Origin of the sequence: Oceanisphaera litoralis (assembly GCF_016907015.1) — a bacterium.
Classification (GTDB): domain Bacteria; phylum Pseudomonadota; class Gammaproteobacteria; order Enterobacterales; family Aeromonadaceae; genus Oceanimonas; species Oceanimonas litoralis.
In genome coordinates this window covers 1-195,076 of record NZ_JAFBBE010000004.1, presented here as the reverse complement: position 1 = coordinate 195,076, position 195,076 = coordinate 1, and the positions used below count along the sequence as shown (strand labels likewise).

The following is a 195,076-nucleotide window of genomic DNA, read 5'->3' as shown; positions in this document are numbered from 1 at the left end:
TACCAGTTCAGTGAACAAGATCTTGCCGAGGCCTATGATGAAATGAGCAAAAATTATGCGTGTTGAGTGCCAAAAATTGTGGGGATCCCTCAGGGGTTGGGGAGGGGTTACAGCACGGCCCTTTTTTAGCTTATCCTCTACCTACCGCCTTTTTCTCCTTTCTTCAGGGCCTGCTCATGGATCTATACACCGAATTTTGCCGCCACACCGCCGACCTGACACCCGACACCGGGCTGCTGGTGGCCTTCAGCGGCGGGCTGGACTCGACCGTGCTGCTGGCACTGGCCGCACGTTTGGCCCGGGAGCAGGGCAGGGCGGTGCGAGCGGTGCACATTGCCCACGGTCTGCAGGCGGCGGCCGAGCCCTGGCCGGCCCATTGTGCCCGGGTGGCGGAATCGCTGGGCGTAGCCTGCGAGACCATCAGGGTTCAGGTCGAACTGGGGCCCAGAGTCAGTCTGGAGGCCGCCGCACGCAAGGCCCGCTATCACGCATTGGCCGGCGCCATGCAGCCCGGCGAGATACTGCTGACCGGCCACCACCTGGACGATCAGGCCGAGACCCTGTTGCTGGCGCTGAAGCGCGGCGCAGGCGTGGCAGGGCTGGCGGCCATGCCCATGCGCAAGCCGTTCGATCCGGGCGAACAGTGGCGGCCCTTGCTGGCCTGTTCGCGACAGCAACTGGACACCTTTGCTCGTGAGCAGAGCCTGAGCTGGGTGGAGGATCCCAGCAATGCCGACGACGACTTCGACCGCAACTTTCTGCGCAACCGCATCCTGCCGCCCTTGCTGCAACAGTGGCCTTCCTTCAACCGTACTCTGGCTCGCAGCGCCGAGCTGTGCGCCGAACAGATGGAGCTGGCAGCCGAGTTGGCCGAAACCGATTTGCCCGGCTTGCTGAACCCGGCCGGAGGTGTGTCGATTACCGGCCTGCAGACCCTGAGCCGGGCCCGGCGGCACAATGTATTGCGCCACTGGCTGGAATTGGAGGCTATTCACAGTAGTCGCCGCCAGTTGCAGGCTATCTGGCAAGAGCTGGCGCTGGCCCGTGCCGATGCCGAGCCGGAAGTGCGGCTCGGAACACGCTGTATCCGCCGCTATCAGGGGTTTCTCTACCTGCCGAGCAACGGTGTCACACCCCGGCCTCTGGCGAACCTGGGAGCGGGCGAATGGCAGCATTGCGGTGTGGGCCAGCTACGGCTCGGCCCCGTCACCCAGGGTGCCGACCTTGTGGCCGATCTGGCTCCGGAGCAATTGCACATCGCCTTTCAGGTTCCCGGCCTTCGCGCTCGACCGGCCGGCCGATCTGGCTCTCGGCCACTGAAAAAACTGTGGCAGGAATACGGCATCCCCCCCTGGCAAAGACCGCAGATCCCGCTATTGATGCAGGGCACGGAACTGGTCGCCGCCATTGGTCTGTTTGTATGTAAAGATTACACCCCCGAGCCCGACCAACCCGGCTGGCGGCTGGAGTGGAAGATGGAGTGACAACCTATGGGCCGAATATTCAATCGCAGCGGGCAAAAAGCATTCAGGCGAAACTTGCGGCGAGAGTTGACCGAACCGGAACAACGGCTCTGGCGTCGCCTGCGAGCCGGACAATTGGGCACTAAATTCCGTCGCCAGCATGGCATCGGGCCCTATATTGCGGACTTTTATTGCGCCCGGTTAAAGCTGGTCATCGAAATAGACGGTGACAGCCACTTTGCTGACGATGATGCGATCAGGCACGATCAACTGCGAGATGACTATTTTGTCTCATTGAATATCCGAGTATTACGTTTTACCAATCGGGAGGTGATGGATAACATCGACGGTGTGTTGACGGTGATTTCTGCTCATATAAACACTGTAGTGGTTCAATGATTCTGGACACTCATTAACGCGGTAGAATGACCTACCGCAGATAGAGGTGTTCATGACCAAGAAGAATCGACGTGCCTTTTCGCCAGCCTTCAAAATGGAAACGGCCAGTCTCGTACTCGACCAGCATTATTCGATAGCAGAGGCTTGCCGAGCCATGGATGTGGGGGAAACCAGTTTGCGCCACTGGGTTAAACAACTTCAGCAAGAGCGTGAAGGTATCACACCCACAGGCAAGGCATTGACACCGGAACAGCAAAAAATCCAAGACCTGGAAGACCGCATCAAGCGCCTGGAAATGGAGAAAGAAATCTTAAAAAAGCCACGGCTCTCTTGATGTCCGACTCGATACCGCCGTCGCGCAGATAGACCACTTGAAAGAGAGCTACCCCATTGATGTGGTCTGTGAGGTACTCGGCGTCAATCGCAGTAGTTACTATGCGGCCCTCAAGCGAGGTCAACGGCTAGATCCTGACCGACAGCGTCTCAGGGGCCGCTTGGTCGACCTGCACCGGGCGAGCCGGGGGGCTGCCGGGGCACGTACTCTGTCGCAATCGCTGAAGGCCGAGGGCGAACAGGTGGGTCGCTATAAAGCAAGCCGCTTGATGGCGGAGGCGGGAGTGGTCAGTAAGCAGCCTTCCAAGCGGCATCGGTATGGCGGCCAGAGCCAGGCCAGACCAGATATTCCCAACCGCCTTGCCCGTCAGTTTGCCGTGACTGCCCCTAATCAGGTGTGGTGTGGCGATATCACTTACATCTGGGCGGGAGCAGGTTGGGTTTATTTGGCGGTGGTGCTCGACCTGTTTTCCCGTCGAGTGGTCGGTTGGGCGCTCTCAGCCAACGCCGATAGTACTGTGGTCTGTCGTGCGTTGGACATGGCCTACCAGACGCGAGGTCGTCCCAACGGTGTGCTGTTTCATTCCGACCAGGGCAGCCAATATGGCAGCCTGATGTTTCGGCAACAGCTCTGGCGTTATCAATTTATCCAGAGCATGAGCCGCCGGGGAAATTGTTGGGATAATTCGCCAATGGAGCGGGTGTTCAGAAGCCTGAAAACCGAATGGATACCGCCGACAGGGTACAGTAACTTGAGCGAAGCACAGGCTGATATAGCGGACTATCTGATGCGGTATTACAACCAGGTACGCCCGCACAGCTATAACGGCTATCTTACGCCGGTGGAGTCAGAACGGTTGCTACAGGTTAGCAACTCATAACCGTGTCCAGTTTTACTTGACCACTACACACTGCTTCATGATCTGCGCCGATTTTTGAACTCAGAGTCGGGCTGCTCCCTCCCCTTGACTCGGGGTTGGCAGAACAACAAGCGGGGTGCAACGCAAGAACTAAAAGCAGCACCCCCACCCAGCCTCCCCCTGGCGAGCCCCTTCCGTTATGTCTGTATCCCCGCTGCCAAGGGGGAGGGGCAGATCGGCGCCGAGCTTCAAACTGGGCGCAGGTTTGCTCCCTCCCCTTGACTCGGGGTTGACAGAATAACAGCGGGGTGCAACGCAAGGGGAGGGCTGGGGAGGGGTTACGGCAGAATACCGGCATGTCTCACCCGGTTTTCTTCAATCTCGGCTCTACCGCCAGAAAATGACAGATTTCTTCCAGGCGGGGCTGGGTGTCCTGATAGCCGAGATCAATCAGCTCGCGGCAATAATCCTGCTCGAACAGCAGAAAGCTGGCCAGGCCGGTGGCATCCCCGGCGTCGACGCCAAACAGCCGCAGCAGGGAGCGAATATTGAACGGCAGCCTGTAAAAATGCTTGCGGGTCAGCACATCCAGATTTTGGCTGGGTTTCAGCACCAGATTGTCGATATGGCGTAGCGACAGTTGCGCCCGTTTGCGCTCCGGCACCAGCCGTATGGTGCTGTTGATACGCTGCAACCGCTCTATGTCCGAGGTGAGGGCGTCGGTGAAGATGGTATCCAGCAAATGACCGGCAATGTCCGAGCTGCTGGGGTCGCAGGGCAGGGTACCGGAGCCGGCTTCGTCCGATGCCAGGCTGACAATAAGAATACGGTTGGCCCCCAGATGAATGGCCGGGCTCAGCGGATTGAGCTGGTGAATGGAGCCGTCACCATAGTGATGGTTCTGCAGTCGGCTGGGCTGAAAGATAAAGGGCAGGGCGCTGCTGGCCAGCAGGTGCGGCGGTGTAATAATGGCCGAACGACCGGAACGACCAACCCGGGCCCAGGGCTGATGGTAGGGCCGGCCCTGAAAAAAGGTGGTGGAGTCGCCGGTGTTGTAGTTGGAGGCGGTGACGGCCAGTACTTCCAGTGCGCCGTAGAGCAGGTTGTTGTCGATACGCTGAAAGTCGATTAGTTTTTCCAGCAACCGCTCCAGCGGGCTGTTGTCGAACAGCGGCAGGGCCATCTGGGTGGGTCGCCCCAGCAGTCCGGAGATCAGGCTTTTCAGGGAGTGGGTGATAATTCTGCCGGCCTGTAGCCGCAACACATCTTCGGTATGCAGATGACGCCAGACGTATTCCAGCTTGCGTACCCCAAGATGGAAACAGGAGGCATAGCAGGCCAGGGCCGTGGCGTTGATGGCGCCGGCCGAGGTGCCGCACAGAATGGGGAAGGGAATGGGTTGCCCGCGGGGATAGCACTCGGAAATGGCCTTGAGCACCCCCACCTGATACGCCGCCCGGGCACCGCCTCCGGTCAGCACCAGCGCGCAGGCGTTGCTTTCTTCTTGCTCCATCAATGCCCCTCCCTTTTGGTTCAGTATAAGTGCCTGGTTCCCGGGCAGAAAGGCCTGTATCGCAGTTTAAATGCCAGAGTCAAAGTGACACCCCCTCCCAGCCTCCCCCTGGCGAGACTCCGCTGCCATGCCTGTGATCCCGGTGCCAAGGGGGAGGGGAAAAACAGCTCCCTCCCCTTGACTCGGGAATGTCAGGATAACTGCGGGGTGCAACGCAAGGGGAGGGCTGGGGAGGGGTTACTGCAGGATGTTCACATATTCCGCAGGCCTGATGTCTTGGTCGAAGTGACACCCCCACCCAACCTCCCCCTCGCGAAAACCCAGGACTGTATCTGTGACCCCGCAGCCAAGGGGGAGGAGCTGTCCGGTGCAGATCTTCGAATGTGACGCCAGTTTGCTCCCTCCCCTTGACTCGGGAATGTCAGGATAACAGCGGGCTGCAACGCAAGGGGAGGGTTGGGGAGGGGTTACTGCACAGCGTCTTGTTGTCGGTTCGGCGATCAGGTCCAAAGTGACACCCCCTCCCAGCCTCCCCCTGGCGATGACCCCCTGTTGTGCCTGTATCTCCACTGCCAAGGGGGAGGAGCTAAAATAAAAACGGCGCCGTATCACACGGCGCCGTTTTTATTTTCATCGGAAGCAGAAGCCGAGGTGTCGTTTTTTACCCCTCACTCCTCACGCGTTAATGGCTTGAGTCAGCTGAGCTTTGATCTCGTCGATGGCCACTTCGGACTTGTCGCCACCGCGGCGGGTCTTGTATTCCACCACGCCGTTGTCCAGTCCGCGATCGCCGATGACGATGCTGTGGGGCACGCCCAGCAGCTCCATGTCGGCAAACATCACGCCCGGGCGCTCTTTGCGGTCGTCGAACAGCACTTCGATGCCGGCGGCGGTCAGCTCGCTATACAGCTGCTCGGCCACTTCCTTCACCCGCTGGGACTTGTGCATGTTCATGGGGATGATGGCGACCTGGAAGGGCGCCAGGGCTTCTGGCCAGATGATGCCGCGATCGTCATGGTTCTGCTCGATGGCGGCGGCCACGATGCGGGATACGCCGATGCCGTAGCAGCCCATTTCCAGTACCGTGGACTTGCCTGCTTCGTTCAGCACGGTGGCGTTCATCTTGCTGGAGTAGTTGTTGCCCAGCTGGAAGATGTGGCCCACTTCGATGCCGCGTTTGATTTGCAGCACGCCCTTGCCACAGGGGCTGGGGTCGCCTTCCTTGACGTTACGCAAATCGGCCACCTGCGGCAGCGGCAGATCCCGGCCCCAGTTGATGCCGAAGTAGTGCTTGTCCTCGATGTTGGCACCGGCGCCAAAGTCGTTCATCACGGCGACGGCACGATCCACCACCACGGGTACCGGCATCTTCAGCGGGCCCAGGGAGCCGGGGCCGGCGCCGACGATGGCACGAATTTCTTCTTCGGTGGCGAAGGTCAGCGGACTGGCAACCATGGGCAGCTTTTCGGCCTTGATTTCGTTCAGCTCGTGATCGCCACGCACCATCAGGGCTACCAGGGGGGCGTCCTGATCCTCGGCGGCCTTCACCAGCAGGGTCTTGACGGTTTTCTCGATATCCAGCCCGAATTGCTCCACCAGCTCGGCGATGGTCTTGGCATTGGGGGTATCGACCAGGCTCAGCTCCTGGGTGGCGGCATCGGCGGTGGTTTTGGGCGCCACGGCCTCGGCCATTTCGATGTTGGCGGCGTAATCGGACTCGGTAGAGAAGGCAATGTCGTCTTCACCGCTCTGGGCCAGCACGTGGAATTCGTGCGAGGCACTGCCACCGATGGCGCCGGTGTCGGCCAGTACGGCGCGGAAGTCCAGCCCCATACGCTCGAAGATCCGGCTGTAGGCCTGATACATGTCGTCGTAGGTCTGCTCCAGACTCTGCAGGCTGGTATGGAAGGAGTAGGCATCCTTCATGATGAACTCGCGCGAGCGCATCACGCCGAAACGGGGGCGCACTTCGTCACGGAACTTGGTCTGGATCTGATACAGGTTCAGCGGCAGTTGCTTGTAGGAAGACACCTCGTTACGCACCATGGAGGTGATGACTTCTTCATGGGTCGGGCCCAGCACGAAGGCACGGTCGTGACGATCCTTGATGCGCAGCAGCTCGGGGCCGAACTTGTCCCAGCGGCCGGTTTCATGCCACAGCTCGGCGGGTTGCACCACCGGCATCAGCATTTCTACCGCGCCGGCACGATTCATTTCTTCCCGCACTATGGCGGCGACCTTGTTCAATACCCGCAGGCCACTGGGCAACCAGGTGTACAGGCCGGATGCCAGCCGGCGGATCATGCCCGCGCGCAGCATCAGCTGGTGACTGATCACCTCGGCATCGCTCGGGGTCTCTTTGAGGGTGGAAAGCAAGTATTGAGTGGTACGCATGCGCTTAAACCTTGTTGATTTTTAAAATCCGTTAAAGAAAGAGATTGTAGCAGGGGGGCCGGTCAGGCAGAAGCCCCGTTAAAGGAAGAGGGAGGCTGTGCAGCTCCCTCCCCTTGACTTGAAAATCTCAGAATAACAGCGGGGTGCTACGCAAGGGGAGGGCTGGGGAGGGGTTACGGCACGGCGTCTTGTTGTCGGTTCGGCGATCAGGCACAAAGCGACACCCCCTCCCAGCCTCCCCCTAGCGGCTTTTCCTTGAAGAGAAGTCGCCGTTATACCTGTGAACCCGCCGCCAAGGGGGAGGGGCTGTCTGGCGCCAGTATTCGAGCTTGGCGTTCGGTTTTCTCCCTCCCCTTGACTCCGGATTTTCAGAATAACAGCGGGGTGCAACGCAAGGGGAGGGCTGGGGAGGGGTTACTGCAAAATGTTTACATGTTCCGCTGGTTTCCTGCTTTCACCCTTCATTCTCTATGCTCAACACCCGCGTCAAACGCCCCAGCACCTCGTAACGAACATTGTAGTGATACAGCCGTACCCCATATTGCTGCCATTGTTCGCCATTGCGCTTGTAGGCCGGGCGCGGATCCTGCACCAGCACCTCGGTAATGAACTGCTGCAAATCGGGAATGTCGGAACGGGCGCAGGCCTGCTCGGCGGCGGGGCTGAAGTGCACCTCCATGCTGATGTCCGGCGGCGCCGGCGCAAAACCGCCGTGGGCATCGGGCACCGCATCGGCCCAGGGCAGATAGGGCTTGATGTCGACGATAGGAGTGCCGTCGACCAGATCGACGCCGCCCAGCTCCAGCCATACCTTGTTGCCTTCCTTGCACATGTCGTGCAGCTTCACCACAGAGAGCCCCAGCGGATTGGGCCTGAAGGTGGAGCGGGTGGCAAAAACGCCTACCCGCTCGTTACCGCCTAGGCGCGGCGGGCGGACCGTGGGGTTCCAGCCCTTGTCCTGAGTCTGGTGAAACACGAATACCAGCCACAGGTGACTGAACTCGGCCAGGCCTCGAAAGGCGCTGGGCTCGTTGTAGGGCGGCAGCATCTCCAACCGGGCCCGGGCACTGCTCACCAGCCCCGGCTGGCGCGGCACCGCAAACTTCTCTTTATAGGGTGAGCGAATAATGCCGATGGGATCCAGATGAATGGAGGTCATAAGGGGTATCCAATTGTAGGCCCGGATTTATCCGGGCAAATCATGTATTGATGAGCATTGCTGCCATTGTTGAAACCGAGTCTTGTACGGTTTTGTTGTTCCTACGCTCCGGCGTGGAGGCGAGCCTTGCTCACCCCTCACCCCTCACCCCTCACCCCTCACCCCTCACAAGTTACTTACCGACCTTCAATGCCTGCCCGCTGCACAGCACCTGCTCGATACAGCCGGGCATATCATCGAAACGAATACAGCGATCCAGCAGCAGGCCGTTGGCACCCATGTCCGCCGCCCTGCGACGCACACTGGCGCGTGCATCCGCCTCCTTGGGGGGCGCCTCATCGGCCTTTATCTGGCAGGCTTCACCTTCCACCGAACCCAGGGTGAGGTAATTCACGCCTTCCAGCTCGGCCTTGCTGTACAGCCGCACCCCGTCGCCCTTGTAATAATCCTTGATGCCATCGGGTGACACATTGCTGTTAAAGCCCCAGCCAGCACAACCAGACAACGCAACCGCCAGCAGAGAAACCCCGAGAAGACGCATAAGACAAGTCCTTAAGTCAGAAAAAAAGCTGACCTTATTCTGCACAAGGCACCGTAGAAGGTCGAATAAAATCGGGGTAAATGGCTGATGAAGAGTCGAATTCATTCGACCAGGGTGCCCTCCCTGTACCTTCAGGCTGCCAGAATACCAGCGGGGTGCTGCATACTTCGGAACGACGCCGAACTTCTCCTCCCCCTTGGCAGCGGAACCACAGGCATAGCAGCAGATTATCCCCAGGGGGAGGCAGGGAGGGGGTGTTGCTGCGCACTCCGAATCGACATCGACCCCCGTACCCATGCTAAAGGAAAGGTTTTATCCCCCCGCCAAATCCAGTAGACTTATGCGCCTTTGCTTGCAAGGTGCCAATGTGTTGCAGAATGCAATTTTTTGGCGCTTTGACAAACAGATAGAGCAGAAACACCAGTGCAGACAGGCGCCCTGGGGGAATGGCCAACTGAACCCTAAGGGCGGTAGCGTGCCCACAGTAAAAAACACCATCAATCCAACGACAAGACAATCAGAAGAAGCGATATGAGCCAACCACCATTCCCGCAAGATGCACGTTTTAGTCAACCTCTGCCCCCCTACGCCTACAGAGATGACGAAATCTCGCTGGTCGATCTGGTCAAAACCCTGGTCAAACGCTGGAAGCTGATGGCACTGGTGTTTGTGTTCACCCTTGCCGCCGCACTGGCGTTTGCGCTGGCCATGCCGCAAAAATATGAATACACCACCATTTATACTATTGCTGAAGTTAATGCCGAAACGCCGCTGGAAAGCGCTGCCGGCCTGCAGACCAAGGTAGATAACCTTTATATACCGACCGTGGTGCGTGACTTTTTACCGCGTCACCAGCTTGAAACCGTGCCCTTCAAACTCAACATCAGCAACCCCAAAGGCTCCAGCCTGATTACCATTACCAGCCAGACGGTAGAAGACAATGAATCTCTGGTGCAGGAACTACACGGCGCCATTACCGCACGGTTGAAAGGCGAGCAGGATGCCCACATCAACCACCGTGTTGAACTACTGCAACAACAGATAGGCGCCGCCAGAGCACAGATAGAGCTGGTTAAAAAAGCAGCCCTCGCCAATAGCGGTGAGCTGATTGCCAGCTTCACCGGCACCATCAACGGCCTGCAGGCCCAGATTAACAACTTTCAAAAAGGCACCGTGTTCGCCATTGCCAATCAGAGCCTGCAAACCAAAGGCATCAGTAAAACGCTGGTACTGGCGCTGGGCCTGATGCTGGGGGCTATGCTGGCAGTAATGGCGGTATTTGTGCGTGAGTTTATTGGTCAGCTGTGTGCAAGTTTGCAGGAAGAAACCGAATGAAAGCCATCATCCCCGTCGCCGGCTTGGGCACCCGCATGTTGCCCGCCACCAAAGCCATTCCCAAAGAAATGCTGCCCATCGTGGACAAGCCACTTATTCAATATGTGGTAAGCGAAGCCATTGCTGCCGGCATTAAAGAAATTATTCTGGTTACCCATTCCAGCAAAAATTCCATCGAAAATCATTTCGATACCAGCTTCGAGCTGGAAGCCACGCTCGAAAAACGGGTAAAGCGACAGCTGCTGGACGAAGTACGCGCCATCTGCCCAAGTGACGTAACCATTATGCATGTGCGCCAGGGCGTGGCCAAAGGCCTGGGTCACGCGGTAATGTGCGCCTATCCGCTGGTGGGTGACGCCCCCTGTGTGGTGATATTGCCGGACGTGTTAATTGACGATGCCCAAAGCGATTTGAGCCAAGACAACCTGGCCCAGATGCTAAGCCGCTTCAACGACACTCAACGCAGCCAGATAATGGTAGAGCCGGTCGCGCAAGATCAAGTAAGCCAATACGGTATTGCCGACTGCATGGGCCACAAGCTGCAAAGCGGCGAGAGCAAACTCATGACCGCCGTAGTAGAGAAGCCAAAGCAGGAAGACGCTCCCTCCAACCTGGCGGTGGTCGGCCGCTATGTACTGAGCCAGGCCATTTGGCCGTTACTGGCCCAAACCGCTCCCGGTGCCGGCGATGAAATTCAGCTCACCGATGCCATAGCGGCACTGATGGAGCAAGAGCAGGTAGAAGCCTACAGCATCGTCGGCAAAAGCCATGACTGCGGCAGCAAACTGGGCTATATGCAAGCCAACGTGGAATATGCCCTGCGCCACCCGGAGCTGGGCCAGGCCTTCACCCAGTATCTACAGAATCACGTAGGGTCGATTTCAATCGACCAGGAACAAGCCTCCTAGCTGCTCGTCTGGCTCCTTATTCCCGCGTTCATAAATATGTCATTCCCGCGAAGGAACGTCATCCTCGCGTAGGCGGGGACGGGAATCCAGCTTTTATGTAGCCGCCACTTTAGTCGGCGGAGCCTGCGCAGCAGGCTATTTGTAGGCTCGAATTTATTCGAAGTGCCACCGGGCACCGGCAATAAGCCAGCACCTGGCCCGCAAATTGATAAACAAACTCAAATAAAGCGAACAAACCAATGAAAGTAACCGTATTCGGCACCGGCTACGTTGGCCTGGTGCAAGGCGCCGTGCTGGCAGAAGTCGGCCACCATGTTATCTGCGTGGATATAGACCAGACCAAGGTAGACAAGCTCAAACAAGGCATTATCCCCATCTATGAGCCGGGGCTGGACAACCTGGTCAAGCAGAATCACGCCGCCGGCCGCCTTGACTTCACCACCAATGCCGAGCAGGGCGTGCAACATGGCGATATCCAGTTTATCGCGGTCGGCACCCCGCCCGATGAAGACGGCTCCGCCGATCTGCAATACGTGCTCAAGGTGGCCGAAACCATCGCCACCCATATGCAAGGTCATAAGGTAGTGGTGGATAAATCCACAGTACCGGTCGGCACCGGCGACAAGGTGAGCGCCAAAATCGCCGAGGTGCTGGCCCACAAGGGCCGTGAAGATCTCGGCTTTGACGTGGTCTCCAACCCGGAATTCCTCAAAGAAGGCTCGGCGGTGGCCGACTGTATGAAACCGGATCGCATTATCATCGGCACCCATAGCGAACAGGCAGAAGAGCTGATGCGCGAGCTGTATGCGCCCTTTAACCGCAACCACGAAAAAGTAATCGTAATGGACGTGCGCAGTGCCGAGCTGACCAAGTACGCAGCCAACTGCATGCTGGCCACCAAAATCAGCTTTATGAACGAAATGGCCAACCTGGCCGAACAGTTGGGCGCGGATATCGAAATGGTGCGCCACGGCATCGGCTCCGACCCGCGTATTGGCTACCACTTTATCTACCCCGGCGTCGGCTACGGCGGCTCCTGCTTTCCCAAGGATGTGCAGGCATTGATCCGCACCGCCGAGGGCATCGACTTCGACGCCCAGGTGCTCAAGGCGGTAGAAGCGCGCAACAACCAGCAGAAAACCACCCTGTTCCAAAATATCAGCAAACACTTCAACGGCGACCTGGCCGGCAAAACCTTCGCCCTGTGGGGCCTGAGCTTCAAGCCCAATACCGACGATATGCGCGAAGCCCCCAGCCGGGTATTGATGGAGGCCCTGTGGGCAGCTGGCGCCCGGGTGCAGGCCTATGATCCGGCAGCGATGGAAGAAGCCCAGCGCATTTATGCCGACAAATGTCATGCCGTTGAGGGCGGGCATCCACCGCTTGCCCTGTGTGGCACCAAGGAATCCGTACTCAATAACGCAGACGCCCTGGTAATTGTGACCGAGTGGCAGAACTTTAAAGCGCCGGACTTCGGCCTGATCAAACAACAGCTTGCCCAGCCGGTTATTTTTGACGGCCGCAACCTGTTTGAGCCCAAGCGCATGAGCAAAAAAGGGTTTACTTATTATTCGGTAGGGCGTTCTTAATGAAGATTCTGGTTACCGGCGGTGCCGGTTTTATCGGCTCGGCCGTTATTCGCCATATTATCCACCACACCCAGGATGCTGTGGTCAATGTGGACAAGCTCACCTACGCCGGCAACCTGGAAAGCCTGGCGGAAGTGAGTGACTCGGATCGATACACCTTTGAGCTGGTGGATATCTGCGATCGCACTGAGCTGGAGCGGGTATTTGCCGAGCATCAGCCCGATGCCGTTATGCATCTGGCGGCGGAAAGCCATGTGGACAGATCCATCGACGGCCCCGCCGCCTTTATAGAAACCAATATAGTGGGCACCTACACCCTGCTGGAGGTGGCGCGTAGCTACTGGCAGGAGCTGGACGATGAACGCAAGCAGGTGTTTCGCTTCCACCATATCAGCACCGATGAAGTCTACGGTGACTTGCCGCACCCGAACGACACTACAGTTTCTGGTTCCCATGCTCTGCGTGGGAACCCTGCGAGCTTACCTTTGTTTACCGAAAGCACTGCCTACGCCCCCAGCAGCCCTTACTCTGCTTCCAAAGCATCCAGCGATCATCTGGTGCGGGCCTGGCTGCGCACTTATGGCTTGCCAACTATTGTCACCAATTGCTCCAACAACTATGGCCCTTACCATTTCCCGGAAAAACTCATTCCGCTGGTGATCCTTAATGCGCTGGAAGGCAAGCCACTGCCCATCTACGGCAAAGGCGACCAAATCCGCGACTGGCTCTATGTAGAAGACCACGCCCGCGCTTTATACCTGGTAGCAACCCAGGGCCAACCCGGCGAAACCTACAACATCGGCGGCCACAATGAGAAAACCAACCTGGAAGTAGTTCAGACCATTTGCGAACTGCTGGATGAGCTTCGACCTGTGGTAGGAGCGGATTTATCCGCGATAAATTTGGACTCAAGCAGTACGGTAGATCGCGAACACATTCTCTCCTACAAAAACCTGATCACTCACGTTGGTGATAGACCCGGCCACGACCGCCGCTACGCCATCGACGCCGCCAAAATCGAAAGGGAACTGGATTGGAAACCGCAGGAAACCTTCGAGTCCGGTATTCGCAAAACCGTGCAGTGGTATTTAAACAATCTGGAATGGTGCCAGCGAGTACAGGATGGCAGCTATCAACGTGAACGATTGGGAGTAGCTTGATGAAAGGAATAATTCTGGCTGGTGGTTCCGGCACCCGGCTTTATCCCATCACTAGGGGAGTGTCCAAACAGCTGCTGCCCATCTATGACAAGCCGATGATCTACTATCCGCTGTCGGTGCTCATGCTGGCCGGTATTCGTGAGGTGTTGATTATCTCTACCCCCGAAGATCTGCCCAATTTCCAGAAGCTGCTGGGAGATGGCAGTGACTTTGGCATTAGCCTGAGCTATGCAGAACAACCCAGCCCGGATGGTCTGGCCCAGGCGTTTATTATCGGTGAAGACTTTATCGGTGACGACAATGTCTGCCTGGTACTGGGTGATAATATCTTCTACGGTCAGGGCTTTACCCCCAAACTGCGTGAAGTGAGCCGGAGGGCCAAGGGTGCCACCGTATTTGGTTATCAGGTAAAAGACCCGCACCGCTTTGGCGTAGTGGCGTTTGATGCCAGTCAACGGGCGGTATCGATTGAAGAAAAGCCCGTGCAGCCAAAATCCAACTATGCGGTGACCGGCCTCTATTTCTACGATAACGATGTCATTGAAATTGCCAAACAGGTGAAACCCTCGCCCCGTGGCGAGCTGGAAATCACCAGCATCAACCAGGTGTATCTGGAGCGGGGCGACTTGCAGGTTGAATTGCTGGGCAGGGGATTTGCCTGGCTGGACACCGGTACTCATGACAGTCTGTTGGAGGCCAGTGCCTTTGTGCAAACGATAGAACATCGCCAGGGGCTGAAAGTAGCCTGCCTGGAAGAGATTGCCTTTAATAACGGCTGGCTGAGCGCCGGTCAGCTAATGGAAGCGGGGCAGCAACTTAGCAAAAACGGTTATGGCCAGTACCTGCTTGCGCTGGTAGAGGAAGAATAAAATGATAACAACTCATAGAGTTTTAGGTGATCATCGAGGCCAGTTAGTCGCACTAGAAGGTGCGAATTCAGTTCCTTTTGATATTAAACGTGTTTTTTATATCTTTGGCACTCAGCCGAATGTGCCGCGAGGGAATCATTCTCATCATCAAACCAAACAGTATCTGATAGCCGTCAACGGCTCCTGCAAGGTGACGCTGGATGATGGTTCAGAAAACTCAACCTATGACCTGAATGAACCTAACAAAGGGCTTTTTCAGGATGCGATGGTGTGGGGCACCATGCATGACTTTAGCCCGGACTGCGTATTGCTGGTATTGGCCAGTGAACATTACGATGAAGCGGATTATATTCGTAATTATGAAGATTTCATCAAAGAGGTGAACGCATGAGCTTCATCCACCCTTTGGCCGATGTGGCTGACTCATCCATAGGTGAGGGCACAAGGGTCTGGCAGTTTGTGGTCATCCTGAATGGCGCAAAACTGGGAAAAGATTGTAACATTTGCGCCCAAACTCTCATTGAGGGGGATGTGATTATCGGTGACAGAGTGACGTTGAAATCAGGCGTACAGCTATGGGATGGCACCCGTATTGAGGATGATGCCTTCATCGGCCCAAATGTTACTTTCACCAATGACCCCTACCCGCGCTCTAAGGAATACCCTGAGTCCTTCTCAGGCATCACCATCAAGCGCAACGCCAGCATTGGTGCCAATGCAACCTTGCTGCCTGGCATTACCATAGGTGAATACGCCATGGTGGGGGCGGGGGCTGTAGTAACCAGAAACGTACCTGCACACGCAGTAGTGGTAGGTAATCCTGCAAAGGTGATTCGTTTTATTAATAAAGAAATTAACAAAGCTTGCCAAGTGATAGAAATTCAGAACGATAAAGACACGACACGACACGACTAGCTAGCAACTTTTATGCTGCAAGGAAAGCAGCATGAACAAGTTAATCAGCAAAACAATAAAGATGCGCTTTGTTGAAGAGTCCGATGCGGAGTTTATTTTAAAGCTGCGCCTTGATGAACGTTATAATCAGTTTTTATCTAGCGTAAATACTGATGTTCAGGCACAGAAAGACTGGATACAGAAATATAAAGTAGATGAGGCTAATAAAAAGCAATTTTACTTTATTATTGAACGGCTGGATGGTACTCCTTGCGGCACAGTAAGAGTGTACGATTTAAAGCCAGACTCATTTTGCTGGGGAAGCTGGATTCTTAACGAGGACAAAACACGTTTTTCTGCAATTGAAAGTGCTTTTTTAGTGTACCAGTTCGGTTTTGACGAGTTGGGCTATAAAAAGTGTCATTTTGATGTGCGTAAAGGTAACGAAAAAGTGATTTCTTTTCACACCAAGATGGGCGCAGTACAGACCGGTGAAAATGAACTGGATTATTACTTTGAGATCACTCAGCAAGCCGTGCTTGCAGCCAGAGAGAAGTTAATAGAGAAGCTACAATGATCCCTTTTTTAGATTTAAAATCCATCAATGCCCAATATCGTGAGCAGTTGATCCAGGCCGCCACCCAGGTAATCGATTCCGGCTGGTATATTCAGGGCCAGGAAGTAAAAGCCTTTGAACAGGAGTTTGCCCAATACTGCGGCAGCGAGCACGCCATTGGCGTAGCCAATGGTCTGGATGCACTCACCCTCACCCTGCGTGCCTGGAAAGAGCTGGGCAGGCTGAAGGAAGGGGACGAGGTGATTGTACCCGCCAATACCTATATTGCCAGCATTCTCGCCATTACCGAAAACCGCTTGGTGCCGGTTCTGGTAGAGCCGGATGAAATAACCTATAACCTGTGCCCCAAAAAGGCCGAAGCGGCCATCACCCCCAAAACCCGTGCCATTCTGCCGGTGCATCTCTACGGCCAACTTGCCGACATGCCCGCTATTATGGATATTGCCGAACGTCATAACCTGCTGGTGCTGGAAGACTCAGCCCAGGCCCATGGTGCCAGCATCAACGGCAAAAAAGCCGGCAACTGGGGTCATGCCAGCGGGTTCAGCTTTTACCCGGGCAAGAACCTGGGCGCATTGGGCGATGCCGGTGCCGTCACCACCAATGATGAAGAGCTGGCAAAAACCATTCAAGCTTTAGGCAACTACGGCAGCCACAAAAAGTACGAAAATTTGTATCAAGGCGTAAACAGCCGCCTCGATGAAATGCAGGCCGCTATGCTACGGGTAAAGCTCCGTCATCTGGACGAAGAAATTACCCACCGTCGCCGCATTGCCGCCGCCTACAGTGAAGGCATTACCAACCCGGCAATACTGCTGCCCACTCAACACTCAACACTCAACACTCAACACTCAACAAGCCACGTCTGGCACCTGTTTGTGGTTCGTTGTGAGCGACGGGAAGAATTGCAGCAATATTTGAGCGAGCAGGGTATTCAGACCCTAATCCATTATCCGTTACCACCCCATCAACAGGCCGCCTACGTCGCTTGGAATCAGCGGAGTTATCCTCTGACGGAAGCTATCCACCGGCAGGTACTCAGCCTGCCCATGGGGCCTACTCTGTCATTGGAGCTGGTGGGCCAGGTCATCACCGCCGTAAATATGTTCAAATGACACTGTTTAAAACCTCAATCCTCAGCTTTATCGCCACCGCCGTAAAAATGCTCTCGGCGCTGGTCATTAATAAAGCGGTGGCGCTGTATATTGGTCCATCCGGTCTGGCGCTGGTGGGGCAATTCCAGAACTTTACCCAACTGGTGATGTCCGCCGCCCAGGGCGGTATTAATCAGGGGGTGATCAAATACACCGCCGAATATGGTCGCGATGGTCAGGCCATCCCACAGCTGTTCAGTACCGCCAGCAAGATCGGTCTTGCTGCCTCTATGCTGGTGGGACTGGGGATCATTCTGTTTGCCAGCATGGCATCGCAGCACTTCTTGAAAAGCGACGAATATGCCTATGTATTCGTGATCTTCGGCATCACCATAGTGCTGTTTGTGCTCAACCAGTTGCTGCTGTCTATCCTAAACGGTCTGAAAGAGGTGAAAACTTTTATCAGCATCAACATTATCCAGAGCCTCTATAGCCTGGTGTTTACCACAGCCATGATCGTCTGGCTGGGGTTGGATGGTGCTTTGATAGCCATGGTTACCAACCAGTCGGTGATATTGCTGATAGTACTGTGGATGTTGCGCCACCATTCGGTAATACAGCTGGCCCATTTTACCCATGGTTTTGATCGGACAGAGGCCAGAAAACTGCTGGGTTATGCCGCCATGGCACTGACCAGCGCTGCTACCGTGCCGGTATCACACCTTATTATCCGTAACTATCTGGGTGAAAACCTGGGCTGGGAGCAGGCTGGTTACTGGCAGGCTATCTGGTATATATCCACCATGTATCTGATGGTGGTGACCACGGCGCTTGGCATTTACTATCTGCCCCGGTTATCGGAAATCACCGATAAAGCCGAACTGCGTAAAGAGCTGGCAGGTGGCTATAAAATCATAATGCCAGCTGTTATCGTCATGGCTTTGATTATTTTTATTCTGAAAGATTTTATTATCTGGCTGCTGTTTACCGAAGACTTTGCTCCCATGCGTGAGCTTTTTAAGTGGCAACTTGTTGGAGATGTGATCAAACTTGCTGCTTGGTTGTTAGCCTACTTGATGTTGGCCAAAGCCATGACCAAGATTTTTATCATTACTGAGATCCTGTTTTCGGTGCTGTTTGTTGGCCTGTCACTGCTGTTTGTCAGTCAGTTTGGATTGGTAGGGGTTACCTATGCTTTTTCTATTAATTACAGTCTATACTTTTTGATGATGATGGCGTTAATGTATAAGCATGTGTTGTGAACATCAATCGACTGTCTTTAATCAATGTTGAGTTTACTGATTCATCACGGAAGCGGGTTCTTTGTCATTATCAAAGTGCTAACTATTAATCATGATTGATAATTTAATACTCGAGTGATTTTGCATGAGTTGAAATTAGTTGGCAACTGCTAGTTTTTAATTTCAGTTTAATAAATGATAAATATTTGAAGGTTTAAAGTGAAAGATAAAGTATTCCCATTAGTTTCAGTCGTCATTCCTTGTTACAATCATGAGGGGTACGTACAGGAAACAATAAAAAGCGTTATTGAACAAGATTATGAAAATATCGAACTTATCATCATTGATGATGGCTCAAAAGATAATTCGATAACGAAAATACAGAAAATGGTGCCGCAGTGTGAAAAACGATTTGCACGGTTTGAATTCCGTCATCGCCCTAATAAAGGTTTGTGTGCCACGCTGAATGAAGCTTTGGAATGGTGTGAGGGTGAGTATTTTTCAGCCATTGCTTCGGATGACATATTGAATGTTAAGAAAGTTAGTGAACTCATGAAGACATTCTCAGATTGTTTAGATGATAAAGTAGTTGGCGTTTTTGGTGGGATGGAATTAATTGATGATTGTGGAAATAAAGTCGGTGAAAAAAAACAAGTTTTCACGCATAATTTTAAATCCCTTATATATCATGAACGAATACCTTTTGCTCCAGCCGCATTATTAAAAACAAAAAGAGTTAAAGAAGTGGGTGGTTATGACCCAAGCATAGCAATAGAAGATTGGTTTATGTGGCTCAAGTTAACAGAAAGTGGCGATCTGTTAGTTAGTAAAGATATCTTAGTAGTTAATTATAGAGTTCATGATGAAAGTATGTCTCGAAATGTAAAAAAAATGCATTCTGAGAGAATGAAGATCATTAAGCGATTTGAATATTCAATTCATTATGAAAAAGCCGTGCGTAATATTGCGTTTATGGGGGCTAAATCTATAGCTACAAAATATTTTTCTGATGGGGTTTCAGTTTTAATTCGGGAGAAAAACCTTAATGCCTATTGCCGATTGAAGGTTTTTGCTTTTTTGTTTTTTCCTTATAGGTTTTATAGGTTTATAAGAGGAATGGTTTGAATGGAAGATGGAAGGAGAATATCTCCTATTAAAAATGGATTGTTTATAATACTTCTTGTTTTTTATTTCTACAATACAAAACTAAACTTTCTTCCTGTTTCATCTTTCGTATGGGCGCCAATTTTATTTTTGATTTTGATGTTTTTTTGTTTTTTTAATTATGGTTTTTATATAAACAAGGAGTTCGAGAGTATTGCCGTAAGTTGGTTTTTTCTTACGGTGTTATTTTTGTTTTCAGCATTGGCTAATTCCTATAAATTAGAGCTTTCAATGCTAAGGCTTCCATTTGTTTTTTTGATTGCATCAGTTGTAGTCCCCTTTGTCATCATTCGGTTTTACAATAATAATGTTAGTGTTATATATAAGAATTTCGGATTAGTCGCTTTTATTAATTCTATATTCATTATAGGTATGTTTATTTTTCCTCCATTTAAGGTTTTTTGGCACTCTGTAGTAGAGTCAACTATTGAGAGGCTTTATGGTGAGATTAGTCTTACTAATAGCATGATGAGCTTGAGAATGGTTGGGATTAATGGATTCTCTGCATACTCTACTGCTGCTATACAAATTTTCCTTTCTTTTTTCTACATGCTTCATGTCTTTTATAATAATTATAAACCAAAAATTAGAGATAACCTTGTATTGTCCTTTATATTGTTATCTTCTTTCCTAGTAGCCAGGACTTCGTTTGTTTTGCTTCCTTTTTTTATTATTCTCTATATATATTTATTTAATTTGAGATGTTTTCTTAATCTTCTGCTTTTGGTTGTGGCTGTTTTGTTTTTTTCTGGTTTTTTTGCGTTAGTTTTTGTCAGCGAAGATTTTTTGCTGTTTTTTTTTGACTGGTCTCTGAGTTTATTTGATTCTGGGTTGAAAACTGGTTCGCTGCAAAAGAATATATCTATGTTTTCAAGCTTTAGTTTGAATGATTTTAGTTTGCTGGGTGACTTTAATCTTAGGTCTGAAAGTGGTGGGTATTATAAAGAAACTGATGTGGGGTATTATAGGTTGTTTTTCGCAATCGGTATTTTAGGTGCTTTGGTTTTTATGTTTTTTTTATTTTCTCCTCTTTTTTTTAGTTTCAATAAGTTAAGTGTCTTCTCATCACCCCCCCTTTTTGTCGGACTTCTTTTTTCCATTATGATATTTGTTTTGCTTTTGAAAGGGCTGTTTGTTTTTGATAGCTTTCCAGTTTTAACAATGATTTCAATCATTGGTATTTCTAGTAAATATTTGAATGTTAGGCTGAACTGTTGTTAGTTTTTTTGAGTTGAATTTTTGGTATTTTTATTTTGGGTTGTTTAACTTATGCATAATATATTGCTTTTGCATTCCCATTTTGTTCGGTTTATTTTTTCTTTTCTTCCTGACGCTCCTATTGTTATGCGATTTAGAGGTTGGTTTTACTCTTTGGGGATGAAAGATTGTGGTCAAAACTTACAGGTTGCAGGCGGTGCTGTTCTGAGAGGGTTAGAGAATATTACTTGTGGTAGAGATGTTTATATAGGGCCTAATTCATTTATTATGGCTAGAGAAGATATAAATATAGGTGATGAAGTTTTGATTGCAATGAATGTTGTTATTGTAGATGGTAACCATGGGAAAGATAAGGTGAATAATAGCTACAGATTTTTACCTGGGAAAAGAGAGGCTATTTCAATCGGAACAGGTTCTTGGATTGCTGCTAACTCTGTCATCACTGCTGGCTCTGTTGTGGGTGCGGGTAAGCTTGTACCTCCATGCTCAGTAATTCGGGGAGATTTTTTGTGATAGTCGGTATGTACTGTAATTGGGGGGTTGTAAGAGTAGGTGATAAATACTATTTGCCTTCTATTCATAAGAAGTATATCGATATTATTTGTGGTATGAGTGGCTGTGTATATTTACTTAGCAAAACAAAGTCCTATCTAAAGGTTGACTCTGATTTTCCTCAAGGTTACGAACTTGTTACCGATGCAAGCGTGAAGTTCATTAACTTGCCATATTTTAAATCATATTTAAACTCTATCTTTTTTCTGCCATGGATTATCAAAGGTCTTTTTAAGCTGACTAGATCCTGTGACTTTGTTTACATTCGTACACCAGAACCATTCTCCTGGCTTGCTGGTTTTTTTAAAAAGAAAAAAACAATATTGAATTATCATTATGCTTCTAATCCAATAGAAGTTATGTTGAATGATGATAGAGTTACATACTTTAGGAAGATTATTAAAGTAGCAATTTTCTATCCGGAGTTTATTTTTATATCAATCGCTGCATATTTTAATAAAGCTACGGCTAATGGCCCTAGTATTGAAAGTAACGTTCCTTTTTTTCTCAGAAAAAAACTTCGTGTTTTGTATGAAAGTAGTATATCTAGCAAAGTGTTAAATAATAAGAAGCCTCGAGTAATCCTAAAAAATGAAAAGATAAAGTTTTTAACAGTAAGTAGACTACAAAATGGTAAGGGGTTACATTTTGCTTTGGATGTTTTTTGTGAGTTAAAGAAAGTAAGATGCGATTTACAGTTTGAATACACCATTGTTGGTGACGGTCCTCTTTATGAGGATCTTAAAAAATATGTTTCCTTTTTGAGTTTGGAAGGAGAAGTTAAATTTGTAGGGGCTGTGGCAAATGGAGGGGCACTGGATGATTTTTATTGTTCCCACGATATTTTTATTATGCCTTCAATGTCAGAAACAGGTCCTAGAGTACTGATGGAAGCAATGTCTGAATCAAATTTATGTATTTCTTCAGATGTGGGATGTGTGAATGTATTGTTGAGAGGTAATGCTGGTTTAATCGCCAAGCCTGGATCTTTAAATGACTTCTTAAGCTCCATCTTATGGGCTGCTGATAATAGGGAGGTTGCGCAGGCTATGGCTAATAAATCGTTTGAACGATCTAAAAACTATTCTATTGAGAGCTTTTTTGAAAAGTTGTTTTTTTGTCCTGATTGTTGTGATTGATATTGTTTTATGTATTTTTTAAGTTATATTTTTCAAGGTGAAATATATTGACTGTCTCCATAATAATGCCAGTGTATAATTCAAGCTCTTACCTTAAAGAAGCAATTGACTCTGTGCTTTCTCAGTCTTTTTCAGATTGGGAGCTTGTCGTAGTTGACGATTTTTCAACTGATAGAAGTTATCGGCTAGCCTGTGAATATGTAAAGAAAGACGAAAGGGTTAAGTGTGTAAGACTCCGCTCTAATTCTGGTGCTGCTGTTGCTAGAAATAGAGGGATAAAAGAGGCGACAGGTAGATTTATAGCATTTTTAGATGCAGATGATCTATGGTTGCCTAATAAGTTGGAAAAGCAATTAAAGTTCATGCAAGAAAATCAGGTTCCTTTTTCTTACGCTGAATACGAAAAGGTTGATGGGTTCGGTAATTTTTTTGGTTATGTCGGTGTGCCAGAAAGAGTTTCGTATCATGAGCTGCTTAAAACATGCTACATAGGCTGTTTAACAGCTATGTATGATACTCACTACTTCGGCAAGGTTTATATGCCTGAAGTAAGAAAGCGGCAGGATTTTGCTCTTTGGTTAAAACTGCTCAAGAAAGTTGATTATGCTTATGGTATTGAAGAGTCATTGGCTCAATATCGAGTGCATAATAGCTCAATGTCCTCGAATAAAATAAAATCATCTACTTATACTTGGCGTGTTTATCGTGATGTAGAGAAACTATCATTTATTAAAAGCTGTTACTGTTTTAGTCATTATGCCATTCGTGGCGTATTAAGAAAGAACTTTCCTAAGTTGGCTAAAATGTTGGGTGTTATGCACTGAGAAGAATTTTTAGATGAACTTTTTATTTAAATGTTAATGGGTGAGGTGCTGTTTTTATCTGAAGGGAGTGGTTACTTTAGAAATATGCAGCGAGATTTCACTTATATCGACGATATTGTCGAAGGTATAGTGCGCCTGCTGGCTATTCCACCCGCCGGAGAAGGGGCGCCCCATGCGGTATATAACATTGGTAACGGCAGCCCGGTGGCATTGATGGACTTTATCCGCGCTATTGAACAGGCCACCGGCAAGCAGGCCCTGTGCGACTATCAGCCGATGCAGCCCGGTGATGTGCCGCGCACCTGGGCGGATACCCAGGCATTGTTTGATGCGACTGGTTATCGCCCACAAATGAGGGTAGAAGAAGGTGTTGCTAACTTTGTGCAGTGGTATCGCGGTTATTATGGTGTTTAAAGTTCAATAATAAGCAGCAAAGAGCACAGGGAACAATCTTGGATGTCTTTTCTCTTTATTCTGTAGATAACAAAAACAACAGGTAATTAAAATGGAGCAGGTGTTAGCTAAACGCCACACCCTGTGGCGTGAACGGTTACTGGTTAGCTGGTTTAGCCGTTTTGTAGTGGGCCTGATACTGGTAGTACTGCTACCGGGGTTGATGTTATGGGGCCTGGTTGGTTTTTATGCCCCGGACATGAGCAAGCTTAATAGCATGTTGGGGGTGGCTGTTACCTATATTGGGGTATTTTTCACCCTGCGTCGGTTAATGAGCTACCCGGGGTGCCAGTCCGCCAATTATATTTTACCCACTGTGTTGGTGTGGTATGGGCTACTGGTTGGGGTGTTTTTTGTGTTCCGGCTGGATTATTCGGTGTATTACATTTTTTACACCGCCGTGGCCAATATGCTGTTCTGCTTTTTCAGTTACTTTTTTATTGTGCGCCATATGCGCAAAAAAGTGGCGTTTCTGCCGCTGGGCAAGGCCAGTGGACTGAATGAAGTGGAAGGGGTTGAATGGTTCAAGTTGAGCTCGCCCACCCTGAATGGTGAGCGGGTGGATGCCATTGCCGCCGACCTGCATGCAGAGATTCCCGATGAATGGCAGCGTTTTCTGGCCCGTTGCACCCTGGCAGGGGTGCCGGTTTATCACTACAAGCAGTTGATGGAGTCACTGACCGGGCGGGTGAAAATCAATCATCTGGCGGAAAACGAGTTTGGCTCTTTGCAGCCGCCGGTGCTGTATTCTGCCTTCAAGCGTTTGCTTGATATTTCGGCAGTACTGATCACAGCACCTGTTACCTTGCCGGTGATGTTGCTAACGGCCATTGCGGTCAAGCTGGATAGCCCCGGCCCGGCTTTGTTTATCCAGAATCGGGTAGGGCAGGGTAATCGGGACTTCAAGATCTACAAGTTTCGCAGCATGGGTAAAGACTCGGAGGCGGGCGGTGCTCAGTTGGCCCAGTCCAACGATATGCGGGTCACCCGGGTGGGCAAGATTATCCGCAAAACCCGGCTGGATGAGTTTCCCCAGTTCTTTAATGTGCTGAAAGGGGACATGAGCCTGATTGGGCCTCGACCCGAGCAGCGCGCCTTTGTGGAAAAGTTCGATCAGGACATCCCGTTTTATATCTATCGTCATGTGGTCAAGCCGGGCATTACCGGTTGGGCACAGGTGGTGCATGGTTATGCCAGTGATGCGGACGATACCCGGGTGAAGATCCAGCACGATTTTTACTACATCAAGCATTTTTCCCTGTGGCTGGATGTGTTGATTGTGTTGAAGACCATCAGAACCATTTTTACTGGTTTTGGGGCAAAGTAGACGGTCCCATCGGGGAGCTTTAGGCGGCTGTCAGGATGACGGTCGAAAGAAAGCGGAGTAACCCCTCCCAGACCCTCCCCTTGCGTTGCACTCCGCTGTTATTCTGTTGGTGCGGGGGTAAAGGGGAGGGAACTGTATGGCGTTTAGCCTCGGGATTTTTTGCATCTTCCAGTCCAAAATTGGCTTCACGGCGAACCCGCAGATCGGCATCATGCCTGCCAACCCGGGCCCTCTCGTAGATTCGCGCCGGCTAAAGCGGCGCCTACAAAAAACCACGAAACCCTGTAGAAGCCTGCTTCAGCTGGCTGGTGGTGCGCAGCGGTAGATGTGAGGGGGATGTGGGGGTATGGCATGGTTGAAGAAACAGAAAGAATATAACCGTTAGCACGCAAAAAACCCGCCGAAGCGGGTTTTTTGGTTTTAGCCTTCCAGCTCGCCGCAGAAGCGGTAGCCTTCGCCATGGATGGTGGCGATGATTTCCGGGGTGTCGGGGATGGACTCGAAATGCTTGCGAATGCGACGTATGGTTACGTCTACGGTGCGGTCGTGGGGCTTGAGCTCGCGGCCGGTCATTTTCTTCAGCAGTTCGGAGCGGCTCTGGATCTGGCCCGGGTTTTCGCAGAAGTGAACCATGGCGCGGAATTCGCTGCGCGGCAGCTTGAACATTTCGCCGCTGGGGCTGACCAGGGCGCGGCTGTTGATGTCCAGGGTCCAGCCGTTGAAGCGATAGGCTTCTACCTGCTTTTCCTCTTCCTGGGTTTCCGGCGTCTGCATGGTGCGGCTTAGCAGATTGCGGGCCCGGATGGTCAGCTCGCGCGGGTTGAACGGCTTGGTGATGTAATCGTCGGCGCCGATTTCCAGGCCCAGGATCTTGTCGACCTCGTTGTCGCGACCGGTCAGGAACATCAGCGCCAGATTGTGTTGTTCGCGCAGTTCGCGTGCCAGCAAGAGGCCGTTTTTGCCGGGCAGGTTGATGTCCATGATCACCAGGTTTATCTTGTTGCCGGACAGTGCCTTGTGCATTTCTTCACCGTCGGTGGCTTCCAGTACGGCGTAGCCTTCGGCCTCGAAAATGCCTTTCAGGGTATTGCGGGTAACCAATTCGTCTTCGACGATAAGAATGTGAGGAGTCTGCATGAGCCTACCTGTTTGTAGATGTAAATGGAATTCAGTATCAACAGTTACCGGTGCTGGACGCGAGGTGTCACTTGTTCACGCTACCGCATCATTGCTTTGCATTTCTTTGCCTTTCGCCACCGCCAGGGGCAGGTAAGGCATAGCGCCGGTGGCCCTGTTTCTTTGAGCCGTTTTTATTTGCATCCCATGCAGTTACTGCTTCGCGCCCAAAAATAGACAGACGGGACAAACAGAGGTCCATTACCTAAAGTTGCCGTATTTTAACAGTTAACAGGGGCATAACAACAGCCCGCAACCGATAATGTTAAATAGTTTTAGGGGCCAGACTGATCCCGGTCAAGCGAAAATGTAACAAAATTCGTCAAGCTTTATAGAAAAGCAGTTAAAGCACCTGTTTTTCGGCTATCCGGGAGTAGGCGAGTCTGAAGCGGAGGCCCTGCTTCAAACTCGCCTGCGTTATGGTGCAGAATGGGAACGAGTGGACGATATGACGATCATTATGACGGCCATAAGGAGCGCAAGATGTTGGATTTACTACCGGATTTGTGTGACGCGCACGGCGACAAGGTAAAGATACTGGACCCTCTGTTCAGGAATTATGGCGCAGATGATGTGTTCTGGGGCCAGGTGGTCACGGTACGTTGCTACGAGGATAACTCCCGGGTACGGGAGCTGGTGGCTACGCCGGGTACCGGCAAGGTATTGGTAGTGGATGGTGGCGGCATGCTGCGTCGCGCCCTGCTGGGCGATCAGTTGGCCGAAAAGGCGGTGGAAAATGGTTGGGAAGGCGTGGTGATTAACGGCGCCATTCGCGATGCCGGTGCCATTGGTGGCATGGCCCTTGGCGTAAAGGCGCTGGCAACCTGCCCGATGAAAACCGAAAAACGCAGCCTGGGCGATGTGGATGTGCCGGTCACCTTTGCCGGCGTGACCATCTATCCCGGCGATTATCTCTATGCCGATATCAACGGTATTCTGGTGGCCCGGGAGCCCCTGAGTCACCCGGACTTTTAGGGATTCGGGAATGGTGATATGCCACCATTCCTCCAGCCACTGACGTGGGACACCCATCTTTCAGGACACCTTGGACAGCAGAAATTAGACAGGTCACCCATCTTTGAAGGATGGGTGTCCTTTTTCATTCTTTTTCATTACGAGTATAAATGCCGGAAGCGGCGCTTTTGCCGGTAGGGGTAAACATCGCCGAATAACCCCTTGTTGATATTCTGCTGCAGATGGCACCAGTAGTCGGCGGTGAACAGGTCGTTGTGCTGTTGTTTGAAGGCCTCGCGGATGCGCGGGCTGCTGAGCAGGAAGGTGGCGAATTCCTCGGGGAAAATGTCGTTGGGCGCCACCGAATACCAGGGTTCGGCACTGAGCTCGTCTTCCGGGTAGCGGGCCCTGGGAATATCCCGAAAATTGCACTCTGTCATGTAGGCGATTTCGTCGTAGTCGTAGAAAATCACCCGGCCGTGACGGGTAACGCCGAAGTTCTTGAACAGCATGTCGCCGGGAAATATATTGGCGGTGGCCAACTGCTTGATGGCGTTGGCGTATTCGTCGATGGCGTCAATGACCTGTTGATCCGTGGCGTGCTCCAGGTAGATATTCAGCGGCGTCATGCGTCGCTCTGTGTACAGATGTCGGATCAACAGGGTATCGCCGGTGAGGCTGAGCAGCGAGGGCGCGACCCGCTGCAGCTCGTGCAGCAATTCGGGGCTGATACGGTTCAGTGGCAATTCGAAGTTGGTGAACTCCATGGTGTCGGCCATGCGACCCACCCGGTCGTGCTGTTTTACCAGCCGATATTTGGCGCGCACCGTGTCGTGGCTGACCTCCTTGGGGGGAGTGAATTTGTCCTTGATGATTTTGAACACCACATCATAAGAGGGCAGGGTGAACACACTCATCACCATGCCTTTTATACCCGGCGCCAGTACAAACTTATCTCGCGAGCGGTGCAGTTGCTGTAAGAAATCCCGGTAAAACTCGGTTTTGCCGTGCTTCTGACAGCCGATGGCGCTGTAGATTTCGTAATCGGCCTTGTTGGGAAGCAGCGGCCGTAAAAAGTGCACCAGCAGCGCCGGCACCGGACACCACACCATGAAGTAGGCGCGGGCGAAGCCGAACAGTATGGAGGCATCGTCGTGAGAAAGGATCAGGGTGTCCAGGTACAGGCCGCCCTGTTCATGATGCAGTATGGGCAGGATGAAGGGCAGACAGCAGTTGCCGCATTCCAGCCGGCCGATGAGGTAGGCGCCCTTGTTGCGAAAAAACAGATGGTTGATAAAGGTTAGGCCGATGTCGCCATGGGCCAAGTTGGCCGGGCCAAACTGCTGCAGGTAGCGGCTGACATACTGCAGATCCTGCGCCAGATCCCGGAACGGGACGGAGAGTTGCAATCCTTGCAGCACCTGGTGCAGGGTCTCGGTCAAGTCCCCGGCTTTGATGTGGTACTGCCGGCAGTGGGGGGCAAGGCTCGGCCGGGGTAGCCGATGAACAAAGCCTTGTATATAGAGGTTCTCCGCCCGTATGTTCTGATGACGAAAGGATCGACGATACACAGAGTTGTAAAAGGACTCGGCAATTTCCGGGTTGGTATGCTGGATCAGCAGATCGTTGAACGCCTGCTTGATGGCCTTGAGCTGGTGCTGGCTCAATAGCCCGCCCCCGTTATGATCGCGAATGGCCTGCACCGCCTCATTCACATGATGATCGTACAGGCTAATACGCTGACGCCCGGCTTGTTGAACGCCCGCCCAGTCCCGACGTTCGAACCGGTCCTGCGCTCCCTGAGTGATATCGAGAAAGCAGCGATAAAAGTCATCAAACCGGGTCATGGTGATCCGGGCCACATCCCTGGCGATGTTGCTCATGCGTACTCCTGCATCGTGAACAGAATGAAAAGACAGTGAAAAAGGACACCCATCTCAAATAACAATAACAAAGGACATCCATCTTTGAGAAATGGCTGTCCTTTGTTGAGCTCTTTGTTGAGCTTGCTGACTCAGCCTCGACTCTTGGGCCGATCTTCTGCGGGGGAACAGTAGTTCTGTACCCTTAATAACGAACCTCAATCGGCGAAATGATGGATAAAGGGAAATTGAGGCGTTGGAGAGAAAAACAGAGGCCGTACAGGTCGCAAGGCTGTACCTGGTTGCCATCATCTAACCGGCGGTAAATCTGAGCATTCAGGTGGAAATAACGGGGCCGATCACACATCGTCGGTGATGCAGTTGGGCGTAGGCAATTCTGGCCGAAGTGTGGCCGATAACGGTACCGTGTGACAGCTGGTGTGGTTTTACGGCGGTCAGAAACCTGCCGGCATCAATCCCCATTCTGTCCAGCAGGGGAGGTGCATCGGAATGGATGCAGCCTTGTTCTTCCTCGCGTTGAGCCCGGCCTATCCAATCAATCATGGCCAGGTAATCGCCGAGAGCGAAGGGGATTCCCTTGCGTTTATCTTCTTTAATGTTGCGGACAAATGGCAGTAACTGAGGCTGTGAAATCGTCTTTTGGGAGGCTGTTTTCGAGCTTCCGTTCGCTCTGTACTGCTGTAGCCGTTGGTGTAATGAGACATCGGCGGAAGCTTCCGGCAGTGTGACGATACCGGCGCGTAACGGGTTGAGATCGACATAAGTCATGCAGGCCAGCAAGCCGGCGTCATCCAGAATCGCCTGTGAACGGAAGCGGCCCTCCCAAAACCGGCCGGTGCATTCGTCTTCGAAATTGGCTTTGCGGGCAATGTGCTCGTTCAGGCATCGCATATACCAGGATAAATCGGCCAGACGCTCACGCCACAGTGCGATAATGTTTTTTGCCGCCTCTTGCTCGGCATCCGAATCCGTTGAGCCTGCTACATAACGTTCAACCAATACCGGCAGGCGAAATAACTTGCGCCACCGGCTTGCTACCTCTGTCTCATCCAGCGCCAGAGCCGCCTGGGTATCTACATGAACAACCAGATGATAGTGATTGGCCATTACCGCATAAGCACACAGATCGATAGTGAACACGGATTGCAGCTGGCGCAGGCGATCAAGCACCCATTGTTTGCGATGGCTGTAATTCTGGCCGGTCAGTTGGTCTTCACCGCACAGATAGGCGCGTCGTACACAGCGGCAGATACAGTGGTAGTAAGGTGTTTCATCGGGTGATACCAGCTCGGATCGTGGGCGGGTCATAATGCGACTATCCATTTCGAGGGCATAACTTGAATATAGGTGCAGATTGAAAAGTGAGCAACTTGAGATGGGTGTCCCATGGCGAGGGCCCATGGCGAGGGCGCTGTATTCGAAGTGGGTGTCCCACGGTGAGGGGCGGGCGGGTCTGAAAGATGGGTGTCCCACCCTGGGGGATTTGTGGGAGAATATGCCCCATTTTGTTGGGGGATGGGCATGCAACTTTATTTTGTACTTAAATCGCCGGCGCGGGCCGAAAACGTCGGTGCCGCGGCGCGGGCGATGAAAACGATGGGCTTTGGCCGGATGCGGCTGGTCAACAGCCGGGTGCACGAACAGGACAAGGCGCACTGGGTGGCGCACGGGGCGCAGGACGTGCTGGAGCAGGCCGAATATTTCGACGCGCTGGCGCCGGCGCTGGCCGACATGGATATGGTGATTGCCACCACAGCCCGCAATCGGGGGCGCTATCGCTATTACCTTACGCCCAAGCAGGCCATCGCCCAGGTCAACAATAAAAGCGTACAAAAAGTGGCGCTGTTGTTCGGCTGCGAGGAATCCGGCTTGAGTAACGAGGATTTGGCGCTGGCCGATATCATCAGTTATCTGCCGCTGAAAGTGAGTTATCCTTCGCTGAATCTGGGCCAGGCCATCATGCTTTATGCCTATGAGTTCAGTCAGGGCCTGAGTGAAGACAAAGAAGAAAAAGAAGAAAAATCCGACGTTCAGTCGCAAAATACCCAGCTAAAGGTGTTACAGCAAAAAACAGAGAAATTGTTTGATAAAATCGGGGTTTCGCAGCAGGAAAAACTGGCGGAGTGGGCAGGCGACCGTTTGCCTATGCTGGCACAGCGGGATCTCAATCTGTTGCATCTGCTTTATAAAGACCTGGAACGCGCCCTGTCTGCCGGGGATTGACGTTGACAAGCGGGCGCGCTCGGGGTATTGCTATGCCATTCGTTTTCAGAGGTTGTTCGTCATGTTGCCGAGTGCAAGCCGCATCACCACCATTATTATTACCGGTACCACCACTGGTGGCACTGGGGCGGGCTGATGCGCTGACGACAAGTCGATTAAAATCCTGAAGCCCGCGTCCCCATCCGATGCGGGCTTTTTCGTTTTATGCTTTTCAGTCTTACACTTTTTCGTTTTATACAGGGAGTAATGAATGCGTGTCTTGAAATTTGGCGGCACCTCTTTGGCCAACAGCGAGCGGTTTAGCAATGTCGCCGACATCGTGGTCAACAACCAGCAGCAGTCTCAGGTGGCGCTGGTTCTGTCAGCCCCCGCCAAGGTCACCAATCATCTGGTGGCGGTAGTAGAGCAGACCATTCGCGGCCTGGATCCGGCCCCGGTACTGAAAGAAATCGAACAGATTTTCCATTCCATCATCCATGGCCTCAAGGCGAAGTTTGAACGGCTGGATGACCAGGAGCTCAAGGCCCGGGTTGATCGCGAGCTGGGTCAGCTGGCCCGTCTGCTGCAGGGCGTCAGCCTGTTGCAGCAATGCCCGGACAACACCCAGGCGCACATTCTTAGCCGGGGCGAGTCGCTGTCCATCGCCACCATGGCCGAGCTGCTCAAGGCCCGCGGCGAGCAGGTAGAGGTGATCACGCCCCAGACCATGCTGCTGGGCGAGGGCAGCTTTCTCGAAGCCCACGTCAATATCGAAGTCTCCCGCCAGCGCTTTATCGATCAGGGCCTGCGTGACGATTGCGTCTATCTGATGCCGGGGTTCACCGCCGGCAATGAGAAAGGCGAAACCGTGATCCTGGGTCGTAACGGCTCCGATTATTCCGCCGCCGTACTGGCCGCCTGTGTGGGCGCCGAATGCTGCGAAATCTGGACCGACGTAGACGGCGTCTACAATTGCGACCCGCGCCTGGTACCGGATGCCAAGCTGCTCAAGCAGCTGTCTTACAAGGAAGCGATGGAGCTGTCCTACTTCGGCGCCAAGGTGCTGCACCCCAAGACCATAGCGCCCATCGCCCAGTTTCATATTCCCTGTCTTATCAAGAACACCGGCAACCCTCAGGGCGAAGGCTCGCTGATCGGCCCCGAGTGCAGCGACGACGACCAGCAGGTCAAGGGCATTTCCGATCTGGTCGGCATGAGCATGATCAACATCTCGGGCCCGGGCATGAAGGGCATGGTGGGCATGGCCGGCCGCCTGTTCTCCTGCGTGTCCCGCGCCGGGGTCAGCATAGTGCTGATCACCCAGAGCTCGTCGGAATACAGCGTCAGCTTCTGTATTCACAGTTTCGACCAGCTGAAGGCGCAGAAGGCCATCGCCGGCGAGTTTGCGCTGGAATTCAAGAACAAGCTGCTGGAGCCACTGGATATCATCGAGGATCTGGCCATCATCTCCCTGGTGGGCGATCGCATGCGCACCGTCAAGGGCGTGTCGGCCCGCTTCTTCAACGCGCTGGCCGAAGCCTCCATCAACATAGTGGCCATCGCCCAGGGCTCGAGCGAGCGCTCCATCTCGGCGGTGATCCACAAGACCAAGACTACCGAGGCGATCAAGGCCTGCCACCAGAACTTCTTTTCCAGCCGTCGCTTCATCGATGTGTTCCTGGTGGGCTGTGGCGGCGTGGGCGCGGCACTGCTGGAGCAAATCCGCCGCCAGCAGCCGGTGCTGGATGCCCAGGACATCGGCATTCGGGTGGTGGGTATCGCCAACTCCCGCCAGATAGCGCTGAACCGCGATGGCATCAATCTGGCCGAGTGGCGTGAGCAACTGGAGCAGGCGACCGATACCTTTAACCTGCCGCGTCTGCAGCGGATGGTGGAAGACAGCCACCTGATCAACCCGGTGCTGGTGGACTGTACCTCCAGTGACGGCGTGGCCGATCGGTACGCGGATTTTCTGGCCGCCGGTTTCCATGTGGTCACGCCCAACAAGAAAGCCAACACCGCCAGCCTGGATTACTACCGCCAGCTGCGTCGGGCCGCCCAGCGTACCCACCGCAAGTTTTTGTACGAAACCACGGTGGGTGCCGGCCTGCCGGTGATCGAAAACCTGCAGAACCTGCTGCGGGCCGGTGATCAGCTCAAGGCCTTCGGCGGCATACTGTCCGGCTCCATGTCCTATATCTTCGGCAAGCTGGACGAAGGCATGAGCTTTGCCGACGCCACTCGCGTTGCCTGTGAAAACGGCTTCACCGAGCCGGATCCGCGTGACGATCTCAGCGGCATGGACGTGGCGCGCAAGCTGCTGATCCTGGCCCGGGAAGCCGGTATGCCCCTGAGCCTGGACGACATAGAGGTGGAGCAGGCGCTGCCGCCGGAGTTTGATGCCAGTGGCAATATCGAGCAGTTCATGGCCCGCCTGCCCGAGGCCAACGGTTATTTCGAGGCCCGGGTGGCTCAGGCCGCCGCCGACGGCAAGGTGCTGCGTTATGTGGGTGAAATCGACAATGGTCGGTGCAAGGTTGCGATCAAGGCCGTAGACGGCGATGATCCCCTGTTCAAGGTCAAGGACGGCGAAAACGCCCTGGCGTTTTACACCCAGTATTATCAGCCGATTCCGCTGGTACTGCGTGGCTACGGCGCCGGTGCCGACGTCACCGCCGCCGGCGTGTTCGCCGACCTGTTGCGCACCCATAACTGGAAGCAGGAGATTTAAATGAGTGTTGTTGCGTTTGCACCTGCCTCTACCGCCAATGTGAGCGTGGGATTTGATGTATTGGGGGCCGCCATGGCCCCGCTGGACGGCACCCTGCTGGGTGACCGGGTCCTGGTGGCCGATACCGATGGCGACTTTGCGCTCGGCAAAACCGGCGCCTTCGCCCACAAGCTGCCGGATGACTACCAGCAGAACATCGTCTACGACTGCTATCTGGCCTATGAAAAGGCGCTGGAGCAGAAGGGCATCGGCCGCAAGCCGCTGGTGATGACGCTGGAAAAAAACATGCCGGTGGGCTCGGGCCTCGGCTCCAGCGCCACCAGCATAGTGGCCGCCTTTGTGGCCCTGAATGCCTTTTATGATGAGGCGCTGAGCGAGCATGAGCTGATGCTGCTGATGGGCGAGCTGGAAGGCCAGATTTCCGGCTCCATTCATTACGACAACGTGGCGCCCTGCCACTTTGGCGGTATGCAGCTGGTGCTGGACGACGCCGGCGTGGTCAGCCAGGCCCTGCCCAGCTTCGACGACTGGTACTGGGTGCTGTGCTACCCGGGTATCAGTGTGTCTACCTCGGCGGCGCGCAGCATACTGCCGGCGCAGTATCGCCGACAGGACTGTCTCACCTACGGCCGCCGCCTGGCGGGCTTTGTGCATGCCAGCCATACCGGTCAGGAGCCGGTGGCCGCCGCCATGCTGAAAGACGTGATTGCCGAACCGTATCGGGCTCAGTTGATTCCCGGCTTCGATGCGGTACGCGATCAGGCTGCCGCCATGGGCGCGCTGGCCACCGGTATTTCCGGCAGCGGCCCCACGGTATTCTGCGTGCTCAAGGACTTGAGCCAGGCAGAAAAGCTGAAAAGCTGGCTGGCCGAACACTTTATTCAGAATCAGGATGGCTTTTGCCATATTTGTAAAATCGATGCCGAAGGCGCTCGGGTAACAGGAACAGAATTATGAAGTTGTACAACATCAAGGATAATGCGGAAACCATCGATTTTGCCGGTGCGGTAAAGCAGGGGCTGGGTCGTGGTCAGGGATTGTTTTTTCCGGAAAACCTGACCCCCATCGCCAATATCGACGCCCTGCTGGAGCTGCCGCTGGTGCCGCGCTCGGTCGCCGTGTTGCAGCACCTGATCGGCGATGAAATTCCCGAATCCACCCTCACCGCCATGGTGGAGCACGCCTTTACCTTCCCGGCGCCGCTGGTCAAGGTAGACGATCACACCTATGCCCTGGAGCTGTTCCATGGCCCGACCCTGGCATTCAAGGACTTCGGCGGTCGTTTCATGGCCCAGTGCCTGGCCACCCTGAGCAAGGATGGCAAGAAAATCACCATTCTGACTGCCACCTCCGGCGACACCGGTGCCGCCGTGGCCCACGCCTTCTATGGCCTGCCCAACATAGAGGTGGTGATCCTGTATCCCGAGGGCAAGATCAGCCCGCTGCAGGAAAAACTGTTCACCACCCTGGGCGACAACATCAGCACCTATGCGGTGCAGGGCGACTTCGACGATTGTCAGGCGCTGGTCAAGCAGGCGTTCGACGACGAAGAGCTGAAAGCCGCCGTGGGCCTCAACTCCGCCAACTCCATCAACATCAGCCGCCTGGTCGCCCAGGTGTGCTACTACTTCGAGGCGGTGGCACAGCTGCCCGCCGAGCAGCGTCACAAGGCGGTGATTGCGGTGCCGTCCGGCAACTTCGGCAACCTGACCGCCGGCCTGATTGCCAAGGCGCTGGGCCTGCCGGTCAAGCGCTTCATGGCCGCCACCAATGCCAACGACACTGTGCCGCGTTATCTCGAAAGCGGCAGCTGGGATCCGAAAAACACAGTGGCGACCCTGTCCAATGCCATGGACGTGAGCCGCCCCAACAACTGGCCACGAGTAGAAGAGCTGTGCCGGGTCAAGGGCTGGAAACTGTCCGACATCGCCTCCGGTGCGCTGAACGACGAGCAGACCAAAGACGCCCTCAAGCGCCTGTTCGAGCAGGGCTACCTGTGCGAGCCACACGGCGCCATCGGCTGGGATCTGCTGAACAAGGAACGCGGCAAGGACGAAGTGGGCATCTTCCTCTGCACCGCCCATCCGGCCAAGTTCAAGGAAAACGTCGACGAGATCCTGGGTCAGGACATCCCGCTGCCGGGCCCGCTGGCCAAGCACATGGCCATGGAATCACTGTCTGGCGTGATCCCCGCCGACTTTGCCGCCCTCAAGGCGAAGATGATGAAGTAACAGCAACATTCACTGCTGCGTATGTCATGCCGGGCTTGTCCCGGCATGTTTCGTTTTGGCGGACTGAAAATGAAAAAGGACACCCACCTCAAATTGACCGTGACAGCCGGTTGAAAGATGGGTATTCCACCAAGCTTTGAAAGATGGGTGTCCTACCAAACTCCTCCAGGCTCACTGAGCGTCAGTCCCCTTTTATGACCAGAGCGCCATCACCCTTGCGCCTTGTAAGAGATCTCTCAATCGGCGCTGGGATAAGTCGGTTTGTATTACCGATTCCCGCTTACTGCTGATGCTAAGTATATGATTAAGTTTGATTTTTACTTTTTTGTTGGTTTTGTGTGCCGTTGAACTTACCGCCGGGCGCATTGAGCACGGCGGCAGATCTCGTATTATATTTATCAACAGCAAGGCAGCTGGCACACAGGAAGTGGATGGGCAGGAACGCCTCAGGGATCACCGGCAAGGAGCCGGCACAGGGAGTAGGGACGTCGTAGTTACAAGGTCGTAGTTACAAGGTCGTAGTTACAAGGAGTAACACGGCACAGGTTGGCGAGGAATGCCGACAGCCAGGATGGCAAGGGACCCGGCCCGGATGGCCAAGAGGAAAACCGCAGGACGCGGGATAAGGACAACTCCAGGAAGGAGTGACTGGTAGCTGGATGCAACCATATCAGGATGATGCAGGAACAGCCCGATGGAACGGGAAGGGGAAGACGCAGGACGAGTCAGGTCAGGGAATGCAGGGAGCAATTTGGTTTAAGGAACAAACCAGCGACGTTTTGAAGGGCAGCCAATGATGGGCTGCCCTTTTTCTTGCGTGCGTTTCTTTTTCTTGAGGGCTGGGTTCGGACGGCGGCGTTTGGCCGGTGAACTACCCTGGGGTTATCCCCTTGTGTTAACGTATAAGACCAGTTGAATGAACAGGTTATAGTCCATGAGTCAGGCGTTGGATAATTTATTGAGGTTGCTGGCGTTGGAGCCGTTGGACGACGGCCTCTATCGTGGCCAAAGCATGGATCTGGGCTTTGGCGCCGTTTTTGGCGGCCAGGTGATGGGGCAGGCGTTGGCGGCGGCCAAATATACCTTGCAGCCGGAACGCCCGGTACATTCGTTTCACTCCTACTTTTTACGCCCGGGCGACGTCAACAAGCCGATTATCTACGATGTGGAAAATATCCGCGACGGCAAAACCATCTCTACCCGCCGGGTGCAGGCGTTGCAATACGGCAAACCCATCTTCTACATGACCGCCTCGTTCCAGCAACCGGTGATCGGCTTCGAGCATCAGACCGCCATGCCCGACGTTGCCGGGCCGGAGGGGCTGATCCCCGAGAGCGAGCGCATCCGGGCCCTGGCCGGTTGTCTGCCGGAACGAGCCAAGGACAAGCTGCTGGCCGCCAGGCCGATAGAGGTACGGCAGGTGAATTACGTCAACCCGATGAAGCCGGAAAAAACGGAGCCGGTGCGTCACATCTGGCTCAAGGCCAACGGCCGTCTGCCGGATGATCCCCGTATTCACAAATACCTGCTGGCCTATGCCTCGGACTTCAATTTTCTGCCCACGGCGCTCATGCCCCATGGTCACTCGTTCTGGGACCCCCAGCTACAGGTCGCCACCGTAGATCACTCCATGTGGTTTCATCAGGACTTCCGTTTCGATGACTGGGTTCTTTATGCCATCGAAAGCCCGCGTGCCATTGCCGGTCGCGGCCTGGTACAGGGGCATTTTTATAGCCGGGACGGCACCCTGGTGGCCACGGCGATGCAGGAAGGGATCATCCGGCCGCGTCAGTCCTGACAGGCGGTAGCTGTCGCTTCAGCTGGCAGGCCTTGCCACGCAAGGCAATAAGCACGGAATTTGAAAGGACACCCATCTCAAAGCAGGCGGTTTCAATTTCTAGATGAGACCGTCCAGAGATGGGTGTCCCAGCTTGGTTCCAGCTTGGTTATCAATCGACCAAGCTGTCTTGATTCTGCCGCTGTGGTCGAATAAATTCGCCCCTATCAATTTTTTGTTAACGGAAACGCCTATGCCCCTGACCACGCCTCTGACCATGCCCCACACCTGGAGCCAGCTCATCGACCATGAGCAACAGCAGCCTTATTTTCGTGAGGCAATGCGTTTCGTGGAGCAGGAGCGAGCCGCCGGCAAGGTGATTTACCCGCCGCAGCAGCATATTTTTCACGCCTTGCACTATACCGATCCGGGTAACGTCAAGGTGGTGATGCTGGGGCAGGATCCCTACCACGGGCCCAATCAGGCCCATGGTCTGTGTTTCTCGGTATTGCCCGGGGTACGAGTGCCGCCGTCGTTGCGCAACATGTACAAGGAGTTGGCAAGCGACATTCCCGGCTTTCAGGCGCCCGAGCACGGTTATCTGGAGTCCTGGGCCGGGCAAGGCGTCTTGATGCTCAATACGGTGTTGACGGTGGAGGCGGGCAAGGCCCATTCCCATGCCAAACTGGGCTGGGAAACCTTTACCGACAGGGTGATCCAGACGGTCAACGATCAGGGCGAAGGTGTGGTGTTTCTGCTGTGGGGCAGTCATGCCCAGAAAAAAGGCGCCATGATCGACCGCAGTCGCCATCATGTACTGACTTCGGCGCACCCGAGTCCCTTGTCCGCCTATCGGGGCTTTTTCGGCTGTCGTCATTTTTCCCGCGCCAACGAACTGCTGCAACGGCAGGGCAAGGCACCCATCGACTGGTGCCTGCCCGCAACGGTAGCGCAGCCATAAGCGCCCCCTCCCCTTGACTCGGGGTTGCACATCACGGCGGCGAGCAAGGCAAGGGGAGGGCCGGGGAGGGTGGGGGTACGGCAGAATATTGACGTGTACGGCCAAACGTAAAAAGGCGCCCTAAGGCGCCCAATGCTTTTCTTGTGCTCTATCGTTCAAGCTCTGCTGCTATGTCTTCGAGTTCGAAGGTGCAGTCGAGTTGCTGAAGTTCTCGTTGTAAACGCTTTTGGTCCTGTATTGCTTCTATCTCCCGCCATTTGCGCTTTTTGGCGGGCTCACGCGATTTACTGCGTGGGGACCGTTCAACCACAAATTCCCGATCGAAGCTGCTCCTTTCCATGGGGCTCCCTCCTGTTGGCTATCAGTTGTAGTCACACCCGGATATATCACAACAGACTATACAATAGAAGCTTACTGTTACCGTTTGATGAAAAAGAAAAAATGGGACCGGAGTCAATGTGTGGCTCATTGACTCCGGCCCCATACAGAGCTCATTACAGCGGCGAGTTACAGAGGCGAGTTACAGAGACGAGTGTTTGCTTACAGCATGGCCTTGAGCATGGTCTCGAGCTTGCCCTGATCAATGGCGAAGTTGCGGATGCCTTCGGCCAGTTTTTCGGTAGCCATGGCGTCCTGGTTTTGCTCCCAGCGGAACTCGGCTTCGGTCATGGGGACCGGGCGGGGCTGAGTGGCACCCTTGTCCTGCAGTTTGGGAACGACCTTGCCTTCGGCCTGGCTCAGTTCTTCCAGCAGGTTGGGGCCTATGGTCAGACGGTCGCAACCTGCCAGCTCGAGAATTTCGCCGGTGTTGCGGAAGCTGGCACCCATGACGACGGTGCTGTAGCCGTGCGCCTTGTAATAGTCATAGATCTGGGTCACCGACAGTACGCCCGGATCCTGCTCGGCGGTGTATTCCTTCTGCTCGGTGTTCTGTTTGTACCAGTCGAGGATACGGCCCACAAACGGCGAAATCAGATAGGCGCCGGCTTCGGCACAGGCGCGGGCCTGGGCAAAGCTGAACAGCAGGGTCAGGTTACAGTTGATGCCTTCCTGCTCCAGTACTTCGGCAGCGCGAATGCCTTCCCAGGTGGACGCCAGCTTGATCAGGATGCGATCTCGTCCGATGCCGGCCTGCCGGTACAGTTCAATCAGGTGGCGGGCCTTCTGAATGCTGGCATCGGTATCGAACGACAGTCGGGCATCCACCTCGGTGGAAATACGGCCGGGGATCAGCTTGAGAATTTCGCAGCCGATGTTCACTGCCAATTTGTCGGAGGCATCGGTCAGCTGTTGTTCGGCATCCTGGCTCTGGGATTTGGCCCAGTTCACGGCCTCGGTCAGCAGCGACTGGTATTCCGGGATCTGGGCAGCCTTGAGGATCAGTGAAGGGTTGGTGGTGGCATCCTGAGGCTGGTACTTGCGGATGGCTTCGATGTCGCCGGTGTCGGCAACGACCGTAGTCAGGGTTCTCAGTTGTGTCAGTTTATCGGCCATGGAGAAAAGTCCTTTGTCTGGTCGGCTTGCAAAAAGAGGGTCACAGTATCCCTTATTCGGGGTACCAAAATAAAGCAGGGGATCAATCCGGCCGAAGGGAGGCTATGCTCTTAGGGTCGACTACAGGGGAGGGGGGCAGAGCGGGGTTTGTATGAATCTTGCCTGCAAGGTATGTTTTTTGATCAGTTTTATGTTTCAGTTAATCATTAAGTACTGGTTTTTTGTTTCCTTAAACTGTTTTTATTGTTTACTTTTTGCTGCTTTGATCGCTTTTTTCTCCTTGGTTATGCTTTGGTGTGATCTGTATCACATGGCTGTTTTTGTTGCCTGTGCTAGATTTCGTGCGCTGCGGATTCCGGCCCGACCAGCGGCCGGGGTTCATCATTTCAAGCAAGCAGAGATATATTAATGGACGCAATTATCGGTTTTATCAACGACCTGCTCTGGGGCACCATACTGATTTACCTGCTGCTGGGGGTGGGGGTATTTTTTACCGTGCGCCTGGGCTTTATTCAGTTTCGCCATTTCGGTCACATGTTTTCCGTGCTCAGGCACAGCCGCAAGGCCGACGCGGCGGGTATTTCTTCCTTTCAGGCACTCTGTACCAGCCTGGCGGCACGGGTCGGCACCGGTAACCTGGCCGGGGTAGCGGTCGCCCTGTATCTTGGGGGGCCGGGGGCCATTTTCTGGATGTGGCTGATTGCCCTTATCGGTATGTCTACCGCCTTTGCAGAAAGCGCCCTGGCTCAGCTGTACAAGGTCAAGGATGAAGCCGGCAATTATCGCGGCGGCCCAGCCTACTATATGGAAAAAGGCCTGGGCATGCGCTGGATGGGCGTGATGTTCGCCATCTTCCTGATCATCGCCTTCGGCCTGGTCTTCAATGCGGTACAGGCCAACTCCATCAGTGCGGCCATGGACGTGGCGTTCGGTATTCCCCATTGGGCTACCGGGGTGGCGCTGGTGCTGCTGTCCGGTCTTATCATCTTCGGTGGTCTGCGCACCATAGCCCGTTTTGCCGAGCTGGTGGTGCCACTCATGGCGCTGGCTTATCTGCTGATTGCCCTGATGGTGGTGGCGATGAACATCAGCGAGCTGCCGGGTGTGTTCAGCCTTATCATCAAGTCGGCCTTTGGTCTGGATCAGGCCGGTGGCGGCGCCATAGGCTATGCCATTTCTCAGGCGATGATGAATGGTATCAAGCGCGGTTTGTTCTCTAACGAAGCCGGTATGGGCTCTGCTCCCAATGCGGCGGCCTCGGCCACGCCTTATCCGCCGCATCCGGCGTCTCAGGGCTATGTGCAGATGCTGGGTGTCTTTGCCGATACCATCGTTATCTGTACCTGTACTGCCTCCATCATACTGTTGTCCGGTCAGTTCGAGCCCGGCTCCGGCATTACCGGTATCGAGCTGACCCAGCGGGCGCTGTCCCACGAGGTGGGTGACTGGGGTAATACCTTTATCGCCATCGCGATTCTGTTCTTCGCCTTCACCAGCATAGTGGCCAACTACGCCTACGCGGAAAACAACCTGATCTTCCTGGAGCACAACCACCAGGGCGGCCTGTTGATCTTCCGCCTCTTCGTGCTGGGCATGGTGATGTTTGGCTCCATGGGGGAACTGCCGATTATCTGGGCCATGGCCGATGTGTCCATGGGCCTGATGGCACTGACCAACCTGGTGGCCATTCTGCTGCTGTCGGGTGTGGCAGTGAAGCTGGCGCGGGATTACAACGATCAGCGCAAGCTGGGCAAGGTTCCCACCTTCGATGCGGCCAAGTATCCCGAGCTGCATCGCCAGCTGGAAGAAGGGATCTGGGACAAGAAATAGTAAAGCGTAAAGCGTGAGGGGTGAAGCGTGAGAAAAATCCTCACCCCTCACCCCTCACCCCTCACCCCTCACCCCTCACAATCAGTTAAGGCTGCTCGCCGCGTAAAAACTGCTTGCTGATGGTCTTGAACGCCTCGGTGCCGGCCTGGTGCATCAGCTCGAAAATCACCATTTCCCGACTGACTATCTGGGCACCGGCATCGCGCATCCGGTCCAGCCCCAATTGGCGGTTTTCTTCGCTGCGGCTGCCCACGGCGTCGGCCACCACAAACACCTCTTTTCCTTCCTTCAGCAATTCCAGCACCGTTTGCAGCACGCAGATGTGGGTTTCCATGCCGCAGACGATCACCTGCCGATACTGCTGCCAGTGTGCGGGCCGGCAGTGGGCGGCCACCACAGAAAAGTGCAGCTTGTCCACTATCTCGGGCTGCTCCACCAGATTGGTGAGGACGGGCAGGGTGTGGCCCAGGCCGCGTGGGTACTGCTCGGTAAACAGTATCGGCGTATTCAGGGTGTGACAGGCCGAGATCAGCCACCGAAGGCGGGCGCCGAGTCGTTCGCTTTCATGAATGGCCGGCAGCAGTTTTTCCTGCACATCCACCACCATCAGCGCCGCCTTACCAGACTCCATTAACATTTGATACTCCTCTATGATAACGTCTGAACTCAGTATGCCGCTTTTACCGGGGAAAGAAAAAGCACTGGGTCGGGGAGCGCCGAGCGCCATTGATGAGGGCGCTTATCTGCTTAACTTGAGCCGAACGCGGCCTAAATGTCGGTGTTAATTGGTGTTTCTGTCTTTGTCCGGTAGGCTGGGATACAAAACAAAGGAGCCTGTTTATGGAAATACTTTCGCCCCTGGAGCAAAGGGTTATCGGTTGCCTGATCGAAAAACAGGTGTCCACGCCCGAAGTGTATCCCCTGACTCTGAACTCCCTGATCAATGCCTGTAACCAGAAAAGCAATCGGGATCCGGTCCTGAGCATCAACGAAGAAGAGGTGCAGTCGGTGATCAACACCCTGATAGCCCGGCGTCTGGTCAACAACACCGCCGGTTTCAACGCCCGCGCCGCCAAGTATCAGCACCGGTTCTGCAATACCGAGTTTGGCGAGCTGCACTTTAGCCCCGGCGAGCTGGCCATTGTCTGCGAGCTGCTGCTGCGCGGGCCCCAGACCCCGGGCGAATTGCGCAGCCGCACCCCTCGTCTGCATCCGTTCGGCGATGTCTCGCAGGTGGATGCCTGCCTGCAAAGCCTGATCGAAAAGGGGCCCTTTGTAGTCAAGCTGCCCCGGCTGCCCGGCAAGCGGGAATCCCGTTACGGCCATCTGTTTGGCGATACCGACTATGCTCAGAAAGCCGCCGCGCCGGTAAGTGCCGGCTCGGCTCGGCCGAAGTCAGAGCTGCAGACGCGGATCACCGAGCTGGAAGCGGAAGTGGCCCGGCTGCAGGCCCGCATTGCCGAGCTGGAAGGCTGACGCCAGCACCCTTGGTATAACGCCTACATCTACACTTACGCAGCACCGTTATCGGGAGGTGATTTGATGAAATCTTTCCAGGTACATGACATGAACTCGGCACCGGCCGACAGCAAGCCTCTGCTGGAAAAATCCCTGAATGCCTATGGCATGATCCCCAATCTGCACGGGATCATGGCCGAGGCGCCGGCGGCGCTGCAGGCCTATCAGACCATGAACGAGCTGTTTCTTGACACGTCTTTCAATGCGGAAGAAAAAACGGTGATCTGGCAAAGCATCAATGTGGAGCACGGCTGCCATTACTGCGTGCCGGCTCACAGCGCCATTGCCCGGTCGATGCAGGTGGATGAGCGCCTGAACCAGGCGCTGCGAGAAGGTAACCCCATGCCGAACGCAAAATTGCAGGCGCTGCGGGATACCACATTGGCGCTGGTGCGTGGCCGGGGGAGGGTGGAGGATGCCGAGCTGGAACACTTCTATCGGGCCGGCTACGGTCGGCAGCAATTGCTGGAAATCATCGTCGGCATCTCGCAGAAGGTGATGAGCAACTACATCAACCACCTGGCAGATACCCCGGTCGATGACGCCTTCAAGTCCTTCGTGAAAAAGTAAGCCTATACCCAAGAAAAAGGGGTCGGAGTCAATTATTAATTGACTCCGACCCCTTTTTTAGCTGGCAGAGGAAGGCGACGACAGGGTTTCCAGAAAGGTGTCCAGCACCAGGTTGGCGCGGCGGCTGCGGGCGGTGATGGCGCAGAAACGGGTGGTGAAGCCGGTTTTATCCGGCTGCAAGGCCCGCAACCGGCCCTGTTCCACCCAGGGTTGGGCGTAGTGATCCGGCAGATAGCCAAGGTAACAGCCGGTGAGCAGCAGGAACATGATGCCTTCCCGATCGTTGGCCCGCGCGCCCAGCGGGTGGCGGCGATACAGCACCTGAGCCTCGGCGGGCTGGGCGAAGCTGGGCACCACCAGCTCATGGTCGCTCAGCTTTGCGGGCGAGTCGCCAGAGGAAAAAAGAGGATGCCCTTCGGCACAATAAAGGTGTGAGCTTTCTTCGTACAGCGGCAGATAATCCAGCCCCGGCAGCGCGCGTATCCGGGGCACCACGCCGACATTGAGCCGACCGTCGAGCACGCCGATTTCGATGTCGTTCGACGGTTGCATGTGAATATGGATCTTCACCTCCGGACCTCGGGCCTTGAGCGCGGCCAGACCGTGGGTGATCTTCATGCCCGGATGGCTGACCAGATTATCGGTAATGCCGATGGCCAGGGTGCCGCGCAGGTGCCGGTGCACATCGTTGATTTCAGCCTTGAAATGGTCGATGGCGCCCAGCAGCCGATCGCTGGCTTCCAGTACTCGTCGCCCTTCGTCGGTAAGGGCAAAACCGGCCCGGCCGCGCCGACACAGTTTGAACCCCAGCCGGCCTTCCAGATCCGCCATCTGCATGCTGATCGCCGCCCGGCTGATGCCCAGGCTCACCTCCGCCGCCGAAAAGCCGCCGCAGGCCGCCACGGTACGAAACACATTCAACAGCTTCAGCTCGAAATCGCCGACCCGATTCAGTACCGGCTGTTTTGCTTCTGCCATGGTTTCTCCTTGTGCATTCCTGGTCGAATGAATTCGACCCTGCCAGACTGGCTGTTTTCAGAGGCTGTTCCAGTCGACAAGTCTGATTCTGCCAAAAGTTAAGTAAATCCTTAACCGAAGTTTATTAAGTTTATATTTAACATTTAATTAACGGGGCGCATCATCCCTCTATCGAGCGGCGCCCGCAGGTGGCTGGAGTACCGATAAACAAGGAGCAGTGATGAACAGCATGATTGACTCGAAACGTACCGCCGCAGCCAAAGCCCGGCAGTTGAATCTGGACGCCTTCTGGATGCCCTTTACCGGCAACCGGACCTTCAAGGCCGCGCCACGGCTGATTGCCGCGGCCGATGGCGCCTGGTTTACCGACATCCGGGGCAACAAGCTGTTCGACAGCCTATCCGGTCTCTGGTGTACCGGCTTGGGGCACAAACACCCCAAAATCAACGAGGCAATTACTCGTCAGCTGAATACCCTGGATTATGCCCCGGGTTTTCAGCTGGGGCATCCGCTGGCCTTCGAACTGGCCGAGCGGCTGGCCGGGCTGGCGCCGGCGGATCTGAACCGGGTATTTTTCACCAACTCAGGATCGGAATGTGCAGACACGGCACTGAAAATGGCGCGGGCCTACTGGCGCGCCAGAGGCAAGCCGGAAAAAACCAGGCTCATCGGCCGGGCCCGGGGCTATCACGGGGTCAATATGGGGGGCACCAGCCTGGGGGGCATAGGTGGCAACCGCAAGCACTATGGCCAGTTGATCGATGCGGATCACCTGCCTCATACCCTGCTGACAGAAAACGCCTTCAGTAAGGGGCAACCCGAGCACGGCGTCGAGCTGGCGGATCACCTGTTGCAGATGATTGAGCTGCACGACGCCTCCAACATTGCCGCGGTGATAGTGGAGCCCATGGCCGGTTCTGCCGGGGTAATAGTGCCGCCGGTGGGTTACCTGCAGCGGCTGCGCGAATTATGCGATCAGCACGATATTCTGCTGATCTTCGACGAAGTGATCACCGGTTTGGGGCGCATGGGGGCCATGTTTGGCGCCGAGGCCTTTGGCGTGGTGCCCGACATCATGAACCTGGCCAAACAGCTGACCAACGGCGTGATCCCCATGGGGGCTGTGATCGCCAAAGAGCACATTCATCAGGCCTTTATGGATCAGCCAGGTCCGGATTATATGGTGGAGTTTCCGCACGGTTATACCTATTCCGGCCATCCGGTAGCCTGCGCTGCCGCCATGGCCTCACTCGATGTGCTTGTTGATGAAGATATGCCGGGCCAGGTGCGCAGCCTGATGCCGGTGTTCGAGCAACAAATTCATCGCCTTAAGGGGCTGCCTCATGTGGTGGACATTCGCAACTGTGGCCTGGCCGGCGCGGTGCAGCTGGCGCCCTATCCCGGTGAGCCGGCTCGTCGCCCCATGGAGCTGGCGCTCAGCCTGTGGCAGCAGGGGTATTACGTGCGCTTTGGCGGCGACACCCTGCAGTTTGGCCCGCCCTTTATTTCCACCCCGGACGAGCTGGAACAACTGTTCAACGCGGTGCACGGCACCTTGCAGGCCCAGGCTTGAACATGATGTTTTTTTGTAGGGGCGACTTATTTTTTAGGTGAATGCATTCGACCGCATCGTTACAGGATGACGCGGCAGGTCCAATAAATTGGACCCTACGAGGGCATCACCCTCATTGGCATAACAAACAAAAGGATCACCCAATGAACACCATTCCTCACCTGATCAATGGCGAGCGCCGCCACAGCACCAGCACCCTGGACGTCTATAACCCGTCCACCGGTCAGGTATGCAGTCAGCTTTGCATGGGCGACCAAAGCCTGGTGGCCGAGGCGGTCGCCGTTGCCAGGGCGGCGTTTCCCGCCTGGCGCGATACGCCGCCGGCCAGGCGGGCGCGGGTCATGTTCCGCTTCAAGCAGTTGCTGGAAGACCGGGCCGATGATATTTGCGCATTGATCAGCGAAGAGCATGGCAAGACCCTGGAAGATGCCTGGGGCGAGCTGCAGCGGGGGATCGAAAACGTAGAGTACGCCTGTGGTGTGCCCGAGCTGCTGAAAGGCGACTACACCCGTAACGTGGGCACTAATATCGATGCCTGGTCCGATTTTCAGCCACTGGGCGTGGTGGCCGGCATCACGCCGTTCAACTTTCCGGCCATGGTGCCGCTGTGGATGCTGCCCATGGCCATCGCCTGCGGTAACTGTTTTATTCTCAAGCCGTCGGAAAAAGATCCCGGCTCCTCCTTGCTGATCGCCCAGCTGCTGGAAGAAGCCGGTCTGCCCAAAGGGGTGATAGGTGTAGTACACGGCGACAAGACGGTGGTGGATGCCTTGCTGACTCACAAGGACGTCAAGGCCATCAGCTTTGTTGGCTCTACCCCGGTGGCGGAATACATCTACGCCCAGGGCACCGCCAACGGCAAACGAATTCAGGCATTGGGTGGCGCCAAGAACCACGCGGTGTTGATGCCCGACGCGGATCTGGATAACGCAGTTGGTGCCCTGATGGGCGCAGCCTATGGATCCTGCGGCGAACGCTGCATGGCCATTTCGGTAGCGGTGTGTGTAGGGGATGCAGTAGCCGATGCGCTGATTGCCAAACTGGAACCGCAGATCCGCGCCCTTAAAATCGGCCCCGGCACCCAGAACGGACAGGACATGGGCCCGGTGATCAGCAAAGAACACCTGGCCAAAATCGAAGGCTACATCAAGGCTGGGGTAGAGCAGGGAGCCGAGCTTACCGTGGATGGTCGCGGACTCAGTGTGGCCGGACATGAACAGGGCTACTTCCTCGGTGGCTGCCTGTTCGATCGAGTCACCCCGGAGATGAGCATCTACCAGGAAGAGATCTTCGGCCCCGTGCTGTGCGTGGTGCGGGTCAACAGCCTGGAAGAAGCCATAGAGCTGATCAACGCCCACGAATACGGCAACGGCACCTGTATTTTCACCCGCGACGGCGAGACGGCCCGCGTGTTTGGCGATGAAATAGAAGTGGGCATGGTCGGCATCAACGTGCCGCTGCCGGTACCGGTTGCCTACCACAGCTTCAGCGGCTGGAAACGCTCGCTGTTCGGCGACCTGGCGGCTTATGGTCCCGATTCGGTGCGTTTTTATACCCGCCGCAAGACCATCACCCAGAAATGGCCCGAGCGCGCCAGCCACCAGGCCTCGGATTTCGCCTTTACGAGTGTGTGAGTTTGCATGGTGAGGGGGGAAGAGTGAGTGGGGAGGGGCAACATCAGGCCCGGTGCCAATCTGCTCCACCTATCTGGTCGAATGAATTCGACCCTACGATTTGCCGGGCACCGCAGGCCTTGAACGTAGGGTCCAATTTATTGGACCCAACCGGTCTATTGTCTGCTCTATCCCGTCATGCCGGGTCTTTTCTTGTGCGCCGCAAGCTGTCACAATATGCGCCTCTTGGGGGAGTAATCGTTCGGCGCCTGCCGAAACCATCGTCAACAATCTCTAAGCCACAAGCTTATGGTGATGGTGTCCTGTTGGATTGATGAGACCTGAGGCAGACCTATTACCGGGCGGGATCTGGGTCTGCCTCTGGTATTCGATATCCCGCCCTGCAGAGTCTTTATGCTACCTACTTCCGTTAATATTCTGGTTACAATCTGCCTTGCTCCGGCGGGAGGTGCCTCATGCTGATGTCTATTGCCGCCATTGTACTCGGTCTGGCCGTGCTGGTGTGGAGCGCCGACCGCTTTGTGGATGGCGCCTCGGCCACCGCCCGTTATGCGGGCATGCCCCCCTTGCTGATTGGTATGGTGATTGTCGGTTTCGGCACCTCGGCGCCGGAAATCGTGGTGTCCATTATCTCGGCACTGGAAGGCAATCCGGGCCTGGCCCTGGGCAACGGTTACGGCTCCAATATTGCCAATATCGGCCTTATTCTGGGTATAACCGCCCTGATCAGCCCGATTTCGGTGCATTCCCAGGTATTGCGTAAAGAACTGCCCATACTGCTGCTGATCACCCTGCTGTCGTTGGCGCTGTTGTGGAACGGCATGCTGGCGCGTACCGATGCCATGGTGCTGCTGGGCGTCTTTGTGCTGCTGATGGGCTGGAGCATCAGGCAGGGCATGAGTAACGGCAACGACAGCATGACCGGCGATGAGGTGAAGGAGCTGGACGACAACCTGATGACCCTGAAACAGGCCATCTTCTGGCTGGTGGCTGGCTTGCTGCTGCTGATTGTCAGCTCCCGCATCCTGGTGTGGGGGGCGGTGAATATCGCCCAGGCCTTCGGGGTGAGCGACCTCATCATCGGCCTGACCATAGTGGCCATCGGCACCTCGCTGCCGGAGCTGGCGTCGTCCGTTGCCGCCATTCGCAAGAACGAACACGATCTGGCCATCGGCAACGTGATTGGCTCCAACCTGTTCAACACCCTGGCCGTGGTGGGCCTGGCCGGTATTATCCATCCGCTGGAAGTGGCGCCCGAGGTGATCAGCCGCGATTTCATGGTGATGATAGGGCTGACATTGTCGCTGTTCGTGCTGGGCTACGGCTTCAAGGGCCGCCAGGGGCGTATCAACCGGGTTGAAGGCGCCCTGCTGCTGGCGGTGTATGTCTGTTATACCGGCTGGCTGGCCCAGAGCGTGCTCACCGGCTAAACCCGCTGTATCAAGCACGAACAACCAAAAACGGCGTGCCCTGTGGGCACGCCGTTTTTATTTAAATGGGCGCCTTGTAGCCATTTTTCGTAGGGTCGAATTTATTCGACCAGTGGTGGTGCATTCGGGTTGGGCTGGTCCAATGAATTGGACCCTACGAGGCGGGCAGGCTGGCGGTTTATGTGGCCTCAAACAATAGCCCATAGGGCCTCTCCAGCGCGGCCTTGATATCCGCCGGAGAAAACACCTTGAAGAATTCGGTAGATATTGGACCCCCGCCTTCGCGAGGATAACAAGAATGGAAAACCAGCTCCTGAATCCACATCAGTTATGAGATATTGCCTACTCTTCATCTTTCCGGGAGCAAGCCCATGCCTCAACATTCGCAACGCCTGATAGTGCTGTTCGACGGCACCTGGAACGACCCGCAGGATAACACCAATGTGGTGCGGCTGGCGCGCAGCATAGCCCCCTTCGACGGCGAGCGGCGCCAGCGCTTTTTCTACGATGCCGGGGTAGGCACCAGCACCCTGACCCGGCTGGCCGGGGGAATGTTCGGCATGGGCTTGAGCAAAAACCTGCGCCAGGGCTACGACTGGCTGGCCCGGCATTATAGAGCGGGGGACGAGGTCTGGGTGTTCGGCTTCAGCCGGGGCGCCTACACCGCCCGCAGCCTGGTGGGCATGATCCGCAAATGCGGCCTGCTGCATGTGATAACCCCGGCCGGGCTGGCCGCTGCCGAACGCCTGTATCGCAACAAGCACGCCGCGCCCGACGGCATACAGTGCCGGCAGTTCCGGGCCCGCTACAGCCGGGAGATCAAGATTCATCTGCTCGGCGTCTGGGACACGGTGGGGGCTTTGGGTATTCCCGGCACCCTGATCTCGGAGCGGGGCACCTACTCCTGGCACGACACCCGGTTGTCGAAAATCGTTGAGCGGGCCTATCAGGCCCTGGCGCTGGACGAACACAGGGCCTCCTACGACGCCGTGCCCTGGACCAGCCCGGACGGCAACAAGAAGGCAGGCCAGATAGAAGTAGAGCAACGCTGGTTTATCGGCGCCCATGCCAATGTGGGGGGCGGTTACCCCGAGGATCCGCTGGCCGACCTGCCACTGGCCTGGATGCAGCACAAGGCGATGGCAGCCGGGCTGGCGCTGACGCCGATAAGCCCGGCAGCTCAGGCCTGGATGACGGCACCCACCGATTCGTTCAACGACTTTATGGGTGGCTGGTATGCCCGCTATCGACGCTGGTTTCATGCCGGAGATGGCCGCCTGACCCGGCGGCTGGAGCAGGACGGGGAGGGCAAGCTGTCTGTGGGCGTGACCATAGATACTTCCGTATGGGCCCGCTGGCAAAGCGTGCCCGTTTACCGCCCCCGTACTCTGATCGATGCCCGGCAGATACCGCCGGGATGAACCGCAGGCTCGCGGTTGCCAAACGCGCCAGATCCCGTCTGCCCGCCCCGAATAAAAAAAAGCGCCCTGGTCCGGGCGCTTTTGCTTTTCTGGGCGGGGCGTTAACCGTGCTTAACGCAGATAGCCTTCGGCGATGGCCACCCAGTAGGCGGCGCCAATCGGCAGAATGTCCTGGTTGAAGACATATTCCGGGTGGTGCACGAACTTGCTGTCGCCATTGCCAAGGAAGCAGTAGGTGCCCTTGCACTTCTGCAGCATAAAGGCGAAATCTTCCGAGGCCAGGTAGGTGGGGCCATCTTCGAACACATTCTCTTCGCCGAACGCTTCGCGGGCAATCTGTGCGGCCTTGCGGGTTTCTTCCGGATCGTTGTACGCCACGGCACCCGGCTGGCCTTCGTGGATCTCGGCGGTGCAGCCAAAGGACTCGGCCTGCTGCTGCACCAGGCGACGGATGTTGTTCAGCACCAGGCTGCGATCTTCGTCGGTGGTGGTACGAACCGACATGCGCAGCGTCGCGGTTTGGGCGATGACGTTGCCCGCCTCACCGGCCTGAAAGGCGCCGATGGTCACCACGGCGCTGTTGGCCGGGGAGACATTACGGGCCACAATCGACTGGATGGCCATCACCAGGGACGAGCCGGCCACCACCGGGTCTATGGCCAGCTCGGGGAAGGCACCGTGCCCGCCCTTGCCGGTGAGCACCACTTCCCAGTTATCCACCGCCGCCATGACGTTGCCTTCGGTGAAATACAGCTTGCCCTGCTCCAGACCCGGCATGTTGTGCATGGCGAACACGGAGTCCACCGGGAAACGCTCGAACAGGCCGTCTTCGATCATGGCCGGGGCGCCCTGCATGGTTTCTTCCGCCGGCTGGAAGAACAGCCGCAGGGTACCGTTGAAGTTTTTGGTTTCTGCCAGGTGCTTGGCGGCGGCCAGCAACATGGTGGTGTGACCGTCGTGGCCACAGAGATGGGACACGCCTGCCTCTTTGGAGCAGTAATGCAGGTCGTTGCTTTCCTGGATCGGCAGGGCGTCGAAGTCGGCGCGAATGCCGATGGACTGGTCGCCGTCGCCCACTTTCAGGGTGGCGACAATGCCGTATTTGCCGACGCCGGCTTCCACTTCGTACTCACCAAAGCTGCGCAGTGTCTCTTCAATATACTTGGCGGTGTTGGCTTCCTGCATGGACAGTTCGGGGTGGCTGTGAATGTGCTCGAACCATTCGCTGAGCTGGCCTTTATTCTGTTCGAGTTGCTTGATAATGGCGTTCATGTCAATAACCCCTTGTAAACAATGAAGGTGGATGACCGCCGGCCCTGGCCGGCGGTCAGCGATATTAGCTACGGTCGGACGGCTTGCCCTTCGGTATGGTCAGGGTAATGGAGAAGACCGCGATGATCAGCATTACCAGCATGGTCAGCTGAGCAAAGAAGGCCGCTTCACGGTAGGCCAGGTTGGCCTGGTTACCGGTGAAGGTGATCACTCCTTCGATCCAGGTAACACCCGTATTGTCACCGGCGATGGCGGTATAGACCGCCGAGGCGATGGCCACACCGAAGGAGGCCCCCAGGGAAGACGCCATCTTGTAGATGCCGGCACCGGCACCGGACTGATCCGCCGGCAGGTTGGACAGGGCCGCATCGGTGGACGGGGTGGCGTAGAAGGCCAGACCCACACCGAACAGGGTGAAGGAGATGACACACAGGATCTTGTAAGTCTCCAGCATCAGGTTGGTGGGCATCAGCAGCACTATGGTCAGGCCCACAATAAAGCAGCCCCACAGCATCGGCTTGCGCGGTCCAAAGCGTTGCAGCAGTTTTTCACCCACCCGAATGAAGGCCAGAATGGAGATGGCGTAACCCAGGGTCAGCAGACCGGCTTCCTGGGCGGTGATACCGCCACCCTGTTGCAGCACCAGCATGGCCACTATGATGATACCGGCAACGGCGTTGAGCAGCAGGTTGGAGATGGTGGCCCCGGTGTAGGTGCTGTTGCGGAACAGGCGGAACTGCACAAAGGCGTTGGGATTGCTGGATTCCACCTTGAAGAAGATGGCGCCAAAGACAACGACAATGGCCAGCAGACCGAGCGACGCCGGGCTGGTCCAGCCAAAGGAGCTGCCCTGGGTGGCCAGTACCTGCAGCGCCACCATGGTGATCATGAAGGTGATCACGCCCTTGATGTCGAACTTGTAGGCACCCTTGGTTTCGGCCTTGGACTCGGGCGTACCACGCACCATCAGCATGCCGACAACGGACACGGCGGCGGCGATGAAGAAAATCCAGCGCCAGCCCACATTCTGCGCCATCAGGCCACCGAACAGTGCGGCAAAGCCGGAGCCGCCCCAGGAGCCCATGGACCACAGCGAGATGGCGCGCTGACGACCGGCGCCGTCCCAGTAGGCTTTTACCAGCGCCAGAGAGGCGGGCATGATAAAGGCGCCGGACAGGCCCTGGAAGATACGGCCACCCATCAGGAAGGTACCGCCCAGGCCGCCTTCGGGGGCCAGCCCCACCAGCAGGTTACCGATGATGGAGAAGACAAAGCCCCACATCACGGTTCTTACACGGCCGATACGGTCGGCCAGGCCGCCGACCACCACGATAAAAATACCCGAAAACAGGGCAGTGATTGCCACCGCACTGTTCATCAGAGATTGTTCAACGCCAAGATCCTTGGCCATGGCCGGCGCTATGTTCAGCGTGGTCTGGGCAAAGAGCCAGAAGGCGAGCACGCCCAGTATTATGCCGTAAAGGAGCTTGTCGGTGCCCCTGTAGCTTGATGCATCGGTGTGACTCATAAGGCTGTCCTCTGTTTGCAGCTTACGATATAGGACCGCGCACAAATGACGCGGAGTAGGTGGCGAAACGCAGGCTATAACCCGTAAGCCGGGCGTTTCGTCCTTGAGCGCAAGTTACAATAGTTGCGCGGTGCAAATATTGACATGAGTCAATTAATCTAATCATCATGGGGCAACAGGCCGGTCAGCCACGCAGTGGCACGAGCGGCATCAGGCTGCACCTGTGCACTAGGTATAGCGGGTCTGGTACCGGGTTCGCCAGAACGTGACGGGTAAAAATCGGTTAAAGATCGAATAAAGATCGAATAAAGATCGGATAAAGATAAGGATAAGCGTGGAAAAATCATTTAGTCAGGAGCGGTTGACCTTTCGTCTCGATCTCCTTGCCGAGGAGGCGATACGTGCCAACGACGGCATTTTTCAATCCCGGCTGGGCCTGAAAATTCACGAGGTGCGCGTGCTGCGTATCATCGGCAGGCAGCCGGGCATTATCTTTGTGGAGCTCTCCCGCCAGGCCAGCCTGGAACGAAGTCAGACCTCGCGCATCATTCAGGGGCTGATCAGGCTGGGGCTGATCCGGCGCGAGAATGATGCGGCCGATGCCCGCCGCTTTCGGCTGTTCACCACAGAAGAAGGCGAGAGAACACGGAACGAAGCGAGAGGCCTGTCCGGCGCACTCGAAACGCTGCTGATGGCGCCGTTGCAAACCGCAGAAGCGCAGGTGTTTGACGAACTGCTGGCGCGTTTATCCACCTGGGTGGGCTCGGAAGACTATCAACGCCAGCTTGAGCTGTTCAATGCAGACGACACGCCGCCCGCCCAGGAAGATCGCCCCAGCCCGTCATCCTGACGAACGTCAGGATCTCCCTGCAGTAAGATACCGGGTCAAGCCCGGTATGACTGGACTTTAAATACGGCATGGTTAAGTAATCTTGCGTAACAGGTGTGGATACAAGGGTTGGTTTGCCTTTATCGTCACCCTCGCGAAGGCGGGGGTCCAGTGTCTTTACAGGTGAACCGCAGTCTGAAAATTCTGCGCTACAGGCCCTGGATTCCCACCTTCGTGGGAATGACAAGAGAGGGTGCGCGGGAATGACGACTGAACCACTTCTGTTATGGTATTACTTATCAGTAATGGTTATCAGTAACTGATCACTTCTTTACCAGGATGGGCATTATTACGGTGCTCTCGATACCCGGAATTCGCCCTTTCCTGCCACTCAGCCTGGCCAGCATGAAATGAGCCAGCCGCAACAACCCCATCAGCAGCGGGCCAACAAGCCAGAGCAGCCAGCTGCCAAGATAAAGCACCGGAATCAACAGCAACAGCCAGCCGGCCAGCTGCACGGCCAGCACGGGGAGGCCCAGCACATCGGCCACACCCGCGAGCAGGTCACTGACCAGGCTGGGGTGGCTGATCACCAGATAGCCGGCACCGACAACCAGGGGCCACTTGGCATAGCGGGCACTGGTCAGCACCATGCGCCCGCCCTGACTTGCCCGAGCGGCCAGGGCCGCCGAACGGGTGGCTCGGCCGGCACCCTGGGTGCTAACCGCCGTAGCACGGCCCATGCGCAACACCTTGACGGCACTGGTTAACACCAGCACATCGACCGAGGCCCAGCCGATATCCCCGGCGGTGAGCGTTTCACCGGCGCGGTATCTGGTTTCCAGGCCGCGGATGCCACTGGTAAAGAACTGGTTCAGTCCTTCCAGCATGCGTTCGGTTACTATCCATCGGGTTTCACCCTGATCGCTCACCATAAACTGGCCGAGAAAATCATGCCCTTCGCTCCTGATGAAGTGGACGGCATACCAGCCGCGTTCTTCCGGAGAAAGCGTTTGGTACCGGTCCGGGGTTTCGCTTGGGGTATTGGCGCTTTTTGGCGTACCGGTAAAATACTGTTTGATGGCCCGGTAACCCTGATCTGCCTGGTTCAGCAGCTCTATGGTGTGAATGGGCCGGGTCATGAAATGATGGATGGGGGGCAGCACCGTTTCACCATAGCGCAGCAGTATCTGCTGAAACTCGGGCTCGCCGCCGTAGGTTGAAAACACACGGCGAGCCATGGCCGGATAACGCATAAAGGCCGCCTGGGCCTTGACCAGCAGCAGCGGCTCATCGGCCAGATCCAGCAGTACCGCCTGCACCCCGACCGGCTCCTGTTCAATGCCGGGAAATCCCTGCAACATATCGCCGGCCTGAATCTGTATCAGCCTCTGCTCGATGGGCACAGGGCGACTGCCCACACTGAACACCGTTGCCAGCAACAGGGCCAGGCCACACATCACAAACAGCTTTTTCACTGGCTCACCCATCCCTATCACTCAACAGACAGGGGTATATCCGGTTTGTGCCGGGTCTACAAGTGTTAACTGCAGCTGACCCGAGAAGATAAAGCCGCCACCAACAGATGGCGGCTTTTTATATTGAGTCTCAGCCGAGATGACTGCCATCGATATGACCCGTTAACAGGCAGACAGATCGAAATATTTGGTACAGAATGAGTCTTGGTGATGGGAGATCAACCGCGCCACATCGTTAATAAAGACAGGGATACAGAGCATGGAAAAACGCAAAATGGATGCGGTAGCGGGCTGCTTGCTCGGGGGCGCCGTGGGCGATGCCCTGGGGGCGGGTATCGAGTTTATGAGCTGGCCGGAAATCAGCGCCAAATTTGGCCCGGATGGAATCACCGGTTTTGTTCCCGCCTATGGCGGCCTGGGCAAGATAACGGATGACACCCAGATGATGCTGTTTACCGCAGAGGGGCTGCTTCGCGCCTGGGTCAGAGCATCGGCAAGGGGAATCTGCGATCCACCATCGGTCATTCATCATGCCTATTTGCGTTGGCTGCTGACACAGGGGCATTCTCCCGACAAACGTCTTTCCGTTTCCAAAAACGGTTGGCTTATCAAAAACAAGGCACTCTGGTCACAGCGGGCACCCGGACTGACCTGCCTGGGGGCACTGGAAAGCGCCGAACATTTCGGCTTTAAAGCCGAGAACAGCAGCAAAGGGTGCGGAACCGTCATGCGTTCTGCCCCTTTCGCATTCTTCGAAGAGTCATTCGCCCATTCGTTGAAAGCGGCCATGCTGACCCATGGGCACCGTACCGGCTATGTTGCGGCAGCGGCCTTCTCGCTGTTGTTGCAATTGATCTGGGCAGAAGACATGAGCCTGGACCAGTCTCTGGATCGGGTCATGGAACGACTGCAAGCGCTGGCACAGCAAGACGGAAAGGAATGTGAAGTGCTGAGCGCCCTGCAGGCCGTAAGATCATTTCGTAAGCGAGGGATTGCGCCCACCCCATTGAGGATTGATGAATACGGTGGCGGCTGGATTGCAGAAGAAGCCCTGGCGATAGGCGTTTGGTGCGCCCTGTTTGCACAAGACTACGAGCAGGGCGTGCTGACCTCGGTCAACCACAGTGGCGACAGTGACAGCACGGGCATGGTCGCCGGCAACATACTGGGGCTGATACACGGCAGAGCCGCCATTCCAGAACGCTGGCTGGCAACACTCGAACTGAAAGAGGTTATCGAGCAGATAGCCGAAGACATTATTCTGGTGCCGGAAACCTATGATGGCGGCTACGGCCCGATGGATGACGAGATCTTTGAAAAATACCCCGGCGGGTAATTTTTAGTTAGCTGAAGTCGCTACTGGCTCATCAGATCACTCAGCGAGTACGAGATGTAGATCGTGAACGAGTAGACCGCGTAGCATCGCGGCCACTCAAAAATTATTGAATATGAAAGCCAGTATTAGCCCAGCACACTGAATCCCTTGAACAGTCTCACCGGTAGCGGGTACTTCAGCTGCCAGGTTATGTTCATCGGTTTGCTGCCGTGATAGCGCATAAATTTCACCGGACCACAGGCGCGATAGGGTGAATTTTTGTCGATGCGTACAAACAGCTGAAACTGCCAGCCATTAGTTTCGCTTTCAATATAACGGCGACCACCTGGAGTGCTGGGACCTGCACTGTTTTGAGATTGCCAATGAAACTGAGTCTGGCTGATGGCGTAGTCGTTATAGGCGACACCTTCATGCTGGGCCGTACTTTTATCCAGCGTCACGAACAGCAATTCGGTTTTGCTCTCTTTGAATGGCAGTACGCCAGCCTGAAACGGCGTGCGTTTTTCTGCGGTAAGAAAACCTACGGCGGTGAGGATTTCTCGGCTGTGATAGGCTGCATGTAATCGCAGCGGTGTGTGCTCCAGTCCCGGCAGAGGTAAGTATTGATGCTGCGTTCTCGCATCTAGATAGTTGCTGAGCTGAGCCAACTCATTGCACACAGCTGGAGTCTGGGATAGCCGAGTGAGAAAGGCTTGGGCTGAACCGGTCTGGCTTTGTTGGCCATCTATCTGATAGGCCAGCATTTGTAGTCGCTGCTGTTGCTGCTCATCGACGATCACGTAATGGGCATCACTCTCGGCCACTTGGTTGATAAGCTGTAACTGTGCTGTGTCATCCAGGTGCAACAAACTCCCCAGCCGGCGGCTGAAATAGCGTTCCTCGGCGGAGGCTGCACCCGGCAGAAGCCCGGCATCCCGTTGCAGATTGGTCCAACCGCTGTTTTGGCCAGCGCGATAGATATCTTCCAGCTCTAGTTGCTGCTCGTTGAGAAAGTCATCGAGAGCTACGTGACGGCTTCCGGTCAGACTCACATAGGCGTGCAGCTCCTGCTGCAGGCGGCGCCAGTTCTGATTCAGTGCCTGTTTCAGGCTGCTAAGAATATGCTCTTTGGCTTGCTTTTGTAGTTGGATATGGCAACCGCTAGGCAGTCGGCCAAAGCCTTTTTCTATGCTTTCGATCACTTCACGGCGCGACAGGCCAGTGATGGCGCTGTAGAGCATATCGAAGCGGAATCCTTCCTTATGCTGGCCGACAAAATCCAGGATCAGGCAGCTTTCCTTACCCTCGAACAAACGCAGACCGCGACCGATTTGCTGTTGAAACAGAGTAGCGCTTTGGGTGGGTCGCAGTAACAGCAAGGTATCGACAAAGGGAAGATCGATCCCTTCGTTATAGAGATCTACGGTCACGATGGCATGGATCTCGCCACGTTCTAGCTGTTTGGGCAGATCTCGGCGCTCTTTAACGGAGCTTTTACCGGTGATCACACGAGCGATAATGCCGGCCTTTTCAAACTGATCTGCCATAAATTCGGCATGAGCAATGCTCACGCAGAATACCAGGCTCTTACCGCGTTTAGGGTCGTCCACCAGTTGTTGCCAGGAGCGGATCACTGCCGCTGCGCGAACATGGTTACCAGTAAGCAGGTTATCCAGCGCTTTGAATTCGTTGGCCTGTTGCCAGGGGATCTCTCGGTAGTCGGTGTCATCGTCACAGGCATAATATTCGAAGGGGGCTAGCAGTTGCAGATCCAGCGCCTGCCACAGGCGCAATTGGGCTGCCGGTGAGCCGTCCGGTCGATTATCAAAATGGCGTAGGATATTCTTGCCATCTGCTCGTTCCGGTGTCGCGGTTAAGCCCAGTAAATAAGCCGGAGAAATGCTTGAGAGCAGCGTTTCGAAGCTGTTGGCTTCTATGTGATGACATTCGTCAATAATCACCATGTGCCAGTAATCTGCTGCTTGCTGAGAGACTAGCTTGCGGGCATTTAGGCTTTGAATGGTGGCAAACAGATGCTGATCCTGCTCTGGTTGATGCTCACCGGTAAAGAGATCGCCGAACTCTGCTTCGCGCAACACCAGTCGAAAGGTGCGCATGGCCTGTATCAACAATTCCTTGCGGTGGGCGACAAACAGTAGCCGCGGCAAGCCGCCTTGCTTGCGGGCTAGGCGACGGTAATCGAAGGCCGCCATAACGGTTTTACCGGTGCCGGTGGCGGCAACCAACAGGTTGCGCATTCGACCATGTGCTCGCTCGTTATCAAGTTGCTCCAAAATATCCAGCTGAAAGGGCTTGGGCTCGATATCGAAGAAGGTGGGTGTCGCAATCAGGTCTCGGCCAGACTCGCGCTTGAGTGCCTTGGCTAGCTCGTTACGATGTGTCTTATTTTCAGGGTTATAGGATAGGAACTCGCCATCTTCCCATAATGTTTCAAAATGAGCCTGTGCCCGTTGATAGAGCTTATTCTGTCCTTTTTCGGTGAATTTAACCGTCCATTCCAGACCGCCCATGAGGGCGGCACCAGACAGATTGGCGCTGCCCACATAGGCGGAACCGAACCCCGTGTTCCGCTCAAAAATCCAGGCTTTGGCGTGTAAGCGGGTGCGACGTCCGTCGAGCGATACCCGAACTTCACAATTAGGCAATCGGGCCAGCGTATCTAACGCTTTTTGCTCGGTGGCGCCCACATAGGTGGTGGTCAGCACCCGTATCTTGGCCTGGCTTTGCCCTTTGGCATCGGTGCTGGTGATCTGCTTGAGCACTTCGATGATCTTTCGCACCCCAGAGACGGTGATAAAGCTCACCAGAATATCGACGCTATTGCATGACGCCAGTTCGGCAGTGAGCTCATGCAACAAAGCGGGAGAATCTTTACCGGCAGTAAACAGCCAGGGTTGTGCCAAGCCGATGGCTGGCAGTTCAGGCTTTCGCTGGGCAGGATACAAGGAACGCAGCACCTTGGGCGGCGTGCATAGCAGATCGGGGGCTTCATCCTGAGCCAACCGCTGACGGGAGTATCGCAATATGTCGTTTATAAGTTCGGCTTGTGCCCTCACCTTGGCTTGTTTGTCACCACTGACGCCGGACAATAGCCGGGATAGCTGTTCTGCCAGAACATCGGCCAGGCGTTCGTGACTAAACGCCGGATTGAGTTCTTCGGGTTGGGCGGAGAGCCCGCTTTCTGCCAATGATTTTGTTAACCCTTGGGTTGTGAGAAGATCGTAGAGTCCCTGTGCCAGTGGTGCTTTCATCCTGTCCCTTATTGTTGTTTTTATGTTTATTGTTATTGAGCTTGCTCTGCAATCACACCCCTGAACCGTGCAAAAGGCTTCATCTCGTCGGTGGCGGCCAGATCTTCATAATCCGGGTTGGTGGCGTGCAGTCGATAGCCGCCGTCCGGATTTTTCTTCACTAGCCGCAGCAGGTATTGGTTGTCGCCGGACTCGTCCTGCCGCTCTATGGCCAGGGTCTGGTTGCTGATGCTGCCGGCGGTTTGTGGCGTTATCCATTCCAGCAGCAACAAGTCGCCGTCCTGCACCGGCTGTTTGCCGCCGTTCATGGAGTGGCCGCTGGCCCGGGCCAGAAAGTGGCGGGCAGGATCGAGCTGGCCGTAAAGGCCTGTTATCGGTACGGCCATCAGTTCTGTGTGGTCGTTGTGGCCGGTCTTGAAATGGCCGCAGGCAATGCGTAAGTCGGGAAAACAGGGCAGTTCGATGACCTCGGTCACCGGTGCGCTAGCCTGGCTGGATGCCTGTTGCTTCGCTTTTGCCAGCCTCGGCGCCTTGCGGCGGCGGTATTCGGCCAGGCGCAGATCCACCAGTTCCTGCATCATCAAATGCAGGGTATCCAGTTCCTCGGTGGGCAGCTCGAAGCGGGGGCAGAAGCGGTCGTTCTTGATCTCGAACCAGTATTCGGCCTTTGAGTCCTGGTTGCCGCCGGTGCTGAACTTGATCGGGTTGCCCTGCCAGTAACGCAGCCAAGCGGGGGAGTCGGCGGTCATGGTCTGTTGTCTGGCAGGCAGGTCGAGCTGCAGCAGGTCCGGGTGGCGTTCCAGCACATAGCGCGACTGTTCGGCCAGTGCCGCCAGGGTGGGCGGCTGGCGCAGGCCGTCCAGCTCCAGCAGGGCCTGCAACAGCACTATCTTGAAGCTCTTGACGAGGGTAGTGGTCTCGATGCCGGTCAGCAGAAAGTCCCGCCACCTGGCCAGTACCTGGTCGGCCTCGGCGGATAAATCCCCTTCACCTTGTGCCAGTTCAAACCAGCTGCCGTGCTGTTTGCGCAGCTTGCCAAAGTCCAGCCCGGCCTGAAAGGCCTGCACCGCAGTGGGGCGGTGGCCCAGCCGATCTTTAAGCTGCCGGTAATCGTCCACCACCTTCACCCGGCCGCCATGGCGCAGTTGTTCCAGCAGCGGGATCAGCTCGGGTTCAAGGTTGATAAAGCAGCCTTCGGGCAGCACCGGCGTGGTTTGGTCGCTGCCGCCTGCAATACCGGTGATCTCCTGCAACAGCTCCGGCTTGAACAGGCAGGCCCTGTGGTTGCCCACCAGATCGACCACCATCAGCCGCCGCTTGCCCGGATGCAGGCGCAGGCCCCGGCCCAGTTGCTGCAGAAAGACGATGCGCGATTCGGTGGGGCGCAGCATCAGCAGGGTGTCGATGGCAGGCAGGTCGGTGCCTTCGTTGAACAGATCCACCGAGAAGATGACCTGTAACCGACCTTCGGCCAGGTCGGTCAGCGCCTGGTTGCGGGGGGTCTTCGAGCCGGAATAGACGGCGGCGGTGCGAATGCCCGCATCGTTGAATATCCGGGCCATGAAGTCGGCGTGGCGGGTCGAGATGCAGAAGGCCAGGGTGCGACTCTGGGCGAAGTTTTGCCACTGGGCCAGGGCGTGCCTGGCGCGTTTTTTACTGGCGAAGGCGGTATCCAGCGCCTCGGGATCGAAGCGGCCGTTGCGCCAGGGAATTTCGTTGTAGTCGATGTGCTCGTCGTACACGCCCTGATACACGAAGGGCACCAGGTGCCGGCCCACAATGGCGTCACGCAGTCCCCGCTCGAACACCAGGTTGTCGTCGCACAGGGCCAGAATGTCGGCCTGATCGGTGCGGTCCGGGGTGGCGGTCAGCCCGAGCAGGAAGCGGGGGCGAAAATGATCCAGCAGCCGGCGGTAGGTGGGCGCGGTGGCGTGGTGAAATTCGTCGACGATGATGTAGTCGAAGTGATCCGGCTTGAAGTTGCGCAGGTGCTCGGCCCGCCCCAGGGTCTGCACCGAGGCAAACAGCCAGTCGGCCTGTTCCTGCCGTTCGCCGGTATAAAGCCCGGTGTGAGCCTGGGGCTGCAGGCGAATGAAGGTGTCCTGAGCCTGGCGGATGATCTCGTCTCTGTGGGCCACAAACAGCAGCCTTTGTGCTTGTATCTGGCGCGCATCGAAGGCGGCCAGCCAGGTCTTGCCCAGGCCGGTGGCCATCACTACCAGGCCGCGCCGGTAGCCCTGGCTGCGGCTGGCCTGCAGCGCCGCCAGGGCCTCCTGTTGCACGGCGTTGGGCAGGGGCGTTTCGCGCAGGGTCTCGTCATCGGTTGTGCTGTCACCGGTAACTAGCCGCAGGCCGGTAAGCGGGCTTTGCCGGTAGCGGATCAGGTAGGCGTCTATCCAGTCGTGGCCGAGCGGCACCACCCGGGCATCCTGTGCCAGTTGGTTCATATTGGCCTGCAGCTCCAGCAGGCTGGCGGCGGCGGGGCTGGTGCCGTCGTCGTCCACCCGCAGGCACCAGTTCCATTCCAGCGAGTCGGTAAGGGCGGCACGGGAGATATTGCTGGAGCCGACGAAGCCCAGACCCTGCAGGCGTTCCTTTGTATGTTGTTGAATAAACAGGCAGGACTTGAGATGGAAGCCCGCATTAGCGGCGCTTTCATAGATGCCGACGCACGCGCCCCGCTCGGCCAGCAGCATTAGCTGGCGCAGGGCCACCGGTTCGGTCACGTCCAGGTAGTCGGAGGTGACTATCTTCAGTTGCACGCCTCTGTCCAAAGCTTCGAACAGGGCATCCTGCAGCAGTGCCAGCCCGCTCATGCGGATAAAGGACACGGCAATACCGATATGGCTGCCTTCGCCGGTGGCGTTGATGGCATCCAGCAGGGGGCCAAGCAGCGGCTGGTTGAAGCCGGGATCGTTCCGGCTGCCACCGGTTAATAGCTGCGGTGCTGTCACGGTGTCACCTTCACCAGCAGGGCGTTGAGCCAGGGTTCCTGTTCCCGGCCGGGGCGCAGATCGCCGGTTTGCCATTGTTCGGCGATGTGCAGCGGCAGGCTCTGCAGCAGTTGTTTCAGCCCGCTTTCATCCAGATTGGTGAAATGGCGGCCCTCGCGGCTGCTTTCGCCCTGGCCGTATTTGAAAGAGCAGTAAAACACGCCGCCGGGCTTCAGTTGCTCGGCCAGATGAGCCATCACCGCGGCCAGTTCGGCCTGCGGCACATGCAGCAGCGAGGCGCAGGCCCAGATGGCGTCTGCCGGTGTTGGCGCCTTGAACTCATCAAACCGGCACTGCGCCACAGGTAATCCGGTATGCCGGCGGGCCAGTTCTACCAGCGCCGGGCTGGCGTCGAAGGCGGTCACCTTGTAACCCAGGCGGGAAAAATGCAGGCTGTCTCGCCCCGAGCCGCAGCCGGCATCCAGGATATGGCCACCGGCCGGCACCCGGGGCAGAAAACGGTGGTAAAGCGGCGTCATGTCTAGGGTGACGGTACTTTGATAGAAGTGCCCGGCCTGTTGCTGGTAGTAGTTGATGGACATGTTCCCGGCTTTGATATTTTTGTTTGTTCAGTACCTTATCAGACAGTCGCCGGGCGTAAACAGCTTTTGCCGTTGGAGTCTTCTTGTTGGGGGCGTGCTGTGGCTATATTGTGGTACTGGCATGGTGGTGCCGGCGCCGGTCGGCTTGTGATGAACGAAATATGCTCCGGCTTATCTTGCTGATTGATATGGGGGTAACAATGGCCTTGAACGAACAGGATGTACGACATTTGCGCCGTTGCGTGGCATTGGCGGAAGAGGCACTGGACGGTGGCGACATGGCCTTTGGCTCTGTGCTGGTATCGGCAGAGGGCGCTGTGCTGGCGGAGGATCACAACCGGATCAACAGCCATGAACCGACCTGGCACCCGGAGGTGGCGCTGGCACACTGGGCGGCCGAGCATTTGAATGAAACCGAGCGGGCCCGGTCCACCCTGTATACCTCGGGCGAGCATTGCCCCATGTGTGCAGCGGCACACGCCTGGGCGGGACTGGGGCGCATTGTGTATGCCAGCTCGGCGGAGCAGTTTTCCGGGTGGTGTGCCGAGTGGGGGCTACCCGCCTCGCCGGTGAACCCGCTGGCCATCAACGAGGTGGCACCGGAAATTGAAGTAGCGGGCCCGGTGCCCGAGCTGGCCGAGCAAATCCGCGAGTTGCACAAGCGGTATTTCGGGATCAAAGACGGCCATAAGTCGTGAGCTATCAGAGGTAAGACGGCTTGGCCAAAATGACACCCCCACCCAGCCCAAAGCGACACCCCCACCCAGCCTCCCCCTGGGGAAGATCCGCAGCCGTGCCTGTTAGGTCGCTGCCAAGGGGGAGGGGCAGTTCGGCGTCGGTCTGCTCCCTCCCCTTAACCTGGAATTTGGCAGAATAACAGCGAGGTGCAACGCAAGGGGAGGGTTGCTGTGTGTCTATTGGTCGAATGAATTCGACCCTACTGGATTCCCGCCTTCGCGGGAATGACGAGGGGAGCTGGGGAAGACTCGCCGTTATGCCTGGTATGCCGCTGCCAAGGGGGAGGGGCGGCTCGGCGTCGATGGTAAGCGGGTGCCGATTTGCCATGGATTCCCGCCTTCGCGGGAATGACGAGTGGAACGCGGGAACAAATCCGCATACGGAGAGCGATGGCAGCAACGGGGAGGATCTTGTGTGGCCATTGGTCGAATGAATTCGACCCTACGAAAATGAGTTCGCCCCCACGAATATGCAGGAACGCGGCAACAAAAAAGCCGTAGGCAGAATCGTCTACGGTTTTTTATTTACGGCTTACGGCTTACGGCTTTATAGCTTTCAGCTTTGTCTGGTCGCGGCCTTCATGTCCTGTACGAAGCCGGTCAGGGCGTCGAGCATGGCCTGGGGGTTGCTCAGGTGTTGTTCGATGATCTTGACCACGGCGGAGCCGGAGATGGCGCCGGCGGCGCCGGCCGCAATGGCGTCGCGCACCTGCTGTGGGGTGGAGATGCCAAAGCCGAGCAGCGAGGGCGGGGCGTTATATTTGGCCAGGGTGGCGAGCAGGGTGTCTATCGGCTTGCCGGCCTTGGTCTCGGTGCCGGTCACCCCGGCGCGGCTCAGCAGGTAGGTATAGCCGGAGCCGGTTTCGGCCACCGCCTTCAGGGTGGCGTCGTCGCCGTTGGGCGGGGCGATAAAGATGGTTTCTACCCCGGCCCGGTCGGCGGCGGCCTTGAAGGGGGCCGCCATTTCTACCGGCACGTCGGCCACCAGCACCGAGTCCACCCCGGCCTGGGCGGCGCGGCCATAGAAGCTGTCCATCCCCGGTGCATACACCAGGTTGGCGTACACCAGCAGGCCGATGGGCAGCTCGGGATATTTTGCCCGCACCTGTGCCAGCAGCTCGAAGCAGATTGTCGAGTTGGTGCCGGCGCCCCGGGCGCGCAGGGTGGCGGCCTGGATGGTGGGGCCGTCGGCCACCGGATCGGAGAAGGGAATGCCCAGCTCCAGGGCGTCGGCGCCACCGGCCACCAGGGCGTCAATCACCTTGAGCGAGTGCTCGGGCGTCGGGTCGCCCAGGGTCACGAAGGGCACGAAGGCGCCTTCATTTTTGGCCTTGAGGCGGTCAAACAAACGATCGTAACGGCTCATTTCAGGGCTCCTTGCTGCTCGAGAATATCGGCGACGGTAAAGATGTCCTTGTCGCCACGACCGGACAGGTTGACCACCAGCACCTGCTCTTTTTCCGGCTCGGCTTCGGCCATTTTCAAGGCGTAGGCCAGGGCATGGGAAGACTCCAGCGCGGGTATGATGCCTTCGTTACGGGCCAGGGCCTGGAAGGCGTTCAGGGCTTCTTCGTCGGTCACGGACACATACTGGGCGCGGCCTGTGGTGGCCAGATAGGCGTGCTGGGGGCCGACCGAAGGAAAGTCCAGCCCGGCAGAAACGGAGTAGGACTCTTCTACCTGGCCGTCTGCGTCATGCATCATCAGGGAGAGCATGCCGAAGAATACGCCCCTGGTGCCTTCGCCCAGGGTGGCGCCGTGCTCGCCGGTGTCAATGCCCTTGCCGGCCGGCTCTACGCCGATCAGTCTGACGCTGTCTTCGTCGATAAAGTCGGCGAACAGGCCAATGGCGTTGGAGCCACCGCCCACGCAGGCGATCACCGCATCCGGCAGGCGCGCCTCGTGCTCCATTATCTGCACCTTGGCTTCTTCACCTATCATGCGCTGAAATTCACGCACTATGGTGGGGAAGGGGTGGGGGCCGGCGGCGGTGCCCAGCATGTAGTGGGTGGTTTCGTAGTTGGCGGCCCAGTCGCGCATGGCTTCGTTGCAGGCGTCCTTGAGGGTGGCGGCACCGGCGTGCACCGGTATGACCTTGGCGCCCATCAGCTCCATGCGGAATACGTTGGGCTTTTGGCGTTCGCAGTCCTTGGCGCCCATGTAGACGATGCATTCCATGCCCATCAGGGCGCAGGCCAGCGCCGTGGCCACCCCGTGCTGACCGGCGCCGGTTTCGGCGATAATGCGCTTCTTGCCCATGCGCTTGGCCAGCAGCGCCTGGCCCAGTACCTGGTTGGTCTTGTGGGCGCCGCCGTGCAGCAGGTCTTCCCGTTTCAGGTAGATGCGGGTTTTGGTGTTGGCGGCCAGGTTGCGCACCCGGGTCAGCGGGGTGGGACGGCCGGCGTATTCGCTCAGCAGTTCGCGAAATTCCCGCTCGAATTCCGGATCCTGCTCGGCATCCACAAAAGCCTGCTCCAGTTGCAGCAGCGCCGGCATCAAAATCTGCGGCACATACATGCCGCCAAACTCGCCGAAAAAGGGGTTAAGTAAGCTCATGATTTGGTTATCCTGCGTCCGTAGTGTCTGAGAGAAGCAAAGGCGGCGTTCAGCCTGGCCGGGTCTTTCTGGCCGGGGGCGCTTTCCACGCCGGAATTCAGGTCCAGGCCGATGCAGCCCAGGGCGGCGGCGGCGGCGGTGTTGGTCGGGTTCAGGCCGCCGGCCAGCATGGCATTGGCCTTGTCGATATTGGCCAGCAGCTGCCAGTCAAAGGCCTGGCCAGTGCCGCCGCTCTGGCCGCCGACTTTGGTGTCGAACAGCAGCCGGTCGGCCTGCTGCGGCAGGGCGGGCAGGCTGTCGGTTACCGGCACCGCTTTCCATATCGCCACGCCGGGCAGCAGCTGCTTCAGTTCGCCTATATAGGCGTCGTCTTCATTGCCGTGTAGCTGCACCACACTCAGGCCCAGCTCGCGGGCGGTAGTGACCACCTCGCCAACGGCGTGGTTACGGAACACGCCCACATACTGAAGCGGAGCGGCGGCCATCACGGTCCGGGCCTGGCTGATATCCACGCAGCGGGGGCTTTGGGCCACGAAGATCAGGCCACCAAACACGGCGCCGGCCTGGTAGACGGCGGCGGCGTCCTGGGGCCGGGTCAGGCCACAGACCTTGTTGTCACCCAAAATCAGCCGGCGGGCGGCCATATCCAGGTCATCTTCCGACATCAGCGAGCTGCCCACCAGAAAGCCGTCGGCATGGGCAGACAGTTCCTTCACCTGGGCATGGTGATGGATGCCGGATTCGGAGATAACCAGGCGATCCTCGGGGATCAGCGCGGACAGCGCCCGGGTACGCTCGAGATCGATACTCAAGTCGCGCAGATCCCGGTTGTTGATGCCGATGACTTTGGCATCCAGCGCGATGGCCCGCTGCACTTCTTCTTCGCTTATCACCTCGGTCAGCACGCCCATGTTCAGTGATTTGGCCACGGCGGCCAGCTCGCGGTACTGGTCGTCATCGACCACCGACAGCATCAGCAGGATGGCGTCGGCCTGGTAATGGCGCGCCAGCTTGATCTGGTAGGGATCGATGATGAAATCCTTGCAGATCACCGGCTGGGTGACCCGGCCGCGTACCCGGGTTACAAACTCGAACTGGCCCTGAAAATACTTTTCGTCGGTCAGCACCGAAATGGCCGAGGCGTAGCGGTGGTAAATATCGGCGATGGCTTCCGGGTTGAAGTCGTCGCGGATCAGCCCCTTGGAGGGGGAGGCCTTCTTGCATTCGAGGATAAAGGCCGGCTTGCCGGCGGCCAGGGCCGCCTCGAAGCTGCGATCGCTGGGGGTCAGCTCGGCTTCAAAACTGCTCAGGGGCTGGGTCTGCTTGCGGGCTTTTACCCAGACTTTCTTGTCGGCAACGATCTTGCCGAGAACGGTATTCAACATTGACTCAACTCCGCCAGTTTGTTGGCTACTTCCATGGCTTTGCCCGACTTTAACACAGCCAGCACCTGGCTAACCGCTTCTTTTAAGGTCGTGGCCTGGCCGCTCATCATCAACAGGGGCGCCACGTTCATGGCTATCACGCCCTGTTGGGCAGGGGTGCCGCCGCCTTGCAGCAGGCTTAAGGTAATGGCCTTGTTTTCACTGGGCTCACCGCCGGCAACGGCGCTGATGGGGTAACGTTCCAGCCCCAGCTCTTCGGGGGTGATGCGGTATTCACTGATCACGCCGTGGTTGATTTCCGCCACCATGGTGGGGCCGTGAATGGCAATTTCATCCAGGCCGCTGCCATGGACCACCATGCCGCGTTTCAGGCCCATGGCGACCAGGGTGTCGGCAATGGGACGCACCAGTTCGGGCGCATACACCCCCAGCAGCATAAAGTCGGGGCGGGCCGGGTTGATCAGGGGGCCCAGCACGTTGAAGATGGTGCGGGTTTTCAGGGCCTGGCGCACCGGCATGGCATTGCGCATGCCGCCATGGTAGTTGGGCGCAAACAGGAAACAGGCGTTCACTTCATCCAGGCAGCGGCGTGCGCGCTCCGGGCTCATGTTCAGGTCTATGCCCAGTTGCTCCAGCAGATCGGAAGAACCGGACTTGGAAGACACGCCGCGGTTGCCGTGCTTGGCTACTTTAAGACCACAGGCGGCGGCCACCAGGGCCGACGTGGTCGAGACGTTAAAGATGTTCATGCCATCGCCACCGGTGCCGACGATGTCGCAGAACGGATAGTCCGGACGGGGGAAGGGTGAGGCGGCCTCCAGCAAGGCTTGCGCCGCGCCGGCAATTTCATCCGGGGTTTCGCCTTTCATTTTCAGCACGGTCAGCAAAGACGCCATGGTCATCTGATCCATGTCGCCCTTGATCAAATCGCCAAACAGGGCCTGTGCCTGGCTGCGGCTGATGTGCTCGCCACGATACAGCTGATCCATGGCTTTGGTTTCCGGTGCACTTAAAAAGTCCAGTCCTTGTGCCAGCAATTGTGCACCCTCCGTAGTCATGATGGATTCGGGATGAAACTGAAAGCCCAGTACGCGCTTGGCGGTATCCTGCACCGCCATGGTCATGCCCTGATAGTCGGCAATCACCGGCAGGGTGCTGGGGATTTTGGTGCCCACCAGCGAGTGGTAGCGGGCCACCGGCAGCGGGTTGGACAGGTTGGCAAAGACTCCCTGGCCGTTATGGCTGATAAGCGAGGTTTTGCCGTGCTTGATTTCGCCGGCGCTTTCCACAGTGCCGCCGTAGTGCTCCACCAGGGCCTGATGGCCCAGGCAAATGCCGAGGATGGGGAAGCGACCGATGCAGGCATTAATGAGGGCCGGCATGTTACCGGCCTCGCTGGGAATGCCCGGGCCGGGCGAGAGCACCAGAATGGGCCGCTCGCCCTGCTGCTCACCCTGCTCCATAACGGCGATCAGTTGCGCCACCGGTACCGTGTTGCGATAGACCTTGACGGTGGCACCCAGGGTGCGGAACTGATCCACCAGGTTGTAGGTGAAGGAGTCGTAGTTGTCGAGCAGGAATACGGTATTGGCTGCGGTATTAGTCATGGCTCACCTCCGCCAGTGTGGTGCCGTGGGCCAGGGCGATGGCATTGAGTACCGCCGCCGCCTTGTTGCGGGTTTCGTCGGCTTCCGACTGGGGGTGGGAGTCGTACACCACGCCGGCGCCGGCCTGCACATGGGCCACGCCGTTGCTGACAAAGGCGGAGCGAATGACGATGCAGGTGTCCATGTCGCCCAGGCCAGTGAGGTAGCCGACGGCGCCGCCGTAGCTGCCCCGGCGTTGCTGTTCTGTCTGGCGGATCAGCTCGCTGGCGCGAATTTTGGGGGCGCCGGTCAGGGTGCCCATGTTCATGCAGGCCTGGTAGCCGTGCAGGGCGTCCAGATCATGGCGCAGGGTGCCCACCACGCGTGATACCAGGTGCATCACGTGGCTGTAGCGGTCGACGCTCAGCAGATCTTTCACGTAGCGGCTGCCGGGCTCGCTGATGCGGGCGATGTCGTTGCGGGCCAGATCCACCAGCATCAGGTGTTCGGCGGTTTCCTTGGCGTCCTGGCGCAAGTCCAGCTCGATGCGGCCGTCCAAGTCCAGGTTGATGCTGCCGTCCGGGTTGATACCGCGCTTGCGGGTGCCGGCAATGGGGTACATTTCCACCTGGCGGCTGTGGTGGTCGAACTTGACCGAGCTCTCGGGGCTGGCGCCGAACAGGGTGAAGTCCTGATCGTTCACATAGAACAGATAGGGGCTGGGGTTGGTCTGCTTGAGCTTGCGATAGGCGGCCAGCGGATGCGGGCAGGGCAGGCTGAAGCTGCGCGACGGCACCACCTGAAAAATATCGCCTGCCAGAATGTGCTCTTTCAGGTTGACCACATCGGTTCTGAATTCGGCATCGCTCTTGCTGGCCTGTATCTTGCCTTCGAGTCGCTCGCCGCCCTTGGGCTCCGGGTGTGGCTGGCCACAGGCCTGGGCCAGTTGGTCCAGCCGGGCCTGCAGACGTTCCTGTTCGGCCGGGTCGAACACACAGGCCGACAGGCGGCCGGTTTCCTGTTTGTGATCCAGGGTGACCAGGGTTTCGGCCAGGTAGAAACAGAAGTCGGGGCAATTGTTGATGCCCTCGGCCACGTTCGGCAGCTGTTCGAAGGAGGCAATGAGATCGTAGGAGAAGGTGCCGGCCATAAACAGGTGCTGCTGGCCCTGGCTGGCGGTGAAGCGAGTCAGAATAAGGCGCAGGGTGTGCAGCACGGACGGGGCCTTGAGCCGGCTGTCTTCGTCCAGGTTGTCATCGGCCCGGGGCAGGGTCACCAGCAGCCGGTGCCCGCTGCGCTCGCCGCCCAGCGCCTGTTCAACCAGGTCAAGAGCGGGCAGGCCGTTGATGTTGAGGGCCGTCAGGGTCACCTGATGCTGGCGGCATACCAGGCGCACACAGGCGTCCAGCATCAACAGGCTCTGGGTGCCGGCCTTGGTGTCGATTTCGGCGGACTCCAGCAGCATGCTGTTGTCACCGGGTTGGGTTAGGGCTGCGAATAACGCGAGCGGATCGTCGGTATAGGGGGCATCTTGCAATAACACGTGGAGCTGACCATGCGCCATCTTGTTTTCCTTTTTTAGTTAGTCGCGGTCATCAGGTATCTGCCTGATCACCTGGCTGGCAATATCGTCATCGGTAATGGACACGAATGCCGTTGGTATCGGCGTAAAATTCGGCCCGGCTTGCCATCGCCAAAAAACTCTCTTGCTCGGTTTCATCGCATCACCTTTTGCTGGATAATAAAAAAGCCCGCATGGTTGCGGGCTTTTATGTTCGCTGAGACTTTAAGACGAATACAGCAAATCACACCACCCGCGATTAGGGAGTGTGCCACCACCAGATAATGCGTAGCGTGGAATCTTGCTGAAACATCGCGCTCTTCTCGTTAATCAGAAACTGGATACAGTTAACCGATAATCGGGGGTGCAAGTCAACCCTGAACACAGGATTTTTTATGCGAATCGATCTGCACAGTCATTCCACCGCCTCCGATGGCCAGCTGACGCCTGCCGAGTTGCTGGCCCGGGCCGCCGAAAAAGAGGTGGATGTGCTGGCGCTGACCGACCACGATACTTTGGCCGGGCTGGAAGAGGCGGCACGGGCGGCCGAGACCCACGGCGTGCGCCTGATCAACGGGGTGGAAATCTCCTGCCTGTGGCAAGCGCTGGAGGTGCACGTGGTGGGGCTGAATATCGAGCGGCACCATGAAGGGCTGAATGCGCTTTTGGCCGAACAGCAAGCGCGACGCGAGCAAAGAGCCCGGCTGATGGCCGAGCGGCTGGAAAAGGCGCGCTTTCCCGGTGCCTATGAAGGGGCCCGGGCGCTGGCGGGCGATGCGCCCATTACCCGCACCCACATGGCCAAATGGCTGCTGAGCCAGGGGGCGGCGGATTCGATTCCCAAGATTTTCAAGAAATATCTGAGCCGGGGCAATACCGGTTACGCGCCGCCCAACTGGTGTTCGCTGAACGAGGCCATTAGCGCCATTCAGCAGGCCGGTGGGGTCGCGGTGCTGGCCCATCCGACCCGTTACGACCTGTCCAACAAGTGGGTCAGAAAAATGCTGGCGGCCTTTGCCGAGGCGGGAGGCGATGCCATGGAGGTTTCCATGGCACAGCAGAGCCCGCAGGAACGTGCTACGTTGGGGCAATGGAGTAAGGATCATGGGCTGGAAGCCTCGGTGGGTTCCGACTTTCACTATCCCAGCCAGTGGCGGGAACTGGGCCGGCAACTGTGGCTGCCGAAGGAAGCCACACCCGTATGGACACGCTTTATCTAAATCATTCCGGGAGGAATTATGAGTCAATATTTTGAACTGCACCCCGACAATCCACAGGCGCGCCTGATCAATCAGGCAGTGGCCATAGTGCGTCAGGGCGGGGTGCTGGTGTATCCCACCGATTCCGGTTATGCCATCGGCTGCCTGGTGGGCGACAAGAGCGCCATGGAGCGTATCTGTCGTATCCGTAAAATCGAAAAAGAGCACAACTTTACCCTGGTGTGCCGGGATCTCTCCGAGCTGTCGTTTTACGCCCGGGTCGACAATGGCGCCTTTCGGCTGATGAAAAACAACACCCCCGGCGCCTATACCTTTATTTTGCAGGCCACCAAGGAAGTGCCCAAGCGGCTGCAGAATCCCAAGCGTAAAACCATCGGCCTGCGGGTGCCCGATAACGCCATCAGCCTGGCGCTGCTGGACGCCCTGGGCGAGCCACTGATGTCCTGCAGCCTGATCCTGCCCGGTGAAACCGAGGCGGAATACGATCCGCACCTGATCCGCGAAAAGTTGGAAAAACTGGTCGATCTCATCATCGACGGTGGCGTGCTGGATCCCAGACCCACCACAGTGGTCGAGTTGTATGATAATACCCCTGTTATCGCCCGCGAAGGCGCTGGCGATATCCGTCCCTTTGAATAAGTGAATGATATGACTGAAAAACTGCAAAAAGTGCTGGCCCGAGCAGGCAAGGGCTCACGCCGCGAAATTGAAACGCTGATAAGCCAGGGACGGGTCAGCGTAAACGGCAACGTGGCCCATCTGGGCGACAGAGTCACCGGCAAGGAGACCATCCGGGTCGACGGCCATTTGGTAGAAACCCAGCCCGAAGGCGACATCATCTGCCGGGTGCTGGCCTACCACAAGCCGGAAGGCGAGGTAAGCACCCGCAAGGATCCGGAAGGCCGCCCCACGGTATTCGACCGTCTGCCCAAGCTGCAGGGTTCCCGCTGGGTGGCGGTGGGCCGACTGGACGTGAATACCTCCGGTTTGCTGCTGTTTACCACAGACGGCGAGCTGGCCAACCGCCTGATGCACCCGCGTCACGAAATCGACCGGGAATATGCGGTGCGGGTGTTCGGCGAAGTCAACGAAGCCATGCTGCAACGACTGCGCAAGGGTGTGATGCTGGAAGATGGCATGGCCAAGTTCGACACCATCAAGTACAACGGTGGCGAAGGCATGAACCACTGGTTTCATGTCACCCTGAAAGAAGGCCGCAACCGGGAAGTGCGTCGCCTGTGGGAATCGCAGGAGATGCAGGTTAGCCGGTTGATCCGGGTGCGTTACGGCAAGATTGAACTGCCCCGCAACCTGCCGCGTGGCGGCTGGTCCGAAATGCAGCTGGATCAGGTGAACTACCTGCGCAATGAGGTCGGCCTGACCAACGAAGAGCAGAGCAAGGTCGACGTACACGCCACCGACCGTTACAAGCAGGTGGCGCAAATCCGCAAGGCGGTACGCAAGCACAACTCCCGGGTGAAAGGCGATGGCGCCGGTGCAGGCGCCACGGCAAAGAAAAAGCCGGCCCCGGCCCGCGCGCGCAGCACCGGCCAGCGCCAGAAGCGCAAGACCCGGCTTTAAGGGCAGCTATAAGCGGTAAGCGGTAAGAAAAACGGCGCCGGGGTTACCCCCGGCGCCGTTTTTTTGGTTTAGCTCCCGGGGTTTATCTCGTCATTCCCGCGAAGGCGGGAATCTAGTGCATTATTTCATGGATCTCCGCCTTCGCGGAGATGACGGGCTCTGAACAATAGCGCCGTTTTTGTTGGCTTTAGCTCCCTCCCCTTTGTCTCGGCTTGTCAGAATGACAGCGGAGTGCAAGGCAAGGGGAGGGTTGGGGAGGGGTTACGTTTGCCTAAACCACTTCGCTGGCAAATTCCTTGCGCGAGAAGGTGACTCGTTCTTCCGGCGTCAGGGTGATCTTCTTGCCCAGCTTTTCGATTTTGCGCAGTCGCGGTACCAGACCGGCGCCGTTGGCGGTTTGAATGGCCAGACCGGGGCGGGCGTTGAGTTCCAGCAGCATGGGCCCTTTCTGCTTGTCCAGCACCATGTCGGTGCCGATATAGCCCAGTCCCGACATTTCGTAACAGGACGACGACAGACTCAGCAGCTGCTCCCAGTAGGGGACCTTCAGCTCCAGCAGGTCGCGGCCGGTATCCGGGTGATAGCGGATCGGCAGGTTGAACTGCACGGCGCGAATGGCACGGCCGGTGTTGATGTCCAGCCCCACGCCCACGGCACCCTGGTGCAGGTTGGCCTTGCCGTCCGAGGCTTCGGTCGACAGCCGCATCATCGCCATCACCGGGAACCCCTTGAACACGATGACCCGGGTATCGGGCACGCCTTCGTACGAGAAACCGTCGAACACATCATCGAAGTTGATCAAGGCTTCAATCAGCGCCACGTCCGGCTTGCCGCCCAGCGAGAACAGCCCGGCCAGAATGTTGGATACGTGCCGTTCCAGGTCATCGATGGTTTCGGTCTTGCCGCTGGGCTTGACGAAGTTTTTCTGATCGTGATTGACGATCACCGTTATGCCCTTGCCGCCGGAGCCCTTGGCGGGCTTGATGCAGAAGCCCGGCCAGTCCTTGATCATGTCCCATAGTCGGGCAACCTGATGCTGAAACTCGATCACCCCGATCAGATCGGGCACGGTCACGCCTGCGTTCAGCGCAATTTTCTTGGTCTGCAGCTTGTCGTCCACCAGCGGATAGAGCCGGCGCGGATTATAGCGGCTGATATAGGAAATATTGCGCCGGTTCATGCCCATGATGCCCATCTTGTCGAGGGCGAAGGGCGAGGCGTATTGTTCAAGCCAACGCTTAATCATTTTTCTGCTTACCCGGCTTGTGTCCATCAACTTTCTGTTCATTCACATTCAGCTCATCAACATTCAGCTCATCAACAAGGGGCTTGAACCGCTTGAGTTCGGTCAGGCGATAACCGGTGTAGTTGCCCAGCACCAGCACCACGGCCATCACGATCAGCTGCAGGCCGAGGAAGTTGAAGGTGAGGTGACGAATAAACTCGTTGTTCATGGCCAGGAAGGCCACCACGGCCACCATGAGGGAGCCACCCCCCTGCTTGACCACTTCCTTGGGGCCTTCTTCTTCCCACAGAATCGACATCCGTTCTATGGTCCAGGCCAGGATGATCATCGGGAAGAAGGTGATTTTCATGCCTTCGGTCAGGCCGAGCTGATAGGCGACAATGCTGAAGAAGCCGATCATGCCGATCACCATGATGATGACCGCCGATATTCGCGCCACCAGCAGCAGATTAAGGTGCGACAGGTAGGAACGCAGTATCAGGCCGGTGCCGACGATCAGCAGGAAACCGACCAGGCCGGTGAGCAGGCTGGTCTGAATAAAGGCCATGGCGATCAGCACCGGCATGAAGGTGCCCGAGGTTTTCACCCCCACAATAATACGCAGGAACACCACCACCATGACCCCGATGGGGATCAGCAAGATGCCCTTGAACAGGGCCTGTTCTTCCAGCGGCAGGTTATAGAGCGAGACGTTGATCCAGTCCGGCTGATCGAACTTCTGCGCCAGCGCCACGTTCACCGGCTGCTCCTGTTCGAGCATGGTGAAGGTCACCCGGGAATTGCTGCCGCCGACCAGGTCCAGCACGGGGGCGGAATGATATTCCCACAGCAGCAGCTGTTCCTGACGCCCCTGATCACCGGTGACCGGGTTGAATATTTCGTACTGCTCGCCGCTGTATACCTGCACCAGATTGATCAGTGGCTGGCGGCGCCGGCCGTCTTCGAGCTGCAGCCCCTTGAGCAGTCGTGCCGGTACATTGGCGCGGTGCAACAGTTCAACCAGCAGCGGGCCCGGGGCCTTGTACTGGGCCAGCAGCTCGGCGTTCTGGCCGCGGTTGTTCAGCTCTTTCAGCAGTTCCCGGGTCAGGGTGATGCCGTCGGAGGAACGTGCTTCGGCCAGTGACAGTACCTGATCCATGGCAGTGGCATAGGGCTCGGCAACCTCGAGCTGCATTATGGTCGGGATCCGGGTCGACAGCTGGCCCCTGGCGAAGGGATCCAGCATCATGTCAACCTTGTAGTACAGCTCCTGGTGGCCGGATGCGTTGCGAATCGACCATTCGGCCCGGCTGCTGCCGTTGGCGTCGATAAACGAGAGTCCGTAGCCCGGAGAGGCGGCGGATTCGTTCATCAGGGTAAAGCCGGGCTGGCTGCCGGGAATGGCCAGTGAGGCCTTCACCGGTTTGTCGCCGGCGTCGAATTCCACCTTGGCTTCGATGGACCAGATCTGGCGCTTTTCGCCGGGCAGCCAGGGCACTTCGTACACGAAGTGGCGGTGCAGGATCAGCGCCAGGCCGACCAGAAACAGGGCAGCCACGATCAGGTAAAACGGCTTGCGTGAGTACATGATGTTTACTCGCTGGCAGGAGTCGGAGGCTTAGGCTTGCCCTGTACGTTCTGACGGGCAATATCCACCACGGCGATGTCTTTCAGAAATTCCCGGCCCAGCAGTACCGGATAGGTCATCTGGCTTCTGTCGGTCAGGGTAAATTCGGTTTTTTCGGACAGCCGGCCCAGGCGCATGGTCAGCGCCACCACAGGGCGACGTTCCGTGCTGTCGGCAGAGGCCTGACGAATGCGTACATAACGTACCAGCGGCGTTTCGACCGCCAGTTTTTCATCCACGCCCTCGTGTGCCAGATTGAAGCTGACCCAGGGCTTGCCGTCGCGTTCGAATACGGTGATGTCCTGGGCGCTGAGCGAGGAGGTGGTGGCACCGGTATCGATACGGGCAGGAAAGCTGTCGCTGACGGCGTCCAGCCAGACGGTTTCGGTTTCGCCTACTACGAGTTTGCCGTCCCGGGTTTCATTTTCCGGGTAGTCGACCGGGGCCGCCTCTTGTGGGGTCGGCGGCACGGCGGGAGGGGGAGCGGGGATCTGCTTTTTCAAATTCCTGATATCCTGTTGCAAGGCTTTCATAAAGGCGTGATGGTTGCTGCTGAGCTGCGCATTCTGCCGGGACATGGTGTCTGTCAGCCGGGCCTCCAGGCTGGCGAGGTTAGCATCGAGCCGGGCCTCGGTAACAGGCTGGGGCTCGGGCTGCGCGTCCATCGGTGACGTCTGGCTGACACAGGCAGTGAGCAGCAAGGGTAGTATCAGTGATGTCGCGACCTTATTCATGGCTTGCCTCTTGTTGTTGGTATTGCGGATCAATCGGCTTGTTGGCGATGATGATGGTGCGTTTTGGCGCCGGATAACCCTCGATGGTTTTACCGGGGTCCTGCGGGTCCAGAAAATCCGCCAGTGATTCGTTGCGCATCCAGTCGGTGCGTCTTTGTTCCTGCAGCGTGGTCGCGCTCTCGTCTACCACTCGTATGTTGTCGAAACCGCATTTCTGCAGCCAGCCGACCAGTGCGGCCGAGCTGGGAATAAACCAGACGTTGCGCATCTTGCCGTAACGCTCGCCCGGCACCAGCACCTGATGCTCGTCGCCATCGATGACCAGGGTTTCCAGTACCAGCTCGCCACCGCCGCGCAGCTGCGCCTTGAGCTGCAGCAGATGGTCGATGGGCGAGCGGCGATGATAGAGCACGCCCATGGAGAAAACGGTATCGAAGGCCCTCAGCTCGGGCAGATCTTCTATTCCCAAGGGTAATACCTGGATCCCGTTATAACCATTGGCGAAGTGTTTTATCGCCTCAAACTGGCACAGAAACAACTGGGAGGGATCGATACCCACCGCCATTTTGGCGCCGGCGCCCATCATGCGCCACAGGTGATAACCGCTGCCGCAGCCCACATCCAGTACATAGCGATGTTTCAGCGGGCTGATATGAGGCACCAGGCGATCCCACTTCCAGTCGGAACGCCATTCGGTGTCGATACGAATGCCGTGCACCTCGAACGGCCCCTTGCGCCAGGGATGAAACTGGCCGAGCAGGCTTTCTATTTTTTTCATCTCGCCGGCGCTTATCTCGCCGGGGCGACCGATGCTGACGCTGTCGGTCAGCTCGACCCGCTCTGTGTTGATCGTCGGCAACTTGTGCAGGGCCCGGACCCAGCGTGCCAGATCCCCATGCAAATGGGTTTTCTGCCAGTCGTGCAACTGGCCGGGCAGGCAGTGCAACCAGTGGCTGAGGCGGTTTTTGGCTATCTGCTGATAGAAGTCACTGAAGTCGATCATTTGATGGCCACCATGGAGCCGAAGTTGAAGCACTGGAACCAGAGATCCACATGCTGGAAGCCCACCCGCTTCAGCCGGGTTTTGTGCAGTTCGGGGGTATCCGGTCGCATCACGTTTTCCAGCGCGGTGCGTTTCTGGCTGATTTCGAGCTCACTGTAGCCGTTGGCCCGTTTGAAGTCGTGATGCAGATCGATCAGCAGTTCATTGACCGTCTCGTCGTGGCTGACGAACTTTTCGCTCAATATCAGCACGCCACCCGGTTTCAGCCCCCGATAAATCTTGCCGAGCAGGGCTTCACGCTTGTCGGGATCGATAAACTGCAGGGTGAAGTTCAGTACCACCACGGAGGCGTTGTCGATCTCGATGTCGCAGAGATCGGCCTCGGTCAGGGTGACGGGCACCTCCGATTTGAAGGCGGCGAGGTGACTGGCGGCCCGCTCCAGCATGGCGGCGGAGTTGTCCACGGCGATAATGCGGCAGCCCGGTTGCGTCAGATTACGGCGCATTTCCTGGGTGGCGGCGCCGAGTGAACAGCCCAAATCATAGAGCCGGCTGTCGGGCTGGGCGAAGCGGCTGGTCATCATGCCGATGGCGGAGATGATATTGGAATAACCGGGCACCGATCGCTTGATCATGTCCGGAAACACCTCGGCGACATTATGATCGAAACAGAAGTCACCAAGCTGGGCGATGGGGGCGGCGAAGATATGATCTTTTGATTGCATGGCTTTATTAACAAGAACCTTGGATGACGGCAGCAAGTGGCTGCAGAGAATGGCGGCAGAGAATAGCTGTCATTGTAAAATAAGCGCCGGGTGTTGTCTTGCGGGCGGCAGAGGGCGACGAAAATATATTTTGGCTGAAGAGCGGTGAGGGGTGAGGGCTATAGCTCCCTCCCCTTAATCGTGAATACTCAGGATGGCAGCGGGGTGCAAGGCAAGGGGAGGGTTGGGGAGGGGTTACTGCACCTCACGTCTCACGGGTTTAAAACAAGGAACCCTGTGGGCCGGGGGCCAGGCCGGGAAAGTCGGGCAGGGGCTGGTGCAGGGCGGCGGCTATCTCTGCCGCCAACTGGGGGGCCAGCCGGTTGTCGGCGGTATGCACAAACAGGTACACCGACTTGCCCTCATCCAGCCAGGCCAGGATGCGCGGCACCCAGGGCTGCCAGAAGGGGCGGTTGAGTGGCTGTTCGGGATGACCGATAAAGCGGACAACCGGTGCCGGGCCCGTGCTGATGATATGCACCGGGACTTTCGGTTTTTTCTGCTGGGCATCCGCCAGCGCCGGCGTGGTGGGCGGGCAGGAAAATACCGGGCGCGAGTCCATGATGATGCGGTTGGCGCCCCGCTCCAGCAGTAGCCGGTTGAGCCGGCGCTCGGCCTCGCCCTTGGCGAAGAAGGCCGGATGCCGTACCTCTACCCCGTATTGAAACCGGTCCGGCAGGGCGGCCAGCAGTTGTTCGAGGCCGTCCAGTTGCTCGGGGCCGCAGGCGGCGGGCAGTTGCAGCATCAGCATGCCCAGCTTGTGCTGCAGCGGCCTCAGCTGTTCGATAAAGTCCTGCGCGATCGTGATGTTGTCGGCCAGCCGCCCCTGATGACTGACGGTGGCGGGAAACTTGAAGGTGAAGCGAAAGTCGTCAGGGGTCTGGCCCGCCCAGCGCTGCAGGCTGTTGGTGTCGGGCACGCCATAGAAGCTGGTGTTGCCTTCCACTGCCTTGAACACCCGCGCGTAGTCGAGCAGGTGCTCGGTGGTTTTGAGGTCTTTTCCCAGCAGTTGGCCGGGCCAGGCGGGATGGGACCACTGGCTGAGGCCCAGATATAACGACATAAGCATCCTGAACAGATAAGGTGAGGGGTGAGGAGTAAAGCGTGAGGAGAACAAGAAACAGATGGCAGTCTCTGCGAACTACACCTGTTTTACCCCTTACCTCTCACGTATCACCCCTCACAATATTTACCAAAAACATCCGATTTTACCGCCCTTCTGGTTTTCCATTATACTAGCGCGCTATTTACCGACAAATTCATGTCATTCGGCCGTAGGCCGCGTGGCAACATCATCAAAGGAAGACTCCATGCGCACTCATTATTGCGGGCAGCTTGACGCCGCCCTGGTTGGCCAGAGCGTGACCCTAAGTGGCTGGGTACATCGTCGTCGTGATCTGGGCGGCCTGATCTTCATCGACATGCGCGATCGGGAAGGCATAGTGCAGGTGTTCTTCGATCCGGACAAGGCCGAGGCCTTTGAGCAGGCCGCTTCGCTGCGTGCCGAGTTCTGTATCCAGATGACCGGTGTGGTCCGTGCCCGCCCCGAGTCGCAGGTGAACAAGGACATGGCCACCGGCGCGGTGGAAATCTTTGCCCACGAACTGACCATCATCAACAGGGCCGAGCCGCTGCCGCTCGACTTCAACCAGAACAACTCGGAAGAGCAGCGTCTCAAGTATCGCTATCTGGACCTGCGTCGTCCCGAGCAGGCCCGCTACCTGAAAACCCGTGCCAAGGTCACCAGCCGGGTACGTCGTTTCATGGACGAGCAGGGCTTTCTGGATATCGAAACCCCCATGCTGACCAAGGCCACGCCGGAAGGCGCGCGCGATTATCTGGTGCCGAGCCGGGTACACAAGGGGTATTTCTATGCTCTGCCCCAGTCGCCCCAGCTGTTCAAGCAGCTGCTGATGATGAGCGGCTTCGACCGTTACTACCAGATTGTGAAGTGCTTCCGTGACGAAGACCTGCGTGCCGACCGTCAGCCGGAATTCACCCAGATCGATGTGGAAACCTCCTTCATGAGCGCCGAACAGGTGCGGGAAGTGATGGAACAGCTGGTGCACGAACTGTGGCAGGACGTGGCCGGCGTGGATCTGGGTCAATTCCCGGTAATGAGCTACGCCGAGGCCATGCGTCGTTACGGCTCCGACAAGCCGGATTTGCGTATCGCCATGGAGCTGGTAGACATTGCCGATCTGGTGAAGAAGGTCGACTTTCAGGTGTTTTCCGGCCCGGCCAACGATGCCAAGGGCCGTGTGGCCGCGCTCAAGGTACCCGGTGGCGCCGCCCTGTCGCGCAAGCAAATCGATGAATACGGCAAGTTCGTCGGCATCTACGGTGCCAGGGGCCTGGCCTGGCTGAAGGTGAACGACGTCACCAAGGGACTGGAGGGCGTGCAGTCGCCGGTTGCCAAGTTCCTGAACCAAGACATCGTCACCGAGCTGCTGGCCCGTACCGGCGCGGCCGACGGCGATGCCATCTTCTTCGGTGCCGACTCCGCCAAGGTGGTCAGCGATGCCATGGGCGCCCTGCGTCTGAAGCTGGGCAAGGATCTGGACCTGATCGAAAACAGCTGGAAGCCGCTGTGGGTCGTCGACTTCCCGATGTTCGAGGAAGAAGACGAGCGTCTGTATGCCATGCACCATCCCTTTACCGCCGCCAAAGACATGGACAGCGCCGAACTGGAAGCCAAACCGCTGACCGCGCTGGCCAATGCCTACGACATGGTGATCAACGGTTACGAAGTGGGCGGTGGCTCGGTGCGTATTCACAACAACGAGATGCAGCAAACCGTGTTCCGTCTGCTCGGTATCAACGCAGAAGAGCAGCAGGAGAAGTTCGGCTTCCTGCTCGAGGCGCTGAAGTACGGCACCCCGCCGCACGCGGGCCTGGCCTTTGGTCTGGATCGTCTGGTGATGCTGCTGACCGGCACCGACAACATCCGGGACGTGATTGCCTTCCCCAAGACCACCACCGCCTCCTGCCTGCTGACCGATGCGCCGAGCCGGGCCAACCCGGATTCGTTGACGGAGCTGGCCATTCGCACCGAACTGCCGGCAGCCAAGGCCGAGCCATCTTCAGGTCAAGCTGCAGACCAAGCCGCAGACCAGTCTGCAAATAAGGCAGACAGCTAAGGCATGGCTTACAAGCACCCGGAATCGGTGCTGATCCTCATTCATACCGAGGATCAGGTACTGTTACTGCAACGTCAGGACAACCCGGACTTCTGGCAGTCGGTCACCGGCAGCCTGGAAGTGGGCGAAACCCGCTATCAGGCGGCGGTGCGCGAGCTGGAGGAAGAAACCGGGCTGCGGCTCGATAACGGACTGCGGCTGGTGGAAACCGGACACCGGGTGCGTTTTGAAATTTACCCCCGCTGGCGGCATCGTTACCGCCCGGGGGTAACCCACAACTGGGAATACGAATTTTACCTGCGCCTGGCGGGCCCGCAGGAAGTGTGTCTCACCGAGCACCTTTCCCAGCGCTGGCTGCCGCTGGCCGAGGCCCGGGAACAAGCCAGTTCCTGGACCAACAAGCTGGCCATCGACAGGCTGATCCAGGAATTAAAGCAAGAACAAGGGAGACGATACTGATGGCAGGTCATAGTAAATGGGCCAATATCAAGCACCGCAAGGCGGCACAGGATGCCAAACGCGGCAAAATCTTCACCAAACTGATCCGTGAGCTGACCACGGCCGCCCGCGAGGGTGGCTCGGATCCGTCGGCCAACCCCCGGCTGCGGGCGGCCATCGACAAGGCGTTATCCAACAACATGACCCGTGACACCGTCGATCGGGCGGTGAAGCGCGGCGCCGGCGAGCTGGACGGTCAGGTACTGGAAACCATTATCTACGAAGGCTACGGCCCGGGCGGCACCGCCGTGATGGTGGAATGCATGACCGACAACCGTAACCGTACCGTGTCCGACGTACGCCACGCCTTTACCAAGAACGGTGGCAACCTGGGCACCGATGGCTCCGTTGCCTACCTGTTCGAGAAGAAGGGGGTGATCAGCTATTCGGATGCGGATGAAGAAACCGTGATGGAGGCCGCACTCGAAGCCGGCGCCGACGACGTGGTGGTCAACGATGATGGCTCCATCGATGTGTATACCCAGTGGGACGAATTCGGCAGCGTCAAGGATGCGCTCGATGCGAGCGGCCTGGAAGCCGACAACGCCGAAGTGACCATGATCCCCTCGACCAGTGCCGAACTGGATGAAGAGACGGCACCCAGATTCATGCGCCTCATCGACATGCTCGAAGATGCCGACGACGTGCAGGAGGTCTACCACAACGGCGAGATCTCCGACGAACTGGCCGACAAGCTGTAAGTTGCCCGAGCAGCTTGGCGATGAGCGAAGCGAATCCCGACATGGGTGCCGATGGCCGACGTGCTGGGGCTCGTCCCTCGTCCCAACCTGCGGTGCTGCAGTGCCGAGCAGGCTGGCGATGAGCGAAGCGAATCCCGACATGAGTGCCGATGGCCGAAGTGTTGGGGCTCATCCCTCGTCCCAACCTGCGGGACTGCGCCGGAATGACGGCCTGCAGATATTCGTCACTCCGGGCTTGCCCCGGAGTCTATCCTGTAGACGGCATAAATGTTGGAATTCGCTTCGCTCATTCACAACCTACTCGATCGGCTTACCGCTGATTGCTTAAGGCTTATAGCTGGTTTTTTATGTCCATTATTCTCGGTATCGATCCCGGCTCGCGCATCACCGGCTACGGTGTGGTGCGCCAGAGCGGGAATAAAATGGAATACCTGGGCTCGGGCTGCATCCGCATGACCGATGACGAGCTGGCGCCACGACTCAAGAAAATCTACGACGGTGTCAGCGAAATCATCCTGCAATTCCGGCCCGACCTGTTCGCCATCGAACAGGTGTTCATGGCCCGCAACCCGGACTCGGCACTCAAGCTCGGTCAGGCCCGGGGGGCGGCCATCGTCGCCGCCGCCAATGGCGGGCTGGAGGTGGCAGAGTATTCCGCCCGCCAGATCAAGCAGGCGGTGGTGGGGCAGGGCGGCGCCGACAAGTCTCAGGTGCAGCACATGGTAGTCAAGCTGCTGGGTCTGCCCGGAACCCCCCAGGCCGACGCCGCCGATGCCCTGGCGGTCGCCCTGTGCCACGGCCACAGTTACCAGAGCCTGATCAGCATGGCCGGCCAGGTGCGAGGTACGGTCAGAGGGCGGTTGCGGTAAAGCGCGAGGGGTGAGGGGTGAGGAGTGAAGGGTGGAGTTTTGCTCCCTCCCCTTAGCCAATGAGTTGCCAGAATAACAGCGGGGTGCAACGCAAGGGGAGGGTTGGGGAGGGGTTGCTGCAGGAGTTTACGTGTTGTGCGGTATCTGTGCCTCGGTCAAAAGTGACACCCCCTCCCAGCCTCCCCCTGGCGACAATCCGCTGTTATGCCTGTCCCTCCGCTACCAAGGGGGAGGAGCCGTTCGGCGCAGACGTTATCATTTGGTGCCTCACGCCTCACCGAAAATCTGTTCGACTGGATATCCATCCAGTTATTCATTATTCTTGGCGCAATTCGGATTGGTGAACGGGGAACCCCAGTGATAGGTCGGTTGAAAGGTATTATCAGCGAAAAACAGGCGCCGGAGATTCTGCTTGAGGTGGGCGGGGTCGGTTATGAAGTCACGCTGCCGATGAGCTGTTTTTACGAACTGCCCGATGTCGGCGCGGCGGCGACCATTCTGACCCACTTTGTGGTGCGGGAAGACGCCCAGCTGCTGTTCGGCTTTAACACCAAAACCGAACGGGCCCTGTTTCGTGAACTCATCAAGACCAACGGCGTGGGCCCCAAGCTGGCGCTGGCCATTCTGTCCGGCATGACCGCCGATCAGTTTATCTATAATGTCGAGCAGGGCGAAATTGGCGCCCTGGTCAAATTGCCCGGCGTGGGCAAGAAAACCGCCGAACGGCTGATTGTGGAAATGCGCGACCGGCTCAAGGGCTTTGGCGGTTACGACCTGTTCAACCCGGCCCCCGAAGGCACGGGCTCCGCGGCTGCGGTGGCCGACGGTGCGCGTGACGAGGCCATCGCCGCCCTGCAGGCGCTGGGCTACAAGGCGAATCAGGCCGAGCAGATCGTCAAGAAAATTGCCAAACCCGGGCTGGATGCGGAACAGTTGATCCGCGAAGCTCTGCGCAGCATGGTATAAGGCATGATATAAGGCATGATAGAAGCTGATCGTTTTATCAATCCCGCGCCCCAGCGGGAAGAAGAAGTCATCGACAGAGCCATCCGGCCCAAGGCGCTGGCCGATTATCGCGGCCAGGATCATGTGCGCAGCCAGATGGAAATTTTCATCGAGGCGGCTCGTCGCCGGGAAGAAGCGCTCGATCACCTGCTGATCTTCGGCCCGCCGGGTCTCGGCAAGACTACCCTGGCCAATATCGTTGCCAACGAGATGGGGGTCAGCATCAAGACCACCTCGGGCCCGGTGCTGGAAAAGGCCGGCGATCTGGCGGCCATGCTCACCAATCTCGAGCCGGGAGATGTGCTCTTTATCGATGAAATTCACCGTCTGAGCCCGGTGGTGGAAGAGATTCTCTATCCGGCGATGGAAGATTATCAACTCGATATCATGATTGGCGAGGGGCCCGCCGCCCGTTCGATCAAGCTGGAGCTGCCGCCCTTTACCCTGGTCGGTGCCACCACCCGCGCCGGCTCGCTGACCTCGCCGCTGCGTGACCGTTTCGGCATAGTGCAGCGGCTGGAATTCTATCAGGTTGGGGATCTGGCCCACATCATCAGCCGCAGCGCCGACAAGCTGGGCCTGACCATCAACGACGACGGTGCCTTCGAAATGGCACGCCGGGCCCGGGGTACGCCGCGTATTGCCAACCGGCTGCTGCGTCGGGTGCGGGACTTCGCCGAGGTGAAGGGCAGCGGCGACATCGATGCCACCATCGCCATGCAGGCGCTGGACATGCTGGATGTGGACAAACAGGGCTTTGACTACATGGACCGCAAGCTGCTGACCGCCGTACTCGACAAGTTCATGGGCGGCCCGGTGGGGCTGGACAACCTGGCGGCGGCCATCGGTGAAGAAAAGGAAACCATAGAGGACGTGATAGAGCCCTATCTGATCCAGCAAGGTTTTCTGCAACGTACCCCCCGTGGCCGTATCGCCACCCCCAGAGCCTACCTGCACTTCGGCTTCGATTTGCCGGAATCCCGGCTGGGGGAATAATAAAACGTGAGGGGCGCCGATCCGCTCCCTCCCCTTGACTCGGGATTGCCAGAATAACAGCGGGGTGCAACGCAAGGGGAGGGCTGGGGAGGGGTTACGGCAGAATATTCGCATGTTCTGCGGTGTCGGTGCTTCGATCCAAAGTGACACCCCCACCCAGCCTCCCCCTGGCGATCCCCAGCCGCTGTGCCTGTGGCCCCGCAGCCAAAGGGGAGGGGCCGTTCGGCGCAGCTGTTATCATTTGGTACCTCACCCCTCACCCCTCACCCCTTTTTCCTGTCATCGCTTGTCGTGCTTTAAGAGCACTCTCTTCTTTCCTAAATTTGACTCAGGTATAGTATCGGCATCTTTTAAGCCCCTATGGCTGAGTGCATGACGACTGATACACGCTTTGACTGGCCGGTGCGTATCTATTACGAAGATACCGATGCCGGTGGTATTGTTTATAACGCTAATTATCTGAAATTCATGGAAAGAGCACGTACCGAATGGTTGCGCAGCCTGGGGATTGAGCAAGACGGTTTGCTCGACCAGGGGGTGGCCTTCGTGGTGCGACGAGTAGAACTGGATCTGCTCAAGCCCGCGCGTTTCAATGATGCATTAACTGTCACCGTGACGGTGAAAAAGCTGAAACGTGCCTCTATTGTATTTGAACAGGAAATTCTGGATGATGCCGGCCTTTCGCTGGTTCGGGGAATGGTGCAGATCGCTTGCGTAAAAATTCCTCATATGAAACCCTTTGCCATTCCTGAGCCGCTGATGGGAGTATTGTCAGGTGCACGCTGAAATATCGTTTTTAGGTCTGTTTTTACAAGCCAGCCTGCTGGTTAAGCTGGTGATGCTGCTGCTGATGGGCATGTCTATTCTGTCCTGGGCGATGATCATCAACCGGCGCAAAATACTGACCACAGCTCAGAATGACTCGGCGCAGTTCGAAGACAAATTCTGGTCCGGTGCCGATCTGAGCCGCCTCTATCACGAGAGCAATGCCCGCCGTGACAACCTGGCCGGCATGGAACAGATTTTTTACGCCGGCTTCAAGGAATTCGTCCGGCTGCAAAAGCAGGGGCGTTCGCAAGAGAGCATGCTCGAAGGTACCTATCGCACCATGCGGGTGGCGCTGTCGCGGGAAGTGGACCGCCTGGAGACCAATCTGTCGATGCTGGCGACCATCGGCTCCATCAGCCCCTACATCGGACTGTTCGGTACCGTCTGGGGCATCATGAATGCCTTTATCGCCCTGGCGGAAGTACAGCAGGCCACCTTGTCGATGGTGGCGCCCGGTATCGCCGAGGCCCTTATCGCCACGGCACTGGGTCTGTTTGCGGCCATTCCGGCGGTGATTGCCTTTAACCGGTTCAGCTATCAGGTCGAGCGGCAGGAAAACCATCTGGCCAACTTCATGGATGAGTTTTCCACCATTCTCAACCGCCAGGTGGCGGCGGGTGGCCACTGATGCACGGCTATCAACGCAGACGTCGTAAACGCGTTGCCGAGATCAATGTGGTGCCTTATATCGATGTGATGCTGGTGCTGCTGATTATTTTCATGGCGACCGCACCGGTGATCACCCAGGGCGTCAAGGTGGACCTGCCTCAGGCCGAGGCAGAAATGATGCCGGAAGACAGCGACAAGCCGCTGGTGGCGTCCGTCGATGCCGAAGGGCGTTACTTCCTCGATATCGGCGAAAACCGGGATGAGGCGGTAGATTTGCTGGCACTGGCAGCCATGGTACAGACGCAGCTAAAAACGACCCCCAAGGCACCGGTGGTGGTGAAAGGGGATGCCAACGTGCGTTATGACGCCGTGATCCAGTTGATGGCCACGCTGAAGGCGGCCGGGGTGCCGACCGTTGGCCTGATGACGCAACCGGAGCAGTAGCGAACCCATGACGGAGCAAGGCGGTATTCGCAAACCCCTATTGATTTCGCTGGCGTTACATCTGCTGCTCGGCGTGATCTTGCTGGTCGGCATCGATTTTAGTGCGCCCAAGCGGCCTGCTCAGTCGGTGTCCATCATCGAAGCGACCATGATCGATGATGGCATGGTGTCGGCCCAGGCCGAGCGTCTGGCCGAGATGCAGGCGCAGCAGGAACGAGCGAGAGCGGCGGAGCAGGCCAGCGCCGAGGCAGAGCAGAAAGCAGCCCAAGAGGCCGAGCGCCTGGCCGAGCAGCAGCAGGCGGCCAGGGAGGCCGAGCGCCTGGCCGAGCAACAGCAGGCATTGGCCGCTCAGCAGGCCAAAGCCGAACAGGAACGGCAACAGGTTATAGAACAAGAGCGCAAGGCGGAGGCGGCCCGCAAGGCGGCGGAGGCGAAGAAGCAGGCCGAAGCGGAAGCCGCCCGCAAGGCGGCGGAGGCGAAGAAGCAGGCCGAAGCGGAAGCCGCCCGCAAGGCGGCGGAAGCGAAGAAGCAGGCCAAAGCGGAAGCCGCCCGCAAGGCGGCGGAGGCGAAGCAGCAGGCCGAAGCGGAAGCCGCCCGCAAGGCGGCGGAAGCGAAGCAGCAGGCCGAAGCGGAAGCCGCCCGCAAGGCGGCGGAGGCCAAGCAGCAGGCCGAAGCGGAGGCGGCCCGGAAGGCGGCGGAAGCGAAGAAGCAGGCCGAAGTCAAGGCGGCGGAGGCGAAGAAGCAGGCCGAAGCCAAGGCGGCAGAGGCGAAGAAGCAGGCCGAAGCCGAGCAGGCGCTGAAAGATCTGGAGGCCCTGATGGGGGCCGACGCCGGTGGCGCTTCCAGGCCGGCATCGGCCGCCGAGGTAGACCGCTATACCGGCATGATTGTCGCTGCTATTCAGCGTAACTGGCTGGTGGGGCCTACCATGGTAGGAAAGCAGTGCCGCATCAATATCAGGGTGGCCGCCGACGGTTTGATCCTGAAGATAGGCAACGGCCAGGGGGACTCGGAGGTGTGCCGTTCGGCCGAGTTGGCGATTCGCAAGACAGGCACCCTGCCGATGCCGAAGGATCCCGAGGTGAACAAGCAATTACAAAATCTGAATCTGACGCTGATACCGAGGCTCTAGAGATGACAAAACGATGGATATGGTTATGGTTGCCGCTGATCCTGCTTGCAGGTCGGGCACAGGCGGCGCTGGATATCGTGATTACCGGTGGCATTGATAGCGCCCGCCCGGTGGCGGTGGTGCCCTTCAAATGGACCGGCGGCGGTGCCGTGCCTCAGGATGTGGCCGAGGTGATTGGCAACGATTTGCGCAACAGCGGCATGTTCCGGCCATTGGATCGCAATCGCCTGCCCCAGCAGGTGGCCAGCGCTTCCGAGCTGAATGCAACCCTGTGGAGTCCGCACCAGGTCGAGGCGGTACTGGTAGGCTCCATCGAGCCCGCCGGTGGTAACCAGTATCGTGTCAGCTTCGAACTGGCCGATGTGCTGGGACGCAACGGCGCACAACTGCTGGAAAGCCGTAGTGCCACCGTCCCTGCGGCCCAGCTGCGCCAGTATGCGCATCGGGTTGCCGATATCGTGTTTGAACAGCTGACCGGCATCAAGGGGGCCTTTCTGACCCGTCTCGCCTATGTGAACGTGCAACACGGAGCCCAGTTTCCGTTTCAGCTGATGATTGCCGATTACGATGGTTTCAACGAGCAGGTATTGCTGCGTTCGCGTGAACCGCTGATGTCACCGGCCTGGTCGCCGGACGGGCGCAAGCTGGCTTATGTGTCGTTCGAGAACAAGAAAGCCGAAATCGTGGTGCAGGACATTTACAGCCAGCAGCGTCAGGTGGTCAGCTCCCAACCGGGTATCAACGGTGCGCCCCAGTGGTCGCCGGATGGCAGCAAGCTGGCGCTGGTGCTGTCCCGTGACGGCCAGCCGGAAATCTATGTGCTCAACCTGTCCAGTCGGCAACTGAGCCGGGTGACCAATAATCGCACCATCGATACCGAACCCACCTGGGCGGCAGACGGCAAGGCCATTTATTTTGTGTCCGAGCGGGGTGGGCGTCCCCAGGTGTATCGGGCCGACCTGAGTTCCGGTGATACGCGTCGTGTCACCTTTCAGGGTGATACTAATTTAGGTCCCCGTGTGACTAATGATGGCAACAGCCTGGTGCTGGTCAGTCGTTCACAGGGACAATACCGAATTGCTCGTCAGGAACTGGATGGAGGTCAACTGCAGGTGTTAACAGAAACCCAGCTGGATGAATCGCCAAGCCCGGCTCCTAACGGCACTATGATCATCTATAGTACCACCTATCAGGGGCGCCAGGTGCTGTCTTTGGTGTCTATGGATGGTCGTTTTAAGGCCAGGCTGCCCGCACGAAGTGGTGATGTTCGTGCACCGGCATGGTCACCATATCTCAATTGATCCAATGTCATTGCTAAGGAAATACAATGCAAATGAAAAAACTGCTTCAGAGTCTGGCCGTTGCTCTTCCTATGTTGACCCTGGCTGCATGTAGCTCTACCACCGACTCTGATGCCATGACCGGTACCGACGGCAGTTATCAGAATGGCGGCGTTCAGACGGGTGGTGCGGGTGGTGCCCTGTCAGCCGAAGAGCAGATGCGTCAGCAGTACGAAGCGCTGCGTCGCGAAAACGTGATTTTCTTCGAGTTCGATCAGGATGAAGTGACCGGTCATTACGCCCAGGTACTGGAAGCGCATGCCAACTTCCTGCGTTCCAACCCGTCTGTCAGCATTCTGGTTGAAGGTCATGCGGATGAGCGTGGCACGCCCGAGTACAACATCGCGCTGGGTGAGCGTCGTGCCAAGGCCGTGACCAGCTACCTGCAGAGTCTGGGTGTGAGCGGTGCACAGTTGGCCATCGTCAGCTACGGTGAAGAGAAGCCGGCTGATACGTCACACACCGAGGCTGCCTTTTCCAAGAACCGCCGTGCGGTTCTGGTCTACTAAGGTTTAATCCGACGTTATGAAATGTAAATTAGCGGCCATTTCGATGGCCGCTGTTTTATCCACATCAGGCTGGGCACAGGCACCGGTGAGCAGTGTGGGTAGCAGCGGTTCCGTCAATGATCGCCTGGCTGAGCTGGAAAGGGCCTTCAGCGCCAGAAGCCAGGCCCAAATCGATCAGCAGCGGCAGTTAAATGCCATGCAGCAGGAGGTGAGTGAACTGCGCGGCTTGCTGGAAGAGCAGAGTTATCGTCTGGAGCAGGTGATAGAACGCCAGCGAGCCCTGCTGATGGCTCAGCAGGATGCGGCCGAAACGCCCGGGCAGTCGGCCTCGGCAGCGACGCCGTCCGGCGGCGCACAAGAGTCCCGGGCCCGACAAGGCAAGGCGCCGGCCACACCGGCCAGCGGCGACGAGCAGGCGGCCTACGATAATGCCGTCAATCTGGTCCTGCAGGACAAAGACTATGATGCTGCCATTCCCGCCTTTGCCCGCTTTATCACCCAGTATCCGCAATCCGGTTATGTACCCAATGCCCATTACTGGCTGGGGCAGCTGTTGTTCACCCAGAAGCGATTTGACCAGGCCAAGGCCCAGTTTACTCGTGTGGTGGAAGCCTATCAGGACTCCAACAAGCGCGCAGATTCGCTGCTCAAGCTGGGCATGATTGCCAAAGAGCAGGGTGACAAGGAGCAGGCAAGGCAGTACTTTGATCGGGTCTTGCAGGAGTATGCTGATACCGGCGCGGCGCGGCTGGCTCAGGAAAACCTTAACGGCCTCTGAATCGGGGCCTGACCTGGCGATTTTTTGAGAGAGTCGCTTGTTCCTTAATCAAGCAGCATAAAATGATGATTTAGCGGTTGCGCCATAAAATTAAATCCGTATTATAGGCCGCCGTTGGCAGGGTGCTTTAGCCACCCCGCTGAATGGGTCGTTAGCTCAGTTGGTAGAGCAGTTGACTTTTAATCAATTGGTCGCAGGTTCGAATCCCGCACGACCCACCACTTTAGCACTAAAGTAGTGGAAAGTCCCAGGGCGCTTAGCTCAGCTGGGAGAGCACCTCCCTTACAAGGAGGGGGTCACTGGTTCGAGCCCAGTAGCGCCCACCAGTTAATGGTTTATTGATAGTCGACGTTACTGTCTGGTGTCGGTAAACGGAAATAGCAGTTCCCAGGGTGATTAGCTCAGCTGGGAGAGCACCTCCCTTACAAGGAGGGGGTCACTGGTTCGAGCCCAGTATCACCCACCATATTGCAGTAGCAGTACCGAGATATTCGGGTCGTTAGCTCAGTTGGTAGAGCAGTTGACTTTTAATCAATTGGTCGCAGGTTCGAATCCCGCACGACCCACCATCTTCAGTGGTAAAACTAGTAGTAGTTCCCAGGGCGCTTAGCTCAGCTGGGAGAGCACCTCCCTTACAAGGAGGGGGTCACTGGTTCGAGCCCAGTAGCGCCCACCAGATTTGAATAGAAAGTCCCAGGGTGATTAGCTCAGCTGGGAGAGCACCTCCCTTACAAGGAGGGGGTCACTGGTTCGAGCCCAGTATCACCCACCATATTGAAGTAAAAAGTAGCAGTGCCGAGAATTCGGGTCGTTAGCTCAGTTGGTAGAGCAGTTGACTTTTAATCAATTGGTCGCAGGTTCGAATCCCGCACGACCCACCATCTTTAGTAGTAAAAGCAAGTCCCGGGGTGATTAGCTCAGCTGGGAGAGCACCTCCCTTACAAGGAGGGGGTCACTGGTTCGAGCCCAGTATCACCCACCATATTGCAGTAAAAATTTTGTAGTAGGCAGTACCGAAATATTCGGGTCGTTAGCTCAGTTGGTAGAGCAGTTGACTTTTAATCAATTGGTCGCAGGTTCGAATCCCGCACGACCCACCACTTTTAGTAGTAAACGTAGTAGTAAACCTAGTAGCAAGTCCCAGGGTGATTAGCTCAGCTGGGAGAGCACCTCCCTTACAAGGAGGGGGTCACTGGTTCGAGCCCAGTATCACCCACCATATTTTTTATACCGCACTTCAGAAACCGAACTGTCGGGTCGTTAGCTCAGTTGGTAGAGCAGTTGACTTTTAATCAATTGGTCGCAGGTTCGAATCCCGCACGACCCACCATCTTCTTGTTATCTCCTTCTTCTTATTGCTGTTATTCCTATCTATTCACTGCTAATTCCTTACCCGACTTGGGTTTAACGTCGCTGTAACGGTATAATGGCTGCCATTGTAGATCTTCGGATGGAACAACTGGAACCAGGTGATGACTGAAGCTGTCGATATTTTCGAGTTTGACTACCCCTTTCCCGCCAAGCCGGCTCCGCTGACGATTGATCAGCAGCAGGCGCTGAAAGATGAAATCAAGGCCTTGCTCAAGGCCAGAAACGCCGTGCTGGTGGCCCATTATTATACCGACCCCGAGATCCAGGCCCTGGCCGAGGAAACCGGTGGCTGTGTGTCCGACTCGCTGGAAATGGCGCGCTTTGGCAAAGAGCATCAGGCCGACACCCTGATCGTGGCCGGCGTGCGCTTCATGGGGGAAACCTCGAAGATACTGAGCCCGGAAAAAACCGTGCTGATGCCCACGCTGGAAGCCGAATGTTCACTCGACCTGGGTTGTCCTGCCGACGAGTTCACCGCCTTCTGTGATGCGCATCCGGATCACACAGTGGTGGTGTACGCCAATACCTCGGCCGCGGTCAAGGCCCGAGCCGACTGGGTGGTGACCTCCAGCATAGCGCTGGAAATCGTCGAGCACCTGGACAGCGAAGGGCACAAGATCATCTGGGCCCCGGACAGACATCTGGGGGCCTATATCGAGAAGCAGACCGGCGCCAAAATGTTGCGCTGGCAGGCGGCCTGCATAGTGCACGACGAGTTTCGCGCCAAGGCGCTGAAAGAGCTGAAGGCACAGAACCCGGATGCGGCCGTGCTGGTGCATCCGGAATCACCGGCTTCTGTGATTGAACTGGCCGATGCGGTCGGCTCTACCAGTCAGCTGATCAAGGCGGCGCAGACGCTGCCGCAACAAAAGCTGATAGTGGCCACCGACAAGGGCATCTTCTACAAGATGCAGCAGGCCTGCCCGGACAAGGAAATGGTCGAAGCACCGACCGGCGGCAATGGTGCCACCTGTCGCAGCTGTGCCCATTGCCCCTGGATGGCGATGAATGGCCTGGTGGCCATTCGCGATGCGCTGCGTGATGGCGGCAAGACCCACGAGATACAGGTGGATGAAGAGACCCGCATCAAGGCGATGATCCCCCTGAACCGGATGCTGAATTTCGCCGCCGAGCTGAAGCTGAAGGTGAAGGGAAACGCTTAAAAGAAAGCTTTAAGCCGTATGCGATAAGCAACACCCTGTAACCGATATGGATTCTGGCGCTGATTTGCCTTTATCGTCACCCTCGCGAAGGCGGGGGTCCAGTGCCTTTGCAGGCAACCAGCAGCCTGACCGTTCTGCGCCACAAGTCCTGGATTCCCGCCTTCGCGGGAATGACGACAGAGCCACAGCTGTTATGCAGCATTACTTAAGCGGTCAGCTAAAACAAAACCGGCGCCCGGATTAATCCTGGCGCCGGTTTTTTATGGTTGGCTTTTAACTTACAGCTTAAAGCTTACGGTTTCCAGCTGTCTGTTACCGGTTTTCTTCGCCGCCGAGGGCGTCGATCAAGTCGGGGATAAAGCGTGACAGTTCGCCGGTGACCAGGGCGAAGTCGGCGTCGAAGCGGGCAGCCACGTCTTCGCTGGTGACGTCGTCATTCTGCTCGCGCAGCTCTTCGGAAAACTTCAGGCGCTTGACGCTCATGTCGTCACTCAGCACGAAGCTGATGGTGTCGGCCCAGTTCAGCGCCAGCTTGGTGACCAGCTTGTCGGCTTCCAGGTGGACCTTGATTTCTTCACTGAGCAAATCCTGCTGCTTGGCACGAATAATGCCGCCGTGTTCGAGGGCAGAGCGCAGCTCGGCTTCGTCTTCCAGCGCAAAGCCGGCCGGGGCGGCGCCTTCTTTCAGCCAGTCGGTCAGGGTCAGCTCGGGTGGTGTGGTCATGGCCAGGGGGACCACCGGCAGCGAGCCGATGCTCTTGCGCAACAGCGCCAGCAGATCTTCGGCCCGTTTGGCGGAGCTGGCATCCACGGCGATAAAGCCTGCCTTGGGATTGATCCAGGCATAGGTCTGCTGAAAACGGCTGAAGGCTCGGGGCAGCAGGGTGACGATGATCTCTTCTTTTATTGATTCTTTTTCTTTTTTCTTCAGCGCGCGACCCTGTTCGATTTCCAGCGCTTCCACCTTTTCGGCCACCATGTCGTTGACCACAGAGCCGGGCAGCATCTTTTCTTCTTTCTTGGCGCATATCAGGATCTGGTCGTCGGCGCTGTGGGTCAGGGCATGGCCCTGTTTGCCCAGCGGCGATATCCAGCCGACTTTGGCCTGCTCCTGACTGCCGCAGGGGCTGAAGGGCAGGGCTTCAAGCTGCTTTTCCAGATCTTCAAGGGTGACATCGAAAGGGCGGGTAAAACGATAAATCTGCAGGTTCTTAAACCACATGGCGTCCTCGGTAACGAGCCGGAAAAAACGCATTGTACTGCAAAGCGGCTTTGTGATCAGGTAGTCATTCCCGGCCAGTAAAGGCCGATCCGGCTCACAGTGCCTTGTTAAAGCCGATTCCGGGTGGCGTCAGCTCTATACACTCAGATAAACGAAAGCCGGAGACCGTAATGATACGACAAGCCAGGCCCGAAGATTCCGATGCCATTCTGGATGTCTGGCTGCTGGCGTCGTTGCAGGCTCATGATTTTATACCGGCCGCCTTCTGGTGGCAGCAGCAGGAAAAAATGCGGGCCCGTTATTTGCCACTGGCACAGATATGGGTCTGCGAAAGACAGGGCGAGGTACAGGGCTTTGTAGCCCTGGTGGACGATTATCTGGCCGCGCTCTTTGTGCGACCCGACTGCCAGCAAAACGGCATCGGCAGGGCGCTGCTGGACATGGCCAAACGCCAGCGCCAGCGGTTATTGCTCAAGGTATTCTGTGAAAACGATATTGCCGTTAATTTTTATCGTCGACAGGGGTTTGTCATTACCGCCGAAAGCACGGATCCAACCACGGGGCAGCCGGAACTGCATATGAGCTATCGAACGGGGGTGGCTCGGCACAACAGCTGTTCTCTGCGTTGACATGGGGATGTCATTAATTCATAAAACTGTCACACTTGCTACCAATAATGCCTATATGCGTAGCCATATCCGTAAGGACAGTTGAAACATGACACGGAAAATACTGGTAGTGGAAGACGAGGCCGCCATCCGCGAGATGCTGTGCTTTGTACTGGAACAGAAAGGCTTTGCCACCGACTCGGCGGAAGATTACGATCAGGCGCTGGCCATGATCAAGGAACCCTACCCCGATCTGATCCTGTTGGACTGGATGCTGCCCGGTGGCAGCGGTATCCAGCTGATCAAGCACCTCAAACAGGACGAAATGACCCGCCAGATCCCGGTGATCATGCTCACCGCCCGCGCCGAGGAAGAAGACAAGATCAAGGGGCTGGATGTGGGGGCCGATGATTACATTACCAAGCCTTTTTCTCCCAAGGAACTGACCTCCCGGCTGAAGGCGGTATTACGCCGGGTGGCGCCGACGGCGGTGGATGACGTGATTGAAGTGCAGGGCCTCAAGCTGGATCCGGTGAGTCACAGAGTCAGCGCCAATCATCTGCAACTCGACATGGGCCCTACCGAATTCAAGCTGCTGCATTTTTTCATGACGCATCCCGAGCGGGTATACAGTCGCGAGCAGTTGCTCAATAATGTGTGGGGTACCAACGTCTACGTGGAAGACAGAACCGTGGATGTGCATATCCGGCGGCTGCGCAAGGCGGTGTCGGAGTCGGGTCACGACAAGCTGATCCAGACGGTACGCGGTGCCGGGTATCGCTTCTCAACGCGCCTATGAGGCCTGTATGCAGTTACAAGAATCCGGCCACGGCTTGTGGTGGCGGTTAAGCTTCTACTATCTGGCTTTTTTTCTGCTCGGCCTGTTACTGGACCGGATAGCACTGGGGTTGCTGGCAGGCACGGTACTGCATCTGCTGTGGCATTACCGTTTTCAGCATAAGCTGGCCGTCTGGCTGTGGCGCGATCGCAGCCTGACGCCACCGGAAGGTCTGGGCAGCTGGGAGGCCATTTTCAATGGTATTTACCGCATGCAGCAACGCCAGCGGGCCCGACGGCGAGAGCTGGCCAACCTGATACGCCGTTTTCGGGAAGGCGCCGAGGCGTTGCCCGATGCGGCCGTGGTGATCCGTCGCGATGGCAGCATCATCTGGTGCAACAAGCTGGCGCAGCAACTGCTGGGCTTTCGCTGGCCGGAAGACGCGGGTCAGCATATCGGCAACCTGGTCCGTGCCCCTGTGTTTATTACCTACATGGAGCGGGGGCTGTTTGATGAGCCGCTGGAGCTGCCGTCGCCGATGAGCGAAGAAAAGCTGATTGAATGTCGCATCATGCCCTATACCGAAGATCAGGCGCTGCTGGTGGTGCGGGATATCACCCGACTGCGTAGTCTTGAGCAGATGCGCAAGTCGTTCGTTGCCAATGTGTCTCACGAGCTGCGAACGCCGCTGACGGTACTCAAGGGGTATCTCGAGTTGCTTGACGAACGGCCCACCGAGGAAAGGTGGCAGAAAACCCAGAAGGTGATGCTGGAGCAGACCCAGCGCATGGATGCCCTGGTGACCCAGCTGATGACCCTGACCCGCATCGAAGCGTCTGCCACCATAGATACCAGCAAGATTGTCGATATGCCGACCATGCTGGCGATGCTGGAGCAGGAGGCACTGGCCCTGAGTGGCGACAAACATCATGAATTCAGCTTTCAGGTGGATACCGGCCTCAAGGTGCGGGGCGATCAGGAGCAACTGCGCAGCGCCATTTCCAACCTGGTCTACAACGCCATCCGTCATTCTCCGCCAGGCACCCGTATCAAAGTGGAATGGGGCCTGGTGGGCAAGTATGGTCGCTTTGCGGTGACGGACAACGGCGACGGCATTGCGCCCGGGCATATTGCCCGCCTGACCGAACGTTTCTATCGGGTCGACAAAGCACGCAGTCGCCAGACAGGGGGCTCAGGGCTGGGGCTGGCCATCGTCAAGCATGCGCTTGGTCATCACGATGCCCACCTCGATATCCGCAGCAAGGTTGGTGAGGGCAGCTGCTTCAGTTTTATTTTGCCCGAGCGGCTGCTGGTGCGGGATAACCCCAACAGGGCCATTGCCTGAGTCTGAAAACAGCGGCGATGGTTTTCTTGTTTGACTGTCATAAATGTGTCACCCCGTATTCATGTAGTTGTCATTAGCGGCGGCAATACTGACCCCGTTTTGAAAGACCGAACTCAGACTGCACTCAGATTGGAGATTAAGGATGAAACTGAACAAACTGGTAACTGCTCTTGGTTTGACCGCCGCACTGGCTTCCACTACGGCACTGGCTGCCGTAGACAGCTCACTTCCGGATTACCAGAAGGTAAGTGGTATTTCCGGCAACCTGTCTTCTGTGGGTTCCGACACCCTGGCCAACATGGCGACCCTGTGGGCCGAAGAATTCAAGCGCAGCTATCCCAACGTCAACGTGCAGATTCAGGCCGCTGGCTCTTCAACCGCCCCTGCCGCTTTGACCGAAGGTACTGCCCAGTTTGGCCCCATGAGCCGCGCCATGAAGAGCAACGAGATCGAAGCCTTCGAAAAGCGCTATGGTTACAAGCCGACACCAGTACGCGTCGCCATCGATGCCCTGGCGGTATTCGTGCATAAAGACAACCCCATCGAAGGACTGAGCATCGACCAGGTGGATGCCATCTTCTCCAGCACCCTGAGCTGCGGCAACAACGAGCAAATCACCAAGTGGGGCCAGACCGGTCTGTCCGGTGACTGGGGCAACCGCGACATCCAGCTGTACGGCCGCAACTCGGTTTCCGGTACCTACGGTTACTTCAAGGATGAAGCGCTGTGTAAGGGTGACTTCAAGAACAACGTCAACGAGCAGCCGGGCTCTGCCTCCGTGGTGCAGTCGGTGTCTTCTTCCCTGAACGCCATCGGTTATTCCGGCCTGGGCTACAGCACCTCCAGCGTACGTGCCGTACCGCTGGCCGAAGCGGGCTCCACCGACTACGTTGCCGCCAACGCCGAGAACGCCATCACCGGTAACTACCCGCTGTCACGTTTCCTCTACGTTTACGTGAACAAGCACCCCAACAAGCCACTGGGACCGATGGAAGCTGAATTCGTCAAGCTGATGCTGTCCAAGCAGGGTCAGGAAATCGTGGATAAAGACGGTTATGTACCTGTACCGTCTGCCGTTATCGATGCCGACCTGAAAAAACTGGGTCTGAAGTAAGTCATTTGATAGCGCGACCTTCGTAATAAAGATTCCCGGGGCCTTCCCCGGGTTTTTTTTGCATTCAGTTTATATGATTTTTCATATATTCCTTTTTACCTCGCAGTGACAAAAGCCGGAAAGAAGAGCAGGAATGACGAGCAGAAATGACGATCAGAGTCGGTATCAACGGTTTTGGCCGTATGGGGCGGTTGGCGCTCAGGGCGGCCAGAGCCTGATCCCGACCACCACCGGCTCTGCCACCGCCAGCACCCACATCTTTCCCGAGCTCAAGGGCAAGCTGAACGGTCATGCGGTGCGGGTACCGCTGGCCAAGGCCTCGCTCACTCTCACGGCGATCACCCGGGCTGCGCCCGTACTGGCTGCTGGCGGCGATGTGGTCGCGTACACTGCTCCGGCAGCGAAAACGACCATCTGAACACCCGTGATTCGGTCGATATAGGCAATAAAGTCGATATAGGCAATAAATATGACAAAGCGGCAATGATGCCGCTTTTTTATTTCAGGTAACTGTGGCTAGATAGAGGACGAATAGGAATCTATACGGGTATCGGCAGGAGTCAGCATGGAAATCAGGAAGATACGCAGCGGTGAAACAGGCAATATCTGGCGTTTGTTCCATGATACCGTGCACCGCATCAACCAGGCCGATTACAGTGCCGGTGAGTTGGCGGTGTGGGCGCCTGATGAATACGACGAGCCGCGCTGGGTCAGTCGTTTTATCCGTACTCGTCCACTGGTGGCGATGGATGGCAAGTTTTTGCTGGGCTTTGCCGAACTGGGGGACGATGGCCGTATCGATCTGTTTTATGTGCATCACGCCCATCAGGGCGAGGGGATTGGCCGGGCGCTGATGCAGCGACTGAAAGCCGAAGCGGCGTCTCGAGGCTTGTCCCGGCTCTATTGCAAGGCCAGTATCACGGCGCGGCCGTTTTTCGAACGCATGGGGTTCGTGTTTCTGGAGCAGCGGGAGCTTAAACGCAGAGGCGAGCAGGTATCGGTGAGCCTGATGGAATTCAGGTTTTAACGATGTCAGTAATGGAATGGGGCGGTCGTGAGGCGGTTTTCATTTCTTGCTTCGAATCTTGCTTCGAATTAGCGGCAATAAAAAACCCACCGCAAGGTGGGTTTTTTATTTGATTTGGTCGGCGTGAGAGGATTCGAACCTCCGACCCCTAACACCCCATGCTAGTGCGCTACCAAGCTGCGCTACACGCCGAATCGGGGCTCACTATATAGGGGCGGCTTTGACGCTGCAAGTCTCTTTTCTTCATTCCGGTTTGTTTGCCGGTTTCTTGTGCGGCCGAATGCTTTTTTCAATCTTTTCAGCGTATTTTTAGCGTATTTTCAGCGTATAAGTAGTCATGCTGCACAACAGGCGTGGTTCTGTCGACACTCCCGCCCGTCTTCCCTTGTCATTCCCGCGAAGGCGGGAATCCCAGGCTCTGGACCCCCGCCTTCGCGAGGGTGACGATAAAGGCAGGCCAGCCCCAAAATCCGCATCGGTCACAGGATATTGCTGATGCTGCCTTCTTCAGCAGATGTTAATGACAACCCCTGCTTGCAGCCGGTTCGTCTTTTGCCATAATACGCGGCCAACGGAGGCGGTTATGAACGAACAAGACGAATACTGGATGCGCCGGGCCATGATGCTGGCGGCAAGGGCCGAGGCGCAAGGCGAAGTACCGGTCGGGGCCCTGGTGGTGTACCGGGGGGAATGTATCGGCGAGGGCTGGAACAGGTCCATCGGCAGCCACGATGCCACCGCGCACGCCGAAATCATGGCGCTGCGCCAGGCCGGCCTTGCCATCGGCAATTACCGACTGCCGGACTGTATTCTCTACGTGACCCTGGAGCCTTGCATGATGTGCGCCGGAGCCATGGTACACAGCCGTATTCAACGCCTGGTGTACGGTGCCGCGGATGCCAAGACCGGGGCAGTAGACTCGGTGCTGCAACTGCTGGCTACCCCCGGGCTGAATCATAGGGTGGCCTGGCAATCGGGCGTACTGGCCGAAGACTGTGCTACCCAGCTCAGCGCCTTCTTCAAGCGCCGCCGGGCCGAAAAAAAAGCCGCCCGCAAGCAGGCGGCGGAATAGGCCGGCTTTACACCTTTATCAGCTCCAGTTTCCAGCCGATCTTGGCCTGATAATCCTGCTCGCGTTGCAGGGTGGTCATCAGCAGAGGATTATGTTCACACCAGTCGGCGGGCAGTCGCAGCCGCAATGCATCCTGCCCGCCCAACTCCAGCACCAGTGGCGGCAAGGCGTGGTTCTGACGGTGGCGGTGCAGTGCCACTGCCAGCCGCAGCAGGCGCACCAGTCGCCATAGCTGTATTTCAGGCAGTGTGTCGAGCGGCTCCAGTTCCGACAGCTTGAGCGCCTTGCGATGAAAGCGCACCAGGGCGGCCAGTATCTTTTGCTGCTCCAGGGTAAAACCGGGTAAATCGCTGTGCCGCAATATATAGGCGGAGTGGCGGTGAATACCGGTAAAGTTGATATGCAGCCCCACCTCATGCAACCGGGCGGCCCCGGCCAGCAAATCGGCGGCCTCGCCATCCAGCTGCCAGCTGTCGCGCAGTGGTTCGAATAAGGCGAGTGCGGTATCGTGAACCCGCTCGGCCTGACGGGTATCGACCGCATACTGACGGCTCAGCGCCTGCAGGGTATGGGTTTGCACCGAGTGATGCTCGAATCGACCAAAGGCGCTGTACAGCAGCCCTTCACGCAGGGCGCCGTCGGAAAAGTCCATTCTTGCCAGATTCAGACACTGAAACAGTCCAAGCAGGATGGACAGACCGGCGGCGATCAGCGGCTTGCGATCCTCACCCAGCCCGCTGATGCTGACCCGGTCGATATGACCGGCGTTAATCAGCTGGGTCCGAATATGCAGCAGGGCCGGCAAGTCGATGCACGACTCGCCGGTGACGGCGCTGCACATTTCCAGCAGTGTCTTGATGGTGCCGGAACAGCCCAGCACCCGCTCCCAGCCAAGGTCAAGATAAGCGCCCAGCTTGGGTGCCAGCAAATATTGCGCCGCATCGGCGGCCTGCTGAAACTGGCGTTCGCTCAGGTTGCCGTCGGCAAAATACCGTTGGGTGAAACTGACAGATCCCATGCTGTGGCTGGAGACGAGTTTGCAATCGAATCCCTGGCCGATCACCAGTTCGGTGCTGCCGCCGCCGATGTCGATCACCAGCACTCGGCCCCGGATATCTTGAGTGTGGGCCACGCCCTGATAGATAAGGCGGGCTTCTTCATTGCCGCTGATGATGTCGATGGGAAAGCCCAGCCGCTGACGGGCCTGAATGAGGAAATCGTCGGCGTTGGCGGCTTCGCGCAGGGTAAAGGTGGCCGCCACCCGTACCCGGCTGGCAGGAAAGCCGCGCAGCCGCTCTGCAAACAGGGCCAGGCAGCTCAGGCCGCGGGCCATGGCGTCCTGATCGAGTTGTTGTTGTTCATTCAGCCCCTCGGCCAGCCGAACCCGTTGTTTTATGCGATCGACGATACGCAGGTGGTTGCCCTGATAGCGGGCGATGACCATGTGAAAGCTGTTGGAGCCTAAATCGATGGTGGCTACGTCGTGTTCTTCCATGAAAAAATTATTCCTCCAGGGCTTTCAGATAGTCATAGATAGCGGTCTGGGAACGGATTTTACGCCGGTTACCTCTGTCCACATAATGGTTGTTCTGCTCCTGATCCAGCACCCGGGCCTTGGTGGTATCGTTGAGCTGGATCTGCAGAATATCGATGATGCGCTTTTGCAGCGTCGGATCCAGAATCGGCGTGGACACCTCGATACGAAAATCGAGGTTGCGGGTCATCCAGTCGGCCGAAGAGATATAGACCTTCGGCTGGCCATTGTTATGAAACACCAGCACGCGCGGGTGTTCCAGGTGGCGATCGACGATGCTGATGGCGCGAATGTTATCGCTGACGCCGGGTATGCCGGGCAGCAGCGAGCACATGCCCCGCACTATGATGTCGATGCTGACTCCGGCCTGACTGGCACCATAGAGGCGGTTGATCAAGCCCTTGTCCACCAGGTTGTTGATCTTGAGCGTCAATGAAGCCGGCAGCCCCTGCTTGGCGTTGGTGATTTCGTTGTCGATCATGCTGTACAGGCTGCGTCGGGCATTGAGCGGCGACACCAGCAGGTGATTGAACTTGACCCGCCGATAGGGCTGGCGAATAAAGTCGAAGACCGCCGCCACCTCGTTGGTAATGTCGGGGTTGGCGGTCAACAGCGAGAAATCCGTATAGATTTTGGCGGTTTTTTCATTGAAATTGCCGGTGCCGACATGGGCATACTGCACCAGCTGGCCTGCTTCCCGCCGGGTGACCAGACACAGCTTGGAATGCACCTTGAGGCTGGGCACGCCGAATTCCACATCGATGCCGGCCTCGGTCATGGTCTTGGCCCAATCGATATTGGCGGCCTCGTCGAAGCGGGCGCGCAGTTCAATCACCACGGTGACCTTTTTGCCGTTGCTGGCCGCATCCATCAGCGAATGGATGATACGTGACAGGCTGGCCACCCGGTACACGTTCATCTTGATGCTGACCACCGCCGGATCGAACGACGCCTGACGCACAAATTCGGTGACGTGGCTGAAACTGTGATAGGGAAAATACAGCAGAATATCGCGCCGACGAATGGCGTCGAAGGAAGAGGGGCTATCGCGGAATTCCCGGCATTTAAGCGGCGGCAGCGGCTTGTTGACCAGGTGGCGACGGCCAATGTTGGGAAAGCCGATAAAATCCTTGAAGTTGTGATAACGTCCGCCGGACATCACCGCATCGTGCCCCTGAATCCGCAGCTTGCGTACCAGGCCCTGCACCATTTCCGGCGGCATGTCCCTATCGTGCACGAAGCGCACCGGCAGGGCGGTAAGCCGTTGTTTGAGGCCATCGCTCATCTTTTCGAGCAGGCTCTGATCGAGCTGATCGGACAGGTCGTATTCCGCATCCCGGGTCATTTTGAAGGAGTAGGCGTGAATGTCGTCATACTCGAAGAAACCGGCAAACAGGTCGTTGAGGCAAAGCCGAATCACGTTGTCCATGATGATGATGCTTTTTCGGCGCCGGCTCTTGCCCGGCGGCAGCACCACGAAGCGGGGCAGCACGTCGGTGGGAATTTCCACCAGCGCGTAATGACGCTTTTCGTTTTTTATCATGCCCACGCACAGGTAGGTATACTCATCCTTGAGGAAGCGAACCGGGTCTATGTCGGCGCGCAGTATGATGGGCGACAGGTAGGCGCGAATTTCATTATCGAAATAGCGTCTGGCCCAGGCTTCCTGCTCGGGATCGAGCTGAGACTCGTTGAGCAGAAAGATATTCTGCCGGGCCAGGGTGACGATCAGTTCCTTGTAGACTTCATCGAAGGTGTCACCCAGGGCGATCACCTTTTGCTGAATATCGCGCAGCAGGGTGGCGGCACCGTTGGTCTTGCCCTGATCCGCATCGATCATGATCTGGCGTTTGATGTCGGCGACCCGAACTCGAAAAAACTCGTCCTGATTATTGGAAAAAATACCCAGAAAGCGTACCCGCTCTATCAGGGGTACGCTTTTGTCCATGGCCTCCTGCAAGACGCGCTCGTTGAACGATAGCCAGCTCAGTTCCTTTGGCAGATACCACTTGTCCGTACTCATTATTATTCCTGTCAGGCGGGTCAGTTCATGTTTACCGCGCCTTTATGACAGATTCGTGTGACACTTTTATTACGACTCAAATGAGATCTATGTCAACCACCAGATCGTCGCTGAGGGCCTCCAGCCGTGCCTGCAAATCGCTCAGGGTCTGGCCATGGGGCAGGGTCAGCATGCTGCTGGCTTCAAACAGCATGGTGCCGGTGGTCGGCGCCGGGTAGCTGTCGGTCTTGAGGGTTTTCACGCTGATGTTGAACTGATTCAATACCTCGGTGACCTCGTCGATGATGCCCAGCCGGTCGTTGGCGGTGACGGTCAGCTTGAGTTGTTGGCCGGACTGTGCCGCCTGCTTGCCTTCCAGCAACTGTACCTGAAAGTCGGGCAACTGTTGCAAGGCCTGTCCCAGAGACTCGCTGTGTTCTTCCGGCACCCGTATTTCCACTATGCCGGCGAAGTTGCCGGCCAGCTCGCTCATGGCGCTGGCCTGCCAGCTGCCGTGGTGTTGTTTGATAAGCGTGGCCAGCTGTTTGACCAGACCGCTCTTGTCGGGACCTATCAGGGTGGCAACCAGTGTTTTCATGAGCTCTCTCCTTGTAACCATACACGTGTAAAAAACCTGGCTCGACAGTTGAAGTAAGCCGTTGAAGTCAGCCGTTGAAGTCAGTCGATGAAGCTTGAAGATAGATGGTTCCGAAATTTTTTACCGGTATCCAGCTCACGGTTCTCGGATGTAACAAAATTGTCATTTATCTGCCATACAATAGGCGTAACTGGAAATCTATCGAGGTGACTGATGTCGACCGAAACCCAAACCCTGGCGCTGTCGGGCAGCCGCCGACGCTGGTTTAAAGACCGGCTGGCGCACATAGGCGTGACCACAGGCGGCATTCTGGTACTGGTGGCGCTGCTGCTGATCTTTTTCTACCTGTTGTATGTGGTGAAGCCGATTTTTGACGGTGCCCGGGTCGAGCCGGGGCAGCAATTCAGCCTGGCCGTGTCCGGTACCGAAATGGGCAACACGGCACTGCTGGGCATTGAAGAGCAGAACGAGCTGATGTACCGCTTCAACGACAGGGGCGAAGTGAACTTCTATTCGCTGCCCGAGAAGGGCAAGCTGGTTTATAGCCTCAAGGTAGAGGGCGAGGTAACCAGCGTTGCCCGCAGCATGACCGACAAGATGGTCGCCTATGGTCTCAATGACGGCCGGCTGATGGTGTTGTCGCCCAGGTTCAACGTCAGTTATCCGGATAATGTCCGCACCATAGAGCCCAAAGTGGATTTCCCCTTCGGGGAACAGCCTCTGGTGCTGGATGAGCAACAGCGTCCCTTGCGTCAGCTCACCATAGCGCGCAACGGAGATGACCTGGCGGCGGCGGCCCTGACCGATGACGGTACCGGCATCCTGACCCGTTTTGCCGGCAAGGAAAACTTCATCACCGGCGAAATCGAGCTCAAGCCGACCCAGGTGACGATTCCGGCCTTGCCCGAGCAGGTGGATCAGCTGTTGCTGACCCCGAACCTGCGCTTCCTGTTCGCGCGCAGCCACAACGACGTTTATGTCTATGACGTGCGCAACATCAACAAGGTGCGGCTGCGTAACGTGCTGGCGATGAATGCCGCCGGTGGCAACATCAGCTCTCTGAGCCTGCTGTCCGGTGGCAATTCGCTGCTGGTGGCCAACGACAACGGCAAGGTGTCCCAGTGGTTCGAGGTTACCCGTGACGGCAAGCGTGAATTTACCTTTATCCGGGAATTCGAGGCGAACGGCGCCATCACGCAGATAGCGTCCGAGGTGAACCGAAAGGGCTTTGTCACTGTGTCGAGCAACGGCAGCCTGGATATCTTCCATACCACCGGCGGCTCTCGTCTGTTCTCCGACAAACTGGCCGGTGACGGCGTGTCGGCGCTGGCGATATCCCCCCGTAATTCCATGCTGCTGTTGCTCAATGGCAATCAGCTTTCTACCTTCCATGTGGAGAACGAGCACCCGGAAGTGACCTGGCGCGCCATGTGGACCAAGGTGTGGTATGAAGGTTACTCCGAGCCGCAATATGTGTGGCAGTCCACCTCCGGCAGCAGCGACTTCGAGTCCAAGCTGAGCCTGGTGCCCATCTCTTTCGGTACCCTAAAGGCGGCCTTTTATGCGCTCTTGTTTGCGGTACCCATCGCCATTGCCGGCGCCGTGTACACCGCCTATTTCATGTCGCCCGGTTTGCGCAAGGTGGTCAAGCCGACGGTGGAAATCATGGAGGCGCTGCCGACGGTGATCCTCGGGTTTCTGGCCGGTCTGTGGCTGGCGCCGCTGATCGAAACCCATCTGCCGGGCATCGCTATCCTGCTGGTGATGTTGCCGGTGTCGATATTGCTGATGGCCTTTGGCTGGCATCATCTGCCCAAACAGATTCGTAATGCGGTGCCCGAAGGCTGGCAATGCGTCCTGTTGCTGCCGCTGGTGGTGCTGGTGGGCTGGATGTCCTTTGCCTTCAGCCCTATGGTGGAAAACATGTTTTTCGGCGGCAATGCCCGCGGCTTTCTTACCAACGAGCTGGGTATCGGCTTCGATCAACGCAACTCGCTGGTGGTGGGTATCGCCATGGGCTTTGCGGTGATACCGACTATCTTCTCCATTGCCGAAGACGCCGTGTTCTCGGTGCCCCGGCACCTGACCAACGGCTCGCTGGCCCTGGGGGCAACCACCTGGCAGACCCTGACCCGGGTGGTGATGCTGACCGCCAGCCCCGGTATTTTTTCGGCGGTGATGATGGGGCTGGGCCGGGCCGTGGGCGAGACCATGATAGTGCTGATGGCCACCGGTAATACGCCGGTGATGGATCTCAGCATCTTCAACGGCATGCGTACCCTGGCCGCCAATATCGCGGTGGAAATGCCGGAAGCCGAGGTGAACAGCTCCCATTACCGGGTACTGTTTCTGGCGGCCTTCGTGCTCTTTGTATTCACTTTCATGTTCAACACGGTCGCAGAGTTTGTTCGTCAGCGACTGCGTGACAAATACAGCTCAATGTAAGGGCGGGACGACGCATGACGAAATGGTTTAAATCGGGAGCGCCCTGGATCTGGATGACCGGCGGCGCAGTCAGTCTCAGCCTGGTGGCGGTGCTGGGGTTGTTGTTGTTGATTGGCTGGCGCGGCCTGACTTTTTTCTGGCCGCATAGCATCTACGAATGGGACATCAGCTCGACCGAGGGCGATCGCTATACGGTAATCGGTGAAATTCATGACCGGGAAGCGGTGCCATTGGCCCAGTTGCGCGGTTCGGGTCTGGCGCTGGAAGGGGTGACCTCCGATACCCTGACCCGTTATCTGGTCAAGACGGGTAACCGGGAGTTTGTGCAGCTCGATTTTCGCTGGTTGCTGGAAACCGACATCGTTTCCCGCGAGCAGCCGGCCGATCTTGCGGTGCTGGAGCGTTCCAACCACGGTAACTTCTACGGTTATGTCGAGCGGGTGCTGGAAGGGGACAAGGCCGTCGGTGGCGAGGTACGCGAGCAACTGCGCAGCCGTATCGATCGGGTCGGTGAGCTGAACAGCCAGATGAAAGCCCTGCAGCGAGGCGAGATCGGCACCATCAACTTCGAGCTGGAAAAACTGCGTCTCAAGCAGCGCCGGCTGGAGCTGGATGGCGAAGCGACCGATGAAGCGCTGGCCGAGATCCGGGCCGAGGAGCAGCAGCTCAGAGCCGATTATCAGGTGCTGGAAAAGCAGCTGTTCGCCCTGCGTGAAGAGGCGCGCCGCGATAATGTGGTGGTGCGGGACATGCGCGGCCAGGAAGTGATTCTGTCTCTGGGCAATGTGCTGGATGTGGCCTGGCCCAACGACATGGGCCCGGTGGCCAAGATGCTGCACTGGTTCAAGGAAATCGGCAAGTTTGTCAGCGGTGAACCGCGCGAGGCCAACACCGAGGGGGGCGTCTTCCCGGCCATCTTCGGCACCGTGTTCATGGTGATACTGATGGCCATTATCGTGACCCCGCTGGGGGTGGTGGCAGCCATCTATCTGCATGAGTATGCGGGCAAGAACAACCTGACCAAGATCATCCGCATCGCGGTGATCAACCTGGCAGGGGTGCCGTCCATCGTGTACGGGGTGTTCGGTCTGGGCTTCTTCGTCTACATGGTGGGGGGCTCGCTCGACCAATTGTTCTATCCCGAGTCGCTGCCCACTCCGACCTTCGGTTCGCCCGGTGTCTTGTGGTCGGCGCTGACCCTGGCCATCCTGACCCTGCCGGTGGTGATAGTGTCCACCGAAGAAGGCTTGTCGCGGATTCCCGGTTCGGTGCGTCAGGGCTCGCTGGCGCTGGGGGCCACCAAGGCGGAAACCCTGTGGCGCATCGTGATCCCCATGGCCAGCCCGGCTATCATGACCGGCCTTATTCTGGCCATCGCCCGGGCGGCGGGCGAAGTGGCGCCACTGATGCTGGTGGGTGTGGTCAAGCTGGCGCCCAACCTGCCGGTAGACGGAAACTTCCCCTACCTGCATGTGGAACGCAAGTTCATGCACCTGGGCTTTCATATTTACGATGTGGGTTTTCAGAGCCCCAACGTAGAGGCGGCGCGACCGCTGGTGTACGCAACCTCCTTCCTGCTGGTGACGGTGATCGTCGGTCTTAACCTGACCGCTATCGGTATTCGTAATCACCTGCGTGAAAAATTCCGCTCTCTTGATCAGTAAGATCGAGACAGCTATCGTTTTGAGGTAAAAAGATGATTAATGTAGCAACCACCATGAACCAGGATGAAACACTCGATATCAGTCGGCTGACCAAAGAGCAGACGGCGCTGGAGATCCGCGGCCTGAATCTGTTCTACGGCAGCAAGCAGGCACTGTTCGATGTGGACATGAATATCGCCAAGGGCCAGGTGACCGCCTTTATCGGGCCGTCCGGCTGTGGCAAGTCCACCCTGTTGCGCTGTATCAACCGGATGAACGATCTGGTGGATAATTGCCGTATCGACGGCGAAATTCTGCTGCACGAGCAGAACATCTATGGCAAGGGGGTGGATGTGGCAGCCCTGCGCCGGCAGGTGGGCATGGTATTCCAGCGGCCCAATCCGTTCCCCAAGTCGATTTACGAGAACGTGGTGTACGGCCTGCGGCTGCAGGGCATCAACGACCGTCGCCGGCTGGACGAGGCGGTGGAGCGTTCATTGCGCGGGGCGGCGCTGTGGGACGAGGTCAAGGATCGGCTGCACGAGAACGCCTTCGGTCTGTCCGGCGGTCAGCAGCAGCGACTGGTGATTGCCCGGGCCATTGCCATCGAGCCGGAGGTGCTGTTACTGGATGAGCCGACCTCGGCGCTGGATCCGATTTCTACCCTGGTGATCGAGGAGTTGATCAATACCCTCAAGGAACAGTTCACCGTGGTGATAGTGACCCATAATATGCAGCAGGCGGCGCGGGTGTCGGATAATACCGCCTTCATGTACATGGGCGAGTTGATTGAGTACACCGATACCAATACCCTGTTCACGACCCCGGCCAAGAAAAAGACCGAGGATTACATTACCGGGCGCTATGGTTAAGGAGCACAACGACGATGGATAACAACAACTTCAAGAAACACATTTCCGGTCAGTTCAACACCGAACTGGAAGGCGTCCTGAACCAGGTGCTGGTAATGGGCGGCCTGGTCGAGCAGCAGCTGACCGATGCCATTACCGCCATCCACAAGCAGGATCTGGAGATGGCCCGGCAGATAGTGTTGAACGATAACAAGGTGAACGGACTCGAGGTGCAGATCGACGAAGACTGCACCCGTATCATCGCCAAGCGTCAGCCGGCAGCCTCGGATTTGCGGCTGGTACTGGCCATTATCAAGACCATCACCGATCTGGAGCGCATCGGCGATGTGGCCAAGCGTATCGGCATCATGCTGCTGGACAACGCCGACAAGAAACAGCCGCCGCTGGTGTCGATGGAAAACATGGGCCGGCGTACCGTCAAGATGCTGCACGAGTCGCTGGACGCCTTCGCCCGCATGGACGTGGAAGCGGCGATAGAAGTGCACAAGGAAGATGCCAAGGTCGACCGGGAATATGAGTCCATTATCCGCGAGCTGATGACCTTCATGATGGAAGATCCGCGCTCCATTCCTCATGTGCTGAATGTGCTGTGGTGCGCGCGCTCGCTGGAGCGGGTAGGGGACCGGGTACAGCATATCTGTGAATACATCATCTATTTCGTCAAGGGCAAGGACGTGCGTCACACCAGCGACGAAGACATTCACAGCATGCTGGATCGATAAACGACAAGGGTTGCCGGATAGCTTGATGTGACCCGGCTTGTTTAAAAAAACGCGCGTTGGCGCGTTTTTTTGTTTGTTTTTTCGTCCGGTGGCCCGGCCCTGCCGGCGGTGGCAGCCCGGTGAATTGCCGAAAATATGGACGAATTCACCGGGCTGTTATAGATCTCTATGCCATTGAATTATATGCAGTACTATAAAGCAAATGACTTTTTGTGCGCAATTTGTAAAGTTATTGTGAGCATTTATTGCAATTCCGCTTTGCCTCTGGCTCTCTTCAGGGGGTAGACTTTTGCCTCTGGCTCTCTTCAGGGGGTAGACTATCGCTCCGAAGCGATTAGAGTTGGTGATTGGTCTTGAACATCATTACTGACAACTAGCATGGAAGAAGCAACTATGACGGAACGTACTCACCTCGGCACTTTGCAAGTCGCTACCGTTCTTCATGATCTGGTAGTAAATGAAATCATCCCCGGTACTGGCGTCGAGCCGGCCGACTTCTGGGCCGGTATGGAACAGGTAGTCAAGGATCTGGCGCCCAGGAACCGTGCCCTGCTGGAAAAACGCGAGCAGCTGCAACGTCAAATCGACGAATGGCACCAGGCTCGTGCCGGTCAGGCCTTGGATACGGCAGCCTACAAGCAGTTTCTGACCGAGATCGGTTACCTGTTGCCGGCAGTCGATGACTTTGTCATCACCACCACCCGTGTGGATGCAGAACTGGCGACCCTGGCCGGCCCTCAGCTGGTGGTTCCGGTCAACAATGCCCGCTATTGCCTGAATGCCGCCAACGCACGTTGGGGCAGCCTGTACGATGCACTGTACGGCAGCGATGTCATCTCCGATGCCGAGGGCGCCGAAAAAACCAGGGCGTTCAACCCGCGCCGGGCGGCCAGGGTGGTTGCCTGGGGTCGTAACCTGCTGGATCAGGCCGCGCCTCTGGCCAATGGCAGCCATGCCGATGCCGACAGCTATCAGGTGATGGACGGCCAACTGCAGGTAACCCTGGAAAGCGGTGATGTCACACTCCTGGCCGACACCGGCAAGTTTGCCGGTTACCAGGGGGACACAGTGGCGCCGACCGCCGTATTGCTCCGTAACAATGGCCTGCACATCGAGCTGCAGTTCGACCGCACCAGCCAGGTCGGTAAAGACGACAAGGCCGGCATCACGGATCTGCTGCTGGAATCTGCCCTGTCCACCATCATGGACTGCGAAGACTCGGTGGCTGCCGTCGATGCGGAAGACAAGGTTGGCGTGTATCGCAACTGGTTGGGCCTGATGAAAGGTACCCTGACCCAGAAGATGCAGAAAGGCGACAGGGAAATCGTTCGCGCCCTGAATCCGGATCGCGAATACCTGAACCCCCAGGGTGAAGCCTTCGCCCTGCACGGTCGCAGCCTGCTGTTCGTGCGTAACGTGGGTCACCTGATGACCAACGAAGCGGTACTGGACCAGGACGGCAACGAAGTACCGGAAGGCATTCTCGATGGTCTGGTGACCTGCCTGATTGCCATTCACGATCTGAAAGGCAACAGCCGGTTCAAGAACTCCCGTACCGGCAGCGTTTATATCGTCAAGCCCAAGATGCATGGTCCGGAAGAAGTCGCTTTTACCTGTGAACTGTTCGCCCGTATCGAGCAGGTACTGGGCCTGACCAGGAATACCCTGAAGGTGGGTATCATGGACGAAGAGCGCCGTACCAGTGTCAACCTGAAAGCCTGTATCTATGAAGCCCGCGAGCGTGTGGTCTTCATCAACACCGGCTTCCTGGACCGTACCGGTGACGAGATTCACACCAGCATGGAAGCGGGGCCGGTCGTGCGTAAAGGCAACATGAAGCAGCAGGCCTGGATTGGCGCCTACGAAAACAACAACGTAGACGTGGGTCTGGCCGCCGGCCTGCAGGGCAAGGCGCAAATCGGTAAGGGCATGTGGGCGATTCCCGACCACATGGCCGAGATGCTGGAGCAGAAAATTGCTCATCCGCTGTCCGGTGCCAACACCGCCTGGGTTCCGTCTCCGACCGCCGCCGTGCTGCACGCCACCCATTATCATCAGGTGAACGTCAAGTCCCGTCAGGATGAGCTGAAGTCTCGCGAAGCGGCCAGCCTGGACGAATTGCTGACCATACCGCTTCTGACCGACCCGGAAACACTGACGGCCGAAGATATCCAGAATGAACTGGATAACAACGCCCAAGGTATTCTCGGTTATGTGGTGCGCTGGATTGATCAGGGGGTGGGGTGTTCCAAGGTGCCGGACATCAATGATGTCGGCCTGATGGAAGACCGCGCTACCCTGCGTATTTCCGCTCAGCATATCGCCAACTGGCTGCGTCACGGCATTCTGGCCAGGGAGCAGGTGATGGCGTCCATGCAGCGCATGGCCGCCATCGTCGACCAGCAGAACGCCGCCGATCCCCTCTACCGCAACATGGCGCCGGGCTTCGATGGCATCGCCTTCAAAGCCGCCTGTGACCTGGTATTCGAGGGCGCGACCCAGCCCAGCGGTTATACCGAGCCACTGCTGCACGCGTATCGTCGCAAGCTGAAAGCCCGGGGCTGATAATTCCCTGTTGCTGATAAAAAGCAGTCGATAACGGTTGCTGATAAAATCCCCGGCTGGTCCGGGGATTTTTTATGCGTCATCGGTCAAGAATAAAACGGATGCGCTCATGTGTGATATTCGTGATCAACGCCGGATAAAAAAGCATATCCGGGCTGTTAACCGTCTGGGTTTCCTGTCAATCTGACAGCCATCCCACTCAGTGATTCACACAGCGGCCGTTCATGATCAAACGTCTGGTTATCTCTCTTTCCGCCTTGATTTTCAGTGTGTTCCTCTTGATGGGAGGAAACACCTTTGTCATGACCCTGCTCGGGGTCAACCTGGGGCTCAGGGGAGTCGAGCCGACGCTGATCGGCAGCATCATGGTGTGTTACTCGGTGGGTTTTGTGCTTGGGTCCCTGTATGGCCCCCGGGTAATCAAGCGCGTGGGGCACATTCGAGCCTTTGCCGTGTTCAGTGCCTTCCTGGCCAGCTCCACCCTGATTTTTCCGCTGACCGACAGTATCTGGATCTGGGCGCTGTTACGCGCCTTTGCCGGCATAGCGGTAGCCGGCAGTTTCGTGGTGATTGAAAGCTGGTTCAGTGCCGTGGCCACCAATGAACACAGAGCCACGCTGTTCTTTACCTATCAGATTTGTACCTATCTGGCGGCGACCGCCGGCCAGTTGCTGATTGGCCTGACCGATCCGGCGGCCTTTGTGCCCTTTACCCTGGGCGCCATCGTATTGACCGCAGCGCTGGTACCGCTGTCGCTGAGTCGGGTAGAAGCACCGACCATAGAGCACAGCGAACGTATCAGCGTCAAAGTCATTATCAAGGATGCACCGATAGGACTGCTGGCGGCCCTGTGCAGTGGGATCCTGATCAGCAGCTTCTATTCCATGGCTCCGGTTTATGCCATCGAGGTGGGCCTGCCGGTGGATCAGCTCTCCTACTTCATGGCGGCCTCGGTCTTTACCTTTATTCTGTTTGCCTGGCCGTTGGGCCGGTTATGTGACCGGCTCGACCGCAGCAAAATCATGGTCTGGCTCAATGCGCTGATTGTCGGCAGTGCCCTGGGGGTGGTGTTGCTGGGGCACCTGCACCTGTGGCTGCTGATCGGCTTTTCTTCCCTCTATATGGGCATGGTGGCGGCTATCTATCCGGTGGCGGTGGCGATTACCAACGACCGAATGGAAGCCCACCATATCGTGGCGGCCAGCACCACCCTGTTGCTGAGTTACGGCCTGGGCAGCACACTGGGGCCACTGTTCAGCTCCAGCATGATGACCTGGCTGGGGGCTCAGGGGCTTTACTATGGTTGTGCCGGGGTGGCGCTGATACTGGGAACCTACAGCTGGATCTGGCAATGGCGCAGCAAGTCGGTACCGGTGCTGGAGCAGGCCCACTATATCCAGACCCCTGCGGACACGGCCGGTATTATTGTCGAGCTGGATCCTCGAAACGAAGAGTTTGTGGAAGTCCCGATGGAAGAGGTGTTTCCGCATATGGAAGCCGAGGAAATCGCCGAAGCACAGGCCAGCCAGATGGAACTGGACTTGCCCGAGCCCGAGCCCGGAGCCCGGGCCGATACAGAGGCGCCGGTGCCGCACTGAATGGCGGCCGCGTCGGGTCGCATAAGCTGCGGGTTTGTTATACAGTCATAATGCCGTCAACAGGAGATGTTAAATTGTAACGGTCAACTTGAGGTTTGTTTCACCAGCGAGGACAAGATCATGGATATGGATTATGTGCCGCAGATGATGCCCCCCCACCTGTCGTTACCGCCTTGCATGTCGGCGGCGGATGATTGTTATCCGGCCCAGTTGCTGCGCTGGTTGCAGCAACAAGCCGACGACCCTGTTCGTACCGACCAGCGAGAAGTCGAGCTGGAAGGCGTTTGATTTCCCTCTGTTGTGATGACTCCTCCGGCTGCCTTGGTAGCCGGGTTTTTCCTTTTTAGGGCGCCATCACTTCCCCAGCCATTCCCCTTGGTTTCAATCCCCGTTAGACTTGTGCCTGATTTCCGTATCGGAAGGGAAATACCCGGTACCGCCTTTATGCCCACAGGAACAAGAGTAAATGATTCGAGTCGCCATTAACGGCTACGGCCGTATCGGACGCAGTGTATTACGGGCGTTTTACGAACGTGATTTGCACCGGCATATGAAGATTGTCGCCATCAACGAACTGGCCGAGCCAGAAGCCATGGCTCACCTGACCCGTTACGATTCCAGCCACGGACGCTTCGGCCGCGAGGTGAAGCTGTTGCCGGGCGCCTTCGAGATTGAAGACGATATCATCCGCCTATGTCATGAGCCCGATCCGGCCAGGCTGCCCTGGGCTGAACTGGGCGTCGATCTGGTGCTGGAATGCACCGGCGTCCTGTCCAGCCGAGCCGATGCCCGGCTGCATCTGAAGGCCGGCGCCAAGAAAGTGCTGTTCTCCCATCCGGGCGACAACGATCTGGACGCCACCATCGTTTATGGCGTCAATCACCGGCAATTGACCGGCGACGAGACCATGGTGTCCAACGCTTCCTGTACCACCAACTGCGTGGTGCCGGTGATTGAGACCCTGCACCGGGTGTTCAATATCAAGTGCGGCAACATCACCACCATTCACTCGGCGATGAATGATCAGCAGGTGATCGATGCCTATCATCCCGATCTGCGCCGAACCCGCGCCGCCAGCCAGTCCATCATTCCGGTGGATACCAAGCTGGCCAAGGGGGTTGAGCGCATACTCCCGCATTTTGCCGGCAAGTTCGAGGCCATTTCGGTGCGTGTGCCCACCATTAACGTCACCGCCATGGATTTGAGCGTCATCGTGGAAAGCAAGGCCACGGTCGAGGCGGTCAATCGGGTGCTGCGCGAGGCCGCCGCCGGGCCGCTCAAGGGCATTCTCGGCTATACCGAGGCGCCGCTGGTCTCGGTGGACTTCAATCATGATCCCCATTCTTCTATCATCGATGGCACCCAGACCCGGGTCAGTGACGCCAACCTGATCAAGATGCTGATGTGGTGCGATAACGAATGGGGCTTTGCCAACCGGATGCTGGATACCAGCCTGGCTTGGCTCACGCCTGCCGACACGAATTAACAATCATCTCGAAAGGTCAACAGACCCTAATACAGCAATATAGAGGACGTCTAATGTCTGTCATCAAAATGAATGAACTCGACTTGTCCGGCAAGCGGGTGCTGATCCGTGCCGATCTGAACGTGCCGGTTAAAAACGGCAAGGTCGGCTCAGATGCCCGTATCCTGGCCTCGCTGCCGACCATAGCAGCGGCACTGGCTCAGGGTGCCAGGGTGATGGTGACCTCTCACCTCGGCCGCCCCACCGAAGGGGAATACGCCGACGAGTTCTCCCTGCAACCGGTGGTGGACTACCTGCAGCAGGCGCTGTCCGTGCCGGTGCGTCTGGCCAAAGATTATCTGAACGGTGTTGACCTGGCCGCCAATGAACTGGTGGTGCTGGAAAACGTGCGCTTCAACAAGGGCGAGAAAAAAGACGACGAGGCCCTGTCTCGTCAGTATGCCGCCCTCTGTGATGTGTTCGTGATGGATGCCTTCGGCACCGCCCACCGGGCCCAGGCTTCCACTCATGGGGTGGCCCAATTTGCCCCCGTTGCCTGTGCCGGCCCCCTGTTGTCTGCCGAGCTGGAAGCACTGGCCAAGGCGCTGGATAACCCGGCCCGTCCGCTGGTGGCGGTAGTGGGCGGCTCCAAGGTTTCCACCAAGCTGACCGTGCTGGAATCCCTGTCCGGCATCGCCGATCAGCTGGTGGTGGGGGGCGGTATTTCCAATACCTTCGTTGCCGCCGCCGGCCACCAGGTGGGCAAGTCGCTTTATGAAGCGGACCTGATCCCGGAAGCGAAGCGACTGATGGCCAAATGCGATATTCCGCTGCCCACCGACGTGCGTACCGCCACCGAGTTTTCGGAGACAGCCCCGGCCACGCTCAAGCAGGTGTCCGAAGTGACCGACAACGAGCAGATCCTCGACCTGGGTGACGCTTCCGCCGAACAGCTGGCCGAGATCCTGAAAAAGGCCGGAACCATCATCTGGAATGGCCCCGTAGGCGTGTTCGAGTTTGAAAACTTCCGTCGCGGCACCGACATAGTGGCCAGGGCCATTGCCGAGAGCGACGCCTTTTCCATCGCCGGGGGCGGCGATACCCTGGCCGCCATCGATCTGTTCGGTATCAAGGACAAGATATCCTATATTTCTACCGGTGGCGGCGCCTTCCTGGAGTTTGTGGAAGGAAAGACCCTGCCGGCGGTGGCCATGCTCGAGCAGAGAGCCAGAGGTTAACCCCTATTACCGATTAACATCGGCCGGCATCGGTTGCCGGCCGACTGCTTTATCCTACAGGAGCAAGATAATGTCCCAGAGAATTCTAGATGTGGTCAAGCCGGGTGTCGTCAGCGGCGACGATATGCAGAAGATATTTGCCATCGCCAAAGAGCAGGCATTCGCGCTGCCGGCGGTGAACGTGGTGGGTACCGAGTCCGTTAACGCCGTGATGGAAGCGGCGGCCCGGGTAAAAGCCCCGGTGGTGGTCCAGTTCTCCAACGGCGGCGCCGCCTTTTTCGCCGGTAAGGGGCTGAAGCTGGAAGGTCACCAGGCCGCCATTCTGGGCGCCATTTCCGGTGCCCGACACGTGCATGCCCTGGCCGACGCCTACGGCGTGCCGGTGATACTGCACACCGACCATGCGGCCAAGAAGCTGTTGCCCTGGATTGACGGTCTGCTGGACGCGGGCGAGCAGCACTTTGCCGAGACCGGCAAGCCGCTGTTCAGCTCGCACATGATTGACCTGTCCGAAGAGAGCCTGGAAGAAAACATCGAGATCTGCGGCCAGTACCTGGCGCGCATGAGCAAGATCGGCATGACCCTGGAGATCGAACTGGGCTGCACCGGCGGTGAAGAAGACGGCGTCGACAACACCGGCATGGACAGCTCGCTGCTCTATACCCAGCCGGAAGACGTGGCCTATGCCTACGAGAAACTGAGCGCCATCAGCGACAAGTTCACCATAGCGGCTTCCTTCGGTAACGTGCACGGCGTATACAAGCCGGGCAACGTCAAGCTGACGCCGCAGATCCTGGATAATTCCCAGAAGTACGTGTCCGAAAAATTCGGTCTGCCGGCCAAGTCGCTGAACTTCGTGTTCCACGGTGGCTCCGGCTCTTCCGCCGAGGAAATCAAGGAGTCCATCGGTTACGGGGTGATCAAGATGAACATAGATACCGACACCCAGTGGGCTACCTGGGCCGGTGTCATGGCCTATTACAAGGAAAAGGAAGCGTATCTGCAGGGTCAGATCGGCAACCCGGACGGTGACGACAAGCCGAACAAGAAATATTACGATCCACGAGTCTGGCTGCGCGAAGGCCAGAACAGCATGATGGCCCGCCTGGAGCAGGCATTCAAAGAGCTGAATGCGGTTAACGTATTGTAAATATTAGCCTTTCAAGTTTGAAATCATACCGGCCCAACGCCGGTATTTTTTTGCTCGCATTTCTGCGTTCCTCCTGATGCTCGACCAGTACAGCGCAGTGTCGTTTGGCTATCAATCTGCTGTTTGTTTGCTCATTACTTGCTCATTACTTGCTCATTACTTGCTCATTACTTGCTCATTACTTGCTCATTTTAACGCAGCCGCCATAACTTCACTAAAATAAGACCCAAGCGCTACTAACAAGAGCATCATGACTCATGCAGGACTCACAATCGCTTCAGGATCCCTTGCTGCATTGCCTGGTGTTCCTGACCAAACTCTATGGTCATCCCTGGCAGGGGGAGGCCCTGATATCCGGGTTGCCACTGCCGAAAGCCAGGCTGACGCCGCTGCTGTTCTCCCGGGCGGCCGAGCGGGCCGGTTTGTCGTCGCATCATGCAACCCATGTGCTCGATGACATCTCGGACCTGTTGCTGCCTTGTATCCTGCTGCTGAAAGACGGCGGCGCCAGTGTCTTGCTGGAAACCGATCCCGAACAGTCACGATTCAAGGTGATGCTGCCGGCGTCGGGAGAGGGCGAACAGTGGCTGTCGCGTGACAAGCTCGCGGCCAGTTACCGCGGTCAGGCTATTTTTACCAAGCCTAAATTTCGCTTCGATGAACGCTCCCCCAGGATGCTGGACAGCCATGACGGACATTGGTTCTGGGGGACCTTGCGGCGATCTTCTTCCATCTACCGGGATGTGCTGGCAGGCTCCTTGCTGATCAATATTTTTGCCCTGGTGACGCCCCTGTTCACCATGAATGTGTACGACAAGATAGTGCCCAACCTGTCTTTCGACTCCTTATGGGTACTGGCCATCGGCGCCGGCATCGTGTTTCTGTTCGATTTTGTGATGCGTATGCTGCGCAGTCACTTTATCGATGTGGCCGGTAAAAAGTCGGATGTGCTGCTGTCGGCGCAGATTTTCTCCAAGGTGATGGGCATGCGCATGGAGGCCCGGCCCCCTTCTACCGGCGCTTTCGCCAAGCATCTGCAGGAATTCGAATCGGTGCGGGACTTTCTGACCTCGGCCACGGTGGCGGCGCTGGTCGACATTCCTTTTTCCTTGTTGTTTCTGCTGATTATCTGGGTATTCGCCGGCTATATGGTGTGGGTGCCGGTTATCGCAATGTTATTGCTGCTTGGCTTCAGCGCACTGGTGCAGGGGCCGCTGAAACGCAGTATCGAGGAGGGCGCCAGGCTGGCATCCCAGAAAAACGCCAACCTGGTGGAGGGTATTGCCGGGCTCGAAACCATCAAGTTGTTTGGTGCTCAGGGCGCATTCCAGCATCGCTGGGAGCAGGCGGTGAGCCATATTGCCAGTTGGGGCATGAAAACCCGGCGCCTGACCAACTCGGTATCCACCCTGGCCAGTGTGACTCAGCAATTCACCACCATCAGCCTGATCGTGCTGGGGGTGTACCTGATTGCCGCCGGTGACTTGTCCATGGGCGGCCTGATAGCGTCGGTGATGCTGAGCGGCAGGGCCATAGCCCCCATGGTACAGCTGTCGGTATTGTCCACCCGCTATAACCAGGCCCGATCGGCCATGGGGATCCTGGAACAGATCATGGCGGCGCCCGAAGAGCAGGAAGCGGGACGGCGCTTTATTCATCATCCGGTATTCAGCGGCGACATCCGGTTTGATCGGGTGTGTTTTCGGTATCCGGGCACCGAGCATGATGTGCTGAGCAAGCTGAGCCTGCATATCAAGGCCGGAGAAAAGGTGGCCGTTATCGGTCGCATCGGCTCGGGCAAGACCACGCTGGAGCGACTGGTGGCGGGCCTGTACAAACCGACTGGCGGCGCCATTCGTATCGATGGCATCGATATCGGCCAGCTGCAGCCGGCGACACTGAGGCGCAATATCGGCTGTGTGCCTCAGGACGTGAACCTGTTCTTCGGCACCATTCGCGACAATATCGTGATTGCCAACCCGTTGGCGGAAGAAAACCAGGTGCTCAAAGCTGCTCAGCGGGCGGGGGTGACCCTGTTTACCAACCAGGATCCCGATGGTCTGGATAAACAGGTAGGCGAAGGCGGCCGCCAGCTGTCCGGTGGCCAGCGTCAGGCGGTGGCCATCGCCCGGGCCTTGCTGAGTGATCCCGTGATGCTGATGATGGACGAGCCTACTTCCAACATGGATAACCGCTCGGAGCAATATATTCGTCAGGAGCTGCTCAAGCTCAGGGCCGAACAGACACTGTTGCTGGTGACCCATCGCACCTCCATGCTGGAGGTGGTTGACCGGATCGTGGTGCTGGAGCAGGGGCGAATAGTGGCGGATGGCCCCAAGGCGCAGGTGTTGCAGCAGCTGCAATCCGGCCAGGTGCGCAGCAGGGAGGTCAGCAATGGCTAAACAGACACTTGCCCCCGAGTTGCTTGACTATACCAACGACACCGCCGCCGCCGTGCTGATGAATACACCGAGAGGGGCGCGAGTTCTTCTGTGGAGCATGCTGCTGTTTGTGATGGTGGCCTTGTTATGGGCGTATTTTGCCGAGCTGGAAGAGGTGACCTCGGGCATGGGCAAGGTGATCCCTTCCAGCCAGATCCAGGTGGTGTCCAACCTGGAGGGGGGCATAGTCCGCGAATTGTATATCCGGGAAGGGCAACAGGTGGAAAAGGGTCAGGCGCTGCTGCTTATCGATGACACTCGTTTTCTGTCGGATCTGCGGGAGCGGGAACAGGAGATTGCCGCCTTGCAGGGCGATGTGCGGCGGTTAAAGGCCGAGGTGAATTCGATTCATATTCAGGAAGACGCGAGCCTGGCCTGGCGCGAGCAGGTAAAAGTTGAAAAAGTCGACCTCGAGTTTCCCGATGACTTTCGCGAACAATATCCGGGGCAGCCTGATTTTCAGCGCTCCCTGTTCAGCGAGCGAGTGGGCTTCGTCAAAAACCAGCTATCCATTTTCGGCAATCAGATAGAGCAGCGTGAGCAGGAAGTCATAGAAACCAATGCCAAGGTACGTACTCTGCAGCGCGGGGTCTTGCTGGCCGCGCGTGAAGTGAACATGAGCCGTCCGCTGGCCCGGGAAGGCATAGTGCCCCAGGTGGAAATTCTGCGTCTCGAACGGCAGCTGAACGAGATGCAGGGGGAACTGGAGTCGACCCGCCTGCTGTTGCCCAAGCTCGACGCTTCCCTGCGGGAAAACATCTTCAAGCGCAAGGAGGTGGCGCTGACCTTCCGTTCCGACGCGCAGAAGGAGCTGAACGAACGGCGTAACCGGCTGGTTCAGTTGCAGCAGGGAGAGGTTGGCCTGCAGGACCGGGTGCGGCGAACCTCGGTGACCTCTCCGGTCAAAGGCACCATCAAGACCCTTAACGTCAATACCGTGGGGGGCATAGTGCAGCCGGGGGTGGATCTGGTCGAAATAGTGCCCCTGGAAGACACTTTACTGGTAGAGGCCCGTATAGAGCCGAAAGATATCGGCTTTTTACGCCCGGGGCTGGAGGCGATGGTCAAGTTTACTGCCTATGATTTTACTATCTATGGGGGCCTGGTGGGTGAAGTGGAGAAAATCAGTGCCGATTCCATTCAGGATGAGGAAGGCAATACTTTTTTTCTGGCGACCATTCGTACCAGTGAAAGTTTTCTGGGAGATGAGCGGGCGCCGCTCAGGATTATTCCGGGTATGCAGGCCGGGGTCGATATTATAACGGGTAAAAAAACGGTACTGGACTACCTGCTCAAACCCATATTAAGAGCAAGGCAGGGCGCTTTGCGTGAGCGTTAAATCAGGAAGGGAGAAATAAAAATGAAAAAAACGACGATTGCAGTGCTGGTCGGTGCCGCCCTGGTATTGCCGGTACAAGCCCAGACGCTGGAAGAGGCGGTGACCCAGACGCTGATAACCCATCCCAGGGTGAAGGAAGCGTTTCATCTTTACCAGTCCCGGCAATACGAGCAGGATGAGGCCTTTGCCGGCTATTTGCCGACCCTGGATGCCAATGCCGGCATCGGTTATGAATATACCGACAGTCCGGGAGTTCGCGATGGTGATGACAGAGCCGACAAGACACTGACGCGCAAAGAAGCCGGACTCTCTTTGCGCCAGTTATTGTTCGACGGTTTCAAGACCTCCAGTAACGTGCACCGCACCCAGGCCGAAGCGGATGCACAGCGTTACACCCTGCTGTCCGATGCGGAGAATATCGCCCTGCGGGTCGCGGAAGTGTATCTGGATGTGCTGCGTCAGGATGAAATTGTCGAACTATCGCGCCGAAATCTGGAAACACACGAACAGATATTATCCGATATTCAGCGTCGTACCGACTCAGGCGTGGGCTCTACCGCCGACTTTACCCAGATCCAGGGGCGGGTGGCGCGGGCCTATTCCAATATGACGGCCGCCGAAAACAATTTGCGGGATGCACAGAGCCAGTTTATTTCGCTGGTGAATGGCATGCCCGGTGATTTGCGTCAGCCCAAGGCGGATGCCAATTTCATTCCGCCGACCCTGGATGAAGCGCTGGTGATTGCCCAGGAAAAGCACCCGACCCTGGCATCCGCCTCTTTCGATGTGGAAGCGGCGCGTTATCAACATCAAGACGCGAAATCCGGTTTTTATCCCAAGGTAAATCTGGAACTGGACAGCGGCTGGAATGACGATATCGACGGTGTTCGCGGTCATAACAACGACTTCACCGCCATGGTGCGCATGCGCTACAACCTGTTCAACGGCGGGGCCGACGTGGCACGCAGTCGCTCGACCTCGGCACGGGAGATGCAGGCCAAGGATATTCACATGAACGCACACCGTCAGGTTGAAGAAGGCATGCGTCTGGCGTGGGCGGCGTATGAATCGCTTGGCCGCCAGAAAAACTTTCTGCGCAAACACGTGGAAGCCAGCTTCAATACCGTCGATGCCTACAAGAAGCAGTTTTCACTGGGCAGTCGAACCCTGCTGGATGTGCTGAATACCGAAAACGAGTTGTTCGAGGCGCGACGTTCCTATATCAACACCGAATATGATCAGTTACTGGCGGAGTATCGCATCATGAATGCGTCCGGGCAGTTGCTGGAGGCGTTGCGGTTCACCCAGCCGGAACAGTGGCAGGCTAAAAGCTAAAAAATAAAAAGGAGATAAATGATGAAAATATGGACTGTATTGGCTCTTATCCTCCCATTAGCCGCCTGTACCAGCCTGACGACCGAACCGGAGCGGGAAACGGTGGCGGAATATGATCTGACCGATCTCGACCGGGATGGTGTCATTACCGCCCGGGACAACTGCCTGGATTCGGTCACGAATTCGGAGGTGGATAACGGTGGCTGTGGGGGCAGTGAATATGAAGCGTTACAGCAGGATATCATTATCCTGTTTGCCCACGACCGCTCGGAGATCACGCCCAAATACCGGGGTGAAATCAACCAGATGGCGACCTTCATGAAGCAGAATCCCGACCTCAAGCTGTTGCTGGAAGGGCATGCAAGCAAGGTGGGTACCGAGGAATATAACCTGGCCCTGTCCAAGCGTCGGGCAGAAGCGGCACGGCGTGCCCTGATGAAAGCCGGGGTTGAAGGCAATCACCTGGAGATCATCGGTTATGGTGAGAGCAAACCCTTGCTGATGGGTGAAGACGAGCAAGCTGCCGCCGCCAATCGACGGGTGGTGGGCGCACTGACCAGCATGAAAGAGGAAGCCAGAATGCGCTGGAACGTCTACAGCGTTGAAAACTCCGACAACTAATGAGCCGATTTTTCCATCGGCTTTGTGGGCTGGCGGTGCTGAGCATGGTGCTCGGCGCACCAGCCCAGTCGTTACTGAATGAAGACGAAAATATGGTCGAGGCGGTACACCGGTTTTATGGTGACAAGGCCGCGAGCCGTCTTCGTGGCTGGCGACAGCTGGTACGTGAAGGACAGGCATCAGACTGGAGCGACAGAGAAACCCTGTCTCGGGTCAACATCTTCTTTAATCGTCTGCGTTTTATCGACGATATCAAATTGTGGGGCAAGAACGACTACTGGGCGACGCCGCTGGAATTTCTGGGGGCGGGCGGCGGCGATTGTGAAGATTTCAGCGTCGCCAAGTATTTCACGTTGCGGGAGCTGGGCATCGAGGATGACAAGCTGCGGCTGGTGTATGTCAAGGCATTGGAACTGAACCAGTTTCATATGGTGGTTGCCTATTATCCGACGGCGTCGGCGGTGCCTTTGATCCTGGATAATCTCGACGGCACCATTCGGCGGGCAACGGAACGCGGCGATCTTGCACCTATTTACAGTTTCAACGGTCAACACCTGTGGCTGATGCGTGAACGGGGTCAGGGCGAGCTGGCCGGCCGGGCATCACGTCTGTCTCTGTGGAACGATTTACGTGGCCGGGTCGATGTGAAGCGACTGCAGCGGCCCAGCATGAATTTGGATGGTTAACTATGACACTATACCGGCAACTTCTGGTGACCATGCTGTTGCTTTTTTTCCTGTTGTTCATGACGGCCTATTCGGTGCAGTTCGGCTCAACCCGCAGTTATCTGGCTCAGCAGCAGGAAACCACGGTGATCAATACCGCCACCTCGCTGGGGCTGGCGCTGGCTCCCTATCTGGAAACCGGCGATACCCTGGGCGCCGAGTCGGTGATCAATGCGGTATTCGATGGCGGTTTTTATCGCAAGGTACAACTCGACTTACTGGCGACCGGGCAGCAAATTTCCCGCGAGCATCTGGCACCGCCTCTCGGTGTACCAGACTGGTTCGTTAATCTCGGACTCTTTGAAGGTGAGAAGCATGAAGCCGTGCTTACTTCCGGATGGTTACAGTTGGGCCAATTGCATGTTGAGGGGCATCCCGGGCAGGCTTATTACCAACTCTGGCAGGGCATGAGCCGGTTGGCGACCTGGTTTCTGGTCTGCTTTGTGCTGGTATGGGGATTGCTGATACTGGCATTGCGCTATCTGCTCAAGCCGTTGCACGATATTGAAGTTCAGGCTCGGGAAATTGAACAGCACCACTTCGGCAAGGCGATTCCGCTGCCGAATACCCGCGAGCTCCGGGAACTGGTCTCGGCCATCAACAAGATGTCCGGCAAGCTCGAGGTTCAGTTCAAGGAGCAGGCCGATGAAGCGGAGCGACTGCGCAATAAAGCCTTTCTCGATGAAACCTCGGGTCTGGGAAACCGGGCCTATTTTGTGTCACGGAGCCAGTCCTGGCTCAGCGATGGTGCCGGTGGCGCCGTTTTGCTGATAGCGGTCGATATGCTGGAGCAGCTCTATCGGGATGAAGGCTTTGATGCCCGGGATCAGATGGTGAAAGCCATTGCCGATCATCTGCATCGGCTTTGTCGGCGCTTCGGTGAATATGCCCTGGCGCGTATTTCCGCTTACGAGTATGCCCTGCTGGTGCCGGAGTCCGATGCCGAGCGGCTTTCACTGCTGGGCGACGAAATTAATCGCCTGATTGCCGATCTGGTGATTAACCCGGTGAATGGCCGGGATATTTCGGTGGTGGGAGGGGTATTGGTTCAGTCCGGTGACGATATCGGTCTCTTGCTGACCAGTGCCGATAATGCATTGAACAAGGCGCGGATGAGCGAAACCGGTGCCGTGGTGATTGAATACCAGCAGGAAGCGAACAGGATAGGTCGCTTGGCCAGGAAAAAGATACTGGAAGAGGCACTGGCAGCAGACGGCTTCGAGTTGAGCAGCCAGGCGGTGCTGGATTTCAAGGGGCAGCGGTATCATGAAGAGTTGTATATCGGCATTCGCCACGACGGCATCAGCTACAGTGCCGGCCAATTTCTGCCGGTGGCAGAGCAGTTCAATATGGGGGAGCGCCTGGATCTGCACATAGTGCAGCGGGCGTTACGGCTGCTGGCAGAACGGCCGGAACTGCGGCTGGCGGTGAACCTTACCGCACACAGTTGCCACCAGGCCGGATTCTGGCAGGAACTCGGTCTGCTACTAGACCGACATGTCGGCGTGTGCTCCCGGCTGTTCCTGGACGTGCCGGAAAGTGCCTTTGCCTTTGGCAGGCAAGTAGTAACGGTACCTCTGTCCTCGCTGAATGTGGCCTGGGGTATCGATCATTTCGGCCGACATTTCGATTTGTTGACCCGGATGGGAGGGCTGGCTCCTCACTACGTCAAGCTGGATCATGGCTACACCAGCCAGGTTGCACAGCCGGGTTATGATGATGCCTTTCTCGCGGCGGTATGCCGCGCTGCGCACAACATGGGGGCCATGACCATCGCCACCCGAGTGGAAACGGACAGGCAGGTGGATATTCTCAAAACGCTGCATGTGGATGCCTACCAGGGCTTTGTCAGTCCACCGACAAGACTCGATTAATCGTTCTACTTTTTCGATGTAACAGGTAGCTGCCCTTCGGCTAGCTGCCTATATATTGAGCATGATCTAAGTGGTTTTCGGCCCTAGCCTTAAGGTAATAAAGGCGAATGGGGATAAAAGACATGGAAACCACTCGAATCGATAGCGCCGTTAAAATCGTCAGCCTGCAAGGGAAAGCCTTCATTATCGGCCAGGATGGCACCGTAGAACCCGTCAATGCGGGCCAGGTGTTGTTGCCCGGCACCCTGCTGCTGACCGATAGCGACTCCCGAATGGTCTACGGCGACGCCCCGCCGGCAGATACATCACCCGCCCCGGTCGATGACGTGGCCATGGCGGATACCGAAGTTATTCAGGCGGCCATTCTGGCCGGCCTGGATCCGACCCAACTGTTTGGTGCCCCCGCCGCCGGTAATGTGACACCGGTTGCCACACCTGGCGGCGCCAGCGGCAGCGGTAATGCCGGTTTCGTGGTGGTAGACCGAGTGGGCGATTCGGTTAGCCCCGAGGCGGGATTTGATACCGCTTTTGCGCCCGAATCCTTTGCCTCACAGCAACGGGTGCTGCCGGAGATAGAAGACGCTGATTCGATTCCCGTATTAACGGTGGTGATAGATCCTCCTCCCTCGCCGCCGGGTGGCGGTAATGGTGGTGACGGTGGAGACGGTGGAGACGGTGGCGGTAATGGCGGTAATGGTGATGGCGGCGGTGGCGATAATGGTGGTGGCAATACATTTGCCTATGTAGAAGAAAGTGCCTTGCCCGATGGCACCAACTCGGGCAGCGATAACGAATGTGCGACCGGCCGTTTTGATATCGATACCGGTAATGACGCCCTGGCTAAACTCGAGATCAGATTGGCCAATGGCGACTGGGTTGATGTCACCGGGGGAGGGCTGATTGAAGGCCAGTACGGCACCCTTGAAGTCACCCTGATCGATGGTGTTTATCAGTGGCGCTATGAGTTGAGCGGCGCGGCCGATCACCCCGGCATCGATAAAACAGGTGCAGAGGATGTGCTCAAGGAAAACTTCGAGGTGCGGGCCACCGACGATGACGGCGACCAGGCCAGCGCCGGACTGACCATAGATGTGCGCGATGATGGCCCCATCGCCGAAAACGACAGCTTCAGCGTGACCGAGAGCGGACTGGACAGTTACAACCTGATGCTGGTCATCGATACTTCCGGCAGTATGCAGGGCGACAAGCTTGCCCTGGCCAAGGCGGCGCTGATTAACCTGATCAACAGTTATGAGGGCATCGCGGCCGAGTTGAGGATCAGCGTCATTGATTTTGGTGGCTCGGTAAAAGGCACCGAAAAAGACATGACGCCCGCACAGGCCATCGCCTATATCAACACCCTGACGGCAGGCGGTTTTACCAGCTATGCCGCGCCCCTGAATGAAGCTGAGGGTATTCTGACCGATCAGCTCGCTGACAACGCGGACGAGATACACAAGGTGTATTTCATTTCCGACGGCGAGCCCAACCGAGGCGATGCGCCCGAGGGCTGGCAGGGCTTTGTCGATGGCAATGACATCGACGTGATTGCCGTTGGCGTAGGTATCGAAGGGGCGAATGCGGTGGCCGAGCTGGATAAAGTCGGCAACGGCGGCGATGACACCCTGGTGATCGATAGCGCCGGCGAGCTGGATGCGGCCTTGCAGGGAACGGTGCCGACACCGACGCAACTGTCCGGCAATGTGCTGAGCAATGATGTGGGGGGAACGGATGCTGGTGGAGCCGATGGCATGTACGGCGTGGTATCGGTGTCCATTCATGTTTCTGCTGACAATATCGGTGATTATCAAAATCTGGATGGCGTTACCATCGAGGAACTGGGCGATGGTGCCTATCTGGTGACCTATGTGGTGCCAGTGTCGGGGACGGTCACCATTACTACCGAGAGCGGCAGCACTCTGACCATAGGGCGCGATGGTCAGTTTGATTACAGCGGTCCGGCCGATGTGGATCAAGATACTACCGAATCCTTTGTCTACACAGTGAAAGACCAGGATGGCGATACCAGCAGCGCCACGCTGAATATTACCGTGGAGGATAATGGACAGACCCCGCCGTCTGATGGTAGTGGAGGCAATGGTAGCGGAGGCAATGACGGTGGAGATAATGGCAACGGTTCACACCCGGGTTGCCCGCCCATCAGTTACTGGATTGATCACATCAGCCTGCCTCATGTTGCCGCCTCTTTTGCGGGGCTCTGGGGCCATGCCCTTGCGGCGGCGGGTCTGCTCGTCGATCAGGGGGATATCGACTCCGGTATCAACCTGTCGTGGCAGAATGCTCCCGATGACATAGTGTGGGTCAGAGAAGATATGTTCGATGGTGAAGATTACCTGGGTGAGCGGCTGACGGCCTATATCGACAACAAGCTGGACAAGGTCGATAACCCGGAGTTTTTCGTTCTGGAAGTGAAGGCGGACGGCAGTTACGAGTTCGATCTGCAGCATCTCGATCCCATATCCTCAGCCTCTTTTCTGGGGGGAAAGAATCTGGAGTTCGAACTGACCACCATGGATTGTTCGGGACAAAAGGTTATCCACCCCTTTGACATCAATGTCGATAGCGCAACCCAGCATCTGGTCGGCTCGGCCTTTGCCGACCCCCTGCAGGCATTGGCAGGTGCCAAGCTGCATATTCTGGGGCTTGAGGGAGACGACAAACTGATGGGTGGCGACGATATCGATGTGCTGGCAGGCGGTCATGGTCATGACGAGCTGAATGGTCTTCTGGGCAACAATATTCTGACCGGCGGTAGCGGAATCGATACCTTCATATTTACCGAGGCCGATCCCAACTCGGTCAATGTCATCACCGATTTCACCCTGGAGGACAGGCTGGATTTGAGTGCCTTGCTGACGGATATCGATACCGCCGATCTGTCCGACTGTCTGAATTTCAAGGCAGACCACGGCGATACCCTGCTGCAGGTATCTCCCGAAGCGGGCCATGAATGGCAGCAAATCCGTTTTGAAAACGCCGATTTGCTGGAGCTGTACGGGGCGGCCAACAGTACGGATCTCATCAACGCCATGCTGGAACAGCAGACTCTGGTAGTAGATAGCTGATACAGGGAGGAGCCCGCCTTTTTTGACAGACACAGAGGTTAACATGGCCAAGGTGACCACGGTTCTACTGCAGGGGGTCAGTTATCGCTGGGATGGGCAAGACATCCTGGTGGATGATGGCATCAGCATACCCTGGCCACTCGGCGGCCATACACTGGAGCAGGTTGAACTCTTCGATGGTGAAGGCGAGTCGGTGGCGGCATTTACCATCGACTTCGAGGGGCAGAGCTGGTGCTTGTCCGGGCCCGGTGCGCCGGGTGACATTATCCTCCTGGATGACATGGGCGTTTCTTTGGCGGTGTATCCACTCGGAATGGAAGCAGACGTGCCGTTGTCAACGAATATCCCGACATTACCAGAGCCGGCCGGGACGATGGCTGCCGACGAGTTGGTGGTGCTGGATCTGGACGACATTCTTTACGAAAGCGAGCTGCCGGAGCCGGTACTGGTCGCGACTGTCGTTGACACAGCGCACCTCGACGGTGAGCTGATCGACGATGTAGTCAACTGGCTGGCGGTGTATAGTCATCATGATTAAAACGGTTGGCTCCATTCGGGGAGACCTTGGTGCTTGCTTATCATGAGGCTTATTATGCGTATCTCTCCACAGGGCTGCCTGTCGTTGTTGCCACTGCTGTTCAGCTCTGCCACCTTTGCCATCGCGGTTCCCGACCATCCTCACCTGGTCACTCAGGGGCGGTCGGAAATACGGGTGGCTCCCGACATGGCGACCCTGTCGGTGGCGGTGACCGCACTCAGGCCGGAAAGTCGGCTGGCGAAAGAGGAAGTGGATACCAAGGTGGCGGCGCTGTTCAGCAGCCTGGCGAGCCTCGGGATCGGCAAGCAGGACATCGACAGCGGTAATGTGATCACCCGTCCCGATTATACCTATTCGAAAAACGGCGAGGGCCCCAAGCTGGTTGGTTATCAGGCCGAGCGTCAGATCGGGGTGCGACTGTATGATCTTGATTTGTTGAGCCAGACCCTGAACAAGATACTGGAGCAGGGTATTCAGACTATTCGGCAGGTCAGTTATGACCGACGTGATGCGGACGAATTACGCCGTGAGGCTCGTCTGGCGGCGGTCACCCATGCCAGGGAGCTGGCCGAAGAATTAGTGCAGGGATTCGGCCGCAAGCTGGGCGATGTCTATGCCATCGAGTATCAGCCCCAGGAACCGACAGCGCCCCCCCGGCATTTTGGCATGATGAACAAGATGGCTTCGGAAGAAGCCCAGGATGCCAGCTATGTGCAGAATGAAATCCAGTTTAGCGACCGGGTGCAGGTGGTCTTCAATCTGGATTGAACGGTATCGGGGAGGCGAATGGAATTGCCGCCTGCATGGTGAGACGGTTAAAAAAAAATTTATAACTTCAAAAAACGTGGCTTTGATTGCAAAAGTTCCATAAAGCCGATGTTTTTGGTACTTTATGTTGATGTTAACGCAGCAGTCATAAAGGACCAGGTAATGGCTAATCACTCTTTAGATAAAGAAAAAATTAAAATTTTACTACTGGAAGGAGTACACCCGGGCACCGTTGAATCTTTCAAAAGTGCAGGTTACAGCAACATCGACTACCTGAAGACCTCTCTGGCGGAAGATGAACTGAAAGAACGCATTAAAGACGTTCATTTCGTTGGTTTGCGCTCGCGTACCCAATTGACCGAAGCGGTACTGGACGCCGCCGACAAGCTGGTGGCCATCGGCTGTTTCTGCATCGGAACCAATCAGGTCGATTTGAATGCCGCCGAAATTCGCGGCATCCCGGTATTCAACGCCCCCTTCTCCAATACCCGCAGTGTGGCCGAACTGGTACTGGGTGAACTGCTGCTGTTGCTGCGTGGCATTCCCGAGCGCAATGCGAAAGCCCATCGCGGCGAATGGCAGAAAACCGCCAACCATTCCTTTGAAGCGCGTGGCAAGCGTCTGGGTATCATCGGTTATGGTCACATCGGTACCCAGCTTGGTATTATCGCCGAAGGTATCGGCATGCAGGTGTTCTATTACGATGTCGAAAGCAAGCTGTCTCTGGGTAACGCCACTCAGGTAACCAGCCTGCAGGAGCTGCTGAACATGTCCGACGTGGTCTCGCTGCATGTGCCGGAAACCGCGCAGACCAGGAATATGCTGGGTGCCGAAGAGCTGGCGATGATGAAGCCGGGCGCCATCCTGATCAACGCCTCTCGCGGAACCGTCGTGGAGATAGATGCCCTGGCAGCAGCCCTTGCCAGCAAGCACATTGCCGGAGCCGCCATCGATGTATTCCCGGTTGAGCCCAAGTCCAACGACGAAGAGTTTGTGTCACCCCTGCGGGAATTCGATAACGTGATCCTGACCCCCCATATCGGTGGCTCCACCCAGGAAGCGCAGGAAAACATCGGTTATGAAGTGGCCGGCAAGCTTATCAAGTATTCCGACAACGGCTCCACCCTGTCGGCGGTCAACTTTCCCGAGGTGTCCCTGCCCCAACATGTCGGCACCAGCCGTCTGCTGCATATTCATCACAACAAGCCGGGGATCCTAAGCCAGATAGTGCAGGCCTTTTCAGCCGACGATATCAACATCGCCGCCCAGTATCTGCAGACCTCGGCCAAGATTGGTTATGTGGTCATCGAAGTGGAAACGGCACAAAGCGATCAGGCGCTGGAGAAGCTGAAATCCATAGACGGCACCATTCGTGCCCGAATTTTGCACTGATTTCAGCATTCGTCATAAAAAAGGGGCCTGGGCCCCTTTTTTATAATGTCTGCGGATGGATATCGAGTTCGTCCACAAAACGTTCCACGCTTATCTCGGCCTGTTTCATCTCGTCAAAGCTGGCAATATGGTAGACAGCATCCCCTTCGTTCACCAAGGGCATGGTCAGACATCCAATCACTATGCCTCCCTTGGGGGCGATCACTTCACAGAGCTCCGTCCCCAGCGGCGCAGTAATGGTCCCGAGGCACTCCCCCTTGCTCACCCTATCACCCAGTCGGGCCCTGAGATGCAAAAGACCGTCTTGCTCGGCGCGGATCCAGGCGCTGGATTTGGCGATCATCGGGTTCATCCGCGCTTTAGTCACAGTGGGCTTCAGCATGCCGAGGGTGCGCATCACGTTCAGCACGCCACGGGTACCGGCCTTGATGGCCACCGGGTCGAAGCGCAGGGCTTCGCCGGCCTCATACAGGATCACCGGAATGTCGCGGCTTTCTGCCACCGCCCGCAGCGAACCATCGCGAATGCTGGAGTCCAGGATCACCGGCGCACCAAAGCTTTCGGACATGTGGCGGGTGATGTCGCAGTCCAGCTGGGCCCGGATCTGGGGCAGGTTGGCGCGGTGGATGGCGCCGGTGTGCAGATCGATGATGTGCGAGCACTTGTTGACGATTTCATCGACGAAAAAATGCGCCACCCGCGAGCCGAGCGAGCCTTTTTCCGAGCCCGGAAAACAGCGATTCAGATCCCGTCGGTCCGGCAGATAGCGGGATTTGTGGATAAAACCGAACACATTCACCACGGGCACCGCGATCAGGGTGCCCTTCAGCCGAGCCGGATTGACCCGGCGCAATACCTGATTGACGATTTCGATGCCGTTGAGTTCGTCACCATGAATGGCGGCGCAGATCAACAGCACCGGGCCGGCCTGCTTGCCGTGCACCACTTCCAGCGGTACCGTCAGCGGAGACTGGGTATAAAGCTGGGCCAGCGCCAGCTGCAGTACCTTGCGCTGGCCCGGGGCAATTTCCTCTCCGGCGAGTTGAAAAGGGACCACCATCAGCCTCGTTCCCGGGTCTTGGTCTTTTTATGGGCGTGCTTCTCGATGTACTGGATCATCAGATCTGCTACATCCTTACCGGTTGCCACCTCGATGCCCTGCAGGCCCGGCGAGGAGTTGACCTCCATCACCAGCGGGCCACGCCTGGAGCGCAGCAGGTCAACCCCGGCCACGCTAAGACCCATGGCCCGGGCCGATGCGATGGCAGTCTTGCGTTCTTCCGGAGTGATCCGCACCAGCTGAGCATCCCCCCCCCGGTGCAGGTTGGAGCGAAACTCGCCTTCCTTGGCCTGCCGTTTCATGGCGGCGATCACCTTGTCACCCAGCACGAAGCAGCGAATATCGGCGCCGCCGGCCTCTTCGATAAATTCCTGCACCATTATGTTGGCCTTGAGGCCCATAAAGGCTTCCAGCACGCTTTCGGCGGCCTTGCGGGTTTCCGCCAGTACCACCCCTATGCCCTGGGTGCCTTCCAGCAGCTTGATGACCAGGGGGGCGCCACCCACCATGTCGATCAGATCGGGCACATCATCCGGCTTGCAGGCGAAGCCGGTCACCGGCATGCCGACGCCCTGGCCCGACAGCAACTGCAGCGAGCGCAACTTGTCGCGGGAGCGGCTGATGGCAGCCGAATGGTTCAGCGAGTAGCCGTTCATCATCTCGAACTGGCGCAACACGGCGGTGCCGTAGAAGGTCACGCTGGCACCGATACGCGGAATAATCGCATCGAAGTGCTCGAGCTCCTCACCGTAATAGTGGATAGACGGCTTGTTGGCATTGATGTTCATGTAGCACTTGAGGGCATCGATGATGCGCACCTCATGGCCCCGGGCCTCGGCGGCTTCGCGCAGGCGGCGGGTGGAATACAGGGATACATTGCGTGAAAGAATGGCAATTTTCATGTCTGTGGCACGGCTCTCTATCCGTTGGTGTTCAGGGGAGACAATTCAGGCCCTCTATCTACGCTATCCAACGGCATTGCGCCAACAAGAAATACCGGGGCTGAAGCCAAAAATATTCGAATATGACCTTAACGTAGCAGTATTGGCCTGTTTTTACGCCAATAATGGCCGGGTTTGGACGCTTTTTGAGCATGAGCTTCCTTTGTGGCTCTGTCTGTGTCTAAATGGATCCGAGTTGGTGAACTTTGCACCGACGACTTCCATCGTTAAGGAGGAATGATGTCTTACCGTCTGACTTCGTCTTTTACCGATACGCTGACCCTGGGTCAGAAATCCTATCTTTATTACTGTCTGCAAAAACTTCCTCAGGGTCAGGAACTGGCTCGACTGCCCAAATCGTTGAAAGTATTGACCGAAAACCTGCTGCGCAACCTGGATAACGACACCGTGACCCAGGAGGATATCGCCGCCATGGCCGACTGGCTGACGCGCGGGGCGTCTGATCGGGAAATTGCCTTTCGCCCGGTGCGGGTGCTGATGCAGGACTTTACCGGGGTGCCGGCGGTGGTGGATCTGGCCGCCATGCGCGATGCGGTGCGGCGACTGGGCGGCCAGGCCGAACAGGTGAACCCGCTGTCGGCGGTGGATCTGGTCATCGACCACTCCGTGATGGTGGATGCCTTTGCCAGCGAGCAGGCCTTTGCCACCAACGTGGACATGGAAATGGCCCGTAACGGCGAGCGTTATGCCTTCTTGCGCTGGGGCCAGCAAACCTTCGATAACTTTAGGGTGGTGCCGCCCGGCACCGGCATCTGTCACCAGGTCAACCTGGAATATCTGGGCCAGACGGTCTGGCAACAGCAGCAGGACGGTACCACCATTGTCTGCCCGGATACCCTGGTGGGGACCGACTCCCATACCACCATGATCAATGCCCTGGGGATCCTCGGTTGGGGCGTGGGCGGCATAGAGGCCGAGGCGGCCATGCTGGGCCAGCCGGTATCGATGCTGATCCCCGAGGTGGTGGGCTTCAAGCTCTCCGGCAAGTTGCGTGAAGGTATTACCGCCACCGATCTGGTACTGACGGTGGTGCAGATGCTGCGCAACAAAGGCGTGGTCGGCAAGTTCGTGGAATTCTACGGTGACGGTCTGGCGACCTTGCCGCTGGCCGACCGCGCCACCATCGCCAATATGGCGCCGGAATACGGTGCCACCTGTGGTTTCTTCCCGGTGGACGAAGAAACCCTGCGCTACCTGACGCTGACCGGTCGCAGTGAGGAACAGGTGGAACTGGTTGAAGCCTATTGCAAGGCACAGGGTTTATGGCGACATGCCGGCGACGAGCCGATGTTTACCGATACTCTCAGCCTGGACATGAGCGAGGTGGAAGCCTGCCTGGCCGGGCCCAAGCGGCCGCAAGACAGGGTCACGCTGTCGCAGGTGCCCGAGGTATTCGGCCAGAGCTGTGAACTCCGGGTCGATCAGGATCAGAAAGACTGCCTGGAAGGCGAGGGCGGGCAAACGGCGGTGGCGGCCAGACAGTCGCTGGAGGCCGAATTTTCGTTGAATGGCACCCGTCACAAGCTGACAGACGGCGCAGTGGTCATTGCCGCCATTACCTCCTGTACCAATACCTCCAACCCGAGTGTGCTGATGGCCGCCGGGCTGCTGGCCCGGGCGGCGGTCGAGAAGGGCCTGAACCGGGCACCCTGGGTAAAAAGCTCGCTGGCACCGGGCTCCAAGGTGGTGACCGACTACCTTGAAAAAGCCGGTCTGATGACCTACCTGGAACAGCTGGGCTTCTATCTGGTCGGCTATGGCTGCACCACCTGTATCGGTAACTCGGGCCCCTTGGCCGACCCCATCGAACAGGCCATTAAAGATCATGATATGACGGTGGCGGCCGTATTGTCGGGTAACCGCAACTTCGAGGGGCGTATTCACCCCTTCGTGAAGTCCAACTGGCTGGCCTCGCCGCCGCTGGTGGTGGCTTACGCCCTGGCCGGCAGCATGAATGTCGACCTGACCCGGGATCCGCTCGGTACCGGTAAAGACGGCAAGCCGGTTTATCTGAAAGATATCTGGCCTTCACAGCAGGCGATAGCCGAGGCGGTGGAACTGGTCAACAGAGAGATGTTCCACAAGGAATACGCCGCGGTATTCGATGGCGATGCGCGCTGGCAGGCCATCGAAGTGGAAGACAGCAGCACCTTCCACTGGCAGCCGGACTCCAGCTACATTCAGCATCCGCCGTTTTTCCAGACCATGGCCAAAGATCCTGAGCCGGTGGCAGACATTGCCGAGGCCCGGTTGCTGGCCATTTTGGGAGATTCGGTCACCACCGACCATATTTCCCCGGCCGGCAGTATCAAGGCCGACAGTCCGGCAGGAAAGTACCTGCAGTCGCTGGGTGTGGAGCGCAAGGATTTCAACTCCTATGGTTCCCGTCGGGGGAATCACGAGGTGATGATGCGCGGCACCTTTGCCAATATCCGCATTCGCAACCGCATGCTGGAAGAGGTGGAGGGTGGCGAAACCCGGCACTATCCCAGTGGCGAGCAGATGTCGATTTACGACGCCGCCATGCGTTATCAGGAAGAAAAAGTGCCGCTGGTGGTGGTGGCCGGCAAGGAATACGGCACCGGCTCCAGCCGTGACTGGGCGGCCAAGGGCACCCTGTTGCTGGGGGTGCGCGCCGTGATTGCCGAGTCCTACGAGCGTATTCACAGATCCAACCTGATTGGCATGGGAGTGGTGCCGCTGGAGTTCATCGGCGACAGCGCCGCCAGCCTTGGGCTGAAAGGCGAGGAGCTGATCAGTATCAAGGGACTGAATGATCTGACGCCCGGCAAGGAGCTGACGGTGAAGATAGTCGATGCCGACGGCAAGGTGCAACAGATCAAGGTGCGCTGTCGTATCGATACCGGTAACGAGCTGACCTATTACCGGCACGGCGGCATACTGCACTATGTGATCCGGCGCATGCTGGCGTAACCTGTGCCCGAATGGGCTGCCGTCCGGGCACAGGGTAAGCGCCCGGACGGCAATCGTTGTGTTTTTTCATGTATATGGATAGGGTGTGAGCCAGCGCAAGACGGTTCCTTTCGTAACCGTGATATCTCTGGATAGCAAGCCTTGAGGACTCATCCACACATGAAACATCTCTTCCTGTTGCTCGGCATACTGGGGATAAGCCCGCCGCTGGCGGCCGATGACATTCGAGTGGCGGTGGCCACCAACTTCATCGAGGTGATGGAGCAGCTGGGTGACATATTTACCGAGCAAAGCGGGCACAGAGTGCTGATGTCTTCCGGTGCCACCGGCAAGTTCTATGCGCAGATCAAGAGCGGAGCACCTTATGACATTTTTCTGGCGGCGGACGAACTGCGTCCGACCCTGCTGGAGGAGGAAGGGGTGGCCATCGCCGACAGTCGTTTCACCTATGCACTGGGCAAGCTGGTGTTGTGGAGCCCCGACGCCGAGGCTATCGATGAGGATTTACAGGTACTGAAACAGCAGGATTTCCGTTTTCTGTCTATCGCCAACCCCAGAACCGCGCCTTATGGCCGCGCCGCGCAGCAGGTGCTGGAAAAACTGGGCCATTGGGAGGCGATGCAACCCAGGGTGGTCCGGGGCGAAAACATCGGCCAGGCCTATCAGTATGTTTACAGCCGGAACGCCCGGCTGGGGCTGGTGGCCAAATCCCAGGTGTTCAAAGACGGCGTTTTTGCCGACGGCTCCTACTGGCAGGTGCCTGAGGACTGGTACGATCCCATAGTACAGCAGGCGGTATTGCTGAAAGAAGGCGCCGCCGCCCGGGGCTTGCTGGAGTATCTTCGCTCGCCCGAGGCCGCCGCAGTGATTGCGTCTTACGGCTATGGCGTGATGGCAGACCGATAACCCTTGCGGATTTCCCCCACTGACGAAAGGAAACAGGATCTTGTTGTCCCCGGATGATCTGACGGCGCTGCTGCTGACCCTGCGCCTGGCGGCGGTTACCGTGCTGGTGCTGCTGCTCATCGGCATGCCGCTGGCCTGGTGGCTGAGCCAGAGCCGCTGCCGGTTCAAGACGCTGGTAGAGGCGGTGGTGGCGCTGCCTTTGGTCTTGCCGCCGACGGTGCTGGGGTTTTATCTCTTGCTGGCGCTGGGGCCGAACGGCCTCTTCGGTATCACCTCGCAGGCGCTGGGGGGAGGCACCCTGGCCTTCAGTTTTACCGGCCTGGTGATCGGCTCGGCTTTTTATTCCCTGCCCTTTGTGGTGCAGCCCTTGCAGGGCGCCTTTGCCAGCATCGGTCGCCGACCGCTGGAAGTGGCTGCCACCCTGCGGGCCTCGCCGCTCGACCGGTTTTTTACCGTGGTGCTGCCGCTGGCCCGTAATGGCTTTTTAACGGCGGTGGTGCTCGGTTTTGCCCATACCCTGGGCGAGTTTGGCGTGGTGCTGATGATCGGCGGCAACATACCGGGGGTGACCCAGGTGATTTCCATCGCCATCTATGACCATGTGGAGACCCTGCAGTACGGGGACGCGCATTTGCTGTCGGCCATACTGCTGGGGTTGTCGTTCAGCATACTGCTGCTGGTGTACGCCCTCAACCGGCGCTTTGCGGTGGTGCACCCATGAGCATACAGGCGGCGTTTACCCTGCAAAGAGCCGGCTTCCGGCTGGAAGTGGATTTCGCGCTTCCCGCCACCGGTGTGACTGCCCTGTTTGGTCCTTCCGGCTGCGGAAAGACCACCTTGCTGCGGGCCATGGCCGGCCTGGAGCGCTGTGCCGGTTATTTTCGGCTGGATGATCAATGCTGGCAAAATGACAAGGTGTTCATGCCCACCCATAAAAGGCGGCTCGGCTACGTCTTCCAGGAGGCCAGTCTCTTTGCGCACCTGTCGGTACAGGGCAACCTCGATTATGGCTGGCGGCGACTGCCGGCGGAACAACGCCGAACCGACAAGGACGAGATTATCGACTGGCTGGGCCTGAGGTCCTTGTTACGGCAGCGGGCGACGGAGCTGTCCGGCGGTCAGCGGCAGCGGGTGGCCATCGGCCGGGCGCTGCTCACCAGCCCCCGGCTGTTGCTGCTGGACGAGCCGCTGTCGGCGCTCGATACCCGAGCGAAGAGAGAGATACTGCCCCTGCTGGAACGGTTATCGGCCCAGGCCCGGGTACCGGTGTTTTACGTCACCCATGCACCGGAAGAAGTGGAGCGGCTGGCCGACCGGGTCTTGCTGATGGACAAGGGGCGCATTACCCACAACGACAGCCTGCAGCAGGCTCTGGCCCGGCCCCGCAGTCCCTTGTTCAGGGACGACGAAGCCGCCGCCATTCTGGAAGGCCGGCTGCAACAGACGCTGGCCGATGGTCGCCGTCCCTTTGACTGCAGCGCGGGTCGGCTGTGGCTGGCCGGCGCGCATACTGCCGGAGCCGGCACGGCGCGGTTACGTGTGCTGGCCAGCGACGTCAGCGTGGCCCTGGCGCCGGTACCCGATATTTCGATTCTCAACCAGCTGCCGGCGCGGGTGCTGAGCCTGACGCCGAGCGCAGAGGGGAGGGTGCTACTGATGCTGGTGCTGCGTGGTGGCCAGCAGATACCGGCGCAGCTGTCCGCCTATTCGGTCGGAAAATTGCAGCTGGAAGCGGGGAGTGAATGCTACGCCCTGATCAAGGCGGTGGCACTGGTGGATTAAAAAAGCTGGAAGCCGGAAGCTAGAAGATAAACCTGTGTTGTTTGCAAGGTGTCCGAACTTTTCGCTTCCAGCTTCCAGCTTACGGCTTTCTTATCACGCCTTCCGGGGTGCCAATCAGCAGCACATCGGCGCCACGTTCGGCGAACAGGCCGTTGGTGACCACGCCGACGATGGCGTTGATGCGAGCTTCGAGTGCCCTGGGCTCGGTGATCTGCAGGCCGTGCACATCCAGAATATGGTTGCCGTTGTCGGTGACCACGCCTTCCCGATACACCGGCTTGCCACCGAGCCTGGTCAGCTCGCGGGCCACGTATGCCCGCGCCATGGGGATCACCTCTACCGGCAGCGGAAAGCTGCCCAAGATGTCCACCGTCTTGGTGCCATCGACGATACAGATAAAACGGTCGGCCACGGCGGCGACGATTTTTTCCCGGGTCAGGGCCGCGCCGCCACCCTTGATCATGGCCATGCTGCCGTCGATTTCATCGGCGCCATCCACATAGACCGCCAGTTCGCTGACCTCGTTGAGATCGAAAATGCGAATGCCGAGCTGTTCCAGTCGGGTGGTGGAGGCTTCGGAGCTGGAGACGGCCCCCTTGATCTGGTCCTTGACCGAGCCCAGGGCGTCGATAAAGTGGTTCACGGTCGATCCGGTCCCCACGCCGACAATGGTATCCGGGGTCACGTAATCCAGCGCTGCCCAACCGGCGGCTTTTTTCATTTCATCTTGTGTCATTACTTTCTTTCTCTCGCTCAGGGCTGTCTTTCTCTCGCTCAGGGCTGTCTTGCTTACGGCGGTCTGCCGCCCGCGGCCGTTTGCTACAAAGGTGGTGCGCATTATAGCAAAGCGCACTTGCCTTGCATGCGGCTTTTAGCAGCGCCAGTGTTGCTCGGGTGTGATCAGCTCCGGCAGGGGAATGTCCCGGCTATCGGTGGGAGTATCGAGGGCAGCCCTTAACCATGCATGCGGCTTTACCAGCGCCAGTGTTGCTCGGGTGTGATCAGCTCCGGCAGGGGAATGTCCCAGCTGTCGGTGGGAATGGCCGGCAGTTGCTGGCAATTGTGGGCCAGGCCTACCGGGCGGGGGCCACGACCATGTCGCCAGGCGGCCAGGGTACGGTCGTAAAAGCCACCGCCCATGCCGATACGATTGCCGCTGGCGTCGAAGGCGACCAGGGGGGTATAGATGATGTCCAGTTCCTGCTTCGGCAGCAACAGTCGGATATCGAGTCTGGGCTCGGGAATACCGAAGCGGTTGGCGACCAGTCGGGTATCGGGATCGTAGCGCAGAAACAGCAGGTGACCGGGGCTGAAGTGGTGCAGCACCGGAAGGTATACCCGGGTGCCCCGAGACCAATACCAGTCGATCAGCGGCTGGGGATCCAGCTCGCCATCGTTGGCAAGATAGAGCGCCACCTTATCTGCGCTTGCCAGGTGCTCGGCACCGGCCACATGCCGGATGATGACCTCGGCCGCTGCCTGTTGCTCTGCCGCCGTCAGCCGGCGGCGAGCCTGACGTATCTGTTGTCTTATATGATGTCTTTCGCTCATCTATGTGCTTCCTGCTGGTTAACATCCATTGCAAGGTGAGAAGTGTGAGGGGTTATACCCATTCCATTAAAAAAGTGATCAGCTACTGATAACAATGCCGCGTTTAACGTCCAGTCATGCCGGGCTTGACCCGGTATCTTCCTGCATGGAGATCCTGACGTTCGTCAGGATGACGGCTTGAGCACATGATTAATCCGATTGGCTATGTATGAGTTAACTGTGTCTATCCGTGTATCAGCCTTAGAGTAGGCTCTTTCGTGCTTACATTAACTCCAATAAAAACAGGTTATTGCCGAATCAGACACACTGAACTAGTACATAGCCAATCCGATTGGTATTACTCCTCTCGGCTGTTCAGTGATTCCAGGGGCTTTTCTTCAACCGAACATAGAGTTCTTCCACTTCGGCACGCGCCCAGGGGGTGCGCCGCAGAAAGGTCAGGCTGGACTTGATGCTGGGATCTTTCTTGAAACAGTTGATGTTGACCCGGCGGGCCAGTTCTTCCCAGCCATAACGCTCGACCAGTTCGGTCAGCAGATCCTTGAGGGTGATGCCGTGCAGCGGGTTATTGGGTTGTTCAGTCATTCAATGGCTACCTGTCACGAAAGTAATTCGCGAAGATTGTAACAGGATTTGGTGTATCGGACAGGGAGGGCGCCGCTTCGTGGCGACGGAAGCTTGAGTGAGCGGGTAAAAGAGGAGGATCCCCGGGGTGCCGTTGCAGGTGTTAGTCCTTGAACCCGTTGGTTCAAGGCGGAAACCCGGTATCTACCGCAGGCTTCTCGGTCGGGCCGAGCATGCACAATAGTAAATAACACGGCTTTCCTGTGCTGTGATTATCGGCTCAGGGACGCCACCCGACACACAAACACCCCAGGGAAAGCTAAACTTTTTAATTTTCAATGAGTTAACTTTCAATACGCTATTTTTCAATACGTTATGTCAACGCGGACATTCACTAGCCTACTTTGCTGGCCAGGGCATCTTCAATGGTATGTTGCAGCATCTTGATGCGCTTATCCATGGCATCAGCATATTGGTAGTTCTTGTCTTTTTCAAGTTCAAGCTCATGGCACACATTCAGGGCCAGCATAATGGCAATTTGCTCATTGGAGCCGGCCTTGCCGCTCTGCTTGAACTTGTGGATACGCTCGTTGAGCATATCGGCTGCCCGTTGCAATGCCGCTTCCTGCCCAACAGGACAGGCCACCTTGTAAGGGCGCCCGAGAACAACGATGTCGATTGCCGCTGTGGTCATGTGATCCTCAGATAGCTGATTGCAATAGGCCATGAAATTCTGGCGACTATATAGCGGCGCACCAGAAGTTTCAAGGGGTTGCTGGCCTGAGCGTGGTCACAATGCTAGGATCTGCACCATATCCGCCACTTTTTTGCCAATCGAGTAAATGATGAACGACAACGCCCGTCTCAACTACGACGCCTTCACCACCTTGCTGGAACATCACAATATGGTGGTGACCGCCGCCGAAGTGCATGGCGTTATCTGCGGTCTTATCTGCGGCGGCATGGCCAAGGACGATGCCCGTTGGCAGGAGCATTTCAATGCCTTGCTGAACGACGACTTCGGTTTGCCCTCCGAGCTGAAAAAAGCGGTCAATCTGCTGTTTAGCCGGGTCTATGACGAGCTGGTCAGCCAGAGCCGATTCGAACTGCTGATGCCGGAAGATGACGAGCCGCTGGATGAGCGGCTGGATGCCATGATGGAATGGGCCGGCGCCTTTCTGGCCGGGTTCGGCGTGGTGCAGGTGGAGCTGAACAAGGCCTCACCCGAACTGCAGGAAATGATCCAGGACATCAGCAGCATTACCCAGGTGGCCAGCGACTTCGATCAGGAAGACGAGGAAAGTGAAACCGCCTTCGTGGTCTTGTATGAACACCTGAAGCTGGGCGCCACCCTGGCGTTCGAAGAGTTCGGCAAGGGTCAGGCTGCCCCCCAGCGTCCCACCCTGCATTAATCACGACAGCTCAGTGTTATGACCCATTATGATGTGGTAATCAACGGCGGCGGCATGGTCGGCGCCGTGCTGGCGCTGGGCCTGAGCGGCTTGCGCCGCCCCGACGGCTCGGCGCTGCGTATCGCCGTTATCGAAGCGACCGTGCCCGATAGGGACCATCATCCGGGGTTTGATGCCCGCAGCATTGCGCTGGCCGGCCACAGCCGGGAACTGCTGGAGCGGCTGGGATTGTGGCCGCTTCTGTCCGGCCTGACCACCCCCATTCATCATATTCAGGTCTCCGATCAGGGCCACTTGGGCCAGGTGAATATCCGTGCCGAAGACTATCCGGTACCGGCGCTGGGTTATGTGGTAGAACTGCATCCCGTGGGGCAGGTTTTGTACCGGCAGATGAGCCGGTGCAGCAGCATAGCGCTGCTGTGTCCTGCCCGTATCGAGACCCTGGAGCAAGAGCCCGAAGGTGTCATGTTGACGCTGGCCGACGGCCGACAGCTGGCGGCCTCGCTGCTGCTGGCCGCCGATGGCAACCGCTCCGTGGTGCGCCGGCAACTGGGTCTGCCCCGTCGCCGGCTGGATTATCGGCAGAGTGCCATCATCACCAATGTGCAGACCGCGGCCCCGCATCAGGGCCGCGCCTTCGAACGCTTCACCCGGGAAGGGCCGATCGCGATGTTGCCGATGGGCGAGGGGCGTTGTTCGCTGGTGTGGTGCGCGTCCACCGAACGGGCCGAGCGGCTGATGACCCTCGATGCCGAGGCCTTTATGCGGCAGTTGCAACAGGAGTTCGGCTACCGGCTGGGCCGGCTGGAGCGCACCGGCCAACGGCATTGCTATCCGTTGGCGCTGGATGAGGTGGAGCGGCCCTGGCATCACAGAGTGGCGCTGGTCGGCAATGCGGCTCATCTGTTGCATCCCATCGCCGGTCAGGGGTTTAATCTGGGACTGCGCGACGTGGCGACCCTGGTCGAGGGGGTGGGCCGGGCACTGGCGGCAGAACAGGATATCGGCAGTTACCCGGTGCTGTCTGCCTACGGTCAGGCGCGCCAGCCGGATCAGTCGACCATTGTCGGCCTGACCACGGCGCTGGCGCTGCTGTTCTCCAACGAGCATCCGGCGCTGGCCGTCGGACGCAATCTGGGGCTGATGGCCATGGCGGCCAGTGGCACTTTCAAAGACAAGCTGGCCTGGCGGGCCATGGGCAAGAGGTAAGGCATGCAAGCGACAGATGTAATCGTGATCGGCGGCGGCATGGTGGGGCTGACCCTGGCATTGGCGCTGGAACACAGCGGGCTCAAGGTGGCGGTCATTGAAGGCCAGACGCCGGAGCCCGGGCTACCCGAGATTCCCGATAACAGAGTCAGCGCCATCAACCTGGCGTCCCAGACCCTGCTCGAACGGCTGCAGGCCTGGCCGAGCCGGAGCGAACGGCTCGGCCCCTATACCGACATGGAGGTGTGGGAGGCCGACAGCGGCGCCCGCATCGACTTTTCTGCCAGCCTGATGCATCAGCCACATCTGGGGCATATTGTCGAAAACCGCTTGCTGCAACAAAGCCTGCTGGCCCGTGCTCGTCATTGCGCTCATATCAGCCTGCACATGCCGGCGCGGGCGGCCTCGGTCTCGGTGAGCGAGCAGGGCGCCTTTGTGCTGCTCGACAACGGCACCCCCATTACCGGTCGTTTATTGGTCGGCGCCGACGGTGCCCGCTCCTGGCTGCGTGAACAGCTGCAGCCGGGCATGATCGAGTGGGACTACGACCATAGCGCCCTGGTCGCGACGGTGGCCACCACAGAGCCCCATGGCCGGACTGCCCGGCAGATCTTTCGCGGTAACGATATTCTGGCCTTTCTGCCGCTGGCCGACCCGCACCAGTGCTCCATCGTCTGGTCCTGTGCGCCGGAGCAGGCGGCAGAGCGGCTGGCGTTATCAGACACCGAGTTCAACAAGATACTTTCCCAGGCCTTCGATCTGCGACTGGGCCTGTGCCAGGTGGTGGGGCCCCGCATGGCGATTCCGCTCAAGGCGCGCTTCAGCCAGCAGTTCTGCGGGCCGCGCTGGGCCCTGATCGGCGATGCGGCTCATACCATACATCCGCTGGCGGGGCAGGGCGTCAACCTGGGACTGCAGGATGCGGCCGCGCTGGCCGAGACGCTGCTCCGGCTGCATAGAGAGGGGAGGGACATCGGCGACCTGGCCGGGCTCAAATCCTTCGAGCGCTGGCGCAAGGCCGAAGCCGCGACCCTGCTGGCGGCAATGGAAGGGCTCAAGCGTCTTTTTACCCATCCGCATCCGCTGGTGCGCGGCCTGCGAGGGCTGGGATTGAGCCTGACCGACCGGCTGACGCCGCTTAAACGTAAGCTGGCCACCCATGCCCTGGGTATCGGCGGGCTGCAATCCAGGTTGTCGACACCTGAGAAAAACTAATCCGTGAGCTTCTCGGGATTAGTTTTCTTGAGTGTGTATTTTCATTATTCACCTCCCCATTAGTTGCACTTATGCTTATTAATCGACATTTAAGTGTATATAATATTAAATTTTTGTTTGTTTTTTGGTGGTAATGCCATTATTGGCACTTCCTTTCGTTGAAACGACTATTGCATGTTGGATCACACTTTTACGCCGATGTTGAAACGATAAGTTTTTTTTGTGTCGGGCGCGGTTTTATCCCGGGCCGGCTTGGGTATAATCGGGGAGCAATATCGGATTCTCGCCTACAGGCCAGGCCTGTAATAAAAGGAAGCGCCATGACTCAGCAAACAGTTTTGCACCCACAGCACCTGGAAGCCGGTGCCAAGATGGTGGATTTTCACGGTTGGGATATGCCCATCAACTACGGTTCTCAACTTGATGAACACCATGTTGTGCGTAAAGACGCCGGCATGTTCGATGTCTCCCACATGACCATCGTCGACGTCACGGGCAGCCAGGCGAAACCCTTCCTGCAAACACTGCTGGCCAACGATGTGGCTCGTGCGAACCAGCCCGGCAAGGCCATCTACAGCCCCATGCTCAACGAGCAGGGCGGCGTGATTGACGATCTGATCACCTATTTCTTTGCCGAAGACGACTATCGCATGATCGTCAACTCCGCCACCCGCGACAAAGATCTGGCCTGGATGAGCAAGCAAGCCCAGGGCTTTGACGTTACCCTGACCGAACGCCCCGAGCTGGCGATGATCGCGGTACAGGGCCCCAACGCCAAGGCCAAGGCCGCCCAGGTATTCAACGCCGAGCAAAACGCCGCGGTTGAAGCCATGAAGCCCTTCTTCGGCGTGCAAGCCGGCGACCTCTTTATCGCCACCACCGGCTACACCGGTGAAGACGGCTACGAAATCGTGGTTCCCGTCGACCAGGCCCCCGCCCTGTGGAATGCCCTGAAAGACGCCGGCGTGCGTCCCTGCGGCCTGGGTGCACGGGATACCCTGCGCCTGGAAGCGGGTATGAACCTCTACGGTCAGGACATGGACGAAACCGTGTCGCCGCTGGCCGCCAACATGGCCTGGACCCTGGCCTGGGAACCGGCCGAGCGTGACTTTATCGGTCGTGCCGCGCTTGAAGCCCAGAAAGCCGCCGGTGACCAGCCCAAGCTGGTCGGCCTGGTGATGAAGGAAAAAGGCGTGCTGCGCGCCGGTACCCCGGTACGTTTTACCGACGGCCAGGGACAGGAGCAGCAGGGTGTTATTACATCCGGCAGCTTCTCGCCTACACTGGGACACAGCATTGCCCTGGCGCGGGTTCCGCGCTCTGTGGGAGCCAATGCAGAAGTTGAAATGCGTAAAAAATGGATGCCGGTGTCGGTAGTAAAACCGACCTTCGTACGCTTCGGCAAAGCGGTCGCCGAATTTTAAGAATCACAAGAAACAATGAGGAACAACTGATGAGCAATATCCCCAGTGAATTGAAGTATGCCCGCTCCCACGAATGGGTACGTCTGGAAGCTAACGGTGAGGCGGTGGTCGGTATTACCGAGCATGCCCAGGAACTGTTGGGTGATATGGTGTTTGTTGAGCTGCCCGAAGTGGGTCGCACCGTCGATGCCGGTGAAGACTGCGCCGTATGCGAGTCGGTAAAAGCCGCCTCCGATATCTATGCGCCGGTCAGCGGTGAAATCATTGCCGTCAACGAAGAGCTGGAAGACAGCCCCGAACTGGTCAACTCCGACTCCTTCGGTGACGGCTGGTTGTTCCGTATCAAGCTGGCTGACGAGTCCGATCTGGACGAGCTGCTGGATGCGGCAGGCTACGAAAGCAGCATCGACGAAGAGTAATCACAAGCCCCCGAACAGGGGGCTTTGTTGTGCACCCTTGGTTCATTTAAACGAGCCAAAGGGCGGCAGACAGGGTCGAACCCCGTTTGAAAAACCCGCGTTCTCGGTTGCTCCACGGCGCCATGACCATAGACCAGACCCTGCCTTGATGTGGTGTTTGGTCGAATAAATTCGACCCTGCAATCAAATTCCAGACCTTGCCGGCAAGTACCCCCCAGGGGCCGCTCGCCTGTGTTTTTCCGGGCTGCTGGCCTATAAAGGAAGTGAAGAAATGACCCAGTCTTTGTTTGAACTTGAGCAGAATAATGCCTTTATCGGTCGCCATATCGGCCCGACCGAGCAGGATGTGGCCGAGATGCTGGCCGTGGTCGGCGCCGAGTCGCTGGATGATCTGATCCACCAGACGGTGCCCGCCAATATCCTCAACGACCAGCCGCTGGGCATCGGTGCCAGCCGCACCGAGGTTGAGGCCCTGTCTTACCTGAAATCCCTGGCCCAGCAAAACAAGGTCAACAAGAGCTATATCGGCATGGGCTATCACGACACCCATGTACCCCTGGTGATTCAGCGCAACGTGCTGGAAAATCCGGGCTGGTATACCGCCTATACCCCTTATCAGCCGGAGATTGCCCAGGGCCGTCTGGAAGCACTGCTCAATTTCCAGCAACTGACTCAGGACCTGACCGGCCTGGATCTGGCCAGCGCCTCCCTGCTGGACGAAGCCACCGCCGCCGCCGAGGCCATGGCCCTGGCCAAGCGGGTCAGCAAGAACAAGAAAGCCAACATCTTCTTCATCGCCGATGACGTTCACCCCCAGACCATCGACGTGGTCAAGGAGCGCGCCACCCACTACGGTTTTGAAATAGTGGTGGCCCCGGCTGACGCCGTGGTCGAGCACCAGGTGTTTGGCGCCCTGTTCCAGTATCCGTCCACCACCGGCCAGATCCGCGACATCAAGGGGCTGATCGAGAAGGTACAGAGCCAGAAAGGCATCGCCTGTGTCGCCGCCGACATCCTGTCGCTGGTGCTGCTGAAGGCCCCGGGCCAGCTGGGTGCCGACGTGGTGCTGGGCAACGCCCAGCGCTTTGGTGTGCCCATGGGTTACGGTGGCCCGCATGCCGCCTTCTTCGCCACCCGCGACGCCCACAAGCGCTCCCTGCCGGGCCGTATCATCGGCGTGTCCAAGGACACCCGTGGCAAGCCGGCCCTGCGCATGGCGATGCAGACCCGCGAACAGCATATCCGCCGCGAAAAGGCCAACTCCAACATCTGTACCGCTCAGGTGCTGCTGGCCAACATGTCCAGCTTCTTCGCCGTTTACCACGGCCCGGAAGGCCTCAAGCGCATCGCCAACCGGGTACATCGTCTGACCGACATTCTGGCCCTGGGTCTCAAGGCCAAGGGCGTTGCCCTCAAGCACGACACCTGGTTCGACACCCTGACCGTGATCAGTGCAGACAAGGACGCCATCATCCAGCGTGCCCTGGCCAAAGGCGTTAACCTGCGTACCGATCTGGACGGCGCCCTGGGTGTGTCGCTGTCGGAAACCACCAGCCGTAACGATGTGGCCGAGCTGTTCGATATCTTCCTCGGCGAAGGCCATGGCCTGAACGTGGAAGACCTGGATACCCAGGCCGCCGCCGGCACCGATTCCATTCCGGCCGAGCTCAAGCGCGACAACGCCATCCTCACTCACGAAGTGTTCAACAAGTATCACTCCGAAACCGAGATGCTGCGCTACATCCACAAGCTGGAAATGAAAGATCTGGCCCTGAACTACGGCATGATTTCATTGGGCTCCTGTACCATGAAGCTCAACGCCACCGCCGAAATGGTGCCGATCAGCTGGCCCGAGCTGGCCCAGATCCACCCCTTCGCGCCGCTGGATCAGACCCGGGGTTATCAGCAGATGATTGCCGAGCTGGAAGACTGGCTGGTGAAGATCACCGGTTACGATGCCATCTGCATTCAGCCCAACTCGGGCGCCCAGGGCGAGTATGCAGGCCTGCTGGCGATCAAGAAATACCATGAGTCCCGTGGTGAAGGCCATCGCGACATCTGCCTGATCCCGAGCTCTGCCCACGGTACCAACCCGGCGTCGGCCCAGATGGCCAACATGAAGGTGATCGTGGTGGCCTGCGACAAGAAAGGCAACGTCGACATGGCGGACCTCAAGTCCAAGGCGGCGGAAGCGGGCGAGAACCTGTCCTGCATCATGGCCACCTATCCGTCTACCCACGGCGTGTACGAAGAGAGCATCCGCGAAATCTGCGAGGTGATCCACAGCTACGGCGGTCAGGTGTACATGGACGGCGCCAACATGAACGCCCAGGTGGGGATTACCTCGCCCGGCTTTATCGGCGGCGATGTCTCGCACCTCAACCTGCACAAGACCTTCGCCATTCCGCACGGCGGCGGCGGTCCGGGCATGGGTCCTATCGGCATTAAGGCACATTTGGCGCCGTTCGTGGCCGGCCATGCGGTGGTGAAAACCGACAAGGAAAGCCGTGACAACGGCGCCGTGTCTGCCGCCCCGTTCGGCTCGGCCAGCATCTTGCCCATCAGCTGGATGTATACGGCGCTGCTGGGTGACGAAGGTCTGAAACGCTCCACTCAGCTGGCCATTCTCAACGCCAACTACCTGATGAAGAGCTTGGCCGAGGATTACCCCATCCTCTACACCGGCCGCAACGACCGGGTGGCCCACGAGTGCATCGTGGATCTGCGCCCGCTGAAGGAGGCCTGTGGCATCAGCGAAATGGACATCGCCAAGCGTCTCAACGACTACGGCTTCCATGCGCCGACCATGAGCTTCCCGGTGGCCGGCACCCTGATGATAGAGCCGACCGAATCCGAATCCAAGGCCGAGATCGACCGTTTCATCTTCGCCATGAAGCAGATCCGCGAAGAAATCCGTCAGGTGGAAAACGGCACCTGGACCCTGGAAGACAACCCCCTGGTCAATGCGCCTCATACTCAGGATGATGTCATGGACAGCGAGTGGAACCGGGCCTATAGCCGCGAACTGGCGGTATTCCCCTCCGACGAGGTGCGTCGTTCCAAGTTCTGGCCCACCGTCAACCGCATCGACGATGTGTACGGCGACCGCAACCTGTTCTGCAGTTGCCTGCCGACCGAAGCCTACGCCGAGTAAGCGATAAGCTGATCACGGCCAATTAAGTTGGAAACCGTGACAATCAAGTTGGAAACCGAAAGCCCTGCTGTTCAGCAGGGCTTTTTTTTTGTTGTGCGCCAGGCATCAGCCGGATAAAGGTTGTGCCGAAGGCTTCAGCCGGTTTGTGAAAAATGGACGATACTTAGGAATCTTCACTACCCTTGGATATTCCTACCATCAACAGGAGGTGCCATATGGCAGACTGGATCGTAGTGGCTGATGCTTCAAAAGCCGTTGTTTACCTGCAAGACCGGATCGAAGACGTGTTTGAAGAGGTCATGGATCTCGCTCATCCGGAAGCGCGGCTCAAGGCGAGTGATCTTGTCAGCGACGTGCAGACAATACCGGAGAAAAGCGACCCCCGTCATACCGAGAACCAACGCTTCGCACGTGACATTATCGCCAGGATCCGTCATGCGCTGGATACCAACGAAATTCGGGGTTTCTATCTGTCGGCACCCCCCCAGTTTCTCGGACTACTGCGCGATGCCATGGATGACCGCCTGCGCAAGGCGCTGTACAAGGATATCGATAAAAATCTGAGCGGTGCCTCTCACAGCGAGGTGCTCGCGGCCTTCGTATGACTCGCCATCAAATCCTGACGTTGTTGCCGAAACCTGCTTCCGTGCGGGTTTCGGCCCGGTTTATCATTTCGGATCACGGCGAACTTTCCTGAGCCAAGCCCCCGGCGCTGACATCGGCTCCGGGGCCTCCGTCCCGCTCTCGTCGTTGAACGCCTCGGCAATAACCAAAAATATTCCGGTGGGCTGGCCACTTGGCGGGTTAGTGGATATGGTAAACAGGCATTGGGTTGTTTAAAACAAGATGTTTATTTCTGATTGGATAAGGAGGCGATATGAGCCGGAACTACGAAGCAGAAAGAGCAGTATTGATGGATGACGTCAAGCAGGTACTCAAAGACGCCGAAGCACTCTATCAGGCGGCGGTCGATGATGGTACCCAGGAGAGCAAGGCACTGAAAGAAAAGCTGAAAGCCCAGCTGGGTCGGGCGCAGAGGCAGTTTTCGGAGCTGGAGGGTTCCGTGGTGGATCGTACCCGTCAGGCGGCGGCGCAGACCGATGATCTGGTGCACAGCAAACCCTATCATGCCATGGGCATTGCGGCCCTGTTCGGGCTGGTACTGGGTGCCTTGCTGAGTCGCCGGTGAGTCGCCGGTGAGTCGTGGCTGCCTGTTGGTGTGACGGCGGGGTCCTCTGTGGGCGACCGGTTGCGGAGCGGACAGGATAAAAGGTCTTGGGCGGGGCCATGTTGAGCGCCGCCCAAGCGGGAATTTACGCCATCAGATACGCTATCAAGTACGCCATCAGATACGCCATAAGGAAGGATCAATGAGTGGCCAGATCAATTCATTGAAGGAATTGCTGCATACCATTACCGAGCTGTTGTTTGTCCGCTTCAGGATGGCCCGCATCGAGTTTGTCGCCCAGAAGGAGCGCATGGTGCGGCTCGGTATCCTGGCACTGGCGGCCGTGTTTCTGTTTTTCATGTCTTACATCAGCCTGCTGTTCGGTCTGAATCTGGTGCTGTCCCATTCGGCCAGGCTGTGGGTGTTTTTCGGTCTGTCGGGGGGCTTGCTGTTGCTGATGTGCGGGGCTTTCTGGGCCATCGTCCGTAACCTTGCCAGCCAGCGCGCATTTCTGGCCGAGACGCTGCACGATCTGCAGGAAGATGTCGCCTATATTCAGGGCAAAAAAACCATGTCCGATTGGTCTTTGAAGGACTGAGTCCATGCACAAGTCGTTACAACAGGAACAACAGTTATTACAGCTGAAGGCGGAAGCGCTGCGGCTGAAGCTGCTGACCAATCAATTGCGTCGGCAGCAGGAGCAAAGCGAGTCCGGAATGTGGCAGCTGGCCAGCCAGTTGCCCAGGGCCGGGCTGGTATGGCGGCTGGCCAATATGCCGCGCAAGCTCAAAAACAAGCTGCTGCTGGGCGGCGCCTTGCTGGCGGTTATCTACCTGCGGTTCTGAGATTCAAGCCATGGGCTTCAGGACATTAACTCCAGTATCTGCTGTTTATTCACCGGGTCCAGCTGCCCGGGGGCGAGAAAGCGGTGTCCGTATTGCAGATAGAGTTCCTGCTCGACAAAGAAGCGGAATAATCCGGGGTCCAGGTGCTGCTTCCTGACCATGGCCGCCATTATGGTCAGTGCCTCGCTCAGACGCTTGGGCTGTTTGTAGGGGCGGTCGGCGGCGGTCAGGGCTTCAAAGACATCGGCCAGCGCCATCATGCGCGCCTGTAACGGTAATTCACCGGCCTTCAGGCTGCGTGGATAACCCCGGCCGTCCATGCGCTCATGATGACCGGCGGCCAGCATGGGAACGTCGCTGAGGTGATCGGGATAATGCAGCTCGCTCAGCATGATCAGGGTATGCACCATGTGGGCATTGATGGTGTAGCGCTCTTCCGGGGTCAGGGTGCCCCGGGCAATGCTCAGGTTATGGCACTCTCCCAGATCCAGCTTGAGTTCGGGCTGCACCAGGGTAATTTGCCAGGGATTGTCGTCGTCGATGCGCTCCCTGGCCGGGTAGGGAATCCTGTGCCAGGGTTTGTCGGCCAGCAGGGGCTCCCATGCCGGCACCGGCTCGCTGTTGCCGCGTCGTTGTTGTTCTTCCCACGACAGCCCCAGCGTATTGTCCAGGGTACGTAGCCAGCGCCGTTCGGCAATGCGGTTCAGGCGCTCGAGCTGTGCCTGGTTGACCGTTTCTCCGCCCTGATTCAGGTTGGCGATAAAGGCGAAATCCTCATCCAGTTGCCGGTGCTGCTCTGCTCGTATCGACGCCAGCCGGGGCTCGTCCTCGCCGCCGGCCCGACCTTGCCAGTAATCGATGTCTGCGTCGCGCTTGAGTACCTCGAAACGCATTCTGATCTCGTGCAACCGGTTATAGATGGTCTCCAGCTTGGTGGCCTTGTCTATCACATGCTCGGGGGTCACCACCTTGCCGCAATCGTGCAGCCAGGAGGCCAGGTAGAGTGCCTCCCATTCCCGTTCGGAAAGCCTGAAATCCGCGTAGTTGCCGGTGTCGCTGTGATGGGCGGCGCGGGCCAGCATCAGGGTCAGCTCCGGTACTCGCTGGCAATGACCGCTGGTGTAGGGGGATTTGGCGTCGATGGCGGAGGCGATGACACGAATCATCGATTCGGTCATCTGCTGCTGCTGTTCGAACAGGGTCATGTCTTCCAGTGCCAGGTTGGCGAATTCGCTGTAATGGGAAATAAAGCGACGTTTACCGGCAGAAAGGGGAGCCGCCCCGTAGCCCAGGCCAAGAACAATGGCGCCGTTGAGTTTGCCGAAACGATCATACAAAAGCCAGGGCGGCTCAAAGCGCAGGCCATGGCCTTCCAGCGATTGCAGGAGCAGTGCCGACAGTTCGTCGGGCTCGGCCTTGTCGGGCAGGGGGACTTGGTGTTGTTGCTCCTTGTCCAGCAATACCAGACAAGGTGCGTGTTCTTGCTGCCTGGCCCGGTATACCAGGCAGCGCTGCCCGCCGCTCAGGTGTTGTATGCCCTGGCTGAGTCGTTGCAGCATGTCGTTGAAATCATCGCTCTGCGACAGGCTGCGCAGTTCCTGGATAAAGCCGGCCAGGGTGCGATGCATCAGGGTGATGGCGCGGGCCAGGGCATCCAGCTCCCGGTAGAAGTAGTGCCGTGCTTTCAGGCCGTTAAAGTCGAACTCCTGAATCCCTTTCAAGTCTTCTGCCATTTGCCGCAGGGGGCGCGAAATGGCACGAGACGCCATGATGACCACCGGCAGGCTCAATGCCACAATCAGCAGCGTCAGCCATGTCTGGGTGCGGCCAAAGTCCAGCGCGTTTGCCATCAGCTTGCGATAGGGGATTAGCGTGGACAGCCGCAGATCCAGCTTGCTGTTACTGCCCGCTGTCAGGGTCAGCGGAGTCTGCTGACCCAGCCAGAGGTCACCGTCCAGCTCGACCTCCCAGCTTGCCAGGTCGGGCCGGGTCGACAATATCTCGAAGCCCTTCAGACCATGAAAGTCCGGTAGCGTGTCGGCGGGGGCCGAGTCGGGCTGGCTGCTGGCCAGCACCTGAAACGCCGGTGCCTGCAACAGCAGGGTGCGGGCCTCGGGTAACCCCAGCTTGAGCTGTGCATCCAGATCGCGCAGCAGCAAATCGGCCGCCCACACCCGTTGCTGGCCGGCATCGCCCAGAGACAGGGTAATACCCGGAACCTGTGAAGAGTGAAAATGGTAAGGCGGGGTGATGTGCAGATCCGGCTGTGCCAGGCTGGGAGCGAACCAGGGGCGGGTACGGCTATCGAAGGACTCGGCATGGACCTCGGTCTCGTCGACCATTCGATAAGCCTGATCGAAATAGAAGCGGCGGGCGGCGCTGTCCGGCGCCATGATCACCATCATCAAATCCGCCGTTTCCGGTGCAGCGAAGGCCGTGCGCACCTGTTGATCACGCATCATGCGAAACGCCAGGATACGGCCATCGGACTCGCCCACATAGAAAGCGGTGACCTGAGGATTGGCGGTCAGCAAGGGATGCAACAGGGGCCACCAGCGAGCAGGATCCTGTTCGCTGGTGGCGAGGGTGACGCCATTGCTTCGCATCAGGGTCAGGCCGGTATGAATGTTGCTCAGCTCGTGCTCCAGCTGCCGGCTCAGCCGGTTTTTCAGTACGTCCAGGCGGTATTCGCTGCCGGCCAGCAGAAAAGCGCTGTTATGGCGGTGCTGCGCATAAATGAGCACGGCACCCAGCAGAATAATCAGGGCGGTAAACATGCTGGTGATGTATACCCGCAGGCTGAAACGTGAATGGAAACGTGAATGGAAAAAAGACATGGCCGGCATCCGTGACCTGAACAGTCATAAGCGTAGTTGCCGGTCAGAAGGGTGCCATCCGTTTAACTGTGGCCAAAGTTTGGCTTAACTTTGGCTTAAGTTCGGCCTAACTCTGGCCTAACTTCGGTAATCGCCGATATCGGGTCGGCGGCTGGGGCCAAGCAGGGCCATGTCGACCGGATGGAAGGCCTTGATGGCCTCGAAGCAGAAGTCGCCCAGTGCCCGGTGCAGGGCCTGGGGGTCATGGTTGGTGATGATGATGACGCTCTTGGCCAGGTTGCGTCGGCGACGAAGCAGGTGGCCGAGAAAGCTGGACTGGCTTTCGGCCAGCCGGGTGCGGTTGGCGGCCACTTCATCCAGCACCAGCAAGTCGACCTCTTCCAGCGCCCGTCGATACCGGTTGCGGCTTTCCTGATCTTCTATTACCCCGAAAAACAGCCGGTCTACCACCGAGGCCCATTGCTGAAAAATCACCGACTTCTGGTGCTGATAGATCAGGTCATGGGCGATGGCGCCGGCCAGCGTCGATTTGCCGGTGCCGAAGTCGCCGTAGATCAGGATGGCGGCGCCGCCTTTCTCTTCCCAGTGATCGAAGGCGTTGATGAAATGATGGGCGGTATCGATATGATGGCTCAGCACAGGATCGTCGCGGTCCATGTTGTCGAACACCCATTCGGGGTTGAGATCCGCCTGAGCCAGCAAACGTTCGGTACGTTTCTGTTGCGCCTCTTTCTGGGCCTGGCGCACCTCGATATTCGCCTGTTGCTCATACTGACGTTTGAGGTCGAGATAATCGTATTCGGGCAGATTACCGCCGGCACGCAGCCGCTGCAGCCGACTCAACAGCCCCTTCACATCGCCGCCGGTGGCCGTCGGTGACAGGTCTTTCTGTGGCTTAGGGCGGCGTCGACGACGAGCAATGTCGTTCAGGTCGGCGGCAATTTCTTCAGGCGTCTTCTTCATTGCGGTCTTCCTGGTTATCCGGGCTGAGACGCCGGGCTTCGGCCATCATTTCACGGGCCCGTTTGCTGGGGCCTGAGTCGGTTTTGGGTGGTAACTGCTGGTAGCCACCCTTGTCCTGGGGCGCCGGTGTGCGCTTGATACTGCGCTGATTCTTGAGTTTACGCACCAGTTTCAGCATCCACTGGTGCTGGTTTTCAAATACTTCGGGTCGGCCCAGCCAGTAGGCAATAAATTCGCCCAGCTCGCTTTCATCGAACTGGCTGTCGAGCAGGCCACAGAGCCTGGCCAGGCCTGCAAACTGTTCGTCCGGGCGCCACTCCGGGTGCATGGCAAACTGGCGGGAAGGCAGCGGGGCCAGCCCGTCGAGCCGTTTCAGTGGCAGCGAGAAGACGGCACCGTGATAATGCTGGGGGTGAGGGTTCTGCACCACACTCAGCAAGCCGGCTTCCAGCAGCTCATCGACCAGCCCGGTCAGCGCCATCGGTGTGACGCGATAGCGATATTCACCGGCTCCCTGCACGGCCAGCGCCTTGCCCAGTAACGGGTAATCCAGCGGTTGGGTATGATCCCCCCGCGCCAGGTGCCTGAGATAGAGCTGATACAGGCTGCGGGCCGGGTGAGACAGTTTGGGGGAGGTCAGCGCCTGATATTCTGCCGGTGTCATAGTGCCACTGTGATCGAATGAGGAGCCCATTATCCAACAAAGCCGCGGTAGAATACAGCCACCATGACGGCGCGGCTGCCGGGTTGCCGAAATTCGGCTAGGCTCAGAGTATATCCCATGACCTTGTTGCCTAATCCGATGTTTGAGCGTTCCCCGCTTATTCTGTTCATAGAAGACGATGCCGTGTTTCGTCGTTTGATGCTGGCCTACCTTGAGTTGTGGGGGGCCAGGGTCATCGAAGTGGACAACGGCGACGAGGGGCTCTCGCTGGTGGCGGAGCTGGCCCCCGATCTGGTATTGATCGATCTACGGCTGACGGCGGCCAATGGCCTGGCGGTGATAGCCTGCCTGAAACAAGACTACCCGGCGCTGCCGGTGATTGCCATTTCCGGCCAGAAAAAAATGTCGAATGTGGCCCGGGCATTGCGAGCGGGTGCCGAAGATTACCTGGTCAAGCCGATCCGCAACTGGTCGCTGGTGGCCGACGTCATTACCGCCTGTCTCAGGCCGGATCCGCGGCGGATATTCGATGAGTTGAATGAGCATCTGGCGTTTTTTCGCCGGGAAGACATGGCCGCCAGTCGTCTGTGTAAGGGCTTGCGCCAGCTGCCGGAGCGCGATCTGGGAGCCTGGCAGTTGAGCTACCGGCAAAACTCACCCTGGGTGCTCGCCGAATATGTCAGGCTGGATCAGGATCTGCTGCTGCTGCTGGCGGAGTTTGACCCCCTGAGCATGGATACCCCTGTGGTGATGGCGCTGATGACCTTTCTGTTGCATGAGCCTCAGCGGCAGCATCAGTCGGGGTCTCTGCTCAACCACCCGGGCCGCACCCTGGAATACATCAATGGTCTGATCCTGGATACGGGGCTGAATTGCCGGATGAACCTGGCGTTATACCGGTTGCAGGCCAACAGCAACAAGGTGGTGCTGGCCAACGGCGGCATGGCCGGTAACGACTGGCTGGCCCGGTGTGATGCCGGGCCGTTGGGAGCGGGCATCTTCAACGCCAGCCAGCTTAGTTACCCCTGTTCTTATCCCTTCGACCTGACCTTGCATGGCGGTTTCGGCGGCGAAATCCAGCTGACGGCTCGCCATGGGGTTCCGTGAAAGCCCTTACCGCACATTGAGCTGCTGCAGGTAGTCGGTGAGGGCAGGGCCCAGCTCCGGATGGCGCAGGCCATATTCAACATTGGCCACCATGAGCCCAAGCTTGCTGCCGCAATCGTGGCTCTTGCCGGTAATATGATGGGCATCAACCGGTTGCTGCGCCATCAGCATGGCGATGCTGTCGGTCAGCTGGATTTCATCGCCCTTGCCGAGCGGGGTCTTGCTCAGCAGCGGCCAGATATCTTCCGACAGCACATAACGACCCACTACCGCCAGGTTGGAAGGCGCTTCCTGCCGCTGCGGTTTTTCTATCATTGCTTCAATCGGTGCCGACTCTCCCTGGCCCAGCTGATAGCCGCCGATATCGACAATACCGAACTGATCGACCAGCTCGTCAGCCACCGGTTCCACCAGAATCTGGCTGTGGCCCTTGTCGCCAAAGGCCCGGATCATGGCCGCCAGATTATCCTGCTGCAGATTGCAACCCGCATCGTCGATTAACACGTCGGGCAGCAGCACGGCAAAGGGGGCGTCGCCTACCAGTGGGCGGGCACAAAGAATGGCGTGGCCCAGGCCCTTGGCCTCCCCCTGACGTACATGCATTATGGTCACGTCGGGGGGGCAGATTTTCTGTACTTCTTCGAGCAACTGCCGCTTGACCCGTTTTTCCAGGGTGGCTTCCAGTTCGAAGCTGGTATCAAAGTGGTTCTCGATGGAGTTCTTACTGGCGTGGGTGACCAGCACGATTTCCTTGATCCCGGCCTGCACGGCTTCATTTACCACATACTGGATCAAAGGTTTGTCAACCACCGGCAGCATTTCCTTGGGGATGGCCTTGGTGGCGGGCAGCATGCGGGTGCCCAGACCGGCGACCGGGATCACCGCCTTACGGATCAAGGAGGGTGAAGGTATGCTCGAAGGTGTCGTTTTAGTCTTAGTAGACGTTGTTGAAGGCATGAGAGTCATCAAAAAAACAATGGGCGCCTATCATAACCAATAGTGGCCCTCCCGACCATTATCGGGAGGGCCACGGCCTTGGCACCTGTGTTAATTACTCAGTAAGTGCCGGTTCTTTTCGATGGTGGCCGGGCCTATACCACTGACATTGGCCAGATCATCGACCTTATTGAAGGGCCCATTGGCCTCCCGATATTCCACTATGGCTGCCGCCTTGGCCGGACCTATGCCGGTCAGCATGGCCAGCTGATCCTGGGTGGCGTTATTGATATCGATGCTGGTGACCACGGCGTTTTGCGCGGTAGCCGCTTTATTGGCCATACTCGGTGCCGCCACCGTCAGTAACGCGGCCAGCAAGGTGGATAACAGTGCCTTGTTCATTCCCGTCTCTCCTTGTTTCATATGAGTAGCATTGCGTCCATCGGACCCTATCAAGCCTTGTCCAAGGAACAGTTTTTTGCCAATAAAGAAACGAAAAATTGTAAAAAAACATCGATAAGAGGCGGGAGTTGCATTGAAAAACCGGCCGAAGCCGGTTTATATCAGGGCAGGACTTTCCTGAAGGGCTTGACCACCACGGAGGCATAGACGCCGGCGGCCACATAAGGGTCGGCCTGGGCCCAGGTCTGAGCGGAAACAAGAGAGTCGAACTCGGCAATGACGGTGCTGCCGGTAAAGCCGGCCTCGGCGGGGTCGTCGGCATCGATGGCCGGGTTGGGGCCGGCGACCAGCAGGCGGCCTTCATCGGCCAGTGCCTGCAATCGGGCCAGATGAGCCGGGCGGGCTTCTTTACGCAGCGAAAGGCTGTTGGCCTTGTCTTCGGCGAAAATGACATACCACATGGTGTATTCCTTGTTACATGATGGATAGTAAACGGGGAGGCCACTTGCGTAGCCTCCCCTGTTGGTACCGATAATGACAGATTACTTTTCCAGCACCTGCTGTCGACGATAGAGGTAAATGGCGGTGGCAAAGGTAAACAGCAGGGTCAGCCCCAGCAGACCGAAGACCTTGAAATTGACCCAGACTTCCTGAGGCAGATTGAAGGCCACATAGACATTGAGCGCGCCACAGAAACTGAAAAAGCCGACCCAGGCCAGATTGGCCTTGTCCCAGATGGGGTCGGGCACCGTCATTTCCTTGCCGAGCATCTGCTTGAGCAGGTTTTTACGGAAGCCGTAGCGGCTCACCAGCAGCCCGATGGCGAAGAGGCCATTCACCGCGGTGACCTTCCATTTGATAAAGGCATCATCCTGAAAAAACATGGTGAGGCCACCAAAGAACAGCACCAGCACCAGGGTGACCAGGTGCATTTTTTCCAGTTTCTTGTGCTTCAGCCAGACCAGCAACATCTGAATGCAGGTGGCGGCCATCAGTGCGCCGGTGGCGGCGTAGATATCGACGGTCTTGTACACCGCGAAGAAGATGATCAGGGGGATAAATTCGGCAAACTGCTTCATAGAAGGATGAACCCGTACAACAAAGATACCAGCAGTTTACCCATAGCCCGGGCGGCTGGCAAAAGTTTGCTGTTATAGCCGCGCTTCACGGCGCAAAACCAGCTGCTTTCGCCTATCCAGTCCACTTTTTGTCAGCATCGCCAGTAGCACTATGGTGCCGCCCAGTAAGCCCTGATTGGAGGGACGCTCGCTTAAAAACAGCCATACCAGCAAGGTGCCGAAGATGGTTTCCAGCAACAGCAGCAGGCTGACTTCCGCCGAGGGCAGATATTGTGGCCCCTGCTGGATCAGGGTAAAGCCCGCGGGCATCAATACCAGGCACAACAAGAGCAGCCAGCCGATATCCATGGCATCGGGCAACAATATCTCCCCGCTCCAGCACCATGCCAGGCCGGCCGTGATCAGGCCACTGAGGGCCAGCATGGGACTCATGTCTATCTCTGGCCGACTGCGCGCCAGGGTCAGATTACCGGCCAGCCCAACCGCCGCCAGCAGGGCAAAGGCACTGCCGATCAGCGAGCCTTCGCCATTGTCATCAAGCACGATAAGGCTGATGCCGAGCATACAGACACCGATGGCGAGCCAGGTGCGCAACGGCAGGCGTTCTTGCAGAAAGAGGCGACTGAGCAGGGCGGCAATCAGCGGGGCGGAGGCAAGGATCACCAGTACGTTGCCGGCTTTGGTAAAGTGGTTGCCCAGAATAAAGCCGATGGTACTCAGGCTGAACATCAGGGCACAGCCGAGCCCGGCTCGACCGCAGACCAGATAGGAACGCCACCACTGGTACCGGTATCGGGCCACCACGATAAGCCAGAATCCGAGGATATTGAGCAGGCCCCGCCACAGCACCATCTGCTCGGCGGGCAGGCTGATCACGCGCAACAAGAGCGCGTCGGGAGAAATAATAAGTACCCCAAGTGCGGTGAGCAGAAGTCCTTTCTGATGATTATCCATGGCGCCTGAACAGAGGGTGAGCAAACCCCGATGCTAACCAGTGTTGTCGAGAATAGCCAGCCTCTGGCGTTCGGGTGCCAGCATCATGAGGTGTCGATCTTCAGGCCGGTGGCTGGCAGCTGTGTCTTACCACCAGTTCGGGCGTCAGGGTCAGCACCCGGCGGGGGCTGTCCGGTGCCTTGATGCGTGCCAGCAGGGTGTCTACCGCCAGGGCGCCCAGCCCGGCCTTGGGCTGTTCTATGCTGGTCAGCGCCGGTACCAGATAATGAGTCAGCTCTATATTGTCGTAGCCCACCAGCGACATCTGCTCCGGCACCGATATATCCGCATCGGCCAGGGCCCGCAGTGCCCCCACGGCCATCATGTCATTGCCGACAAAGACCGCCGTAGGTCGTTCGGGCAGGGCGAGCAGGGCGGCCATGGCGCTGTTGCCGCCGGCCAGCTCGAAGTCGCCTTCAAGCACCCACTCGGGGCGCACCGGCAGGCCGGCATTGGCCATCGCCGTTCTGAAACCGGCCAGCCGCTCGTCCGCCGCTCGCTTGCCCAGCGGACCCGTTATGCAGCCGATATGACGATGACCGAGTCCGATCAGGTGATCGGTGGCCAGGCGGCCGCCCAGTTGACCGCCGTCCTGGATAAGATCCGCTTCCATGTCCATGGGGCCCCAGTCGGCCTGCACCAGAGGCACACTGGGATAGCGGTCGAAGACCTGTGCCCCCAGATGAACCTGGGTGCACATCAGGATAATGCCGTCCACCCGCTTTTGCAGCAGCATTTCCATGCTGGCATTGAGTCGCCGCTTGTCGTCACGGGTATTGCACAGCGCCAGGCTGTAGCCCAGCTCGAAGCAGCGTTGCTCCACCCCCTGTACCACTTCGGCGAAGAAAGGGTTGGCGCTGGAGGTGACCAGCATGCCCAGCGTGCGGGTCTCGTTGCTCTTGAGACTGCGCGCCAGCGCAGAGGGAGCATAATGAAGCTCGTCGATGGCCAGCTCGACCCGGGTGGTGATCTCGGGGCTGACGAAGCGGGTCTTGTTCAGCACATGGCTGACGGTAGAGGTGGACACCTGTGCTCGCCGGGCCACGTCCTTGATGGTCGCCATCAACGGGACTCCAGCAGGGTCTTTATCTCGGCCCGATAGGGAACCGAGGTCTGGGCGCCGGGTCGGGTCACCGACAGGGCTGCCGCCGCCTGGGCAAAGCGTACCGCCTGCTCCAGTGGTTGCCGCTGCTGCAATGCCGCCAGCAGGGCGCCGTTGAAGGTATCGCCCGCCGCCGTGGTGTCGACCGCCTTGACCTTGAAGCCGGAGATCAGGCGTCCCCTGCCTTGTTCGCTCAGCCAGACGCCCCGGGCACCCAGGGTGATGATGACGGTGGCGATGCCCTTGTCGTGCAGCAGCCGGGCGGCGGTCGCCGCACCCGCATCGTCGTTGACTGCCACCCCGGTCAGCCGTTCGGCCTCGGTTTCGTTGGGGGTGATCAAGTCCACCAGTGACAGCAGCGCATCGGGCAGCGTCTGAGCCGGGGCCGGGTTGAGCACCACGCGGGCACCCCGGGCCTTGGCCTGGCCGGCGGCGGCGATATTGGTGTCGAGCGGAATCTCCAGCTGTAGCAGCAGTTGCTCGCAGTTCAGTCCCTCACTGTGCCGGTTCAGCTGTTCGGGCGTCAGCCGGCCATTGGCGCCGGCGGCGAGCGCAATGGTATTCTCGCCTTCGTCATTCACCTGGATAAGCGCCACCCCGGTGTTGATGCCGGTCATACGATCGATGGCGCCGGTATCGATACCGTCGGCGGCAAAGCCGTCAATCAGGCTCTGGGCCAGCGCATCGTCACCCACGCAGGCGATAAAGCGGGTCGCGGCCCCGGCCCGGGCGGCGGCCACCGCCTGATTGGCGCCCTTGCCGCCGGGCACGATGCGATAGTCGCTGCCGGTCAGGGTTTCACCGGGGCGCGGAAACTGCGGCAGCCGGATCACGTGATCGATGTTGATGCTGCCAACTACGGTTAATGTCATGGTGATTGCCTTACTTGCTGATGACTTGCAGCGGTACCGGAATGTGGCTGGCCACGGTTTCACCTTTCAGGATCCTGTCGGCGGTTTCCACCGCGATGGCGCCGATGGCATTCGGCTGCTGGGCGATGGTGGCGGCCAGACGAGCGCCCTGTACCGCCTGGATGCCGTCTTCGGTGCCATCAAAGCCCACAATGATCACGTCTTTCTTGTTGGCCGCCTGCAGCGCGCGCATGGCACCCAGCGCCATCTCGTCATTCTGGGCAAACACCGCCTGCACCGTCGGGTTACCGGTCAGCAGGTTTTCCATCACGTTCAGGCCCTTGGTACGGTCAAAATCCGCCGGCTGGCTGGCCAGCAGCTCGAAGCCGTGCTTGTCTACGGCCTGGGCGAAACCTTCACCCCGCTCGCGGGCGGCGCTGGTGCCGGCAATGCCTTCGAGCTGAATGACGCGGGCATCGGCACCGATCTGCTCGGCAATATAGTCACCGGCCATCAGGCCGCCGGCCACGTTGTCGGAGGCGATATGAGCCACCACCTCACCCCGGTTGGCGGCCCTGTCCAGGGTCAGCACCGGCAACTCGGCGCGGTTGGCCAGGCGAATGGCGTTGGTGACCGCATCCGAGTCGGTGGGGTTGATCAGCAGCACCTTGGCACCGCGTACGCTCAGGTCTTCCACGTTGGCCAGCTCCTTGGCCGGGTCGTTCTGGGAGTCCAGCACTATCAGGTTGTAGCCCAGTTCTTCCGCCTTTTGCTCCGCGCCTTCTTTCATGGTGACGAAGAAGGGGTTGTTGAGGGTCGAGATCACCAGCGCCAGCGTATCCTTGGCATAGGCACCGGAGCTCATGGTGGCGCTGACCAGGGCAGCGGAGAGCAGGGTCGTCAGTTTTTTCATGATGCAGCTTCCTTTGGTATCGTGGAGTGGAATTACTTGTGTTTGTTGTCGACCAGTACTGCCAGCAGGATCACCGCGGCCTTGGCGATCATCTGATAGTAGGAGGACACATCCAGCAGGTTGAGCGCATTGTTCAGAAAGCCGATGATCAGCGCCCCGATCAGGGTGCCCATGATGGCCCCCTTGCCGCCGGCCAGGCTGGTGCCGCCCAGTACCACGGCGGCAATGGCGTCCAGCTCGTAGGTGGTGCCGGCAGTGGGCTGGGCCGATGACAGCCGGCTGGTGACGATAATGGCCGCCAGTGCCGACAGCATGCCGCAGATGGCATAGACACCCATCTTGACCCGGGCGACGTTGATGCCCGACAGCCGTGCGGCGGCTTCGTTGCCGCCCACCGCATAGATATAGCGGCCGAAGCGGGTGTGGTTGAGCAGATACCAGGCACCGAGGAAGGTCATGGCCATCAGCCACACCGGCACCGGTATGCCGAACACGTAGCCGGTGCCGAACCAGGCGAAGAGGTCGCCGGCATAGGTAAAGCCGGTTGAAATGGGGCGGCCATCGGTATAGACCATGGTCACGCCGCGCAGCAGGGTCATGGTGACCAGGGTGGCGATAAAGGCCTGTACCCGGCCCTTGGCGACGATGATGCCGCTGACGCCGCCGAGGGCAAAACCGGCCAGCAGTACCGCCGGCAGGGTAATGAAGATGGACAGCTCCATCGACACCATGCTGGCGGCAAAGGCGCCGCACAGGGCCAGTACCGAGCCCACGCTGAGATCGATGCCGGCGGTGAGGATCACCAGGGTCATGCCCACGGCAATAATGGCGTTGACCGAGGTCTGGCGCAGTATGTTGAGCAGGTTGTCGACGGTGAAAAAGTTGGGGCTCAGCGCAGAGACCACGGCAATCAGCACCAGCAGGGCGATCAGCGATTTCTGGGCAATCAGCCATTCCTTGCTGAACCAGCGGCGGCTGCCGTCAAGGGCGGGGGAGTTCATGCATTTTCCTCTTGTTGAGTCTGACCAACGGCGGCGGTCAGCAGTTGTTCCTGGGTCGCGGTGGTGGCGTTGAATTCACCGGCAATGCACCCCTGGTGCATCACCATGATACGGTCACTGATCCCCAGCACTTCCGGCATATCGGACGACACCAGAATAATGGCCATGCCTTCCTGCTTGAAGCGGTTGATCAACTGATAGATTTCCTTCTTGGCGCCCACGTCGACGCCACGGGTAGGCTCGTCGAGAATAAGCACCCGCGGGCGGGTCATCAGTCCCTTGGCGATGGCCACCTTCTGCTGGTTGCCACCCGACAGGTTGCCAATCAGCTGTTCCCGGCCCGGCGTGCGGATCTTGAACAGCGAAATAAACTCGTCCACGGCGCCGCGTTCGGCCTGATGATCGAGCTGGGGGCCCCGGCTCAGTTCGGCCAGCGCCGACAGGCTCATGTTGACTTTGACCGACAGATCCAGCACCAGACCATCGCCCTTGCGGTCTTCCGAAATATAGGCGATACCGGCGGCCAGCCCCTGTTGCGGACTCTTGGCCTGATAGGGCTTGCCCGCCAGCAAGACATGGCCTGCGGTGCGGGGCAGGGCACCGTACAGGGTCTTGACCAGTTCGGTGCGACCGGCGCCCATCAGTCCGGAAAAGCCGAGGATCTCGCCTTCGCGCAGGCTGAAACTGACGTTGTTGACGCCGGCGCCGCTCAGGCCGTCCACCTTCAGCACTTCCGGCCCCCGGGGCACGGTGATGCGCGGGTATTGCTCGTCCAGCCTGCGGCCGACCATCATTTCGATCAGCCGGTCTTCGTCGATATCGCTCACCGCCTCTTCGCCGATCCACTTGCCGTCACGCAGTATGGTGACCCGGTCGCAGATCGCGAAGATTTCCGCCAGTCGATGAGAGATATAGACGATGCCACAGCCAGCGGCACGCAGCTCTTCGATCACCCGGAACAGGGCCCGGGTTTCGGTATCGGTCAGGGCATCGGTAGGCTCATCCATGATGATGACGTCGGCCTTGAACGACAGCGCCTTGGCGATTTCCACCATTTGCTGGGCGCCGATGCTCAAATCCCCGACCCGGGTGCGGGGAGACTGGTGGATTTGCAGCCGATCCAGCAAGACCTGGGCGTTGGCGTAGAGGCGCGTCCAGTCGATTTTGCCGAAGGCATTGACCGGCTCGCGACCGAGAAAAATATTCTCGGCAATGGTCAGCTCGTCCAGCAGGTTCAGCTCCTGATGAATGATGCCGATACCCGCCTGTTGCGAGTCGCGGGGGCCCTTGAAACGGCAGGGCTGGCCGCGATAGCGGATCTCGCCGGCGTCCGGTTGGTAGATGCCGGTCAGTACCTTCATCATGGTGGACTTGCCGGCGCCATTCTCGCCCATCAGCGCCATGACCTGGCCCGGATAGACGTTGAGCCCGGCTTGATCCAGCGCCTTGACCCCGGGAAAGGCCTTGTCGATGCCGGACAGAGACAGTATGGGTTCCATGCTCACCTCAGAAAGGAACGCCGCAGCGCAGTATGATATTGGCGTAAGGGGTGCATTCACCGGTACGCACCACGGCGCGGGCCCCGGCATTTTGCCGCTTGAAGTCCGCGTGGCTGATGTAGTTTACCGGGATGTCCCGGCCCTGGGCGTCGGCGGCTTCGGCCAGCTGACTCAGCAATAGCCGGTGCAGATCGGGGCTGACGGTTTTTATTTCTTCCGCCAGTACCACCGACTCCAGCTGCAATTCACTCAATAGCGCCGCCAGCATGGGTTGCAAGCCGGGCAGCCCCGGGCTGACCGCCAGATCGATACGCTCGGGTCCGGCGGGAATGGGCAGGCCCGCATCGGCCAGCACTATGTCGTCAGTATGGCCGACGCGGGCGACCAGCGCGGATAAATGACTGTTAAGCAAGGTGGTTTTCTTCACGGTATCGCCTTGTTCTGGAGCAAAAAGCTCCGAAAGTTAACCAAAAATGGTGAGCGAAACGGTTACGCAATCGATTCGATGGGGGATTGTAGACAATAAATCTGTTTTTTGTGTGATCGACGTGGAAAAAACGAGAGCTGAGTCACAGAAGTGATGTTGCCGGACGCGGCGGCGGACGGTGCCGTGATTCGGGCTGTTGTCGACCGCACGAATTGATAAAATAGCCGTATCAACCACATCGACTCTCGCCACCCGGCCTGGTACAGGTATTTATTTTGTCCCCTTATTCACCGAATTCAGAATGCAGCCAGTTACTGGCGCCCATCCATGCCTTTTTGCATTGCCCCACCCCGGATGAATGGATAGCCGAAGCGCGCAAGCCACAGCATCTGGCCGCGCTGCTGGTGGATCATGCCAACTGCGAGCTGAAGGCGGCGATGAGCGCCCACAGCCTGGTGCGCCGTTATTGCCTGCCGAAAGAAAAACGGAAATTATTGCCCAATCTGGATTTTTACAAGACGCTTGATGCCCTGCCGGAAAAAGGCGAGGTACTGGGCAAACAGACCTTGCTGGATGAAAACCGGCGGGTGTTCGACGAACTGGAAAAAAACGATCTGCTGGTGAAAATGGTGCGCCTGATCCAGGAAGAGCTGCACCATTTCGAGCAGGTGCTGGAGATCATGGCGGCCAGAAACATCGAGTACCGCAGCCTGTCGGCATCGCGCTATGCCCAGGGACTGCTCCGGCATGTGCGCACCCATGAGCCGGCGGCCATCGTCGACCGCTTGATCATCGGCGCCTATATCGAAGCCCGCTCCTGCGAGCGCTTCGCCCGGCTGGCACCGCACCTGGACGAGGAGCTGAGCCGCTTCTATGTGTCGCTGCTGCGTTCCGAGGCGCGTCATTATCAGGACTACCTGACCCTGGCCGCCGACTACAGCGGTCAGAATATCGATGACCGGGTGGCATTTTTCGGCACCGTGGAAGCGGAACTGATGTGTTCAGCGGATACCTCGTTGCGCTTTCACAGCGGCGTACCTGTCCTATCGGTGGATCCCTGACGGTCTCGGTTTTCGGTGGTCGCGGGTTGCAGTAGCAGGGGCAGTACCAGCGTCAGCCCGGCTTTCAGTTGCGCCGCATCCAGCTCGGGGTCGCGGATCTGGCGCACCAGCAGGCCTTCCCACAGGCACTGGATGATCAGCATGACCTGACCGGCACGCTCGGTGGGCAGTGCCAGCCCGCCCTGCTCCCGGGGCCGGGTCAGCCACTTGCTGAATTCCTGATGCAGGGCGAGATCCGAGTCCCGTACCGCGGTGGCCACGGTCGGATCGCGCGAGGCCTCGGCGGAAATTTCCAGGAACAGGGACGGACTCATGCCGTTTGTATGGCAGGGGTGGCCGCCGAAGGCGTCCATGAATACCGGCAGCAGCAGGTCGGCCTCGCCGTGCAACTGACCGATTTCTTCCCGCACCAGCTGTAATTGCTGGGCGATGATGGCCAGTACCACATGGTGCTTGTTATCGAAATAGCGATAAATCAGCCCGGGGCTCATCTGCGCTTCCTTGGCCAGTTCGGCCATGCTGGCGCCGTGAAAGCCGTGGCGGATAAAGCACCGACGGGCGGCATCGAGGATGCGGGTGCGCTGCTCCCGCGCCCGGGCTTGCGCCCGGGCCAGTGATGTTGCCGACTTCATTACTCCACCTGTTGCCAGCCGCCACCCAACGCCTTGTACAGGTTGACGCGGTTGCTCTGCTCGGTCAGTTGGGTATTGATCAGCGCCTGCTCGGCGTTGTACAGGGTACGCTCCGCATCCAGCAGCACCAGGTAGCTGTCCCGGCCGGCATCGTAACGGGCGCGGGACAGTTGTTCGGCCCGGCCGGCGGCGGCCACCAGTGCCTGTTGTGACGCCTGCTGCTCGGCCAGACTGCCGGTCAGCACCAGGGCATCGGCCACCTCGCGAAAGCCGCTCTGGATGGCGTTTTCATAGTTGGCCAGGGCGATATCCCGTTCCGCCTGTGCCATGCCCAGCGCCGCCCGCAGGCTGCCGCCCTGGAAAATGGGCAGGTTCAGCCGGGGCATAAAGCTCCAGATCCGGGTGCCGCCGTCGAACAGACCGTCGAGCTCGCCGCTGGCGGTGCCGATGCTGCCGGTCAGCCTGATCGAGGGGAAGAAGGCGGCCCGGGCGGCGCCGATATTGGCGCTGGCCGCCTGCAGGGCGTATTCCGCCTGCTGCACGTCGGGCCGGCGCAACAGCACCTCGGAAGGCAGCCCGGCGGGCAGCGGTTGCAGACCGCTCACCTCGAATGCCACCTCATCGGGCAGCAGCTCGGGGGCGATGGGCGCCCCCACCAGCAGGGTCAGGGCGTTGATGTCCCGGGCCACCTGGCCCCGGTAGCGGGCCAGATCGGTACGGGCGGTTTCCATCGAAGCACGGGCCTGGCTCAGATCCAGCCCGGACACGGCGCCCAGCTGGTGACGCCGTTCGCTCAGCGCCAGTGCCCGCTGCCGGTTGTGGAAGGTGTCTTCGGCCAGCTGCGCCAGTCGGCGGTCGGCGGCCAGGGTCAGGTAGGCATTGGCCACCTCCGCCACCAGGCTGAGCTGGGCGGCGCGGCGTGCCTCTTCCCGGGCCAGGTACTGGTTCAGTGCCGCCTCGCTGAGGTTGCGGACCCGGCCGAACAGATCCAGCTCGAATTCGGCAATGCCCAGGCTGGCACTGTACTGATCGGTCACCCCGTTGGTGGGGGTCAGCCGGCCCCGCTCCAGGCCGCCATTGGCGGCCACGGACGGCAGCCGATCGGCCCGCTGGATGCGGTACTGGGCGCGGGCCTTTTCCACATTGAGCAGGGCGACCCGCAGATCCCGGTTGTTGGTCAGCGCCTGTTCGATCAGGCGTTCCAGACGGGCATCGGTGAAGAAGTCACGCCAGCCGATGTCGGCCACTGCCGTGTCTCCGTCGTCGGTGGTGGCGGGAATGGGCCAGTCGGTGGCCAGTTGCGGCTGGGCAGCCGGCACCGCCGGTGCCAGGCTGGCACAGCCGGACAACAGCAGGCCGGTGACCAGCGCCAGGCTGGTCAGCACGGGTTTAGTCATATTGGGTTTCTCCTGGCTGCGGCGCAGCCTCGACGGTGGCGGCCCGGGGCTTGCGGCCGAACAGCCGCTGCACCACCACAAAGAATAACGGAATAAAGAACAGGCCCAGCAGGGTACCGACCAGCATGCCGCCCAGCACGCCGGTGCCGATGGCGTTCTGGGCCCCGGAGCCGGCGCCGCTGGCGATGGCCAGGGGCAGTACCCCCAGGCCGAAGGCCAGCGAGGTCATGATGATGGGGCGCAGGCGGTCGCGCACCGCCGTCATGGTGGCCTCGAGGAGCGGCATGCCGCGTTGCTCCAGGTTTTCCTTGGCGAATTCCACGATCAGGATGGCGTTCTTGCTGGTCAGGCCGACCGTGGTCAGCATGGCCACCTGGAAGTAGACATCCCGGCTCATGCCGAACAGGGTACCGGCCAGCACGGTGCCGAGGATCCCCAGGGGAGCGACCAGCAGCACGGCGGTGGGCACGGTCCAGCTTTCATAGAGGGCGGCCAGACACAGGAACACCACCAGCAGCGACAGGCTGTACAGCAGCGGGGTCTGGTTGCCGGCCTGGCGCTCCTGGTAGGACAGGCCGCTCCATTCCATGCCGATGCCCGCAGGCAGCTGGCCGACCAGCCGCTCTATCTCGGCCATGGCTTCGCCGGAGCTCACGCCGGGCGCGGCCTGACCGTTGATCTCCATGGCCGGCACCCCGTTGTAGCGCTCCAGACGAGGCGAGCCGTAGTCCCAGTGGCCGCTGGCAAAGGCGGAGAAGGGCACCATCTGGCCCGCATTGTTGCGTACCGACCAGAGGCTGAAGTCTTCCGGCACCATGCGGTAGGGGGCATCGGCCTGTACATATACCTTCTTGACCCGGCCCCGATCGATAAAGTCATCGATATAGCTGCCGCCCCAGGCGGTGGCCAGGGTGCCGTTGATATCGGCCATGGTCAGCCCCAGGGCCCCGGCCTTGCGCTGATCGACATCGACACGAAACTGGGGGGTATCGTCCATACCGTTGGGGCGTACCGCGGTCAGCAGCGGGCTTTCGCCGGCCATACCCAGCAACTGGTTGCGGGCGTTGAGCAGGCCGTTGTGACCCAGGCCGGCGTTGTCCTTCAGGTAGAACACGAAACCACCCGAGGTACCCAGTTCGGGCATGGCCGGGGGCACAAAGGCGAAGGCCATGGCGTCCTTGAACTGGCTGAAGGCGCCCATGGCGCGATCGGCCACGGCGGCCACGCCCTGTTCTTCGGACTCCCGTTCGGACCAGTCTTTCAGGTTGATAAAGGCCAGGCCCATGTTCTGGCCGGTACCGGCAAAGCTGAAGCCCTGTACGCTGAACACCGACTCGACGAGGTCGGCCTCGTTCTGCAGGAAGTGATCTTCCAGCTGGGTGATGGTCTCCATGGTCCGCTCCTGGGTGGCACCCACCGGGGCCTGTACCATGGCGAACAGCACGCCCTGGTCTTCGTCGGGCAGGAAGGCGGTGGGCAGGCGCATAAACAGGAACACCATCACCGCCGACAGGGCGAAAAACATCAGCATGAAGCGTTTGCTGCGGGTGAGAATGCCGCGCACGCCGCCCTGGTATTTGCCGCTGGCCCGTTCGAAGTTACGGTTGAACCAGCCGAAGAAGCCCTTGGTGCCGTGATGCTCGCCCTTTTTCAGCGGCTTGAGCATGGTGGCGCACAGGGCCGGGGTCAGCACGATGGCCACCAGCACCGACAGCCCCATCGCCGAGGCGATGGTGACCGAAAACTGGCGGTAAATGACGCCGGTGGAGCCGCCGAGAAAGGCCATGGGGATGAATACCGCCGACAGCACCAGGCCAATGCCCACCAGGGCGCCGGTGATCTGATCCATCGACTTGCGGGTGGCCTCCAGCGGTGACAGCCCTTCCTCACTCATGATCCGCTCGACGTTTTCCACCACCACGATGGCGTCGTCCACCAGCAGGCCGATGGCCAGCACCATGGCGAACATGGTCAGCATATTGATGGAGAAGCCGAACGCGGCCAGCACCCCGAAGGTACCGAGCAGCACTACCGGCACAGCGATGGTGGGGATCAGGGTGGCGCGGAAATTCTGCATGAACAGGTACATCACCAGGAACACCAGCAGCACCGCTTCCGCCAGGGTCTTGACCACCCCGGAGATGGCGACCTTGACGAAGGGCGTGGTGTCAAAGGGCACCACGGAGGTCAGGCCGGGCGGGTAGAAGGCTTCCAGCTCTTTCAGGGTGTTGACCACACCGGTGGCGGTATCCAGGGCGTTGGCGCCGGTGGACAGGGAAATGGCGACACCGGTGGCCGGCTGGCCGTTGTAGCGGCTGATGAAGTTATAGTTTTCGGCACCCAGCTCCACCCGGGCCACATCGGCGAGGATCAGGCTGGAGCCGTCCGGGTTGCTGCGCAGTATGATGTTGCGGAACTGTTCCGGGGTCTGCAGTCGCTCCTGGGCGTTGATGGTGGCGTTGAGCTGCTGGCCCGGCATGGCCGGGGCGCCGCCGAGCTGACCCACGGTCACCTGGGCATTCTGGGCGCGGATGGCGGCGATCACCTGCTCGGTAGACAGGGCATAGGTGTCGAGCTTGTTGGGATCGAGCCAGATACGCATGGCGTATTCGGCGCCGAACACCTGCAGCGTGCCCACGCCCGGTACCCGGCTGAGCGGGTCAACCAGGTTGGCGTTCACGTAGTCGGCGATATCGTCCTTGTCCATGCTGCCGTCTTCCGACACGAAGCCGACCACCATCAGGAAGCCGCTGCTCGACTTGCTCACGTTCACCCCCTGGGCCTGTACTTCCTGGGGCAGCAGCGGCATGGCCAACTGCAGCTTGTTCTGCACCTGCACCTGGGCGATGTCCGGATCGGTGCCGTTCTCGAAGGTCAGGCTGAGGTTGACGCGACCGTTGGCGTCGCTGGAGGCGGACATGTACAGCAGGCCGTCCAGTCCCTTCATGTTCTGCTCGATGATCTGGGTCACCGAGTCTTCCACCACCTTGGCGGAGGCGCCCGGGTAGGTGGCACTGATGCTCACCGCCGGCGGCGCTATGGTCGGATACTGGGACACCGGCAGGGTCAGGACGGACAGGGCGCCCGCCAGCATGATGATGATGGCGATAACCCAGGCAAAGATGGGTCTATCAATGAAAAAACGAGCCATGGTGCTCTCCTTAAGGCTGACGAGCGAGGGTGCGCTCGGCCTCGACGACGCGGACCTCGGCGCCGGGGCGGACTTTCTGCAGCCCTTCGATGATCACCTTGTCGCCGGCGACCAGCCCGCTTTCCAGCAGCCACTGGTCGCCCAGGGTGCGACTGACCACCACGGAGCGCTGCTCCACCTGATTGTCTGCGTTCACCACCAGGGCCGAGGTATTACCTTTGGGATCCCGGGCGATGCCCTGCTGGGGCACCAGCAGGGCATGGTCCCGCTCGCCCTGGCCGAGTTGGGCGCGCAGGTACATGCCGGGCAGCAGCAGCTGATCCGGGTTGGGCACTTCTACCCGCAGCAGGAAGCTGCCGGTGCTTTCGTCCACGGTGGCCTCGCTGAACGCCAGCTTGCCCTGGTGTTCGTAGGGAGTACCGTCTTCCAGCATTATGGTCACCGGCACATTGTCGGTGGTGCTGAGGGTGCCGGCGGCCAGCTCCCGGCGCAGTCGGAGCAACTCACTGCTGGACTGGGTCAGATCGACGTAGATGGGATCGAGCTGCTGAATGGTGGCCAGGGCGTCGGCCTGGTTGGCGGTGACCAGGGCACCCTGGGTCACCGCAGACTTGCCGGTGCGACCGTCGATGGGCGCGGTGAGGCGGGCGTAGTCGACCCGGATCTGGGCGCTGCGCACGGCGGCCTTGGCGGCGGCGAGATCGGCCTCGGCCTGGCGCAGGGTGGCGATGGCATTTTCATCGTCCTGGCGGCTGACCGCGTCTATCTTGACCAGTTCGGCGGAGCGGGCGGCATTGAGCCGGGCCGAGGTCAGGGTGGCCTCGGCCCGGGCCTGGGCCGCACGGGCACTGGCCAGTTCGGCCTGGTAGCTGGCGTCATCCAGCTGGTACAGCGGCTGGCCGGCCTTGACCAGACTGCCTTCGGTAAACAGTCGCTGTTTGACGATGCCGTCTACCTGGGGCCGGACTTCGGCGGTGAGGTAGGCGGCGGTACGACCGGGCAGTTCCCGGGTCAGGGTCACGCTCTCGGGCTGCAGCGTGGTCACCACCACCTCGGGCAGCGGTGCGTTCTGGGTAGCGGCCTGTGGCGCTGACTGGCTGTCGCAGGCCATCAGGCCAAGGCCTGACAGCACCCCGACCAGGATCATACGGGGCGGAAATGTGCGCAATGACATAGTGGGTCTCGCTTGCATGCTGGATGTTGTTATCGGGAGTCTAAGACAAATAATGAATGTTCATTCATTCGCAGAGAGTGAACGATCATTCACTTAATTTCAAGTGACAATTTTGTGGGGCTAGCCGAAAACAGCGTATTGTTCCTGTCTTGCCGGTGCGCAGTAGCAGGACCGTCGGAGAGCGTGAAAGGCAGAGGGTGCCGGTCGGGGCTTAATCGACAGGGTGCCAGCGGTATTCGTTGTTGTAATTCTGCAGCAGGCGCAACCCTTGTTCGCTCTGGGGGTTGGTCAGTACCTTATGGGTGGGACCGGCTTCGACCACATGGCCGTCGTGCATCAGGATCACCTGGTCGCTGACATGGCGCACCACCCCCAGATCGTTGGCCACGATAATGTAGGACAGGCCCAGGGTCGCCTGCAGGCTGAGCAGCAGGTTGATGATCTGCGAGCGCACCGAAATATCCAGGTTGGAGATGGCTTCGTCGGCGACGATGATCTTGGGTGACAGGATCAGCGCCCGGGCCAGGGCGACCCTTTGTTTCTGGCCGGTGGAAATCATCTGCGGGTAAAAATGGTAGTGATCCGGCAGCAGCCCCACCATACGCAGGGTATCCAGCACCATGGCTTCACGTTGTTCGGCATCCAGATTGGTATTGAGGATGAGCGGGGTTTCCAGGATCTGACCGATGCGATTGCGGGGGTTGAGCGAGGTGTTGGGATCCTGAAATATCATCCGCAGCAGTTGGCAGCGCTTCTTGTCATCACCCGGCGCTATTTTGTCACCGTCGATGTAAATGCTGCCTTTGGAGGGAGGCATTACCCCGGCCAGCACCCGGGCCAGGGAGCTTTTCCCCGAGCCGGCATCGCCCATCACCGCCAGGGTCTGGCCCCGTTCCAGGGTAAAGGACAGGGGGTGGAAGGCGGTTTTGGTGACCTTGCGAAACAGCCCGCTGTGGGTCACGAATACCTTGCCGAGATTATCGACCTTGAGCAGAGGCACCTGGCTCATTTGGACTTACCTTCAGGCATGTTGAGCGGAAAGTGGCAGTAATAGGTCTGTCCCTTGATCTTGGCCAGGGGAGGGGTGATCACGCATTGCCGCTGGGCCTTGGGGCAGCGGGGCCCCAGTCGGCAGCCGATGGGCAGGCTTTGCAAGGGCGGTATGACCCCCGGCAGTATGTTGAGCCGGGACTTGTGCGGCAGACTGCCGTCCAGATCCGGCATCATCTGCAGCAGGGCGGCGGTATAGGGATGGCGAGGCCGGGTCAGGATCTGCTCCCGGGTGCCGGACTCCACCGCCTGGCCGCAATACATCACTGTGATGTTGTGGGTCAGCCGGGCAAAGGTGGTCAGATCATTGCTGATCAGCAAGATGGTGGTCCCCGACAGCTTGTTGACCCGTTCCAGCAGCCGCAGTATCTGGGCCTGATTGGAGGCTTCCATGGCATTGGTGGGTTCATCCGCCACCAGCAGCTTGGGCCGGTTGGCGACGGCCATGGCGATCATCACTTTCTGGCAGACCCCCTCGGACAGTTGGTAAGGGTAGGCATTCATCACGGCTTTTGGCTCACGAATTCCCACTCTGTGCAGTAACGCGGTCGCCTGCTTGCGGCGCCAGTGCCAGCGCTGCCACCATTTGCCCTGAAAGCTGCGGGACGGAATGGCCTCGATCAGCTGGGCGCCGATGCGCTCGGACGGATCCAGGCAGCTGGACGGCTCCTGAAACACCATGGCGATATCCCGCCCCATGATGCGCCGCCGCTCCTTGTGAGACAGGCTGAGCAAGTCGATGTTGTCGAGATACATGCGATCGGCGGTGACCCGCCAGGTGTCCTTGGCGATGCCGACGATGGTCTCGGCCACCAGACTCTTGCCGGAGCCCGACTCGCCCACCAGGCCGCGAATTTCACCATCGGCCAGGGTCAGGCTGAGTTTGTCCACCGCCTTGACCAGCCCCTGGGGGGTTTCTATCTCTATGGTGAGATTACGAATATCCAGTAGTGGCATCAGTCCATTACCTCGTTGATGGTCTGGCGCAGGCCTTCGCCGACCATGTTGATCACCAGTATGCTGAGCACGATGGCCATGCCCGGCAGGGTCACGGTCCAGGGGGCGATATACACCAGGTCGATGGCATGGGACAGCATGGCGCCCCATTCGGGGCGGGGCGGCTGGGCACCCAGGCCAAGAAAGCCCACGGCGGTAATGTCGAGAATGGCAGCAGACAGCCCGCGGGTGGTCTGGCTGACGATGGTGTCGCTCAGGTTGGGCAACACACCCAGTTTGAGTATACGCCAGCGGGTGCCGCCATCCAGCCGCAGGGCGATGATGTATTCCTTCTGCATTTCGTCGGAGACGGCATTATAGATGGCGCGCGCAAACTGCGGGATCAGCGCCAGGGTAATGGCTGTCAGGGTATTGAACAGGCCTGGACCCAGAATGGCGACGAAGATAATCGCCAGCAACAGCGAGGGGATCGACAGCAGGGTATCGAGAAAATGGTTGAGAATGCTGGCCTTGAAGCCTTTGCTCATGCCCCCGACAATACCGATGCAAGCCCCAGCCAGCAGTGCCACCAGTACCACCAGTATGGCGTTGCCGAAGGTGAGGCGGGCACCAAACATCAGTCGGGACAGCATGTCGCGACCCAGATCGTCGGTGCCGAGAAAAAAGTCGATATCGCCTTCGTCGGCCCAGGATGGCGGTATCAGCAATGCCTGGCTGAACTGCTCGTAAGGGGCATAAGGCGCCAGCCAGGGAGCGAACAAGGTCAGCAATGACAGCAACCCCAGCCCCCAGAGGCCCACCATGGCCAGCGTATTCTGGCGAAACAGCTCCCAGGCCTGCTCGCGCGGCGAGCGCACATGCAATTCCGGGTAGATATTAGCCCTGCCGGACATAAATGGCCCTCCTTCTGGCGGGGTAAATCAGGGTGGATAGCACCTCTACGGCGGAGCTGGCCACTATGGTGAAGGTGGCAATGGCCAGGGTGCCGCCCTTGATGGCGGCATAATCCTGCAGCGCGATGCTGGTCACCAGCCAGCGGCCGAGACCGGGCCAGTCGAACACGATTTCGGTCATGATGGCCGACGTCAGCACGGTGCCAAACTGCAGGCCCAGGGTGGGGATGGCCATGGGAAAGGCGTTGCGCAGACCGTGGCGCAGTATGACCCGGGTGTCGCTCAGTCCCTTGGTCAGGGCGGCACGAATATAGTTCTGTTTGAGCACTTCCAGCAGGGCGCTGCGGATCTGGCGGATCACTTCGGTGGTGGGCACGACGGACAGTACCAGTGCCGGCAGTATCAGATGACGGAGGGCGTCGAGAAAGGCGGGCCAGCGATACGGGCTGTCGGCCAGCAGTGTATCTATGGTCATGATGCCGGTCACCTGCTCTATCTCGTACAAGAGGCTGAGCTGACCCGATACCGGCAGCCAGCCCAGATGGAGCGAGAAAAACATCACCAGCAACAGACCCAGCCAGAACACCGGGACCGAATAGCCGATCAGGGTAGCGGTGAGGATCAGGGTGTCCTGCCAGCGGCCCTGACGCAGGGCCGCCAGGGTACCCGCCGGCACTCCCACCAGCAACGAGAGGGCAAAGGCGGCCAGACACAGCTCTAGGGTAGCGGGAAAATACTGGCCGATCGCCCCCAGTACCGGCAGGCCGGTGGCGCTGGAAATACCGAAGTCGCCGGCCAGCAGCTGCTGCAGAAAGGCGAGATAGCCGGTCGTGAAGTCGCTCTGGTCATCCTCCAGAAGTTTAAATTCCAGCACATAGGCGACCAGGGTCAGCATCAGCAGTGTGGTCAGCAGCAGGCCGAGGCGCCGTAACAGGTAATGCAGCATGGTTACTCCTTGTAGGCCTGATGAAAGGCGACACCGCCATAGGGTAACAGGCGCAATCCCTTGACCTGTTTACGATGGGCCTGCAGCCGCTGGCTGTGCACCAGCGGTATCATCGGCATGTCCTGATAGGCCAGCTGCTGCGCCAGCTGATAGTGACCAATGCGACGCTCCAGTTGCGGCTCGGTCAGCGCCAGACCCAGCTGTTGTTCAAACAGCGGATGACACCAGCGACTGGCGTTGGTGCCGGCGGCTATGGCCTGACAGCTGAGCAGGTTGCGCAGCATATTATCCGGATCCGGAGTGTCGGCCGACCAGCCGGTCAGCACCGCTTCCTGTTCTCCTGCCAGCAGCTTTCGACGCAGAATCTGCTCTTCCAGGCCGAGCAGTTTGACCCGGATGCCCAGCGTGGCCAGCCGGCGCTGGATCAGCTGGCCGGTCTTGAGCCCGTCCGGGTTGTAGGTACGGGCGCCAGAAGGGATCAGCAGGGTCATGTCAAAGCCATCGCTCAGGCCGGCCTGTTCCAGCAACCACAGGGCCCGAGTCTGATCCGGCAGCGGCATCAAGAGGTTGGGGTCATGGCCCCAGGACACGGGTGGCAGCAGCGACTCGGCAAGCGAGCCGATGTCGAAATACACGGCCTGCAGCACATCGGTTCTGTTCAGCGCCAGACTCAAGGCCTTGCGCACCCGGAGGTCATCGAAGGGCGCTTTCTGGGTATTGAGCGCCAGTATCGCCACGTTCATGCCGGTGGCCTGGCTCAGGGCCAGCTCGGAGTGCTGTTTAATCACCGACAGCTGGCTGGTGGCCGGATGAGCCATCACATCACATTCGCCGGTCAGCAGCTTGGCCAGTCGCTTGGATGATTTTGGGGTAATGTCGAACACCAGCTGGGCCAGCCGGGTGCTGCCGCGCCAATAGCCGGGGTGGCGATGATAGCGGATAAATTCGTCGGGTCGGTACAGGTTCAGCAGAAAGGGGCCGGTGCCGACCGGCTGCTGATCGAGCCGCTCGGGGTGCCCCGTCGCCAGCAGCTGGGCCCCGTATTCTGCCGACAGTATCACAGCGTAGTCGGTGGCCAGGTTGGTCAGAAAAGAGGCGTTGGGGCGGGTCAGCACAAATTCCACCTGGTGCTCGTTCAGCGCCTGTATCTCGCTGACCAGCGCCGGCCAGCCGATGCTGTCAAAAAAGGGATAACGGCCCCCGCTTATCGCATGATAGGGGTGGTCTGAGTCAATCAGGCGGGAGAAGGTAAAGACCACATCGTCGGCGGTCAGTGGCCGGCCGGGGCTGAACCAGTCGGTATCATGGAAGGTCACGCCGGGGCGCAGGGTAAAACGATAGCGAAGGCCGTCGTCGCTGCGCTCCCATTCGGTGGCCAGCGCCGGTATCGGCTGCTGGCTGTCCGGGTCGATATCCAGCAGCCGGTCGTAGAGCTGATGGGCAGTGGCGTCCAGGGTTTCGGTGGAGGTAACCAGTTGTGGGTTGAAGGTGAGCGGGGTCCCTTCTACACAATAGAGCAGACTTTCCTGTGCCAGTTGTCGGTTGCCGCCGTCACATCCTGCCAGTAGCAGGGTAGCCAGCAGACTCCAGAGCCATAAACGCATGCCTAATCCTTGGGGTCTTCCTGCTCGCCGGTTGGCAGCAGGGAAGCATATTTACGCAGCAAGCCACGCAACTGATGATAACTCAGGCCCAGCAGCTCGGCCGCCTGCCGTTGATGATATCGGGCCTGTTCCAGAGCGAGCCCGAGCAGCCGGACTTCCTCCCGGGCCAGATGCGCCTTGAGATCGAGCGGCAGCCCGGTATCGCTATGGTTCCGGCTTGGCGTTGCCGGGCGCCAGGGCGAGGCGAAGGGATCCAGGTACAGCTCGCTCAGCGCCACCTCCGGTCGGCCATGATGATAGAGGCTGCGCTCAATCACGTTCTTGAGCTCCCGGACATTGCCCGGCCAGGGGTGGGCCAGCAGTTGCCGGCGCACGGCCGGGCTGAAACCGGCAAACAGCGGCCAGCCGAGCTCCATGCACAGGGTGACGGCAAAATGCTCGGCCAGGCGCAGAATATCGTCATCCCGGGCCCGCAGGGGCGGCAATGTAACCACATCGAAGGCCAGTCTATCAAGCAGATCGGCCCTGAAGTCTTCCTTTTGGGCCAATCCGGGCAGATCCCGGTTGCTGGCACAGACCAGCCGTACATCGACCCGGACCGGCTGACTGCCGCCGACCCGTTCGAATTCACCGTATTCGATCACCCTCAGCAGTTTCTCCTGCACCCTCGGGCTGGTGCTGGCCAGCTCGTCGAGAAAGAGGGTGCCGCCATCGGCCCGTTCGAAACGACCCTGATGACGTTTCCGGGCACCGGTGAAGGCGCCGGCCTCATGGCCGAACAGCTCGCTTTCCAGCAGGGTCTCGGCCAGGGTGGCGCAGTTGAGGGAAACAAAGGGCTGCTGCCAGCGGGGCGACAGATAATGCAGCCGGTGGGCAATCAGCTCCTTGCCGGTGCCGCGCTCGCCCACCACCAGTATCGGTTTGTTCAGCGGCGCCAGCAGCGACACCTGCTCCAGTATCGAGAGCAGGGCATTGGACTGACCGATCAGCTCATTGTCCGTCATGGCACACCCGGGTGGCGAAATTTGCTAGATAATAGCCTTATTCACCGAGGTCGGCCAATGCCCGAGTGATGCCTGCTTATGGTTTTTATCTATATTTCAAATGATTAGTGGTATATGTCGACTTGGCATATAACTTGTAACGTCTTGTGCATACAACTTGTAAAGTTAAGAGAAGGAAGGCAAGACATCCGAGTCTTGCCCCATGATATGTAGCGAGGAGACAGCACCATGAGCATATTTTCCCGACTGGCGGACATCATCAACGCCAACCTCAACTCCCTGCTGGACAAGGCCGAGGATCCGCCCAAAATGGTACGGCTTATCATTCAGGAAATGGAAGACGAGCTGGTGCGTGAGCGATCCAATCTGGCCCGTTTTCTGGCCGAGAAAAAAGATGTGCTGCGCCAGATAGAACGGCACCGGGAGCGGGTGGCCGAATGGCAGGGCAAGGCGGAGCTGGCCCTGAGCCGCGAGCGTGACGATCTGGCCCGGGCCGCGCTGCTGGAAAAGAGCAAGCAGAGCGAGCTGCTCAAGGCCCTGGAGCATGAACACGAAACAGTGGCAGCAGGCATCAACAAGCTGTCGGAGGCCATCGGTGCCCTGGAAGCCAAGCTGGTCGACGCCCGTTCCCGCCAGCAGGCGATGCAGTTGCGCGAGCGCAGCGCCCAGAGCCGCATCAAGGTGCAGGAGCGGGTACGGCACAGCGAAACCGCCTCGTCGATCGACAAATTCGATCGCATGGAACGAAAAATAGACGAGCTGGAAGCCCGGGCAGACTTGTACAGTCAGAGCAAGGGACTGGAGCAGTCGTTTGCCGAACTGGAGGTGGACGACGCCATCAGCCAGGAGCTGGCCAAGCTGAAAGCCAAAATGAACAAGAATGAGGAGCACTGATGTCGGAACTGGCCTGGGCCCTGGTGGCCCCCCTGAATATCTTTCTGTTTCTGGTGGTGCCCATCTGGCTGGTGCTGCATTATCGCAGCAAGCGCCGGCTCGATGAGGGCCTGGGTGAAACCGCCCGTCAGCGACTGGAGCAGAGCCTGCATCAAACCGAACAGCTGGCCGAACGGGTTAGCACCCTGGAGCGGCTGCTGGATCAGGAGGTCCCCGGATGGCGTCAACCTTGATAAATCTGTATCGCGACAAGCGCAACGGCAAACTCGGCGGTGTCTGTGCCGGCATTGCCCGCAAGGCCGAAGTCGAGCCCTGGCTGGTGCGGGTGCTGGCGCTGACCGGCCTGGTGTTTGCCAGTTTTCTGACCTTTGTGTTGTATATTGCCGCCTGGCTGTTGCTGGAAGACAGGCCGGCGGCGGCAGAGGCGGAAGAGGCCAGGCAGGCGCATGTCAAGGCCGCCGGCTGGCAGTCGGGCCTGTCGCCGCAAGAGGCGCTGACCCGACTGGAAAGCCGGTTGCAGCAGTTGAATGGTCGGGTGGCAAAAATGGAGCAGCTGCTGACCTCGCGGGAGTTTCGTCTGCGACGGGAGTTCAATGATTTGAGTAAACACAAATGAGCAGGACGCCACTGGCTCAGTGGCGCAACTCACATTGGCGAAACAAGGCCGGTGCCTGGGTACAGCGCGGGCTGGACCAACGCCTGCGGCTGGCGGTAACCGGGTTGAGCCGTAGCGGCAAGACCGCCTTCATCACCAGCCTGGTCAACCAGCTGGAACACGCCGGGCTGGATGCCCGGCTGCCGCACTGGCCGCCGGCGGCGGAAGGGCGGCTGCTCGGCATACAGCGGGTGCCCAGTCGCCATCATCATGTGCCGGCCTTCGGTTACGAGGCGGCGCTGGGTCAGCTTTCGGCCACGCCGCCCTGCTGGCCCGAGCCGACCCGCGGCATCAGCGAAATCACCCTCGCCATTCGTTACCGACCCAAAAACCGGCTCAAGCGCAGGCTGCAGGATACCGCCACCCTCTATCTGGAAATTGTCGACTACCCCGGCGAATGGCTGCTGGATCTGCCGTTGCTGGGCATGAGTTATGGCCAGTGGAGCGAGCAACAGCGACAGCTGCTGCAGACCCCGGTGCTGGCCGGGCTGGCCCGGCCCTGGATGCAGGCCGGGGCAACCCTTGCCGCCGACAGCCTCGCCGACGATGGCAAACTGGCGCCGCTGGCGGCGGCCTATACCCAATGGCTGCACGACATCAAGCGCGAGTGTGGTGCCTATCTGGTGCAACCGGGGCGTTTCATTCTGCCCGGCGAATACCGGGATGCGCCCATGCTGCAGTTTGTCCCCTGGGTGTGGGATCCGGTGCCGGGCGGGCTGAATGACAGCCACCATTACGGCATGATGGAAGCGCGCTTCGAGCATTACAAAAAGCACCTGGTGCAGGGTTTTTATCGGAACTTCTTCGCCGGTTTCGACCGCCAGATAGTGCTGGTGGACTGCCTGACGCCGCTCAATCGCGGCCCCGACAGCTTTACCGATCTGCGCCGGGCGCTGAGCGCCATATTGCAGAGCTTCGAGTACGGCAAAAGCGGCTGGTGGCAGCGCCTGTTTGCGCCACGCATCGATAAATTGCTGTTTGCCGCCACCAAGGCCGATCATCTGACCCCGGATCAGCACGGCCGGCTGGCCACCCTGCTCGGCACCCTGGTGCGGGGCGGCCACCGCCATGCCCGGCTGTCGGGGATCGACATTCATACCCTGGCGCTGGCGGCCATTCGCGCTACCAGCAGCGGTCAGGTCAGCCACAGAGGCGAGACCATACCGGCGCTGCAGGGCCGGCGGCTGGATAATCGGGAAGCGGTGGCCCTGTACCCGGGCGACGTCCCCGAGTCCTTGCCGGAAGCGGCCTTCTGGCAGCAGCAGGGGTTCGACTTCACCGAATTCGCCCCGCCCGAGTGGCGGCCGGAACAGCCGCTGCCCCATTTGCGCCTGGATCAGGCGCTGGCGTTCCTGTTGGGAGACAAATTATCGTGAGTCTGAAAGGCAAGGTGATCCTGGATCAGCCCCTGAAACCATCGCAGCAACCAGGTCGGCAATCAGGTCGGCAACAAGATCGGCAACAAGGCCAACAACAGCCGGAGTCCGAATTTCTTCGCCCCGGCCAGCAACTGGAGCAGAACGACTTTATCGCCCTGGACGAGACTCCGGAGCCGATGCTGGCCGAGGGCCTGCGGCCCGGCCGTCGGCACTGGCTGTGGTGGAGCGGCATCGGCCTGTTGCTGACGTTATTGCTGGTGCATTCCGCCCTCGGTCTGTGGCAGACCTGGCAGGACAATCGCCTGCTCGGCCTGACCTGGAGCCTGGCCATACTGCTGCTGGCGCTGGCGGCACTGGGCCGCGTGTGGCGCGAGCTGAGGCTGCTGCGTACCCTGGACCGGGTATCCCGTCAGCAGGCAAGAGCCGAACGGTTGCTGGCGGAGCAGGGCACTGGTCAGGCCCGGGCATTCTGCGAGCAACTGGCTGCACGCAGCGGCCTGGACAGTTCCGATGCCTATCAGACCTGGCAGTTGGGCCTGACCGACCAGGAGCAGGACGCCGAGGTGCTGACGCTCTATAGCCGGCAGGTGCTGAGCGTACAGGACCGACAGGCTCGGGCAAGGGTGCTGAAATGGTCCGGCGAAGCGGCGGTCATGGTGGCGGCCAGCCCCCTGGCGGCGGTAGACATGCTGCTGGTGCTGTGGCGTAACTTGAAGATGATTGAAGACATCAGCCAGTGCTACGGCATTCGTCTGGGCGGCCTGAGCCGACTGCGACTGCTCCGTCAGGTGCTGCACCATATGCTTTATGTGGGGGTATCGGAAGCGGCCCTCGACGCCGGTATGGACTTGCTGGGGCTGGAGCTGGCCGGGCGCCTGTCGGCCCGGGCCGGGCAGGGGGTGGGGGCCGGTCTGCTGACCGCCCGCCTGGGGCTGCAGACCATGAGCCTGTGCCGACCCGTGCCCTGGCAGGGTGACGAGAAAAAACAGCTGGGCGGCATTCGCCGGGCTCTGGTCGACAAGGTGGCCCGGCTGATGACCCGCAGCGAGCAGGCATGAGCGCTGTCGGCCTGTTGCCGTCGGGGAATCTCTGCTGTTGCCTCGATCAACCGGGGCCTGCGGATTTTTTCAGGATTGCTGTAGCCGTCGCCTTAGCCGGTGGAACCTGCACACCTGTATGCCTGCGCACTTGCACAATAGATGACGTTGATGGTAAAGACCGTCAGAACAGGAGCTGGAATAGGGAAATCTGGAATAGGGGAAACAAAGAAGGGATAGCAAGCAGAAACTGGGGTGACCGACGGGGCTTGAACCCGCGACAACCGGAATCACAATCCGGGACTCTACCAACTGAGCTACGGTCACCAAAGATGGCGCGCCCTGCAGGACTCGAACCTGCGACCACCCGCTTAGAAGGCGGGTGCTCTATCCAGCTGAGCTAAGGGCGCTTTTTCTGACATTAAGCGGCAGCAAGGCTGCGGCGTAACGGGGCGGGATGATACCTATTTGCCTTGCGGCGGTCAACGGCTTTATCCGGCCGGGGGGACCGAACGAAAGCCGCAGGCGCTTGCTTATCAAAGCCGGGAAAAAATGCGACAATTGCCGCAGGTTTATAAAGGTGAGAATCAACGCAGATGTCAGCTCAAATAATCGATGGAAAAGCGATTGCACAGGCGGTACGCAACCAGGTGGCCGAGCGAGTGGCCGAACGAATCCGTGCGGGCAAACGCGCGCCGGGCCTGGCGGTGATACTGGTAGGTGCCAATCCGGCCTCTCAGGTCTATGTCGGCAGCAAACGCCGGGCCTGTGAAGAGGTCGGGTTTATTTCCAAGTCTTACGATTTACCCAAGGAAACCACAGAGCAGCAATTGCTGGAACTGATTGACGAGCTGAACCAGGACGCCAGCATCGACGGTATTCTGGTGCAACTGCCGCTGCCGGCCCATATCGACAGCACCCCGGTCATTGAACGCATACATCCGCACAAGGATGTGGACGGCTTTCATCCCTACAATGTCGGCCGTCTGGCCCAGCGGATTCCGGCGCTGCGGCCCTGTACTCCCAAGGGGATTATCACCCTGCTCGAGCGCAGTCATATCAAGACCCATGGCCTCAACGCCGTGGTGGTGGGCGCCTCCAACATTGTCGGTCGCCCCATGACGCTGGAGCTGCTGCTGGCCGGCTGCACCACCACCACCTGCCATCGCTTCACCGAAGACCTCAAGGCGCAGGTGGCAAGGGCCGATCTGCTGGTGGTGGCGGTGGGCAAGCCGCACTTTATTCCCGGTGACTGGATCAAACCCGGTGCCGTGGTGATCGATGTGGGCATCAACCGGCTGGACGACGGCCGTCTGGTGGGCGATGTGGAATATGCGGTGGCCGCCGAGCGCGCTTCCTATATTACCCCCGTGCCCGGCGGCGTGGGTCCGATGACGGTGGCTTCCCTGATTGAAAACACCCTGATCTCCTGCGAGCGCTATCACGACAAGTAACCACTCCCCGTAACACAGTCAGTAAGGACAACCGATGCAGTGGCCCGACAAGGATGTGCTCTACACGGTAATTTTCGGCACCGAAACCCCGGCGGGCCGCCGCTTCGATATTGCCCTTATCGTCACCATACTGCTGTCCATCGCCGTCTTGCTGCTGGACTCGATAGGTTCGGTTCGTGCGCAGTACGGCAACCTGCTGTCCGGGCTGGAATGGTTGTTTACTCTGGCCTTTACCCTTGAGTACGGCGTGCGGATTTATTGCTCCCAGAACCGGCTCGCCTACGTCAGAAGCTTTTACGGTATTATCGACCTGCTGGCGGTGCTGCCGACCTATCTGGCCATTTTCATTCCCGGTGCCAGTTTCCTGATGATCATCCGTCTGCTGCGGGTATTGCGGATTTTCCGCATTCTCAAGCTGATGCGCTACGTCAATGAAGCCAATGTGTTGCTGCGCTCGCTCAATCAGAGCCGGCGCAAAATACTGGTGTTCTTCAGCAGCCTCTTCATTCTGGTGACCCTGTTCGGCTCTCTGCTCTATGTGGTGGAAGGGCCGGAACACGGTTTTACCAGTATACCCATCAGTATTTACTGGGCCATCGTCACCATCACCACGGTCGGCTTTGGCGACATTACGCCGCAAACCCCCTTGGGTCAGGCCATTGCCTCCGTCACCATGCTGATGGGGTACGCCATTATTGCGGTACCCACCGGTATTCTCAGTGCCGAATTGGGGCGGGAAATGCGGCGGGAATACGATCTTCGCCACTGCCCCCAGTGTGACAGGGGCGGACACGATCAGGACGCCGATTACTGCAAATATTGCGGGGGAGAAATGGAAGTCCCGCAGGAGTAATAGGCTGCATAACCAAACAAAGGGAGCCGAGGCTCCCTTTGTTCATGGCCGTGTGTTCATGACCGAGTGTGCATGACCGGGTGTCGACCCGTTACTCTTGGGTGTCTTCCATCAGTTCGTTCAGCTTGCGGTCGGCTTCGGCGGCGGCGTCATCCATGGCCTGCTCCATTTCCGCTGCCTGTTCGCTGGCGGCGTTCTTGATGCTTTCGGCCGTTTCATCCAGCTGCTCGCCCATTGCTTCCATGGTGCCCTGTTCTTCCATGCCCAGCGTTTCCCGGGTGTCGTCAGCCATGTCCTGACTTTGTTGCTGCACGTTTTCGATGGCTTCATCCATCTTTTCGCCGGCTTGCTCCGCGCCTCCCTGGTTATCGCAGGCGGCCAGGCCAAAGGCGGCAACAGAGGTCAGTAATACTATGTTAAGCCATGATTTCTTCATTTTCTGCTCCTCATTGGGGATAGTCTGCGGCCGGGACCGCCGTGGTGTTTTTACCCTACTAGTAATAGCGCAGACGGTGATGAAACAACAGGTGATCAATGATTTAAAAACACGGGGTCATTTAAAAATAACCATATAAATCAGATATTAATGACAGGTTGCGAACCGGAATGACGCAAGCGGAGCGGGGCAGGCAGCGACAGATATGACGAAGGCTGTCATCTGGCGGCTGTAAAAGAGGCAACCTTGAGGTGTCCAGGGTCGCAGCGACGCAGACGGATCCTGCTGCGGTGCGGGGGTGATGGCCGAGCCAAGAAACAGGGCACCAATGATGGCGCCCTGAATCATTTTTTCATTAGGTTCCGAGCGCGAACAGCCCGCAGTATGCCTTACTTGCGGCGCCAGAGGGTGCCCTCCGGGCCGTCTTCCAGCACTATGCCCATGGCGGTGAGGCTGTCTCGCGCCGCATCGGCGGCGGCCCAGTCCTTGTTTTTGCGGGCATCCAGGCGCGCCTGGATCAGCCGCTCTATCTCGGCGACGTCGTCGTCGGCCCCGGCGTTACCACGCAGGAAGGTGTCGGGATCCTGGCTCAACAGACCCAGTACCCCGGCCAGCTCGCGCAGGCGAGCGGCCAGACCGGCGGCGGCGGTGTCGTCCTTGCCCTTGAGGCGGTTGATCTCGCGGGCCAGATCGAACAGCACCGAATAGGCTTCGGGGGTGTTGAAGTCGTCGTTCATTGCCGTTCTGAAACGGGTGACAAATTCCTCGCCACCGGCCGCTTCGACCACCGGCAGACCACGCAGGGCGGTATAGAAGCGCTCCAACGCGCTGCGCGCCTTGTTCAGGTTGTCATCCGAATAGTTGAGCTGGCTGCGGTAGTGGCCGGACAGCAGGAAGTAACGGATGGTTTCGCCGTCAAAATGGCCCAGCACATCACGAATGGTGAAGAAGTTGCCCAGTGACTTGGACATCTTCTCCTGATCCACCATCACCATGCCCGAGTGCATCCAGGTGTTGACATAGGGGCTGTGGTTGGCACAGCAACTCTGGGCAATTTCGTTTTCGTGATGGGGGAATTGCAGATCGGAACCACCGCCGTGAATGTCGAAATGCTTGCCCAGGTGCTTGCCGTTCATGGCCGAGCATTCGATGTGCCAGCCGGGACGACCCGGTCCCCAGGGCGATTCCCAGCTCGGCTCGCCGGGCTTGGACGGTTTCCACAGCACGAAATCGAGCGGGTTGCGCTTGCTCTGCTCCACTTCGACCCGGGCGCCGGCCTGTAACTGCTCCAGATCCTGGCCCGACAGCTTGCCGTAGTCCTGGAAGCTGCTCACGGCAAACAGCACGTCGCCGTTGTCGGCCACATAGGCATGACCATCTTCAATCAGCTGCTGGACCATGGCGACAATTTCTGGAATGTGCTGGGTCGCCTTGGGTTCGATATCCGGGCGGGCAATGTGCAGGGCGTCGAAATCCCGGTACATGTCGGCGGTCAGCCGCTTGGTCAAGGCATCGCAGCTTTCGCCGTTTTCGGCCGCCCGCTTGATGATTTTGTCGTCGATGTCGGTGATGTTGCGCACGAAGGTCAGCTCAAAACCCAGATAGCGCAGATAGCGGGTGACCACGTCGAAGGCAACGAAGGTACGGCCATGGCCGATATGACAGAGATCGTAAATGGTGACACCACAGACGTACATGCCGACCTTGCCGGGCACCAGAGGGACGAATTCTTCTTTTTGTCGGGTCAGGGAGTTGTAGATTTTCAGCATGATTCCACGTCTTGGTGAGGTGTGAGGTAGAGATAACGGCACTATTGAACCTTTAATGGCCATTCGGTGCAAGCCTTGCGACCGCAGGGGTTCGCTAAAGCGGCCGCTTGCGCTAAAATCGAGCTCTGAACCTATTATCTGGATAACTATTATGGTCACACTGCACACTAGCCACGGCGACATCACCCTGAATCTGTTCGCCGACAAGGCTCCGGAAACCGTTGCCAACTTCCTGCAATACTGCCGCGACGGCCACTACGACAACACCCTGTTCCACCGCGTTATCGACGGTTTCATGGTTCAGGGCGGTGGTTTCGGCCCCGGTTTTGAAGAAAAGGAAACCCGTGCCCCGATCAAGAACGAAGCCGACAACGGCCTGTCCAACAAGGTTGGCACCGTCGCCATGGCCCGCACCATGGAACCGCATTCCGCCACCGCCCAGTTCTTCATCAACGTCAACGACAACGATTTCCTGAACTTCAAGTCTGCCACCAGCCAGGGTTACGGCTACTGCGTATTCGGCGAAGTGGTGGAAGGCATGGACGTGGTCAACAAGATCAAGGGTGTGGCCACCGGTACTCGCGGTTATGTGCACCAGGACGTGCCCATGGACGACGTGCTGATCACCGGCGTAACCGTCAGCGAATAAGCCTGACGTTACCAGTCTTGCAACCTATCTGTCTTGTAACAATGCCCGCCATGGCGGGCATTGTCGTCTTTGTACCCAGGAACCCCGTTCAATGTCCCAAACCCTTTTTATTGCCGACCTGCACCTGAGCGCCGGGCGCCCGGACATTACCGCCGCCTTTCTGCGCTTCATGCGGGAGGAAGCGAACCGGGCCGAGGCCCTGTATGTGCTGGGAGACCTGTTCGAATTCTCCATCGGCGACGACGAGCCCAGCGCACTGAATGACGACGTGGCCGCGGCCTTCAGAGCCTGCAGCGAGCAGGGCACCCCCGTGTATTTCATTCACGGCAACCGGGACTTCATGGTCGGCCGCCGCTTTGCCCGCCTGGCGGGCATGACGCTGCTGCCCGAGCACCAGGTGATCGACCTCTACGGCGAGCCGACCCTGATCATGCACGGCGATACCCTCTGTATCGACGATGCCGGTTATCAGCGCTATCGCCGCATCACCCGCTGGCGCTGGTTGCAGTGGCTGTTTTTGTGCTTGCCACTGAGCCGGCGGATGCGGATTGCCGACGGTATTCGCGGTAAAAGCGCCGAGTCGAAGGAAAACAAGGTGATGCAGGTGATGGACGTGAATCAGGACGAGGTCGAGCGCCTGATGCGGCGTTACCGGGTGCGTTCGCTCATTCACGGCCATACCCACAGACCCGCCATTCATCAGCTTTATATCGGGGACGCGCCCGCCCAACGCATCGTGCTCGGTGACTGGTACACCCAGGGCAGCGTGCTGGTGGTGACTCCCCAAGGGGTGGAATTGCAGAGCCGGGCTTTCGAGCAGGCAAGATGAAGCCAGGAAAAACAGGGCTGGCGCGCATCATCGCCGCCGGCGGCTACTCACTGCAGGGGCTGAATGCTGGCTGAATGCGGATTGAAGCCCTATCTGTGGATTAATTGATTTACCGGCGAGCAACACATTATTAACATAATTAATGAGGATATTTAAAACATTCATTTCTGTTATGACGAGGCCAGGCCTAGTATCGGAATATGCGCGAAGCCCGGTTGTTACAGCGGCGCAGTCAACCCTGTTACTGTCATAGAGGAAGGAAGCCTTATCATGCAAATGCCACAGACCCTGAATATTCCCAACGGCGACAAAGTCCGGGGCATGTTTTCCAACGAAGAAATGGCCTCGCGTCAGTCCAAGCTGCGCAGCTACATGGCCGCCAACGACGTGGACGCCGTGCTGTTTACCTCTTATCACAACATCAACTACTTCAGTGACTTCGTCTATTGCCGCTTCGGCCGGGACTACGGCCTGGCCGTAACCCAGCACATTCACACTACCATTACCGCCAACATCGACGGTGGCCAGCCGTACCGCCGCAACGCCCTGGGTGACAACCTGGTGTACACCGACTGGCAGAAAGACAACTTCTTCCATGCGGTCAAGTCGCTGATCGGCGGCGCCAGGCGCGTGGGCGTGGAATTCGACCACATCAACCTGCAAGCCCTGGACAAGCTCAAGGCCGCGCTGCCGGAAGCCGATTTCGTCGATATCGGCGTGCCCACCATGAAGATGCGCATGTTCAAGTCGGCGGAAGAAATCGCCCTGATCAAGCAGGGTGCTCGCGTAGCCGATGT

At 58.1% G+C, this 195,076-nt stretch carries 171 protein-coding genes, 14 tRNA genes, 1 other RNA gene, 1 pseudogene and 1 other annotated feature; of the genes and pseudogenes, 118 read left to right on the top strand and 69 right to left on the bottom strand.

Features of this window, described 5'->3' with window-relative positions; genetic code table 11:
- Positions 1-176: 176 nt before the first annotated feature.
- The 3 genes from tilS (at position 177) to HNR62_RS03935 (ending at position 3,076) form a co-directional block, all read left to right on the top strand.
- Positions 177-1,484, top strand: coding sequence for a tRNA lysidine(34) synthetase TilS (gene tilS, locus HNR62_RS03945; RefSeq protein WP_204794777.1), 1,308 nt, complete (start codon positions 177-179; stop codon positions 1,482-1,484).
- A 6-nt stretch (positions 1,485-1,490) separates the two neighbouring features.
- Positions 1,491-1,862 carry an endonuclease domain-containing protein gene (locus HNR62_RS03940; RefSeq protein WP_204794776.1) on the top strand — a complete coding sequence of 124 codons (372 nt, stop codon included), beginning with the start codon at positions 1,491-1,493 and terminating at the stop codon, positions 1,860-1,862.
- 52 nt (positions 1,863-1,914) lie between these two features.
- Positions 1,915-3,076, top strand: a protein-coding gene (locus HNR62_RS03935) for an IS3 family transposase (protein ID WP_204794775.1) whose coding sequence is annotated in 2 segments (ribosomal slippage) — positions 1,915-2,183 and positions 2,182-3,076 — 1,164 coding nt in all. Because the reading frame shifts where the segments join, the coding sequence is not laid out codon by codon here.
- A gap of 340 nt (positions 3,077-3,416) precedes the next feature.
- On the opposite strand, the gene HNR62_RS03930 is transcribed toward HNR62_RS03935, so the two are convergent.
- The 4 genes from HNR62_RS03930 to rcsF form a co-directional block, all read right to left on the bottom strand.
- Entirely contained in the window at positions 3,417-4,568 is a 1,152-nt protein-coding gene (locus tag HNR62_RS03930) for a patatin-like phospholipase family protein (RefSeq protein WP_204794774.1), read from the bottom strand.
- A gap of 675 nt (positions 4,569-5,243) precedes the next feature.
- The gene (locus tag HNR62_RS03925) at positions 5,244-6,962 is read right to left on the bottom strand and encodes a proline--tRNA ligase (protein WP_204794773.1); all 1,719 of its coding nucleotides are present in this window, start codon (positions 6,960-6,962) and stop codon (positions 5,244-5,246) included.
- A gap of 454 nt (positions 6,963-7,416) precedes the next feature.
- Positions 7,417-8,121 carry a tRNA (N6-threonylcarbamoyladenosine(37)-N6)-methyltransferase TrmO gene (gene tsaA / locus HNR62_RS03920; protein WP_204794772.1) on the bottom strand — a complete coding sequence of 235 codons (705 nt, stop codon included), beginning with the start codon at positions 8,119-8,121 and terminating at the stop codon, positions 7,417-7,419.
- A gap of 172 nt (positions 8,122-8,293) precedes the next feature.
- The gene (rcsF, locus tag HNR62_RS03915) at positions 8,294-8,662 is read right to left on the bottom strand and encodes an Rcs stress response system protein RcsF (protein WP_204794771.1); all 369 of its coding nucleotides are present in this window, start codon (positions 8,660-8,662) and stop codon (positions 8,294-8,296) included.
- A gap of 531 nt (positions 8,663-9,193) precedes the next feature.
- On the opposite strand from rcsF, the gene HNR62_RS03910 reads away from it, so the two are divergent.
- From HNR62_RS03910 to HNR62_RS03830, 17 genes are all read left to right on the top strand, one after another.
- Positions 9,194-9,997, top strand: a complete 804-nt coding sequence (locus tag HNR62_RS03910) for a Wzz/FepE/Etk N-terminal domain-containing protein (protein WP_204794770.1) — start codon at positions 9,194-9,196, stop codon at positions 9,995-9,997.
- On the top strand, positions 9,994-10,905 hold the full coding sequence (gene galU / locus HNR62_RS03905; RefSeq protein ID WP_204794769.1) for a UTP--glucose-1-phosphate uridylyltransferase GalU: 912 nt from the start codon (positions 9,994-9,996) through the stop codon (positions 10,903-10,905). Before HNR62_RS03910 ends, galU (HNR62_RS03905) begins: the two co-directional genes overlap by 4 nt.
- Before the next feature lie 239 nt (positions 10,906-11,144).
- Complete coding sequence (locus tag HNR62_RS03900; RefSeq protein WP_204794768.1) at positions 11,145-12,494, top strand: UDP-glucose dehydrogenase family protein; 1,350 nt, start codon at positions 11,145-11,147, stop codon at positions 12,492-12,494.
- Positions 12,494-13,654, top strand: coding sequence for a dTDP-glucose 4,6-dehydratase (rfbB, locus tag HNR62_RS03895; RefSeq protein WP_204794767.1), 1,161 nt, complete (start codon positions 12,494-12,496; stop codon positions 13,652-13,654). The genes HNR62_RS03900 and rfbB overlap by 1 nt, the downstream gene beginning before the upstream one ends.
- Positions 13,654-14,523: a glucose-1-phosphate thymidylyltransferase RfbA gene (rfbA, locus tag HNR62_RS03890; RefSeq protein ID WP_204794766.1), complete on the top strand. Its 870-nt coding sequence runs from the start codon at positions 13,654-13,656 to the stop codon at positions 14,521-14,523. Before rfbB ends, rfbA begins: the two co-directional genes overlap by 1 nt.
- A gap of 1 nt (position 14,524) precedes the next feature.
- The gene (locus HNR62_RS03885; protein WP_204794765.1) at positions 14,525-14,914 is read left to right on the top strand and encodes a sugar 3,4-ketoisomerase; all 390 of its coding nucleotides are present in this window, start codon (positions 14,525-14,527) and stop codon (positions 14,912-14,914) included.
- A complete protein-coding gene (locus HNR62_RS03880) occupies positions 14,911-15,438 on the top strand; it encodes an acyltransferase (RefSeq protein WP_204794764.1) in 528 nt (175 codons plus the stop codon). Before HNR62_RS03885 ends, HNR62_RS03880 begins: the two co-directional genes overlap by 4 nt.
- A 31-nt stretch (positions 15,439-15,469) precedes the next feature.
- Positions 15,470-15,994 carry a GNAT family N-acetyltransferase gene (locus HNR62_RS03875; protein ID WP_204794763.1) on the top strand — a complete coding sequence of 175 codons (525 nt, stop codon included), beginning with the start codon at positions 15,470-15,472 and terminating at the stop codon, positions 15,992-15,994.
- Positions 15,991-17,109, top strand: a complete 1,119-nt coding sequence (locus HNR62_RS03870; protein ID WP_204794762.1) for a DegT/DnrJ/EryC1/StrS family aminotransferase — start codon at positions 15,991-15,993, stop codon at positions 17,107-17,109. Before HNR62_RS03875 ends, HNR62_RS03870 begins: the two co-directional genes overlap by 4 nt.
- Positions 17,106-18,350 (top strand): O-antigen translocase, encoded by a 1,245-nt coding sequence (locus HNR62_RS03865; RefSeq protein ID WP_204794791.1) that lies wholly within the window; start codon positions 17,106-17,108, stop codon positions 18,348-18,350. Before HNR62_RS03870 ends, HNR62_RS03865 begins: the two co-directional genes overlap by 4 nt.
- Positions 18,351-18,548: 198 nt before the next feature.
- The gene (locus HNR62_RS03860; protein WP_204794761.1) at positions 18,549-19,454 is read left to right on the top strand and encodes a glycosyltransferase; all 906 of its coding nucleotides are present in this window, start codon (positions 18,549-18,551) and stop codon (positions 19,452-19,454) included.
- A complete protein-coding gene (locus HNR62_RS03855; protein ID WP_204794760.1) occupies positions 19,455-20,714 on the top strand; it encodes a hypothetical protein in 1,260 nt (419 codons plus the stop codon).
- A gap of 48 nt (positions 20,715-20,762) precedes the next feature.
- Entirely contained in the window at positions 20,763-21,224 is a 462-nt protein-coding gene (locus HNR62_RS03850; RefSeq protein WP_204794759.1) for an LbetaH domain-containing protein, read from the top strand.
- A complete protein-coding gene (locus tag HNR62_RS03845) occupies positions 21,221-22,402 on the top strand; it encodes a glycosyltransferase (RefSeq protein WP_204794758.1) in 1,182 nt (393 codons plus the stop codon). Before HNR62_RS03850 ends, HNR62_RS03845 begins: the two co-directional genes overlap by 4 nt.
- A gap of 47 nt (positions 22,403-22,449) precedes the next feature.
- Positions 22,450-23,226 (top strand): glycosyltransferase family 2 protein, encoded by a 777-nt coding sequence (locus tag HNR62_RS03840; protein ID WP_239552570.1) that lies wholly within the window; start codon positions 22,450-22,452, stop codon positions 23,224-23,226.
- A gap of 30 nt (positions 23,227-23,256) precedes the next feature.
- Complete coding sequence (locus HNR62_RS03835) at positions 23,257-23,640, top strand: GDP-mannose 4,6-dehydratase (protein ID WP_204794757.1); 384 nt, start codon at positions 23,257-23,259, stop codon at positions 23,638-23,640.
- A gap of 91 nt (positions 23,641-23,731) precedes the next feature.
- On the top strand, positions 23,732-25,006 hold the full coding sequence (locus tag HNR62_RS03830) for a sugar transferase (protein ID WP_204794756.1): 1,275 nt from the start codon (positions 23,732-23,734) through the stop codon (positions 25,004-25,006).
- Between the two features lie 420 nt (positions 25,007-25,426).
- On the opposite strand, the gene arcA is transcribed toward HNR62_RS03830, so the two are convergent.
- Complete coding sequence (arcA, locus tag HNR62_RS03825) at positions 25,427-26,143, bottom strand: two-component system response regulator ArcA (RefSeq protein WP_204794755.1); 717 nt, start codon at positions 26,141-26,143, stop codon at positions 25,427-25,429.
- A gap of 522 nt (positions 26,144-26,665) precedes the next feature.
- Here arcA and HNR62_RS03820 point away from each other — a divergent pair.
- The gene (locus tag HNR62_RS03820) at positions 26,666-27,157 is read left to right on the top strand and encodes a putative 4-hydroxy-4-methyl-2-oxoglutarate aldolase (protein ID WP_204794754.1); all 492 of its coding nucleotides are present in this window, start codon (positions 26,666-26,668) and stop codon (positions 27,155-27,157) included.
- Positions 27,158-27,294: 137 nt separating this feature from the next.
- Here HNR62_RS03820 and aceK read toward each other — a convergent pair whose 3' ends face one another.
- The gene (gene aceK, locus HNR62_RS03815; RefSeq protein WP_204794753.1) at positions 27,295-29,019 is read right to left on the bottom strand and encodes a bifunctional isocitrate dehydrogenase kinase/phosphatase; all 1,725 of its coding nucleotides are present in this window, start codon (positions 29,017-29,019) and stop codon (positions 27,295-27,297) included.
- Positions 29,020-29,334: 315 nt separating this feature from the next.
- Positions 29,335-30,420, bottom strand: a complete 1,086-nt coding sequence (locus tag HNR62_RS03810; protein ID WP_239552569.1) for a transposase — start codon at positions 30,418-30,420, stop codon at positions 29,335-29,337.
- 120 nt (positions 30,421-30,540) lie between these two features.
- Between HNR62_RS03810 and HNR62_RS03805 the strand changes: the two genes are divergently transcribed.
- The 6 genes from HNR62_RS03805 (at position 30,541) to ung (ending at position 38,921) form a co-directional block, all read left to right on the top strand.
- A complete protein-coding gene (locus tag HNR62_RS03805) occupies positions 30,541-31,242 on the top strand; it encodes a tRNA/rRNA methyltransferase (RefSeq protein WP_204794752.1) in 702 nt (233 codons plus the stop codon).
- Between the two features lie 250 nt (positions 31,243-31,492).
- A complete protein-coding gene (gene thrA / locus HNR62_RS03800; RefSeq protein WP_204794751.1) occupies positions 31,493-33,952 on the top strand; it encodes a bifunctional aspartate kinase/homoserine dehydrogenase I in 2,460 nt (819 codons plus the stop codon).
- Positions 33,953-34,909 (top strand): homoserine kinase, encoded by a 957-nt coding sequence (gene thrB, locus HNR62_RS03795; protein ID WP_204794750.1) that lies wholly within the window; start codon positions 33,953-33,955, stop codon positions 34,907-34,909.
- Positions 34,906-36,183, top strand: a complete 1,278-nt coding sequence (thrC, locus tag HNR62_RS03790; protein ID WP_204794749.1) for a threonine synthase — start codon at positions 34,906-34,908, stop codon at positions 36,181-36,183. The genes thrB and thrC overlap by 4 nt, the downstream gene beginning before the upstream one ends.
- Positions 36,184-37,117: 934 nt before the next feature.
- Positions 37,118-37,981 (top strand): acyl-CoA thioesterase II, encoded by an 864-nt coding sequence (tesB, locus tag HNR62_RS03785; protein WP_204794748.1) that lies wholly within the window; start codon positions 37,118-37,120, stop codon positions 37,979-37,981.
- Between the two features lie 232 nt (positions 37,982-38,213).
- A complete protein-coding gene (ung, locus tag HNR62_RS03780) occupies positions 38,214-38,921 on the top strand; it encodes a uracil-DNA glycosylase (protein ID WP_239552568.1) in 708 nt (235 codons plus the stop codon).
- 148 nt (positions 38,922-39,069) lie between these two features.
- Here the strand turns inward: ung and HNR62_RS03775 are convergent, their stop codons facing one another.
- Positions 39,070-39,261 (bottom strand): DUF3545 family protein, encoded by a 192-nt coding sequence (locus HNR62_RS03775; RefSeq protein WP_204794747.1) that lies wholly within the window; start codon positions 39,259-39,261, stop codon positions 39,070-39,072.
- 200 nt (positions 39,262-39,461) lie between these two features.
- Positions 39,462-40,415: a transaldolase gene (gene tal, locus HNR62_RS03770; RefSeq protein ID WP_204794746.1), complete on the bottom strand. Its 954-nt coding sequence runs from the start codon at positions 40,413-40,415 to the stop codon at positions 39,462-39,464.
- Between the two features lie 408 nt (positions 40,416-40,823).
- Here tal and HNR62_RS03765 point away from each other — a divergent pair, with 408 nt between their 5' ends.
- Positions 40,824-42,245, top strand: a complete 1,422-nt coding sequence (locus tag HNR62_RS03765) for an alanine/glycine:cation symporter family protein (RefSeq protein WP_204794745.1) — start codon at positions 40,824-40,826, stop codon at positions 42,243-42,245.
- Between the two features lie 85 nt (positions 42,246-42,330).
- On the opposite strand, the gene HNR62_RS03760 is transcribed toward HNR62_RS03765, so the two are convergent.
- Positions 42,331-42,882 carry a hydrolase gene (locus HNR62_RS03760; RefSeq protein WP_204794744.1) on the bottom strand — a complete coding sequence of 184 codons (552 nt, stop codon included), beginning with the start codon at positions 42,880-42,882 and terminating at the stop codon, positions 42,331-42,333.
- 203 nt (positions 42,883-43,085) lie between these two features.
- Here HNR62_RS03760 and HNR62_RS03755 point away from each other — a divergent pair, with 203 nt between their 5' ends.
- Positions 43,086-43,721 carry a YceH family protein gene (locus tag HNR62_RS03755; protein ID WP_204794743.1) on the top strand — a complete coding sequence of 212 codons (636 nt, stop codon included), beginning with the start codon at positions 43,086-43,088 and terminating at the stop codon, positions 43,719-43,721.
- Between the two features lie 66 nt (positions 43,722-43,787).
- Complete coding sequence (locus HNR62_RS03750; RefSeq protein ID WP_204794742.1) at positions 43,788-44,333, top strand: carboxymuconolactone decarboxylase family protein; 546 nt, start codon at positions 43,788-43,790, stop codon at positions 44,331-44,333.
- 57 nt (positions 44,334-44,390) lie between these two features.
- On the opposite strand, the gene HNR62_RS03745 is transcribed toward HNR62_RS03750, so the two are convergent.
- Positions 44,391-45,311, bottom strand: coding sequence for a LysR family transcriptional regulator (locus HNR62_RS03745; protein ID WP_204794741.1), 921 nt, complete (start codon positions 45,309-45,311; stop codon positions 44,391-44,393).
- A gap of 220 nt (positions 45,312-45,531) precedes the next feature.
- Between HNR62_RS03745 and aptA the strand changes: the two genes are divergently transcribed.
- The 4 genes from aptA to HNR62_RS03725 all read left to right on the top strand — a co-directional run bounded on the left by aptA (position 45,532) and on the right by HNR62_RS03725 (position 51,369).
- Positions 45,532-46,884 carry an omega-aminotransferase AptA gene (gene aptA / locus HNR62_RS03740; protein WP_275588033.1) on the top strand — a complete coding sequence of 451 codons (1,353 nt, stop codon included), beginning with the start codon at positions 45,532-45,534 and terminating at the stop codon, positions 46,882-46,884.
- Between the two features lie 143 nt (positions 46,885-47,027).
- Positions 47,028-48,518: a CoA-acylating methylmalonate-semialdehyde dehydrogenase gene (locus tag HNR62_RS03735; RefSeq protein ID WP_204794740.1), complete on the top strand. Its 1,491-nt coding sequence runs from the start codon at positions 47,028-47,030 to the stop codon at positions 48,516-48,518.
- Between the two features lie 455 nt (positions 48,519-48,973).
- Positions 48,974-49,948: a calcium/sodium antiporter gene (locus HNR62_RS03730; RefSeq protein WP_204794739.1), complete on the top strand. Its 975-nt coding sequence runs from the start codon at positions 48,974-48,976 to the stop codon at positions 49,946-49,948.
- A 371-nt stretch (positions 49,949-50,319) separates the two neighbouring features.
- Positions 50,320-51,369: a DUF2235 domain-containing protein gene (locus HNR62_RS03725; protein ID WP_204794738.1), complete on the top strand. Its 1,050-nt coding sequence runs from the start codon at positions 50,320-50,322 to the stop codon at positions 51,367-51,369.
- 111 nt (positions 51,370-51,480) lie between these two features.
- Here HNR62_RS03725 and HNR62_RS03720 read toward each other — a convergent pair whose 3' ends face one another.
- Positions 51,481-52,641 carry a M20 aminoacylase family protein gene (locus tag HNR62_RS03720; RefSeq protein ID WP_204794737.1) on the bottom strand — a complete coding sequence of 387 codons (1,161 nt, stop codon included), beginning with the start codon at positions 52,639-52,641 and terminating at the stop codon, positions 51,481-51,483.
- 64 nt (positions 52,642-52,705) lie between these two features.
- Positions 52,706-54,169 carry an MFS transporter gene (locus HNR62_RS03715; protein ID WP_204794736.1) on the bottom strand — a complete coding sequence of 488 codons (1,464 nt, stop codon included), beginning with the start codon at positions 54,167-54,169 and terminating at the stop codon, positions 52,706-52,708.
- 334 nt (positions 54,170-54,503) lie between these two features.
- Between HNR62_RS03715 and HNR62_RS03710 the strand changes: the two genes are divergently transcribed.
- Positions 54,504-55,019 (top strand): MarR family transcriptional regulator, encoded by a 516-nt coding sequence (locus HNR62_RS03710; RefSeq protein ID WP_204794735.1) that lies wholly within the window; start codon positions 54,504-54,506, stop codon positions 55,017-55,019.
- A gap of 302 nt (positions 55,020-55,321) precedes the next feature.
- Here HNR62_RS03710 and HNR62_RS03705 read toward each other — a convergent pair whose 3' ends face one another.
- A complete protein-coding gene (locus HNR62_RS03705) occupies positions 55,322-56,476 on the bottom strand; it encodes a hypothetical protein (protein ID WP_204794734.1) in 1,155 nt (384 codons plus the stop codon).
- Between the two features lie 259 nt (positions 56,477-56,735).
- On the opposite strand from HNR62_RS03705, the gene HNR62_RS03700 reads away from it, so the two are divergent.
- Entirely contained in the window at positions 56,736-57,812 is a 1,077-nt protein-coding gene (locus HNR62_RS03700) for an ADP-ribosylglycohydrolase family protein (RefSeq protein ID WP_204794733.1), read from the top strand.
- Between the two features lie 125 nt (positions 57,813-57,937).
- On the opposite strand, the gene HNR62_RS03695 is transcribed toward HNR62_RS03700, so the two are convergent.
- The 3 genes from HNR62_RS03695 to HNR62_RS03685 are packed head-to-tail and all read right to left on the bottom strand — an operon-like array spanning position 57,938 to position 64,598.
- Positions 57,938-61,063 carry a DEAD/DEAH box helicase gene (locus HNR62_RS03695; RefSeq protein WP_204794732.1) on the bottom strand — a complete coding sequence of 1,042 codons (3,126 nt, stop codon included), beginning with the start codon at positions 61,061-61,063 and terminating at the stop codon, positions 57,938-57,940.
- Positions 61,064-61,095: 32 nt separating this feature from the next.
- A complete protein-coding gene (locus HNR62_RS03690; RefSeq protein WP_338044067.1) occupies positions 61,096-64,017 on the bottom strand; it encodes a DEAD/DEAH box helicase family protein in 2,922 nt (973 codons plus the stop codon).
- Positions 64,014-64,598 carry a class I SAM-dependent methyltransferase gene (locus HNR62_RS03685; protein WP_204794730.1) on the bottom strand — a complete coding sequence of 195 codons (585 nt, stop codon included), beginning with the start codon at positions 64,596-64,598 and terminating at the stop codon, positions 64,014-64,016. Before HNR62_RS03685 ends, HNR62_RS03690 begins: the two co-directional genes overlap by 4 nt.
- A gap of 161 nt (positions 64,599-64,759) precedes the next feature.
- Here HNR62_RS03685 and HNR62_RS03680 point away from each other — a divergent pair, with 161 nt between their 5' ends.
- Complete coding sequence (locus tag HNR62_RS03680) at positions 64,760-65,296, top strand: nucleoside deaminase (protein ID WP_239552567.1); 537 nt, start codon at positions 64,760-64,762, stop codon at positions 65,294-65,296.
- 595 nt (positions 65,297-65,891) lie between these two features.
- On the opposite strand, the gene trpA is transcribed toward HNR62_RS03680, so the two are convergent.
- The 6 genes and pseudogenes from trpA to HNR62_RS03655 form a co-directional block, all read right to left on the bottom strand.
- A complete protein-coding gene (trpA, locus tag HNR62_RS03675; protein WP_204794729.1) occupies positions 65,892-66,701 on the bottom strand; it encodes a tryptophan synthase subunit alpha in 810 nt (269 codons plus the stop codon).
- Positions 66,698-67,891: a tryptophan synthase subunit beta gene (gene trpB / locus HNR62_RS03670; protein WP_204794728.1), complete on the bottom strand. Its 1,194-nt coding sequence runs from the start codon at positions 67,889-67,891 to the stop codon at positions 66,698-66,700. Before trpB ends, trpA begins: the two co-directional genes overlap by 4 nt.
- Positions 67,888-69,276 (bottom strand): bifunctional indole-3-glycerol-phosphate synthase TrpC/phosphoribosylanthranilate isomerase TrpF, encoded by a 1,389-nt coding sequence (trpCF, locus tag HNR62_RS03665; RefSeq protein ID WP_204794727.1) that lies wholly within the window; start codon positions 69,274-69,276, stop codon positions 67,888-67,890. Before trpCF ends, trpB begins: the two co-directional genes overlap by 4 nt.
- Positions 69,270-70,265: an anthranilate phosphoribosyltransferase gene (gene trpD, locus HNR62_RS16120; protein WP_239552577.1), complete on the bottom strand. Its 996-nt coding sequence runs from the start codon at positions 70,263-70,265 to the stop codon at positions 69,270-69,272. Before trpD ends, trpCF begins: the two co-directional genes overlap by 7 nt.
- Before the next feature lie 9 nt (positions 70,266-70,274).
- Positions 70,275-70,883, bottom strand: a pseudogene (locus tag HNR62_RS16115) (aminodeoxychorismate/anthranilate synthase component II); the annotation flags it as partial.
- Entirely contained in the window at positions 70,876-72,426 is a 1,551-nt protein-coding gene (locus HNR62_RS03655; RefSeq protein WP_204794725.1) for an anthranilate synthase component 1, read from the bottom strand. The pseudogene HNR62_RS16115 and the gene HNR62_RS03655, both read right to left, overlap by 8 nt.
- A gap of 177 nt (positions 72,427-72,603) precedes the next feature.
- Positions 72,604-72,706 (bottom strand) — a sequence feature (Trp leader region).
- A gap of 112 nt (positions 72,707-72,818) precedes the next feature.
- On the opposite strand from HNR62_RS03655, the gene rnm reads away from it, so the two are divergent.
- From rnm to rluB, 3 genes are read left to right on the top strand one after another with little or no spacing between them, the layout of a single operon-like run.
- Positions 72,819-73,643, top strand: a complete 825-nt coding sequence (gene rnm, locus HNR62_RS03650; RefSeq protein WP_204794724.1) for an RNase RNM — start codon at positions 72,819-72,821, stop codon at positions 73,641-73,643.
- Between the two features lie 18 nt (positions 73,644-73,661).
- Positions 73,662-74,282 (top strand): L-threonylcarbamoyladenylate synthase, encoded by a 621-nt coding sequence (locus tag HNR62_RS03645; RefSeq protein WP_204794723.1) that lies wholly within the window; start codon positions 73,662-73,664, stop codon positions 74,280-74,282.
- A 9-nt stretch (positions 74,283-74,291) separates the two neighbouring features.
- The gene (gene rluB, locus HNR62_RS03640; protein ID WP_204794722.1) at positions 74,292-75,224 is read left to right on the top strand and encodes a 23S rRNA pseudouridine(2605) synthase RluB; all 933 of its coding nucleotides are present in this window, start codon (positions 74,292-74,294) and stop codon (positions 75,222-75,224) included.
- A 271-nt stretch (positions 75,225-75,495) separates the two neighbouring features.
- On the opposite strand, the gene HNR62_RS03635 is transcribed toward rluB, so the two are convergent.
- The 6 genes from HNR62_RS03635 to HNR62_RS03610 all read right to left on the bottom strand — a co-directional run bounded on the left by HNR62_RS03635 (position 75,496) and on the right by HNR62_RS03610 (position 81,640).
- Complete coding sequence (locus HNR62_RS03635) at positions 75,496-76,470, bottom strand: alpha-L-glutamate ligase-like protein (protein WP_204794721.1); 975 nt, start codon at positions 76,468-76,470, stop codon at positions 75,496-75,498.
- Positions 76,463-78,037: an inactive transglutaminase family protein gene (locus HNR62_RS03630; protein ID WP_204794720.1), complete on the bottom strand. Its 1,575-nt coding sequence runs from the start codon at positions 78,035-78,037 to the stop codon at positions 76,463-76,465. Before HNR62_RS03630 ends, HNR62_RS03635 begins: the two co-directional genes overlap by 8 nt.
- Before the next feature lie 5 nt (positions 78,038-78,042).
- Positions 78,043-78,810, bottom strand: a complete 768-nt coding sequence (locus tag HNR62_RS03625; protein ID WP_204794719.1) for an ATP-dependent zinc protease family protein — start codon at positions 78,808-78,810, stop codon at positions 78,043-78,045.
- Positions 78,803-79,813: a tRNA 5-methoxyuridine(34)/uridine 5-oxyacetic acid(34) synthase CmoB gene (gene cmoB / locus HNR62_RS03620; RefSeq protein ID WP_204794718.1), complete on the bottom strand. Its 1,011-nt coding sequence runs from the start codon at positions 79,811-79,813 to the stop codon at positions 78,803-78,805. The genes HNR62_RS03625 and cmoB overlap by 8 nt, the downstream gene beginning before the upstream one ends.
- Entirely contained in the window at positions 79,810-80,538 is a 729-nt protein-coding gene (gene cmoA / locus HNR62_RS03615; RefSeq protein ID WP_204794717.1) for a carboxy-S-adenosyl-L-methionine synthase CmoA, read from the bottom strand. Before cmoA ends, cmoB begins: the two co-directional genes overlap by 4 nt.
- Before the next feature lie 259 nt (positions 80,539-80,797).
- A complete protein-coding gene (locus tag HNR62_RS03610) occupies positions 80,798-81,640 on the bottom strand; it encodes a DUF72 domain-containing protein (protein ID WP_204794716.1) in 843 nt (280 codons plus the stop codon).
- 247 nt (positions 81,641-81,887) lie between these two features.
- Between HNR62_RS03610 and aspS the strand changes: the two genes are divergently transcribed.
- From aspS to nadA, 25 genes are all read left to right on the top strand, one after another.
- Positions 81,888-83,717 (top strand): aspartate--tRNA ligase, encoded by a 1,830-nt coding sequence (gene aspS / locus HNR62_RS03605; RefSeq protein WP_239552566.1) that lies wholly within the window; start codon positions 81,888-81,890, stop codon positions 83,715-83,717.
- A 3-nt stretch (positions 83,718-83,720) separates the two neighbouring features.
- The gene (gene nudB / locus HNR62_RS03600) at positions 83,721-84,176 is read left to right on the top strand and encodes a dihydroneopterin triphosphate diphosphatase (RefSeq protein WP_204794715.1); all 456 of its coding nucleotides are present in this window, start codon (positions 83,721-83,723) and stop codon (positions 84,174-84,176) included.
- On the top strand, positions 84,176-84,916 hold the full coding sequence (locus HNR62_RS03595) for a YebC/PmpR family DNA-binding transcriptional regulator (RefSeq protein WP_204794714.1): 741 nt from the start codon (positions 84,176-84,178) through the stop codon (positions 84,914-84,916). The genes nudB and HNR62_RS03595 overlap by 1 nt, the downstream gene beginning before the upstream one ends.
- 347 nt (positions 84,917-85,263) lie before the next feature.
- Entirely contained in the window at positions 85,264-85,785 is a 522-nt protein-coding gene (gene ruvC / locus HNR62_RS03590) for a crossover junction endodeoxyribonuclease RuvC (RefSeq protein WP_204794713.1), read from the top strand.
- A gap of 357 nt (positions 85,786-86,142) precedes the next feature.
- Positions 86,143-86,751 carry a Holliday junction branch migration protein RuvA gene (gene ruvA, locus HNR62_RS03585; protein WP_204794712.1) on the top strand — a complete coding sequence of 203 codons (609 nt, stop codon included), beginning with the start codon at positions 86,143-86,145 and terminating at the stop codon, positions 86,749-86,751.
- Positions 86,752-86,766: 15 nt separating this feature from the next.
- Positions 86,767-87,786, top strand: a complete 1,020-nt coding sequence (gene ruvB, locus HNR62_RS03580) for a Holliday junction branch migration DNA helicase RuvB (protein ID WP_204794711.1) — start codon at positions 86,767-86,769, stop codon at positions 87,784-87,786.
- A gap of 372 nt (positions 87,787-88,158) precedes the next feature.
- Complete coding sequence (gene ybgC, locus HNR62_RS03575; RefSeq protein WP_204794710.1) at positions 88,159-88,572, top strand: tol-pal system-associated acyl-CoA thioesterase; 414 nt, start codon at positions 88,159-88,161, stop codon at positions 88,570-88,572.
- Positions 88,562-89,242: a protein TolQ gene (gene tolQ, locus HNR62_RS03570; RefSeq protein ID WP_204794709.1), complete on the top strand. Its 681-nt coding sequence runs from the start codon at positions 88,562-88,564 to the stop codon at positions 89,240-89,242. Before ybgC ends, tolQ begins: the two co-directional genes overlap by 11 nt.
- Complete coding sequence (tolR, locus tag HNR62_RS03565) at positions 89,242-89,667, top strand: protein TolR (RefSeq protein WP_204794708.1); 426 nt, start codon at positions 89,242-89,244, stop codon at positions 89,665-89,667. The genes tolQ and tolR overlap by 1 nt, the downstream gene beginning before the upstream one ends.
- Positions 89,668-89,674: 7 nt before the next feature.
- On the top strand, positions 89,675-90,799 hold the full coding sequence (gene tolA, locus HNR62_RS03560) for a cell envelope integrity protein TolA (RefSeq protein ID WP_204794707.1): 1,125 nt from the start codon (positions 89,675-89,677) through the stop codon (positions 90,797-90,799).
- 2 nt (positions 90,800-90,801) lie between these two features.
- Positions 90,802-92,100, top strand: a complete 1,299-nt coding sequence (gene tolB / locus HNR62_RS03555; RefSeq protein ID WP_204794706.1) for a Tol-Pal system beta propeller repeat protein TolB — start codon at positions 90,802-90,804, stop codon at positions 92,098-92,100.
- A 26-nt stretch (positions 92,101-92,126) separates the two neighbouring features.
- Complete coding sequence (gene pal, locus HNR62_RS03550) at positions 92,127-92,648, top strand: peptidoglycan-associated lipoprotein Pal (RefSeq protein ID WP_204794705.1); 522 nt, start codon at positions 92,127-92,129, stop codon at positions 92,646-92,648.
- Positions 92,649-92,664: 16 nt separating this feature from the next.
- Complete coding sequence (gene ybgF / locus HNR62_RS03545) at positions 92,665-93,426, top strand: tol-pal system protein YbgF (RefSeq protein WP_204794704.1); 762 nt, start codon at positions 92,665-92,667, stop codon at positions 93,424-93,426.
- A gap of 145 nt (positions 93,427-93,571) precedes the next feature.
- Positions 93,572-93,647, top strand: a tRNA-Lys gene (locus HNR62_RS03540).
- A gap of 29 nt (positions 93,648-93,676) precedes the next feature.
- A tRNA-Val gene (locus tag HNR62_RS03535) sits at positions 93,677-93,752 on the top strand.
- A gap of 64 nt (positions 93,753-93,816) precedes the next feature.
- Positions 93,817-93,892 (top strand) — tRNA-Val (locus tag HNR62_RS03530).
- A 27-nt stretch (positions 93,893-93,919) separates the two neighbouring features.
- A tRNA-Lys gene (locus tag HNR62_RS03525) sits at positions 93,920-93,995 on the top strand.
- A gap of 31 nt (positions 93,996-94,026) precedes the next feature.
- A tRNA-Val gene (locus HNR62_RS03520) sits at positions 94,027-94,102 on the top strand.
- A gap of 20 nt (positions 94,103-94,122) precedes the next feature.
- Positions 94,123-94,198, top strand: a tRNA-Val gene (locus tag HNR62_RS03515).
- A 33-nt stretch (positions 94,199-94,231) separates the two neighbouring features.
- Positions 94,232-94,307 (top strand) — tRNA-Lys (locus HNR62_RS03510).
- Between the two features lie 25 nt (positions 94,308-94,332).
- Positions 94,333-94,408: transfer RNA gene (locus HNR62_RS03505), tRNA-Val, on the top strand.
- 42 nt (positions 94,409-94,450) lie between these two features.
- Positions 94,451-94,526 (top strand) — tRNA-Lys (locus HNR62_RS03500).
- Positions 94,527-94,569: 43 nt separating this feature from the next.
- Positions 94,570-94,645, top strand: a tRNA-Val gene (locus HNR62_RS03495).
- 35 nt (positions 94,646-94,680) lie between these two features.
- Positions 94,681-94,756, top strand: a tRNA-Lys gene (locus HNR62_RS03490).
- A gap of 142 nt (positions 94,757-94,898) precedes the next feature.
- The gene (gene nadA, locus HNR62_RS03485; protein ID WP_204794703.1) at positions 94,899-95,960 is read left to right on the top strand and encodes a quinolinate synthase NadA; all 1,062 of its coding nucleotides are present in this window, start codon (positions 94,899-94,901) and stop codon (positions 95,958-95,960) included.
- Positions 95,961-96,272: 312 nt separating this feature from the next.
- Here the strand turns inward: nadA and rdgC are convergent, their stop codons facing one another.
- Positions 96,273-97,181 (bottom strand): recombination-associated protein RdgC, encoded by a 909-nt coding sequence (gene rdgC, locus HNR62_RS03480; RefSeq protein ID WP_204794702.1) that lies wholly within the window; start codon positions 97,179-97,181, stop codon positions 96,273-96,275.
- Between the two features lie 170 nt (positions 97,182-97,351).
- Between rdgC and HNR62_RS03475 the strand changes: the two genes are divergently transcribed.
- The 6 genes from HNR62_RS03475 to HNR62_RS03445 all read left to right on the top strand — a co-directional run bounded on the left by HNR62_RS03475 (position 97,352) and on the right by HNR62_RS03445 (position 102,053).
- Positions 97,352-97,810, top strand: a complete 459-nt coding sequence (locus HNR62_RS03475) for an N-acetyltransferase (protein WP_204794701.1) — start codon at positions 97,352-97,354, stop codon at positions 97,808-97,810.
- 88 nt (positions 97,811-97,898) lie between these two features.
- The gene (phoB, locus tag HNR62_RS03470; protein ID WP_204794700.1) at positions 97,899-98,588 is read left to right on the top strand and encodes a phosphate regulon transcriptional regulator PhoB; all 690 of its coding nucleotides are present in this window, start codon (positions 97,899-97,901) and stop codon (positions 98,586-98,588) included.
- A 7-nt stretch (positions 98,589-98,595) separates the two neighbouring features.
- Positions 98,596-99,912, top strand: a complete 1,317-nt coding sequence (gene phoR / locus HNR62_RS03465; protein ID WP_204794699.1) for a phosphate regulon sensor histidine kinase PhoR — start codon at positions 98,596-98,598, stop codon at positions 99,910-99,912.
- Positions 99,913-100,054: 142 nt separating this feature from the next.
- On the top strand, positions 100,055-101,026 hold the full coding sequence (locus HNR62_RS03460; protein WP_204794698.1) for a PstS family phosphate ABC transporter substrate-binding protein: 972 nt from the start codon (positions 100,055-100,057) through the stop codon (positions 101,024-101,026).
- Positions 101,027-101,159: 133 nt separating this feature from the next.
- On the top strand, positions 101,160-101,444 hold the full coding sequence (locus tag HNR62_RS16110; RefSeq protein WP_239552565.1) for a hypothetical protein: 285 nt from the start codon (positions 101,160-101,162) through the stop codon (positions 101,442-101,444).
- Between the two features lie 147 nt (positions 101,445-101,591).
- Entirely contained in the window at positions 101,592-102,053 is a 462-nt protein-coding gene (locus HNR62_RS03445; RefSeq protein ID WP_204794697.1) for a GNAT family N-acetyltransferase, read from the top strand.
- A 115-nt stretch (positions 102,054-102,168) separates the two neighbouring features.
- On the opposite strand, the gene HNR62_RS03440 is transcribed toward HNR62_RS03445, so the two are convergent.
- Positions 102,169-102,245 (bottom strand) — tRNA-Pro (locus tag HNR62_RS03440).
- 391 nt (positions 102,246-102,636) lie between these two features.
- Here HNR62_RS03440 and tadA point away from each other — a divergent pair.
- Positions 102,637-103,125, top strand: a complete 489-nt coding sequence (gene tadA / locus HNR62_RS03435; protein ID WP_204794696.1) for a tRNA adenosine(34) deaminase TadA — start codon at positions 102,637-102,639, stop codon at positions 103,123-103,125.
- 7 nt (positions 103,126-103,132) lie between these two features.
- Here the strand turns inward: tadA and ppx are convergent, their stop codons facing one another.
- The 3 genes from ppx to HNR62_RS03420 form a co-directional block, all read right to left on the bottom strand.
- On the bottom strand, positions 103,133-104,620 hold the full coding sequence (gene ppx, locus HNR62_RS03430) for an exopolyphosphatase (protein WP_204794695.1): 1,488 nt from the start codon (positions 104,618-104,620) through the stop codon (positions 103,133-103,135).
- A 7-nt stretch (positions 104,621-104,627) separates the two neighbouring features.
- Positions 104,628-106,682, bottom strand: a complete 2,055-nt coding sequence (ppk1, locus tag HNR62_RS03425; protein WP_204794694.1) for a polyphosphate kinase 1 — start codon at positions 106,680-106,682, stop codon at positions 104,628-104,630.
- 76 nt (positions 106,683-106,758) lie between these two features.
- Entirely contained in the window at positions 106,759-107,259 is a 501-nt protein-coding gene (locus HNR62_RS03420; protein ID WP_204794693.1) for a glycine cleavage system transcriptional repressor, read from the bottom strand.
- 213 nt (positions 107,260-107,472) lie between these two features.
- Here HNR62_RS03420 and HNR62_RS03415 point away from each other — a divergent pair, with 213 nt between their 5' ends.
- The 20 genes from HNR62_RS03415 to serA all read left to right on the top strand — a co-directional run bounded on the left by HNR62_RS03415 (position 107,473) and on the right by serA (position 135,076).
- Positions 107,473-109,704 carry an ABC transporter permease subunit gene (locus HNR62_RS03415; RefSeq protein WP_204794692.1) on the top strand — a complete coding sequence of 744 codons (2,232 nt, stop codon included), beginning with the start codon at positions 107,473-107,475 and terminating at the stop codon, positions 109,702-109,704.
- A gap of 14 nt (positions 109,705-109,718) precedes the next feature.
- A complete protein-coding gene (gene pstA, locus HNR62_RS03410; protein ID WP_204794691.1) occupies positions 109,719-111,368 on the top strand; it encodes a phosphate ABC transporter permease PstA in 1,650 nt (549 codons plus the stop codon).
- Positions 111,369-111,400: 32 nt separating this feature from the next.
- On the top strand, positions 111,401-112,219 hold the full coding sequence (pstB, locus tag HNR62_RS03405; protein WP_275588024.1) for a phosphate ABC transporter ATP-binding protein PstB: 819 nt from the start codon (positions 111,401-111,403) through the stop codon (positions 112,217-112,219).
- Between the two features lie 14 nt (positions 112,220-112,233).
- Positions 112,234-112,941, top strand: a complete 708-nt coding sequence (gene phoU, locus HNR62_RS03400; protein ID WP_204794690.1) for a phosphate signaling complex protein PhoU — start codon at positions 112,234-112,236, stop codon at positions 112,939-112,941.
- Positions 112,942-113,334: 393 nt separating this feature from the next.
- Positions 113,335-115,506, top strand: a complete 2,172-nt coding sequence (locus HNR62_RS03395; RefSeq protein ID WP_204794689.1) for a malate synthase G — start codon at positions 113,335-113,337, stop codon at positions 115,504-115,506.
- A 224-nt stretch (positions 115,507-115,730) separates the two neighbouring features.
- The gene (locus tag HNR62_RS03390; RefSeq protein ID WP_204794688.1) at positions 115,731-117,104 is read left to right on the top strand and encodes an MFS transporter; all 1,374 of its coding nucleotides are present in this window, start codon (positions 115,731-115,733) and stop codon (positions 117,102-117,104) included.
- A 120-nt stretch (positions 117,105-117,224) separates the two neighbouring features.
- Positions 117,225-117,392, top strand: coding sequence for a hypothetical protein (locus HNR62_RS03385; protein WP_204794687.1), 168 nt, complete (start codon positions 117,225-117,227; stop codon positions 117,390-117,392).
- A gap of 178 nt (positions 117,393-117,570) precedes the next feature.
- Positions 117,571-118,590 carry an erythrose-4-phosphate dehydrogenase gene (gene epd / locus HNR62_RS03380; RefSeq protein WP_204794686.1) on the top strand — a complete coding sequence of 340 codons (1,020 nt, stop codon included), beginning with the start codon at positions 117,571-117,573 and terminating at the stop codon, positions 118,588-118,590.
- A gap of 53 nt (positions 118,591-118,643) precedes the next feature.
- On the top strand, positions 118,644-119,807 hold the full coding sequence (gene pgk / locus HNR62_RS03375) for a phosphoglycerate kinase (protein ID WP_204794685.1): 1,164 nt from the start codon (positions 118,644-118,646) through the stop codon (positions 119,805-119,807).
- Between the two features lie 70 nt (positions 119,808-119,877).
- Entirely contained in the window at positions 119,878-120,957 is a 1,080-nt protein-coding gene (fbaA, locus tag HNR62_RS03370; protein WP_204794684.1) for a class II fructose-bisphosphate aldolase, read from the top strand.
- A 257-nt stretch (positions 120,958-121,214) separates the two neighbouring features.
- Complete coding sequence (locus HNR62_RS03365) at positions 121,215-123,359, top strand: type I secretion system permease/ATPase (RefSeq protein WP_204794683.1); 2,145 nt, start codon at positions 121,215-121,217, stop codon at positions 123,357-123,359.
- The gene (locus tag HNR62_RS03360; protein WP_204794682.1) at positions 123,352-124,737 is read left to right on the top strand and encodes an HlyD family type I secretion periplasmic adaptor subunit; all 1,386 of its coding nucleotides are present in this window, start codon (positions 123,352-123,354) and stop codon (positions 124,735-124,737) included. The genes HNR62_RS03365 and HNR62_RS03360 overlap by 8 nt, the downstream gene beginning before the upstream one ends.
- A 21-nt stretch (positions 124,738-124,758) precedes the next feature.
- Positions 124,759-126,072, top strand: coding sequence for a TolC family outer membrane protein (locus HNR62_RS03355; RefSeq protein ID WP_204794681.1), 1,314 nt, complete (start codon positions 124,759-124,761; stop codon positions 126,070-126,072).
- A gap of 18 nt (positions 126,073-126,090) precedes the next feature.
- Positions 126,091-126,693, top strand: coding sequence for an OmpA family protein (locus HNR62_RS03350; protein ID WP_239552564.1), 603 nt, complete (start codon positions 126,091-126,093; stop codon positions 126,691-126,693).
- Positions 126,693-127,379: a transglutaminase-like cysteine peptidase gene (locus tag HNR62_RS03345; protein ID WP_204794680.1), complete on the top strand. Its 687-nt coding sequence runs from the start codon at positions 126,693-126,695 to the stop codon at positions 127,377-127,379. Before HNR62_RS03350 ends, HNR62_RS03345 begins: the two co-directional genes overlap by 1 nt.
- A gap of 2 nt (positions 127,380-127,381) precedes the next feature.
- The gene (locus HNR62_RS03340; RefSeq protein ID WP_204794679.1) at positions 127,382-129,292 is read left to right on the top strand and encodes a bifunctional diguanylate cyclase/phosphodiesterase; all 1,911 of its coding nucleotides are present in this window, start codon (positions 127,382-127,384) and stop codon (positions 129,290-129,292) included.
- Between the two features lie 122 nt (positions 129,293-129,414).
- Positions 129,415-132,378 (top strand): retention module-containing protein, encoded by a 2,964-nt coding sequence (locus HNR62_RS03335; protein WP_204794678.1) that lies wholly within the window; start codon positions 129,415-129,417, stop codon positions 132,376-132,378.
- Between the two features lie 22 nt (positions 132,379-132,400).
- Complete coding sequence (locus HNR62_RS03330) at positions 132,401-132,916, top strand: hypothetical protein (RefSeq protein WP_239552563.1); 516 nt, start codon at positions 132,401-132,403, stop codon at positions 132,914-132,916.
- Positions 132,917-132,970: 54 nt separating this feature from the next.
- Entirely contained in the window at positions 132,971-133,684 is a 714-nt protein-coding gene (locus HNR62_RS03325) for an SIMPL domain-containing protein (RefSeq protein WP_204794677.1), read from the top strand.
- A 162-nt stretch (positions 133,685-133,846) separates the two neighbouring features.
- A complete protein-coding gene (gene serA, locus HNR62_RS03320) occupies positions 133,847-135,076 on the top strand; it encodes a phosphoglycerate dehydrogenase (RefSeq protein ID WP_204794676.1) in 1,230 nt (409 codons plus the stop codon).
- Between the two features lie 40 nt (positions 135,077-135,116).
- On the opposite strand, the gene HNR62_RS03315 is transcribed toward serA, so the two are convergent.
- Positions 135,117-136,136, bottom strand: coding sequence for a succinylglutamate desuccinylase/aspartoacylase family protein (locus HNR62_RS03315; protein ID WP_204794675.1), 1,020 nt, complete (start codon positions 136,134-136,136; stop codon positions 135,117-135,119).
- Complete coding sequence (rimK, locus tag HNR62_RS03310; protein WP_204794674.1) at positions 136,136-137,038, bottom strand: 30S ribosomal protein S6--L-glutamate ligase; 903 nt, start codon at positions 137,036-137,038, stop codon at positions 136,136-136,138. Before rimK ends, HNR62_RS03315 begins: the two co-directional genes overlap by 1 nt.
- 279 nt (positions 137,039-137,317) lie before the next feature.
- Between rimK and acnA the strand changes: the two genes are divergently transcribed.
- From acnA to modC, 4 genes are all read left to right on the top strand, one after another.
- Positions 137,318-140,032: an aconitate hydratase AcnA gene (acnA, locus tag HNR62_RS03305; RefSeq protein WP_204794673.1), complete on the top strand. Its 2,715-nt coding sequence runs from the start codon at positions 137,318-137,320 to the stop codon at positions 140,030-140,032.
- 159 nt (positions 140,033-140,191) lie between these two features.
- Complete coding sequence (gene modA / locus HNR62_RS03300) at positions 140,192-140,938, top strand: molybdate ABC transporter substrate-binding protein (protein WP_204794672.1); 747 nt, start codon at positions 140,192-140,194, stop codon at positions 140,936-140,938.
- A gap of 43 nt (positions 140,939-140,981) precedes the next feature.
- Positions 140,982-141,659, top strand: a complete 678-nt coding sequence (modB, locus tag HNR62_RS03295; protein WP_204794781.1) for a molybdate ABC transporter permease subunit — start codon at positions 140,982-140,984, stop codon at positions 141,657-141,659.
- Positions 141,656-142,720 carry a molybdenum ABC transporter ATP-binding protein gene (gene modC / locus HNR62_RS03290; protein WP_204794671.1) on the top strand — a complete coding sequence of 355 codons (1,065 nt, stop codon included), beginning with the start codon at positions 141,656-141,658 and terminating at the stop codon, positions 142,718-142,720. Before modB ends, modC begins: the two co-directional genes overlap by 4 nt.
- Positions 142,721-142,799: 79 nt before the next feature.
- Here modC and rpiA read toward each other — a convergent pair whose 3' ends face one another.
- The 5 genes from rpiA to zapA all read right to left on the bottom strand — a co-directional run bounded on the left by rpiA (position 142,800) and on the right by zapA (position 145,529).
- Positions 142,800-143,456 carry a ribose-5-phosphate isomerase RpiA gene (gene rpiA / locus HNR62_RS03285; RefSeq protein ID WP_204794670.1) on the bottom strand — a complete coding sequence of 219 codons (657 nt, stop codon included), beginning with the start codon at positions 143,454-143,456 and terminating at the stop codon, positions 142,800-142,802.
- A 236-nt stretch (positions 143,457-143,692) separates the two neighbouring features.
- Positions 143,693-144,271, bottom strand: coding sequence for a 5-formyltetrahydrofolate cyclo-ligase (locus tag HNR62_RS03280; protein WP_204794669.1), 579 nt, complete (start codon positions 144,269-144,271; stop codon positions 143,693-143,695).
- Between the two features lie 354 nt (positions 144,272-144,625).
- A complete protein-coding gene (locus HNR62_RS03275; protein WP_204794668.1) occupies positions 144,626-144,856 on the bottom strand; it encodes a VF530 family protein in 231 nt (76 codons plus the stop codon).
- 115 nt (positions 144,857-144,971) lie between these two features.
- Positions 144,972-145,154: non-coding RNA, 6S RNA (gene ssrS, locus HNR62_RS03270), on the bottom strand.
- 75 nt (positions 145,155-145,229) lie between these two features.
- Complete coding sequence (gene zapA, locus HNR62_RS03265; RefSeq protein WP_204794667.1) at positions 145,230-145,529, bottom strand: cell division protein ZapA; 300 nt, start codon at positions 145,527-145,529, stop codon at positions 145,230-145,232.
- 151 nt (positions 145,530-145,680) lie between these two features.
- On the opposite strand from zapA, the gene HNR62_RS03260 reads away from it, so the two are divergent.
- From HNR62_RS03260 to HNR62_RS03215, 10 genes are all read left to right on the top strand, one after another.
- On the top strand, positions 145,681-146,247 hold the full coding sequence (locus tag HNR62_RS03260) for a UPF0149 family protein (protein ID WP_204794780.1): 567 nt from the start codon (positions 145,681-145,683) through the stop codon (positions 146,245-146,247).
- Positions 146,248-146,265: 18 nt separating this feature from the next.
- Complete coding sequence (ubiH, locus tag HNR62_RS03255) at positions 146,266-147,456, top strand: 2-octaprenyl-6-methoxyphenyl hydroxylase (protein ID WP_204794666.1); 1,191 nt, start codon at positions 146,266-146,268, stop codon at positions 147,454-147,456.
- Positions 147,457-147,459: 3 nt separating this feature from the next.
- Complete coding sequence (locus HNR62_RS03250) at positions 147,460-148,671, top strand: FAD-dependent oxidoreductase (RefSeq protein ID WP_204794665.1); 1,212 nt, start codon at positions 147,460-147,462, stop codon at positions 148,669-148,671.
- 320 nt (positions 148,672-148,991) lie between these two features.
- Complete coding sequence (gcvT, locus tag HNR62_RS03245) at positions 148,992-150,095, top strand: glycine cleavage system aminomethyltransferase GcvT (protein WP_204794664.1); 1,104 nt, start codon at positions 148,992-148,994, stop codon at positions 150,093-150,095.
- A gap of 29 nt (positions 150,096-150,124) precedes the next feature.
- Positions 150,125-150,514 carry a glycine cleavage system protein GcvH gene (gcvH, locus tag HNR62_RS03240; protein ID WP_204794663.1) on the top strand — a complete coding sequence of 130 codons (390 nt, stop codon included), beginning with the start codon at positions 150,125-150,127 and terminating at the stop codon, positions 150,512-150,514.
- Between the two features lie 271 nt (positions 150,515-150,785).
- Positions 150,786-153,668: an aminomethyl-transferring glycine dehydrogenase gene (gcvP, locus tag HNR62_RS03235; protein ID WP_204794662.1), complete on the top strand. Its 2,883-nt coding sequence runs from the start codon at positions 150,786-150,788 to the stop codon at positions 153,666-153,668.
- A gap of 215 nt (positions 153,669-153,883) precedes the next feature.
- Positions 153,884-154,273 carry a host attachment protein gene (locus tag HNR62_RS03230; protein ID WP_204794661.1) on the top strand — a complete coding sequence of 130 codons (390 nt, stop codon included), beginning with the start codon at positions 153,884-153,886 and terminating at the stop codon, positions 154,271-154,273.
- A gap of 272 nt (positions 154,274-154,545) precedes the next feature.
- Positions 154,546-154,857, top strand: a complete 312-nt coding sequence (locus HNR62_RS03225; protein ID WP_204794660.1) for an ElaB/YgaM/YqjD family protein — start codon at positions 154,546-154,548, stop codon at positions 154,855-154,857.
- Positions 154,858-155,038: 181 nt separating this feature from the next.
- Positions 155,039-155,434 carry a phage holin family protein gene (locus HNR62_RS03220; RefSeq protein ID WP_204794659.1) on the top strand — a complete coding sequence of 132 codons (396 nt, stop codon included), beginning with the start codon at positions 155,039-155,041 and terminating at the stop codon, positions 155,432-155,434.
- Positions 155,435-155,438: 4 nt separating this feature from the next.
- Positions 155,439-155,681 carry a hypothetical protein gene (locus HNR62_RS03215; RefSeq protein WP_204794658.1) on the top strand — a complete coding sequence of 81 codons (243 nt, stop codon included), beginning with the start codon at positions 155,439-155,441 and terminating at the stop codon, positions 155,679-155,681.
- A 17-nt stretch (positions 155,682-155,698) separates the two neighbouring features.
- Here the strand turns inward: HNR62_RS03215 and HNR62_RS03210 are convergent, their stop codons facing one another.
- The 3 genes from HNR62_RS03210 to HNR62_RS03200 all read right to left on the bottom strand — a co-directional run bounded on the left by HNR62_RS03210 (position 155,699) and on the right by HNR62_RS03200 (position 160,145).
- A complete protein-coding gene (locus tag HNR62_RS03210; protein WP_204794657.1) occupies positions 155,699-158,518 on the bottom strand; it encodes an HD domain-containing phosphohydrolase in 2,820 nt (939 codons plus the stop codon).
- Positions 158,519-158,635: 117 nt separating this feature from the next.
- Entirely contained in the window at positions 158,636-159,481 is an 846-nt protein-coding gene (locus tag HNR62_RS03205) for a DnaA ATPase domain-containing protein (protein ID WP_204794656.1), read from the bottom strand.
- Positions 159,465-160,145, bottom strand: coding sequence for a DnaT-like ssDNA-binding domain-containing protein (locus tag HNR62_RS03200; protein ID WP_204794655.1), 681 nt, complete (start codon positions 160,143-160,145; stop codon positions 159,465-159,467). Before HNR62_RS03200 ends, HNR62_RS03205 begins: the two co-directional genes overlap by 17 nt.
- A gap of 117 nt (positions 160,146-160,262) precedes the next feature.
- On the opposite strand from HNR62_RS03200, the gene HNR62_RS03195 reads away from it, so the two are divergent.
- Positions 160,263-161,252, top strand: a complete 990-nt coding sequence (locus HNR62_RS03195) for a response regulator (RefSeq protein ID WP_239552561.1) — start codon at positions 160,263-160,265, stop codon at positions 161,250-161,252.
- 6 nt (positions 161,253-161,258) lie between these two features.
- Here HNR62_RS03195 and galU (HNR62_RS03190) read toward each other — a convergent pair whose 3' ends face one another.
- The 11 genes from galU (HNR62_RS03190) to rbsD form a co-directional block, all read right to left on the bottom strand.
- Complete coding sequence (gene galU / locus HNR62_RS03190) at positions 161,259-162,209, bottom strand: UTP--glucose-1-phosphate uridylyltransferase GalU (protein ID WP_204794654.1); 951 nt, start codon at positions 162,207-162,209, stop codon at positions 161,259-161,261.
- Between the two features lie 90 nt (positions 162,210-162,299).
- Positions 162,300-162,590: a ComEA family DNA-binding protein gene (locus tag HNR62_RS03185; protein ID WP_204794653.1), complete on the bottom strand. Its 291-nt coding sequence runs from the start codon at positions 162,588-162,590 to the stop codon at positions 162,300-162,302.
- 161 nt (positions 162,591-162,751) lie between these two features.
- Positions 162,752-163,051, bottom strand: a complete 300-nt coding sequence (locus HNR62_RS03180) for a YciI family protein (protein ID WP_204794652.1) — start codon at positions 163,049-163,051, stop codon at positions 162,752-162,754.
- Between the two features lie 81 nt (positions 163,052-163,132).
- Positions 163,133-163,669 (bottom strand): septation protein A, encoded by a 537-nt coding sequence (locus HNR62_RS03175; protein ID WP_204794651.1) that lies wholly within the window; start codon positions 163,667-163,669, stop codon positions 163,133-163,135.
- 72 nt (positions 163,670-163,741) lie between these two features.
- Positions 163,742-164,623, bottom strand: a complete 882-nt coding sequence (locus HNR62_RS03170) for a DMT family transporter (protein ID WP_204794650.1) — start codon at positions 164,621-164,623, stop codon at positions 163,742-163,744.
- Between the two features lie 100 nt (positions 164,624-164,723).
- Positions 164,724-165,725, bottom strand: coding sequence for a substrate-binding domain-containing protein (locus HNR62_RS03165; protein WP_204794649.1), 1,002 nt, complete (start codon positions 165,723-165,725; stop codon positions 164,724-164,726).
- Positions 165,725-166,636: a ribokinase gene (rbsK, locus tag HNR62_RS03160; RefSeq protein WP_204794648.1), complete on the bottom strand. Its 912-nt coding sequence runs from the start codon at positions 166,634-166,636 to the stop codon at positions 165,725-165,727. The genes HNR62_RS03165 and rbsK overlap by 1 nt, the downstream gene beginning before the upstream one ends.
- Before the next feature lie 10 nt (positions 166,637-166,646).
- Entirely contained in the window at positions 166,647-167,528 is an 882-nt protein-coding gene (gene rbsB / locus HNR62_RS03155) for a ribose ABC transporter substrate-binding protein RbsB (RefSeq protein ID WP_204794647.1), read from the bottom strand.
- Positions 167,529-167,560: 32 nt separating this feature from the next.
- A complete protein-coding gene (gene rbsC, locus HNR62_RS03150) occupies positions 167,561-168,529 on the bottom strand; it encodes a ribose ABC transporter permease (RefSeq protein WP_204794646.1) in 969 nt (322 codons plus the stop codon).
- The gene (rbsA, locus tag HNR62_RS03145; RefSeq protein ID WP_204794645.1) at positions 168,526-170,028 is read right to left on the bottom strand and encodes a ribose ABC transporter ATP-binding protein RbsA; all 1,503 of its coding nucleotides are present in this window, start codon (positions 170,026-170,028) and stop codon (positions 168,526-168,528) included. Before rbsA ends, rbsC begins: the two co-directional genes overlap by 4 nt.
- A gap of 7 nt (positions 170,029-170,035) precedes the next feature.
- On the bottom strand, positions 170,036-170,455 hold the full coding sequence (gene rbsD, locus HNR62_RS03140; RefSeq protein ID WP_204794644.1) for a D-ribose pyranase: 420 nt from the start codon (positions 170,453-170,455) through the stop codon (positions 170,036-170,038).
- Positions 170,456-170,730: 275 nt separating this feature from the next.
- On the opposite strand from rbsD, the gene miaE reads away from it, so the two are divergent.
- A complete protein-coding gene (gene miaE / locus HNR62_RS03135; protein ID WP_204794643.1) occupies positions 170,731-171,516 on the top strand; it encodes a tRNA isopentenyl-2-thiomethyl-A-37 hydroxylase MiaE in 786 nt (261 codons plus the stop codon).
- Here the strand turns inward: miaE and HNR62_RS03130 are convergent.
- The 10 genes from HNR62_RS03130 to pspF all read right to left on the bottom strand — a co-directional run bounded on the left by HNR62_RS03130 (position 171,480) and on the right by pspF (position 184,324).
- The gene (locus HNR62_RS03130) at positions 171,480-172,148 is read right to left on the bottom strand and encodes a TetR/AcrR family transcriptional regulator (protein ID WP_204794642.1); all 669 of its coding nucleotides are present in this window, start codon (positions 172,146-172,148) and stop codon (positions 171,480-171,482) included. The two genes, miaE and HNR62_RS03130, sit on opposite strands and share 37 nt — an antisense overlap.
- Positions 172,148-173,545: an efflux transporter outer membrane subunit gene (locus tag HNR62_RS03125; protein ID WP_204794641.1), complete on the bottom strand. Its 1,398-nt coding sequence runs from the start codon at positions 173,543-173,545 to the stop codon at positions 172,148-172,150. Before HNR62_RS03125 ends, HNR62_RS03130 begins: the two co-directional genes overlap by 1 nt.
- Entirely contained in the window at positions 173,538-176,696 is a 3,159-nt protein-coding gene (locus tag HNR62_RS03120) for an efflux RND transporter permease subunit (RefSeq protein WP_204794640.1), read from the bottom strand. Before HNR62_RS03120 ends, HNR62_RS03125 begins: the two co-directional genes overlap by 8 nt.
- 10 nt (positions 176,697-176,706) lie before the next feature.
- The gene (locus HNR62_RS03115) at positions 176,707-177,870 is read right to left on the bottom strand and encodes an efflux RND transporter periplasmic adaptor subunit (protein WP_275588019.1); all 1,164 of its coding nucleotides are present in this window, start codon (positions 177,868-177,870) and stop codon (positions 176,707-176,709) included.
- A gap of 211 nt (positions 177,871-178,081) precedes the next feature.
- On the bottom strand, positions 178,082-178,879 hold the full coding sequence (locus tag HNR62_RS03110; protein ID WP_204794639.1) for a peptide ABC transporter ATP-binding protein: 798 nt from the start codon (positions 178,877-178,879) through the stop codon (positions 178,082-178,084).
- Complete coding sequence (locus tag HNR62_RS03105; protein ID WP_204794638.1) at positions 178,876-179,877, bottom strand: peptide ABC transporter ATP-binding protein; 1,002 nt, start codon at positions 179,875-179,877, stop codon at positions 178,876-178,878. Before HNR62_RS03105 ends, HNR62_RS03110 begins: the two co-directional genes overlap by 4 nt.
- The gene (locus HNR62_RS03100) at positions 179,877-180,770 is read right to left on the bottom strand and encodes an ABC transporter permease subunit (protein WP_204794637.1); all 894 of its coding nucleotides are present in this window, start codon (positions 180,768-180,770) and stop codon (positions 179,877-179,879) included. Before HNR62_RS03100 ends, HNR62_RS03105 begins: the two co-directional genes overlap by 1 nt.
- On the bottom strand, positions 180,754-181,716 hold the full coding sequence (locus HNR62_RS03095; RefSeq protein ID WP_204794636.1) for an ABC transporter permease: 963 nt from the start codon (positions 181,714-181,716) through the stop codon (positions 180,754-180,756). The genes HNR62_RS03100 and HNR62_RS03095 overlap by 17 nt, the downstream gene beginning before the upstream one ends.
- A gap of 2 nt (positions 181,717-181,718) precedes the next feature.
- Positions 181,719-183,320 (bottom strand): ABC transporter substrate-binding protein, encoded by a 1,602-nt coding sequence (locus tag HNR62_RS03090; RefSeq protein WP_204794635.1) that lies wholly within the window; start codon positions 183,318-183,320, stop codon positions 181,719-181,721.
- A gap of 2 nt (positions 183,321-183,322) precedes the next feature.
- Positions 183,323-184,324: a phage shock protein operon transcriptional activator gene (gene pspF, locus HNR62_RS03085; protein WP_204794634.1), complete on the bottom strand. Its 1,002-nt coding sequence runs from the start codon at positions 184,322-184,324 to the stop codon at positions 183,323-183,325.
- 228 nt (positions 184,325-184,552) lie between these two features.
- Here pspF and pspA point away from each other — a divergent pair, with 228 nt between their 5' ends.
- From pspA to HNR62_RS03060, 5 genes are read left to right on the top strand one after another with little or no spacing between them, the layout of a single operon-like run.
- Positions 184,553-185,218, top strand: coding sequence for a phage shock protein PspA (gene pspA / locus HNR62_RS03080; RefSeq protein ID WP_204794633.1), 666 nt, complete (start codon positions 184,553-184,555; stop codon positions 185,216-185,218).
- Positions 185,218-185,451, top strand: coding sequence for an envelope stress response membrane protein PspB (pspB, locus tag HNR62_RS03075; RefSeq protein ID WP_204794632.1), 234 nt, complete (start codon positions 185,218-185,220; stop codon positions 185,449-185,451). Before pspA ends, pspB begins: the two co-directional genes overlap by 1 nt.
- Complete coding sequence (gene pspC / locus HNR62_RS03070) at positions 185,436-185,834, top strand: envelope stress response membrane protein PspC (RefSeq protein ID WP_204794631.1); 399 nt, start codon at positions 185,436-185,438, stop codon at positions 185,832-185,834. Before pspB ends, pspC begins: the two co-directional genes overlap by 16 nt.
- Positions 185,831-187,249, top strand: a complete 1,419-nt coding sequence (locus HNR62_RS03065) for a YcjX family GTP-binding protein (RefSeq protein WP_204794630.1) — start codon at positions 185,831-185,833, stop codon at positions 187,247-187,249. Before pspC ends, HNR62_RS03065 begins: the two co-directional genes overlap by 4 nt.
- Positions 187,246-188,310 carry a TIGR01620 family protein gene (locus HNR62_RS03060; protein WP_204794629.1) on the top strand — a complete coding sequence of 355 codons (1,065 nt, stop codon included), beginning with the start codon at positions 187,246-187,248 and terminating at the stop codon, positions 188,308-188,310. The genes HNR62_RS03065 and HNR62_RS03060 overlap by 4 nt, the downstream gene beginning before the upstream one ends.
- A 230-nt stretch (positions 188,311-188,540) precedes the next feature.
- Here HNR62_RS03060 and HNR62_RS03055 read toward each other — a convergent pair.
- Positions 188,541-188,616, bottom strand: a tRNA-His gene (locus tag HNR62_RS03055).
- Positions 188,617-188,622: 6 nt separating this feature from the next.
- Positions 188,623-188,699: transfer RNA gene (locus HNR62_RS03050), tRNA-Arg, on the bottom strand.
- 186 nt (positions 188,700-188,885) lie between these two features.
- Here HNR62_RS03050 and folD point away from each other — a divergent pair.
- Positions 188,886-189,743 (top strand): bifunctional methylenetetrahydrofolate dehydrogenase/methenyltetrahydrofolate cyclohydrolase FolD, encoded by an 858-nt coding sequence (gene folD / locus HNR62_RS03045; RefSeq protein ID WP_204794628.1) that lies wholly within the window; start codon positions 188,886-188,888, stop codon positions 189,741-189,743.
- A 34-nt stretch (positions 189,744-189,777) separates the two neighbouring features.
- Positions 189,778-190,596, top strand: a complete 819-nt coding sequence (locus HNR62_RS03040; protein ID WP_204794627.1) for an ion transporter — start codon at positions 189,778-189,780, stop codon at positions 190,594-190,596.
- A 91-nt stretch (positions 190,597-190,687) separates the two neighbouring features.
- Here the strand turns inward: HNR62_RS03040 and HNR62_RS03035 are convergent, their stop codons facing one another.
- Positions 190,688-191,032 (bottom strand): hypothetical protein, encoded by a 345-nt coding sequence (locus HNR62_RS03035; protein WP_204794626.1) that lies wholly within the window; start codon positions 191,030-191,032, stop codon positions 190,688-190,690.
- 389 nt (positions 191,033-191,421) lie between these two features.
- Positions 191,422-192,801 carry a cysteine--tRNA ligase gene (cysS, locus tag HNR62_RS03030; protein ID WP_204794625.1) on the bottom strand — a complete coding sequence of 460 codons (1,380 nt, stop codon included), beginning with the start codon at positions 192,799-192,801 and terminating at the stop codon, positions 191,422-191,424.
- A gap of 151 nt (positions 192,802-192,952) precedes the next feature.
- Here cysS and HNR62_RS03025 point away from each other — a divergent pair, with 151 nt between their 5' ends.
- The 3 genes from HNR62_RS03025 to HNR62_RS03015 all read left to right on the top strand — a co-directional run.
- A complete protein-coding gene (locus tag HNR62_RS03025; protein ID WP_204794624.1) occupies positions 192,953-193,450 on the top strand; it encodes a peptidylprolyl isomerase in 498 nt (165 codons plus the stop codon).
- Between the two features lie 91 nt (positions 193,451-193,541).
- Positions 193,542-194,279, top strand: a complete 738-nt coding sequence (gene lpxH / locus HNR62_RS03020; RefSeq protein ID WP_204794623.1) for a UDP-2,3-diacylglucosamine diphosphatase — start codon at positions 193,542-193,544, stop codon at positions 194,277-194,279.
- A 270-nt stretch (positions 194,280-194,549) separates the two neighbouring features.
- The coding region (locus HNR62_RS03015; protein WP_204794622.1) for an aminopeptidase P family N-terminal domain-containing protein at positions 194,550-195,076 on the top strand (527 nt) is incomplete at its 3' end.

Coding starts and splice junctions, on each gene's coding strand:
- tilS (WP_204794777.1), top strand. CDS start 177: ATGGATCTATACACCGAATTTTGCCGCCACACCGCCGACCTGACACCC.
- HNR62_RS03940 (WP_204794776.1), top strand. CDS start 1,491: ATGGGCCGAATATTCAATCGCAGCGGGCAAAAAGCATTCAGGCGAAAC.
- HNR62_RS03930 (WP_204794774.1), bottom strand. CDS start 4,568: ATGGAGCAAGAAGAAAGCAACGCCTGCGCGCTGGTGCTGACCGGAGGC.
- HNR62_RS03925 (WP_204794773.1), bottom strand. CDS start 6,962: ATGCGTACCACTCAATACTTGCTTTCCACCCTCAAAGAGACCCCGAGC.
- tsaA (WP_204794772.1), bottom strand. CDS start 8,121: ATGACCTCCATTCATCTGGATCCCATCGGCATTATTCGCTCACCCTAT.
- rcsF (WP_204794771.1), bottom strand. CDS start 8,662: ATGCGTCTTCTCGGGGTTTCTCTGCTGGCGGTTGCGTTGTCTGGTTGT.
- HNR62_RS03910 (WP_204794770.1), top strand. CDS start 9,194: ATGAGCCAACCACCATTCCCGCAAGATGCACGTTTTAGTCAACCTCTG.
- galU (WP_204794769.1), top strand. CDS start 9,994: ATGAAAGCCATCATCCCCGTCGCCGGCTTGGGCACCCGCATGTTGCCC.
- HNR62_RS03900 (WP_204794768.1), top strand. CDS start 11,145: ATGAAAGTAACCGTATTCGGCACCGGCTACGTTGGCCTGGTGCAAGGC.
- rfbB (WP_204794767.1), top strand. CDS start 12,494: ATGAAGATTCTGGTTACCGGCGGTGCCGGTTTTATCGGCTCGGCCGTT.
- rfbA (WP_204794766.1), top strand. CDS start 13,654: ATGAAAGGAATAATTCTGGCTGGTGGTTCCGGCACCCGGCTTTATCCC.
- HNR62_RS03885 (WP_204794765.1), top strand. CDS start 14,525: ATGATAACAACTCATAGAGTTTTAGGTGATCATCGAGGCCAGTTAGTC.
- HNR62_RS03880 (WP_204794764.1), top strand. CDS start 14,911: ATGAGCTTCATCCACCCTTTGGCCGATGTGGCTGACTCATCCATAGGT.
- HNR62_RS03875 (WP_204794763.1), top strand. CDS start 15,470: ATGAACAAGTTAATCAGCAAAACAATAAAGATGCGCTTTGTTGAAGAG.
- HNR62_RS03870 (WP_204794762.1), top strand. CDS start 15,991: ATGATCCCTTTTTTAGATTTAAAATCCATCAATGCCCAATATCGTGAG.
- HNR62_RS03865 (WP_204794791.1), top strand. CDS start 17,106: ATGACACTGTTTAAAACCTCAATCCTCAGCTTTATCGCCACCGCCGTA.
- HNR62_RS03855 (WP_204794760.1), top strand. CDS start 19,455: ATGGAAGATGGAAGGAGAATATCTCCTATTAAAAATGGATTGTTTATA.
- HNR62_RS03850 (WP_204794759.1), top strand. CDS start 20,763: ATGCATAATATATTGCTTTTGCATTCCCATTTTGTTCGGTTTATTTTT.
- HNR62_RS03835 (WP_204794757.1), top strand. CDS start 23,257: ATGTTAATGGGTGAGGTGCTGTTTTTATCTGAAGGGAGTGGTTACTTT.
- HNR62_RS03830 (WP_204794756.1), top strand. CDS start 23,732: ATGGAGCAGGTGTTAGCTAAACGCCACACCCTGTGGCGTGAACGGTTA.
- arcA (WP_204794755.1), bottom strand. CDS start 26,143: ATGCAGACTCCTCACATTCTTATCGTCGAAGACGAATTGGTTACCCGC.
- HNR62_RS03820 (WP_204794754.1), top strand. CDS start 26,666: ATGTTGGATTTACTACCGGATTTGTGTGACGCGCACGGCGACAAGGTA.
- aceK (WP_204794753.1), bottom strand. CDS start 29,019: ATGAGCAACATCGCCAGGGATGTGGCCCGGATCACCATGACCCGGTTT.
- HNR62_RS03810 (WP_239552569.1), bottom strand. CDS start 30,420: ATGGGCCCTCGCCATGGGACACCCATCTCAAGTTGCTCACTTTTCAAT.
- HNR62_RS03805 (WP_204794752.1), top strand. CDS start 30,541: ATGCAACTTTATTTTGTACTTAAATCGCCGGCGCGGGCCGAAAACGTC.
- thrA (WP_204794751.1), top strand. CDS start 31,493: ATGCGTGTCTTGAAATTTGGCGGCACCTCTTTGGCCAACAGCGAGCGG.
- thrB (WP_204794750.1), top strand. CDS start 33,953: ATGAGTGTTGTTGCGTTTGCACCTGCCTCTACCGCCAATGTGAGCGTG.
- thrC (WP_204794749.1), top strand. CDS start 34,906: ATGAAGTTGTACAACATCAAGGATAATGCGGAAACCATCGATTTTGCC.
- tesB (WP_204794748.1), top strand. CDS start 37,118: ATGAGTCAGGCGTTGGATAATTTATTGAGGTTGCTGGCGTTGGAGCCG.
- ung (WP_239552568.1), top strand. CDS start 38,214: ATGCCCCTGACCACGCCTCTGACCATGCCCCACACCTGGAGCCAGCTC.
- HNR62_RS03775 (WP_204794747.1), bottom strand. CDS start 39,261: ATGGAAAGGAGCAGCTTCGATCGGGAATTTGTGGTTGAACGGTCCCCA.
- tal (WP_204794746.1), bottom strand. CDS start 40,415: ATGGCCGATAAACTGACACAACTGAGAACCCTGACTACGGTCGTTGCC.
- HNR62_RS03765 (WP_204794745.1), top strand. CDS start 40,824: ATGGACGCAATTATCGGTTTTATCAACGACCTGCTCTGGGGCACCATA.
- HNR62_RS03760 (WP_204794744.1), bottom strand. CDS start 42,882: ATGTTAATGGAGTCTGGTAAGGCGGCGCTGATGGTGGTGGATGTGCAG.
- HNR62_RS03755 (WP_204794743.1), top strand. CDS start 43,086: ATGGAAATACTTTCGCCCCTGGAGCAAAGGGTTATCGGTTGCCTGATC.
- HNR62_RS03750 (WP_204794742.1), top strand. CDS start 43,788: ATGAAATCTTTCCAGGTACATGACATGAACTCGGCACCGGCCGACAGC.
- HNR62_RS03745 (WP_204794741.1), bottom strand. CDS start 45,311: ATGGCAGAAGCAAAACAGCCGGTACTGAATCGGGTCGGCGATTTCGAG.
- aptA (WP_275588033.1), top strand. CDS start 45,532: ATGAACAGCATGATTGACTCGAAACGTACCGCCGCAGCCAAAGCCCGG.
- HNR62_RS03735 (WP_204794740.1), top strand. CDS start 47,028: ATGAACACCATTCCTCACCTGATCAATGGCGAGCGCCGCCACAGCACC.
- HNR62_RS03730 (WP_204794739.1), top strand. CDS start 48,974: ATGCTGATGTCTATTGCCGCCATTGTACTCGGTCTGGCCGTGCTGGTG.
- HNR62_RS03725 (WP_204794738.1), top strand. CDS start 50,320: ATGCCTCAACATTCGCAACGCCTGATAGTGCTGTTCGACGGCACCTGG.
- HNR62_RS03720 (WP_204794737.1), bottom strand. CDS start 52,641: ATGAACGCCATTATCAAGCAACTCGAACAGAATAAAGGCCAGCTCAGC.
- HNR62_RS03715 (WP_204794736.1), bottom strand. CDS start 54,169: ATGAGTCACACCGATGCATCAAGCTACAGGGGCACCGACAAGCTCCTT.
- HNR62_RS03700 (WP_204794733.1), top strand. CDS start 56,736: ATGGAAAAACGCAAAATGGATGCGGTAGCGGGCTGCTTGCTCGGGGGC.
- HNR62_RS03695 (WP_204794732.1), bottom strand. CDS start 61,063: ATGAAAGCACCACTGGCACAGGGACTCTACGATCTTCTCACAACCCAA.
- HNR62_RS03685 (WP_204794730.1), bottom strand. CDS start 64,598: ATGTCCATCAACTACTACCAGCAACAGGCCGGGCACTTCTATCAAAGT.
- HNR62_RS03680 (WP_239552567.1), top strand. CDS start 64,760: ATGCTCCGGCTTATCTTGCTGATTGATATGGGGGTAACAATGGCCTTG.
- trpA (WP_204794729.1), bottom strand. CDS start 66,701: ATGAGCCGTTACGATCGTTTGTTTGACCGCCTCAAGGCCAAAAATGAA.
- trpB (WP_204794728.1), bottom strand. CDS start 67,891: ATGAGCTTACTTAACCCCTTTTTCGGCGAGTTTGGCGGCATGTATGTG.
- trpCF (WP_204794727.1), bottom strand. CDS start 69,276: ATGTTGAATACCGTTCTCGGCAAGATCGTTGCCGACAAGAAAGTCTGG.
- trpD (WP_239552577.1), bottom strand. CDS start 70,265: ATGGATCAGCTGTATCGTGGCGAGCACATCAGCCGCAGCCAGGCACAG.
- HNR62_RS03655 (WP_204794725.1), bottom strand. CDS start 72,426: ATGGCGCATGGTCAGCTCCACGTGTTATTGCAAGATGCCCCCTATACC.
- rnm (WP_204794724.1), top strand. CDS start 72,819: ATGCGAATCGATCTGCACAGTCATTCCACCGCCTCCGATGGCCAGCTG.
- HNR62_RS03645 (WP_204794723.1), top strand. CDS start 73,662: ATGAGTCAATATTTTGAACTGCACCCCGACAATCCACAGGCGCGCCTG.
- rluB (WP_204794722.1), top strand. CDS start 74,292: ATGACTGAAAAACTGCAAAAAGTGCTGGCCCGAGCAGGCAAGGGCTCA.
- HNR62_RS03635 (WP_204794721.1), bottom strand. CDS start 76,470: ATGATTAAGCGTTGGCTTGAACAATACGCCTCGCCCTTCGCCCTCGAC.
- HNR62_RS03630 (WP_204794720.1), bottom strand. CDS start 78,037: ATGTACTCACGCAAGCCGTTTTACCTGATCGTGGCTGCCCTGTTTCTG.
- HNR62_RS03625 (WP_204794719.1), bottom strand. CDS start 78,810: ATGAATAAGGTCGCGACATCACTGATACTACCCTTGCTGCTCACTGCC.
- cmoB (WP_204794718.1), bottom strand. CDS start 79,813: ATGATCGACTTCAGTGACTTCTATCAGCAGATAGCCAAAAACCGCCTC.
- cmoA (WP_204794717.1), bottom strand. CDS start 80,538: ATGCAATCAAAAGATCATATCTTCGCCGCCCCCATCGCCCAGCTTGGT.
- HNR62_RS03610 (WP_204794716.1), bottom strand. CDS start 81,640: ATGTCGTTATATCTGGGCCTCAGCCAGTGGTCCCATCCCGCCTGGCCC.
- aspS (WP_239552566.1), top strand. CDS start 81,888: ATGCGCACTCATTATTGCGGGCAGCTTGACGCCGCCCTGGTTGGCCAG.
- nudB (WP_204794715.1), top strand. CDS start 83,721: ATGGCTTACAAGCACCCGGAATCGGTGCTGATCCTCATTCATACCGAG.
- HNR62_RS03595 (WP_204794714.1), top strand. CDS start 84,176: ATGGCAGGTCATAGTAAATGGGCCAATATCAAGCACCGCAAGGCGGCA.
- ruvC (WP_204794713.1), top strand. CDS start 85,264: ATGTCCATTATTCTCGGTATCGATCCCGGCTCGCGCATCACCGGCTAC.
- ruvB (WP_204794711.1), top strand. CDS start 86,767: ATGATAGAAGCTGATCGTTTTATCAATCCCGCGCCCCAGCGGGAAGAA.
- ybgC (WP_204794710.1), top strand. CDS start 88,159: ATGACGACTGATACACGCTTTGACTGGCCGGTGCGTATCTATTACGAA.
- tolR (WP_204794708.1), top strand. CDS start 89,242: ATGCACGGCTATCAACGCAGACGTCGTAAACGCGTTGCCGAGATCAAT.
- tolA (WP_204794707.1), top strand. CDS start 89,675: ATGACGGAGCAAGGCGGTATTCGCAAACCCCTATTGATTTCGCTGGCG.
- tolB (WP_204794706.1), top strand. CDS start 90,802: ATGACAAAACGATGGATATGGTTATGGTTGCCGCTGATCCTGCTTGCA.
- pal (WP_204794705.1), top strand. CDS start 92,127: ATGCAAATGAAAAAACTGCTTCAGAGTCTGGCCGTTGCTCTTCCTATG.
- ybgF (WP_204794704.1), top strand. CDS start 92,665: ATGAAATGTAAATTAGCGGCCATTTCGATGGCCGCTGTTTTATCCACA.
- nadA (WP_204794703.1), top strand. CDS start 94,899: ATGACTGAAGCTGTCGATATTTTCGAGTTTGACTACCCCTTTCCCGCC.
- rdgC (WP_204794702.1), bottom strand. CDS start 97,181: ATGTGGTTTAAGAACCTGCAGATTTATCGTTTTACCCGCCCTTTCGAT.
- HNR62_RS03475 (WP_204794701.1), top strand. CDS start 97,352: ATGATACGACAAGCCAGGCCCGAAGATTCCGATGCCATTCTGGATGTC.
- phoB (WP_204794700.1), top strand. CDS start 97,899: ATGACACGGAAAATACTGGTAGTGGAAGACGAGGCCGCCATCCGCGAG.
- phoR (WP_204794699.1), top strand. CDS start 98,596: ATGCAGTTACAAGAATCCGGCCACGGCTTGTGGTGGCGGTTAAGCTTC.
- HNR62_RS03460 (WP_204794698.1), top strand. CDS start 100,055: ATGAAACTGAACAAACTGGTAACTGCTCTTGGTTTGACCGCCGCACTG.
- HNR62_RS16110 (WP_239552565.1), top strand. CDS start 101,160: ATGACGAGCAGAAATGACGATCAGAGTCGGTATCAACGGTTTTGGCCG.
- HNR62_RS03445 (WP_204794697.1), top strand. CDS start 101,592: ATGGAAATCAGGAAGATACGCAGCGGTGAAACAGGCAATATCTGGCGT.
- tadA (WP_204794696.1), top strand. CDS start 102,637: ATGAACGAACAAGACGAATACTGGATGCGCCGGGCCATGATGCTGGCG.
- ppx (WP_204794695.1), bottom strand. CDS start 104,620: ATGGAAGAACACGACGTAGCCACCATCGATTTAGGCTCCAACAGCTTT.
- ppk1 (WP_204794694.1), bottom strand. CDS start 106,682: ATGAGTACGGACAAGTGGTATCTGCCAAAGGAACTGAGCTGGCTATCG.
- HNR62_RS03420 (WP_204794693.1), bottom strand. CDS start 107,259: ATGAAAACACTGGTTGCCACCCTGATAGGTCCCGACAAGAGCGGTCTG.
- HNR62_RS03415 (WP_204794692.1), top strand. CDS start 107,473: ATGTCGACCGAAACCCAAACCCTGGCGCTGTCGGGCAGCCGCCGACGC.
- pstA (WP_204794691.1), top strand. CDS start 109,719: ATGACGAAATGGTTTAAATCGGGAGCGCCCTGGATCTGGATGACCGGC.
- pstB (WP_275588024.1), top strand. CDS start 111,401: ATGATTAATGTAGCAACCACCATGAACCAGGATGAAACACTCGATATC.
- phoU (WP_204794690.1), top strand. CDS start 112,234: ATGGATAACAACAACTTCAAGAAACACATTTCCGGTCAGTTCAACACC.
- HNR62_RS03395 (WP_204794689.1), top strand. CDS start 113,335: ATGACGGAACGTACTCACCTCGGCACTTTGCAAGTCGCTACCGTTCTT.
- HNR62_RS03390 (WP_204794688.1), top strand. CDS start 115,731: ATGATCAAACGTCTGGTTATCTCTCTTTCCGCCTTGATTTTCAGTGTG.
- HNR62_RS03385 (WP_204794687.1), top strand. CDS start 117,225: ATGGATATGGATTATGTGCCGCAGATGATGCCCCCCCACCTGTCGTTA.
- epd (WP_204794686.1), top strand. CDS start 117,571: ATGATTCGAGTCGCCATTAACGGCTACGGCCGTATCGGACGCAGTGTA.
- pgk (WP_204794685.1), top strand. CDS start 118,644: ATGTCTGTCATCAAAATGAATGAACTCGACTTGTCCGGCAAGCGGGTG.
- fbaA (WP_204794684.1), top strand. CDS start 119,878: ATGTCCCAGAGAATTCTAGATGTGGTCAAGCCGGGTGTCGTCAGCGGC.
- HNR62_RS03365 (WP_204794683.1), top strand. CDS start 121,215: ATGCAGGACTCACAATCGCTTCAGGATCCCTTGCTGCATTGCCTGGTG.
- HNR62_RS03360 (WP_204794682.1), top strand. CDS start 123,352: ATGGCTAAACAGACACTTGCCCCCGAGTTGCTTGACTATACCAACGAC.
- HNR62_RS03355 (WP_204794681.1), top strand. CDS start 124,759: ATGAAAAAAACGACGATTGCAGTGCTGGTCGGTGCCGCCCTGGTATTG.
- HNR62_RS03350 (WP_239552564.1), top strand. CDS start 126,091: ATGATGAAAATATGGACTGTATTGGCTCTTATCCTCCCATTAGCCGCC.
- HNR62_RS03345 (WP_204794680.1), top strand. CDS start 126,693: ATGAGCCGATTTTTCCATCGGCTTTGTGGGCTGGCGGTGCTGAGCATG.
- HNR62_RS03340 (WP_204794679.1), top strand. CDS start 127,382: ATGACACTATACCGGCAACTTCTGGTGACCATGCTGTTGCTTTTTTTC.
- HNR62_RS03335 (WP_204794678.1), top strand. CDS start 129,415: ATGGAAACCACTCGAATCGATAGCGCCGTTAAAATCGTCAGCCTGCAA.
- HNR62_RS03325 (WP_204794677.1), top strand. CDS start 132,971: ATGCGTATCTCTCCACAGGGCTGCCTGTCGTTGTTGCCACTGCTGTTC.
- serA (WP_204794676.1), top strand. CDS start 133,847: ATGGCTAATCACTCTTTAGATAAAGAAAAAATTAAAATTTTACTACTG.
- HNR62_RS03315 (WP_204794675.1), bottom strand. CDS start 136,136: ATGGTGGTCCCTTTTCAACTCGCCGGAGAGGAAATTGCCCCGGGCCAG.
- rimK (WP_204794674.1), bottom strand. CDS start 137,038: ATGAAAATTGCCATTCTTTCACGCAATGTATCCCTGTATTCCACCCGC.
- acnA (WP_204794673.1), top strand. CDS start 137,318: ATGTCTTACCGTCTGACTTCGTCTTTTACCGATACGCTGACCCTGGGT.
- modA (WP_204794672.1), top strand. CDS start 140,192: ATGAAACATCTCTTCCTGTTGCTCGGCATACTGGGGATAAGCCCGCCG.
- modC (WP_204794671.1), top strand. CDS start 141,656: ATGAGCATACAGGCGGCGTTTACCCTGCAAAGAGCCGGCTTCCGGCTG.
- rpiA (WP_204794670.1), bottom strand. CDS start 143,456: ATGACACAAGATGAAATGAAAAAAGCCGCCGGTTGGGCAGCGCTGGAT.
- HNR62_RS03280 (WP_204794669.1), bottom strand. CDS start 144,271: ATGAGCGAAAGACATCATATAAGACAACAGATACGTCAGGCTCGCCGC.
- HNR62_RS03275 (WP_204794668.1), bottom strand. CDS start 144,856: ATGACTGAACAACCCAATAACCCGCTGCACGGCATCACCCTCAAGGAT.
- zapA (WP_204794667.1), bottom strand. CDS start 145,529: ATGACCACAGCGGCAATCGACATCGTTGTTCTCGGGCGCCCTTACAAG.
- HNR62_RS03260 (WP_204794780.1), top strand. CDS start 145,681: ATGAACGACAACGCCCGTCTCAACTACGACGCCTTCACCACCTTGCTG.
- ubiH (WP_204794666.1), top strand. CDS start 146,266: ATGACCCATTATGATGTGGTAATCAACGGCGGCGGCATGGTCGGCGCC.
- HNR62_RS03250 (WP_204794665.1), top strand. CDS start 147,460: ATGCAAGCGACAGATGTAATCGTGATCGGCGGCGGCATGGTGGGGCTG.
- gcvT (WP_204794664.1), top strand. CDS start 148,992: ATGACTCAGCAAACAGTTTTGCACCCACAGCACCTGGAAGCCGGTGCC.
- gcvH (WP_204794663.1), top strand. CDS start 150,125: ATGAGCAATATCCCCAGTGAATTGAAGTATGCCCGCTCCCACGAATGG.
- gcvP (WP_204794662.1), top strand. CDS start 150,786: ATGACCCAGTCTTTGTTTGAACTTGAGCAGAATAATGCCTTTATCGGT.
- HNR62_RS03230 (WP_204794661.1), top strand. CDS start 153,884: ATGGCAGACTGGATCGTAGTGGCTGATGCTTCAAAAGCCGTTGTTTAC.
- HNR62_RS03225 (WP_204794660.1), top strand. CDS start 154,546: ATGAGCCGGAACTACGAAGCAGAAAGAGCAGTATTGATGGATGACGTC.
- HNR62_RS03220 (WP_204794659.1), top strand. CDS start 155,039: ATGAGTGGCCAGATCAATTCATTGAAGGAATTGCTGCATACCATTACC.
- HNR62_RS03215 (WP_204794658.1), top strand. CDS start 155,439: ATGCACAAGTCGTTACAACAGGAACAACAGTTATTACAGCTGAAGGCG.
- HNR62_RS03210 (WP_204794657.1), bottom strand. CDS start 158,518: ATGTCTTTTTTCCATTCACGTTTCCATTCACGTTTCAGCCTGCGGGTA.
- HNR62_RS03205 (WP_204794656.1), bottom strand. CDS start 159,481: ATGAAGAAGACGCCTGAAGAAATTGCCGCCGACCTGAACGACATTGCT.
- HNR62_RS03200 (WP_204794655.1), bottom strand. CDS start 160,145: ATGACACCGGCAGAATATCAGGCGCTGACCTCCCCCAAACTGTCTCAC.
- HNR62_RS03195 (WP_239552561.1), top strand. CDS start 160,263: ATGACCTTGTTGCCTAATCCGATGTTTGAGCGTTCCCCGCTTATTCTG.
- galU (WP_204794654.1), bottom strand. CDS start 162,209: ATGCCTTCAACAACGTCTACTAAGACTAAAACGACACCTTCGAGCATA.
- HNR62_RS03185 (WP_204794653.1), bottom strand. CDS start 162,590: ATGAACAAGGCACTGTTATCCACCTTGCTGGCCGCGTTACTGACGGTG.
- HNR62_RS03180 (WP_204794652.1), bottom strand. CDS start 163,051: ATGTGGTATGTCATTTTCGCCGAAGACAAGGCCAACAGCCTTTCGCTG.
- HNR62_RS03175 (WP_204794651.1), bottom strand. CDS start 163,669: ATGAAGCAGTTTGCCGAATTTATCCCCCTGATCATCTTCTTCGCGGTG.
- HNR62_RS03170 (WP_204794650.1), bottom strand. CDS start 164,623: ATGGATAATCATCAGAAAGGACTTCTGCTCACCGCACTTGGGGTACTT.
- HNR62_RS03165 (WP_204794649.1), bottom strand. CDS start 165,725: ATGGCGACCATCAAGGACGTGGCCCGGCGAGCACAGGTGTCCACCTCT.
- rbsK (WP_204794648.1), bottom strand. CDS start 166,636: ATGACATTAACCGTAGTTGGCAGCATCAACATCGATCACGTGATCCGG.
- rbsB (WP_204794647.1), bottom strand. CDS start 167,528: ATGAAAAAACTGACGACCCTGCTCTCCGCTGCCCTGGTCAGCGCCACC.
- rbsC (WP_204794646.1), bottom strand. CDS start 168,529: ATGAACTCCCCCGCCCTTGACGGCAGCCGCCGCTGGTTCAGCAAGGAA.
- rbsA (WP_204794645.1), bottom strand. CDS start 170,028: ATGGAACCCATACTGTCTCTGTCCGGCATCGACAAGGCCTTTCCCGGG.
- HNR62_RS03130 (WP_204794642.1), bottom strand. CDS start 172,148: ATGAAGTCGGCAACATCACTGGCCCGGGCGCAAGCCCGGGCGCGGGAG.
- HNR62_RS03125 (WP_204794641.1), bottom strand. CDS start 173,545: ATGACTAAACCCGTGCTGACCAGCCTGGCGCTGGTCACCGGCCTGCTG.
- HNR62_RS03120 (WP_204794640.1), bottom strand. CDS start 176,696: ATGGCTCGTTTTTTCATTGATAGACCCATCTTTGCCTGGGTTATCGCC.
- HNR62_RS03115 (WP_275588019.1), bottom strand. CDS start 177,870: ATGTCATTGCGCACATTTCCGCCCCGTATGATCCTGGTCGGGGTGCTG.
- HNR62_RS03110 (WP_204794639.1), bottom strand. CDS start 178,879: ATGAGCCAGGTGCCTCTGCTCAAGGTCGATAATCTCGGCAAGGTATTC.
- HNR62_RS03105 (WP_204794638.1), bottom strand. CDS start 179,877: ATGCCACTACTGGATATTCGTAATCTCACCATAGAGATAGAAACCCCC.
- HNR62_RS03100 (WP_204794637.1), bottom strand. CDS start 180,770: ATGTCCGGCAGGGCTAATATCTACCCGGAATTGCATGTGCGCTCGCCG.
- HNR62_RS03095 (WP_204794636.1), bottom strand. CDS start 181,716: ATGCTGCATTACCTGTTACGGCGCCTCGGCCTGCTGCTGACCACACTG.
- HNR62_RS03090 (WP_204794635.1), bottom strand. CDS start 183,320: ATGCGTTTATGGCTCTGGAGTCTGCTGGCTACCCTGCTACTGGCAGGA.
- pspF (WP_204794634.1), bottom strand. CDS start 184,324: ATGACGGACAATGAGCTGATCGGTCAGTCCAATGCCCTGCTCTCGATA.
- pspA (WP_204794633.1), top strand. CDS start 184,553: ATGAGCATATTTTCCCGACTGGCGGACATCATCAACGCCAACCTCAAC.
- pspB (WP_204794632.1), top strand. CDS start 185,218: ATGTCGGAACTGGCCTGGGCCCTGGTGGCCCCCCTGAATATCTTTCTG.
- pspC (WP_204794631.1), top strand. CDS start 185,436: ATGGCGTCAACCTTGATAAATCTGTATCGCGACAAGCGCAACGGCAAA.
- HNR62_RS03065 (WP_204794630.1), top strand. CDS start 185,831: ATGAGCAGGACGCCACTGGCTCAGTGGCGCAACTCACATTGGCGAAAC.
- folD (WP_204794628.1), top strand. CDS start 188,886: ATGTCAGCTCAAATAATCGATGGAAAAGCGATTGCACAGGCGGTACGC.
- HNR62_RS03040 (WP_204794627.1), top strand. CDS start 189,778: ATGCAGTGGCCCGACAAGGATGTGCTCTACACGGTAATTTTCGGCACC.
- HNR62_RS03035 (WP_204794626.1), bottom strand. CDS start 191,032: ATGAAGAAATCATGGCTTAACATAGTATTACTGACCTCTGTTGCCGCC.
- cysS (WP_204794625.1), bottom strand. CDS start 192,801: ATGCTGAAAATCTACAACTCCCTGACCCGACAAAAAGAAGAATTCGTC.
- HNR62_RS03025 (WP_204794624.1), top strand. CDS start 192,953: ATGGTCACACTGCACACTAGCCACGGCGACATCACCCTGAATCTGTTC.
- lpxH (WP_204794623.1), top strand. CDS start 193,542: ATGTCCCAAACCCTTTTTATTGCCGACCTGCACCTGAGCGCCGGGCGC.